We start from the raw sequence: 230686 nt of genomic DNA on the forward strand, positions 1-230686 counted from the left end.
CCGCTGCGCCGCGGTGTCGCGACGGCGTCGGTCACCGCAGGGCCGACTCGATCGCGTCCAGGCGGGCGTCCAGGTGGCGGCGCACGGCGTCCAGGTCCGCGCGGGAGGCGTTCTGGTCGCCGGCCTTCAGCTCGACGACGATCGCGCCACCGGGAGACAGCGTCGCTGTGGCGACCTCGGTGATGTCGTCGGCACCCTGGTTGCGGATCGCCCGTTCCAGGTCGCCGCGACGGATACCCTCGTGGCGCAGCGTCGCCTCGTCGAAATGGCCGTCGTGCGCCAGCACTGTCGGCGTGCCCTCGAACAGCCGCTCGACCGTGGCGTTGCGGCGCAGCCAGCGGACGACGACCGCGTTCACGGCGAACAGCGTGACCGCTCCCAGCACCCCGCCCCAGAGGCTGTTGTCGGCCCCGATGATCGCGTTCTGGACGACGTTGGAGACGAGCATCATCACCACGAGGTCGTGACTGTTGAGCTGGGCGAGATCCCGCTTACCGAACACCCGGATCAGCAGGCTCAACGCCGCATAGACGGCAACGGTCCTGATCACCTTCTCGGCGACGGGCACACCCATCGTGAACAGGTCCGACACGATCACGTTCACCTCCGCTGGCGGGACAAGGTCGGCGCGGCCGACCAGTCCCCCAGTCTGGTGCGTCCCAGGGGCTGTGGCCCCAGGGGACATATCGCCGCTCCGCCGGTGTCGTTGCCGAGGAGGTCGACATCGTGCAGGCCAAGGGCGCTCGATGAACTCGGTGACGGCCCCGGAACGCCGCTACAGGCCGGGCGGGCGGCTCTGGTCGCACGGGAGGTGCTGGCCGCCGTCGACGTGGATGGCCTCGCCGGTGACGTACCGAGCGTCGTCGCTGGCCAGGAAGACCGCGACCGGCGCGATGTCCTCCTCCGGGTCGCCGACCCGGCCAAGCGGGTTGTTCGCCGCCGCGGCCGCGGCGCATGAGCGATTTCGGCCGCCCGCCAGGAGAAATACCTGATCGGGCAGCCTCAAGGGGGCCTACAAGATCAACACGGAAGATAACCGGCGGGAACCTTCAGGAGATCTACACAATCTTCGAGGGCACGAGCGAAATCCAGCGTCAAGCGCGGCCCCTCGGTGTTCGGCCCGGCGGCTACCTGAGGCCGGCAGTTGGAATAGGCCCGCTAACGCCACTGACCGCGATGGAGGTGCCGGACATCTTCGTGGACGACGTGCGGGCATTCTTCCGGCCGCTGCGGTAGCTCCTGACTCCGCGGGCGTGGTGCCCTGACGCTCGTCTCTGGTCAGCCCGAGGCGCTGGCGGCCGGCGTCGTGCCAGCGCGAGGTCGGCACCGGCGCGTCGGAGTCCGGCGAGCACCTGCCGGACGGCCGGGCGCACGGCGCGCCCGCGCGAGCGCCATCTCGGCCTCTCCCGCGGCACGTGGGCCCGGGGCGCGGACGGCGTCACCAAGATCCGCGATCGCCCGAAAATCGTTGGCGGGCGGTCCCGATGCTGCACGATGATGCCGCCGTCCGTGGCCACGCGATGAGGCGCGCCCACTATCGGCTCAGGGAGATCCATGACCGCCATCGCCGCACCCCAGGTCCGCGTGGCGGGTGGCGCGCTCCACGGCACGATGGAGTCGGGTGTGGCGGTCTTCCGCGGCATCCCGTACGCCGAGCCGCCGATCGGCGAGCTTCGCCTCGTCGCGCCCCGGCCGGCTCGCAGGTGGGACGGCGTGCGGCCGGCCGTCGAGTTCGGTCCGCCGCCGCCACAGTCCAACGCGCTCGGCGGGGACGCGTGGTCGCCGGCCGACGCGGGCGACGGCTGGTTGACGGTCAACGTCTGGTCGCCCGCGCTCGACCCGGCGGCGAAGCTGCCGGTGATGGTGTGGATCTACGGCGGCGGCTACGTGATCGGCGCGTCCAGCGGGCCCGAGTACGACGGCGGCCACCTGGCCCGCGACGGCGTCGTCCTCGTGACGTTGAACTATCGCCTCGGGGCCGAAGGCTTCGCCCACATCGAGGGGGCACCTGCCAACCGGGGCCTGCTCGACCAGGTCGCCGCCCTGGAATGGGTACGTGACAACATCGCCGCGTTCGGCGGTGACCCGGACAGGGTCACGGTCTTCGGCGAGTCGGCCGGCGGCGGCCTGGTCGGCGCTCTCCTCGCCATGCCCCGGTCGCGCGGCCTGTTTCGCCGCGCCGTCGTGCAGAGCATGCCGGGAGCGTTCTTCTCGACCGAGCTCGCCTCCGACGTCGCCGCCGCCTGCGCCGCCGAGCTCGGCCTGCGTCCCCGCATCGAGGACCTGGCCACCACGGATCCGGCGCTGCTCGCCGTCGCCGCCGACACCGTCGCCGCCATGATCACCGAGCGAGCGGGGCGCTGGGGCCTGCCCGCGCGCCGGTCGATCCTCTTCGCGCCAGTCGTCGACGGCGACGTGCTGCCGATCACGCCGTGGCAGGCGGTGGCCGACGACGCCGGCCTCGCCGTCGACCTGCTCGTCGGTCACACCCGCGACGAGCAGCGGCTGTTCAGCCTCATCGAGGGCCAACTCGGCCAGGTGACGTCGGCGGACGCCGCCACGGCCCTGGCGGCCTTCGCCCCGGGGCCGGACGGCGCCCGTCGTTACCGCGACGCCTTTCCGGCGGCGAGCCCCGACGAGCTGTACGAACGGGTCATCTCGGACTGGCTGTTCCGCATGCCCAGCCTGCAGCTCGCCGAGGCGCGGATCGCCGCTGGCGGCACGGCGCACGTCTACGAGCTGACCTGGTCCGCTCCCGGCCTGGGCGGCGCGCTCGGCGCCTGCCACGGCCTCGACGTGCCGCTCGTGTTCGGGAACCTCACCAGCGGACGGCCCGCCATGCTGATCGGCGAGAACCCCACGGCCGAGGCGATCGCGCTCTCGGCGCAGATGCGCGCCGCGTGGACTGCCTTCGCCGCGGACGGCGACCCAGGCTGGCCCGCGTACGAGCCCGACCGCCGCCTTAGCCAGATCTTCGACACTCCGTCAACGGTGGCCGCCTATCCGGAGGAGAAGAGTCGGCTCATCTGGCAGGACTACTCTTTTCCGGTTCTGCCGCTTCTCGGCGAATGACCTCCGAACCCGCTGACCCCGGGTGCCGGCGGCGCCGGACCGCCAGAGCTGGCACGGCTGGCAGGCAGACGGCGAACGACGCGTCGGCGGCGATGCCGCGCGGCGCCGCCGACAGGCCCTACGCGAGACGGTCGGCGAGCTGGCCGAACGGGCAGGGCTCGACACCGCGGCCCTCCCATCGCGGCATCCCGTCGGGGCCGAGCCGCGGTTCGAGAACGACCGGCCGCCCGTCGACGGCCACCTCGGGCCAGGTGGTGTTGAGGTTGTCCATGACGTGGTCCTGGAGAGTCGAGGCGATCTCGACTGCTAGACCCCGCGGGTCGCCTGCGAGCCAGTCGAGGCCCTTCAGGTTCATGGGCTCAACGCCCTGCTCGACCGGCATCCCGACCTTCAGCGGCAGCTGGTGGGCGTAGGGATCGGCGGGGGCGACCCCGGTGGCGCGGATTTGGTCCTCGACGGTCGGAACGAGCCCCGCGAGGTCGCCGAGTTGAGCCGGGTCGAAGTCGATCAGTCGCACATCGAAGTCCGCCACGGGCGTGCCGGCGAAGTCGGCCAGGATCACGGGCAGCCATGCAGCCACCGAGGACTTCGCCATGCAGCGATCGTCGCCAGTCTTCCTCGACGGTTCAAGGCCGGCGAGTCGGCGAGAGCGAGGCGGCACCATCCCCACAGCCGGTAACGATCAACGGCCGTGATCTAGGGAATTCAGGAACACGCGACTCTGCCAGTCAAGGGTGCGACACCGTCGGGGGCGTCCGCCTCACCACTGGATCCCAAGGCCCTGCATGAGCGCGGCCAGCAGCGCGACCGCCGCTCCGGCGCCGACCCCGACCAGCAGGTAGCTGCGTAGCCAGGATGGCGGGCGTTCGCCGCGCAGTTCCACCGAGTAACCAGGTCTGCGAGGCAGGTAGAGGACCATGAGCTGGTAGCCGATCGGCAGCGCCCGCCGGACGATGATCTCGTGTGTCCCGCCGCCGGCGTCGGCGTAGACGCAGACGGTCTCGGTCCGCCAGAGGTCGAGCGCGCGTACGCCGCTGCGCCGGACGCGCACCTCCCGGCGACTCCGCGCGACGGCGACCGTCCGAACGCCGTGGCGTAGGAAATGCCCGTAGGAGCCCACGTCCACGGCGCCAAGAAGGCCAAAGGCGAGGACAATCGCGCCGAACACAACCAGCGGTACCCAGATCACCGCGCCACACCTCACCGTCAGTGACGACCGCCGGTCTGACCACTGGATTACATGTCGGTCGAATACACGACTCTGCCAGTCCGGTCGGTGCCAGCTGGGATGACTGATGACACGGATCCGAGTCGCTCGGCAGTCAGCTGCTTCGTCACGGCCGCGGCGAGCTGGCCGACGTCGACCCGGGACATGGTGTCAACGCGGATCACCGGGCCGATTCCCAGCGGCTGAGGATCGGCGGCCCACGCAGCCCAGGAGTCGGTCAGGTGACGGGCATCGTCGTATACCGGATGTCGATGTCGTTCCGCGTAGCGCTGCCGTGCCACCGCGGCCGGGACGTCGCACCAGACCTCGACCACCGGAGGGTGCCCGCAGCGGGCCAGCCCTTCGACTGCGAACTCCAGGTCGCGGGGACGGAACCACCACGAATCCAGCAGCGCGTGACCGTCCATCGCCGCGGCGACGGACCACAGCACGTCCATCGCGATCGCTCCGAGCCTGGCCGCCGGCACGGCATCGTTCACGAGTCCGCTCAACGCCTCCTTGACGACGTCCTTGCCGAGCGCAGGGATCGACAGCTCAGCCGCCAAGCCGGCGGCAAGCGTGCTCTTCCCGGACCCGGGAAGGCCGTTGACAAGGATCACTCCCGCTGACATAAGACCATGATCGCAAGGTGGGCGTCGCGCGGCTTCGTCTGGCGGGCAGAAGCGGACGGTAGCCTCGCCCGTCGACTGCCGGGCTTCTAGACCTGTGCTGACGCGGGTCCCATCGCGTTGTCGATTACAGCGGGAGCTGGGCGTCGGGCGTCGTGTGGAGGGCGCAGGCTTGGTCGTAGGCGTCGGCGGTCTGTGGCTCGGTGGGGCGATCTCCAATGGCCAGCCTGACCGGGTCTGTGGCGCCGGGCGTGGCTGGCGTGCCGAATGGCAGGCCGAGGTGGTGGTGCCGGTAGTGCTCGACCTGGCTGACGGCCGATTCCCAAATCGCGGCTTGCGGGCCTGCGGTGGGGCGGGGGCCGAGTAGTGCGGTCAGGTAGTCGGCGGGCTCGCCCATGGCGCGGTGGACGGCATCGGCTGTCTGTCGGTCAAGTGCGGCCTCGATGCGGGCCAGCCGCGCTGTCCGGGCCGCTTCCGTGGACGGCGGTCTGTCGGCTGCGTCCGATACCGGCGCGGGCATAGGAGCTGGCGTTCGCGCGTCGCTTGTCGGTCGTGTTGAGGGGTCTGCAGGGGCGCGTCGTTCGGCGGCGAGGGTGGCTGTCGGTTGGGTGGTCAGGTGGGTGATCTCGGCTTGGTCCAGGAGCTGGATGAGGTTGTTCCATTCCTGCTGGGCGGTCGTCGGGTCTGGTAGCTCGTAGAGAGTCAGGTCGACGTCGCCGCGTTCGCAGAGGTCGGCGACGCGTTGCACGAGTACGGCGGCTCCAGCGCGGATGCCGTCGCGGGTGTCGTGGGCGAGGGTCGCGGTCAGTTGTTCCGGTTCCTGTCCGGTGTCGAGGAGGGCGTGTACCCCGGCAGCGGCGCGGCTTCGCACCACTCGGCAACCTTCTGCGGGGACACCCCGGCGTTCAGCCACCTGGACACAGCCGCGTGCCGCAGGTCGTACGTCGCGCGGCCAGCCGGGACGCCGCCTCGGCTTCGGTGAGCGCCTGCGCGCGAGCCTTCGCCCAGACTTTGCGGTAGGCGTCGTTCGCGATGGCCAGGCCGCCTGTGCTCGGGAAGAGCCGGCCGTCGGGCGCCGTGCCGTCCAGGTCGAGGTGACGACGCGACCGGGTGGGCCTGCCGGCTGCCTAGCCGTCTCCCGCATCGCGGAGGCCGAGCCGTGTAGCCAAACGTGTAGCCCAGTCGGCCGATCCGGACGGATCACACCGGACGACGACGGAAACCCTCGTCCGGGCCGACTTTGCAAGTCAGGGGTTGAGCCTCCAAGCGGCTCTGCCGCACCACGCGACGGCTGCCGCGGCCCCCCGCGCGTGCTCGTCGGCGCGGTACCGATGGGTGCGACGCCGGCCCGAACGACATGGAAGACTCGCGCGCATGGGGCCTATGCGCTTGTACGAGAACACCGCCGGGCAGTTCGAGCTGGTGCTGCAGGCGGGAACCACCGGCGTCGATGATCTCATCGAACAGCTCGGCCATGAACCCAACGGCTACTTCTGGGAGGGCGCAGCTCAGCTCTTGGTCGGCGCTCAGGCCCCTGCCCTCGCAGACCGCCTCACTTATGATCCCGAGGGGGGCATGTTCGTCGCCTACAGCCACGATCGCACAGCGCTGGAAGAACTTGAAAAGCTGATGGCCCCGGTGGTGACGAGCGAAGTCCACCTGCGGCAACTTATTTCCTCGGCGCAAGCGACGGACTTCATATTCGACGACTGATGCGCCGATGCGATGCTTCTTCCTGGATAGAGAGCTGGAGTCCGCCGGTCTCGCGCTCCACTCGAACGGTTTGGCTGAGACTACGGACTTGAAGGTCAGCTGAAGCGTGTCCCGCGCTACGAGCGTCTCGGCGTACAGCCATCCGTACAGCCAAGCCCGCGGACTCCGGCCGACCGGAGTGGACGGCGGTGGACGCGGGCAGGGCTGTGAGCAGGCACGACGGACGACCGCGGACGTCAGTGGACGACGCGGGCCGATCTTGTAATCGGGAGGTCGGGACCCGACGGTCCTCGCGATGCTGCGGAGCCCTATCCTGACCTGCCCGGATGCACTCTTCGGCAGGTACACGGAGCCAGTTCGATCACTGGATCAGTGCCAGATCCAAATTTCAGGACCATTGACATATTCCTGGCGTAGACGGGACCATGGCGGCGAATCGGCCTTTCGCACCGACACGGACGAACCGCTGCCGGCACCCTACGGGCGTGCGGTGTGACAGCCCGGCGTCCCCCAGGGGTCACGGCGTCGGTTGCCAGCCGACCCGCCGGGCAGTCGCGCCCACCATCCAGACCGGCAGCTCCAGATACTCGCTCCGCCAGCGTGCTCGCTGGGCGGGCGCCGCGGTTGGACGGGCGCACGGCGGACGGCGAAACGGAGTTGCCAGGTGGGCGACGGCGCGATGACTCCCGCAGGCGGCGGTAGAGGCGCGACACCCGCGCCCGGGCCACCGCCCGTGGCAGCGGAGACCCTCTTCCTGCACCACTGGCTGGCAACCCCGATGCGCCCACGCCCCAGGCTTGGGCCGTCCCGCCGCGCGCTTGTCGTCATCGGCGTGTCCGCCCTGCTCGTCGGTGGCTCCATCACCGGCCTCGCGGTGAGCAGGAACGAGCCGGGCGGCATGACGTCGGCGGCGGACACGCCCGCTTCCGCCGCACACCGCACACCGCCCGTCCTGCTGAGGCCCGGCCCGAGCGACGGCGGCGAGGATCAGAGCGCTCTCGGTCCGGTGCCACTCCCGACCGCCGCCGCGAAGGGCAGCGGCCAGTCCGACGGGCCAGCCAGCCCGCCCCCGTCTCCCGGGGCCGCCGGCGGTGGTGGGGCGCTGGCGGCAGCGCCGACGCAGGCGCCGCCGGCCCGGGGGTCGGTGACTGCCGGTGCGGCCGCGGGACAAGCCGGCCAGCTCGGCGGCGCACCGGCCGCGACGCCGGCGCCTCCGCCGAACGCGGTACCGAACCAGACCGCGTCCGCCGCACCGCCGCCGCCCGCCACCGTGACCCTCGTCCGGTACAACAACGGCCCCGACCACGCGGCCCTGACCGGCTCCGCGCCGGCCGGCTACCAGAGCGAAGGCGTACTCGGATCGATCTACCAGTCCAGTGGCGTCCCGGGCACACGCCCGCTCTACGCCTGCTGGGCCGGGAGCGACTCGTTCACCTCGACGGCCTCGAACTGTGAGGGACAACAGGTGGCGGGGGTCCTCGGCTGGATCTACGGCTCGGCGCCGTCGACACCGGCCACGAGGGCGATCATTCGGTGCAACACGGGCCATGGCGACCACTTCGTGTCCCTGGACCGGGCCTGCGAGGGCTTGGTGGTCGAGGGCGTACAGGGCTACGTCATCGCCGGCTGATCAAACCGGCGCCAGTCGGGCTCCGATTCAGACCACCGCCCGACGGGCTCTGGCCGCTTTCTGTGGCCACGGCCCGCGCCTGGAGGGCGACCTGCTCCAGAGGTCCTGGCATCGACGCCGTCGTGGGTCTGTGGGGCGAGGGCTGAAAGGCCCTCACCGTGGATCGCGTGTCCGCGCAGGTCAACTGATCGTTTTCAATCGTGTTCCTGTGACAGCGGCGATGGCGAGGCGGCGGGCGAGCGCGGGGTCGCTCGCGGCGACGGTTACGGATTCGGCGGCGAGCCGCCGCGACCACGCATGGGCGCCTGGATGACCTCGGAGGAGGGGTTGGTGGCGCGGCCCTGCTCGAGGCGGGTGTAGTGCTCGGTGCTCACCCCGGCCAGGCGTGCGGCTTCCTCACGGCGCAGGCCCGGCACGCGCCGCCCACGAGGTCGCCGGGTAGCCCGGCCTGGCCGAGGGTGATCCGGGCGCGCCGACTGCGCAAGAAGTCGGCGATCTCGCGGCTTCGGTCCACACACCCAGTGTGACCGGTCGTTGAGTGAGGCAGGTCCCTGTAGGTGGTCCCGGCGGTACCTGCCTTCGCAGGGCCTGCTGTCGGGCTGCGGGAAGGCCGGTGCGGTGGTGCGCTGGAAGGGAGAGGGCAGCTCCTGGCCGCCGTCCCGAGTCTCCCGGTTTCGTTCGCTCCTGAAAGGTGCGCCGCATGTCCACCGAAAGCTCAGCCAGGCCTCTGAACGGCCGTACCGCCGTCATCACCGGCGCCTCCAGCGGCATCGGCGAAGCCTCCGCCGAGCACCTGGCCTCCCTGGGCGCCACCGTCGCGGTCCTGGCCCGCCGCGCCGAGCGCCTGGACGACCTGGTCGCCCGGATCAGCAAGAACGGCGGCACGGCCGTCGCGATCGCCGCCGACGTGACCGACACCGCCGCGGTCCACACGGCCGCCGCCCGGGTCGACGCCGAGCTCGGTGGCGCGGACCTGCTGCTCAACAACGCCGGTGTCATGCTCCCGGCCCCGATCGAGGAAGTGCGCACCGATCAGTGGCAGCACCAGATCGACCTCAACATCACCGGTCTGATGAACGTCATCGGCGCGTTCGTCCCCCAGCTGGTGAAGGCCGCCGGCGAACGCGATGTGGCGGACCTGATCAACACCTCCTCCATCGCGGCGCAGAACATCTTCCCCAACTTCGCCGTCTACTCCGCCACCAAGGCCTACGTCACCCACCTGTCCCGGCACCTGCGGGTCGAACTCGGCCCGAAGAACGTCCGGGTCGCCGCGATCGAGCCCGGCATCGTCGGCACCGAGCTGCAGCGCCACGTGACGGATAACGGCGCCCTGGACTGGCTGGCAGGTTCCAAGGAGACCATGGAGTGGCTCACCCCCGAGGACATCGCCCAGACCATCGGCTTCATCGCGACGCTCCCGCCCCGTGTCAACCTCCAGCAGGTCACCATCATGCCCACCGCCCAGACCAGCTGAACCGCACGGATTCGATCCAGCCGCTCACGCCCACCGCGGGCGCGGGCACGGGCGTGCGGGCGCACATGACCGACGTCCGCGGTCGGCGCAAATCGTTCGGTATTGGTCGAAATGTGTGGGATGGTCGGGGCATGTCGGCGACCGCGGCGCACACGGAGTACGGAAATCGGGATCTGGCGTTGACCGGGGAGATCCTGCGGACCGTCGTGGGCTCAGGGCTGCACGGGATCGCGATCGCGGGAACCGATGACCACGACGAGATGGGCATCTTCGTCGAGCCGGCCAGCCACGTCCTGGGCATGGCCGGCCGGTTCGAGCACTACGTGTACCGAACCCAACCGGAAGGCGCGCGTTCCGGCCCCGGCGACACCGACCTGGTGATCTACTCCCTCCGCAAGTACCTGCGCCTGGCGACCCAGGGCAACCCGACCGCCCTCCTGCCGCTCTATGCGCCAATGGACGCGGTCCTGGTCCTGACACCGCTGGGCGAGGAGTTGCGCGCGCTCGCGCCAGCCGTCCTCTCCCAGCGGGCGGTGCGCCGTTTCCTCGGCTACCTCGCCGGCCAACGAGCCCGCATCGGCGGCCAGGCCACGCCCGCGGGCAAGCGCCTGGCGGCGCGACACGGTGGGTGGGCACGCCCGGAACTGGTCGCCAGGTACGGCTACGACGTCAAGTTTGCCTCGCACGCGCTACGGCTCGCGTTCCAGGGCCGCGAGGTCGCCACCCACGGCCGCCTCACCCTTCCCATGCCCGACGATGAACGCGAACGCGTCCTGCGGGTCAAGCGTGGCGACGTCCGCGATGTCACCAGGGTCCTCGACGAGATCGCCGCCGTCGAAGCCGAGATCACCACCCTGCTCGAGACCGGCCGCACCCCGCTCGCCCCATCCCCCGACCTGACCGCGATCAGCGAATGGTCCACCGAGGCCCACCGCCGCCACTGGGGCTGGATCTCCGCCTGAGAATGCAGCTGGCAGCCAGGCCCGACAGCGACACCCGAAGATCACCAGAAGCCGAGTCCCACCACCGCCCCTCAAGCGATACACCGTCTTCAAGGGCACGCCGGAGATCCAGCACCTGGTGATCGCCCGCGCCATCTCTGAAGCACGCATTCACCGAGAACCCGCAGGTGGAAGGCCCGTTGGTGCCCCGGCTAGATATCGGCCAGGGCACCAACCCCCACCCCAGGCTCTTGGTCGACCTCACGCCGGGCCGCGCCCCCATGCGGACGGCTCTCGCGGGAAGTCGGCTGCTTCGGCTCGAAGGACGCAGAAACGTCGTCGATGGCGCGCTTGCCACCGGTACTGCTGGCGACGATGGGATAGCCAACGCCCAGTCCAGTGGGCAATTATTGCCGCTACGATCACACGCGGGAGGCGAAAAAGTTATTGACAGCGTCGCCAGTACGTGCCCCAGCGTCGCGGCTGAGCTGTACGGAATGTTCGTTCCCTTCTACCTGGCCCTCGAGATCTATTACCGCGCCAACGCGCCGCAAGTGGACGCGACCCGGTCGCACTACCGACGCATTGGCTATGGTGCGGCCATTCTGCTCGTCATGGTGGCGCTCGTTTTTATATGCGGGAAGGTAGCCGCGCTGATGGCGCGCGACAGGTCCCGACCGGCCTACCTCGCCTGGGACCTGGCCCTGACCGCCTCCGTCCTCCTCATCGCCTTCTGGGGAATCGTCGCGACGTTCCTGAAGCTCGCCGACCACCAGCTGTGGTACGGCTATGGCTTCCCCAGCCTCGACTGGCCGATGTTCCTGCCCTGATCCCCGCCGCGCTTCCGCGGCCAACACAGCAGCCAAGGCTCGCGCGTGAGCCCGGTGCGGTGCGTGCTCCTTCCGCGCCCGGGTCCGCCGCCGCGCCACCGGCGACGGTGGCGGGCGGGAGGTCAGCTGGTCAGGAGGGTGCCGGTTCGCGCGGGCGCGACGCGGCGTCCGCTGACGAACTGGAGCGTCGTTTCGGCGACGCGCCGGCCGAGGTGTTCACCCGTCCGCAGGTCCGCGTCTGGGGGTGCCAGGTCGGGTCCTTGATCGACATTGGACTGGGAAGCGGCGCCGAGCCAGAAGCCAAGACGATTCAGCTCGTCCTCCGACCCGGTCGTGGAATTGTTCGCCGGTGGCAGGGCGAGGCTGACCCAGTGCATGCCGTGCTGAGCGGCGAACAGCGCGATCTGGATCAGGGTCGACAGCTTGTCCCCGGATCGGGAACCCGAGTTGGTGAAGCCCGCCGCGATCTTGTCCTTCCAGCCCATTCCGTCGGTCATGACGGCCCGCGAACTGGCTTCCTCGAACGCCTTGAAGGCCGCGGAGACGCCGGCGACGTACGTCGGGGAGCCGAAAATGATCGCGTCGGCCTCGGCGAGGTCGCTCCAGCGTTCCTGGGCCTCCTCGACCGGGATCAGGACTGCCGCGACGCCGTCCACGGCGGTCACACCCCTGTGCACCGCCTCGGCCAGTCGGCCCGTGTGACCATGGCCGCTGTGGTAGACGACGGCGGCCCGGGCGAGCGGCGTGGAGCTCGCCACCGCGCCCTCCGGCCGAGCCGGCCGCGTCGCCGTGTCGGCCAGAGTTGCTTCCACCATGGTTTCTCCCTCGTACGTCTCGGTCGCCGGGCATCGGCGTTCAGCCGAGTGACCACGTGAGCTGACACCGTCCTGACGTCCGTGGCCCGAGGAAGGTGACCGAGCCGCGAACCACGAGGTACGAGCCCGCGGGCAACCCGCGGGCCACGGGGTGCCGGCCGGCAGTACGTGGCCGGCTTACGCCTCCGGATGGGCAGCCCACGGGATGGGATCGACGACGGCGAGTTGCAGACGCGCCAGACTGGCGGGGTCGTTGACCACGGTGATCTCGCGGATCCGGCCGCCCTCGATCGTCAACGCGAGGACGAGCAGCAGCCGCCCGCCCGGCGCCACCACCGCGCCGACCGTGCCCTTGACGAGCGCGGGCCGGGCAAAGCGCGCCCGCCCGGCGTTGGTGACAGTTTCCTCCGCCACCCGACGTGCGCCGCGCATCTCGCCGGCGGCACCGGGGTGGAGCACGGCGGGATCGGCCCGCCGCACCACGTCGGGCGCGAGCACCGCGAGAAGACCGCCGACATCACCGGCGCGGGACGCGGCGAGAAACGCCTCGACGAGGGTGCGCTGGCGGGCGACATCCACGCCCGGCGCGGGCGCGCCCCGTACCCGGGCTCGGGCGCGGCTCGCCAGCTTCTTCGCGGCCACCGGCGACCGCTCGACGATCCGTGCGATCTCCTCGAACGGCATCGCGAACAGGTCGTGGAGCACGAAGGCGACCCGCTCGGCTGGTCCGAGCCGATCGAGCACGACGAGCAGAGCGAGCCCGACGGAATCGGCCAGGACCGCCTCGGCTTCCGGATCCCGGGCATCACCCGCCCCGGCGAGCACGTCCAGGCCGGCCGTGTCGGCGAACTCCTCACGCCGGCGTTGACGGGTCCGCAGCATGTCCAGGCAGATACGGCTGACGATCGTGGTCAGCCAGGCGGTCACGTTGACGACATCGGCCGCGTCGGCCCGGCTCGCCCGCAGCCACGCCTCCTGGACCGCGTCATCCGCCTCGTCCGCCGAGCCGAGGAGGCGGAACGCGACCGCCCGCAGACGGTCGCGGGACCGGCCGAACTCGTCGACCAATGTGGGCTTCTCGCCCATGTGTCACCTCTCCTCGTCCTTGTTCGTCGTATCGGTGGGAAGTCCGACGACGATCCGCGAGGGAAGGAGACCGATCGGGACTCTAGTCAGTCCGCGCGCAGCTGGTCCACCAACCAGCCGACCGGGCTGACGCGGATCGCGAGCCGCAGCAACGTCGCCGACCAGCCCGGGAGATGCCCGTCGTCGGCGCGGCGGTCGACGGCATGGTCGAGGCCATGCCGGACGGCGGGTGTGAGTTCACCGTTCGTGAGGGGCAGCCGCGGCTGGCCGCTTTCCGGCAGCAGTGTCAGCAGCAGCGCGGCCCGGCTCGTCCTGAGCTCACAGGCCGCCCCATCGAGGGTGTCGAGCGCGACCTGCTGGACGAAGCCGTCGGCGCCGCCGAGCGCGAAGGCGGGCTGGGTCGTGCAGGGATCGGGTATGGACAGCGCTCCCCGCCCACCGGAGCGGAGGGTCGAAACGGCAAGGCCGATCGCCAGTACGGGGGCGAGGACGACGGCGACCGCCCTCGCCGGCCGCCCGAGTCGGGCGGGGCCGGGTGTTGGCCCGCGCGGTGCCGGTGCCGACCACCGCCCCGGTCCGATCCGCGACGCCGGTACCAGTGCGATGAGCGCGCACAGGGCGCACAAGACAAACGAGTTCCGGAACGCACCGGTGACCGCCGTCGTGATGATGCCGGACAAGGTGTGTTCGAGGGCGTCAAGGCTGCCGTCGGGCGCCACCTGGTCGAACACCTTGTCCAGGTCGGGCAGCTCCCCAGCGGGCGTGTTGCCCAGCGCCTCCCCGAGCGAGCGAGCAAGTGAGACCTTGCTGGCCAGCGGGACAGGTTCGCTCAGCCCGGCCTCGGTGCCGGCCACGACCGCATGGTCGAGCCGGCTGGACAGCGAGGAGGCCAGCAGCGGGGTGACGGCGGCGAGGGCGAGCACGAGACCGGCGTGGCGCGCGGCGACCGAGAGGGTGCCGTCGAACGCCAGGCGCGGGCCGAGCCGGATGGACGCCTCGGTGAGCGTCGGGACCGCGAGCCCCAGGCCGAAACCGGTCACGGCGAGCGCGGCGGCGGCCGTCGTCCAGCCTTTGTCTGGGACCAGGGCCAGGCTGGCCAGTCCACCGGCAACGGTCAGGCAACCGGCGAGCGCCAGCGTGCGCGGCCGGCGCCCGGCCGTGACGTAGCGGCTGGCAAGGGTGCCGAGGGGGAGCACGGTCGCCACGGCGGCGGCGGTCAGCGGCGTCGCGCCCCAGCCGTTGATCATCAGAAGGATGACGAGGAACAGCGCGCCGACCAACGCCGCCGAGACCAACGCCAGCGCCACGTGCGCGGCCACCAGCCGCGCCGGCCGCACCTCCGACGTCGGCGGCACCTCCACGGGGCGCGCCGGGCCGAGCGGCCCCGGTGAGCCGACTAGGCCGGTTGGGCCGGCCCGGCCCTGTGGGTCTGCCCAGCCCTGTGGGTCTGCCCAGCCCTGTGGGTCTGGGGCCGCGGCCCGCGCGGCGCGCGGCAGGGCCACGATCGCGGCCGCGGCCAGCGGGGCCTGAACGTAGAAGATCGCCCGCCAGCTGAAAACCTCGGTCAGCAGGCCGCCCGCGGCGGGGCCGAGCGCCGACCCGACCGCGGCCGCCGCCGACCAGGCCGCGAGGCCCGCCTGGTCCGAGCCGGCGAGCCGCGCGAGCAGCGGGAGCGAGCCGGCAAGCAGCAGCGCCGCCCCAGCCCCCTGGATGACGCGCAACCAGGTCAGTGACCCGAGCGAGCCAGCCGTGGCGCACCCCAGGGACGCGAGGAGGAAGACGACCAGGCCCAGGGCGGTCAGAACCAGCCAGCCGCGCCTGCGCACGAGCAGCAGGACGGGTACCACCGCGAGCACGATCGCGACGTTGTAACCAGTTACCACCCACGAGACCGCGGACACGGTCGAGTCATATTCGGCGAGCAGCTCTGGTGCGGCGAGCACCACGATCGAGGCATCCGCGAAGGCGACCGCCACAGCGAGCGCCAGCAACCAGCCAGCCAGCGGCAGCGCCGCCCCACCGGCACCGCCGCGCGGCGGCCGCGTCATGCGTCCAGGCCAGGGAACCGAGACCAGGCGGCCGCGTGGCGAGCCCACGCCCGCGGCCCGCGACCGGTGGTGACCATCGCCCGTCGACGTGGGCCCGCGGACGCCGTCCGGTCCGGGGGAACGGTGACGGCCGCGAGGGTCACGGCCGGCGCCCCGCCTGCGGACAGGGCACGGACTGCGCGCGTACGCCGCGCGGGGCCGTCGTCGGTGGTCACGGGAACCAGCGTCCCCGCCGTCGGCGTCCCGGTCACTGGTGCTGACCCGAGATGTCGCCCTGTTAACACCCGTAACACCCGCGGGGCGCGTTGTGGTCGACATCGTCAGGATGTGCCTACCGGACTGACCCACGCCCGCCCGGCGGCGGCCAAAGGATGGGAGACGGACATGCCCGACCCGGGTCGAGGACGACGCGGCAGCCGTGCCGCCGGCCGCCGGCGGGGTCATCGATGATCCAGCCATACGACACCGCGTTCGCCGAGCTGCTGACGGACAGCTATCAGCGGGTCGTCGGCACGCCGATGCCGCGGGCCGCGGGCCCCGCCGGGCTGGCCACCGCGCGCTGGCTCCATGACGACGCCCCGTTCGGGGTGCTGGCGCACGACGGCGCGGCCGACCCGCTGTTCGTGTACGCGAACGCCACGGCCCAGCGGCTCTTCGAGTACGGCTGGGACGAGATCGTCGGCCTGCCGTCGCGGCTGTCCGCCGCCGAGGCCGACCGCGACGAGCGGGCAGCGCTGATGAGCGATGTCCTGCTGCGGGGATACACAAACGACTACCGCGGCCTGCGCGTCGCCCGGTCTGGGCGCCGCTTCTGGATCGAGGACGCGACGGTCTGGAATCTCGTGGATCGCCATGGCGAGTTCCAGGGGCAGGCCGCGCTGATCCGCGCCTGGTCTGACGCCTGACGAGACCCGGAACCGGCTTCCTGGCGGGTCCGGCGCGACGGGCTCCGCGACGGGCGTCGATCGTCGGCCGCCAGGCGCCGGCGGGTCGGCCTCCGAGCTCGCCGGGCGGCCGGTGTCAGAACTGCAGGGCGGTGGCGAGGTCGTGACCGATCCGTCCGACCACCGCGAGATCGAGCCGGTAGTGCGCGTAGCGGCCGCTGCGCTCCACCCGCGCCAGTCCCAGGTCGCGCAGGACCCGCAGGTGGCGGGAGACCTGCGGGCGGGTCATCCCCCAGCCGGTCCGCGAGGTCGGCGGTGGTCATCGCCTGGCGGGCGATCAGCCGGCACAGCCGCACCCGGCTCGGGTCGGTGAGCGCGAGCAGGCGGGCGGGCCAGGGTCACGCCCACCGCCGGGGCGTCGACCGGGAAGTGCGCGACGGGTGGCAGCCCGGGTTCGTTCTTCACCAGCAGGTGTGGCGCGCCGTACCGGGTCGGGATGAGCAGGACCGGCGCGCGCGCCGGGCTGATCACCACGTGGTGCACCTTGTCGAAGACGACCCGCGCGGGGCCGCCCACGCCCGGCCCCGCGGAACATGTGAGGCGCGCGCTGGACGGGCTGAGCGAGACTAGTGCCGCCGCCGGGCCCTCGTCGGCGAGCAGGCGACGCACCCGGTGCGCGGCCCGGCTGAGGGCTGGTTCGGTCTCGGCCCACAGCGAGCCGAAGAAGACCTGGCGGCACAGGTCGAGAAAGCGCAGCACGTCGGCGCGCAGCAGCTCGGCGTCACGCAGCAGGTCGTCGGCGAGCGCGAGATGGGGCTCGGGCAGCGCGGCCGCGGTCTGGCGGAGGACGGCGGCCTGGCCGGTGTCGCCCAGCACCCGCCCGAACCGGCCGCCGCCACCTGCGGGGCGACACGTCGTCACGTGCGGTGAAGGTGAATTCGTCACGCGACGTCGATACTGCGGCCTCCGCCGCACGAATGACCTTCGGTTACCGCGACCACGGCAACCAGCCGTCCGGTCATCGCCACGCTCGTCGTCGTTCTGGTCCGCAACCACTACCGGCTGGACGGGGTCGTGTGTAGCCGCCTGTGTGGTCCGGCCGCCCGCCCAGATGAGGTATCGACGGAAGCCGCTAGCATCTCGGCGCATTCCCCAGTGATTCGACGGGCCCAGCCGTGAGGCGGTCCGGTGGGCAACCTGCCCGTCGGTCAGGACGTCGGTACTGGGAGACCTTCGAGCGGCGGGGACAGATGACGAACGACATCGGAATGGCGATGACCGAGCAGCGGCAGGTCCGTCACCTGGCCGGGCGGCCGCTACGGGTGGGACCGGCGTTCGCGCGTCTCGCGCGCCGGTCCGGCCAGGTGGTGCTGGCGGCGGGGGCGCTGGTGCTTCTGTCGGCGGGTGCCGCCTCGGCGGCAGCGCCGGTGGTCGAGGCCAAGAAGGAGCGCGACGCCTCCGACGTCACCATCGGCGCCGTCATCATCGTGGTCCTGCTCGTGCTGCTGTTCCTGATCTACCGCGTGATCCGCAGGCGCACGCGCGGCTGACCGAAACCGCCGTCGGCCCAACCGGGCCTTATACAGCCGCCGGCCGGCCGGGTGCTCGCGCATCCCGGCCGGCCGGTGGCTAGCCCAATGCCAGGGTCAGCCGGCGTTCCAGCGGGGCTGGCCGTGGTAGCCGGATTCGGTGGTCAGCTGGCGGGAGCCGGCGCCGAGGTTGTTCGGGTTCACCACGAAGATCTGGCGGTCGCCGTTGTCGGGGTTGACCTTGGTGAAGATCAGATCGTTGTTGGTGGCCCAGGCCGGGTCCTGGTTGTGGGCCTGGCCAGGGCTGTCGTTCGTGATCTGGGTGACCGTGCGGCTGCCGACGTCCATCACGAAGATCTGCTGGTTGTTCTCGTCGCCGGCGATCTGCCGCTTGAACGCGAGCCGCTTGCCGTCCGGCGACCACACCGAGTCGGCGTCGACGTCGGGCGACCGCCCCTCGTCCTGGGCCTTGAGGAACTGGACCTTGTTGAGCGGCTGTGGCTTCGCGTCCACGAAGTCGGAGACCACGACCAGGAAGCCGCCGTCGCCGCCGGTGTTGTTCGACCAGTAGGCGATCTGCTCGCCGACCGGCGAGTACGAGGGGTCGGACGCCTGCGGCTCGGTGTTCAGCCGCCGGACCGTCGAGCCGTCCATCGCGACGAGGTAGAGACCGGCCTTCGACTGGCCGTCCACGGGCGGGCCGCTGGTCGACCGGATCACCAACGACCTGCCGTCCGGCGCGATCGAGGGACGGGAGTCCTCCGGAATCGTGAGCTGCTTCGCCGGCCCGGAAGTGAACAGCACGACCGGCTCGCCGCTGCCGTCGGCGGCCTTCGCCTTCAGAATGTTGCCACCGGCGCTCTTGTCGAGATAGAAGACCGTCTTCCGGTCCGGGCTGATCGCCGGAACCGTGAGGTCGTCCTGGTCGTTGGCGGCCACCGTCCTGACGTTGGACAGCAGGCCACCGGCCGCCGGCACCTGGGCACTGACGATCTGGTAGTGCGCCTCGCCGGGCTTCTTCTGCGTGAACACCAACGTGTCCAGCCCGAGCGGAGCGGCCGAGCGCGGCAGGAAGGCGGCCACGTCCCCGTTGCCGGCGCCGCCCTTGTCCTTGCCCAGAACGTTGGGCAGCACCGCCGCGAGGATCGCGATCACGATCACGGCGGCGGCGGCGCCGATGATGAGCGGGCGCCGGCTGCGCTTCTTCGCCGGCGGGGCGGGAGGCGGGGGCTGGCCATAGGTCGGGCCGGTGCCGACGGATGGGGCGCCTGCGGCCTGGGTGGCCACCTGCGTCGGGACGTAGTTCTCGTTGTAGCCGGGGCGGGTGGCGGCAAGGGTGGCGTAGTCGCCCTGGCCCGCACCACCGGTGGTGGACGGGACCGTGCCGGGCGCCGGGTTGGGCAGCCTCCAGTCGGCGAGCACGTTGGTCACCTGCTCGCCCTGGTCGGCGGTGTCACCCGTGTCGCCGAGGAGGCGGTCCATCAGCTGGCTCGCGTTCGGCCGCTCGTACGGGTTCTTGCGCATCGCGTCCCAGACGATCGGGTGCAGCCCGGGGTCGACGCCGTCGAGCCTCGGCTCCTCGTTCAGCGCCCGGAAGAGCAGCACCTGCGCGCTGCCCATGCCGAACGGGTAGTGACCGGTGGCCGCGAAGGTCACCAGGCCGCCCCAGGCCCAGATGTCGGCCTTCGAGGTGATCGCGTCGCCCCGGATCTGCTCCGGCGACATGAACGCCGGGGTGCCGAGCTGCTGGAGGTCTCCGGTCAAGCCGGCCCCCGAGTCCAGCGCCCGCGCGATGCCGAAGTCGATGACGCGCGGCCCGAACGGGGAAAGGACCACGTTCGACGGCTTGAGGTCGCGGTGCACGATGCCAGCGGCGTGGATGGCGCGCAGCGCGGCGGCGACGCCGACTGCGAGCTGCTCGAGGTTCGCGTCCGCCAGCGGGCCACCCCGGCCGACGAACGACTGCAGCGTCGGACCTTCGATGAACTCGGTGACCAGGTAGGGCTGCTCGGCCTCCGGGTCGAAGTCGAGCACCTCGGCGGTGCAGACCCGGGCGACCCGGCGCGCGGTCGCCGCCTCCTGTCGGAACCGGCTACGGAACTGCGCGTCGTCGGCTACGTCGGCGCGCACCACCTTGATGGCGACGAGCCGACCGAGCTCCGACCGTCCCAGGTAGACGGTTCCCATCCCGCCCTGGCCCAGCTTGCCCAGCAGCGTGTATGTGCCCAGCGTCCGCGGGTCGTTCTCACCCAGCGGTGTCGCGCGGCTGCTGACGTTCGCCTCTGACGACGCCATCGCCCACCTCTCTCCCCTAACGGACGCCGGCCACGCGACGGCCCAGAATGACAATCCCGTGCGGGCAGAATGCTACCGTCTGGCGATTTCCACCAATGGGCGGGAAACCAGGCCGGCGTAGTCGTGGCCGCGACAGCGGCGTAGGAAGGCCCGTCGGCGACGATCCGCGGGCGGTGCCGGCCGACGCTCCCGCGCCAGCCCGCGCCTGGCAGGCGGCACGATCCGTCCGCCAACCCGTGACACCGCGGGGCGGCACGAGCGGCCGCCGGCATCCGGGTAGCGCAGAATGTCCATTTTTTGACAGAACGTCTACCGTGACGTCGCGGTTTGCCCGCGCTCGGCGGTCCGATGGGCGGCGGGAAGGCCTCCGTCCGAGATCTCGGCACCAGCCCACGCGGGGCGTCCCGGGTCCCGCCGGATCGGCGATGCCCGGGGCTCCTGCCGGAGGCCCGCGATTGCCGGGAGGCCAGCGATCCGCCGCTCGCCGCCCGAGTGGCGGAGTGGCGGAGCCTACGGATCGGCACCTTGCCGGGCACCGGCGCGGATCAGCACCGCACAGCGGTCGGCCCCGCGCGGCGGCGGTCGGCGGTCGGGCGGCCGCGACCACGCGCTTGCACGAGAGCCAAAGGCCCCCACCGATCCGCCGCTCGGCCACCTGGCGACACCGAACCCGTGGGCCTGTGCCCGCGGGGCAAGGGCAGACCGGTGGGGGAAGGCTGGACCGCCGGCCGCTATCCCGAACTGACGCCCCCCGCGTGCCGGTTCTGGGTGACGGTCCAGCCAGTACCAGCACACCGCATCCCGGCCGCGCGGACCTCGTATCTTTACGGGTTTCCGAGTATTCCTCGAAAGGTTGGCCTGACGGCCGCTCTCACCGGCCTCCGGCGTGCGTGCCCCGGCGCCGCGCGGCGCGGCCCGACGCGCTGGCCGGGGGTTTCCCATCCCACCGCTGGTGACGTGCTCCGTACGGTGGCGTGCCGCGGCCCGCTCGCGTGGCGCCACAATACGTGTTTGCACAGCGCGAAGAAACAGCCTCGGGCCGTGCCGGAGCCCGTGGACCGTCCTTTGTGCCGCGGGTGGGTCCCTTGACCGGCCTTTGTCGCCCACGTAGCGTCCGCTGCCAATCCCAAGTCCACGGCGCGGAAAGGCATATGCCATGGCAGTTCTTGACAGCACGAGCACCCCGCCCGCGATCCACGTCGGCGCCGGCGACCTGCCCTTCGTCGAGATCGGCGGCGGGAACAAGCTCAAGGTGATCCAGGTCCGCGCCGGCGAGAGCTTATGGATCGTGGAGAACATCTTCCAGGCCGGCTACGAGGTCGCGACCCACCGGCACACCGGTCCGGTGTATGGCTACACCATCTCCGGCGCCTGGAAGTACAAGGAGTACGACTATGTGAACCGTGCCGGGTCTTTCCTCTACGAACCCGCGGGTTCCGTGCACACCCTGATGTGCGTCGAGGACGGCACCCAGGCCTGGTTCCAGATGTATGGCAGCAACCTCAATCTGGGGCCGGACGGGCAGGTCGAGTCGGTGACCGACGGCCCATCGGCGCTTGCCGCCTACGTGGCGCTCTGCGAGGCGCAGGGCTTCGGCCGCCCGAACGTCCTCGTCGGCTGATCGCCATGACGACCAGCGCTCTCGTCGACCTCTACGACCCGGACACCTACCTCGCCGGCCCGCCGCACGAGGCGTTCGCCGCGCTGCGGCGCGCGTCGCCCGTCCACTGGCAGGAAGTGCCGACGGGCCCTGCCGCCCCTGGCTACTGGGCGGTGCTCGGCTATGCCGAGGTCGAACACGTGCTGTGCGCACCTGAGCTGTTCAGCTCGGAGGAGGGCGGTGTCGTGCTCGACGACCTGCCACCCGACCGACTCGCCCAGATGCGGGGCATGCTGCTGGCGATGGACCCGCCGCGGCATCGGGACTACCGCCGCCCGCTCGCGCACCGGTTCACCCACCGCGCGGTCGCCATGCTCGAAGGGCGGGTGCGGGACGCCTCCCGGGTGATCATGCGGGAGGCCGCCGAGCGCGGCCGGTCCGGCGGCGAGGTCGAGTTCGTCAGCGAGGTCGCCGGCCAGCTGCCCACCCGCGTCGTCGGTGAGCTGATGGGCCTGCCCCGCGAGGACTGGGACTACGTCCATCGGCTGGCCGAAGCCCTCAACCGCGGCCAGGACGCCGGCGACGCGGACCGAGCCGGCGTCGAGGGAGGCGAAGGGGACAAGGGCGGTATGGACGGCGTCGGACCGAGCCGCGGTGGGCCGGGCGGGAGCGAGCCGGGCGGGGGCGGCGCCGAGGGCGCGGCGGCACCCACCGTCGAGATGGCGATGTACGCCGCCGGGTTCGCCGCCCGCCGGCGCGCGCAGCCGCCCCGCGACGACCTGACCGGACTGCTGCTGGCCGGCGACTTCGGCGGCCGGACGATGTCGGACCTCGACTACGGCAGCTTCTTCGTCCAGCTCGTCACCGCCGGCAACGACACCACCCAGACGATGCTGTCCTCCGGGCTGCTCGCCCTGCTCACCCACCCCGACCAGCTCGCCGGCCTGCGGGCCGACCCGTCGCTCGCTCCGGGCGCGGTCGAGGAGATCCTGCGCTGGGCGAACCCGCTGCACTACTTCCGGCGAACGGCGGCCGCCGACGCCGGGGTCGGCGGCGTCCGGATGCGGGCGGGTGACCGGCTCGCCACCTACTTCACCGCCGCCAACCGGGACGAGACGGTCTTCGAGGACCCGGACCGGTTCGACATTCGCCGCTCCCCCAACCGGCATCTGTCGTTCGGCAAGGGCGAGCACTTCTGCCTCGGCGCCCACCTGGCCCGCCTCGAGGGGCGGGTGTTCCTCGAGGAGCTGCTCTCCTCGTTCGCCAAGATCGAGCTGGCCGGCACGCCCACACGGGTCCGTTCCAACCTGAACAACGGACTGAAGTCGCTCCCGGTCCGGCTCACCCCGGCGTAGGCGTCCCGCGGCCGCGGCCGGGGCATCGGCTCGCGGGAACAGGCGTCACGAAACGCCGACGGCGGCGGACCGCCCTCCAGGAGGAGGGGCCGTCCGCCGCCGCCAGCGGTGAAGACCAGGGTTAGGTGGTTGCCGGTGCCTTGCGCTTCTTGCTCCTCTTCGGGTCCAGCCGACGCAGGAGCCACGACGTGATGCCGATGAACACGACGCTGACGAACAGGCCGAGGGCGATGTCGGTCACGTACTGCTTCTTTGTGTGGTAGAACAGCGCGTCCGGCTCCGGCGCGCGCGGGTTGACCGGCACGAGGCTGTTCGGCACGACCTGGCCGTTCTTCGTCTCCGGTCGTTTCTCCCCGGCACGGGTGATCTTGTTGAAGTCCGCGTCCGCGGCCATGGCCGCGAAGCCCCACCGGGCCGGAGAGATGACGGCGACCTGCTGCAGGCCGGGCTTGCCGGACACCGGCACGATGCCCGCGCTGAACACCAGCTGGATCATGGTGACGATCACCAGCAGCGGCATCGTCTTGTCGGCGTTGTCCACCAGCGCGGAGATCGTCAGTCCGATCATGCCGGAGGCGAAGCCCACCACGAACACCGCGAGCATGCATTCCAGCAGTGAGTTGCCGAGGAGCAACGGGTCTGGTGGCGTCCGGCCTGCGAGCGCGATGACCGTGAACGGGATCGACTGCAGAACCGTGATGACGATCAGGACGAGGACCTTGGAACCCACGTACGCGGACCTCGACAGACCGATCGCCCGTTCTCGGCGGAAGATCTCGCGTTCCTTGACGATCTCGCGGACCGAGTTCGACATGCCCATGAAGCAGGCACACAGCACCATGATCAGGAAGATCGTGGGCGCGTCGGAGTTCGGTGAGAACTTGTCGCCGGTATCAGCGAAGCCACCGCCGATGGCTCTGGGGATCACGCCGAGCACGAACGGGAACGCGATCGCCAGCCGCAGGTAGCCCTTGTCGGACGCGATGACGGCGAATGTTCGCCGGCTCAGCGTCACCAGCTGCTTCCCGACCGACTGCTGCCGGATGCTGGGCAGCTCCTCCGGCGCCGGCCGCGCCGACGGCGCGGTCACCGCCGACGGGACGTAGTGCCGCGACTGGCGGAACTTCGCCGCCGACTCGGGGCCCGGCGTCGCCTCCAGCCCGCGGAAGACCCGGGGGTAGTTGCTCTCGCCGAAGAACGTCAGCGCGTCCCCCGGCGGGCCGAAGTAGGCGACGTAGCCGCCGGGAGCAAGGACCAGGACGTAGTCACACAGGTCAAGCTGCAGCACGGAGTGCGTGACGACGATGACCGTGCGGCCGTCGTCGGCGAGCGTGCGCAGCGACTCCATGACGTTGAGGTCCATGCCCGGGTCGAGACCGGAGGTCGGCTCGTCCAAGTACAGCAACGTCGGGCGGGTGAGCAGCTCGAGCGCGACCGAGGTCCGCTTGCGCTGACCGCCGGAAAGCCGGGAGACGACCGTGTTCGCGTGCTGGGTGAGGCCGAGCTCCCCGAGCACCTCGTCGATCCGGGCGGAACGCTCCTTCGGCGTGACGTCCGGCGGGAAGCGCAGCTCGGCGCCCAGTTCGAGCGCCTTCCGCACGGTCAGCGAGGTGTGCAGGATGTCGTCCTGCGGCACGTAGCCGATCCGGCGGCGCAGCTCGTCGTACTCGTCGTACAGGTCCCGGCCGGCGTAGCGGACCGTGCCCTTGTCCGCCGGGCGGAAGCCGGTGAGCGCGTTGAGCAGCGTCGACTTGCCGGCGCCCGACGGGCCGACGACGCCGAGCAGCGCCCGCCCGGGCAGTCGGAACGTCATGTCGTGCATGAGCTGCTTACCGCCGCCGGGCGCCCACACGTTGAGGTCGTCGGCCTCGAAGCTGACGTCGCCGGAGTCGACGTACTCGACGAGCAGGTTGCCCTCGAGCTGGAAGACGTGGTGCCCGACGGCGATGACCTCGCCCTGGCGGACCGGGCCGCGGTTCACGCGGCGGCCGTTGAGGAACGAGCCGTTCGCCGAGTCGAGGTCGACGAGCTCGACGTTGCCGCCCCGGACGGACAGCTGGGCGTGGTGGCGGGAGGCGAGCAGGTCGGTGATGACGATGTCGTTGTCGCGGCCGCGGCCAATCGTCATCGTGCCCTGGCGCAGCGGGTAGGTCTTGCTGCGCTCGTGCTCGCGGTCAAGCCGGGTGTGCCCGCTCTGCTCCGCCTGGGCGTAGTCCGCCTCGGGGTAGCCGCCGGAGCGGGCGTCCTGGTAGTCGAAGTCGTCGCCTCGGGTCGGCCGGGTCGGCCGGTTGGCGCCGGGCGAACGCGGCGGGGTGTAGCCCGCCTGGTTCGGCAGCATGGTCTGCATGTCCGCGTCGCCGCCGTAGTCGTACGGCGACCGCTGCGACGGGAACTCGGTGAGGATGACGACCTCGGGACCGGTCGGCGTGCCCAGCCGGAACAGCGTCTCGCCGTGGACCTGGACGGTCTGCAGCATCCGCTGGCCGCCGAGCCAGGTGCCGTTGGAGCTCACGTCCCGCACGGCCCAGCCGTCGGGCGTCTCCTCGATCATGAGGTGCTGTCGGGACACCCGGCTGTCCGCGATCACATAGTCCGCGTTGCGGGCCCGGCCGATGATGAACCGTGGCTGCCCGGTCGGTACGACTACCTGGCCGGCCTCGCTGCTGATCCTTAGAACGGCCGTAGACACGTGTCTCCCCCTCCAAGACGGGACGCTGGCCGGGCTGCCCCGCCGAGCTCGTTCTGTCCACCAACCGTCTGCCCACCGGAGGCGGGCGCGCCCACGGCCCGGGAAACCCCGGGGACCCAGGACGGGTAGCTCGACGGCGTCACTACCAGACCAACCTCGTCACGAAACGACCGATCTTGTGGCAGATCGTAGCGTCGCACTCCGGGGCCCACCCAAGCCGGGTGACCGTGCGACCCGCTTGTCGGACATCTCATCCCCGGTATACCGGGAAACACAGACCTGTTGGCGCGCAACGACCGCGGCCGGCCACGCGCCGTGAGGCCAATGACCTCACCAACCACCATCCGGATTCCGCTCCTCCATGCCGGGCGACCGGTCCGACGAACGCTCCCCCGAGGGCCGCGCACGCGCTCCGACGACGGTACCGATCCGTGGACTGGCTATCCGGATCGGACCGGTTCGAGCATCCTCTCCTCGCGGCTGGTCGGCCCGGGTCTGTCGTTGACCTGACCTTGGTCCGTCGCCGGACCGACCCCGTGACCACGGCGAACCCCGTCCGCCGTCACGGACCGTCGCCAGGATCGGCCCCGCGGACATGGACAGGCCGCCGGATCAGGCTCCAGGGAGCAGCGCTACTTGGCGGACTGGGCGGGCAGCACGACGTCCTTGGCCGTGGCCGACACCGACAGGCCGGTCGCCGTCGTGCCGGCGCTGACGATGGTCAGGTCGAACGGCAGGTTGTCCGGCAGCGGCAACGGGACCGGGATGGACGCGTTGGACACCAGGTCACCGAGGTCGGGAGTGCTGAGGCCGTTCACCGAGCCGCTGACCTCCGACGGGGTGATCTTGAGCTGGTTGTTCGCCACAGTGAAGGACCCGACGCCGGTCAGCGTTACGTCGACCTTTGTCCCGACGACGGGAATCGTGGTCTGGTCCTGGCCGGTGATCTGTACCTTCTTGCCGCCGTCGGCCGGGGCGAGCTGCCAGTGGAAGGGCTTGTCCTTGAGGAAGGCGTTGATCTCGTCGTAGTTGATCCGCACGGTCGCCTCGACGTTGTCGACCGGGACCTTGCCGACGTTGTTCGAGATCGCGTCACCGAGCGGGACGTGCGCGCCCTTCAGGTGCGCGTCGACGCCGGCGATCTTCGGCCCGTCCGCGGTGGTCGGGATGTTCTCCAGCGTGACGCCGATGTCCTTGAACTTGCCGAACAGGATCTGGGTGAGGAACGGGAAGCCGCCAAGGCTGACCTTGCGCACGATCGGCGGCTGCTGCCCCTCCTTCATGTTCTGGGCCACGGCCACCTCGACCTGCTTGCGCATCTGGCCCACCGCGATGTGCGCGACGACGCGGTCGAGCGGGATCGCCAGGATCAGCAGCAGAACGACCACGATGAGCGCGATCAGCCGCCCGCGCCTGCGCCGCTTCTTCGGTGGCTTCTCCCCGGCCGCGCCGCCGCCAGGCACCGGCGGGCCGCCGGTGCCTGACCCGGCCGCCGGCAGACCGCCCGTGCCGTCACGCCAGCCGCCGCCGTCCGCCCGGGCGGCCTGCCAGCCTACCGCGGGGACCGGGGAGTAGGGCTCGCTGTGCTCGGTGACGGCCGCGGGGTCGACGTACTCGTCCTCGTCGTCGAGCTGGCCGTAGCCCAGCTGCTCCGTCGGCTTGCTGACCCCACTTCCCTGGCCCGGCGTCCTGGCGCCGGCGCCCCCGCCGGAGCCGACCCGGCCGATGTACTCGGTGGGTCGCTCCCCGCCTGGGCGTTCCTGGGGCCTGGGCGTGCCACCGGACGCCGGCGGCTGGGTGCGGCGGGTCGGCGGGACCGGCGACGGGAACTCACCGGGACGCGGAGTCGGGTACCGCTCGACGGGGATGCCGGGCTGCGAGGTGTAACCGGTGCTGCCCGGTCCGCCGGCGTCGCGGCGCGACCGTGCCGTCTCGTCGGCACCGGCGCCGCCGGAAGCCGGCTTGAACCAGTCCGCCGGCGGCGGCGGGCCGGCCGGCCGGAAGGACTCCGGGGGCGGCGGCGGTGCGCTCGGCGCGCCGGGGCGGTTCGGGCCCCTGCGCCCACGCCTGTCCGCGGAGTCGCGTCGGACCCGGGCGACCTCGCCGGGTTCGTACGCCTCGTCGTCTGTTGGGTTGTTCACGGGGTCATCTCCCATCAGGGCCGCGCCGACCCACGCGCGCGAGGACTTCCCCACCCCGTCGGCTCATCCACCGGATGGTCGCACGTCCAGACCCTCCCTGGAGCGCCGAGGGGGTGATCGTTGCCACGGTGCGGGTGTCCAGTTTCCGACGTTTCCCAGCGTCACGACGCCGCCGCCGTCCGCGAGGTGACGTCCGCTCCCGAGGACAGGCGGAAGCGGGCGCCCCGCGGGCCGTGAACGGCCCGTGGCCCATGGATCGCGCCCCACGGGCCATATCGCCCGGCCACGGATCGCGCCCGCGGCCCGCGGGGGCAACCGGCGAGCGGCGGCCCCAGGAGCTCGAGGCGGCCCGTCAGACCTCGAGCGGCAGCGTGGCGGCGGACCGGCGGGGGCCGGGCGGGGCGAGACGGAAGACCGCGCCGCGCGGTGACGCGTACGCCTGCCAGAAGTGGTCGGCGACCACCTCCGGGCGTAGCGGGCCGCCGGGCCCGACCTTGCCGTCGAGGACGACGGTGCGCATCCGGACACCCTGGTCGGCGAGCGCCGGGCCCACGGCGGCGGCGAGCGCCGCGAGCCCCGCCTTGCCGATCGCGAGCGCGAACCGCCCGGCGGGCGGCTCGGTGCGGCTGCCGGCCACGGTCACCAGGATCGTCGCGCCGACCCGGTCGACCAGCAGCGGCGCGGCGGCCTGGACCGCGGTGAGGGCACCGGTGACATTGACGGCGAGCGTCTGGTTGAGGACGTCGGCGGGGACGGAGAGCGCGCTGCCGCGGATAGAGAGCTTGGCGTTGTAGACGAGCACGGTCAGGCCGCCGAGATCCGCGGCGAGCCTTTCCAGCGCCGCGGCCAGGCCTGTGGCGTCGGTGACGTCGGCGACCGCGCCGCGCATGGTGAGCCCGGCGCTGGCGAGCTCCCCGGCCACCCGGTCGAGCGTGTCCGCGGAACGGGCCACCACGCCGAGCCGGAAGCCCTCTCGCCCGAACCGGGCGAGCAGCTGGGTACCGAACGCGGCGCCGGGCCCGACGACCACCAGCCCGCGCGTCACGGGCACGGACGCCGGCACCGGCCCGGGCGCGACCGCGCCCGTGACCGTCGCCGCGGCCGGCGTGTCCGGTGGCATAGGTCCATCTTGGACCGTCCCCGCGTCACCACACGACCAAGGCGCCGAAAATTTGTTCGAACTACCCGCTAGAGGGCCAAAGGGGGTGCGAAAATCCTCCTCCTTCGCACCCCCGGAGGCCTCCGTCCCCAGAAGCACTAGTGGCCGGCGAGCTCCCGGGCCCTGCGGGTGCGGTCGAGCTCAGCCTGGGCGCGCAGCGGAGCCGACTTCCGGTAGTAGTAGATGATCGGCGGGAAGACGATCAGCGGCGGGATCGCCATCAACAGCCCGAAGATCACCACTGCCCCGATTACCACTGCGCACCCCTCTCGCGCCCCCACCCACGGGGGAAAATCCTCAAGGCCCGCCTCGGTCACACCGGGTCCCACCGTCGGAGGTCTCACCGTCGGTTCTACCGAATGTCGTAGGCGACGTCGTCAGCCTATCGATTCCGCCGGGGTCCCTGCCGGATTGGTGGAGCTTGCGGAGCCCGGGGTCCCTGTTCGATCGGCGGAGCCGATCGGAGAGGTCTGCTGGGAGGTCCGCGACGCGCCGAGCCCCTCCGCCGCCGGCCGTTGGGCGGACGCGGTCCGTTCGGGGACGAGCACGCCGGGGTTGAGGATGCCGGCGGGGTCGAGCGTCTGCTTGACGGCGCGCAGCACGGCGACGCCGACGTCGCCGATCTCGGCGCCGAGCCAGGGGCGATGGTCGGTGCCGACAGCGTGGTGGTGGGTGATCGTCCCGCCGGCGGCTACGATCGCGTCGCTCGCGGCCGCCTTCGCCGTGGCCCACAGGCCCACGCGGTCGTCGCTGTGGCCGGCGACCAGCGTGAAGTACAGCGACGCGCCGGTCGGGTACAGATGCGAGACATGGCAGAGGACCACCGCCGGCACCCCGGCTGCGGCGTAGACCTCGGCGAGGGCGCCGCGCACGCCCGCGTACAGGCCCGAAAGCCCCGACCAGAAGGTCGCCGTCTCCAGCGTCTCCGCGAACATGCCGGCGTCGAGCAGCGCGTCGCGCAGCCGGGGGCCGTGGAACCGTCCGCGCACCCAGTCGTCGCCGACCTCGGTGCCCAGCGGGCGCGCGGCGCGGGCGCTCAACAGCTCGGCGAGATCCGCGGCCTGCCGGCGCACCCGCTCGGGCTCCCCCTCGTACCCGAGCACGACGTAGCATCCGGAACCCCCGTCGGCGCCGTCCGCGCCCTCGCCGGTCGGCTCGCCGGCGCCGTGCGGGGTGGCGGCGCCCGCGGCCGTCTCCAGCTCGTCGGAGAGCCGGGCGACCGCCGGGAGCAGGTCGCGCTGGGCCAGCTCGCGCATCAAGTCGAGGCCGGCGGCGAACGTGTCGACCCGCCAGCCCTCGTAGCGGCGCCGCGCCGGCAGCGGGCGCACCCGCACCCGCACCTCGGTGATCACCCCGAACGCGCCCTCCGAGCCGAGCACCAGCTGGCGCAGATCAGGGCCGGCCGCGGAGGCCGGCGCCCGGCCAAGCTCCCAGCCACCGAGCGGCGTCGCCACCCGCAGCCCGACGACGACCGCGTCGAACCGGCCGTAGCCGCTGGACGCCTGTCCGCTGGAGCGGGTCGCGGCGAAGCCACCAATGGTCGCGTACTCCCAGGACTGCGGCACATGGCCGATGGTCAGGCCGTGCTCGGCGAGCAGCGCCTCGGCCGCGGGGCCACGCAGCCCCGGCTCCAGCGTGGCGGTGAGCGAGGCCCGGTCGACGTCGAGCAGCCGGTTCATCCGGCGCAGGTCGAGCGCGACGACGGCGGCGAAGCCGGCCCTCCTCGGCGCGAGACCGCCGACCACGGAGGTACCGCCGCCGAACGGCACGACGGCGACGCGATGCTCGGCGCAGGCGGCGAGCAGCGCGGCGACCTCGTCGTGGCTGGCCGGCGTCAGCACCGCGTCCGGGGCGGCGGAGGCATCGCCGGCGCGCAGCGCGAGCAGGTCGGTCGTGGAGCGCCCCCGGCAGTGCCGGATCCGGATCTCCCGGTCGTCGCGGACGTGCTCGGCGCCGACGATGGCGGCCAGGTCGCCGCGCGCGGGCCCGGGCAGCCCGGACGGCGGGAGCTCGACGGCGCCGAGATCCACCGGCGGGCTCGGCCGTTCGGCGAAGCCAAGCCCATCGACGAGCAGCGCCCGGACCGCGCCGGGCAGTTCCACCCGCTCGTCGGGGCTCCCCCACCCCCACCACGCCAGGTCGCCGGCGTCATCGGCCTGCTCGGGGCCGCCTGAAGGGGGTGAGGCCTGGCGCTGGCGGAGGCTGTCCGGCGGATTCCGCGACTCGGTCACCCCAACAACTCTGCTCCCCCGGCCCCCGCTGGCAACCCGCCGCGCCAGGCCGCCCGGTGGGGTGGCCGCGGTCGTGTGGCAAGGGTCACCACCACCGCCTTCATCCGTATGGCCCCGATTAGCGGACCTGCGTCGTTGGAAGGGCGGGGTCGTTGGGAGGGTCGGGGTGGACGCTGCCCGGCCGACCACGCACGCTGGTGTCGCGAGGCCGCACCCCGACGCCACACCCAACGCCAGGCGCGGCAGAGGGAGGACGCGATGAACGGGGCCATCCCCATCTCGACACCCGCGCCGGGTGGGTCGCTGTCGCCGGCGCGCCGCGAGCGCGAGCTGGCCCGCCTGGCCGGCGGCGAGATCGTCGACCTGCTGGTGGTCGGCGGCGGGGTGACCGGTGCGGGCGTCGCCCTCGACGCGGCGAGCCGGGGGCTGTCGGTGGCGCTCGTCGAGGCGCGCGACCTCGCCTGGGGCACCAGCCGGTGGAGCTCGAAGCTGGTCCACGGCGGGCTGCGCTACCTCGCCAGCGGCGACCTGGGGCTGGCGATGGAGAGCGCCACCGAACGGGACATCCTGTTGCGACGGACCGCGCCGCACCTGGTCCACCCAGTACCGATCATGGTGCCGCTGACGCCGGCCGTGCGGCGTACCGACGCGGTGGCGATGACCGCGGGCCTGCGGGTCGCCGACGGGCTGCGCCGCGCCGCGCGCACCCCCAGCGGCACGCTGCCGCCGCCGCGGCGGCTCACGGCCGTCGAGGCGCACCAGCTCGCCCCGACGCTGCGCGAGACGGGGCTGCGCGGCGGGCTGCTCTACTGGGACGGCCAGCTGGTCGACGACGCGCGCCTCGTCGTCGCGATCGCCCGCACCGCCGCGGCCTACGGCGCACGAGTCCTCACCCGGCTGCGGGCGCGCACGCTCGACGGCACCGGGGCGCTCGTCGAGGACACCCTGACCGGCTCGACGTTCTCGCTGCGGGCCCGCGCGGTCGTGAACGCGACGGGGGTGTGGGCGCCGACGCTCGCGCCCGAGGTGCGGCTGCGCCCGAGCCGGGGCACCCACCTGGTGGTCGCCGCGGGCGCGTTCGGGGGCACCCGCACCGCGCTGACGGTGCCGATGCCCGGCCAGCGCAACCGCTACGCGCTGGTGCTGCCGCAGGACGACGACCGGGTCTACGTGGGCCTGACCGACGTCCCGGCGGACACGGTGGAGGACGTGCCGCGGCCGACCGCCGCCGAGGTCGAGGAGCTGCTCGGCATCGTCTCCGGGGTGCTGGACGCTCCGCTGGACCGGGCCGACATGCTCGGCACGTTCGCCGGGCTGCGCCCGCTCCTCGACGTCGCGGACACCGCCGGCGCCACGGGCCGGACCGCCGCGTCCCTGGTTCACTCCGTCACTCACCCGCTACGCGGCCGTGCTCCTTCAGCAAACGCCCGCTCCGCTCCCGCGCTCCCGCGCTCACCACGCAGCGCGGACCTGTCCCGCCGGCACGCCGTGCTCGTCGGCCCCGGTGGCGTCGTCACCGTCGTCGGCGGCAAGCTGACCACGTATCGCCGGATGGCCCGCGACGCGGTGGATCTCGCGGTCGCGCACGCCGGTCTCGCCGCCGGGGCCTGCCGCACCGCCCGGCTGCCGCTGGTCGGCGCGGCGCCGCGCGCCCAGCTCGCCGCCGTCGACGCGCCGCGGCGGCTGGTCGAGCGGTACGGCACCGAGGCACCGGCCGTGCTCGCCGAGGCGGGCGGCGATCCGGATCTGCTCGCGCCCGTCGCCGCGGGCATGTCCGTCACGGGGGCCGAGCTGCTGTTCGCACTGCGGCACGAGGGGGCGCTCGATGTCGACGACCTTCTCGACCGGCGCACCCGGATCGGCCTGGTGGCGGCGGACCGTGCCGCCGCCGCGCCGCGCGCGGCCCGCCTCGTCGACCTCGTCGCCGGCGACCGGGTATAGGGCTGTCCCGCGACGGACGCTCCGCGCCCGCCGCCGGGCGCAGCCTGTCGGGCGCGGAGCGCCCTCCCCACGTGGTTTCGGGCCCTGGCATATGACGGTGGTCGGGCTGCAGCCGGGCTGACGAGGAGGCTGGGGTGGTGCTGCGCTGAGGCGCCGTCACTAGCTGTGGCTGAGTGCCGCAGTCAGGCTCAGGAACGCCCAGGTTGAGGAGGCGGCCGGGATGATGCTGTGCTGGGTGCGCCATTGTTAGATGGACTGCTTCAAGCGGTGCGGGTCGGGGGCGGCCAGGCCAGCTCGACGATCGTGTTGCCCTCGTCCAGTTCGACCTGGGTGACCAGCTCGCAGGTCCACGGCCAATGTGTGCCGTCCGGCGCGACCGCCTCGTTCGGCGCCGCCTCGTCCAGGGACGCCTCGTCTGAGGCCGCCTCGTCGTCGAGGACGGCTACGCCGGTGACGGCGGCCGGGCTGTCGGCGGCCATCTGGCCGTCCGGGCCCGCGGAGCGGCTCCGGGTGGCGCCGCCGCCGGGGGTGGCGGTGAGGCTGGAGACCGCGGGGTAGGAGATGTAGCCCTCGCCGGTGCCGCCCGCGCACAGCAGGGTCACCGTCACCCGGCCGGACGGCGCCACCCGCAGGGTCTCGCTCAGCAGGTCGACGAGCTCGTCACGGACCTCGCGGGGAATGTCGGCGAACTCGCCGTCGACCTGGAGGGTGACGGTCGCGCCGCGCGCCTCGGCCGCGTCGATCGCCGTCTCCAGCTCGGCGAGCGGGCCGGCGCGCCCGCCGGAGCCGGACAGCATCCGGCGCAGCGCCCTGGCCCGGTTCGCGCAGAGCCGGCGGACCTGCTCGTCGCGCGGGTCGGCCGAGCCGTCCGCGACGGCACGCAGCAGCGGGAGCACGTCCCGGTTGAGCCGGGCGAGCCGGCGGGCCCGGTCCCGGCGCACGACGGCGGCCGCGTCCTGGTGCGCGCCCAGCTCCGCGTCGAGGTGCGCCGCCCGCGTGGTCGCCTCGGCGGTCGCCCGCAGCACCGGCCCGGCGGTCGTCACCAGCAGCTGGATCGTGGAGATCCCGTAGAGGGTGCCCACCAGCCGCACCAGCTCCAGCGGAGCCGTGCCGATCCGGGGCAGGTCGACCGCCAGCGTCACCACGACCATCACCGCCACGGCCGCGGCCCACTGCCGCGCCGGCCGGGACACGGTGATCGTCAGCAGCAGCACCGTCGGTGCCAGTATCCCGGCCCAGTTGTAGATCCTGATCACGTCGGAGCCGGAAATGATCGCCGCGCCGGCCAGGGTGACCGCGACGGTGAAGCCAAGGGTCGCCAGTGCCTCGACGCCGGTCAGCGCGCGCCGCCAGGTGACGGCGACGACCCGGAGCGCACCGCCGGCCACCACCGCCCACAGCAGGATCGACGCATACGGCGCGATAGGGGCGAGGACGTCCAGTGACGGCTGGGAGTGCGTGCGGAGGGCGACCGCGGGCAGCGCGAGCACCGCGACGCCGGCCAGCAGGGTGACGCCGACGGCGCGGCGGATCGCCCGTTCGTAGTCCCGGCGCAGGTCGGCGCCGTCGGCCGATCCGGCGACCGCGGGCCGCGCCGCCTGCCAGTCCAGCTCGACCCGGGTGCCCTGCCCGGGGGCGGACGCGATCCCGGCCCAGCCGCCGACGTCGGCCATCCGGCCGTGCACCGAGCCGGTGATCCCGAGGTGGGCCTCCTCCAAGCTGTCACCGCCGTCACCGGCTGATCTGGCCGGGCCCGCGCGTCCGGCACCGTCCGCCACGTCGACGGAAGCGGCGGAGCCAGCCAGGCCGGCGGAGACAATGGCAGGCGCAGGCGCAGGCGCAGGCGCAGGGGCGGAGACGGAGACGGAGACGCGTGTGAACGCGGGGTCGTAGCGGACGGCGTCGAAGCCGACGCCGTCGTCCTCGATCTCGATGCGCACCCCGTCGCGCCAGCGCACGACGCTGACGCGCGCCGCGCCGACGCCGGCATGCCGGCGGATGTTGGTCAATGCCTCGCGCATCGCCGCGGCGAGCGCGTTCACCACCTCCGCGGGCAGGAGCTCGACCACGCCCTCGGCCGGCTCAGAGTCGCGCGGCCGCTTCGCCCGCCGCGGCCACCGCCGATCGTCGACCCGGGTGAAGCTCACCGTCACGTCCAGGCCGTCGTCGACAGCCTCCTCGGCGACCGCGCGCACCTGACGCTCCATCTCGGCGTCCGCCGAGTCGTCGGGCGCGTCGGCGGCACCGCCGGCGCTGGCGAGCAGCTGCTCCACCTGTGCGACGACGCGGCCGCAGCGCGCCCTGGCCCGCGCGAGCGCCACATCGGCCGAGGCGGCGCCGGTGGTCTCGACGCCACCGCCGGCACCACCGCCCACACCGGCGAGGCCGACACCGCCCAGGCCGACACCGCCCAGGCCGACACCGCCCAGGCCAATACCGGCGAGCATGTTCAGCACCGTGTCGTGTAGGAAACGCTCGCTCGTCCTCGCCGACCTCGCGCGCGCCCCGGCGACCAGCTCGGCGCCCGACCGCGCGCCGACCGCGTCCAGCCAGGCGTCCGCCCCCAGCGCCACCCGGCGTATCCGGACCACCCCCTGGCGCAGCGCGAGCCCGATGAACAGCAGCAGCCCGGTGGAGGTGAGAACCTGCGGCCGGTGGTCATGGGCCGGGATGAAGTGGGCGCAGGCGAGGACCAGGATCACCACCAGCGAGAAGCGGGTGCGCAGCGCGCAGGCCGCGCTCAGCGCGGCGAACACGACGGTGAGACAGACCCACGAGCTGGGGTCACCGAGCGAGGCCGAGGCCACCGTCCACGGCGCCGTCAGCCCGACGGCGATCCCGACGGCGACATCGACAAGGACGAGTGCCCGCGGCAGCGCCCGCCGGGACGTGATCGCGATGTAGACCAGGCTCCAGGCCACCACGAGGGCGGGGCCGACCAGAGCGGCCGGATGCTGGCCGTACCAGTCACGCCACCAGATCCAGACGTAGACGATGGTGAACCCCACGACCAGGCCGCGCAGCACGGCCAGACCGCGGAAGAACACCGCGGAAAATGTGTCAAGAGCGCGGGCCGGCATTCGGCATTTCCCCCCACTGCCTGCAGAGCGGCGCAGTCCCGTGTCTTACTACGATGCCGCATCCACCGGGCGCGTGGGGTGTCCGCCACGGCGCTGTCGGTGCCGGCTCGTGTGCCGCCGCGGCCGGAGGCCCGCTACGCGGCGGGTATGTCGACGCGGCAGGTGAGCACGCGGGACTCCCGGGTCGCGCGGCGCTCGTCGTCCAGGAACGAGCGGGCGGTGCAGATGAACAGGGTGTGCCCGTCGGCGCCGCCCAGCGCGCAGGCGTACGCGGTCTCGACGCCCGTCGGCACCTCCTCGCGGACCTCGCCGCCCTCGCGCACCCGCAGCACCCGGTTGTGGAACGCGTCCGCGACCCAGATGGCACCCTCGGCGTCGGCGCAGATGCCGTCCGGGGCCGTGGGCCTGTCGTCGGCCGGCAGGCCGGGCGCCCGCAGCGCGCCGGAGCTGAGGTCGGCCCAGATCCGCTGGCCGGCCAGAGCCCCGTCCCCGGCGATGTCGAACGCGGTCAGCCGGTTTTCGAAGGTCTCGGCGACCACGAGCGTCCGCCCGCCGCCGGCGGCGGGGAGGATGACCGAGCCGTTCGGGAACATCAGGTCCTTGGCCGCGACGCTGGTGGTGCCGTCCGGGTCGACGCGCACGAGCACGGTCGGACGGGGCGTCTCGCCGGCCATCAGGTCGAAACCGAAGTTCCCGGCATAGGCGCGGCCGTGCTCGTCGACCACCAGGTCGTTGAGGTGGCCGCCGCAGAACCCGGCCAGGTCGGCGTGCAGGGCGAGATCACCAGTCGGCTCCTGGCGCAGCAGGTGCCGGTCGAGCATCGAGACGACGAGCATCCGGCCGTCGGGCAGCCAGCCAAGCCCGGACGGCTGGCCCGGTACCTCGGCCACCACCTCGGCCGAGCCGCTGGCCGGGTCGACCGCGAGCACCTCGCCCAGGTAGAGGTCGGAAACCCACAGCCGGCCGGCATACCAGCGAGGGCCCTCCAGGAACGAACGGCCTTCGAGCAGCACCGAAACGTGGGTAGGGGTCACCCGGATCTCCATCCGTCGACGTGAGCGCAACGGCCCCGTCGCCAGCGTCGGCCGACGGATCCGACCCCACACCGTAACGGCCGCCGCCGTGGGGCTTCCGGTGCCCCTTCCGGGCCGAGGCTGACCGCCAGGCCGTACAGAGACGACACCGCCTACGCCTACAGCAGCACCGGCACCAGTCGAAAGAACTGCCCCGCCAACTGCGGCGGCGGCAACGAGTCGCCCCCGGATGGCGCCACGCCATCGGCTGTTTCGGCGAGGGCAGTCACCGGCAGTGGCCTCAACCAACCAGACCACCGCAGGAGGCAACAGTCATCCGCCCCGCCCCCGCGGCCGTAACGCAACGGCATTGCTCCTAGACGCGCTTGACTCTTATGTCTCGCCAGCCGATGATGAGATGTCCCAATATAGACTGAATATGGATATCTACGTTCGGAGCCGTCCTGCCACCGCCCAGCCGGACCCATAGACTTGGTGGCCGCCGTCATGCCGCACGTGTACCGGCACCGCGAGTTGCTGCCGTCAGCCGCGCCTGGTTCCCAGTCCGAGCCGGCCGGGTTTCGGGCGTCGTTGTGCTGGTCGCATCGGTCGCGTTGGTTGGCCTGATCGTCGGCGTACTGCCGCGTGTCGTGGACCCCTCCCCGGCGCGCTCGACCACTGGCGATGACCCTGCCCGTCTGGTCGACCCCTTCGTAGGCACCGCCCCGCAGCACCCTGATGTCATCCCGGGCGACGGGGTGGGAGGGGCCTTCCCTGGAGCCTCCGCCCCTTTCGGAATGCTGCAGTGGAGCCCGGACACGAGCGGACGATCGGCTTCCGGGTCGGGCGGTTACCGGTATGCCGACTCGACGATCGACGGGTTCAGCCTCACCCACCTGCATGGCACGGCCTGTCCCGCGGCCCAGGATCTAGCCATCATGCCAACGGCCAGCTTGCCGACTCAGCCGCCGACCGGCGCGGTTGACGAGCCCTCGCCGTGGGCTGCCGGGTTCTCCCACCACGACGAGTCCGCGACGCCCGGCCGCTACCAGGTCCGGATCGCCCCCTCGGGCGGAGGCGGTATCGACGTGGATCTGGCGGCTGGCGCCCGTACGGCCATCGGCCGTTTCTCCTATCCGGCGGGCAGCGAGGCAATGCTGACCTTCGACGCCGGGCGCCGCGCCGACGGCGCCCAGCGAGCGGACGTGCGCGTCGACGCCGCCACCGGCGCGGTCACCGGGTCCGTCACCAGCCGCACGTTCTGCCGCCAGCCGGCCGTAAGCACCCTGTACTTCGTCGCCCAACCAGATCGTCCGCCGACAACGGTGGGTACCTGGTCAGCTGGACACTGGTCATCAGCGCGGGACGCATCCGACGTGGGCGGTGCTACCGCGACATCTCGCTCCGCCTCCGCTGGTGCCTGGCTGCGCCTACCGCCTGCCGCGGACAATTCGGTGACCCTGCGTGTGGCAGTGTCCTATGTCAGCGTCGAGGGCGCCCGTGCCAACCTGACAGCCGAGTATCCCGCCGCCGTCGACACGGTAGCCCAGGCCACCCGGGCGGAATGGAACCGTCGGCTATCCGCTGTACAGGTCGCGTCGGCACCATTGTCCGACCTGCGCACGTTGTATACAGCGCTTTATCACGTCATGCTCGGCCCGGTCACCGTCAGCGACACCGACGGCCGCTATGTCGGATGGGACGGCTCCGCGGGACAGGCCACCGGATGGGTCGCTCGCAGCGGGATCGCCGGCTGGGACGCCTACCGCAGCACGTTCCCGCTGCTCGCGCTGCTCGCTCCCGACGTCGCCACCGACGCCGCACGGTCGCTGTTGGCCGCGGCGGCGCAGACCGGGTCAGTGCCCGGCTGGACCTTGGCGACCGGCGACGCCGGCATCATGCCGGGCGACGGCGGGACGGTTCTACTCGCTCAGGCCGTCGCGTTCGGGCTGCCGATCGACCCGGCGGCGGCGTTGACCGCCGCGCTGGACACGGCCGACCGACGTCCCTTCGCCGCGGAATACGCCCGGCTCGGGTTCGTACCCGCCCCACCCATCGGCCCGACGGACGCCGCGTCGATCACGCTCGAATACGCCCTCACCGACTTCGCCGTCGCCCAGCTGGCGTCCGCCGCCCAGCGGCCCGACCTCGCGGCCACCTTCACAACACGGTCAGCGCGCTGGCGTTCGGTCTGGGACCCGGACGCCGGGCTGCCGGCACCGCGTGATCCGGACGGCCGCTTCCACCAGGTCGAGCCGGTAACCATCCCGGGCTTCACCGAGGGCAACGCCGAGCAGTACGCGTGGCTGGTACCACAGGATCCCAGCGGTCTCGCCGGGGCCATGGGCGGCTGGCAGACAGCAACCCGCCGGCTCGAAACCTTCCTGAGCCGTGTCGACGACGGTCCGACCGGCGCGCACGCGGCGATGGGTAACCAACCCAGCCAGCTCGTCCCGTGGCTTGGCGACTCGTTCGGCGCTCCGGCCCTGACCGCCGCCACGTTGGACCGAGTCCGCCACACGCTGTACCGAGACAGCCCAGACGGCCTCCCCGGCAACGACGACACCGGCGGCCTGTCCGCCTGGTACGTACTCGCCTGGCTCGGGCTGGGCCCAGCCCAACCGGGCACCGACATGCTCGCCCTCGCCCCACCCGCCGCGACGTCAATCACTATCGCCCTCCCCAGCGGGCCGCTACATTTGCTCACTCCCGGAGCAGAGAACGCCGAAAGCCGCGTACCCGCCGGCCTGCGACGCGACGGCCACCCGATATCCGGACCCTGGATCCGATTCCAGGAGCTGACCCGAGGCACTGTTCTGGAATGGTCACTGTCCGACCAGCCAACGGCCTGGGGGACCGACAAACCATCGCCGCTCCCGCCCCCAGCGACCGATGCTGAACCCGGCGGCTCCTCCACTGCACGATAACGCGACAGGAGCAGGTGCCGGGCGCGGCCTGGTCTAACCAGCTGGGTCTGGTGGGCTCTCACGAGCGGTAATCTGCCTGCATGCCAGGGCGCACCACCACGACAGGCGCCGAGGCCACCTCCGCAGACGACAGCCCTCCGGGTGGCCCTGACGGCGCCGCGGCCGGGAGCGCCACGCCGCCGGCGTCCGCGACCGCGCCGGGGGCCCGGCGCGAGCAGCTGCTGGCCGCCGCCGCGCGGCTGATGGCCGACCGGGGCTACCACGGCGTCAGCATCAACGACATCGGCGCGGCAGCCGGCGTCTCCGGCCCCGCGGTCTACAAGCACTTTCCAAGCAAGCAGGCGATCCTCACCGAGCTACTGGTCGGCATCAGCGAGCGGCTGCTGGCCGAGGGGACCGTCAGGGCCCAGGCGGCGAGCCCCGACGAGGCGCTGGACGCGCTGGTGCGCTGGCATGTGTCGTTCGCGCTCGGTTCCCCCGAGCTGATCCGCCTCCAGGACCGCGACCTCGCCAGCATGGACGAGACGGCGGCGCGGTCCGTCCGCCGCCTGCAGCGCCGGTATGTCGAGATCTGGGTGGCCCAGCTGCGGGCACGTGACCCGGGGATCGCCGAGGACGCGGCGCGCGCCGCCGTCCACGCCGCGTTCGGCCTGCTCAACTCGACTCCGTACAGCGCCACCGGCGGCGCCGCCCGCCTCGGCCGCGCCCGCATGGCCGACCTCCTGCACCGCCTGGGCATGGCCGCCCTGCACGCCGCCAGCTGAGCCGGACACCGCGGCTCGTTCAAGGAACAGATCCGGGTGCTCGCGCATGCGCTCGCGGCGGAAGGGCCCTTCCGCGCGGGCTCGGGCGCGTACCTGCCCAGTGCCGACGACCAGGGCGCCGCGGATCGGATACTTAATGCCGTTCGCCTGTGCCCGTAAATGTTAGTCGCGGCACATTCGGAGTTCCCTGGCCGAGGTATGACCCCGCCTGTTTGTTTCGGCAACCTTACCGGCCGTCTTCCGCGCGGTATCCGTCGAGGCCGCCCCGAAACGCCGGCGCGCTTCTCGTTGTGACGTTCACAACGCCACGGCACGCTGTCATGAGCCCGGGACGCGGCCGGCGCCGCGGTATGTACCCGCAGGTAACAGCCGTGGCGGCGGACCGTACCGAGCGGAGCGGCCACGCCACGCCGTCCAGCGGGCGCGACGTATTTCGGCACGCCCGGGACGCACCACATATGGCGCGCAGACACAAGTGATTGACCACGAACCGCCGCCTAGGTACCAACTTATTCCACCGTGTCACCGACGTCCGGAGGGACGCGCGGGTGAAGCACCCGCTCGCCCCTCCTTTGGCAGTGCCGCCGCTCGTCGGTGACGCGACGCGTCAAACACGCTGGTCATGTCCCCTGTCGGCAGTGCCGCCGAAGTGGTCGGGTAACCCGGCCACTGACATGGCCAGGTTTTCGCTGGCGGAGGTTCGCTGAGGTTGAAACCCCAGAGCCCGGCCCGCGCGCTCGCCTGACCAGACGACTCCTGACCAGACAGACCCATCGCCTGACCAGACAGACCGCCTGCCCAGACGACCCCCCTCGCCCAGAGATCCGCTCGCGCGGATCCCTGGGGACCCCGGGGCGGCCGGCCCGCCAACAGCGTTTCTTTCCCAGCCCGTTCGCGACGCCGGTCGCCGCGAACCAACCTCGCGTTCCCGCACTCGTTGTCCCAGCCCGGGACGCCGTCGTCGGCATCCCGAAACCACCAGTGGAGGTTCCCTCATGCACCGGACATCGACTCCGTCGGCGCCACGCGCCGCCGGGTCACCACAGCGGCGCACCGCATTGCCCCCATCCACCGGCGCCGAGGCCGGTGGGCTGGGTATCCAGGCCCTGTCCCCCGCCGCCGAAAGCACGATCAAGTCCTTCAGCGGTTTCTGCGCTCTCTCCGCCGGCATCGGCGAGGCCGCCACAAGCGGGGTGACCCGACAGGTGCGTCGCAGCTCCGGCCGCCTCGGTGGCGGCGGCGGACCTGCCACCTCGCGGACCTACCGGATCCCTGTCGCCGATCCGGCGGGAACTCCGTCGCCGGTCCGGAAGGGAACCCGGGCCCGATGAGGATCGGTGTGGCGCGCGAGACCGCGCCGGGCGAGCGGCGGGTCGCCCTCATCCCGCAGGAGATCGACGGCCTGCGCAAGGCCGGCCACGAGGTGGTCGTCGAGGCGGGCGCCGGCGAGGGCGCGGGCTTCCCCGACGCGGCCTACGCCGAGCGCGGCGCGGTCGTCGGCACGGCGATGGACGTGTTCGCCACCGACGTCACGCTGTTCGTCCGCGTCCCCGGCTCGGACCCCACGGCGGCGGGCGAACTCGCCGCCTGGCCGCGGCCGGGACAGGTGATCGTCGGCCTGGCCGACCCGCTGGGGACGCCGGCCGCCGCGGCCGCGCTCGCCGCCCGCGGCGTCACCACCTTCGCGCTGGAGCTGCTCCCCCGCATCACCCGGGCGCAGGCGATGGACGTGCTGAGCTCGCAGGCGACCCTCGCCGGCTACAAGGCGGCGCTGGTCGCCGCCGGCCGGCTGAACAAGATCCTGCCGATGATGACGACGGCCGCCGGCACGCTGCCACCGGCCCGGGCGCTGGTGATCGGCGCCGGGGTGGCAGGTCTGCAGGCGATCGCGACCTGCAAGCGGATCGGGGCGGTCGTCTCCGCCTATGACGTGCGCGCGGCCGCCGCCGAGCAGGCCGAGAGCGTCGGCGCGACGTTCGTCGACCTGGGACTGGAGACGGAGAGCGCCGAGACGGCCGGCGGCTATGCCAGCGCGCAGAGCGAGGACTTCCTCCGCCGCCAACGGGAGGCGCTCGGCAAGGTGGTCGCCGCCCAGGACATCGTGATCTCGACCGCGCAGGTGCAGGGTAGGCGCGCGCCCGTGATAGTGACGGCGGACATGGTGCGGGCGATGGCGCCCGGCTCCATCGTGGTCGACATCGCCGCCGCGCAGGGTGGCAACTGCGAGCTGTCGAAGCCCGACGAGGAGGTCGACGTCGGCGGGGTGACGGTGCTCGCCCCGACGAACCTGCCGGCGACCGTGCCCGCGCACGCCAGCCGGCTGTACGCGAAGAACCTCGCCAACTTCCTGCGGTTGCTCATCGTCGACGACGCGGTCCGCCTCGACCTGACGGACCCGATCATCGCCGACACGTTGATCACCCACGGTGGCGAGGTTGTCTCCCCCCGGGTGCGCGACCTGCTGGGCCTCGCGGCTCTCGATGCCACCACGGCGACAGACGCCGCCGACAGCGACCGCGAGACGGCCGCCGTTTCGACCACGGCTGGGGGTTGAGGTCGATGTCCACCGCGATCGAGAGCGGCCTGTACGTGTTCCTGCTGGCGAGCTTCGTCGGCTTCGAGGTGATCCGGCGGGTGCCACCGCTGTTCCACACCCCGCTGATGTCGCTGACCAACGCGGTTGCCGGCATCTCGCTGGTCGGCAGCCTGGTCATCGCCGGCTCCGACCATGGCGTCATGTCGACCATCCTCGGCACGATCGCCGTCACCGCGTCGACGATCAACGTGGTCGGCGGGTTCCTCATCACCGACCGGATGCTGAAGATGTTCCGCCCCCGCGGCGCGGCCGGTAAGGGCACGCCGGCCGGCGGGGCGGGCCCCAGTGCCGCCGACTGGCTGCGCGCCAGGTTCCGCAAGGACGCCGCCCCCGCCGCGACCGCGACCGCACAGGAGACCGCCCGATGAACGACTACATCGTGCCCCTGTGCTACCTGGCCGCCGGTGGTCTGTTCATCGTCGGGCTGAAGGGCATCACGCAGCCGAAGACCGCTCGGCGCGGCCTACAAGCCGCCGAACTCGGCATGCTGTTCGCGATCATCGGCACGCTCGTCAACAAGGAGATCGTCGACTTCCGCTGGATCATCCTGGCGTTCGTCGTCGGGTCGGCCATCGGCGCGCTGATGGCGGTCTTCGTCCCAATGACGGCGATGCCGCAGCGGATCGCGCTCTCACACGCCTTCGGCGCACTCGCCGCCGGTCTCGTCGGCACGGCCGAGTACTACAACCACCAGCCCGAGATCGGGGCCTTCACGATGGCCGCGATCACGCTGGAGGTGCTGCTCGGTTTCCTCACCTTCACCGGCAGCCTGATGGCGTTCGGCAAGCTGCACGAGATCCTGCCCGGCCGCCCGCAGGTGTACCGCGGGCAGAACGTCGTGAACCTCGTCACGCTCGTCGTCGCCGTGGCTGCGGGCGTGTGGCTGGTCGTCGACCCATCGCGGACCTACCTGTTCCCGGTCGTCGCGGTGCTCGCGGCGGCGTTCGGCGTCATGCTGATCATCCCGATCGGCGGCGCGGACATGCCAACCGTCATCTCGCTGCTGAACTCCTACGCCGGCCTGTCGTCGGTGGCGATGGGTTTCGCGCTGGACAACAAGGCGCTCATCATCGCGGGCGCGCTCGACGGCTCGGCCGGTTTCCTGCTCTCGGTCATCATGTGCCGGGCGATGAACCGCTCGTTCACGAACGTGCTGTTCGGCGCGTTCGGCCAGGTGGACGCGTCCGCCGCGGCGAGTGGGGTGGTGGAGGAACGGCCGGTGCGCAGCGCCTCCACCGAGGAGGCGGCGATGCTGCTGGAGACGGCACGGTCGGTCATCATCGTGCCCGGCTATGGGCTCGCGGTGGCCCAGGCCCAGCACCGCATCCGCGAGCTGGCCGACGTGCTCGTCCGAAACGGCGCCCAGGTCCGGTTCGCCATCCACCCGGTCGCCGGCCGGATGCCCGGCCACATGAACGTGCTGCTCGCCGAGGCTGACGTGCCCTACGACCAGATCCTCGACATGGACGAGATCAACGCCGATTTCGCCCAGACCGACGTCGCTCTCGTCGTCGGCGCGAACGACGTGACGAACCCGGCCGCGAAGACGAACAAGGACAGCCCGATCTATGGCATGCCGATCCTCGACGTCGAAAGCGCAAGGACCGTCATGGTCGTCAAACGCGGCATGAAGGCCGGCTTCGCCGGCGTCGAGAACGAGCTCTACTACCAGGACAAGACCCTCATGATCTTCGGAGACGCCAAGAAGGTCGCCGAGGGGCTCGTCCACGACTTGGAGGCATCCGTGCACGCCTGAGCCGTGCACGCTCGCGCCACCGGGACCAGTCCAGGGAATGAGTGACTGGACTGCTCCCGGTGGTCACAAAACTGGACTGGTCCCGCCAGTCATCAGGACGACAGCGCGGCCCGCGAGCGCGACTTAGCCTGCGGCGTCATGGATTCCTCACGTTCAGGCGAGCCAGGCTCCCGCTCGCGCGCGCTCCGCTGGATACCGTCATCGCTGCTCATGGCGGGCGGCGGCGCCGGCGTCATTCTCGGACTCGTCATGGGATCGAGCTGGGGATGGGGCAGCAGCCACACCATCCACAGTCTGCTGTGGGGCACCATCGCCCTGTGCGCGGGAATATCGCGACTGCCACCGGTCCGCGACGCCGAGCAGGAAACGGAGCAGGCGGCGGGCGTCGACAAGCTCCGGCCTCAGGCGCCCGAGTCAACCCAAGCCGGCTCGGGCGCCTGAGGCGCTTGTCAGTCGGCGCCTCTGTCAGTCGGCGCCTCTGTCAGTCGGCGCCTCTGTCAGTCGGCGCCCCGAGTCACGTCTCGCGCCCCGTGGTCAGCTCGCCGTCGCTGGCGAGACGCCGAGGATGGCGTGCATGGTGCGCAGCGCCCAGGTGGGGGCCTGGGTCTCGCCGTGGAGCTGCCGGGCCGGGTTGATGCCGGCGGCCAGCGCCTCCAGGCCGAAGACGGCCTGGTCGGGGTCGAGGTCGGCGGCGAGCTCGCCGGCCGCGATGGCGGTCCTGATCTCAGCGGCGAGGGTGCGCCGCCAGCGGCCGGTGACAACGACCAGCGCGTCGTGCACCGGGCCGGTCCGGCCGTCCCACTCGAAGCTGGTCTCGGCTATGAAGCAGCCGCCCGCGAATCCGGGGGCCTCGGCGTAGCGCGTCCACGAGGCGCAGATCCCGAGGAGGCGTTCCAGGCCCGGCCGCAGGTGGCGCACCGGCTCCCAGACCCGTAGGCGGAAGAGATCCGCCGCATGGTCGAGAGTGGCGAGCTGAAGCTGCTCCTTGGAGCCGAAGTGGCCGATCACGCCCGACTTGCTCATCTCCAGATCGGCCGCGAGCCGACCGATCGTGAGTCCCTCCAGACCCTCGACCGACGCGATGTCGGCGGCGCGCCGCAGGATCGCCGCGCGGGTGTCGAGCGCGTCAGCGACGGAGCGGCGGCCAGACACCAGTCGAGCATACCGATCGACCGTTCGCTATTGAAGTACGAACGTTCGGTCGCTAAATTGCGGCATCATGAGCTCCCAGCCCCTGTCCTCCGCCGCTCCACCGTCCAGCCCGGCCACGGTCCTGTCGCCGGCCCCGGACGGGCTGACGCCGTCCGCGGCGGCGCCAGCCCGCTCAACCCGAACCGCGGTGTTGCTCGCCTGTGGTGGTTCGTTCCTCGCGTTCCTGGACGCGACGATCACCAACCTGGCGGTACCCGACCTCGCCCGCGACTTCGAGGTCGGCGTGACCTCGGTGTCCTGGGTGGTGACGCTCTACGCGCTGCCGTTCGCCGCGCTGCTCGCGCCCGCCGGACGGCTGGCCGACCTGTTCGGCCGCCGCCGGCTGTTCGTCGCCGGAGCGGCCCTGTTCACGGCCGCCTCACTGCTGGCCGTCGCCGCGCCGGTGTTCCCGGTTCTGCTCGCCGCCCGTGCCGTGCAGGGAGTCGGCGCGGCGCTGTTGATCCCCGCGTCGTTCGCGATCGTGCTCGCTGACACTCCGCCCGACCGCCGCGCCGCCGCCATCGGCCTGTGGAGCGCCTCGGCGGGGCTCGCGGCGGTCGCAGGCCCGGCGGTCGGCGGGATTCTGGTGGACGTCGCCAGTTGGCGGGTGCTGTTCTGCATCAACCTGCCGATCGGGCTGTGGCTGATCGAACGCGCCGTCCGCTACCAGCCCAGGGCCACGCCAACCGAAATCGGGGCCAGTACCGGAGCCGGGGCCGACACCGCGCGGCGCCGCGCGCCGGACGCCCTGGCCACCGTCCTGCTCGCCGGCGGCATCGGCGCGGTCGTCCTCAGCCTGACCGAGGCGCAGCGATGGGGTTGGGCAAGCCCGGCGACACTCGGGTTTCTGCTGGGGGGCGCCCTGAGCACGGTCGCGGCCGTCGGCCGGTCGGCGCGCCACCCGGCCCCGGCCATCGAGGTCGACCTGTGGCGCATCCCGGGCTACGCGGTCGCCAACGTCATCTCCGCCCTGTTCGGGGCCGCGCTGTACGCCTCGCTGCTGCTCGGCGTGCTGTTCCTCGTGGAGGCCTGGCAGTACTCGGTGCTGACCGCCGGCCTCGCGATGACACCCGCGGCCGGCTGGGCGGCGCTCGTCGGTATCTCGATCGGCCGGTCCCGGCGGCAACCAGCGCCCTGGGTGCTGGTTGTCGTCGGCGGCGCCCTGATCGCCGCGACCTCGCTGGTGCTCGCGATCTGGCTTCCCGCCGACGCGCGCTTCCTCACTGTGTGGCTACCGGCCGGGCTGGGCCTCGGCGTCGGCATCGGCGCGGTCAGCGTAGGAGTGTCCAGCGCCGCGGCCCTGGCGGTGGAACCCCGGCGGTTCGCGGCGGCGGTGGGCCTCAACATCGCGGCCCGCCAGGTCGGCGGGGCGATCGGCGTGGCCGCGACCGCGCTCCTGCTCGATCGTCAGCCCGGCGATGGCATCGGCCCCTTCCAGGACGTCTACTGGATGATGGCGGCGCTGTGCGGCGCGGTCGCCGTCGTCGGCCTGCTGCTACGCCCTTCGCGGCGCCCGGGCCCGCTCACCCCGGAGGTCGGGCGGTGACCGTTCTAGACGACGCCCTGGAGCGGGCGGATCCCGACTGCCTGACCCCCGCCGAGGAGGCCGAGCTGCTGCGCGGCGCGCCCTGGCGGCGGCTGGTGGTGCTGGGCGACAGCATCGCCGCCGGGGTGCGCGAGCCCCGCGCCGGCTACCGGGACCTGTGCTTCGCCGACCGGCTCGCGGCGGCGCTCGCCGACGAGCGGGGAGCACCGCGGGACCAGCTTCACCGCTCCCGCCAGGCGGATGAGTCAGGAGGCACCCACTATCTCAACCTCGGCGTGCCGTGGGCCTGCCTCACCGACGTCCGTGACGGCCAACTGCCCGCGGCGCTGCGGTTCGAGCCGGACCTCGCGCTGATCGTCGCCGGCGGCAACGACACGCCGCGCCCTGGCTACGACCCCGACCAGGCCTGGCGCGAGCTGTTGGACATCGCCCTCCCGCTCGTCGACCGGGGCGCGCTGGTGGTGACCATCGGCCTGTTCGACCTCGCCCGCTCGGGGCTGGTCTCGCCGCGGACCGCGGCAACGATGGCCGGCCTGCTCGACCGGCTCGACACGATCACCGCCGCCGTCGCGGCCCAGGTGGGGGGCCTGCACGTCGACACCCATCACCACCCGCGCGCGGCCGACCCGGCCATCTTCGCCAGCGACCGCGTGCACGCGAACGCGGCCGGCCACGCCATCGCGTCGGCCGCGATCATCCGAGCGCTCGCGGCCCGCTGCCGGGGCGAGGCGCTGGACGCGCTCGCCCCCGTGTCGGGGCGAGGCGCTGGGCGCGCTCGCCCCGTGTCGGGCGCTGAGCGCCCTCCCTAGGTGGTTCCGGGTCCTGGCATATGGCGGTGGTGGGGCTTGGACCGGGCTGACGAGGTGGCTGGGTTGGCGGTGCGCCGATGCGCTGTTACCAGGTGTGGCCGAGGTGCGCTTACTGGTCGCTGGGACGGCGTCGCGGGCCGCCGCGCGGCTGGACATCCGAGCCCATGGGATGTCGGTCGGTGGCCCGTCAGCCCGGCCAGCCAGCCAGTCCAGTGCGCTGGTTGCCGGTCGTCACCAACTCTGATTGCCTACGGGCATCAACGACAGATAAGGCATCTATCTGTCATCCGTGCACTGTCATCCGTGCACTGTCGCCCGCCGGTGGCGCCGCGCTCCGCCGGCGAGGCATGGAAGGTGGGCTGGTGACGTTCCCGCTGGCGGGCATCAAGGTGCTGGACTTCTCCGAGCACGGGTTCGTGCCGTCGGCCGCCGCCGCGCTCGCGGACTTCGGCGCCGACGTCATCAAGATCGAACGGCCGACCGGCGACCCGATGCGGCTGGTGCATCCGAACCAGCTGGTGCCGTCCGCGGACGGCGTCGAGTACATGTACGACCTGGTCAACCGCAACAAGCGCAGCATCGCGTTGGACGTGACGGTGCCGGCCGGCCGCGAGGTGCTCGAACGGCTGGTCCAGTGGGCCGACGTCTACATCACCAACCAGCTGCCCCGGGTACGCCGCAAGCTGCGCACCGAGCCCGCCGACCTGTTCGCCGTCAACCCGCGGCTGGTCTTCGCGAAGGGCCACGGCTACGGCCAGGCGGGACCGGACGCCGAGTCGGGGGGTTTCGACGGCGTCTCCTACTGGGCCCGCGGCGCGGTGGCCCACACGCTGACCCCGGACGGCGCGCAGGAGCCCATCGACCAGCGGCCCGCGCTCGGCGACATCCCGTCGGGGATGTTCCTCGCCGGCGGCATCTGCGCGGCGCTCGTGCACACCCTGCGGACCGGGCAGGGTGTCGTCGTCGACACCTCGCTGCTCGGCGCCGCCGCCTGGGCGCTCGGACCCGACCTGGCCTACGCGTCGGTCACCGGCCGGATGATGGACTCCGGCAAGGACCGCCCGCGCAGCCCGCTGACATTCGCCTACCGGACCCGCGACGGCCGCTACCTCCAGCTGATCATGCTGGACGACGACCGCTACTGGGCGCAGGCATGTCGGGCGGTCGGCCTGCCGGAGCTGATCGACGACTACCCCGACGACGCCGCCCGCCGCCCGGCCTGGCCGGCGCTGCGGGAACGGTTCCGTGCCGCGGTCGCCGGTTTCGCCCGCGCCGAGCTCTCCGACCGGCTGCGCGCCGAGGGCTGCATCTTCTCCGTCTTCGCCGACCCGCCCGAGGCCGTGGCCGACCCGGCGGTCGCCGCCAACGGCTACCTGATGCCGCATCCGACGGTTCCCGGCCTACGCCTGGCCGCCGCCCCCGTCCAGTTCGACGACGCCCAGCCCGCCATCCGCCGCCCGGCGCCGGGAATCGGCGAGCACTCGGGCGAGGTGCTGGCCGAGCTCGGCTATGGGCACGACGAGGTGGCCCGCCTCGCGACGGACGGTGTCGTCCGCCTGGCCGACTGACCGGCCGCCGCCAGGCGCCGGCCGCCTCTGCTGGTTACTGGGTGCGGACCGGCGCGCAAGCCCGCTGATCGGGCATCCGGGCGACGGCGGCGGCGTAGCGTGGCTACCGTTCGGTAGAGCGACGGCCGGCGTGGCCAGGACAAAGCTGGGTTTACCGGTCGAAGGCCCGGCCGGCCGGGCCAACCCTCGGCCGCCCGCAGTCCGTGCCAGGAGGAACGCGATGACCGCGACGACGCCCGTAGGCGCCTCCCCCACCGCGACGCCCACGCCCGCCGCCCCCGGCGCGGCCACCGGGCCGGGGCGCCGGCTCGACGCGGCGCTGCTGGCGCGGCTGGTCTCAGGCGTGACCGCCACCGGCGAGCCAACGACGGTCACCGCGCCGTTCACCGGCGAACCACTGGTCTCGTTGCCGCGGTCGACCGCCGACGACGTCCAGGCCGCCTACGCCGCGGCGCGGGCGGCGCAGGCCGCATGGGCCGCCACGCCTGTCCGCGACCGGTCCGCCGTCCTCGCCCAGCTGCACGATCTGGTCCTGAGCCGGCGGGACGAGGTGCTCGACATCCTGCAGTGGGAGACCGGCAAGGCGCGTGGGCACGCGTTCGAGGAGGTACTCGAGGTCGCCGCCTGTGCCCAGCACTTCAGCCGCCGGGCCCCCGGGCTGCTCGCGCCGCACCGCCGATCCGGCGCCTTCCCTGTGCTGACGCGGGCCGTAGAGTCACGCCGCCCGAAGGGCGTCGTCTGCGTGATCACCCCGTGGAACTACCCGCTGGCGCTGTCCGACGACGTCCTGCCGGCCCTGGTCGCGGGCAACGCGGTCGTGCAGAAGCCGGACACGCAGACGGCGCTGTCCGCGCTCTGGCTGCGCGAGCTGGCGATCGAGGCCGGCCTGCCGTCCGAGCTGTGGCAGGTGGTGCTGGGCGGCCGGGACGCCATCGGCGACCCGCTGGTCGACGGCGCGAACTTCATCGCGTTCACCGGTTCGACCACCGCCGGCCGGACGATCGCCGCGCGCGCCGGCCAGCGGCTGATCGGGTGCTCCCTCGAGCTCGGCGGGAAGAACCCGATGGTCGTGCTCGCCGACGCCGACGTCGACAAGGCGGCCAGAGGGGCCGTCCGGGCCTGCTTCAACAACGCGGGGCAGCTGTGCGTCTCCATCGAACGGATCTACGTCGACCGTTCGGTCCACGACGCGTTCGTGCGAGCGTTCGCGGGTGAGGTCAACCGGCTCCGGCTCGGCGCCACCCTCGACTACACGACCGACATGGGCTCGCTCACCTACCAGCGCCAGCTCGACGCCGTCCGCGCGCACATCGACGACGCGGTCTCCAGGGGAGCGACGGTGCTCGCCGGCGGCAAGCCGCGCCCCGACCTGGGTCCGCTGTTCCACGAACCGACGGTGCTCACCGACGTCACCCCCGACATGGCCCTCTACCGCGACGAGACGTTCGGGCCGGTCGTGGCGATCTACCCGGTGGACGGTGACGACGCCGCGGTCGCCGCGGCCAACGACACCGAGTACGGCCTGAACGCCAGCGTGTGGAGCCGCGACGCCGGCCGCGCCCGCGCGGTCGCGGCGCGCATCGACGCCGGCACGGTCAACATCAACGAGGGCTACGCGTCGGCCTACGGGTCGCAGGGGGCGCCCATGGGCGGCATGAAGGCCTCCGGTCTCGGCCGGCGCCACGGCGACGAGGGCCTGCTCAAGCTCACCGAGCCTCAGACCGTCGCGAGCCAGCATCTCCTCGGTTTCGACCCGCCCCGTTTCCTCGGCCCCGACCGCTACGCCACGGTCCTCACCCACTCCCTCACCGTTCTCAAGCGCCTCCGCATCCGCTGAGACGAGGGCGCTGAGTCAGGAAGGGCACGACCTCGGCCAGGAACTGCTCCGGGCCACGGCTGTGCACCCGGTGGCCCACCGGGACCGTGACGAGCCGGGCGCCACGGATGGAACCCGCCGCCTCGACCAGCCGCTGTCGCGGTATGTGGCTCGGCGCTACTTCCTGCCTCGACAGGGACGGCCCCTCGGTCGACCGCCTTCGTCCCGCCGATCGTGAAAGTGGCCACCGCGCGCCCTCGCGGGAGCACACGGGACGAGAATGCGGTGGGGTACGGCCGCGTGCCCCGCTGTCGCGCACGTCCCCACCGCGTGCCCCACGAGGAGAGCGCTGCCATGGCGGGCCCGCTGGTCGAGACCAAGCTCTTCATCCCCAGGCCCCGGCGCGGCACCGTGGTCCGCCACCGGCTGAGCGAGCGCCTGAACCGTGGGGCCCAGACGAGGCTGACGCTCCTGTCCGCCCCCGCCGGCTTCGGAAAGACGACGCTGCTGGCCCAGTGGCTGGCGGACGCGGCGGCGGACCGGCGGCCTGTGGCGTGGCTGTCCCTCGACGAGAGCGACGGCCAGCCCACCCCGTTCTGGACCTACGTGCTCACCGCCCTGCAGAGGGCCGTACCGGGCCTCGGCGCCGGCGTGCTCCCGCTCATGCAGACGGCCCAGCCGCCGGTCGAGGCGGTCCTGTCCACCGTGATCAACGAGCTGAGCGCCGTGCCGGACGACATTCACGTCGTCCTGGACGACTACCACCTGGTCGACGGGCCCGGCATCCAGGCCGGCATGACGTTCCTGCTGGAGCACCTCCCACCCCAGGTGCACCTGCTGATCAGCACCCGGGCCGACCCCGCACTGCCCCTGGCCCGGTTACGCGCACGCGGCGAGCTGGTCGAGATACGCGCCGCCAACCTGCGCTTCACCCTGGACGAGGTCGCGGCCTACTTCAACGAGGCCAGCGGGCTGAATCTCGCCAAGAAGGACCTCGCGGCCCTGGAGGGTCGCACCGAGGGATGGGCTGCCGCACTCCAGCTGGCCGCGCTCTCGCTGCGGGGACGAGCCGACGTCGCCGGCTTCATCGCTGGTTTCACGGGCGACAACCGGTACATCGTCGACTACCTCGTCGAGGAGGTCCTGCGGCGCCAGCCGGACCATATCCGGGAATTCCTGCTCCAAACCTCCGTGCTGGACCGGCTGACCGGGCCACTGTGCGACGCCGTCACCGCGCGGAACGACGGCAGAGCCATGCTCGAGTCGCTGGAGCGCGCCAACCTTTTCGTGATCCCGCTCGACGACAACCGGCAGTGGTATCGCTACCACCACCTCTTCGCGGACGTCCTGCGGACCCATCTAAGGGATGAACGACGCGACGACCTTCCTGACCTGCATCTGCGCGCGAGCCGGTGGTACGACCAGAACGGGGAGCCGTTGCCGGCGGTCCGCCACTCCCTGGCCGCCGGCGACGTCGAACACGCGGCGGGTCTGATCGAGCTGGCCATTCCCGCTCTCCGCCGGAACAGGCAGGAGGGCGCGATTCGTGGCTGGATCGACGCCGTCCCCGACGCGGTGGTTCGCGTCAGGCCGGTGCTCGCCGCCGGTTTCGCCGGGGCGCTAATGATGACAGGTGAGTTCGAAGGCGTCGAAGAACGACTCCGGGACGCCGAGCAATGGCTGGAGGAACCCACCACCGACCTCAGCGGAGCCCCTGCGCCAGCCCCGGCAGCAGGGATGGTCGTCCTCGACGAGCAGGAGCTTGCCCGCCTTCCGGGGACGATCCAGCTGTACCGTGCGGCGCTGGAACTGGCGCGGGGCGACGCGGTCGCCACCGTCAGGCACGCCCAGTCGGCGATCGAGCGGTCGGCCGACGACGACCATCTGACCCGGTCCGCGGCGTCGGCTCTCTCGGGACTCACGTTCTGGGGCGGCGGCGACCTGGGCGCCGCGCACGCGGCCTACTCCGCGTCCATCCAGGGGTTGCGGCGGGTCGGACACGTCTCCGACGTGCTCGGCTGTTCGATCACGTTGGCGGACATCCGAATCGCGCAGGGTCGCCTCGACGAGGCGCTGCGCACCTACCAGGAGGCACTGCGGCTCGCCGCCGCCGATGCCGGCCCAGAGCCGCGAGGAACGGCGGACATGTACGTGGGGATGAGCCAGATCGCCCACGAGCGCGACGACCTGGACACGGCCGCCGCGCACCTTTCGCGCAGCCGCGAGATTGGAGAGCACGCCGGGCTGCCGCAGAACGCCTACCGGTGGCGAGTCGCGATGGCCCGGATCCGGGAGGCCCGCGGAGACCTGGGCGGCGCGCTCCAGCTGCTCGACGAGGCACAGCGTGTGTACACGGGCGACCTCTCCCCGAACGTGCGGCCCATCCCGGCCTTGCATGCGCGCATGCTCGCCGCCCACGGCCAGGTGGGCGAGGCTCTCAGCTGGACGCGCGATCAGCACCTTTCCGCCGACGACGACCTGTCCTACCTGCGCGAGTACGAGCACATCACGCTGGCCAGGGTGCTGCTGGCGCAGTATGCGGCCGACCGTTCAGAGGTTTCCCTTGACGGGGCGACCCGGCTCCTGGAACGCCTGCTGACGGCGGCCCAAGAGGGCGGGAGAGGCGGAAGCGCCATCGAGATCCTGGTCCTTCAGGCACTCGCCCACCATGCACGCGGCAACACCCCCGCCGCGCTCGAGACGCTGGGACACGCGCTTTCCCTCGCCGAACCAGCGGGCTACGTGCGCGTGTTCACCGACGAGGGACCATCCATGACCACTCTGCTGAGGGCCATCGCACCGTCGCGGGCTTCATCGACGTACGTTCGTCGCCTCCTGGCCGCCCGCGAGCGCGCCGACGGAACCAGCTCCGTCGGCGACCGCGGGAATACCTCCGCCAATCAGGCCACACACCGCGTGCAGGGCCTCCTCGAACCGCTGAGCGAGCGCGAGCGGGACGTGCTCCGGATGCTCGGGACCGACCTCGACGGGCCGGCCATCGCGCGCCAGCTGTTCGTATCCCTGAACACGCTGCGGACGCACACAAAGAACATCTACGCCAAGCTCGGCGTCAGCAGCCGGCGCGAGGCGGTACGCCGGGCCGGAGAGCTCGGCCTGCCGTAGGCGGATCACCAGGCCGCTCACCACTTGTGGTGATGTCCGCTCACCACATCGCTTCCTACCTTGCCCTTGCCGTCATCCCGAAGGTCCGCACACCGGCGGACCCACCGGGCGGGCAGGGCAGGAGGAGCACCATGAGCGACCCACCACCCGACCGGCCGGGCCACGGCCCCCACCGGTACGAGATCCGCGTCGACGGACATCTCAGCCCCCGTTGGGCCGCCTGGTTCGGCGACCTGACGCTGACGGCGATGAGCGACGGCACCACCGTGCTGCGCGGCCCGGCCGTGGACCAGGCCGCGCTGCACGGCCTGCTGCGCAAGGTGCGCGACGCCGGACTGCCGCTGCTCTGCGTCACCCAGGTCGGCTTGGCTCCGCCGACGCCTCCGCCACCGATCCCCGATGATCCGCATGCTGGAGAATGACATGACGACCACCGTCCAGGACCGTCCCACGGCGCGCGTCCCGATGAGCCGGGCGAGGAAAACCGCGTTCGTCGCGGGCGCCTTCTACCTCATCACCTTCATCGCCTCGATCCCCGCGTTGTTCCTGATTCAGCCGGTGCTGGACAACCCGGACTACATCATCGGCGCCGGCGAGGACACCCGCGTGATCCTGGGCTGTCTCCTGGACATGATCAGCGCCGCCGCCTGCGTCGGCACGGCCGTCGCGTTGTTCCCCGTGGTCAGGCGACAGAACGAGACCCTGTCGCTGGGGTTCGTGACCACTCGGGTGCTCGAGGCCGCCATCATCATGATCGGCGTCGTCTGCCTCCTGGCCGTCGTCACCCTGCGGCAGGACCTGGCCGGCACCGCGAATGCCGACACAGCCACCCTCGTGACCGCCGACCGATCCCTCGTCGCGGTGCGGGACTGGACGTTCCTGCTCGGCCCCGGCATCGTCCCGAGCCTGAACGCCCTGCTGCTCGGCTCGCTCCTCTACCAGTCCAGGCTCGTGCCGCGCGCCATCCCGACGATCGGGCTCATCGGAGCTCCGTTGCTCCTCGCCGCCCACCTCGCGACCCTGTTCGGCCTGACCGCGGTCGACTCGGTCTGGTCGGGCCTCGCGACCGTCCCCGTGGCGGCGTGGGAGCTCGCGGTCGGCGTCTGGATGATTGTCAGAGGCTTCAGGCCCTCGCCCATCCTCTCGGCCGCCGTCCCCGCTGTGGCGTAGCCAGCCTGCCCACGGGCGCGCGCCGCAGTATCTGACACTGCGCCGCGCGCCCGAGTGGTGCGTCGGCGGTGAGACCGGTCGCCCTCAGGCCTCCGGTGCCGGCGTCGTCCAGAGAGACGAGATCGGCGCCGCCCGCAGGCGAGGGCCAAAATGGAAGACCTCGGGGCCGGCGTACAGCACGTAGCCGGCCTGGAAACGGTCACCGATCTGCTCCTGCAGTCGGCGCAGCCCGCGGAAGTCCTCGGCGCGCACCGTCGCCGCCGCCTTAACCTCGACACCGACGACCTCCCCGGAGCCTCGTTCCAACACGGCGTCGACCTCGTTGCGGTCACGGTCGCGATAGTGGAACAGCGAGACCCGCGCCTGCGCCCAGGTCAGCTGCCGCGCCAGCTCGCCGAGCACGAAGTTCTCGATCAGCGGCCCTACGTTGGCTGTCGGGTACGACGCGCGCCGCAACGACATGGACATCAGGTGCCCCGCCAGGCCGGAGTCCACGAATATGACCTTCGGCGTTCCGACAGCTCGCGTCGTCAGGTTGTTGGACCAGGCCGGTATCCGCTCGATCACACAGGCCAGCTCCAGCGCCGCCAGATGCCGCCGCACCGTGGTCGCGGGCAGGGATAGGTCACTGCTCAGCCGGGCTGGGACCAGGAGTCCGCCAGCGGTCGCCGCCAGGGCCTTGACAAGCTGGCGCAGCTCCTCCGTGCGTTCGATCTCGGATATCTGCCGGATGTCGCGCTCGATGAGATCAGAGATGTAGGAGTCGAAGAACCTCGCCCGCCGGCGGGTGTCCACGCGATGCACGGCCTCGGGAAACCCGCCTCGCAGCGCCAACGCTATGTAGTCGGTGCGGCCCAGCGTGCCGCGCGCCAGAACCGGCTCGTCCGACTCGAACACGGCATCGACGAATCCATCGAAGCCGCCGTCGATCTCGCCCTGGGCCAGTGGCCAGAGCGCCACGGTCTCCGACCGGCCGGGAAGAATGTCCGGGATCCCCTTCAGTCCCCACAGCCGCGCCGAACCGGTGAGCAGGAAACGGCCGGGACGTGGGTCCCGGTCGACCTTGTGCTTGATCGCCAGCAGGAGGTCCGGCGCCCGCTGGATCTCGTCGATGACCAGCAGGCCCGCGAAGTCGACGAAGCTGGCTGGGTCGGCGGCGGCGGCGGTCCTTGCCAGGTCGTCATCCAGGTAGTAGGTCCGCGTGTCGTCTCGGGCGTCGACCACGATCTCGGCAAGCGTGCTCTTACCGACCTGCCGCGCCCCGTTGATGACGACCACACGCGTGTCAGCGAGTGCCTCCGACACCATCGCCGTCGCATGTCTCGGAAAGAGGTCAAGACTCCGCTGCCCTGGCACCACTGCGCGCTCCCCTCGCCAAGAGGCCCACCGCACCGGAAGCCCCCGCAGCGATCATCACCTGATCGACAGGTGGCCGTCGGCATTGGCATGGCCGGCCACCAGACCTGACACGGTCAATCTGCCGTCATGATCACGGTCAGTCTGCCGCATCCTACACGGTCAATCTGCCGTCATGATCACGGTCAGTTTGCCGCAGGGGACGCGGTCGGTCTGCCGGCGTGGCGGGCTGACATCAGCAGGTGTGAGTCAGGGGGCGAGGTCGTCCATGGCGCGGTAGAGGCGCTCTTCGGAGACGGGGTAGGGGGTGCGCAGCGTCTGGGCGAAGAGGCTGACGCGGAGTTCCTCGATCATCCAGCGGATGTTCAGCAGGTCGGGGCCTGGCGGAGTGCCCGGCGTGAGGTAGTCCGCCACGAGTTCGTCGTAGGCGGTGTGGACACGGGCGATTTTGGCCAGCTTGGGCTGCTCGATGGCCGCGTCGGCGGGGAGACGGTCCAGGCGGCGCAGGGCGCCGGTCAGGTAGCGCGCCAGGTCGTCGAGACGGTCGGCGCCGGTGGCCGTGACGAAGCACGGGTAGACGAGCGCGGCGAGCTGGCGGCGCAGGTCGTCGAGGCTCGCGGTGAGCGCCGGGGTGAGCTTGACGGCGGTCCGCGTACCGATGCCGCCCTGGGCGGCGGCGAACGCCGAGGACAGCGACCGCAGGTCCTTGACCTGGACGGGGCGGCCCGCTGGGCGACCCATTGACGAACCGCCCGCTGGCGAACCGCCCGCCAGCGCCTCCGTCCTCGTCTTCACATCGTGGGCGAGGATGAGAACCCGTTCGACGGACCGGACGACGTCAAGGGAGCGCTCGGGCAGGTCGGCGCGGACCGCGTCTCGTAGCCGTTCGAACCCGGCCTCGTCCCACACCGGGCCGCCCGCCTCGGCGATCAGCGCGTCGGCGGCTGCGGCGACCGCGTCGTCGAGCAGCTCGCCGACGCTCGCGTGCGGATGATGGCGCAGGGCCAGCTTCGACGCGTTCGAGAGCTGGGTGTTGATATACCGCACCGGTGACGCCACCGACGCGAGAAGCAGGGCCCTGGTACCGACGGGATGGGCCCGGCTCTGCTCGGCCTCGGTCGCCAGCACTCGCAGCGCGGCACCCCCGGAAGGCTCGGCCACCAGCGTGGGGTAGCCGCGGACCACGTGACGCCCGGACCTGCGCTCGACGGTGCGCGGGATCGTGCCCAGGTCGCCCCAGCCGGTCAGGCCGTTCCGTTCCAGGCTTCCGCCGGCGGCCGACACCGCCGCCGTCAGCTTCGGCGCCAGCTGGCGCTTGAGCTCGTCGAGGTCCTTGCCCTCCGCGAGCGCCCCGGACGGCCGCTCGGCGTGCCCATCACGCCCGTCGCGCCCGTCACGCTGTTTCTGGCCGTCGTAGACGCGGAACGTGATCCTCAGGTGCGGCGGCAGCCGGCTCAGGTCCCAGTCCGCACGGGAGACGGTCGTGCCGCCGCCGATCCGGTTCAGCTCGCGTTCGACGACGGCGAGCAGCGGGCCGTCGGCCGGGCCGACGCGGCCCAGCACCGCGCGCGCGTAGTTGGGCGCGGGGACGAAGCTGCGCCGCAGCGCCTTCGGCAACGAGCGGATCAGCTCGGTGACGAGGTCCTCGCGCAGCCCGGGCACCTGCCAGTCGAAACCATCCGGCTCGATCTGGTTGAGGATCGCGAGTGGGATGTGCGCCGTCACGCCGTCGGCGGCCGAGCCGGGCTCGAACTGGTAGGTCAGCGCGATCCGGTGCTCGTCCCCGGGCCGGCCGGGCCAGAAATCCGGGAAGTCCGCGGCGCTCACGCCCGTCGCGCCCGGGTTGACGAGCATCTCCGGGTCCAGGACGAGCAGGTCGGGCGTACGCGGACGGGTCTTCTTCCACCAGGCGTCGAAATGGCGGCCCGAGACGACGTCCGCGGGTATGCGCGCGTCGTAGAAGTCGAAGATCGTCTGGTCGTCGACGACGATGTCGCGACGGCGGGCGCGGTGCTCGAGCTCCTCGGCGTCCGCGAGCAGCCGCCGGTTCTCGGTGAAGAACGCGTGCCGCGTCTCCCAGTCGCCCTCGACGAGGGCGTGCCGGATGAACAGCTCCCGGCAGAGAACGGGATCGATCGCGCCGTAGTTGACCGTCCGCGCGGCCACGATCGGCACGCCGTACAACGTCACCTTCTCGGTGGCGACGACGGCGGCGGCCCGGCGCGACCAGCGCGGCTCGCTGTGGGAACGGCGGACCAGGTGCCCCGCGAGCGGCTCGACCCACTCAGGCTCGATCTTGGCCGCGACCCGGCCCCACAGCCGCGACGTCTCGACCAGCTCGGCGGCGACCACCCAGCGCGGCGGCTTCTTGAAGAGCGCCGAGCCGGGGAAGACGGCGAACCGGGCGCCGCGCGCGCCCAAGTAGTCCCGCTTCTCCGGGTCGAACAGGCCGACGTGCGACAGCAGGCCGGTGAGCAGCGCGGCGTGCACCTGCTGGGGGCTCGCCGGGGTGGCGTTCGTCGACAGGCCCAGTGAGCGGGCCGACTGGCGCAGCTGGCCGTGGACGTCCTGCCATTCCCGTACCCGCAGGTAGTGCAGGAACTCGGTACGGCACAGCTTGCGGAACTGGTTGGACGACAGTTCCGCGGCTTTCTCCCGCAGGTAGTTCCACAGGTTCAGGTAGCCGAGGAAGTCCGACGTCGGCTCGGTGAACCGGGCGTGTTTCTCCGCCGCCGCCTGCTGGGCGTCGGGCGGGCGCTCGCGCACGTCCCCGACGGCCAGGGCCGCGGCGATGATGAGCACCTCGGCGAGCGCGCCCTGCTCCTCCGCCGCGACGATCATGCGGGCCAGCCGCGGGTCGATCGGCAGCCGGGCGAGCCGGCGTCCGAGCGGCGTCAGCCTCGGCGTGCGCTCACCACCGCCGCGCGCCTCGTCCCCGCCACCCGGTCCGCCGTCCGGTCCGCCACCTGAGGCGGCCCCACGGCCGGCGTCGCCGGCGTCGGGCGCGCCGGTCTCGGCGTCGGCGGCCGGTTTCGCCGGAGTGGGCAGCCGTCGCGGCGACTCGAACGCGCCAAGTTCATGGAGCAGCGCCATGCCGTCGGTGACCTGGCGAGGGTCGGGCGGGTCGAGGAACGGGAAGTCCGCGACCTCGCCAAGCCCCAGCGACGACATCGACAGAATCACCGACGCGAGGTTGGTGCGCAGGATCTCCGGGTCGGTGTATTCCGGCCGGGTCTCGAAGTCCTCCTCCGAGTAGAGGCGGACGCAGATGCCGGCGGACGTCCGTCCGCAGCGTCCGGCCCGCTGGTTCGCCGACGCCCGCGACACCGGCTCGATCGGCAGCCGCTGCACCTTCAGCCGGTGGCTGTACCGGGAGATCCGGGCCGTGCCGGCGTCGATGACGTACTTGATTCCCGGGACGGTCAACGACGTCTCGGCGACATTCGTCGCGAGCACGATCCGCCGGCCCTGATGCGACTGGAACACCCGGTGCTGCTCGGCGGCGGACAGCCGCGCGTACAGCGGCAGGATCTCCCGGGGCAGTAGCTCCCTGCTCGGCCGGCGGCCCAGCGCGTCCGCGGTGTCACGGATCTCCCGCTCCCCGGAGAGGAAGACGAGGATGTCGCCGGGCCCTTCGTCCGACAGTTCGTCGACGGCGTCGCAGATCGCGGTGACTACGTCCCGGTCGGGATCGGCGTCCGGGTCGTCCGGGTCGATGACGGGCCGGTAGCGGACCTCGACCGGATAGGTCCGGCCGGACACCTCGATGATCGGCGCGTCGCCGAAGTGCCGGGAGAACCGCTCCGTCTCGATCGTCGCCGAGGTGATGACGACCTTCAGGTCCGGCCGGCGCGGCAGGATCCGGTGCAGGTAGCCGAGGATGAAGTCGATGTTGAGGCTGCGCTCGTGCGCCTCGTCGATGATGAGCGTGTCGTACTGGCGCAGCAGTCGGTCCGTGGTCAGCTCGGCGAGCAGGATGCCGTCGGTCATCAGCTTGACCAGCGTGTCCTCGCCGACCTTTTCGGTGAACCGCACCTGGTAACCGATGATCCCGCCCAGGCGCTCTGTACCCGGCCCCTGGGCGCCCGTCTCCTCGGCGATCCGGTCGGCGACGGTGCGGGCGGCCAGCCGCCGCGGCTGGGTGTGCCCGATCATCCCGGTGACACCGCGGCCGAGCTCAAGGCAGATCTTCGGGATCTGCGTCGTCTTGCCCGAGCCGGTCTCGCCGGCCACGATGACGACCTGGTTGTCGCGGATCGCCGCGAGGATCTCGCCCCTGCGCTGGCTGACCGGCAGTTCGTCCGGGTACTTCAGCGCCGGCACGGCGTCGCGGCGCAATGCGACGCGAATCTCCGCCGTCTCGACCTCGCCGGTGATCTCACCGACCGCGCGGGCCCGCGCCTCGGCGTCCAGATCGTGGCGGACGGCGTCGAGGCGCCGCGCCAGCCGGTGCCCGTCGCGCGGCATCAGCGCCGGCAGCCGCGCCGACAGCCCCGCGAGCTCCGCCCGCTCGGCCGGCCCGAGGTCAACGGGCCGGCCGCCGTCGCGCTGCTTCCCCACCGGCCCGCGTCCCGACGCCCCACCATCGCCACGGCCGCCACCGGCCGCGTCACCGCCCGAGCGACCCGACGCTCCCGGCCGGCGCCTCCGGCCCGGACGACCAGCCCGCTCCGGCCCTCCACGGCCGCCCGTGGCCGAAGCCACCGAAGCGGCCGGCCGGTCCGTCTGGGCGGCGGCGGGGTCGACGGCACTGCCGGTCAGCGATTCGACCGGCTGCTGGGCGTGCGGCAACGTCACGGCGCGAGCGGAGTCCATGTTTCCTGAGCAGGGTTTACAGCGGCAATCGAGGGTCTCACAGCCCGGCTACGCCAAGGCGGTCACGGCGGGCGACTCGCGACGCATCATGCGGCGCCCCCGCCCCGCATGTCAGACGCATGCGTCCACCATGGATATTCCCGCCGCGCCGCCGCCGCAAGCCAATATCGAGCCCCCGCGGACTGGGAGGCGCGCTCGGCGCCCGACGGCCGGGCGCCCCAGCGCCCGGCCACGCCGGTCACGCGACGCCGGTCAGGCAACGCCGGAGGCGGCAGGCTCCAGCCTCTTCTCAGCGGCCGTCGCCTCGGTAACCGTCGCCGGCCTGGCGACCGGGCTGGGCACGAGAGGCGCCGCGCCGTTCCCCCGCCAGGACGGCCGGGCGTCGGGGTCCGGTGGCAGCGACGGCGAGAAGTCGTCCCCGAGGCGGCTGATCGCCGTCCTGGCAAAGATCTGCTGATGTGTCACGGTCCGCTCCGAGCGGCCCCGGCCGACGAAGCTGACGGCCCAGTGCAGCAGCGTCGTCACGCGGTGCTTGAAGCCGATGATGTAGACGAGGTGCACAGCCAGCCACATCAGCCATGCCAGGAAGCCGGTGAGCTTCAGCCTGCCGATGCTGGCAACGGCGCTGAACCGCGAGATCGTCGCCATGCTGCCCTTGTCGTGGTACTTGAACAGCTTGCCGGACTGCCGGCCCTCGATCCGGGCCCGGATGTCCCGCGCCGCGTGCCGGCCGCCCTGGATGGCGACCTGGGCCACTCCCGGCAGCCGGTTCAGCGACATCATGTCGCCGATGACATACACCTCCGGGTGGCCGGGCAGGGTCAGGTCCGGTTCGACCTCGACCCGGCCGGCGCGGTCAAGTCCCGCGCCGCTCTGCTCGGCGAGCTGCCTGCCCAGCGGGCTCGCCTGCACTCCGGCCGCCCACACCTTGCAGACCGACTCGATGCGCCGCCTGGTGCCGTCGGCCTCCTTGACCTCGATACCAGTCCCGTCGACGTCGGTCACCATCGCGCCGAGCTGAACCTCGACGCCCAGCTTCTCCAGCCGCTCGGCGGCGTAACCGCCGAGCTTGTCACCGAAGGCGGGAAGCACGACGGGAGCCGCATCGAGAAGCACAATCCGTGCCTTGCGCGGGTCGATGTGGCGGAAATCCTTACGGAGGGTCCGGTGCGCGAGCTCGGCGATCTGGCCGGCCATCTCCACACCGGTCGGGCCGGCGCCGACAACGACGAAGGTGAGCAGCCGCTCAATATCCGCCTCGTCGGTGGACGCCTCCGCCAGCTCGAACATGCCGAGAATGCGGCCGCGCAGCTCGAGGGCGTCGTCGATGCTCTTCATCCCGGGCGCGTGCTCGGCGAACTGGTCGTTACCGAAATACGACTGCCCGGCGCCGGCGGCGACAATCAGGCTGTCGTAGTGGTGCACGGCCGTGCGGCCGACCAGTTCCGACGTGACGGTCCTCGCCTCGAGGTCGATGTTGGTGACCTCACCGAGCACGACCCGGGCGTTGCGCTGACGGCGCAGCACCTCACGGGTCGACGGGGCGATCTCCCCCTCCGAGAGGATCCCGGTCGCGACCTGGTAGAGCAGCGGCTGGAAGAGGTGGTGGGATGTCTTCGCGACTATCGTGACGTCAGCCCACGCGCTGCGAAGCGCCTGGGCGGCGAACAGTCCACCGAACCCGGAGCCAATGACCAGGACGCGGTGCCGGTAGACACCACCCTCGGTCGCGCCGACATCGGTACCACTGGTGGTAACAGTGTTCGCGGTCACAATTCCTCTCCACTCATCCACTCGGGCGAGCGCGGTTTCCTCCGTTCCACAAGACCATCTCACAAGAACGCCGAAGAGTGGCAGCCGCACCGGAGTGAGCTTCAACCCGCGGGCCGCTCGCATACGCCAGGCGACCCTGTAGCAGAAATCACACCCGGGGGAATGTCGGCCGTATCACGACCTCCGAACGGTCCCGATCACCTCGCCGACCCGCCACCCACCGGTGGCCGCCAGTCGCCGGAGAAACCGCCGCAATTACTCTCTTTCCAAGCAGAACCAGACAACGTCTATTCCGCGGCGCACACGTCGGCCAGGCTTCGCCGACGCCTTCGGCCGCCGGGCCGCCCCTGGCCATCGCCCGCGCGGGACGAGGGCCGGAAGGCAATGGGAACGGCCAGGTCAAAGCCGCCCGGCCGGGCTGCCTCTCGACGGCATGGCCGCGCCCGCGGCGCCACCGGGTGGCGCCGCGGCTCCCGCGTCGGGCGGCCCCGCGCCCCCGCGGGCCACCTCGACCGACGCCGGACGCCCCCCCCGGGCGGCCCCCCCCCCGCCCGGCGGCCCCCCGCCCCCCCCACGCCGGACGCCGAGCGCGACCGGGTGCCGCCGGTCAGGCGCCCGGCTGCGGGACGATGCGCAGGTAGGGCTTCGGCGCCTCCCAGCTGCCGAAGAGCTCCTTGGCCTGGTCGTTGTTGACCGAGCCGGCGATCACGACGTCCTCGCCCTGCTTCCAGTTCACCGGCGTGGCCACCTTGTGCTTCGCCGTGAGCTGCAGCGAATCGATCACCCGCAGGACCTCGTCGAAGTTGCGGCCGGTCGTCATCGGGTACACCAGGATGAGCTTGATCTTCTTGTCCGGCCCGACGACGAACACGTTGCGCACGGTCTGGTTGTCCGCGGCCGTGCGGTCGGATGGGTCGCCGCTGACGTCCGCGCCCAACATGCCGTAAGCCTTCGAGATCGTGAAGTCGGCGTCCCCGATCAGCGGGTAGTTGGGCGCGGTGCCCTGCGTCTCCTCGATGTCCTTGGCCCAGCCCTCGTGCAGCTCGACCGGGTCGACCGACAGGCCGATGATCTTCACGCCGCGGCGGTCGAACTCGGGCTTGATCGAGGCGACGTAGCCGAGCTCGGTCGTGCAGATGGGCGTGAAGTTCTTGGGGTGCGAGAAGAGCACGGCCCAGGAGTCGCCGATCCAGTCGTGGAAGGAGATCGGGCCCTCCGTGGTCGCGGCCACGAAGTCGGGCGCGGTGTCACCAATCGTCAGAGTCATCGTTGTCTCCGTCTATCTACAAGGAGGTCCGGCGCGCACGGCGTCCGGGTCTGTCGGGGTCAGTGGCGACTCTACGGACGCGCCGATCCCTGAGCGGCCTCCTGACACAGCGACTGCCCGCGGCCGAGAGCGGGCCACCCAGAACGGCTACCGCGCCCTCTCCTACGGCGCCGCTACCACCTCGAACCGCGCCGCGGCGTTCCCGGCCGTATTGACCTCGGCGCGCGGTTCGAGCGGCCGGCAACTCCTTGGTCAGTGCCGCCCGCTCTCAGGCCACGGTGAGCTCCACGGCGGCAAACGAGTCGACATGCGGATAGGCGCCGAGCGCGTGCGCGTACGGCTCCCCGGGACGGGCGACGCCGATCGTGGTCCAGCCCGCGGCGCCGGCCGCGTCCAGCTCGCTGGGGCGGTCGGTGAGGAAGAGGAGGCGGGCCGGCTCGACTCCGAGTGTGGCGGCTATCCGCGCGTAGGAGGCGGGGTCGCTCTTCGCGCCCGCCGAGGAAGGAACCGATCAGCGCCGCGTTGGTGGTCGCCAGGGCCACCGTCGTCGGGTCGTCCGCCGGCCAGGTCGTCAGAGCGGTCAATCGTGCCTCCTCGATCCGAGCCACCGTCCCCCAGACGGGACCCGCTGATCGTCCGACCGACGGAAAACCCGAGTCAAGGAGCGGGCACCATCGTGACGTCCCGGTGACAACGCCGTGGCATCGGCACTACCCGCTTGACCGGGGCCGGGCACGATCCGCATAGTGCCGGCATGTCGGAGCCGCCAGACCCAGACCCGAGCGGGTCCGCACCGCTGGCCGGCTCCAGCTGGCCTCCGCCGCGGCCAGCCCCCCGGCCACCGCACCGTTGGCCACCGCCGTCTCCCGACCTCTCCGCACTGTCGCACGCGCCATCCCCATCGTCGCGGTCTGTCCAGCCCTTGCCGCGGCCATCCGCGCCGCGGCCGCGGCCGGCGCGGCAGCCGACGACACCGCCGGAGGCGGCCGCCGCGGCGGCGCGGGAGGCGAGCCCGCGCCCGGTCGCCTGGACGGGCGCATCCGTCCGCCTGCTGGATCAGACCCTGTTGCCGGACCGTCGCGCGGACGTCGATATCCACCGGGTCGACGACCTGGTGGCCGCCATCCGCCGGCTCGCCGTCCGCGGCGCGCCCGCGCTCGGGATCGCCGGTGCCTACGGCGTCGCCCTCGCGATCGTGCAGGCGGCGCGTGAAGGCTGGGACGGCTCCACGTTCACCGCCGCCGTCGGCCGGCTGCACGCAGCCAAGCCGACGGCGCTCGCGCTCGCGCAGGGCGTCGACGCCGCCTATGCCGTCGTCGACGACGGCCTGGACGCCGTCGTCGCGGTCGGGCGTGCGCTCGCCGAGGCCGACGAGCGGGTGAACCGGGCGATCGGCCGCCACGGCGCCGACTGGATCATCGGCCGCCTTGGCGACCGTCCGCTGCGCGTTCTCACCCACTGCAACACCGGCGCGCTGGCCACCGCCGCCTGGGGCACCGCCCTCGGGATCATCCGCGAGCTGCACGCCCGCGGCCGGGTCGAGCTGGTCTACGTCGACGAGACCCGGCCGTTGCTGCAGGGCAGCCGGCTCACCGCCTGGGAGCTGGCCCAGGCCGGCATCGACTACCGGGTGCAGGTGGACGGCGCGGCGGCCGGCACGATCGTCGGCGGCCTCGTCGACGTGGCCATCGTCGGCGCCGACCGCATCGCGGTGAACGGCGATGTCGCGAACAAGGTCGGCACCCTCGGCGTGGCGCTGGCCTGCGCGCACGCCGGCATCCCGTTCGTCGTCGCCGCCTCGGCGTCGACCGTGGACGAGGACCTGCCCAGCGGCGCCGGCATCCCGATCGAACAGCGCGGCGACGACGAGGTGCTGGCCTGGGCCGCCCGCCGCGTCGCCCCGCCCGGCGCCCGCGCCCACAACCCGGCTTTCGACGTCACCCCCGCGACCCTGGTCAGCGCCCTCGTCACCGAGCACGGCCCGGTCCACCGGCACTGACCGTGCTGGACCAGTCCGCGCGATCGTCCGACACTGGTGGTCATGAGGCATACCGAACGGGCGGTCGACGGGCGGTCCGGATCCGCCGTCGGCCGGGTCGCTGACCAGTCGGCCGGTGACGGCACGCCGCGAGCCGACGGTTCGGTACGACGCCACACCATCGAGGACGTCGCCGCGCTCGCGGGGGTGTCGCGCGCGACCGTCTCCCGTGTCCTCAACGGCAGCACCCACGTCATCCCGGCGACCAGGAGCCGGGTGCTCGCCGCGGCCGACGAGCTCGGCTTCGTGCCGAGCCTGGCCGCTCGCGCGCTCGCCGGTGGGCGGGGCGACCGGGTCGCCATCGTGGCGATCTCGCATCCCTGGTGCCCGGAGGAGGACCGGTTCTTCGGCACCGTCGCCTACGCCGCCGCGCAGGAGGCCGGCACGGCGGGCCTCGGTGTCTTCCTGCACAGGCTGGAGCATGGGGACGGCGCCGGGTTGCGGGACCTCGCCGCCGACCGCGCGCTCGCCGGCCTCATCGTCATCAACCCCAGCCGTGGGGCACTCGCGGCGCTGCCGCGCCAGGTACTGCGCCGCACTGTCACGCTCGGGGTCTGCTCACCGGACGTCGCGGCGGTCGACGTCGACAACCCGCGCGCGTCGCGGGCCGCGCTCACGCACCTGACCGGGCTCGGCCGGCGGCGCATCACGCTGGTCGCGGGCCCGGACGACCTGCCGTGCGTACGGGAACGGACCGAGGCCTACCTCAGCCACCAGGCCGCACTCGGTCAGCCGCGCAGGCTGGTACGTTCCCGGCTCGGAGTGCCGGACGCCGCCGCGGCGCTCGGTGCCGCGTTCGAGTCCGCCGGCGCACCGGACGCGATCTTCGCCGCCCACGACGGGCTGGCCACGGCGGTCGTCGAGGTGTGCCGCGAGCGTGGGCTGCGCCTCGGCGACGACGTGGCGATCGTCGGGTTCGACGACGACCCGGCGCCACCGGGCTGCGCACGGCCCGCGTACGCGGCCGTGCGCCGGCCGGGGCCCGGCATCGCGGCGAGCGCCCTGCGGATGGTCGCCTCCGGCGACACCCACGCGGAACAACGCACACTGCCGCCCGCCGAGGTCGGAATCACCACGTTGACCACCTAGCACGGCCACGCCTCCGCGTCATCCGACCCGGAAGCCCGGTGACCAGCCGCGAGTCTCGGCACGGCAGGCGACCGGAGGGTCAGGTGACCGAAGGGTCAGACCCTCGAGACCAGGGCGCAGAGCCAGTCGACGGCCTCGACGATGTCCCGCACGGTCAGCTCGCCCTTGTCGCCACCGGAGCCGGTGACGGCGAGCCGCAGCGGTTCCCGGCCGAGCACGACGGACAGGTTCCCGGAGGTCGCGCGCATCCAGCCGAGCCCGGCGAACCGCGCCGCCTCGGCGACCAGCGCCGCCGCCTCGGCGGCGAGGCGTTCCTCATGCCCCGCCGTCCCGCGCGGCGTCGTTCCCCCATCGGTCACGCCTCGACACTGGCACAACCGTCCGAGGCGGTCCTGGTGTCCGACAAGGCAACGCCGTACGGCATTCTCGCTGGCGCCGTCGGCGGGTCAGGCAGCCATGATCTGGTCTGGTCAGGCCAGCGGCAGGTAGGCGCTGGCGACGGCGTCGCGGTTGGCCTCGGCCTCGGCCGCCGTGCCCGACCAGGCGAGCCGGCCGTGGCGCAGGACGTGGACCTGGTCAGCGATCGTCAGGGCGCTGCGGACGTGCTGCTCGACGAGCAGCACGGCCAGGCCCTCGTCGGCGGCGGCGCGCACCGCGGTCAGCAGCCGGGTGACGATCTGGGGGGCGAGCCCCAGCGAGAGCTCGTCGGCGAGCAGCGCGGTCGGTCGGCGAGCCAACGCCCTGGCGAGGGTCACCATCTGCTGCTGACCGCCGGAGAGCAGGCCGGCCTTGCGGTCGAGGTGCTGCTCCAGTTCGGGGAACGTCGCGAGCGCCAGCGCGGGGTCGCAGCGACCGACGCGCAGGTTCTCGCGCACGGTCAGACTCATGATCACAGAGCGGTCCTCGGGGACGAGGCTCAGCCCGGAGCGGGCGCGCCGGTGCAGCGGCGCCGTCGTCGGGCTGCCCGCCCAGTGCACCTCGCCCGCGTGCGGCGCGAGCGCCCCGGCGAGCGTGAGCAGCGTCGTCGTCTTCCCCGCGCCGTTCGGCCCGAGCAGGACGACGACCTCGCCCGCGCGCACCTGGATGTCGAGCCCACGGACGACGGGCGCCCCGCCGTAGCCGGCCGACAGCCCGTGTGCCGCGAGCACCGGAGGCCTGACGAGCATCGGCCGCGCCCGGCGGCCACGCCCGGCCAGCTGCCTGACCACACCTGCCTTCGCGCTCATCGGGCGGCCCCCGGCGCCACCGGCTCGCCGGCCAGGCCCGGCTCGCTGGCGCGCTCGGCCAGCGGCCGCTGGGCGGGAGCGCGCCGCCTGGGCGGGACGGTGACCTTCTCCCCGAGGTAGGCCAGCTGCACCATCGGGTCGTCACGGACCTGCGCGGGGGTGCCCTCGGCGATGGTCTTGCCGGCGTCGAGGACGACGACCCGGTCGCAGACGGACATGACGACGTCCATGTCGTGCTCGTTCAGCAGGATGCCCAGGCCCCACTCGTCGGCGAGCCGGCGCAGCAGGGCCGCGACCTCGGCGCTCTCGTGCTCGTCCAGCCCGGCGCAGGGCTCGTCGAGCAGCAGCACCGACGGGCGGGCGGCGACCGCCCGCGCGATCGCGAGCAGCCGGCGCCGGCCGTAGGGCAGCTCGGTGACGGTGCGGGTGAGGTCGCCGGCCAGCCCGAATGCCTCGATGGCCGCGCGCGCCGCCGGCGGCAGCACGCTCGTGCGCGGCCAGAACAGGTTCGTCAGGTAAGCGCGCAGGTCTCGCGGGTCACTCGCGGCTTCGATGTTCTCCAGCACGGTCAGGTCCTCGAAGAGCTCGAGGTTCTGGAACGAGCGCTGGACGCCGCGCCGCGCCCGCCGGTGCGCGGGCAGCCGGTCGAGCCGGTGCTCGCCGAGCGTCAGCTGCCGTGCTCTGGCTGGGGTGTAGCCGGTGATCGCGTCGATCACGGTGGTCTTGCCGGCGCCGTTCGGGCCGATCAGGCCGACGATCTGGCCGGGCGTGACCCGCAGGCTCACGTCGTCCACGGCGGTGACGGCGCCGAACCGGACCGTCAGCCCCCAGATCGACAGCGTCGCCGGCCGGATCACCCCCACGCCGCCCGCGAGCGCGGCAAGCCTCGCGGCGCGCGCGCCCGCGGCCACGCCGGCCGCGCCGCCGGTGGTGGTAGTTGTGGTGGCGGCGGGCGGCTCGGCGGGCGCCACGACAGTGGCGGCGTCCGGCACACCCGGTGCCACGGCTGGCTCGACACCCGCCGGGCCGGCCAGCAGCTGGGCGAGCCGGCGGCGCTCGCGCGCCGCGCGCGCCGCCCTCCTCGACGGCGGCGTGCAGCGGGCGGCCACGGCGCTGGCCAGGGCCGCGTTGCCCGGCGCCATCCCGCCGCCGGAGGTGGCCAGGATGGCGACGAGGACGACGCCGCCGATCAGCGGCACGTACCGGTCGAGCTGGGTCAGCCAGTCGAGCACCCAGCCGCTGACCCCGAGCGCGACAGCCGCGAGCACCACCGCGCCCGCCCACGGCCAGAGCCGCCGGATGGCCGGCCGCGCCGAGGCCGGCCGGCCGGCACCTGCCCGCCCGTCGGCCCCCGGCGTGGCCGCGTCGTCCATGCCAGCCGTGCCAGCCGCCTCGTCCGCGCCGGCCGCCTCGCCGTCAGCCGCGTCCGGCGCCGCGCCGCGCGGCCGGCGGGAGCCGGCGCCAGCACCGACGCCGAAGCCGACCACCGCGCCCAGCAGGACGATCATCGTCCTGGCGAACGCCGCCACATCGGTCAGCAGCTTCCCGAGCCACGCCCCGAACCGGGTACCGAGCGTGCCCGCCGCCCAGGCGGCGCCGGCGAACGCGCCGCTGACCCAGCCGACACCGCCGAGCACCGCGAACGCGATCAGCAGGATCGAGCTGAACGGCGAGAACGTTATGCCGCCGTAGTCGATGTTGCCGCGCGAGCCATAGAGATAGAAGGCATAGAGCACGCCGCCGAACCCGGCGATCGCGGCCGACAGCGCGAACGCGTAGAGCTTCGCGCCGACGACGCTGATCCCGAGCGCCGCCGCGGCGCGCTCGTTGGTCCGCACCGCGATAAGCCGCCGGCCCGCTCGCCCGCGGCGCAGGTTCGCCACCGCGACCGCGAGGACGACGAACGAGATGACGACGAGCGTCGCGAACGCTCGCGGCGCCACGACCGTGTCCAGGCGGACACCGAACAGCCGCGCGTGCCCGACGGCGGTGCCCTCCGTCTGGCCGAGCTCGCCGAGCGCCGCCGCGACCGAGCCGGGCGGCGGCGGCGTGTGGTAGCCGCGCTGGAAGAGGATCGCGTCCGCGGCCGCGCCAAGGCCGAGGGTGACGACGGCGAGCTGCAGGCCACGGGTGCGCAGCGCGGGCAGCGCGAACAGCACCCCGAGCGCCGACGTCCCGAGGATGCCGAGCGCGAGCGCCGCCTCCAGCGGCCAGCCGTGGACCGCCACGAGCCGGCCGGCGATCAGCGCGGCCACCCCGGCGAAGGCGAGCTGGGCAAGCGAGAGCTGACCGGTGAAGCCGACCAGCACGACGACCGAGAGGATGAGGATCGCCCACAGCGCGTTGGCGTTCAGCGCGTTCACCCAGTCCACCGGCAGGGCGTACCAGACCAGGCAGATCGCGGCGGTGACGGTCAGCACGAGCGCCGGCCAGTGGATTCGGCCGCTGCCCAGCGCCGGGAGCCGCTCGCTCACGTGCCCCCGGTCGGGGATGTGCCGGCCTCGGATCGCCAGGTAGAAGACGATCACGATCAGTGGGATCGCCCGGTCGACACCGCGCCAGGCCGGATGCCGGGTGATCAGCTGAACCTGCGTCTCCACCTCGACGACCGCGAGCACGAGCGAGGCGACGAACACGGCCGGCAACGAGCGGAACCCGGCCAGCAGGCCGATCGCGAGCACCGGCACGATCAGCAGCATCAGGTTCGGCGCCGACAGCGGCATCTGCAGCGGGGCGAGCAGCACACCGGCGAGACCCGCGAGCGCGGCCCCGAGCGTCCAGGCCCCGGCGGCGACCAGGTCGGGCGACCAGCCGAACGTCGCGGCCGCCCGCGGGTTCTCGGTGACGGCCGTGGCCGCGAGCCCGATCGTGGTATGCCGGAACAGCGCCCACAGCGCCACGAGGACCGCCGCGACGACACCGAGCCGGACGAAGACGTCCCAGCCGACCGGCATGCCGGCGAGCGTCACCTTGCCTGTCGGCAGCACGGTCGGCGCGGTACGGACCGGCGTGCCGTACATCAGCGTGAGCGCCGACTGCAGGATGATCAGCAGCCCGAGCGTGGCCATCACCCTGGTCAGCGCCGAGCCGTCGCGCATCGGGCGCATCACCAGAAGGTGGAAAATCAGGCCGATGAGCGCCGTCGAGACGACGGCGGCGAACGCGGCGAGCCAGACAGGCAGGCCCCACACCTCGGCGACGCCGTGGAACGAGTATGCCGCCCAGGCCAGCAGCGCGCCGTGAGCGAGGTTAAGCACGCCCGCGCCGCGCTGGACCACCACGATCCCGGCCGTCATCAGCGCGTACAGGCCGCCGGTGCCCAGGCCGAGCAGTGCGTAGCCGATCGCGTCGTTCACCGTGGCCCACCTTCACTACCGGAAACGCGGTACCGGCACGCCGGGAACCGACGACGCGTCATGGCCAGCAAACCAGCGCCTCCGCCGCATTTCTGTGTCGAGAAGCCCACGGCTCCCACAATGCCCCGCATGACCGCGCCTCTTGCGGCGCCCGGTCCCGCGAGTACGACATGGTCGCACAACCTTCGACCGGGTCTCCATCGGTGTCCGGTTGCACGAGAACAACATGGTCCCACGACCTTCAGCCAAGATCCTCAATGGCCTCCGGCAGCCGCCGCCGCGCGCGGGAACGACATGCTCGCGCAACACTCGGCCAAGATCTCCCACAGCCTCCGGTCGCCGGCGGGAATGACATGCTCACGCACCTTGGACCACACGCTGGATAACCGCCGCCGGCGTGACCGGAGAACGCGGTCGCGCTACCCATTTGGCGCGGTTCGAGGGCAGGGTTCGGAAGCGAGATCCGACCATGCGACGGAATGAAACGACCGAGTGACCATCCGTCGGCGGGAGTCGTCACAGCCCTCGGCCGCGCGACCGTCCGAAACAGCTGGGTGGCGCCCCGGCGGAACCCGGGCCGGCGTCGATCGTTGAACAGTCCAAGGGGGTGCGCATGCTCGAACTGGTGGCGGGGGCCAACGCGCCGCTGCCCGCGGGCGCCATCCGCGTCCGGCTGGGCGGACCGTTCGACCTGTCGGCGCTCGTCATCGGCGACGGCGGCCGGGTCGGCGGCGACGAGGACTTCGTCTTCTACAACCAGCCGACGGCGGCGGGCCTCCGGCTCACACCCGCCGCCTCTGGTGGCGGTGGCGACGAGCTGACCGTCGACCCGCGGCGGCTGCGCCGGGGCGCGGCACGGGTGGTGCTGGTGGCGAGTCCCGCGGACCGCGTCACCCCGTTCGGCCGGCTGCCAGCTCCGGTGACGACCGTGCATGGCACCTCCGGCATCACCGTTGTCCGGCTGCTGCCGCCGCCGCTTGGGCCGCAGACCGCCCTGCTCGTCGGCGAGCTCTACCAGCGCGGATCCGCTGGCCCCGCCGCCGGGAGGGCCGCCGCCGGCGGTGGCGGGGCCGGCGGGTGGCGGATCCGGTCGATCGGGCAGGGGTACGCGGACGGGCTGGCCGGGCTCGCGCGCGACTTCGGCGTCGATGTGGAGCCCGAGCCGGCCCCGCCGGTGCCCACGGCCCGCGAGCCGCGGGCACCGGGACGTCCCGTCCCGTCGGCCCCGCCTGATCGACGGGCACCCAGGGCGCCCGCGACGACGCCTGCCGGCCCGCCGCGGCCCGGGCCGCGGAGAAGCCCCGCGCCCGCGCCGCCGCCCTGGCCCGCGCGGCCACCGTCGCCGCCCGCAGCCGGCCCGCCGCCCATGCCCATGCCCATGCCGCCCAGCCCGCCCGGCCAACGGGCCGAACCAGGTCCGCCATGGGCACCGGTCTCACCGCGCGACGCCGACCGCCTCGCCGAGGTCATCATGCTGACGAACCAGCAGCGCGAGCGCCACGGCCTGCGTCCGCTCGCGCCCGAGCCCAGGCTCGCCATCGCGGCCGCGGCGCACAGCGCCGACATGGCCCGCCGCCGGTTCTTCGACCACAGCAGCCCGGAGGGCAGGCAGGTCTCCGACCGGGTCGAGGCGGCCGGGTACCAGTACGCGACGGTGGCCGAGAACATCGCCGCCGGTCAGCGGACCCCGGCCGAGGTCGTCACGGGCTGGATGAACAGCCCGGGCCACCGCCGCAACATCCTCCTGCCCGAGATCACCGAGATCGGCGTCGGCTACGCCGTCAGCGACGACGTCTACGGCTGCTACTGGACCCAGGTCTTCGGCACCCCCCGCACCTGGTAAAGCAAAACGGCGGGAAGGGCGCTTGCGCCCTTCCCGCCGTTTCACCATCCGAGCACGGACTGTTGTCAGAGCGCTTAAGTGCCGGTCTGGGTGAGGATCTTCAGGGCGTCGTAGGCCTCGGTGCCGAGCGGTACGTAGGTCTTGGTCGCCGAGTCCCAGCGCACGCCGCGCATGGTGGTGTTGAACAGCCGCTGCGCGCCGGGGATCGGCGACGGCTTGGAGAAGTCCAGCGGCGGCAGCAGGCCGAGGTCGAGGCCAGAGGTCTTGTTGAGCTGGTCGAGCAGCGCCGCCGACGTCAGCTCGTCACCCGGGATCGCGTTCGCGACCTTCTCGACGACCTGCACGGACAGCCACGAGCCGACGGTGTTCGTCGAGCTGATCCGCTTGTCCGTCGCCGCGTCGGCGTCACCGGCCGCGGCCTCCGCGTCGAGTTCCTGGACCGCCCTGGCGAGCTCGGGGAACTGGCCGGTCTGGCTGAGCTCCGGGAAGGCGCTCGCGAAGACGATCGAGTCGGCCGCCGCGCCCTCCTCGATGAGCCAGTTCCGGGAGAGGACACCCAGCGCGTGGCAGTACTTGCCGCCACCGGCGCCGCCGCCCTTGATCACCGCGTAGGCGCCCTGGTCGACGACGACGAGGACCGTACCGTTCACGCCGGCCCGGCTGAGCTGGGTCGCGGTCGGCGTGAAGTCGCTGGTGTCGATCGGGACCCGCGGCTCGAGCGCGAGCGGCGAACCGGCGTCCTTCGCCCCGATCTCCGCCATCTTCATCAGCCGGTCCGCCTGGGGCAGGCTGTAGCCGACCGCGCCGAGCTTCGTCGCGCCCGCCTTCTTCAGCAGAGCCGGGCACACCGCCGGATAGTCGGTCAGCGGGCTGAGCATGAAGCTGACCGGCGAGGAGAGCTCCGACTGGTCGATCGAGATGCCCCCGGAGCCGATCGACGGGATCTTGGCGGCCTCGAGGATCGGCATGATCCCGCCGGTCGCGCTGACCTCGTTGACAACGGCGAGCACATGTTCTTCCACCGCCCGCTGGGCGCAGGACTTGGCGGTGCCGGCGTCGTTCTTCTCGTTGCAGTAGACCAGCTCGACCTTGTGCCCCTTGATCCCGCCACGGGCGTTGAGCCCGCGCACCGCGGCGTTGGAGGCCGCGAGGATGTCGGGGTAGTTGGAGCCGGCCGTCCCGGTGGGCAGGATCGCCATCAGCTTCACCGAGGCCCCGGCCGCGACCGGGGTGCTGCCTCCTCCTCCGCCGCCGCCGTCGCCGCCGGACTCGCTGCAGGCCGCCAGCGCCAGGGCGGAGCCGAGCGCGGCGGCGGCCAGGCGAAGCATGTGCCGTCGTCCCACCAGGGACCCTCCTCAATCCTCATCGACGGAGATCTCGTCGACTGTGAGCTCTCGACCGCGCGCCGCCTGGCCGCGGGGAGCGGCCAGCGCGCCACAACCGCGCGCATCCGTTGGACTCGCGGGTGTTCCTGGCGCGGCGGTCAGGGCAACGACACGTTAGCTGGCGCCGGTTTGCCCGTTACGTGAGGGTGGGCGCGAACGCCCGGCGGAAGGCACCCAGATCATCGTCAGATCAGGGATCGCCCTCAGATCAGATGCGACCAGGCGTAGGCGAAGCCCATGATCTGATCCGTCAGTGTGTCGAACCGGCCGGCGATGGCCGGGCTCGAGATGGCGCCGTACTGGTCGATCGTGGCGCACTCCTGCCTGCCCAGGCTGACCCCGAGCGGCGTGGGCCAGCCGCCGAGGGCGTGCACCGTCGCCCGCAGCGTGGCCAGCGCGCCACCAGCGCCCGGCCCCTCGTCGCACGCCAGCAGCCCGACGGGGCGGGCATCCAGGCCCGGGCGGGCCGTTTCGCCCAGGTCCCACAGGTAGTCGAGAGCGTTCTTGAGCCCGCCGGACGTGCCACCGTGGTAGTCCGGGGCCGCGATGACCAGGCCCTCCGCGCGGCGGACCTCGCTGACGAGCCGGCGGACCGCCGGGGAGCGCTCCCTGCCGTCCGGCTGGTAGGGCGGCAGATCCAGCTCGGCGACGCTGAGCATGACCGTCTCGGCGCCGGCCTGGGCGAGCATCCGGGTCGCGGCGCCCAGCGCCCGCATGGTCGGCGAGTCGCTCCGCGCCGATCCGCCGATGCCGACGATCAGCGGCCGGCGCCGCCCCGACTGCCCCGGGCCGAGACCGGAATTGCGGCGCTCGAGCCCGGGAGGAGGTATGCGATCGGCCGACGCATCCTTGCCGCGACGGACCGTCAAGGGGGAACCGTCGCGCACCACCGACGGGCCCGTCCCGAAGCCGTCCACCAGCCCGCTCCCTCCCGACCAGCCGTGATGCAATGAGCCTATGGCTGTCACGCCCACGGCCAATACGGGGGTAAGTAGGCATGTTTGTCCCATGACGCTCCGGTGGCTTGGCGGGCGCCAAGTTGCCCTCCCGCGGGGTTCCGTGCCTAGGCAGTTGACGGTGGCCGGGCCGGTTCCGGGCTGACGAGGTGGCCGGGGTGGCACCGCGCCGATGCGCCGTCACCAGACGAGGACCGGTGACGGTCCGCGGCGGTCTCGGTCGCCAGCGTCCCGTAACAACGGTGAGCGGAATCGGCGGACAGTTGTAATAGCCGCGGCCTAGCTTGACCCCATGAACGACGCTGTCGACCCGGCCCTTCGCCGCCGCGCCGTCGACGCCGCTCGCGGCGTCGGGCCGTTCGACCTGCTCATCACCGGCGGCAGTGTCGTCGACGTCGGCACCTGCGAGGTGCGGCCGGCGGACGTCGGGCTGGTCGGCCCGCTGATCGCCTCGGTCCACCCGAGCGGCAGCCGGACGGACGCGCTGGACGCGTTCGACGCGACCGGGCGGTTCATCGCCCCTGGCCTCATCGACATGCACGTCCACTTCGAGAGCTCGATGCTCACGCCCGGCGCCTACGCGTCGGCCGTCTGCCCGCGCGGCACGACCACGATCTTCGGCGACCCGCACGAGCTGGCGAACGTCGCCGGCGTCGCCGGGGTGCGCTACGCCGTGGAGGCCAGCCGCGGGCTGCCGGTGCGTTTCATCGTCCAGGCGCCGTCGTGCGTGCCGCCGATGCCGGGGCTGGAGCTGTCCGGGGCGGACCTGCACGGGCCCGAGGTCGCCGAGATGCTCGCCTGGCCGGAGGTCGGCGGGCTCGCCGAGGTCATGGACATGCTCGGCGTACTGACCAGCGACGGGCGGATGGTCGACGTCGTGGCCGCGGGCCTGGCCAGCGGGAAGCTGGTCAGCGGGCACGCCGCCGGCCTCACCGGCGCCGAGCTGCAGGCATACCTCGCGGCCGGGATCACCTCGGACCACGAGATCGTGACGCAGGACGACGCCATGGAGAAGCTGCGCGCCGGCCTGACCGTCGAGCTGCGTGGCGCGTTCGAGCATCTCCTGCCCGGCCTGGTCGCCGAGTTGAACGCGCTGCCGGAGCTGCCGACGCACCTGTGCGCCGCGACCGACGACCTGTTCGCGCTGACGCTGCTCACCGACGGCGGCATCGACCACCTGCTGCGCCGCCTGGTCGGCTACGGCCTCGCCCCGGTGCGCGCGCTGCGGATCGCCACCTACCACGCGGCCTACCGGCTGCGGCGAACCGACCTGGGCCTGGTCGCCGCCGGCCGGCAGGCTGACCTGATCATCCTGTCCGACCTGGCGACGGTCGCCGTCGACGAGGTCTTCGCCGCCGGCCAGCACGTGGCCTCCGGCGGCGAGATGGTCGTCCCGGTGGTCGAGGGGCCGAGCGTGCCGCCACTGGACACCATGAAGATCGACCCGCTCACCCCGGACCACTTCGTGCTGCGGGTCGGCCACCTGCCTGGCGGGGTCTACAACGGCACGACGAGGCTGCGGGTGCTCGCGGGCCCGGTCTTCACCACCTGGGGCGAGGTCGATGCCAAGGTCCGTGACGGCGTGGTGGTGCCGCCCGACGGGCACATGCTGCAGGTCGCGGTGCACCGGCACGGCCGGATCGCCCCGCGCCCGCAGGCCGCGCTGGTCTCCGGCTGGGGAGAGTGGACGGGCGCCGTCGCCACGTCGGTCTCGCACGACACCCACAACCTGGTCGTCTTCGGCCGCGACCCGGTCGACATGGCGGCCGCGGCGAACCAGGTGATCGCGGACGGCGGCGGCGTCGCGGTCGCGTCCGGCGGCAAGGTGGTGGCCCGGGTCGCGCTCCCGATCGCCGGGCTGCTGTCGCCGTTGCCGGCGGCCGAGGTGGCCGAGGCCCAGCGGGCCGTCCAGGACGCGGCCGCCGCGGTCGGCCTCACACTCCGGATCCTCACCCAGCCGCTGTTCACCGTCATGGTCGCCTCGCTCGCCTGCCTGCCCGGCCCGCACGTCACCGACCTAGGCCTCATCGACGGCACCACCGGCGAGCGCATCGCCTCCCCCCTCCTCACCTCCGGCGGCTAGGCCAAAGTCGCTCCCCCGAAAGACCGGCTGGCGCCGATCTTTCGGGGACCCCTGCGGCGATGACGGCGGAGCCTCGCGTGGCCGGAGGCCGTCAGACACGGCCCAGCCTCACCCGGCCGCGGACGAGGTCGGCTCTCGCGGCCGGCTCGGGCGCCAGGCGGCTCAGGCGGCCGGCACGGTGGCGCCGGCGCCCGCGCCGGCGACGGGGTGGCCGCGCAGGAGGACCAGGTCGGGGGCGGCGAGGACGGCGACGTCAGCCCGGGGGTCGTCCGGGTAGACGACGAGGTCGGCGGAGGCGCCCTCCTCCAGGCCGGGGTAGCCGAGCCAGGCACGGGCCGACCAGACCGCGGCGTCGAGGGCGGCCTCCGGCGGCAGACCGGCCCTGACAAGCTCGGCGACCTCGGCGGCGGCCAGGCCGTGCGGCAGCGAGCCGCCGGCGTCGGTGCCGACGTAGATCGGGATGCCGGCGTCGTAGGCGGCGCCGACGGTCTCGAACCGGCGGGCATGCAGGGCGCGCATGTGCTGGGCGTAGCGCGGGAACTTGCCCTCGGCATCGGCGGCGATTCCGGGGAACGTGGCGATGTTGACCAGCGTCGGCACGATCGCGATCCCGCGGGCGGCGAAGAGCGCGATGGTGTCGTCGGTGAGGCCGGTGGCGTGCTCGACGCAGTCGATGCCCGCGGTGGCGAGGTCGGCCAGCGCGTCCTCGGCGAAGCAGTGCGCCGTCACCCGGGCGCCGGCGGCGTGTGCCGCCACGATTGCCTCGGCGACGGCGTCCGCCGGCCAGCAGGGGGCGAGGTCTCCGAGGGACCGGTCGATCCAGTCGCCGACGAGCTTCACCCAGCCGTCGCCGCGCTCCGCCTGCCGCGCGACCTCGGCGACGAGCCCCTCCGGCTCGATCTCCTCGGCGTAGTTGCGGATATAGCGGCGGGTCCGCGCGATGTGCCTCCCGGCCCGCACCAGGCGGGGCAGGTCCTCACGGTCGTCGATCCAACGGGTGTCGGCCGGGGAGCCCGCGTCGCGCAGCAGCAACGCGCCAGTGTCACGGTCCGCGAGCGCCTGCGCGAGCGTGGTCTCCTCGTCGACCGCGCCATGCGCGTCGAGGCCCACGTGGCAGTGCGCGTCCACGAGGCCCGGCAGCACCCAGCCACGTACCGTCTCCGCCGGCGCGGCGGGCCGGGAGAAGGTGATCCTCCCACCGACGACCCACAGCTCGTCGCGGACGTCCTCGGGCCCGGCCAGCACGGGGCCGGCCAGCCGCAGGACTTCCCGGGAGGGTGACCGCGATGAGTTCGCCACGGGACAATGCTTATCGCACCCGGTCGTGGACGACTGCCTACTCGGCCACGCCGAACCGTGGGCGGCCGCGCGCATGTGCCACAGGATGGCCGCGACGGGCGCCACAGGATGCCTCCGCGGGCGCCACAGGATGGCTCCACGCGAGTGTCACGGACGAGAAGGACCCGGCCGGGACGGAGATGTCCGCCCAAGCCGGGCCATCCGCGCTACGAGACCGTTAGTGACGGTCGGACTGCCACGGGCCCTTGATGGCGACCGTGATGCCATCCCCCTGGAGGTTGGCGTAGAGGTACTTGCCGTCCGGCGAGAAGGTGGCGCCCGCGAACTCCGTCTGGCTCACCGAGCGGGCCAGCGGGTAGGGGTTGCCGTCGTCGCCGATGACGACGAGATGGTTGTCGCCGTCGCCGTCCTCGCAGAGGATCATCTCGCCCCAGGCGGAGATGTGGATGTTGTCCGGCCCGTCGAAGGCGCCGCCGGGCGCGAAGCGCACTACCAGCTCGATGGTGCTCCTCTTCGGGTCGAACCTCCAGACCTGGCCCTCGTGGAGGCCGGCGGCGGGCGCCGCCTTGGCGTAGCTGGAGACGACGTACACCGAGCCGTCCCGGAAGTAGATGCCCTCGGCCTTCGGCACCTGGGAGACCGTGCCCGCGGTGAACTGCTTACGCACCGACGTGGTGGTGGCGTCCGGGTCCGGGACATCGACCCACGTCACCGCCAGCTTGGTGCCGATCTTGGTGACGCCGGACAGGTCGGCCAGGCCGCCCGCGAACATGGCCTGCAGTTTGCCGCCGGCGCGCAGGCTGCCGGGGCCGCCCATCGGCCGCTTCGGCAGGAACCGGTAGACGAGGCCGTACGGGCCGCTCGCGTCCTCGGTCAGGTAGAGGATGCCGGTCTTCGGGTCGACGGCGACGGCCTCGTGGGCGTAGCGGCCGAGCGCGGCGAGCGGCACCGGCGCCGCGTCGTGCAGCCGGCCGAACGGGTCGACCTCGAAGACGTAGCCGTGCCGCTTGGTCAGCTTCGCGTCGTGGTTGCCGGCGTTGGCCGGGTCGAACGGGTCGCCGACGGGGACGAGCTCGGTCTCCTCGCAGGTCAGCCACGTGCCCCACGGGGTCGGGCCGCCGGCGCAGTTGCGGACGGTGCCCGCGAGGCCCACCTTCTCCGAGATCAGCTTGCCGCCGTCGACGACGAGGACGGTGTTGCCGCCGTCGGCGCCCTCGTCGTAGGTGAGGCCCTTGACATGCGGGACCGGGTAGTTCGCCTCGTGGCCCAGCTCGTGGTTGCGGACGATCGCGGTGTAGCGGCCGGCCGGGAACGTGTGCATGCCGTCCTGGAGGGTCGGGCTGACACCGCCGCCGGCCAGCGGCGTGCCCCGGACGGAGATTTTGGTGTAACTGAAGCCCTTGGGCAGGTCGATGACGCCGTTCGGGTCGGCGACGAGGTCACCATAGCCCTTGAAGACCGGGCCGTGGCCCTGGCCGCCCTGCGGGCCGCCCGCGTACGCGGTACCACCGAACACGGAACCGACTGAACCCGTGAGAACGATGCCCAGACCAGCAGCGCCGGTGCCGAGCACGTGACGACGATTGACAGACATGTGGAACCTCCTTCGGCCGGCGGTAAGGCTTCCAGCCCCAGGTGTCCAGTCGACGACGGTAGGCGGAAGGACCGAGGTAGCACAGTCGACCGGCGCGTGACGGGTCACACCGGGTGGCCCACGCGGCGCGACCGGTTTCCCGGTGTCACCTCGCCCCGCGCGGAAGGTGGCGCGGGGCGAGGTGACGGTCTCCGCGGGCGAGGAGTGACGTCTTCCAGCCGGAACGGCCATCCGTCGGGACGGCGGTTGGCCGTCGCGCCGACGGAGTCGGCGTCGGCGGAAACCGGGCGGCGGCCCGGCGGCGCGAACCCGAAGGCGGCGGCACCGGGCACCCGACATATTTCTACAACGGTGTAGAACGCACCCGGCGGGCGGCCACCCGGCCGAACCGGCGGCGACCGCGGCGGCCCGCCAGGGCCGCGGGCCGGGGCGATGAGGGGAGACAGTGCCCGGCGCGGGCCGATTCGTCCGCGGCGGATGAGAACACGTTCCGCAAAGACTCTGGCCATCTGATCCGAGTTCGGCCAGACTGCGCCGTGGGCCGTGATGTGCAGCACACGGACCCTCTATGCCTCGGCCATGGTGTACCGGCGTCCGGGCGGAGGGTCCGCGCCGCCGCGCGCCACGGGCCGCGCGGCGCCGCACCTGCGCGGGCCCGCGTGGAACCCGCGTCCGCCGCGGGACGCCCGTCGGCGCGCGCGCGATCCGGCGAGGGAGGCGAAACCGCGGCGCCAGGAGCCGAGGAGACATGTATGCCCGTTCGGACCAGACCCGCGCCGACCGCGGACCCGGCCGTCACCCCACGCCCAGTACCCGCGCCCCGCGCGGCCGTCGGCGCGCGCACCCTGCGCAAGGACAACTGGTGGGTGGAACCGCTGGTGACCGTCGTCGTGCTCGCGGGATTCGTCGTCTACGGAATGTGGGCCGCGCTACGGAACGGGAACTACTTCCACGACCCGTACCTTTCGCCGTTCTACTCGCCGTGCCTGACGGATAATTGTCTGGACAACGCGACCCCGCATATCTTCGGCGATATATCGCCGGTGTCGCCGGCGCTTATCATCCTGGTGTTCCCACTCGGCTTCCGGCTCACCTGCTACTACTACCGGAAGGCCTACTACCGCTCGTTCTGGTGGGCGCCGCCGGCCTGCTCGGTGCCGGACTTCCGCCGCGGCTACCAGGGCGAAACCCGCTTCCCGCTGATCCTGCAGAACATCCACCGGTACTTCTGGTACTTCGCGGTCATCTTCGCCGGGCTGCTGACATACGACGCCGTGCTCGCGTTCATCTATGACGGCCACTTCGGCATCGGCGTGGGGACCGGCGTGCTGGTGGTCAACGCGGCGCTGATCTGGCTGTACTCGCTTTCCTGCCATTCGTGCCGGCACCTGTGCGGCGGCGGCCTGAAGCAGCTGTCCGCGGCCCCGCTGCGCCGCCGGGTCTGGGCCAGGCTTTCGGTGCTCAACCGGCACCACATGTTCTTCGCCTGGGCGAGCCTGCTGTGGATCATGGTAGCCGACTTCTACATCTGGCTGGTCGCGTCCGGCCATCTCACCGACGCGCACTGGGTCTCATGAACGGCCTCCGCCGCGCGGGCTTCGCCATCGTCGCGCGGCTCCGGCCGGAGATCGCGTGAGCGGCCTCGCGGATCTCCCAGACCGACTCCGCAAGCTCCGTCGATCCGGCAGGAACCCCGGCGCGAGGCTTCGCCATTTTCGCGCGGCTCCGGCCGAGGCCGCCCGAGCTCGCCAGCCAGACGCCAGGAACGAGAGAAGGAAACACCTGTGACAGCCGAGACACACACCTACGACGTCGTGGTGGTCGGCGCCGGCGGAGCGGGCCTGCGGGCCGCGATCGAGGCGCACGAGCAGGGCGCGCGGGTCGCCATCGTGTGCAAGAGCCTGCTGGGCAAGGCGCACACCGTGATGGCCGAGGGCGGCATGGCCGCCGCGATGGCCAACGTGTGGCCCGAGGACAACTGGCGCGTGCACTTCCGCGACACCATGCGCGGCGGGAAGATGCTCAACCAGTGGCGGATGGCGCAGATCCACGCCCAGGAGGCCCCGGACCGGGTCTGGGAGCTGGAGGAATGGGGCGCCGTCTTCGACCGCACCCCCGACGGGAAGATCCTCCAGCGCGACTTCGGCGGCCACCGCTACGCGCGCCTCGCCCATGTCGGCGACCGCACCGGCCTCGAGCTCATCCGGACCCTGCAGAACCGGGTCGTCGCGAAGAAGCTCGACGTTTTCATGGAATGCACCGTGCAGCGGCTGCTGACCGCGCCGGACCCGGCGACCGGCGGCGAGCGGGTCGCCGGCGTCTTCGCCTACTGGCGCGAGACCGGCACGTTCGTCCGGTTCGACGCGCCGGCCGTGGTGCTCGCCACCGGCGGTATCGGGAAGTCCTGGCAGGTGACGTCGAACTCCTGGGAGTACACCGGCGACGGCCAGGCGCTCGCGCTGCGCGCCGGCGCCGCGCTGATGGACATGGAGTTCGTCCAGTTCCACCCGACGGGAATGGTCTGGCCGCCGTCGGTGCGCGGCATTCTCGTCACCGAGGGCGTGCGCGGTGACGGCGGCGTGCTGCGCAACACCGAGGGCCGCCGGTTCATGTTCGACTACATCCCCGAGGTGTTCGCCGCGGACACGGCCGACACCGAGGAGGAGGCCGACCGCTGGTACACCGACAAGAAGACGGCGCGGCGCCCACCGGAGCTGCTTCCGCGTGACGAGGTCGCCCGCGCCATCAACTCCGAGGTGAAGGCCGGCCGCGGCACGCCGCATGGCGGCGTCTACCTCGACATCGCCAGCCGCCGCGACCCGGAGACGATCCGGCGCCGGCTGCCGTCGATGTACCACCAGTTCAAGGAGCTGGCCGACGTCGACATCACCAAGGAGCCGATGGAGGTCGGCCCGACCTGCCACTACGTGATGGGCGGGATCAAGGTCGACCCGGAGAGCCAGGCGACGACGCTGCCGGGGCTGTACGCGGCCGGCGAGTGCGCCGCCGGGCTGCACGGGTCGAACCGGCTCGGTGGCAACTCGCTGTCGGACCTGGTGGTTTTCGGCCGGCGCGCGGGTGCCGGCGCCGCCGCCTATGCGACAGCGCTCGCCGCGACCGACCGCCCGGCGCCCGACGAGACCCAGATCGCCGAGACCACGGCGCGGGCGCTCGCCCCGTTCGAGCGGGCCGCGACCGGCGGCGACACCGAGAACCCCTACCAGCTGCAGTCCGACCTGCAGGCCGTGATGCAGTCGCTGGTGGGGATCATCCGGACCGAGCGCGAGCTGACCCAGGCCCTCAAGGAGATCGGGGAGCTGCGCCAGCGCGCCGAGCGGGTCGCCGTCGAGGGGCACCGGCAGTACAACCCCGGCTGGCACCTGGCGCTCGACCTGCGCTCGATGCTGCTGGTCGCCGAGTGCGTAGCCACCGCGGCGCTCGCCCGCCGAGAGAGCCGCGGCGGCCACACCCGCGACGACTACCCGGGCACCGACCCGGTGTTCGCCAGGATCAACCACGTGGTCCGGCTACGCGACGGCGCCGTCGATCTCGCCGCCGAGCCGCTGCCCGAGATGCCGCCCGAGCTCACCTCACTGTTCGACCCGCCGCCATCCGATGTGCCCCCGCAGCCGGCCGACGCGGAGAAGACCCAGACCCCACCCGAGACGCCCCCGGTCGCCGGGACGAACAACGAGAGGAACGCCTGACGATGGGCTACGACCTGGCTATGCGGGTGTGGCGCGGCGACGCCGAGGGCGGCGAACTACGGGACTTCACCGTCGAGGTCGAGGAGGGCATGGTCGTCCTCGACGCGGTGCACCGGCTGCAGGCCACCCAGGCGAACGACCTGGCCGTCCGGTGGAACTGCAAGGCCGGCAAGTGCGGCTCCTGCTCGGCGGAGGTGAACGGGAAGCCTCGGCTGATGTGCATGACCCGCCTGAACCTCTTCGCCCCCAGCGAGACGATCACCATCACCCCGTTGCGTACGTTCCCGGTGGTGCGCGACCTCGTCACCGACGTGGCCTTCAACTACGAGAAGGCCGAGGAGGTGCCCACCTTCGCGCCGGGCCGGCCAACCGGCGAGGACGGGCACCACCGCATGCAGCAGGTGGACGTGGACCGCGTCCAGGAGTTCCGCAAATGCATCGAGTGCTTCATGTGCCAGAACGTCTGCCACGTGATCCGCGACCACGAGGACAAGAAGAGGGTGTTCGCCGGGCCGCGACTGATGATCCGCTACGCGGAGCTGGAGATGCACCCGCTGGACACGAACGACCGGCGTGACCTGCTGCGCGCGGAGGCCGGCATCGGCTACTGCAACATCACCAAGTGCTGCACCGACGTCTGCCCGGAACACATCAAGATCACCGACAACGGGATCATCCCACTCAAGGAGCGGGTGGCGGACGCCTCCTTCGACCCGATCGCCGCACTCGGCCGTCGCCTGCGGCCGTCCCGCGCCGGACGCTCCGCGCCCCGAACCTCCCAGATCACGACCTCCCAGATCACGACCTCCCAGATCGGCTCCGCCGATCCGGCAGGGACCCCGTCCGCCGATCCGGCAGGGACCCCGTCCGCCGATCCGGCAGGGACCCCGTCCGTCGATCCGGCAGGGACCCCGGCCGGGCCCGGCCTGGTCGAGCCCTAGGGGGCCCTCCCGGGGCTGGTTTCGGGGTTGGTGTACTCGGCCGGGACTGGTCTGTTCTGGCTTCGGGTGCCGGTTATGTTGACGCTGCGCCGATGCGCTGTCACCTTCGGTGGCCTGGTTGCGCCGACGGGTCGCCGGGGCGAGGTGAGCCCGACGGCGCTGCTTGGTGGGTAGAGCTGTTGGCCCGTCTGAACGGGACCAGTTCATGGGAACAAGGAACGGGCCGCTCCCTGGTGCTGGGAGCGGCCCGTTCTGTGTCTGGTGTGCCTCCGGTATCGCCAACTGGTCCTTCGACCAGCTCGCCACCAGCCGCTTTGGGCCGGTGAGATGCCGCCTCAGCGAGGCTGAGGCGGCACCGCTTCCACCGTTGGCTTGTTACCAGTTGGTGTTACTGGTGGTGCTGTCAGCTCTCGGTGTTCGCGCCGAGGGTGTTGCGCCGCCGCCGGGCCGCGACCCGCAGCAGCAGACCGCCGCCGAGGAGGGCGAAGGCGATGGAGGCCATGGCCCCGGTCTCGACACCGGTGAACGGCAGTGCACCGCCGGCCGGGGTCGCGCCGCCGGCGCCGCCACCTCCGACGCCGCCGACGCCGCCGACGCCGCCGACGCCGCCGACACCGCCGACACCGCCGACACCGCAGTTCCTGTTCTTATCGTCGAACAGGCCGTTGTCCCTGCGGTCCTTGTTGTCGACGCCGTCCGCCAGCGTGGTCCTGCCGTCCTTGTTGATGCCGTCCTTGCCGTCCTTGCCGTCCCTGAAGCAGTCCCTCTTGTCGTCGAAACCGCCGATCGGGATCGGAATCGGGAAGGGGATGCCGTTGATCGTGGTGACGTTGCCCTTGTCGTCCCTGAAGGTGCCGCCGATCCCGTCATCGCTCACGCCTGACGCGCCGTCGAAGTCACCAGGGCCCCAGGGATCCCAGGAGCCATCGGGGCCGCCGGGGCCGCCGGGACCGCCGGGACCGCCAGGACCATGAGGACCGCCAGGACCGCCAGGACCGATCACGAGGACCGTGGCCGTCAGGGTCCGGTTGATCGGCGCGGCGGACAGCGGGGTCTTGTCCTCCGCGGCAAGCTGGTCCTTGAGCAGCGGGTCGAGCTCCTCGTCACCGAGGATGCCGGCCGCCGGGAAGCCAGGCCCGGTCGCGGCGATCGTGCTCCTGCCGGGAGTGCTCAGGGTCAGCTGGCCGCTGATGTAGCCACCGCCGTCCGCGACCACCGTCGGCGGGACCGCGGAAACCCCGTTGATGCTGATGCTGATCTGCGCTCCGGTCACGAAGCCACAGCCCGCGAAGAAGAGCTGCTCGCCCCTTTCGATCACGGTCTGGCTCACCTGAAGCGAGCCGGAGATGCCGCCGCACTTTTTGGACGGGGGGTACGGGTCGTTGTGCCGCTTGTCGTCGAACAGGTCCCGCTTGTCGTCGAACAGGCCTTGCTTGTCGTCGAACAGCGGCCGGTCATCGACCGCCAAGGGGGTGACCGAAGGGTCGTTGGTGGCCGGGCCGCTGAGCGGTGGAGCGTCGTCGACCGCCAGGACGGCGGTCGCCGGTAGTGCGACGAACGCGAGCCCGCAGCTTGCGAGCAGCGCGACGCCTAGCGAGCGGAGTTTCATCGAGGCACTCCCCAAGGGGTGATCAGTGCAAGAAGCCAGACGATTGACTACGCGGAGGCTACTTAGCGTGACCGTCAGTGTCCAGAACCCTAAGGAGTCACTTCCCTACAGTGAGCGACCATGGCGCGTGAACGGGTAGTCCGACCACGGCGAGAGCCGCCGGCGTCACCAGCGGCTGGGTACGCACAGTGAGCGCGGGGCCGGCAACCGGCTCCCAGACCTGTAGCAGGAGCGTCCGCGGTCGGCCCCGGTCCAGCGGCAGGAACACCGACACGATGGAGTGGCCACGCTCGGTCTCGTTGGTGAGTACGGCCTGCTTGCCATCCAGCGTGGCGCCGATCAGGCGGCTGCCGACGCCCGTGTAGACCGACAGCCAGACCTGGTTCTGCGCGTCCTGGTTTCCGCCGGGCCCGCCGAGATCGAGGCGGTAGCGTACGTACTCGGGCAGGCCGTCCGGGGCATCGTTCAGCAGCTGCACGGCGATCGTCGCGACCCCGCCGCCGCCCGGCGCCGGGTCCATCCGGTAACCGACGGCGCGGCGCATCCAGTAGTCCAGCTTGCTGGCCGCCGCATTCTGGGTGACCACCGCCAGGAAAGGCCCGGGCGCGCTCGGCAGCGCTCCGCCGAGCGGAGTGGTGGAAAGAATGCTCTGTTCATCGGCGTGGTTGGTTGACACCAGCAGCCGGCCTTCGCCGGCAGCTCGGCCGAGCGCGTCGAGCAGCTTCGGCGTGCTACCGACGCCCGACGTCACCGCGCGGTAGACGGACTTGCCAACATCGGCGAAAAACTGGTCGCGCTCGTTGGTGTCGCTGATGAGCGCGTAGGCGTCCGACTCCACCAGCTTGACCAGGTCGCTCGCCTTGATCACCCGTCCGTCCGGCATGACGGCCGGCGTGGTCGCCGCGAGCAGGTAGGACAGGGCCGTGGGATCGATGCTGACGGTGCCGTCGACGTCGATACCCGTGGTCCTCTTGTAGAGGTCGGAGTAGAAACGGCCGGCCGTCGGGTAGTCGGGCGTGAGGTTGGCGTTCGCCCAGATATCGGTCGGCTGGTAAGGCCCATATCTGGCGGCAAGGTCGGCCGGCAGCCGCGGATCGGCCCGCGGCTTCGAGTCGGGGGGCAGCTGCGGCAGCTTCCCGTTCCCCGAGATGTCATCGAGGCTGAGTTCGCCGTTGCGCGCGGTCAGCACACCGAACCCGCCGATGATGCCGCCATTGGCCCGGGACTCGGCGGGGTTCTGCACGATCAGCAGGTAGTGGCGCGTCTCACCGCCCGCGCCCAGCATCGGCGGCCCGATCTCGGTGGCAAGCTTCAGGCCGGCGAGCGAGCCTGCAAGCCGGGTGGCCTGGCTGGCCGCGATGGCGCGGGCGGGCGCGAGCCCCAACCGCCGGCCGAGCCAGCCGCAGTCCGGGACGGCGGCGAGCGCCCCGCGGAACCTCTCGACGGCCACCGCGGCCGCGGCGACCGGCTCCTTGCCACGGGCGAGCGCCGCCAGATTGATCGTCAGGCCCGACCGCAGCGACGCAGGGTTGAGCGTGTCGGCGGCCTGGGCGATGGCGGGCAGCCCGCCGCCCGCCACGCCGTCGACCGCGACGGTCAGGGAGTGGGCCGACCGCAGCGAACAGCCGACACCGGGGAGGTGCGTGGCGGCGGACCACACCGGGTCCCCGGTGAGGCCGGCCGCCGAGTGGGTCCGGTCGCTGATCCGACGTATCTCGGCCGCGAGGTCGGCGGGCGCGGGCACGTCGCCGGCGAGCAGCCGCTGTTGCAGCCGGGTGATGTCGGCCCGTGCGCCGTTCAGCTCCGAGTGGGCGAGCAGGCCGCGCACACCGATCCAGCCGACCAGCGCGAGCACCGGCCCGAGGACACAGGCACCGACCAGCAGCGCCCGCCGGCTCGGCCGGCGCACGAACCGCCGCGGCCACCGTGCCACCCGGCCGACCACGGCCAGTGGCACGCCACCACGCCGGCCGGACTCACCCGCCCCCTCCTCCGCTCCGGCGCCCTCGGCCCGAGCCGCTTCGGTCCCGCCGGCCGGTTCGGTCCCGGCGGCCGGCTCGGGCCCTGGGACCGGGTTGACCGCCGCGTTCTCCGGTACGGATGCGGTCGCGTCGTCGGTGCCGACCGGCGTGGTGGCTTCGATCGCGGCCGACTCGGTGGGCACGGCTTGGGGTACGCCGGGTGCGCCGGCCCGCGTCGCGGTGGGCTCCGAGGACACCTTCCGTGCCTGGGACGAGCCGCGCCGCGACGTCACGTCGGCCCGCGAGACCTGAGCCGGTACGGTGACCTCGCCAGCCACCACGCCCTCGCCCGCTACCGCGCCCTCGTCGGCCGTCGGCGCCGAGGTGCCTGGAGCGGCTCGCTCCTCGTCGGCGGTCATGCGTCGACTGCGGGCGCGAGCCGGTCGGGCACGAGCTGGTCGGGCACGGCTGCCCGCTGCTCGGCGATCGCGGTGAGGCTGACCGGCTCGTCGCCCGCCCGCGCCGCGCCAGCCGGACGTCCGGCCAGCGCGGTGGCGGGTTCGCCCCGGCTGGAGGGATCGGCGGCTGGGCGCACCGGACGCGCGGGCAGCGCGACATGGGGCCACCGGCGGCGGCCAGCCGCGTCACCGCGAGAGAGACCGAGGCGCCGGGACGCGCCAACGCCTGCCGGCCCGGCGGCCGGGACCATGGTCAGCACCGTCCCGAGCACCTGGCCGCCAGCTGCCGCCAACGCCGCCGTGGCGCCTCGCAGCTGGGCACCCCGAGTGTGCCCGGCCCGGGCGACCAGCAGCGCGCCGCCGGCTCTGCTGGCGAGAACCGCCGCGCCGGCCTCCGACAGCAGCGGCGGCGCGTCGACGACCACGAGGTCGTAGCGGCTGGTCAGCCTCTCCAGGAGGTCCGCCATACCGCGCGAGGCCAGCAGCCCGCTCGGGTTCGGCGGTATCGGCCCGCTCGGCAGCACGTCGAGCCAGCCGTCGCCGACCCGGCCCGCGCCCCATGGCCGGGCCGCGGCATCCAGCTCGGCGGCGCCGATGAGCACGGAGGTGAGCCCTGGCGACGACTCGACGCCGAGGTAGCCGGCGAACGAGGGCTGACACAGGTCGGCCTCGACCAGGCAGACCCGCGCTCCGCCATACGCCGCCGTGATCGCCAGGTTGCAGCAGGTGGTGGACCTGCCCTCGGCCGCGACGGCGCTGGTGACGACGACCGCACGCGGCGGGCCGTCCACGTGCAGGAAGGGCAGGGTGGCGCGCAGCCGGCGGAACGCCTCGGCGCGCGGCGACCGCGGGCTCCCGTACACGACCAGCGGGCGCCTGGCCGCGTCGGGCTCATGAGCGACGGACCCCAGCACCGGCGCGCCGGTGATCCGGACGACGTCTCGCTCACCGGCGCGTGCCCGATCGCGCGGGATGTCGCGCAGCCGGCGTCCCAGCGCCACCGCGCCGCCGGCCACGAGGCCGATCAGGACGCCGAACGCGACGACACGCACCGGCCGCCAGACGGCCGCCGCGGAGAGCAGCCCACCCAACGCCGCACAGCCGAGAGCGAGGAGCCAGCCGCGCTGCCCGGCGCACGCCCATTCCAGCAGCCGCGGGATCCGCGGCCCCTGGATTCGCGGACCCTGGATTCGCGGGTCCAGACTCCGCGGGTCCGCGGGCCGTGGGTCCGCGGGCAGCCGATTCAGGCTCCGCGGTTCCGGAACCCCAGCTTCCAAGCCTCGCGGCTTCGCGGCCCGTGCTTCCAGGTCCCGTGCTTCCAGGTCCCGTGGTTCCAGGTCCCGTGGTTCCAGGTCCCGTGGTTGCGAGGCCCGGAGCTTGGAGTTCCGCGGTCCCAGATCCGGTAGTTCCACGCGTCCGCTCACCTTCCGCGCCGTCTCGTTGTTCCGCCGGGGCCAGACCAGGACTGGCGCCCAGGACACGCCGGCCGCGGCGCCCCGCCTCGTCGCGCTACCAGGCGGGACCTCTGTACGACTCGCCACGCCCACGCATGCCGCCGATCCGTAGCACCGAATCGACCTTCGGATGCGCTTACTCTATGGCGTCATGTGGAGACGTAGAGTAGAAGGCGTGCGTGGCCGGTTGTGGACGGCGGCCGTCGGGCGCCGCGTGTCGCGCCTCGTGTCGCGCCTCGAGCTACGTCAGCGGGTCGGTCTCCAGATCACCTTCGACAGCCTCGCGCTGGTCGCGGGACTCGCCGCCGCGCAGACCGGGCGGTTCAATTTCGACGTCGGCACGCTGCGCGATCCCGGGTTCTGGGTGATCGTGCTGCTGGCCGTCTGCCTGCTGCACTTCCTCGGCACCGCGCTGCATCTCTATCTCGGCCGATACCGGTTCGGCGGGTTCGAGGAGGTGCTGAGCATCCTCACTTCGGTGACCCTGACCGTCATCGGTATCGAGATCGCGGTGTTCGCGTTCGGGCAGCCCAGACCGCTGCCACTGTCGGTGCCGCCGCTCGGCGGCACGGTCACCCTCTCGATCATGTTCGGCGTGCGCTATCTCTGCCGACTGACCGAGGAGCGGCTGCTGCGCCCCGCTCCCGAGGGCGCGCAGGCGCTGATCGTCTTCGGCGCGGGTGAGGGCGCCGAGCAGGTGCTGGCCGCGATGCTGCGTACTCCCGACAGCCCCTACTACCCGGTGGCACTGCTCGACGATGACCCACGCTGCTGGAACCTGCAGCTGCACGGAGTGCGCGTCCGCGGCGGCCGGGACCAGATCGAGGCCGTCGCGAGGGCGACCGGCGCCGCGACGCTGCTCGTGGCGATCCCCAGCGCGGATGCCTCGCTGCTGCGGGAGGTCACCGGGCTCGCGGAGGAGGCGGGGCTCGCGGTCAAGGTGCTCCCGCGGGTCGCCGACCTGCTCGGCGGCAACGTCGGCGTCGGCGACATCCGCGAGATCGACATCGCCGACCTGCTGGGCCGCCGCCAGATCCACACCGACATCGCCGTCGCCGCCAGCTACCTGACCGGCCGGCGGGTGCTGGTCACCGGAGCCGGCGGGTCGATCGGCTCGGAACTGTGCCGCCAGCTGCACACCTACCGGCCGGCCGAGATAATCATGCTGGACCGCGACGAGTCGGCGCTGCGCGCCGTCCAGCTCTCGATCTATGGCCACACCGGCCTGGATGACGACTGCGTCGTGCTCGGCGACATCCGCGACGTCGACATGATCACCGCGCTGTTCACCGAGCGGCGCCCCGAGGTCGTCTTCCACGCGGCGGCGCTCAAGCACCTGCCGCTGCTGGAGCGCTTCCCCGGCGAGTCGGTGAAGACCAACGTCTGGGGCACGCTGTCGATCCTGGAGGCGGCGGTCGCCAGCGGGGTCGAGCGGCTCGTCAACATCTCCACCGACAAGGCGGCCGACCCGAGCAGCGTGCTCGGCTATTCGAAGCGGATCACCGAGCGGCTCACCGCGCACGTCGCCGCCGAGCGCGGCGTTCCCTACGTGAGCGTGCGGTTCGGCAACGTCCTGGGCAGCAATGGCTCGGTACTGACCATCTTCGCCAGCCAGCTGGCCGCCGGCGGACCGCTCACCGTCACCGACCCCGATGTCACCAGATACTTCATGACCGTGCAGGAGGCCGTGGAGCTGGTCCTGCAGGCGGGCGCGCTCGGTTCCAGCGGTGACGTGCTGGTGCTCGACATGGGTGAGCCGGTACGGATCGACGACGTGGCACACCGGCTCGCCGCCCGCGCCGAGGACAGGCCAGGCAGCCAGAAGATCGATATCGTCTACACCGGGCTCGGCGTCGGCGAGAAGCTGCATGAGGCACTGTTCGGCATCAGCGAGACCGACGACCGTCCGCGCCATCCGCTGATCTCCGAGGTCCCGGTGCCGCCGCTGGATCCGGGCCTCGCCGTCGAGCTGGACCCGTGGGCCGACGACGAGAAGGTCCGCGACGCCCTGCGGGAGCTCGGCCGCGATGGCGACCTCGCGGCCGTCACCGCCGGCCTCACCCGCATCCCCCACCAGCCCACCAGCCCCGACTCCGCCACCCCGCGCCGGTAACCCGGTAAATCCCGGTCACGCGGGTGCAACACACGCATATCAGCCACAGAAAGTGACGGCGCCACTAGCGCAGCGCCAACCAGCCGCCTGTACCCAGCACCACACAGGGAGAACGCTCAGCGTCCGATCCGCCACCCCGCGCCGTAAGCCCCGGTCACACGGGAGCAACACACGCATATCAGCCACCGAACGTGACGGCGCCACTAGCGCAGCGCCAAACCAGCCACGTCCTCAGCCCGACACCACACCAGCCACGGCCATACACCTGTACCCAGCACCACGCAGAGAGGACGCTCAGCGTCCGACAGGCAGGGCGGCGCGTCCAGCGCCCGCACGCCGCTCAGCGTCCGACAGGCAGGGCGGCGCGTCCAGCGCCCGCACGCCTCAGGCCCTGCCTCGGACGGGCGGGGGGGCCTGGGGGGCGACGCGATGGCCGCCGCGGGCGGCGTACCAGGCCACGGTGGCGTCCAGCGCGGTCGCGAGGTCGACGCCGGCCGCGTGCGGGAACAGCGCCCTGGCGGTCGCCACGTCGGCCTGAAGGTCGCGGACGTCGCCGGCACGCGCCGGTCCGAAGGCGACTGGCAGCGTGTAGCCGACGATCTCCTCCAGCTGGGCGACCATGGTGAGCAGGTCCACCCGGTTGCCGAACGCGAGGTTCACCGGCCGCGGGTGGGCGAGCCGGCGGGTGGTCGCGTCGGCGAGCATCGCCGCGATCGGCTCGACGTAGCCGATGTCGCGGGTCTGGCGCCCGTCGCCGAACACGGTCAGCGGACGGCCGGACAGCGCCGCGTCGATGAACGACGGGATGACCGCGGAGTAGGCGTGCCCGACCGACTGAAACGGTCCGAAGACTGTGAACAGGCGTGCCACCAGCACCGGCAGCCCGAAACTCGACTGGTAACCGAGCGCGTAGGCCTCGGCGGCGAGCTTGCTCGCCGCGTACGGGCTGCGCGGGGCGACGGCTCCGTCCTCCCGGCAGGGCAGCGGCCCGGCGTCGCCGTAGACGGAGCCCGACGAGGTGACGATGACGTGCGCCTCCGCCCGCTGGGCGACGTCGAGCACGGTGAGCGTGCCGGTGACGTTCACGTCGTGGCTGGCCAGCGGGTCGAGCAGCGAGCGCTCGACGGAAGGCCTGGCGGCCAGGTGGACGATGCTGTCCGCGCCGGCGGCCGCCTCCTCGAGCATGGCCCGATCGGTGACACTGCCGACGACGAGCTTCACCGGCAGCCCGGAGAGGTTGGACACCGCTCCGGTGCTCAGGTCGTCGACGACGAGCACATCGCAGCCAGCCGAGAGCAACGCCCTGGTCAGATGCGATCCGAGAAACCCGGCTCCGCCGGTCACCACGACCTTCATCGTTCATCACCCTTCGGAGTCAGGTAGATGCCATCGGTAGTATGCTTGCCACCCTCCCAATCTACGATCACCATCGAGAGTTGACACGACACAATTAGCGACGACCGCTCCGGCCGGGGCGTGCGCCGCCCCGACACCAGACGTCGACAGGGCGATCCGCCCACCTGGGCGGCCAGTTCCGTGCCCACGGAGCCGGCAGGAGCGCGGCGCCCCGTTGAACTCGCTAGCGAGGCGCTCTACGGTCACCTTGTGCCAACAAGCCGCCACCGTCGGCAACTAGTCATCGTGGGGACCGGCGGTTACGGCCGCGAGCTCCTCGACGTGGTCGAAGCCGTCAACGCCGCCTCGCCCGACCAGCCCGCCTACCAGTTCCTGGGTTTCCTGGCCGAGGAGCCGCGCGGTCGCGGTTCGGGCGACGCCACCGTGCCGACCGGCGACCGTCCCGCCGACCCGCTGGCAACCACCGGCCCGGGCGCCACCGGCCCGTTCGCCAACCTCGAGGCGTCCGTCTCGCTCGACGAGCGGCTGGCACCCGGCGAGCCGCTCCCGCCCGCGGACCGCGGGGGTGGCCAGCGGCGGCGACGGACGGACGAGGACCTGCTGGCCCGGCGCGGCACGCGCCTGCTCGGCGGGCTGGACCTGCTGGCGGATCTCGACGCCGACTACCTCATCGGCGTCGCCTCTCCGGGCGCGCGCGCCCGGATCGACCGCTACGCGAGCGCCCTGGGCCGCCGGCCCGCGACGCTGGTGCACCCGCGGGCCGCGGTCGGCGGCGATGTGAAGCTCGGCCCCGGCACGGTGGTCTGCGCGCTCGTCAGCATCACGACGAACGTCGCGACCGGCCGGCACGTGCTGCTCGACGTCGCCGCGAGCGTCGCATACGACTGCCGGCTGCGTGACTACGCGACGCTAGCCCCCGGGGCCCGCGTCTCCGGTGAGGTCGAGATCGGCGCCCAGGCGTGGATCGGCAGCCAGGCGACGGTCGTACGGATGCGCCGCGTCGGTGCCGGCGCGGTCGTCGGCGCGGGGGCCGTCGTCGTCGACGACGTCCTGCCCGACCTCGTCGTCGCGGGCGTACCCGCCCGGCCGATCGCCGCCACCGGGCCGGCCGCGCTCGGCGCCGGCTGCACCGAGGCCGCGGACGCCGCCGCCCTCGCGGGCCTGCCGCCGGATGACCTGCGCACCCCGGCCTGGCCACCGCCTCGACGTCTGCCGGCCGATGAGCACCGCACCGGCCTAACCGAGCAGGTCGAGATCGCCTAAACCGGCCCTAAACCGGCAAGGAACGGTCAGATGTGCACACGGGCGCACGGGATCGCGCGGGCGGAGCAATCCGGGCGCCGGGCACGGGCGGCCGACTAGCATCGAACGAGTGGATCGCTGGTACGAGCTCGATGGTTGCGACAATGTCCGCGATCTGGGTGGGCTGCCCACCGTGGATGGCGGCCAGACCCGCTACGGTGTCCTGCTGCGCAGCGACACCCTCCAGCACCTGACCGCCGTGGGCGTCGCCCGGCTGCGCGACGAGTTCGGCCTGGGCACGATCCTCGACCTGCGCGCCGTCGAGGAGGCCGCGCGCGAGGGCCGCGGCCTGCTCGAGTTCGAGCCGGTCGGATATCACAACCTGTCGTTTCTCACCACGCGCTGGGTAATGCCGGACGACCCCACCTACGACGCGCTCGTGCGCACCCGCACCAGCGACGACCGGGTCGCGCACTACCTCGACTATGTTCGCCTGGCCGGCGACGCGGTCGCGGCCGCGGTCCGCCTGATCTGCGACGCGACCAGCGGCCCGACGTTGTTCCACTGCGCCGCGGGCAAGGACCGCACCGGTGTGCTGGCCGCCCTCGTGCTCACCATCGCCGGCGTCGAACGCGACGCGATCATCGCCGACTATGTCGCCACCAACGAGCGCATTCATCTGATCGAAACCCGGCTCTCCCAGCTGCCGTCCTACAAACGCGGTATCCAGACGAGGTCGGAGGCCGACCAGCTCCGCGTCCGCGCCGAGGTGATGGCCGGCTTCCTCGACGGCGTCGACTCCCACTGGGGCAGCGCCGAGGCATGGGCGCTCCACGCCGGCGTCCCGGAGGAGTCGCTCGCCTTCCTGCGCCAGCGCCTGGTGACCACCGACATCTTCTAGCCGCGTCCTACCGCGTGGCGCAGAACGCCGATGCCCGCACACGCCGACGCCGACGCCGCGTCATGCGGTAGGACAGGGGCGGGGAAGCAGGTCTGAAGCGGCACTCCTCGCCGGGCTCGCGGCGAGATTTCCCGGGCGGGCCTTGCCTGCCGCACAGGGGCTCGTCGAGCGCACACGGGGCGCGGGTTACCGGTCGCGGATCTTGTCTATCTGAGGGATCTCTTCGGGGTCCGGGCCGTCCACGGCGAAGAACGCCTTCAGGCAGTCGACGGCGACGTCCGGCGCGGTTCTCTTCAGGCTCATCGTGAGCACGTTGGCGTCGTTCCAGAGGCGGGCGTTCCTGGCGATCCAGGGCTCCCACGCCTGCGCGGCACGGACCCCGGGGACCTTGTTCGCCGAGATCGCGGTGCCCGTGCCCGTCCAGCACATGAGGACGCCGAAGCGGTACTCACCGTCAGCGACGCCCCTGGCGACGGCCTCGGAAAGCTCCGGCCAGCTCGTCAGGTCGACGATCCTCGTCTCGAAGTTCGCCTCGAGATAGTCCGTCACGGTCGTCACGCACTCGTTGGTGTCATCCGCGCCAAAAATTACCTTGATCTTCTCGGCAGTCACCAGTTCTGCCGCACCTTTCCACTACCCGGCCCACCAACCCGGCGACGTGAAGCCACTCGGTGAAAACAGCGCCGCCCAGCGACGTCGACGCCTGTTTCGTCGCACAATGTTACCACCCGCCTACCACTCCGCATCCCGCCGCCTTTGCCTGGCGACGCGGGAGCGCCATCGAACGACTTCAGTCCGGGCAGGCACCCTGAATTCCGAGAAGCGACGGCAGAGCGGCGGCGAGGGCGCGGAAAGCCTGGCCGCGGTGACTGATCGCGTCCTTCTCGGCGGCGGTGAGCTCGGCGCTGGTCCGGGTCTCACCATCGGGGATGAACAGCGGGTCGTAGCCGAAGCCGTTCTCACCACGCCCGGCGGTGAGCAGCCGGCCGCGCAGCTCGCCGTGGACGACGTGCTCGCGGCCGTCGGGGCTCACGAACGCGGCGGCACAGACGAACGCGGCGCCGCGCCGCTCTCCCGGGACGTCGTCGAGCTGGGCGAGCAGCAACGCGTTGTTCGCCTCGTCGCGCGCGAGCCGGCCGGTGCCGGGCGGGCTGCCCGCCCAGCGGGCGGAGCGGACGCCGGGCATGCCGTTCAGTTCGTCGACAGCGAGCCCCGAGTCGTCGGCGACGGCCGGCAGCCCCGTCGTCGCCACGGCGTCCCTGGCCTTGATCAACGCGTTCTCGGCGAACGTCCGGCCGGTCTCAGGGACCTCCGGCCCTGGCGGCAGCGGTACCAGCTCGACGGGCACCTCGCTCGCGGCGAGGATCCGGTCCAGCTCGGCGAGTTTCGCGTCGTTGCGGCTGGCGAGCACGACTCGCGCGGGTATGCCCGGGGCTGGGGTTCCTGCCGGATCCGGGGTTCCTGCCGGATCGGCGGAGCTCGGGGTTCCTGCCGGATCGGCGGAGCTTGCGGAGCCGATCTGGGAGGTCCGGGAGCCGATCCGGGAGGTTCGACTCACCGGCCACCCCCGAGGCTCGCGGAGCGCGGCGGCGGGCCGGCGGGGAGCGGGCCGGCGAGCACGTCGTTCTGCCGCTGCGCGAGCCGCGTACAGCCGGCGACGGCGAGGTCGAGCAGTGCGTCGAGGGCGGCACGGTCGAAGACGGCGCCCTCGGCGGTGCCCTGGACCTCGACGAACGCGCCGCCGTGGGTGCAGACGACGTTCATGTCCGTGTCGGCGGCCGAGTCCTCGACGTAGGCCAGGTCAAGCATGGGGACACCGCCGACGACGCCGACGCTGATCGCGCTCACTCCGTCGATGATCGCCTTCGACCGGCCGAGCCAGCCGCAGGCGTCGACGAGCGCGACGTACGCACCGGTGATCGCGGCGGTGCGGGTACCGCCGTCGGCGAGCAGCACGTCGCAGTCGATCGCGATCGTGTTCTCGCCGAGCTGCTTGAGGTCGATGCAGGCGCGCAGGCTGCGACCGATGAGCCGCGAGATCTCGTGGGTGCGCCCGCCGATCCTGCCGCGGACCGACTCGCGGTCGTTGCGGGTGTTCGTCGCCCGCGGCAGCATCGAGTACTCGGCCGTCACCCAGCCCAGGCCGCTGCCCTTGCGCCAGCGCGGCACCCCCTCGGTCACCGAGGCGGCGCACAGCACCCGCGTCCTGCCCGCCGAGATAAGCGCGGATCCCTCCGCGTGCTCCTGCCAACCGCGAAGAATCGTCACGTCCCGGAGCTGGTCGGCGGCTCTGCCGTCATGTCTGGTCACGTCCCGGACCTTATCCAGCCCTTCCCCACGGACTGGCCAGCCGGGGACCCGGCGCCCGTCGGGCCGCCGTCAGATCTCGTACGAGGCGCCGGGGGCGGCCACGGTGGTCTTGCCGCTGTAGGCGGCGGTGGCCTCCGCCTCGCTGCGGGCGGCGTCGCCCCAGGGAACCAGGTGGGTGACGACCAGCTGGCCGACGCCGGCCGCTTCGGCGTGCAGGCCGGCCTCGCGGCCGGTCAGGTGCAGGTCGGGCGGGTTGTCCTCATGGTCGAGGAAGGCGGCCTCGCACAGGAACAGGTCGCTGTCCCTGGCGAGACGGACCAGCTTCTCGCACGGGCCGGTGTCGCCGGAGTAGGTCAGCACCTTGTCGTCCGCGCTGATCCGCACGCCGTAGGCCTCCACGGGGTGGGCGACGCGGGCCAGATCGACGAGGAACGGTCCGATGTGCACCCGGCCCGGGCCGATCGTCTGGAAGTCGTAGATATCGGCCAGGGAGTCCTCTGGCCATCGCTCGAAGGCGCCGCACAGCCGCTCCCGGGTGTTGATCGGCCCGTAGACCGGCAGCTTGGGCGGCATGCCCTGCGGGTGGTAGCGGCGCGCGTAGCTCTGCACGACGAGGTCGAGGCAGTGGTCGCCATGCAGGTGGCTGAGCAGGACGGCATCGACGTCGCGCAGGTCACAGTGCCGCTGGAGCTCTCCGAGTGACCCGTTGCCCGCGTCGAGAACCAGGCGGAACCCGTCGGACTCGACAAGGTAGGACGAGCATGCGGAGGTCGGGCCCGGATAGGTACCAGAGCAGCCGAGGATCGTCAGTTTCACCGGCGCACCGCCTCCGCCGTCGCGAGGACCGCCGTCGTCATGTCGCCGCTCCCGTCCGGTTCCTCCGCGCTCCCCGCCATGCTCAGGGGCAAGGGGGCCCGCGCGCCAGCGGTGCTGGCACTACTGGCGCGCGGAGCCGGAATACCACCGGCGGGCACGACCTGAGGGTTACCAGCCGGATACGCAGGCAGGACGGCGGCGAGTTCGGGGCCGAGGAATCGGCGGCCGACCCGGGTGAAGGAGCGCGGATCGCCAGTGGCCAAGAACCGATGGACGGGTGGGGGCAGATCAGGATCGCGGAACAGCCCGCCCCGGGCCAGAACCCGGTAGGTGTCCTTCGCGGTCTCCTCAGCACTGCTCACCAGCGTCACCCCTTCCCCCATCACGAGGCCGATAACCCCGGTCAGCAACGGATAATGGGTACATCCGAGGATTAGGGCGTCGACGTCGACATCCTGCAACGGCGCCAGGTATGCCTCGGTGAAGCCGAACAACTGCCGGCCGGTCGTCGTACCGCGTTCGGCGAAGTCAACGAACACCGGGCACGCCACGCTCGTGAGCGTCACGCTCGCCGTCGCGGTCGCGGTCGCGGCGACGGCGGCGTCATAGGCGCGGCTGGTGATGCTCGCGACGGTGCCGATCACCCCGACGCGCCCGGTGCGAGTCGCCGCGACCGCGCGCCTGGCGGCCGGTAGGACAACCTCCACCACCGGCACGTCGTAGCGCTCGCGAGCGTCGCGCAGGCAGGCCGCGCTGGCCGTGGCACACGCGATCACGAGGAGTTTCACGCCCTCGGCGACGAGCGCGTCCATCGCGTCGAGCGCGAGGTCCCGGATGTCCGTAACCGGCCGCGGCTCATACGGGGCGTGCGCGGTGTCGCCGAGATACAGGAGCGACTCATGCGGCAACTGGTCGAGGATGGCCCGGGCCACCGTCAGACCGCCTACGCCGCTGTCGAACACCCCTATCGGCGCGTCGCTCATGAAGGCAAAGACTAAGCCGGAAAACTGGGGATCACTCTGTGGGTGTCATCACCCGAGCATTGGCGGACCGTGGATCTCCGGGTGGGACGTCCAGAAGTGTCCCGATCTTGCCCGCTATGCACCGCCCGTGATGGTGCGCACGCCGCATACGAGACCCACTCTGTCAGGGCCGCTCTGCCAGGGCCGTCCTGTCAGGGTCGCTCCGCCAAGGCCACCGTTCAGGCCGGCTCGCGGGGGGCGCGAGCCGGCTCGGCCGCGGTTCGCCGCGACATCGGCGCACAGGTCGCCATGTGCGGCACACCACATGGGCTCCAGGCCCGCTCGGGTGACGTCCCGCACCCACGGCCCATGGGGCAAGAACAGCACGGATGGGCGCTTCAGCGGCGATATGACGACCAAACAGTGTGTCGTCCGGCAACGACCGACCTCAGGGTGTAACCTGGAAACAACCTGTAATCGATCAGTGACTATCAGCTATCGAGCAGGTAGGTTGAGGACGCGACTGAGGTGTCCGGGCCGATCCATCCGTCCCCGGACCGTGGCACCCCAGTCGCATCCCTCCATCCTGGTTCATCCCAGTCCGGCCCTCTTCGGTGCCTTGTCGCCCGATGGCGTGACGCTGGCGCTCAGGCGACGCGACGCCCATCGGCCGGCGCTCGCCCGTGACGGGAACGCTTCCACCGCCCGAATGGGCCACATGGGCACGTCGTGCTATCAATTCGGCGATTTCGACGGGGTCGCATCCGGCCGGCCCATGCCTGGTGCCGCCCCCGGCAACGTTCGCCCGCCTCGGCGCGGAAGATCGCCAGGACTGTACTCGGATCCGAACTCCGCCCTCGGGCCCATTCGGATCCGAGTACAGAACCGCTGATCAAGCTCACGGCGCGGCGATGCCACCGGGCCAACCTTGCCTGAGGTGGCACCAGCCCTCGGCGATCGACGGATCAGCCGGCCGAGATCAGCCCGGCGGGCGTCTCGCCCACGTCCGTGGCGACGTCCGGGGTGCGCGCACGTCCGGCGCGCGCACCGGCGGCCAGCCAGGCGCCGTAGACCTGCTCGGCGAGCAGCCACGCGTGCCCCGGCCTGGCCCGCCCGGCCGGCGGCGCCGCCACAGCGACGACATCCACGTCGGGCCGGCGGCCAGCCAGGCCGACACCATGGACCGACGCGGCGACGAACACCGCGGGATCGAACCGCGAATCGCCGCCGACCACCCAGCGCCTGGCATACGGCGCGAAGCGCTCGGCAACCCGGACGTGCCGGGTCTGTGCCATCCCGGGGGCGGGCACGACGACCGCATCCAGGGTCAGCGGAGGCTCGACGAGCCGGCTGACCCCGTCCGACGACCACGCGACCACGCCGTCCGGCAGCAGGCTGGTCTCGGCCAGCACGCCCGGGTCCTCGACGAGCACCCCCGCGGGCATCCCGGCGAGCCGGCGCAGTAGTCGCGGGTAACTCATGGCGCCCAGTCCGAACCGGACGCGCCGCTCGTGCTCGGCGGCGTCCAGGCGGAACACCGCGTCCACGGCCCGGCCGTCGAGTTCGGCCCCGACCACCCAGCGCCCCGGGAAAAGGATGTCAATCAGCTCGCCGTCGACAAGCCCGCCAGCTCGCCTCACCGGATGCCTCCCCTCTGGGGTCCGCCGCGGCAGGAAACGCCGGAAGCGGGGGTGAGCCTGTCACGCCTCCTGCGCCGCGAACCTGCCGGACCGCGGGCATCCCGGATCGCCGGATCGCCGACCCGCCAGACCGGCGATCTACCAGATCAGCTTCGCCGATCCGGTCGGAACCCTGTCGCCGATCCGGAGGAACCCTGTCGCCGATCGGCAGGGCCCCTGCCACCGGTCCGGCAGGAACCACGGTTGATGCCTGCCGCCGTTCGCCGCGCCGACGGTCGCCGGCGCGGTGTTACCAGTCGTGCGGTCCTTCGACGTCCCGCCGGGCGGGCGCTCCCATCCCTTCTGACGCCATCTGACGCGCACGTTGCCAGTCTCGTTGCATCCTGCAGCGTGTCGCGTCACGTTGGGACTACTGCGAAGCCACCAATCTCGCTCTACGCACATATAGAAACACCCAACGCAACCGATTCGTCCACCATCGAGTGGCCAGGAGCGTCGCGCGCCACCGCGCCTACCGGACCCACCCGCCGGCCTCCCGCCGATCGATACGCTAGAGGGACGCGGGAGTGGCGGAATGGCAGACGCAGCAGACTTAGGATCTGCCGCCCTAGGGCGTGGGGGTTCAAGTCCCCCCTCCCGCACACAGCCTGGCTAGCAGGTGTTGTGGCGAGGCAGCAAGCGTCGCGCTGGCTGCGATCAGGCACGGCACGGACTGGCTTCGCGGACCGGCCGGTTCTGGATCATTACCCTTCGTGCATGCCCAGAGGGTTACGTAGAGCGCCTGCCTAGTAGCTCGTTCCGCATCCGGGCGTACGCCGGAGTCGACCCGCTGACCGGCAAAGAGGTCTACCTGAAGGAGACCGTCAAGCGCGCGGAGACCGTTGAGCCGGCCAAGCAGCGGCTACTGGCGAGCGCCGAGGCCGGAAAGCGGCCCGAGAACGCAGCGACGGTCAAGCACCTTGTCGCCGAGTACTTGGCGACGGCCGACATTGAGCCGACCACGCGCCACATGTACGCCGGCGTCGACCTCCGCACCACGGCGGGCCTCCTCGGCCATGGCAGCGGCGGCGCCACGCTGCGCGTCTACGCCCACCGCACCACCGAAGCCGACCGCCGCGCTGCCACAGTCCCGCCACCGTCAAGCAGCTGGTCGACTGGCTTCCTTTAGGAACTCAAAATGGACAGATCCTGAACACTCCGGATGTCCTGGGCCCTGGCGCCATCTGACCACAAGAGTCCGGCTGGATACCAGCCCTCCGCGTTTGGTCCAGCCCGGGGATGCATTCTTGCATCTCCTGAGGCAGGCTTCAGGCACTCCCGCCGGGGGTTCGGCACCGCATCGTTGCAGGCCGATCATTACATCAGGTCAGAATTCAGGGGATGACCGTGTCCCGATTTTGTCGGAGTCAACTACTAGTATTGACCGCGCTGTTCGTTGCCACTGCGATCGCCGCGACATTCGGCCTGGGTGCCCTACCGGCATCGGCCGCGCCAGCGATGACAGCGAAGACCCTGCCGGTCAAGGGTGTACCCGGGGTAACCCAGCTCTGCGGGCCGGCCGCCGACTATTCCTGCACAGCCGGCGGATACGCTGGCAAAAGTACGGGATGGCCGGGAGAGAGATACGGCGCCGGCGCAGCGAGCAGTAACGCCTACGGTTATCACAATTGCACCCTGTATGTCGCATACCGGCTCGCCCAGAACGGTTTTCCCGACCCTGGGTGGCACACTAACGCCAACCTATGGGCAGTTCAAGCAGCCTCGGCCGGGACCTCAGTCAACCAGACACCGAGCGTTGGATCCGTGGCACAGTGGAACGGTGGGCTGAACGGGCACGTCGCGTACGTCGAAGTCGTCACCGCGTCATACATCGAGGTAACCGAGGACGTGTACCAGGACAACTGGACTGGCCGCGTCCGCATCCAGACTGGAACAGCGGCCTGGCCCGACAACTTCATCCACTTCGGAAGTTCGGCGCCGGCAGGCCAGCAGGTCGCCCCTGACAACGGGAAGGACCTGCCGTCCTCCCTTGTCCCGTTTACGGACATTCTCGGCCAACTACTGCCGGGATTGCTCCACTAAAGCCAGGCGGACCTCGCCCTACCCGACCTGTAGCTCCTGTGTATGACAGCGCCAAACTCCCGCCGCGGCCAGCCTGACCACGGGCACGAGAACAATGAGCGAACTAATGAACACAGTGCTCACGCCGCAGGCGGCGGGCAGGGAGCCACCAGGGAGGCGGCCGGGCTTATGCCAGTCATGAATGTTCAGATGACCGCCGATCTCGGCGGACGCCGCGCTTGCGCAGCAGCGCCTTTACGGCCGTCTGGCTGATCGAGTATCGCTCGGCCAAGCCGCGGGCAGTGGCGCCCGCCAAGTACACGCTGATCAGGGACTCGATGTCCGAGGCCGGGAGCCGGTCAACGATCGCGTGCCGTCGAGGCACTTGGCCGGACCCCGTGAGGCCGGCAAGCCCCGGAGCGTCCGTTTGATCGTCGCCGGCAGACACCACGGACCAGGTGGTTCGGAGGTCGTGGAGCCGCTCTGGCCGGTTCAAGTAGCGGCCAAGGAGGTGCACCAGCTTATCTACCAGGCTTTTTACGCGCAGCGTGGGTCGCAGCGGTGGCCGGTGAAGATCCACGTGGAATACGTCGTGGAATATGGGCCTCTGGATCAGCTGCCGCCCGCGCATGGCCAAGGACCGCACCGACGACGCTGTGTCCACCGAGGGCATGTCGAACGGCTCCCCAGCGGCTCGCTGTGGGTCGTCGTGTTCGCCGGCCGGGACGACGTGACCGGCAAGCCGATCTACCTCAAGGAGACCGTCAAACGCTCCGAAGACGTCGCCGCCGCGCGGGCACGCCTGCTCGCCAAGGCAGGTGCTGGCCGACGACCCGAGCGGAACGCCACCGTCGAGCGCCTGGTCGAGGAGTACCTCGCGACCGCGGATATCGCGCCGACGACCAGGCACACGTACGCCGGCTACGCCCGGCGCAACATCGTGCCGACGATCGGCAAGAAGACGGTGCGCGAGATCCGCACCCGCGCTCTCGAGACCATGTACGCGCGGCTGAGGGGGCCTGCCGGAAGCTCTGCAACGGCAGCTCCACAAGGCCAGGACTCACCAGAAGCGGACCCTCGCACTCGACGAAGTCACCTGCCAACTGCTCCAAGAGGAACACGACCGGATCGCTGGCGCGCTCGCCGAGGTCGACGTCGCACTGGCTGAGCCAGCTGATCGACGGGCCCATCCGTCCTCCAGTGAGACGGGCGCGCCCGAGGTGGACGGTCGATCTTCACCGGCTGTCGATCTTCATCGGTTAGGTTTTGGGTCTCGGTTGTCGGGCCGCGGTGTAGCGGCGTCGGATCTAGGCGGAGGCCCCGGCCCTACGGGCCTGCTGCAGCGTGGCGAAGGCGCCTCGGTCGTTGAGGCGGGGGAACGGCTCCGCGGGCACTGGCACGCCTAGGAAAATGCAGAGCGGCTCCCAGCCCTCGGTGACGTTGAAGACCAGCAGGCGGTCCGCCGGGATCTCGCGCGTCACCTTGGCGACGTGCTCCTCGTAGACCCGCAGGGCGTGGTCCTTGTCGGCGAAGCGTCCCTCGAAGACGCCGTCCCAGATCACCTTGTTGAGCAGCCTGACCAGCGGCTCGACCTCCGGCGGCAGGGTTGCCGGGGCGTTCTGGATCGCCCGGAAGAGCGTGTTGTTCATGCTCTCGTACCACTTCTCCGGGTCACGTACCGAAAGAATTACCTTGGAGGCGGAGTTGTGGGCGGCGAGCTCCCGCCAGAACCGGGCGCCGGGCCAGTCGACGGTCGACCTGTAACCGGTGTATACGGAGTCCCAGTCGACGGGTTTGCCCTCGACCGCGTCCAGCCAGTCGAAAACGGTATCGCGCCGCTTGAACACCTCAGAGCCGTGATGGCAGGGGCCGAAGCCGAGCTGCTCAAGGGCGGCCTTGAGTGAGCGAGTTCCGGTGCGCCCGAAGCCCGCGCCGACGATGTCGACCATGTCCCTCCTCGGAAGGTTGCGATGAGGCAACGCTATCGAGGCCGCCAGCCGGGTCAGCATGAACCCTCCCGGCCAGGACGAAGAGCGCCTTGTCACGCCTCAATGTCCGACAGCGACCAGAGACGTGGTAGCGTCCTCCGCCGCCACAACACCACATTCCTCACCGGAATTACGGTGAAACGCGGGGAGCGCCGAGGCCTGCCGGGCGTCGATCGACGGACCGCGGTGCTCACCTTCGACGTCCGCCGGCAGTCTGACTCTCCGGTCGAGTTGCCCCCGTGCGACACCGGCCAGCCCGACACCGCGACCGATCGGCATCCCCAGGACGACTGGTCTCCCGACTGTCGATATCAGGACGCGAAGGCCACAGTCTCGACTTGCACGACTACGGTGCAGAACGTGATGAAGGGGGGATCGCGTGGATCCGGAATTGGCGGCGTTGGCTGCTACGGCGGCCACCACGCTGGTGGCGTCGCTGGCTACCGACGGGTGGGAACGGGCCAAGAGCGCGATGGGCAGCCTCTGGCGGCGGGTGCATCCCGACCGTGCGGACGCCGTCGAGGCTGACCTGGTCGATATCCGCGCCGAGGTGCTTGCGGCGCGTGAGGCCGGCGATGAGCGAACCGAGCAGGTGCTGGCCGAAGAATGGCGGTCCCGGCTGCGGAGGCTGCTGGCCAGCGACCCGCAGCTCGCCAATGAGCTACGGCAGATCGTGGCCGAGCTGACCCCGAAGCTGCCGGAGATGGACCAGGCACGTATCGGGCAGATCAGCATGACCGCGACGGCCTCGGACCACAGTCACATCATCCAGCTCGGCCAGGGAACCCAGAGCATCGTCGACCGATGAGCCAACCCGATCAGGCTGATCCGCAGCGGATCCAGCTTCACGCAGACGCGAGTGGGCACGCCAGCGTCATACAGCTGGGACAGGGCACTCAACACATCTACTACGCGGCTGACAGCGGACCGGCACCCCGCGCGTTGGCCACGGCGATCCGGACCCTGCCTCGAGACATCTCCGCGTTCACCGGCCGTAGGAGGGAGCTGGACCGGCTGGTCGATGCCGGCAGCCGGGCAGCCGAGTCGGGCCAAGCCGTGGGGATACACGTGATAGACGGGATGGCGGGGGTTGGTAAGACGGCGTTCGCGGTCCACGCCGCGCACCTGTTGGCTCCCCGTTTCCCGGATGGACAGATCTTCCTTGACCTGCATGCCCATACACCCGGGCAGCGCCCCGTCGACGCTGGCGACGCTCTACGCGTTCTCCTGCTGACCACCGGGGTGGCCGCGCACTTGTTACCCGCCGACCTCGACAGTCGTAGCGCGATGTGGCGCGACCGGCTCGCCGGACGCAGAATGCTGATCCTGCTCGATGACGCTGCGAGCCACGAGCAGGTACGGCCGCTGCTGCCGGCGACGCCCGGTTCCCTCGTGCTGATCACCAGCAGACGTCGCCTTGCCGCATTGGAAGACGTTGTCCCGCTCAGCCTGGACACGCTACACCCGGCACAGGCCAGTGAGCTGTTCACTCGCCTGGCTCCCGCCTCCCGCAGTGAGCCGGACGCCGTCGCCCAGGTGGTGGATCTGTGCGGGTACCTTCCGCTAGCCATCGGGTTGCTGGCGGGCCAGTTGCGCCACCGTCCGTCCTGGACCGTGACGCACCTGGCCGCCGATCTCGGGACGGCGCAGGACCGGCTCGCTGACATGCAGGCCGAGAACGTCGCTGTCACGGCCGCGTTCGATCTGTCCTTCAATGATCTACCCGCCGAGAAACAGCGCCTGTTCCGCCGCCTCGGTCTTCACCCCGGCCCCGACCTCGACGCCTACGCGGCCGCTGCCCTCGACGACACCGATCTCACCCACGCCCGGTGGGCGCTTGACACCCTCTACGACCACCACCTCATTACCGAACCAGCTCGCGGCCGCTACCGCTTCCACGACCTGATCCGCGCCTACGCCCACAATCTCGCTCGTCACGACGCCCCCGCTGAGCGCGACGCGGCCGTCGACCGGCTCTACAGCTACTACCTACGCGCCGCGGCCGCCGCGAACCGCCATATCGCGTGGCGCAGCGACCCTACCGAGCCTCCGCTTGCCCACTCCGCGGCCGCGGTTCCCGACGTGGACACCCGGAGCAGGGCGTTGGCTGGAAACCGAGCGCCCCAATCTCACCGCCAGCGTGGACCACGCCGCCGCGAGCGGGCGGTATGCCCACGCCAACCACCTCGCCGCCGCGATGTACTCCTTCCTGCGAAGCGCGGGACACTGGGACCAAGCCCTCGCCATACATCAGACCGCCGTCACGGCGGCACGCCTCGACGGCGACCGGCTCGGCCAGGCGAGGGCCCTCAGCGATCTCGGTGCCATGCAGAGGCTGACCGACGACTATCCGGCCGCGACTGCCAGCCTTACCGAGGCCATCGGCCTCTACCGCGACCTCGGCCGTCGACTCGGCGAGGCCATGGCGCTCAACGATCTCGGCGCTGTGCAGCACGTGACCGGCGACTACCCGGCCGCGACCGCCACCCTCACCGACGCCCTCGACCTCTACCGCGACCTCGGCCACCGACTCGGCCAGGCAGAAGCCCTCAACCGCCAAGGCGAGCTGCTACTCGTTTCCTCCAGTCGAGACGATGCGCGCGAACGCCACGATCAGGCCCTCCGCCTGGCCCGTGAACTGCATAACCCTCTCGAGGAGGCGCGTGCCCTGGAGGGAATCGGCCGGTGCCTGATCCACGCTCGCGATACCGAGGATGGTGTCAACCACCTCCAGCGGGCACTTACGATCTACCGGCGGATAGGAGTACCCGAAACCGAGCGGGTCACAGCGACGCTCGCCGAGTTCCGAAGCACGACGGTCGTCCCCGACGCAACCGGCGACCACGAATAGTGCAAGACGAACGGCGCACCAGGAACAGGGAACACAGGCCCACCTCAACCTCGTCGCCTCGGTCCAGAACCCACGGGCGCGGCGGGATGGGTACCTGTTTCCGGCCGGCCTCGGGCGGGTTGGTGATCCCCAGCGCTGTCGTGATTCGGCGTAGCTGAAGTTGGACATCGCCGTCGATGAGGACCGCGCCTTGACTGGTGATCCTTTCGCTCGATGGAGTGGCTGGCAGTCACCGCCGGCGCGCGCCGCGGCGAGCTGCGCGAACTCCGCTGGAACAACCTCGACCTCGCCGCCGGAACCATGCGGGTCGCGCAGAACTACGCCGTCCGGGGCGGCAAGAAGCTCCATAAGGCCACCAAGACTCACCGGAAGCGAACCCTCGCGCTCGACTAGGTCACCTGCCAACTGCTCCCGGACTCAGTGACGCGGCGGATCTCCGCGCTCGCACGGATGGTCGGCGTCGAGGCGCCCATCAAGGGCAGCCTTGGCGGATGGCACGCTTGGTAGGTGGGCGGACCGGCGGAGGAACATAGGCCGGTGCTTGAGGTGCCGTCGCCGGTGGCCGAGCTGTCCGACGACCGGCTGCGCGGGGTGCGGCTCCTGCTCAAGCGGGACGACTTGATCCACCCAGACTTCCCAGGCAACAAGTGGCGGAAGTTGGCCGGCAACCTGGCCGCGGCCGCCGAGCAGGGCGCAGGCACGCTGCTCACGTTCGGCGGGGCGTATTCGAACCACATCGCAGCGACCGCCGCGGCCGGCTGGCACCTCGGCTTCCGAACGGTCGGTGTGATTCGAGGGGAGGAGCACCTGCCGCTCAATCCGGTTCTGGCTCGCGCAACCGAGCAGCATGGGATGCGGCTGACCTACCTCGACCGGACCCGCTACCGGGCCAAGCAAGACCCGGTCCTGATCGCCGAGCTCGCCGCCGAGTTCGGTCCGTTCTACCTGCTTCCCGAAGGCGGCAGCAACGAACTGGCGGTCGCCGGCTGCGCCCAGCTGGCCGCCGAGCTCATCGGCCAGGTCCCCGACGTCGACATGGTGGTCTGCCCAGTCGGCACCGGCGGTACCCTCGCAGGCCTCGCCGGCGGCCTGGCTCCGGACCGGCAGACGATCGGGATCTCTGTGCTTAAAGGCGGCGGTTTCCTCGCCGACGAGGTCGCTACGCTCCAGCGGGCCGCATTCGGCCATCCGACCGCCAACTGGCGCGTGGTCGAGGAGTTCCACTTCGGCGGCTACGCCCGACGCACGCCGGCGCTGGACGCTTTCATCGACGACTTCGCCGACCGACACGGACTGGTCCTGGAATGGGTGTACGTCGCGAAGATGATGTACGGCCTGTTCGCGATGGTCGCCGACGGGCGGATCCCGGCCAGCTCGACCGTCGTCGCGATCATCACTGGCCGATGCGAGGACGTCGTCAGACCTTGAGGTGATACTCGCGGGCAGTACGCGCGGACACCGACCGGTTGACCCAGGGTCCGGGTCCAGTCTCCACTGTTGATCACCGCCGCCGGCGCGATTGGCGGCCTGGTGTTCGGCGCTGGGACGGGGTCGAGAAGTAGGCGGGCCGTGACCGCGGAGGCGTCAGCCGCACCGCCGCTGGCGGTGTGTCAGCTGCGGGTTGTGCTCGCCGGGGTCAGTCCGGGGATCGGGACGGGGATCCGAGGTACCGGGCAGAGATCAGGTGGGGGATTGTGGTGGGGAGGCAGCGGGCGGGCGTGCTTTCCGCGCTCCGAGACCGGCGCCGATCACGCCGATGGTGAGGCCGAGCACGGGGAAGATGCCGAGGGCGAATACCAGGGCGTCGGTCAGGTTCGCGCCGACGGCGGCTGGCTCGCCCTCGCCGGTGAGTAGCGTGCCGTCGATCGCGTGACGGCGCAGCCCCTCGGACAGCCAGAGGGCGTAGGTGAGTGGCGTGACGGCGGTCACCATCCAGACGGCGGCCTTTAGGCCCGAGCGGAACGACCGGCCGGCCCGCCTCGCCGCGAACGCCGGGACGAGGAAGACGGCGACCGGTGCGAGCGGGAGCACGAGCGCGAGTGCGAGCACGAGCGGGAGCGGGGGCTGCGTGCCGTCGCTGCGGATCACCAGCAGGAACCAGGCCACGAACACGACAGCGGCGGCGGTGCCGAGGTGGGGTGCGAGCCGGTCGGTGCCCAGCCACCGCGGCGCTGCCAGTGCGACCCACAGGCAGCCGGCCAGCACGGCGGCGAGATACGCGGCCGCCGCTGGCGGCAGGTACTCGGCCGCGGTCGGCTCCCGGCGCAGGAAGATCACGGTTGCGGTGATCGACGCGGCCACGCCGGCGGTCACCAGGACGCTCGGAGCCGGCGCTGGCAGCCGTGGCCGGCGCGAGCGGGCGGCGGCCAGGATCACCAGAGCACCGACCAGCCCCGTGAAGGTCATCGCGAACGCCCTCAGTCCGGGCACCGCGGCGCCGACCGCCGGCCCGGTGGCCGCGACCGAGGCAACGAGCAGCCCGGCCATGAGCGCGAGTACCGGCCAGCCGCCGGCTGGGCGCAGCGACAGCGTGGCCCGGACGCTGCTGAGCGCGAACCGCCACCGGGCCGAACGCCCATCTACCTCGGCCAGCTCGGCGGTCATCGCTCTACCCCACTCGCGGCGGCGTTCGGGTAGCGCGGCGACCGCGGCCGTGAGCAACCGCTGGGGCGGGTCCATCGTGGACATCTGGGAGCCGGTCGCGGACCACCAGTGGTGCAGCGCGAGCCGTGCGGCGAGCACCCACAGCAGCGGCGGGAGTACCAGGAACACGACGGCGGTGTCGGGCGCGGGTAGCGGGTTGGCATGCGCGAGAGCGACACCGTAGAACACCGCCCACACCACGACGATGACCCAGGTCGTGGCGGTCTGAAACGTGCGCAGGGTCCAGCTCATGCGCCCTGCCACCCCACCTTCGAAGCGGACCGTCGGGGCGCCGTCGTGATGGTCGGGGCGGCGGCGAGTTCGGTGGCGAGCACCCGGCCGGAGCCGGTCAGCCGGTACAGGTGGCGTGGTGGCCGGCCGGGGGGGACGTCGGTGTCCCAGGTGGTCTCCAGTAGGCCCCGGTCGGTCAGTCGCATCAGGATCGGGTACATCGAGCCGGGCTTGATGCCCAGTTGCTGGCACAGTTCGTAGCCGTACCGCCAGGCGGTGGGCTTCTCCGCCAGCGCCAGCACCACCGCCGTGGCCTGCGCGGACGGGCGTCGGGTCCGGGTCATGCACTAACTCTACACAGTCAGAGTTAGCGTGTCAGGCTTCCGCCAGGCGCCTTGTCGGTATGTCTCGCTCCCGGCCGCACCGACGGACCGCATTACTTCGTGGCTGGTGCGCCACCCCAGCGTTTCGGCCCCGAAGTCCTATCTCTGACCCCTGATCGTGTGGGCGTCCCCAGCGCGGATCTCACTCGCGCAGACCTGACCGGCGGTGCCCGCGGTCCGGCGTCAGAGGCGCGACACCCGCGCCCGGGCCACCGCCCGTGGCAGCGGAGACCCTCTTCCTGCACCACTGGCTGGCAACCCCGATGCGCCCACGCCCCAGGCTTGGGCCGTCCCGCCGGGTGCCCTCGTGGGCGGCGGCCGCAAGCATCGGGTTGTCGTGCACCCGGAGGTCCCGGGTACAAACCGCCAGCGGTGAAGGCCGCCAGCGTCGTCACCATGACTGCCACGCCGACTGCCACGTCGGCGCCGGATGCTCCGCCAGGTCGGTGATGTCACGCGCCATCCGGCCCAGGGTGACGCCGTGGAGCGGCGCGAGGGACTTCCAGCAGAGGTGGCCCGCGAGACCGTGAGGTTCGAAGATCGCGCGCTGCCGGTAGACGGAACCCTGGGCGCTCGGCGCCGCGGAAAGTTCGAGCCACGCGCGGCCCGGCAGGCGCAGTCTCGGGCGCAGCCGCAGCCGGCGTGGCCGTTCGACATCGTCCACGCGCCACCAGTCGAGGGTTTCGCCGACACGCAGGCCGCCCTGGCGGTGCGGACCGCCCTGGCCGTCCTGGCCATGCGCGACCTGCTCGCGCTGGCGCGTCCCGACGCCCCCGACGAGCCGGTCGATCCATCTCCGGGGCGACCAGGTGACCGGAAGAGGGCACCAGCCGTACTCATAGCCCACGGTCTCGATGGCCTGCCACAGCCGTTCGGCATCCGCGGCGGTGGCGAGTTCTCGTACGTCCTGGTAGACGGTGCCGCCAGACCAGTCGGGATCCGTGGGCAGCGGGTCGGAGGGCGGTCGTGGGGGCCCCGCCTGCGCCGTGGCCCGCGACGAGTGGGAGGGAACGGCCGTCTCCCGGGTCCTGGCCAGTGCGAGCGAGACAGCCTGGTCGTAGTCGATCAGGCCGCGAGCCGGATCCGGGACGTGGGCGGCGATGTCACGGTCATGGCAGCGGACCTCGTGGACGAGCGACGAGATCAGCGGGACAGCGATGCTGTGCGGTACCGGCGTCACGAGGTTGACCCACTGGGCGGACAGCCACGGCGTGAGCAGTGGCACCGGGACGACGACCCGGCGAGGAAGGCCCGCGACCGCGGCGTATCGCCTCATCATCTCCCAGTACGTCAGGACTTCCGGACCGCCGATGTCAAAGCCACGGCTGACTTCGGCGGGCATCAGGTCGGCGGTGCGGGTGAGGTAGTACAGCACGTCCTGGATGGCGATCGGCTGGACGCGAGTGCGCACCCAGCGTGGCGTGATCATAACCGGTAGTCGTTCGGTGAGGTAGCGGAGCATCTCGAAGCTGGCCGACCCCGAGCCGATGATGACGGCGGCCCGCAACACGACCGTCGGCACCCCGGAGTCGAGCAGGATCCGCCCGACCTCCGCACGGGAGGCAAGGTGCGGGGACAGTTCCTGCCCGGACGGGCTGATTCCGCCCAGATAGATGATCCGTCGTACACCGGCCCGCCGGGCCGCGTCCGCGACCGTGTGGGCGGCGGCGCGGTCGCGCTCGACGAAATCGCGCTGGTGCAAGGAGTGGACCAGGTAGTAGAGAACGTCCTGCCCGGCCAGGGCGGCGGCGATCTGGTCCGCGTCGGTGAGATCCGCCGCGACCAGCTCGGCCCGGTGGCGCCAGGGCGCGTCGGCCAGTTTGGCGGGGTTGCGGGCGCCGGCCCGCACCGAGTGCCCCCGGTCGAGCAGCTCGGGGACGAGGCGACTACCGACGTAGCCGGTCGCGCCGACCACCACGCATCTCATGCCGTGACGCTTCCCGCCTCCGGCTCCTTCGACCCTCCGCCGGCCGTCGGCGCCCCTGGCATGGCCTTCTCGGCGGGGCCGCCAGATCTTTGCGTCGCCGAAGTGTGGGTGGAACGTCGCGGTCCGACGCTGGTTGAGCCGGTTCGTCCGGGCGACGAGCCGACACGAGATCGTCTCCGAGCAGTCATCGAAACCATCTCCGAACAGGGGACCGCCATGACCGTCCAGATCACCGGCCGCGTCACCGGCACGCCGCTGACGAGCCTGTCCGCCGAGGAGATCCGGCTCGCGAGCCAGCTGCTGCGTGACGCGGGGCACGTCACGGAGTCGACCCGGTTCGCCTATGTCGGGTTGCTCGAGCCGCACAAGACCGAGGTCCTCGCGGCGCTCGCCGGTACGGGACCCGTCCCCGACCGGCGTGCCAGGGTGTTCCTCCTGGACACCGCGTCCGGGGCGTCCCTGGACGCGACTGTCAACCTCGCGACGCGTGCCGTCACGGCTGCCCCGGTCCATCCGTCCCGAGGTCAGCTGCCGATCCTCATCGACGAGTTCGCCTCCATCGACCCGATCGTGCGGGCCGACGACGGGTGGGTCGCCGCGCTCGCCAGGCGGGGCCTCGCGGCCGACGAGGTGGCAACCGTGCCGCTGTCACCCGGCCACTACGAGAACCCCGGCGAGGAAGGCAGGCGGATCATCCGCGTCTTCGCCTTCCAGTCGTCCGACCCGGCCGACCACCCGTGGGCGCACCCGGTGGACGGCCTGTGCGCGTATGTGGACGTCATCGCCAGGCAGGTCATCCGCGTCCTCGACGCGGAGATGCTGCCGGTGCCGCCGGAGCCCAGCAAGTTCCACCTGGAGGAGGGCCGCCCGGCGCCGCTGGCGGGTCTCAAGCCGATTGAGATCACCCAGCCCGAGGGCCCATCGTTCATCGTCGACGGCGACCGGGTCACTTGGGCGAACTGGTCGTTCGGCATCGGCTTCGACGCCCGCGAGGGGCTGGTCCTCCACAACCTCGCCTTCGCCGACCCCGACCACGGCGGCGAGGTGCGGCCCGTGATCTACCGGGCCTCGATCGCCGAGATGGTGGTCCCGTACGCCGACCCGTCGCCCACCCGTTACTGGCAGAACTACTTCGACACCGGCGAGTACATCTTCGGCCGTTTCGCGAACAGCCTCCGCCTCGGCTGCGACTGCCTTGGCGAGATCAGGTACTTCGACGTGACGCTCGCCGACGAGTTCGGCAACCCGCAGACGATCGGCAACGCGGTCTGCATGCACGAGGAGGACTTCGGCACGCTCTGGAAGCACACGGACCTCTTCGTCGAGGGCGTCTCGGAGGTGCGCCGCCAACGCCGCCTGGTGGTCTCGTTCTTCACGACCGTCGGTAACTACGACTACGGCTTCTACTGGTACCTCTACCTCGACGGAAAGATCGAGTGCGAGGCCAAGCTGACCGGCATCCTCTTCCCGTCCGCCTACAAGGGGATGGAGGAGTGGCCGTACGCGACCGAGGTCGCGCCGGGGCTGGGGGCGCCGTTCCACCAGCACCTGTTCAGCGCCCGGCTGGACATGATGGTCGATGGACCGTTGAACGCCGTGGACGAGGTCGAGGCCGTCCGCGTGCCTGTGAGCGAGTCCAACCCGTGGGGGAACGCGTTCACCTACTCCAGGACGCGGATCGCCTCGGAAGCCGACGCCGCGCGGTCGGCGGACGCATCCACCGGCCGGGCCTGGCACATCGTCAGCACCGAGCGCACCAACCGGCTGGGGCAGCCGACCGCATACCTCCTGAAGGCGGAGCAGAACCCGACGCTGCTGGCCGACCCGGGCGCGTCGGTGACCAGGCGCGCCGCCTACGCCACCAGGCAGGTCTGGGTGACCGCCTACTCACCGAACGAGCGCTACCCGGCCGGCGAGTTCGTGAACCAGAACCCGGGTGGCGACGGTCTGCCCGCCTACCAGGCGGCCGGGCGCGACCTCGACGGCGCCGACCTGGTCATCTGGCACACCTTCGGCGTGACGCACTTCCCGCGGCCCGAGGACTGGCCGGTCATGCCGGTCGACTACGCCAAGTTCGCGCTGATCCCGTACGGGTTCTTCGACCGCAACCCCGCGCTGAACGTCCCGGCGAACACCCCCAGGCACAGCGGCGGCCCCTGCTGCCACTCGGGTGAGGAATCTCCAGCTTAGGTGGTTCAGATCATCCGGCCCGCATGCCTCGGATCATCTGACTCAGGCGACGCCTTCCTCGCCGGCGTCACGTTCTACCTCGGCCCCCGCGCCTACACCTTGCGAAGACCGCATCCACGTCATGCCGGTCGACCAGCTCTGGAGCCCCTGACTCGACGGCCCGGTCAGGCCCAGAGCTTGCCCTCCAGGGCCGCTTCCGCGTCCTCCAACGTTCCCGCGTAGGCGCCCGTGGACAGGTACTTCCAGCCGCCGTCGCAGACGATGAACGCGATGTCCGCGCGCTTGCCCTCCTTGACGGCGCGGTCGGCCTGGGCCAGCGCGGCGTGCAGGATCGCGCCGGAGGAGATGCCGGCGAAGATGCCCTCCTCGGCGACCAGCTCGCGGGTACGCCGCAGCGCCTCCTTCGGGCCCACCGAGTACCGCGACGTCAGCACCGCCGGGTCGTAGAGCTCAGGCACGAAGCCCTCGTCGATGTTGCGCAGGCCGTAGACCAGCTCGCCGTAGCGTGGCTCGGCGGCGACGACCGTGATGCCCGGCACGCGCTCCCTCAGGTAGCGACCGGTGCCCATCAGGGTGCCCGTGGTGCCGAGGCCGGCGACGAAGTGGGTGATGCTCGGCAGGTCCTCAAGGATCTCCGGGCCGGTCGTCTCGTAGTGCGCCTGCGCGTTCGCCGGGTTGCCGTACTGGTAGAGCATCACCCAGTCGGGGTGCTCCGCCGCCAGCCGCTTGGCGACGGCGACCGCCTCGTTCGAGCCGCCCGCCGCCGCCGAGTAGATGATCTCCGCGCCCCACATCGCCAGAAGCTGCCGGCGCTCGATGGAGGTGTTCTCCGGCATGACGCAGATCAGGCGGTAGCCACGCTGGCGACAGACCATCGCCAGCGAGATCCCGGTGTTGCCGGATGTCGGCTCCAACACCGTCGCGCCGGGGCTGAGCACGCCGCGCTTCTCGGCGTCCTGCACCATCCACAGCGCTGCCCGGTCCTTGATCGAGCCGGTGGGGTTGTCCTGCTCCAGCTTGGCCCACAGCCGCACGTCCGCGGACGGTGACAGCCTCGGCAGGCCGACGAGCGGTGTCCGGCCGACGGAGCTCACCAGGGAGTCGTAACGCATGATCTGCTACCGATCTGTGACCTGCTCGCGGCCCGCGGTCAGCCGCCGGCGACGGCGGGCAGGATGGTGACCTCGCCCAAAGTCGCTGGCATCATCGCGGAGCTTGCGGAGCCGCCAGCGACGGCGGGCAGGATGGTGACTTCGGCGCCGTCGGGGAGCTTCGCGTCGAGGCCGCCGAGGAAGCGGACGTCCTCGTCGTTGATGTAGACGTTGACGAAGCGGTGGAGCTCGCCCGCGCCATCGCCGGACACCAGGCGGCCGCGGAGACCCTCGTGGCGGGTGTCGAGGTCGAGGAACAACGCGCCGAGGGTGTCCCCCGTGCCCTCCACGAGCTTCGAACCGCCGGTGTAGGTGCGCAGGATGGTCGGCACGCGGACCTTGACTGCCATGGTGTTCCTCGTCTCCCTCGGTTCACTCGCGCCTCTCGCCCGCGGGCGGCGGCGGCGCGCCCGGCGCGTCCGGGCGCGAAACGTACACGTAGTAACCAGCGTCCATGCTCGCGGCCGGACGGCCTGACCGGCGCGGCGAGCGGCCTCCAGTGTTTCAGGGTTCTGGGCCTCGGGGGCCCGCGGCCAGGGAGATGATCGCGTCTTCGGCGATCCCTAGCCGGAACACCGTCGGCGCTGCCTTCGCTTCCCGGCGGCGCGGGCGACCGCGGCGAAGGTCAGTGCGCGCCGCGACAGCTGGCGCTGGCCACCCGGAGCAGGTCGACGTACAGACGCGCGACCAGGCGCAGTTCCGGAACGCCCTCGGCCACCGCGGCGTATGGCCGCATCGGGTGGCGGGGCGCTGTCATAGCAGCCATCGTTGCACAGATATGACACCACCACCGTGGACAGCGGTTCAGACGATCTCGACCGGCTCCTCCGTGATGGCGCCGTCGATGATCCGAAATGACCGGAACTCGGTGACGTCCGGCTCCCTGGTGGAGGCCAGCACGTAGTGCGCGCCCGGCTCGGAGGCGTACGACACATCCGTGCGCGACGGGTATGCCTCGGTCGCGGTGTGCGAGTGGTAGATGACGACGGGCTCCTCGTCCCTGTCGTCCATCTCCCTCCAGACGCGCAGCTGCTCCATCGAGTCGAACCGGTAGAAAGTGGGCGAACGTTCCGCGTTCTCCATCGCGACGAACCGGGCCGGCGTGTCCGAGCCGGCCGGGCCGGCGATCACACCACAGGCCTCGTCCGGGTGGTCACGGCGCGCATGGTCGACGATCGCCTGATGCAGGGCGCGCTCAATTCGCAGCACGCCGAACAAGCTACCCGCCGCCGACATCCCACGCGCCTGCCCGCCAGTCGACAGGGCCCGGAACCGCGCGAGCCCCGGGAGGGCGCCCACCGCCCGCATCTGGCGAGCCGTCCACGCCACCCAGCCAAAGCCAGTGACGGCGCATCGGCGCTGGCGCCCGGGGTCCCTGCCGGATCGGCGAAGCCGATCTGGGAGGTCTGCCAACCACGTCGTCAGCCCGACCCAGCCTGACTACCGCCATATGCCAGGGCCCGGAACCACGTGGGGAGCAGGGTCCCTGCCGGATCGGCGAAGCCGATCTGGGAGGTCAGGCTCAGCGCCCGCGGACCTCCCAGATCGACTCCGCAAGCTCCGTCGATCCGGCAGGGACCCCGGGCGCCGCCCGGTTGCGGGCGCGGAGCGTCCGGCAACGGGAGCGCCCTAGAAGAGGGCGCGGACGAGGTTGTCGACGAGGGCGGTCAGCAGCTCGTACATCTCGACGAACGGGGCGCGCCGGTCGTCGGGCGGCAGCTCGCCGAGCTCGTCGAGGTAGTCGTCGTCGGTGATGCCGAGCCGGGTGCCGAGCACGAGGCGCAGGTCGTTCAGCGTGGTCAGCCAGTCCTGGGCGGCGTCCTCGTCGAGCAGCAGCACCTCGTCGGGCCCGGGCAGGGTCGCGAGCACCCGTCGGGCGGCGGCCCGCTTGTGGGCCAGCGCGTCGTCGGTGCGGCGGCGGCGGAAGTCGCCGGAGGCCAGCGGGTCCTCCGGGTACGGGTCGGGCAGCAGGCGGGCGAGGGCCGGGTCCTCGGGCGGCGGCGGGGCGGTGTCGCGGAGGCCGACGAGCGCCTCCAGCGGGTCGTCGACCGGCGGCGGCTCCAGCATCCCGTCGATCAGCCGCACCAGCTCGGCGAGGATCGTGCCCTCCCAGCGAGGCAGGCGCAGCTCCACGCCGTCGGCCGTCCGCCGGAAGCAGTCCGGGAACCTGTAGTAGAACCCCACGTTCCCGTCCCCATCCAGCGGTATGCCCCAGCTCTGGGGGCGCATCGAACTCACGAGCCAGCTAATCCTGTATGACGGTCGCCCAGAGGCCGTAGGTGTGCAGACGGGCCGCGTCGCGCTCCATCTCGTCGCGGGTGCCGTTGCTCACCGACGCTCTGCCCTTGTGGTGAACGTCAAGCATGAGCTTGCGCGCCGTCGCCTTGTCGTAGCCGAACAGCTTCTGGAAGACGTAGGTCACGTACGACATCAGGTTGATCGGGTCGTTCCAGACGACCGTGACCCACGGCCGGTCGTCGCTGAGCTCCTCGTCGATCTCCTCGACGTCGGCGGGTGAGACGGTCGTTGCGGTCACGATCCCTATTGTTACGCACTCCGCGGCTGCCTTCCCGTCGGGCGGGAGCTCCACACCGACACCTGGGCGGGTCGCTATACGGAGCGACGCAGCAGCGGAGGGTAGAGAGCGGTCGCGGAACCGCGACGGTAGAGCTGGGCGGGACGGCCGCCGCCGCGTGGCGAGCTGACCGCGCCGACGGGGACGACGAAGTCCGGCGTGCTGAGCACCTTGCGCCGGAAGTTGGGCGGGTCCAGGCTCACCCCCCACGCGGCCTCATAGACACGGCGCAGGTCGGCGAGGGTGAACGGCTCCTCGCAGAAGGCCGCCGCCATCGGCGTGTACTCGAGCTTGCTCCGTGCCCGCTCCACCCCGTCGGCGACGATGCGTGGATGGTCAAAGGCCAGTGTCGGGCCCTCCGGCGAGTCCAGGTCCTCGACCGGCCACCAGCGTGCCTGCTGGCCGCGCCGGCCCGGCTCCGGCTGCGGCAGGTTCGGCAGCAGCGCCAGGTAGGCGACGCTGACGACGCGGGCGCGCGGGTCTCGTCCCGGGTCACCGTAGGTGTAGAGCTGCTCCAGGTGGCCCGCCGTGGTGACGCCCGTCTCCTCGGCGAGCTGGCGGCGCGCCGAGGAGTCCAGGTCCTCGTCGGCACCCACGAAGCCGCCCGGCAGCGCCCAGTAGTCCTGGAAGGGGGGCTCGTCGCGCAGGATGACGAGCACGCACAGCCGCCCCGCCCGCAGCGTCAGCAGCACGACGTCGACGGTGACGCTGGTGCTCGGCGGGCCGTGTTCCGTGGCTCCCCCTTCGTCGCGGGTCGTCGCTGGGCTCACCGATCCAGCTTCTCGCACGGCCTGCCGCCTCGCGGAGGCCCGTCCCACGAGCGCCGGAGTCGGACGGGGTCGGGCGGGAAGGTTTGACATGGTTCGCTCCGTGCGGGCACGGCCCTCCGGCGCCGTCCTCGCCTGGCGGCTCGGACGACACCTCCGCGCCGCGTCCTCCTCCGCTCACGGGCGCTGCGGCGACCTCCGCTGCGGCGCGCCTATGTCGCTTCGCTCGTAGGCACGCCTCCGCGGAGGTGTGCCTCCGCGCCCAGCACGGTCACCCGCCGCTGGAGCGTCACGGAAACCGGGCAGGGCACGGGCCGCGGGGGGCACTTCGCTGCGCTCGTGCGGTGGGCTTCACGGCCGAGCAGCGGTTCCCTACGGCTCTGACTTCGGATCAGGGCCGGTTCCGGGTTGGTGACGTTGCCACGCAACGCAACCGCGCTGGGCGCGGAGGCGCGCCTATGCGGAGGCCCGGCTACGGGCGAAGCGAAGTCACCGGGAGTCCGGACCCGGTTTGGTGACGTTCCAGCGTCAGGGGACCGGGCTGGGCGCGGAGGCGCGCCGGAGCGCCCGTGAGCGGAGGAGGACGCGGCGCGGAGGTCCCTTGCGAGCCGCCGGGCGAGCAAGGGGCCGTAGCGCCGCGCCCGCACGGAGCGAACCAATGTCACTGTGGGACGGCGCTGATGACCGGCAGGCAGGGCTGGCCGAAGGTGACGGAGCGGGCGTGCGCGGGCAGGTCCGCGATCGCGGCGCGATGGTGCTCGCGGGCGCGGCGCAGCCCCGTCGCGCCGGTCGACGCGGCGTCCACCGGCGTGCCGGCGTGCACCAGCGGCACCAGCAGCGGCCGGTCATACCCGGGGGCGCCCAGGTGGCCAGGGGCCAGGACCGGCGGGAGCGGCCCGTCGAGCGCCGCCGCCGGCAGCCCGTCAGCCGCGCGGGCCTGGCCGCCCGTCGTGCGCTGGCCGCCCGCGCCGCTGCCGCCGGGGCGGTACCCGGCGGGCACCACCAGGTCGACGACCGCGACTCCGTCGGCGTCGTGCCGGCGCAGCACCTCCTTGCGGCCACCGCGGGTGGCCTTGCCGACAGACGTCTTGGCCACCGGGCGGCCATCGACCTCGACCAGCTTGTAGACGAAGCCGGCGGTGGGCGCGCCGGCGCCGGTGACCAGGTTGGTGCCCACCCCGTAGCCCGCGGCGGGGACACCGGCGAGCCGGGCGATCCCATGCTCGTCGAGGTCCCCGGTGACGATGACGCGGGTCCCGGTAGCGCCCAGCGCGTCGAGCTGGGCGCGGGCCGCGCGCACTCCGGCGGCCAGGTCGCCGCTGTCGATGCGAATGGCGCCGAGGCCCGGGCCGGCGACGGCGACCGCCGCCGCGATGCCTTCCCGCGTGTCGTAGGTGTCAACGAGCAGGGTGGTCCCGGCACCGAGGGTGGCCACCTGAGCGGCGAAGGCGTCCCGCTCGGTCGCGTGGATGAGCGTGAACGCGTGGGCGGCGGTGCCGCTGGTCGGCACGCCCCAGCGCCTGGCCGCCTCCAGGTTCGAGGTGGCGTCGAAACCGACGAGGTAGGCCGCCCGGGCGGCGGCGACCGCGGCCTCCTCGTGGGTGCGCCGGGAGCCCATCTCTATGAGCGGCCGGCCGCCGGCGGCCTGCACCATCCGGGCGCCGGCGGCGGCGATCGCGCTGTCGTGATTGAGCACCGACAGCGTCAGCGTCTCCAGCAGCACGCACTCGGCGAACATGCCCTCCACCACCAGCACCGGGGTTCCCGGCAGGTAGGGCTCGCCCTCGGCGAAGCCGTGTATCTCCCCGGAGAAGCGGTAGCCGGCGAGCCAGTCGGCGGTCTCGGCGTCGACGACGCCGGTGCCGGTGAGCAGACTCAGCTCGTCGGGGCCGAACCGGAAGTCAGCGAGCGCTTCCAGCAGCCGGCCGGTACCGGCGACGACACCGTACCGGCGGCCGGCGGGCAGTGACCGGGCGAACACCTCGAAGGTGGCCCGTCGCCCGGCGGCACCCGATTTCAGGGCAGCGCGGAGCATCGTCAGCTCGTAATGATCTGTAAGAAGCGCCGTGGACATCCGGACCAGGGTAGGTATCCCCACGCCTTGACGCGCGGGAATGGTCCGAACAGCGGGCGCCGCCCCGATGTGTCCTCACCAGCCAGGGCTGGCGCCGCGAAGTTCAAGGGGTCGGCGGGGACACGGGCGCGGCGCGTTGACCCAGCTCAGCCCGGCCATGCCCGTCTGGACTGGGCGGGCGGCGCCCAGGGCGCGCGACGGGAACGCGACCGGAAAAAGCCCACCGCCATGGGCCTCCGGCGGCCTCGGCGACGCCACGCGGCGGCGACGCGGGGGGAGCACACAGGGAGATCACGCCCGACACGGGCGGGCCGGGTCGAAAGCCGGGCGGGTTCGGGCAGGCTAGGACGTGCGCGGGCCCACCGGACGTGCGCTGATGAACTGGTCACCTCATTTGGTCGGCCAGCGCCCGCGCCGTCCTGGATCGTGCCGCCCAGCGTCGCGGTCGACGGCGTGGTCCCGGATGACGTGACCGTCCGCGGAGGGCGGCATGCGATCGTTGTGACCGTGCACGGGAACTATGCGGGGGTATTTCTGGTCGTCGTCGGCGGGGCGCTGTTTGCCCTGCTGGTGCTCGGTGGCAGGGCCGGAAGAAGCCTCGCGCGTGAGATCTGGGGCCGCATGGGCCTGTTGCGCTGGGTCGCCGTGGCCATCGTGGTCGTCGTCTTCCTCGACCTGGCGGATGGCATCCCGAACAAGTGACCCGTCAACAACTAAAAAGCAACAAAACATCTCGGGAACACCGGGACATCGACGGACACCTGATGAAGGTGACGCAGTGGTCGACGGCGCGGGCCCTTCGCCACGACGGGATCCCGGTGGGTCTCCATCGCATCCGCCCGTGTGGGCAGTCGGCGATCCGCACCACTACGGCCACCCTCCCCGGATGTATGTACCAATTGTCCGATGCGCCTGCAGATGCCCGACTAGTTAGGCTCACATCCTGTAACCCAGCTACGACCCGAGAGGACACCGGGTGACCGGTCAGACTTGGCTGTGGACGCCGCCACGGCCGACCCCTGCTCCCGTCGGCGTCGGCCAGCTGCTTCGCGCCTACCGGCAGGCGCACGGCCTCACCCAGCAGCAACTAGCTGACCAGCTGGGTTTCGACCAGTCGTATGTCTCCAAGGTCGAGAGCGGCCGGCGGGCGATCCACGACATCTCGACGCTGCGCCACATCGCCCGCCACCTCGACCTCTCGCCCGAGGACGTCGGCCTCGCCCCCGGCACGCTCAGCGACCGGCGCCGGGACGCCGCGCGGGACGCGTTCACCGAGCAGGCGGCCGCGAGCCAGCGCGCCTGGAGGGTCACCCGGGACACCCTCAACCGCAACCGGATCAAGCTTGCCAAGGCCGCCTCCGGCCTCTACCCGGAGCCATACCGCCTCTTCTCCGGCCTGCTGGCCAGGCCGGGCTGGATCTGGCCGCGCCCGCTGGACATCGACGAGGTCGGGCTGCGCTGGACCGACGACGTCCCCGAGCCGGTCCTCACCGGAGGTGAGCCGGAGACCGACGGCGCCCGTCCGCTGATCGCCGACGGCGGCCCGTACGTGCGCTACCAGCGCTACACCCGCGCGATGCGCGACCTGGACCGGCCCACCCTGTTCGAGAACAGGCTGAGCTTCCGGCTCGTGGACATCGACTGCGACGAGGACGCTCCGCGGCGCCTCACCAGCGGCGGGGCGCGGTCCGGCGGCCACGACGCCGGGCGCCCCATGCTCACGTTCGGCCACACCACCTACTTCGACCCCGTCGACGTCTGCGAGACGGTGGCGCACGAGACCGCCGCCGCGATGATGTCCGGCGGCCTCGCCTGGCCGTCGCTGCCGTTCCGCCGCCGCGTCGGCGACCCGTTCGACCTGGCCAGCCGGCCGGTGCTGCCGTCGGTCAACACGCTGACCATCCGGGCCGACCGCGACTCGGCGAGCTTCCTGCTGCACCGGCGCAGCGCCGGGTCGGTGGCCACCGCGGGCGGCGTCTACCACGTCATCCCGGCCGGGGTCTTCCAGCCGTCCGGCATCACCCCGTTCCACCACCGCGCCGACTTCGACCTGTGGCGCAACATCATGCGCGAGCTGTCCGAGGAGCTGCTGGGCAACACCGAGCACGACGGCAACTCGTCCGCCCCGATCGACTACGACGCGGACGAGCCGTTCCGCACCTTCGACGAGGCGCGGCGCGACGGCCGGGTGCGGGTGTCCTGCTTCGGCGTCGGCGTCGACGCGCTGACCCTGTTCGCCGAGATCCTCACCGTCGTCGTCATCGAGGCCGACACGTTCGACGCGCTGTTCGCGGACATGGTGCACAGCAACGCGGAGGGCACCGTCGTCTCCGCGGGGCCGCACCGCGCCGTCGCCGATGGCATCCCGTTCACCTACGCCACCCTGCGCAGACTGATCGACAGCGAGCCGCTCGCGCCGGCCGCGGCCGCCTGCCTGGAGCTCGCCTGGCGCAACCGCGAACAGCTGCTGCCGGGGCTTCGGCTTCGAGCGGCGTCCTGAGTGCCATCTCGCGGGGGACGCTCACGGATCCTGGTCACCGGGGCTGGCGGGTTCATCGGGGGGGTCGTCGCCGACCTGCTCGCGGCACGGGGGCACCAGGTGACCGCACTGGTCCGCCGTGGCGAGCCGGCCGAGAACATGCCGGCACTTCGGCGGAGCATCGAGGTCGTCGTGGCCGACCTGCTCGACCCGCGCTCGCTGGCCGAGGCGGGCCTGGACCGAGGCTTTGACGGGGTCTGTCACCTGGCGGCCCTGACCCGGGTGCGCCAGTCGCGTGACGAGCCGCTGCGCTACTTCGAGACCAACGTGACCGGGACGGTCAACCTGCTCGTGGCGCTCGACCGCGGCGTCGTGGTGGGCGGGCCGCGCCCGGTGGTGGTGTTCGGCTCGACCGGCACGGTCTACGGCGACCCCGGCCTGGCCCCGGTCCCGGAGTCCCAGCCGCCGGAGCCGGTGCACCCGTATGCCGCCTCGAAACTCGCGGCCGAGCACGCGATCGCCCACCAGGCGGCCACCGGCCGGATCGGCGCCGTCGTGCTGCGTTCGTTCAACGTGTCCGGCGGTGTGCCGGGGCATGTCGACCGCGACACGACCAGGATCATCCCGGCCGCGCTGCTGGTCGCCGCGGGCCGGACGGACACCTTCCGGATCAACGGTGACGGGCGGGCGCTGCGCGAGTACGTGCATGTACGCGACGTCGCCGAGGCGTACGCGCTGGCGCTGGCGGCCGTCCCGCCCGGCGAGCGACGCGTCTACAACGTGGGCGGCGGGGCGGGCGTGTCCGTCAACGAGGTGCTCGCCACCGTGGAGCGGGTGACCGGGCGGCCGGTACGCCGGGAGTTCGGCCCGCCGGTGACCGAGCCGCGGGCCCTGGTGGTCGACAGCGATCGGATCCGCGCCGAGCTGGGCTGGCAGCCCCGCCACTCGAAGCTCGACCAGATCATCGCCGACGCGTGGCGATGGTCGCTCCTGCACAACCCGTTAGACGGCGGTGGTGTAGGGGGCGACGTGGGCGGCGCGACGGGCGCCCACACCGATGTGAGAAGAACCGCACCGCTATGACGTCAGGGCCTTGGACCGTCGCCCTCGGCCGCCGGAACCCTGGAAAGGTCGTTGTCGTCGCGACGGAAGCGAGGCCCATGACCAGCTGCCTCTGGAAGCACGCGGAAGGTCACGATCCAGTGCCTGCCGCCCGAGTGAGCCGTCCGTACCACGTCTACGACCACGAAGGAGAGCACCTCGGCTCCTTCACCGCCTGGGAGACCGCCCACGAGTGGGCGCACCTCCAGGTGGCCCTGAGCGCGCTGCCCGCGCCGCTCGAGGTCGAGGACCGCCGCCGCCACAGTCGCCGCCGGGTCTGGGCCGACTACTGCGCGCCCTTCCCCGCGCCGGCCGAGACGGCGGGCACCGCCAACACCATCGACGATGACGACGCACCGCGTGCCACCGCCACCGCCGCCTTCGCGTTCGCCCCGCCGCACCCCCGCCACCCCAGCTGACGCGGACGGTCCGTGACCTCCCGGACCGTCTCCGCGGGGCCGCGGGCGAGGACGGCCACGGGGGGCGGGCCCGGCAGGAGATCGCACAGCGTCATGAAGGCGACCGGTTCCGGCGAAGTCGCTGGTCGGCAGGCGGAGCAGTCGTATACGCGATTCCGCTCGACCACCCCCATGGGCACACGTCGCCACCTCCGCACACTAATCTGGCGTCTAATGGCTGGCGATCTCCCCGGCGCGCGTGTCCGCGTGTCGCTATGTGGGTCGCCTTGGCGGAGGACCGGCGGACTGTCCCGCCCGGCTTCCGGATGAACACGTTCCTGGGGGAACAAGGTGGACGAACAGAGCTCTGGCGCGACGGAGTCGCGAACCACCTCGCGGCTGGTGGTGGACGTCGTCCGGGCGCTACGAGGCTGGGTGGTGATCGCGGCGGGCGCCGTCCTGCTGCTCAGCTGCTACCTGGGGGTCTCGGGCGAGACCGACCCGGGGCTCCAGCTGCCCTACGTGGTCTCCGGCGGGTTCGGTGGGCTGGCCCTTGTGCTCGTCGGCAGTGGCCTGCTGATCGCCGACCGGCTGGAGTCGACGCAGGCCAGCCGCGCGACGGCCGCTGCGGGGCGCCTCGCCACGCAGGTCGACGACCTGCACGCCCTGGTGGTCGCCGCCGCGAACGCCGCCCCGGCGGCGCCCTCGAGCGCGCCCACGGCGGCGCCAGCCGTCCAGTCGCCGGCACAGGCGGCCGACGACGGCTCGGTCTACGCGGTGCCAGGCGGGCGCACCTTCCACCGGCCCGGCTGCGAGCTGCTGGCGGGTAAGGCCGCCCAGCGGGTCGAGGCGTCGCAGGTGACCGGGCGGGGCCTCTCGCCGTGCTCGGTCTGCGCGCCGATCCTGGTCGGCTAACCGATGATCAGCGTCGACCTGGCGATCGCCGGCCTCGCCATCGGCGCGATCGCCGCGCTGTCCGGCATCGGCCTGCTGGTCACCTACCGCACCAACGGCGTCCTGAACCTCGCCCAGGGCGGCATCGCGGCCCTGGTCGCCTACGTGTACCGGCAGATGGCGGTCGAGTGGGGCCTGCCCAAGTGGCTCTCGGCCGTGATCGCGCTCGCCATCCTGTCGCCCCTGCTCGGCCTGCTGCTGGAGCGGTTCGTCTTCCGTCCGCTCGCCCGGCGGCGCGCCTCCGCCGCCGAGTCACTGGTCGCGAGCCTCGGCGTGCTGGTGCTGACGCTGGGCATGTGCGCCGGCATCTGGGGGCTCGGCTCCAAGAACGACACCCCGCCGTTGTTCCCGAACAAGTCGGTCGGGATCAGCGGGCACCGCATCGGTGTCGACACGATCAGCACGCTCGTCCTCATCGTCGTCTGCTGTGTCGCGCTCGGGGTGGTGCAGAACCGCACCAAGTTCGGCCGGCAGATGCGGGCCGTCGTCGACGACCGCCAGCTCGCGGAGCTGTCCTCGGTGCCGGCCGACCGGGTCGCCGCCGTCGGCTGGGCGTTCGGCACGACGCTCGCGGGGTTCACCGGCGTGCTGCTCGCGCCCCGGCTGCAGCTCTCCCCGTACGGGCTGTCGCTCGTCGTGCTGGAGACGTTCGCCGTCGTCGTCGCCGCGCGCCTCGCGAGCCTGCCGATCGCCGTGTTCGCGGGCCTCGCGATCGGCATCCTGCAGAGCGAGCTGACCCAGTTCAAGGTGGACGGCCAGTTCGCGGACGTCTACCGCTCGCTCGAGTCGAACCTCTTCGTCGTCGCCCTGCTGGTGCTGCTGCTGGCCATTCCGAAGCTGCGGGAGCTGGGTGACGCCGGCTCGGCCGGCCGGTTCTCCAGCCGTGGCGCACCCGACGCGGCGGGCACGGTCGAGGAACGCAGCAAGGACCTGGTCTGGAAGCTCGCGGGCTTCATCATGCTGCTCGCGCCGCTGCTGTTCCGGCCAGCCGACCTGCGCTCGGCCTTCGACGTCCCGGCCGTCGCCCTGATCCTGTTGTCGATGGTGATCGTCACCGGTTACAGCGGGCAGGTGTCACTCGGGGTCGCCGGCTACGCGGGCCTTGGCGCGCTGTTCTCGCTGAAGCTGGCGAACGGCGACTTTCTCGGCCTGCCGAGGCTGCCGGGGCTGCTCGCGATCCTGGTCGGCGCGATCCTCGTCGCCCCGGTCGGCCTGATCACCGGTTACCCGGCGATCCGCCGGCGAGGCCTCACCCTCGCGCTGACCACGTTCGCCGTCGGCGCGGTCGTCAGCCAGTTCGTCTTCGAGCAGCCCAAGTTCTCCAGCGGCCTCTACGTCAACGCGCTGTACCTGGGCGGCTGGCAGCTCAACGACAAGGCGTTCTACATCATCGAGCTGGTCGGTCTGGGCCTCGGCCTGCTCGCCGTGCGCAGCCTGCACCGCGGCCGGCTGGGCCGCGCGCTGCTCGCGGTGCGCGACAACAGCGGCGGCGCGGCGGCGGTCGGCGTCGACGTGCGCAACCTCAAGCTGATCGCGTTCACCATGTCCTCGGTCGTCGCCGGCCTCGGCGGCGCGCTGCTGGTGCAGGGCGCCTCATCGTTCTCGTCGACGACCTTCCAGCCGATCCAGAGCCTGCTGTGGTTCACCGCGATGGTGGTGTTCGGCGCGGACAGCGCGGTCGGCGCGATCATCGGCGCATCCCTGATCGTCGCGATCGACGTGCTCGCCCCGTCCGGCTCGTCGACGCTGGCGATCGGCATCCTCGCGCTCTCGCTGAGCTGGCTGCCCGGCGGCCTCGCCTCGGCGGTCCGCGGCCTGGTGCGGTTCGTGGCGCAGCGCCTCGCCGACCAGTTCGTCGAGCCCGAGGAGCTGCCCCGCCCCACGCGGCGGACGCCGGTCCCGGCGGGCCTCGGCGCGGCGATTCCCCGCCCCGCCGTACCGGCCGACGCGGCGACCTGGGCCTCCCAGCAGACCTCCCGGATGGGCGACGCCGATCCGGCTGGAGCCTCCGCCACGGCCCCGGCGGCCGTCTGGGTCAGTGGCCCGCTGGCCGCCGGCACGACGGGCATCGAGGCCGCCGAGCGGGTGGCGGCCGAGCGCGGGCTTACGCTCACCTCGTTCGGCCGGGCACTGCTCGGCACGCTGGGCGCGGGGGCCACGGGCGCAGCCGACCTGATCCCCGCGCCGGCCGCCGGCCAGGTCACGCCGAGCGGTTCCCGCCCGGCCGCCGGCCAGCCAGCGGGCTCCGTGCCGGCCGCCTCGAGCAGCAACCACCTGGAAGGAGGCCGGCGGTGAGCCGCGCCGAACTACGCGCCGTCGGCCTCGTCCGCCGCTACGGCGGGCTCACCGCCGTCGACCACGTCGACATGTCCGCGCCGCCCGGGCTGATCACCGGGCTGATCGGTCCGAACGGTGCCGGCAAGTCGACGGTGTTCAGCCTCCTCACCGGCGTCGAGCAGCCCGACGAGGGCGCCGTGATGCTCGGCGACCGCGACATCACCAAGCTGCGCCCCGACAAGCGTTCCCGGCTGGGGCTGGTGCAGACGTTCCAGGTGCCGTCGCTGTTCACCAGCATGACCGTGCGGGACAACCTGCTGGTCGGCGTCGAGAACCGCCGCCGGGACTATGCCGGCGGCCTGTTCGGCCGCGGCATACGCGGCAACGCGCGGCACGACGAGGTCGTCGACGAGATGCTGGCATCCCTCGGCCTGACCGACGTGGCCAACGTGATCACCGGGTCGCTGCCCACGGGAGCGCTGCGGCTGGCCGAGTGCGCCAGGGCGCTGTGCACCCATCCGGACGTGCTGCTGCTCGACGAGCCGGCCAGCGGCCTCGACGCCGCCGAGACCGAGCGGTTCTCCCAGCTGCTGCGCCGGATCGCCGCCAACGGTGTGGCGATCGTGCTCGTCGACCACGACGTCGACCTCGTGTTCACCGTGTGCGACCAGGTCTACGCGATGGTCGGCGGCAGGGTCGTCGCCCACGGCAGCCCGGCGGCGGTCCGCGCCGACCCGACCGTCCAGTCCGTCTACCTCGCGCAGGGAACGAAGGCATGACCGCTCCGGATTCATCGTCCGCCGCCATCGCGGCCGGCTCGTCCGCCAGCGCGCTGGCGGCCGCCGCCGCGGCGGCGCGCGCGGGCGGCGCCCCGGCCCCTGACGGCATCGAGCTGCGGCTGTCAGGTGCCCGCGCCGGCTACGGCGTCGTCGAGGTGCTGCATGGCCTCGACCTCGTCATCCCGTCCGGCAAGGTGACCGCGCTGCTCGGTGTCAACGGTGCCGGCAAGAGCACGACGCTTCGGGTGCTCGCCGGGCTGGTGCCTCTGCGCAGCGGCACGCTCACCTGGCGCGACCAGGTCATCACCAAGATGTCCACGGTCGACCGGGCACGTCGCGGCCTCCTGCTGGTACCGGACGAGCGGGCCGTGTTCGCGAGCCTCTCGGTACGCGACAACCTGCTCGTCGTCGCCGAGGCCACCGGGCACCCGGACATCACGCCGGCGCTGGAGGCGTTCCCGAAGCTGCGTGACCGGCTGCCCCAGCGAGCCGGCTCCATGTCGGGCGGCGAGCGACGCATGCTCGCGCTCGCTCGCGCCCTCCTCGCCCGCCCGAGTGTGCTGATGGTCGACGAGCTCTCGCTGGGCCTGTCGCCGAAGGTGGCCGCCGAGCTGTTCGAGTGGCTCTCGACCGTCGCCGCGACCGGTACCACGGTCATCCTGGCCGACCAGTACACCGACGCCGCGCTCGGCATGGCGGACCTCGCCTACGTCCTGCACCGCGGCGAGCGCTCCTTCGTCGGCGACCCCGCGGAGCTCGCGCACGCCTAAGGCGCTCCCGTTGCCGGACGCTCCGCGCCCGCAACCGGGCGGCGCCCTCGGGCGCTGAGCGCCCTCGCACGTGGTTCCGGGCACAGGCGTATCACGGTGGCCCGGCTGGGTCCGGGCCGACGACATGGCCGGGTTGGCACCGCGCTGATGCGCCGTCACGAGCTGTGGCCTGGTTTCGCGGATGACCTACCAGGGCCGCGTCACGCTCATCCGCGCGGCCAGATAGCCGAACACCAAGGGGCGCTGGCTTCGGCGGCGGTCCGCCGGAGCCAGCGCCCCTTGAAGATCCCTACAGACGACCCTCGGGGCGCCGTCTGTAGCCGAGTGAAACCGTCAGCCGGCGTTGAAGCTGAACATCGGGACGTTGAAGCAGTTCTTGGTCATGTCGTCGGTCTGAGACGTCCAGCCGGCCTTGCCGGTCGGGGCCTTGTTGGTCCAGCGCACCACGTTCAGGCAGCCGGTGTGGGTCGTCGGCGGAGTCGGGACGACCTTGAAGTCGTGCGGGATGAGCAGGCCGTTCGCGTTATAGGTCGTCGTGCTCATGTAGTTGTCGACGCACTTGCGGGTCAGGTCCGCTCCGCAGGACTTCATCGCGTCCGTCAGCCACATCGCCGAGATGTAGCCCTCGAACATCCACATGCTCATCTTGCTGACCCGGTCCGGGTAGTACTTCGCGATGGCGTCCCGGTACTTCTTGACCTCTGGGTCACTCACGTTGTTGTAGTTCTGGCTCTGGCTGATGGCGTACAGGTTGTTCAGGCACGTCGGCGTCAACAGGTAGGCCTCACCAGCCGCGTCCGTCCAGCTCTGCGTGGTGGTGACCTTTGCCTTCAGCGGCATGTTCAGGGCCTGGATCGACTTGCACAGCGAGACGTTGGCATCGGCCGTCAGCGCGTCGAAGACGAGGTCGACGTTCTGGCGCTTCATGTCCAGCACGGCCGCGTCCCAGTTCTGCAGGCCGAGGTTGATCGACTCCTTGACGACCTTGTACCCCTCCTTCTGCAGGCCCGCCTCGATCGAGTCCGCGTACTGCTTGGACGGCCCGATCTCGAAGTACACGACCGCCGCCGTCTTGGCGCCGAGCTTCTCCTTGAACCAGCGGTAGTTCTCGGTGCCGGCGTACAGCTTGCCGTTGTAGCCCGGCGCCTTGCCGTCCCGCGGGTAGCCGAAGCCACCGTAGATCGAGTACAGGTGCGGGTACTGGTAGTAGGCGGTTCCGGAGACCGGCTCGCCGCCGACGTCGGGGACGCCCTTCTGGCTGACGTACGGCGCGCCCGCGTAGTCGAACGACGTCGTGCCGGCGAAGGCGAAGACCTTCTTGTCGTCGATCAGGTCGTGGACACAGGTGACGTTGCCGTCGCCGGTGCCCTTGTCGTCGCAGGGCTCGACGGTGACCTTCCGGCCGTTGACCCCGCCGGCGTCGTTGAGCGCCTGGAAGTAGGCCTGCGCGCCGAACGTGGTCGCCGAGAAGGTGTCCGCGCCGAGGGGGCTGTTCGCGGCCGCCATCACGCCGACCTTGATGTCGGTCGGGGTGACGCCGGTGTCGGACGCCGTGTTGGCGGACGCCCCCTGCGTGGTGCCGCCGGTGGCGCCGGTGCCGCCGTTGTCGTCCCCGGCGTTGTGGACCCGGCTGCCGCAGGCGGTCAATGCCAGCGACGACAGCGCCACAGCGGCGATGAGCGCTCGGGCTCGGATGGACATGCTCTCCCCTGGTGAGTTCCGTGACGCTGTCACGCTAATCCCGTGCCGACACCCCGCCGGCGCCAGCCAGTCGGGACGCGGCTCACACCTGCGCGGCGCGCGAGACATCTCGCGGGCTGGGCCAGGCCAGCCGGACTGGACCGCCTAGCGCAGTGGCAGCAGGCGCCGCCACCACGGCCGCCGAGCGCCGGAGGTCGAGGCGGGCGCGGGCGGGCCTGGCTCGGTGGACGTCTCGACGTCCTCGACGTCGCTGTCGTCGGCCTCCGCGGCAGCCGAGCCCGAATCCACGATGAGCTCCGCCTCGGCCACCTCGGCCTCGGTGGCCGCCGCGGGCTCGGGCTCGGGCGTCGCCTCCACGGGCGGCGCGACCGGCTCCTCCGCGGGAGCCGCCGGCTCGGTGGCCGCTGGCTCGGCCGATGCCACGGGCTCCGGCTCGGGCGCCGCAGCTGGCACCGCGTCAGCTGGCACCGCGTCAGCTGGCACCGCGTCAGCTGGCACCGCGTCAGCTGGCACCGCGTCAGCTGGCACCGCGTCAGTCTCGGTGACGGCCTGCTCCACGGGCTCGGCCTCGGCGACCGGCTCGGCGGCTTCCGCGACCGGCTCGGCGGCCGGTGTGGCCTCCTCGGCCGGCGGCGCGGCTGGCGCGATCTCGTCGTCGCCCGGAAGGCGGGCCGCCGGGATGCCGGGCACGTCGTCGGGTCCCTGACGCGCGGCCGGGATCTGCGAGACGTCGGCCGCCTCGCCGTCAGCGTCCGGGGCGGCCTCGGCGGCCGGGAGCGCGGCGACGATCTCCTCGGCCGCGGACGCGTCCGCGGGAGGCGCCTCGGCGGCCTGCCCGTTCGGAGCGGTCGCCGCGGCCTGCGCGACCCGGTTCAGGATCTTGCCGTCGGGGCCGACGATCCGTACCAGCCGTCCCTGGTCGGCGAGCTTGCGACACGCGTTGTTGACAGAGCTGCGGCTGGCGCCGATCGCCTCCGCGAGCCTGCCGTCGTCCAAACCGGCCGGGACCTCGGTCAGATGGCCGAGAATCCGGTCCGCAACAGTAGCCACGAAGCGGACGCTATACGTTATCCGTGCCTCGCCGACAAGCGGGGTGGAACTGCCCGCGCGGCGTGCTCGTTCCGGCGCGCGCCGCCGACCCGTCGGCGCCCGTCAGCCCACGATTAGCTACTCTGCGTCACGAACCTGCGTCACGGACACTGACCTCTATGCGCCGACGATCACGGAGGGGAAGGGTTCCACCCAGCGCACCGGCCGCCGCACGGTCACCGCCAGCGTCGCCTCGCGACTCACCGCCGGAGCCACCCCGCGGCGATGCCGACACCAGGCGGTCGGTCAGTCCAGGTCGGTTAGTCCAGGTGGAGTGCGTCCTCCTCCGGGGCCAGCGGCCACGTCTCCCGATCACTGAGGTACTCCGTCCGGCGGCCGGTCAGCACGTCGCCGCCGGGGCCGCTCGCGTCGTCGGCCACCAGCCCGGTCAGCCGCGAGCCACTGCCGTCCTCACCGAATGGCGTGTTGATCCCCTCGACGTCGTCGTCGAGGACCAGGCCCGACTCGGAACGCTCCGCCTCCAGGTAAGGGTCGACGTCCGGGACCTCCTGGGCCAGCTGGTCGTCCAGCGAGGCCCCCGCCCGCCCCTCGGTGGCCGTCGGCCGATGCCGGGTCTCGGCGCTCGGCCGGTCCGGGGCGTCCCAGCTGTCGTCGAGAGGGTCGAGACCCGCGTCCGTGTCACCCAGGTCGTCGCTGTCCAGGCTCTCCTCGACAGTCAACGGCACGTCGTCGAGAACGCCAGACGAGTCGAACGCGTCCCGCGCGTAGTCGGCGGGCTCGGTCATCGTTGCCTCCCGGTGGGTCTGGGTCGGGGCCCCGGTGGTGTTTCCCCCCGCTCACTCGGACGTCGCGCACTCGGGTGCTGCCTCGCCCGTTCCCGGCGTTGACCACAGTAATCGGCTTCCCACCGATTCCCAGCCCGAGGGCCGGGTTTCCAGCGCAACGGGCGGCCGTTATCGATGAACGGTTTGCTCTAGGGAGAGCCATGATCAGCGGTTACGGGCGTGGGGGGCGGGAAAGCCAAACGGAAAGGCCAAAGGCGACAGCCAAAACCAACGACGGTCTCAGGCCGCCGGCGCGCCCGCCTCGGGGGTGTCGGTCGTGGCCAGCATCCGCCGTCCCGCGTCCGGCTGCTCGTCGGCCGCGGCCGGGTCCTCGCCGCGCGGCCGCGCGGCCGCGTCCTCGGCTGGCTCGGCCTCCAGCAGGAGGCGCCCGTCGGAGAGGACGGCGACGCGGTCGGCCACCGCGGACGCCTCACCCGCCGACCTGGTCGCGTACAGCAGCGTGATCCCGAGCTGGCGGTGCAACGCGCGCAGGTCGTCGGCCAGCCGGACGCGCAGGTCCTCGTCGTCCACCGTGCCGAGCGGTTCGTCGAGCACCAGCACCCGCGGGCGCAGCACGAGCGCCCTGGCGATCGCCACCCGCTGCTGGTGAGCCGGGGACAGCTGCGGCGGCCGGCGGCGAGCGTAGTCACCCATCCGCACGAGCTCCAGCGCCTCCCGAACGCGCCGAGCCGCGACCGCCTGGCCCGACGGGGTGGCGAGCGCGCGGGCGCGCGACCCGAGGGCGCCGCCCCGCAGGCCGAAGGCGACGTTCGCGGCGACGTCGAGGAACGGGAAGAGGCTGTAGCGCCCGAACACGGCGGCGACGTGCCGGCGCGCGGCCGGCAGGTCGGCCGCTTCGGCCCCGCCGAGCAGCACGTGGCCCTCGCTCGGGGCACAGAGCCCGGCGACCAGACGCAGCACGGTCGTCTTGCCGGCCCCGGCAGGGCCGACCAGGGCGAGCGACGCGCCGGGGGCGACGGTGAGGTCGACGCCGGACACCGCCGCGGCCGAGGCCCCGGGATGGTGATGCGTCAGCCCGATCAGTTGGACCTCACCGGCGTGCCGGCCCATGCCCTGCGCCATTCTCACCCCCAGGGTCCCCGCGACATCCGCCCGAACTGTAGCGAAGTCGGCCAAGGTGCCGGATCGTAGCGCCCCGCCGAGCGGGCACGGTGATCAACCGTCGACGGCTTCATGCGGGCCGACAGGCCCCGGCGCCTGGCCGGCTACGAATGCAGCCAGTGGCCGATGGGCCCCGGCGTGTTGCGCACGATCCAGAAGGCGATGACCAGCACCGGGATCGCCCTGTACAGCGCCGGGGGCATCCGCGGCAGCCGGACCCGCAGCCCCAGGAGCCGGGCCATGGTGACCGTCCAGCCGACCACGAGGCAGGGCGCGGCCGCGATCAGCAGGATGTTGTAGTTCGCCGCGTGGCCGAGGTGGCCGTGCAGCAGCTGGTGCAGTCCGCGCATCGACCCGCAGCCGGGGCAGTCCAGGCCTGTCACCAGCCTGAACGGGCAGGTTGGGTAGTGGCCCGGCTCGGCCGGGTCGACAAAATAGATCATCGTCGAGCCCGCCACCGCGAGCGCCGCGACACCCAGGTAGCCCCCGAGCCGCGCGCGCCGCGACCAGCGGCGCACCGGCCACCCCGGCAAGGCGCCGGCGCCGCCATGGCCCGGGACGGGTGCCGCGGTGCCAGCGGGCTGAGCCAGCTGGTCCGGCTGGGTCTGTCCGACTGGTGCGGACTGCACAGGCGGCACAGGCACAGGCGGCACAGACAGGACAGGCGGCGCGGCCGCCGAGGGGCCAGGCTGGTCCGCCAGACTCATACTGACCAGCGTAGACGGCGACGGAGAGGACGGGGACGTGACGGACGGGGCCGAAGAGGCATTCGGGGCCGCGGGCAGGCCAGTGCCGCCCTACGCGGCGCGGGAGGCCGCCGCGGGCAATCCCGAGGGGCCTGGCTACGCCGGTCTCGCCACGTTCTGCGGCCGGCCGTGGCTGGAGTCCGAGGCGGAGCTGCTCGCCCGCCGCCCAGACGTCGCCGTCGTCGGCGCCCCCTTCGACATCGCCACAACGCATCGGCCGGGCGCCAGGTTCGGCCCGCGCGCGCTGCGTGCCGCGGCCTACGACCCCGGCACCTACCACCTCGACCTCGGCATCGAGATCTTCGAGTGGCTCGACGTGGTGGACGCGGGCGACGCGCACTGCCCGCATGGACTGACCGAGGCATCCCACGCCAACATTCGCGCGAAGGTTCACGAGGTCGCCCGGGCCGGCATCTTCCCGCTGGTGCTCGGCGGCGACCACTCGATCACCTGGCCGGCGGCGACGGCCGTCGCGGAGGCGGTCGGCTGGGGTGAGGTCGGCCTGCTGCACTTCGACGCACACGCCGACACGGCCGACATCATCGACGGCAACCTGGCCTCGCACGGCACCCCGATGCGCCGGCTGATCGAATCCGGCGCGGTCCGCGGCCGCAACTTCGTCCAGGTCGGGCTGCGCGGCTACTGGCCGCCGCCGGACGTCTTCGCCTGGATGCGCGACAACGGCCTGCGCTGGCACCTGATGCACGAGGTCTGGGACCGCGGCTCACGCGCCGTCATCGCCGACGCGATCGCCGAGGCGGTCGACGGCTGCAAGGCGCTGTACCTTTCGGTCGACATCGACGTCCTCGACCCCGGGTTCGCGCCCGGCACCGGCACTCCGGAGCCCGGCGGGATGAACCCGGCCGACCTGCTGCGGGCCGTCCGCCAGATCGCCCTGGACACGCCGCTCGTCGCCGCCGACATCGTCGAGGTCTCCCCGCCCTTCGACCACGCCGACGCCACCGTCAACAGCGCCCACCGCGTCGCGATGGAGGTTTTCGCCGCCCTCGCCCACCGCCGCCGCACCGCCGCCGGGGGCATGCCGGACCTGCCCGGAACCGCCCCCTAACCCGTGACCGGCAACGTTCGCCCATGCCCGCGTGCGGCCGCGCGCTCATCCTGTCCGACGTCACGGGGAATCGTGTCAGACGTCAGAGCCACGACCAGCACCGTTTCGTAGCCCTGACGTCTGACAGGACATCCGGATCCCCAGGTGCTGCGGGGGCGACGCGCGTGAGGCGCGGTTAGCCGGGCGGCGGGGATGGTGGGCGGCCGAGGGCGTAGCAGGTGATGGCCGCGGTGGCGGCGACGTTGAGGGAGTCGACACCGGCGGCCATCGGGATGCGTATCCGGTGGCTGGCGGCTGCCTGCGCGGCGGCGGAGAGGCCCTCGCCCTCGGTGCCGAGCAGGACGGCGACGCGGGCGTCGGGCGCGAGGCGCAGCGCCGAGAGGTCGGTGGCGTCGGAGGCCGGGGTTAGGGCGAGCAGCTCGAAGCCGCGCTCCGTGAGCGTGCCCAGGCTCGCCGGCCAGGGGTCGAGGCGGGCATAGGGCACCGCGAAGACCTCGCCCATCGAGACCCGCACCGACCGCCGGTACAACGGGTCGGCGCAGCGCGGGCTGAGCAGCACGGCGTCCATCCCGAGACCGGCGGCCGATCGGAAGACCGCCCCCAGGTTGGTGTGCGAGACCAGGTCCTCGAGGACAAGAACACGCAGTGCCCACGAAAGCAACTCGGCGGCGTCACGGGCAGGATGACGCGCCATCGCGGCCAGCGCGCCGCGATGCACCTCGAAGCCGGTGATCTCGGCGAGCACCTCCGGCCCGGCGAGGTAGACGGGAACGTCCGGGCCGATCTCGGCGGGGACGGCGTCGAGCCGAGCCGGCGACACCAGGACCGACCGTGGCTGGTAGCCGGCGCGCAGCGCCCGCCGGATCACCCGTTCGCCCTCGGCGATGAACATTCCCTCCGCTGGCTCCCTGAGGCGGCGCAGGGCGACGTCGGTGAGGGCGACGTAGTCGGCCACGCGCGGGTCGGCCGGGTCGTCGATCGGCACGATCGCCAACGCCGCCGGACCCGCCGGGGCTGATGGGGCGACCGGAGCCGTCGAGGCGACCGGTTCGGGCGGGGCTGACGGGGTGGCCGGGACGGTCGACGTTGACGGGCTCGGCGGAGTGGCCGGCCGCCGCGGATTGCTTGCCGTCATATGGACGTAACCCCAGGCCAGCAGAATCGGCCCTCATGACCGCGCACCCGGACTCCCCCTCGCCTGCCACCCCGAACGGCCAGCCGGCCGACCTGCTGGTGGCCGGAGCCGAGCTGGTCGCGACCGTCGACACCGAGCGCCGCGAGCTGCCCGGCGGCTGGGTGGCGATCACCGACGGGCTGGTGAGCGGCGTCGGCGCGGCCGGTGACGAGCCGCCGGCGAGGCGCGTGCTGCGCGCCGACGGCTGCCTGGTTACCCCGGGGCTGGTCAACACCCATCATCACATCTACCAGAACCTCACCAGGGCCTTCGCCCCCTCACTGCACGGCACGCTCTTCCAGTGGCTGACCACGCTGTACCCGCTCTGGTCGCGCCTGGACGAGGAGGCGGTGCATGTCTCGGCGTATATCGGGCTCACCGAGCTCGCCCTCGGTGGCTGCACGACAACCACGGACCACCTCTACGTGCACCCGAAGGGCGGCGGTGACCTGATCTCGGCGGAGATCGCCGCCGCCCGCGAGCTCGGCATGCGCTTCCACCCGACGCGCGGCTCGATGTCGCTGTCGAAGAAGGACGGCGGGCTGCCGCCGGACTCCGTCGTCCAGGACGCGGACGAGATCCTCGCCGAGTCGGCCCGGCTGGTCGCCGCGCATCACGACCCGGCGCACGGCGCGATGGTGCGGATCGCGCTCGCCCCCTGCTCACCGTTCTCGGTGAGCCCCGAGCTGATGAAGGCCACGGCCGAGCTGGCGGAGCGGCTGGACGTCCGGCTGCACACCCACCTGGCCGAGGACCCGGAGGAGGACGAGTACTGCCTCTCGGTCTATGGCCGCCGGCCCATCGACCACTTCGCCGAGGTCGGCTGGGGTAGCGACCGGTCCTGGGTCGCGCACTGCGTCTGCCCGAACGAGGAGGAGGTCGCCCGGCTGGGCGCGTGGGGCACCGGGGTGGCGCACTGCCCGAGCAGCAACATGATCCTCGGTGGCGGCCTCGCCCCGATCCGCGAGTTCCGCGCCGCCGGTGTGCCGGTGGGCCTGGGGTGTGACGGGTCGAGCTCGGCGGACTCGGCGTCGCTCTGGATGGAGGCGCGCAACGCGATGCTGCTCGGCCGGCTGCGGCACGGCGCGGCGTCGATGTCCGCCAGGGACGCGCTCGAGATCGCGACGAGAGGCGGCGCTGGCTGCCTGGGGCGGGTCGGCGAGATCGGCGAGCTGTCGGTCGGCGCGGTCGGCGACCTGGTCGTCTGGCCGCTGACGGGTGTCGCGTTCGCCGGCGCCCTGTCGGACCCGATCGAGGCGTGGCTGCGCTGCGGGCCGGTGGCCACCCGGCACACGGTCGTCGCCGGCCGCCTCGTCGTCGAGGACGGGACGCCGACACACCCGGGCGTCGACGAGATGCTCGCCCGTCACCGGACAATCGCCACCGGTATCCAGGCGGCCGTCGAGGACGCGGGGCCCGTCCCCGCCGTCGCGTCGCGCGCCTGACTGGCCCTGCCGGCCCGCTCCTGACTGGGCCCTGCCAGCTCGGACCTGGCCGACACGCGCCACGAGTCCTCGTCACAGCCGCCGGCGCGCCCCACGGCTGGGCCCTCCGCGCTATCCCGCCTGAGATGTGAACATGACCTGTGGGGGCGAAGGCGCTGGTCTTCGCCCCACAGGTCATGCTCGGTTGAGATCTTTACAGCCGCGGAGGCGCTGAGATGGAGCAGAGCACGACAGCGGGCACGGCGGGCCCAGCCGGTACGGAGCCGCTTGACCTGGCCACCGCGCTGGACCTGCTGCCGAAGGTGGAGCTGCACTGCCACGTCGAGGGCACGATGCGGCCGGGGACGGTCCTCGAGCTGGCCCGCCGGCATGGGCTGGCACTGCCGACGGAGAACCTCGACGAGCTGTACTCCTACAGCTCGTTGAACGAGTTCCTGTCGATCTTCTGGCTGGTGCAGTCGACGCTGGGCGGACGTGACGACTGGGCCCGGCTCGGCTATGAGAGCGTCGTCGACGCCGCCGCGCACGGCCGGGTCTACGCGGAGATCTTCTTCACCCCCGCCCGCCACCTGGCCGCCGGCCAGAGCCTCGCGGATGTGGTCGCCGGCCTGGTCGAGGGGATCGCGGCGGCCGAGGCGGAGACCGGCTCGGTGGCGATGCTCATCGCCGACATCGACCGCGCGTACGGCCCGGCCGCGGGCCTCGGAATGGTGACGGATCTCGCCGAGCTGCGCCGAACCGGCGCGCCCGGCATCGAACGGGTCCTCGGCGTCGGGATGGACTCGACCGAGCTCGGCGTCGACCCGGTGTCGTTCACCGAGGCCTACCGGGCGGCCGCGGCGGCCGGGTTCCGGTTGACGGGTCATCAGGGCGAGAACTCGCTCCCGTCGGCGATCGCCGCCGTGGTCGACGTGCTCGGCGCTGAGCGCATCGACCACGGGCTATCCCTGGTCGACGACCCGGAGCTGGTGCGTCGGTTCGCGGCCGAGCGCATCCCGCTCACGGTCTGCCCGAACTCCAATATCCGGATCGCCAACGCGTTCCCCGCGCTCGCCGACCATCCCTACCCGGCCATGCGCGCCGCCGGTCTGCTCGCGACGCTCAATACCGACGACCCGGCGATGACCGACCTCGACCTCGGCTACGAGTACGCCTCGGTCGCCGATGCCTTCGGCTACACCTTCGACGACATGGTCACCATCGCCCTCGACGGCGTCGAGGCGACCTGGCTCGACGCCGACGCCAAACGCGCCCTGCGCACCCGCGTCTCCACGGAGGCCGCGGCCCTCTCGGCCCGCCTGCCGACGTCCGCCTGACCACCCGCTCAACCGAGGCGCGCCCGCCGATGACCAGCCGGCGCCTGGTCAGGACGTCGTCGTCCGGCCGCGACGCCATCGGGGCAGGCGAAATTGGTGTTTAACTCGCGGTTGCGACCCAATTCCGACTGCCTCGATAGCGGGCCGCGGTGTCCCTGTGAGTCGCCAAGGACAACGCCTTGGCCATTGCTCTAAACAGTCGCCTGGGCTTCGCTCCGACGGGACGCGTCCAGCCCTTCCCAAGCGGCCCCGCCCGGGAGAAACCGCAGGTGGTCAGATCCATCCCCGCCTCGCAGGCAACCCTAGACCGTCGGCCGCGGCGACAAGGCGAGCGCGCCCCACGCACCCGCGTCACCATCGGCCGCCGCCGACCGCGTGCCGCCGAGGTCGAGAGCACCTGCCGGTTGCCTGCCCTCGCCGCTGAGGGCAGGCCGTCACAAGGCGCATCGGCGTCAGTCGACCTGATCGGTAACTACAGGCGGCGACGCCGCAGAGGTGCCGTCATCGGCCGTCCAGACCAACCCGGCGACCACGATAATGATCACGAAGGCTACGAGGGCGAGCGCCTTCATCGCGGCGATCATCGGCTCGATGAACGTCGACGCCAGTTGCCACAGCGTGCGGATGTGCCGAGAGAGACCGGTCATGAGTGCGATCAGGCCAATGACTACGACGATGGCCAAGGTCATGCCGCCCCCGTTGCCCTGCGACTGCGCCGTCTGATAACCGGCCGCCAGATGACCGAGATCCGGAGTGTTCACGATAGGTTTGGTCCTCCCTTGTGGACTAGTGCTTCGAGGTCGGTAGGAGCTGTAAATCGGCGAGGCGGCGCTCGCTCATGCCATCCGCCGCGATGGGCGTCCTCAATGCGGTTCCATGTCGGCACTCCGAAGGCTTCCCAAGTCCGCGGCCAAGCCGCGGCGACGTCATCGGTCCGGCCCCCACCGATTTCCCGCTGATACCGGCAGGTTGACGTCAACTTGAGTACACAGCGCAACTACCCCGCCAACCACGAGGCCAATTCTTCGCACGCGTCACCGTTCCCGGGGAGAGTGCGGTGGCCGCGCGCCAAGGCCCATCCATTCCCGAACGGAGTTCACGGGCTCCAAGCCGAGGTCCAACGGTGCTCGGGTGGGCACCCGCCGTTCAACGTCCAGCCCTCGGCGCTGCACCGCCGGTCCGCCGATGGCCTGCTCGTCCGATTGGAACCTCAGCAAGCCACGTTGGGCTACCATGGACTCCACCGAGATCGCCTTGGAGGGGGGGTGGTCGTGGCTCCTGGACCACGGCGAACTCCCTCGGCCCTCGCTCGGCGCCTGAAGGAACTGCGGACCGGACGCTGGCAACGGCAGCTGACCCAGGTGAGCCTGGCCCGGATTCTCCATGTCGGAGAGTCGACGATATCGAGCTACGAGACGGGCCAGGCGGCGCCCGGCGACGACAAGCTCTGGCTCTACGCGACGTTTTTCGCTACGCCTCGTTCTCTTTCGAACGGCCAGCTTCGGGTTCTGAGTGAGGACGAGTTCCTGCCCGAGGAGCGAGAGGAACGCGATTCTCTGTTCGGGGAACTGCGACGGCTCCGCGACGGCGGCGTGTCGCCCCGGGCGCAGGGCCGTCGGCGTACCTGGGATTTTCCCGACGACACACCGGTCCGCCTCGTGTGCGGCAAGATTCCGATGGGAGACGTCTCCAGCCTCGCCCAGGCGACCAACCCCAACTTCACCAGGCTGCTGACCTACGCCGACCTCGACGCGATGGTGGAGCTTTTCGGCCACATCCGTGCGGAGAACCCAGGCACCGACGTCCGCTTCTTGCAGCCCGACGACATGTCCGACGCGGACCTCTCCTATCATGTGGTCGTCGTCGGCGGGCTCGGCTGGAACCAGACGACAGGGTCCTTTCTGGCGCTCCTTGACAACCTGCCGGTGCAACAGGTCGAGGACGAGGCGTTCCCCGACGGCGAGATCTTCGTCGTCGACCCGGCGGACGGAAACCCGCCGCAACGATACGTCCCCCAGACGTCCAGGAACGCCGCTTTCGGCGTCGTCGAGGACGTCGGCTTCTTCGCCCGCTTCCCGAACCCGTACAACTCGGCAACAACTCTCACCATCTGCAACGGTGTGCACTCAAGGGGCGTACTCGGCGCCGTACGGATGCTAATCAACCCTTCGCTGCGCGACCGCAACGAGGAATACCTGGCCAAGAGATTCGGAGACGCGGTCAGCTATGGCGTGCTGTTCCGGGTCCCTATCAACATTTCGAAAACGGTAACACCGGAGATCGGCAATCCGAGAAACCGTCTTTACGAGTGGTCAGAAAAAGCGTGACACGGCCACGGCAAACAGGTGGGAGCCGTTCTACCAGAGCCGAGGGCCATCGCGGCGAGTGCGCGGACCGGCCCCGACGGCAGCACGGCTCGGGGCTGGAGGCCCCTGGCAGCGTCCAGGCGGCGCAGGCCAGGCGCTCCCCGGTCGCCGAGTACGACGCCGGGATCCCCGCCCCGGCGAACGGCACCAGCGTCCATCACTTCCCTGATCATCGCAATTTCCTCAAGGTCTACGAACCAGCCACCGGTGACTCGGCTGACCTGCTCGACGCCGTCATCGTCCCGACTGTGCGGCCCGCACAGCATCTCGACACCGCGGCGCAGATCGCTTCGGGCGCCAGCCGGCGTCTGATTGTTCTCTGTAGCCGAGAGGCCCGCGCCGTCGAGGTTCAGGCACGGCTCGATACCACCCGGGTCGATGTCACCGCGATCGACATCCCACCCGGGTACTGGCATCCCACACTTGATTTCTCCACGTCGGCGGAAGTATTCATGCGGCTGTCACCGACGCCTGTTCCTCGGGACCTCAGTCTGAAGCGGAACCTCGGTCTTCTGATAGCGCGGCTCTCCGGATGGCGGAAGATCGCTTTCATGGACGACGACATATATGGCATCGACCCGGGCGGCCTTCTGCGAGCCAGTGCCGCCTTGGACTCGAACCGAGCATCCTGCTTCCTCGTCGAATCACCCGAGGGCCCTGTGGACAGTCTGCCGACCGAGGACAACTCAGCCGTCTGCCACTCGCTCCGGCTCGCGGGCGGGAAACAGAACGTCTTCGCCAGCGGGTCCGCGCTGGGCGTCAACTGCTCAGGAGAGCTTTCGCTCTTCCCGAATATATACAATGAGGACTGGTTCTTCCTGCTTCGCGAGACCCAGCGATCCGGAATCACCCGCGTAGGCTTCGTAAGACAGCGTGAATACAATCCATTCCGTCCCGAGAGAGCCAGGTACGAAGAGTTCGGTGACGTGTTGGCCGAGGGACTGCTCGCCAGCCTTCACCTCGGCATATCCGGCGTAGCAACGACCAAGTACTGGAAGCAGTTCCTCGCAGCCAGAAGCGCACTCCTCCACGAGATCCGAGCCGGCCTCGGCACCAGCGACAGCCAATTTGCACCCGATGCGACAGAGACCGTCAAAGCCGCCCAGCGGCAACTGAGGTCCGTGACTCCTGATGCTTGCACGGAGTATCTGACCCGTTTCGATCACGACCGGCGAGCCTGGGCAAGACGGCTCGGGGCACTGCCGCGCCTCAACGACATGGGGTTGGCACTTGGCTTCCTAGGGCTCGACTAGGCTCGCCGGAGACGCCCAACATGGCCTGGCTTGCGGCGGGTCGCCGTCGGCCGCCCCGGGACTCGTGTGTACGATGGCGCGGTCGTAGCGATCAATGATGATCAGAGTGATCCTGTGTGCACAGGTTGTAGCGACGGGGGCGCCGTGGGGCGGGACGTGGTGGCTGCAGCGTGCCGACCGGTCCGGTCGACGCATCCTCAGGTCGACTGGAGCCAAGTAGACGGAGCCCAACCAGGTCGGTGGACCGTCGAGAAGCTCACGAAGGACGACTGGCCAGTTCTGCGGCAGGTGCGGCTCCGGTCCCTCGACACTTCGCCAGACGAACTAGGCGGCGACCGGAAGGTGACCGCCCAGTACGGCGAGCGGGAGTGGCGGGAGCTGTTCCAACAGGGAACGTGGTTCGTTGCGAACGAGGCCGGCGCCCCTATCGCGGTCGCCGCGCTCAACGCGTCTGCGTTCATCTTCCCCCACGAGTGCACCAAGCTCCGTATGCCTCACCCACACCTGGAAGCACTGTGGGTAGACCCACTCCACCGGCGACGCGGGATCGCCCAGGCGCTTGTCAAGGCAACAGTCACGGAGGCTGCGACGCGTGGCGCTCCCGCCATCGGACTCTGGGTGTTTGAGAAAAATATCCACGCAGCGGATTGGTTCGAGAAGAACTGCAAATTCTCGCCGAGGGACCACAAGCCCCAGCGCTACCGCGGCGAGCCCCGCAGGCAGTGGTGGCGACGACACCGGCGTGAGTACCACATGCACAGGCTCATCACTAGAGCAGACGAGCCCCGGCAGTCGATCGACCCTCGCGCCGTTCTGAATTCCGCGACCGAGAGTCAAACGGTGCGGTGATCCAATCCAGCACGTGACACCGACTCAACGCGTCGAGGCGGCCGCCGCACGGTCGCTTGGCAGTGGTGGCCCTTCGGGCCATCCCTGACCGGAGCGTCGACGGGTCCCGCAGGCTGGGCAACGGGGCCAAGTAGGAACCTGATCCCATCCTGGGTAACGCTCACCCACTGTCCGCCAGACAGACCCACCCCGCTCAACCTCAGCCGACTCCTCCATGGTTCCGGGGAAGCACGGACGAGGTCCGAGAGGTGGCGGCGAGGAGCCGGGCAGTCGGCGGCCCGCTCGCGCCAGGTTGACGCGGGCCGACGACGGCGACTGGTGCCACTGCGCAACAGATGAACGCGTCGGCACATTCTGTCACCGTTGGACGGTGACCCACCGCTTCGAGATCCGCACTCTCGAAAAGGGGGAGTGGGCCCTGCTGCGCGACCTGCGCCTGCTGGCGCTAGACCATGATCCCGCCGCGTTCGACTCCACCATCGCCCGCGAGGGCGCCTTCACCGAGTCCGGCTGGCTGGCCCGGATGGACACCACGACCTGGTTCGTCGCCGAAGCGCGCCGAACGCACATCGGTCTGGTCTGTGGCGCGGACCTGTCCGCCGATCCGCCCGACGAACGCCACCTCATGAGCCTCTGGGTCGCGCCCCCGTGGCGACGCTACGGCGTCGCCCGCGGCCTGATCACAGCGGTCACGGCCTGGGCCGCGCGCGACGCGGGCAGGTTCCTCTCCCTGTGGGTCGCGGACGACAACGCGCCGGCCATCGCCCTATTTGAACGTCTCGGGTTCGAACGGACCGGGTGGGAACAGCCGTTTCCCAGCGATCCGACCCGGCGCGAGGTACGGATGGTCAGAGACTTCGCCCGCGAGACCGCCGACGAGGGTCTCGGCTGACCTGACGCCGAGCCGCTCACGAGACCGGTCGCCGCCGGCGGTGCCCACCGGCGTGTGCCGGCGATCGCCGGATTCCGGCACCGACGGTGCCTCCAGCGCCAGCGGCCCGGCGAGCGTGCCCAGACGCACGCGTGTCCAGTTCCACGGGGTCAGCCGTCGGCGCGGCGACCGACCGTCCTGGCCGGCCTTCCGGGTCGCCGCTCTCGCGGGTGGCGCGGCGCCCCCGCCGACAACGTCCGTGACCCGGTCCGTCAGGTCCAGCGCCCGCAGGCCGGACGCGAGCGAGGTCTGGCTGGCTATCCGCTCCCAGAGCCGGCGCCACCTGGCGCGGTCCAGCTCCCACCGCTTGACATAGTCGGCCAGAACCTCGGGGTGGATCTCGGACCTGACCTTCTGGGCGGTCGCGAGCGCGCGCACTGCCGCCTCAGTCGCGTCCGCACCGACCTCGGGATTCGCGCACAGCCGTTCGATGGTGTCGGTGATGAAGCGCTCTCGCTCCGAGAGGAAGTGCCACCAGAACGCGGCCGTACCGGCCTCCCGGAGGCGGCCCGCGCGCACAAGGGCCATGAGGCCCTCCGCGAGGACGTCGCCGAACTCCTCGGCGGCGGCCCGCTGCGGGTTTGCGAACGGGTCAAAGTCGAGTTGCGTGACCCAGCCCGCCCAACCCAGCGCGCGGCGCTGGGCGGACTCGAGGAGAAAGAGCCAGTCCTCGTTGTAGACCTGAGGGAAGAACCCCGCTTCACGCGACGGGTCCACCACCAGAGCGGATCCGCTGACGAAGATTTCCTGGCGCCCGCCCGCGAGCCGGTTCGCGTGGCAGACAACCGAGTTGTCGGGGAAATGCCCCGTGCACATCCCGACGGCGTCGAAACGGTCCAACCCCTTCACCGCCTGCCGGACGAGATCCGCGGAGATATCCCGGATGTCGTCGTCCAGGAAAAGCAACGAACGCCACCCGGCGGCGGCACCGAGCAGCAGGCCGATATTGCGCTTGAGGTAGAGGTCGCCAAGGTGCACAGGAGCGGCGCCGAGCACGCCGGCCGTCTCGAACTCGTCAAGCTCGGGGTTCTTGTACGCGTCGGACAGATCGATCACGGTGGCCCTCAGCCCCGGGTAGGTCAGAGCCAGCGGGCCTACCTGGTCCGCCAGGGTCCGACCGCTACACAGGACGACCAGGTGCGCGTCGACGGACAGCGCCAGCTTCATGGCGGCCGTCAGGTTGCGCGCGGGCCTAGACGCCGGCACGACGATCGCGTCGAGCCGGTCCGCCTTCTCCGGGCCACACCGCCGCAGCAGCCCCAGGTGCGACACCTGATGGGTGACGGGCGCCCGCCCGCCGGCAAGGGGGTCACCGGGCGGTTCCACCTCGGCGCCCTCAGCGTTCACAGCCACGACGAATCAGGTCCTTCCGGGCCACTCAAAGACTATTATGTCCGGATCGTGCAGATCCGGCGTGAATGCCTTACCCTTCAGCACCCTGATCCGCATCAGGATGCCGAACTCTTCCGCATCGCCGAACCGCTCGAAGATATACCGCTCGTTGCGTTCCCTGAGTTTCCTGTCAGTAAGGCACCGCACCGAGCCGAAGACACCCCTGGAGTACACCCCGTTACAAATTGTCAGCGTGCACGCCCGATTGTAGGGGTTCGGCGTCCTGATCAGCAGGCCGATATCCTCGCGCAGACCGAGGCGTGGGTCGCTCGAAATCGTGGGCACGACCTTCTCCTGAGCTCCGTCCCGGTCGATGGCGAAGATCTCGCCCTCCTTGTACTCGGGGTCCTCGATCTGGGTCACCGGGAACTCGGCCTGCCCGCGGTTCCAGTCCGCGGCCTGGTTCCAACCGAGCCCGCCCAAGAGCACGAGGTGGCCGGACATGTCGTCCGGCTCCACGGCCTCCGACGTGATGAAGCGAACGTCTTCCAGGGCGGGGTTCTCCGCACGGAGGTGGCCCCACAGCTCCATCAGCGCGTCGAGGTCGGCGTAGGAAAGCAGCTCGGTGTAGTTGACGTCGCCCGTCGACGCGAGCGGGGGGCGGACATCCTCCGGAAGCTGGCCGCACACGATCCGCACCGGCGCCCTGTCGTCGAAGCGCCACGTCCTGCGCGGCGCGTCGGTGGGGAGCACGGCCACCGTCAGCTCGGGCTCGGGCGCCGCTGTCGCCCGCAGGAGGGCCGTCAGCTCGGCCAGAAGCACGTCCCGGGCGGCGCGCTCCTCGGCCGTGAGCTCGTCCTCGGCCGCTACCCGCGCCGCTGCGGTGTGCTCGTCGGCCCGGGGCGCGGCGTAGAAGACCGCATAGTTCTCCAGCCTCGTGAGCGGGATGCCGCGCGCATTGTTCTCGTCGGACGAGACGGTCGCGACCGACACGTCCAGAGCCACGGCGACGTGGGCCTGCCGCAGCCCGCCCTCAGCGGCCCGTCGCAGCGCACGGAGACGACGAGCCAGCGGCAGATTCACAACGGCCATCGACTCCACATCCTTCACCGGCGACACTAAATTTCAGTGAAACCTGAAGATCCGATGAATGACAAGAGTACCAAAGATCTCCGGCGGGCGACGAGCGGAGGCCCAGAAATCTACACGGCGCGCCACAGACATCCGAACCGCCAAGACCCTAGTCTTGTCGGCATGTTGGTCCCACAGTGGGAATTGATGGACCGTCAGGATTGCCGTCGAAAACTACACAAGTTCGGATCGAATTTCTGAACTTCAGAAGGGGGACCGGAATTGAGGCATCCACCGATCCGCGCGGGACCGCTACCAGCGGCAGAACCCCAGACAGCAGAACACCCCCGGTCTCGTTTCGCGGCGAAGAACCGGGGGCGCTCTGGCACTCAGGCGGGTCCGCCCGGCCCGTCAACCTTGCGGCACCTCGACGCAGCGGTGCCTCCGGCCGCCGTAGTGCCACCTACGGCGCCGGCACACCACGCGGCAGCGCAAGTTCGAGCGGGGACGGAGCCTGAATGTTCACCACAGTAGCCCTCGTGCAACACGCCGAAAAGGCCCAGGTGGCCCAATCGAACGGCATGGGGGCATGATCCTTCTGACCATCGTCACCTTCTTCGGCCTCGCCGCCCTGATCACCGGGCTGACCCGGCACATCTGGCACCTCTGGGGCATTGCGCGCGAGTTCCTGCGCCCGATGATGGCCGCCGTCAAGACGGTCGTGCTAGTCGTGCTGGTCGTGGGCGTCGTCATCCTGGTCGGAATGGCCAAGACCGCGCAGGACAACGCCCTGCCCCAGCCGCTGACCACGACCGCGAACACCCAGGTCACGGTCACGGTGCCCGCGCTCCGGTGAGCGGGGAGTGCACCCCCAGAAGTTCCATGCGATGGCCGCCCTCAACTCCGAGGGCGGCCATTCTCGCGCCCGGTCCCGGCCGCGGCTCGGGCCGCCGGGTTCAGCGACCTTCAGAGATCTGCCTGAACGGCGGCGGCCACCTTCAGCGAGCTTCAGCGTGCGGCTGCGACGCGGACCGCTGAACGTGAGTGAGGCCGCACCACCCAGCCCCCCGGATGCGCCTCCCCTGAGATCTAGCCGGCTCGGCCGCCTAGTTTGGTGACGACGGCGCGGTCGAGGTCGGCGGTGGCTAGGCCGGCGTCGTCGAGGAGGCCGGCGTCGAGTGCTCGCAGGACGTGGCCGGCCAGGGCCTTGGCGGTCGCGGGCTCGTCGGCCACGGCGCCCGCGGACCGGGCCTCCGCGTAGGCGGAGAGCCGGGCGAGCGCCGCGGGCAGGCCCGCGAGCAGGTTCGCGGCCACGGCCGCGTGTCGGCTCACGAGCTGGGCGGGGTGCAGGTCCCAGCCCTGGTAGAGACCGCGCCGCCAGGCCCTGCTGACGAGCTCGGCGTGCCGGCGCCAGGCCGCGCGCACGGCGTCCGTCGACCCGACAGGCAGCAGGTTGGACGAGCCGTCGGCCACCCGGATCCCGGTGCCGGCGGTCACCAGCTGCATGAGCGTCGTGGCGTACTCGACAGCCGGGTGGTCGCTGGCCTGGTGCTCGGCGGCGATCCCGAGCGCGGCCGAGTAGTCGTAGGTGCCGACGTGCAGGCCCGTGACGCGGCCTCGGCCGGCGTCCACCAACGCGGGCAGGGCGAGCACCGCCGCCGGGGTCTCGATCTGCAGCTCGACGGCCGGCGGGCGCAGGTCGATCCGGGGCACCAGCTCGTCGAGCACGGCGAGGAAGACCGTGACCTGCTCCGGTGCACTCACCTTCGGCAGGGTGATCACCAGACCGGGCGGGCCGCCGTCGTCACCGGCGAGCGCGGTGAGGAACAGGTCGAGGCTGCGCAGCCCGCGGTCACGCACCGCCGGGTCGAGCGACTTGGGCCGCAGCCCGTAACTGGCTGGCAGCGCCCCAGCCGCCGAGGCCATCCGCAGCGCCTCGGCCGCGGCGACGGCGTGCTCGTCCTCCACGTCGTCCGGGCGGATGCCGTAGCCGTCCTCCAGATCGACCCGCAGGTCCTGGATGGGATCCATCGACAACGTGCGCAGCACGTGGGCGTGCACCCGCTCGGCCAGCGCTGGATCGGCCTCGCCCGGCCCCCCGCCCGACTGCCCGGCTGCCGCGCCGGCCGCACCGGCCGCACCGGCCGCACCGGCGCCTGTCACCGTGCCGAGGCCGACGGCGTCGGCGAGTTCCGCCGGTGACCCCGCGTGCTCCGCGAGCGCCTCGCGGGCGCTTTCACCCCATTCGAGGATGACGTCGGGATGGAGCCGCTCGGCCGACACGTAGCAGGTGTGCACGGGCTGACGGGTGCCTGGGTCGCCAGGGTGGCGCGCCGCGAGCGTCGCATCCACGGGCGCGAGCGGCGCCGTCAGCCGGGCCAGCAGATGTTCCGACAGGGTGGGCACACCGTCCAGTGTGGGCGTGGGCTCGAAGGTGCGCTGAGCGCACCACTCGCCCACGTCTGTCGGACGCTCCGCGCCCGACGAGCCTGACACCGGGCACGGGTATTCAGCCGAATTTGCACGAATCGGAACGAATACGGCAGTGCTGGCGTGTTTGTCGCGCGCTCCGCGCCCGACCGGTCTTGGTGGCGGGCGGGGCTGGCGTGGGGCGTGCGGTCAGTCGGCGTGCGGTCAGCTGCCCCGGTAAGAGGAGAGGCCATACGGGGCGAGCAGGAGCGGGACGTGGTGGTGGGCAGTCGGATCGTCGATCACGAAGGTGATGGTCACCTCGGGGAAGAACGACGACCGTGCCGCGGTGTCGAACACCAGCCGCCACCGTCCGGCCGTGTCAGCTGGAAGCGCTCCCGCGCGGCCATCGGCGTCGGTCACCGCCTCGGCCACCAGCTTCCAGCCCCTGGGTTGCCCGTCGAAACCCAGGATGGTCTTCTCCAGCCGGAGCGCGACGCCGGCGGCCGGCTGGCCGGCACCGGTATCGAGGACATGCGTGGACAGTGACATCTGGGCCCTCACGATTCGTCGGCGCGCAACGGTGCGCTCTGATGGCCGCCCCCGGAAAGTATCCCGAGCCTGTCGGGCCGGGGTCGCCGCCGGCCACGGCAACGGACGACGGCCCACCATCGGCACCAGCGTGGTACTTCGCGATGGCCGGAACCGGACTTCAGCACAGCCGCCCATGGCGAGACACGCCCGTGAGGATCGCGAAGGCCCGCGGCCGACCCGGTGACCTGCGGTTCCGGCGGCCGGCGGCTCGGCGCGCGCGGGCCTCGGCCTCACACGTATGCCGACCAATCCGAGACGGGCCCACAACCACGGCGAGTCGTCTACGTCACCAAATGGCCACTAAGCGGCTAGGATCCGCCGGTAAGTCCAGGACCGAATCCGGACCTGTTAGACCGGCGAGGCCGATCCGACGGGGATCCCAGGTGCGGAGGTCGGTCGGGACGGAACAGGGGGCTGAGTCGGGACGGGTCGACGTGGAGTGGGTCGAGGCAGGCAGATGATGCGTTTTGTCGGTCGCGTGTCTGAGCTCGGCCTGCTAGCCGCGCAGTACGCAGCGGCGGTCGCCCCCAGCCTGCGGTGCGTGCTCGTCGAAGGACCGCCCGGCATCGGCAAGACGACGCTGCTCGACTGGTTCCTCGGCGGGCTCGCCGAGGGCGACCTCCCGCCCGGAACGCCCAGGCCGACCATCGTCCGGGTCGAGGCCGCGTACGGTGCCCGCACCCATGATCTGGACCTGGCCAACCGGCTGCTGGACCAGCTCACGCCTGCGCCGGATACGAGCGCCGCCGCGGGAGCGACGGTGCCCGGCGCGCGACCGGCCGGCGCCGACGACGGCCCTGCCGCCGTGGCCGCCCCGGACCCCGGCCGCCAGTACCACGGCCTCCGGCTTCCGGCTCTCGTCGCTCCGGCGGCCCCGAGAGCGCGGGACATCGACATCGACGGGATCGGGTCCGCCGGCGCGTTCGAGGCCGACGCCCCCGACGTGGCGGCCGGCGCGGTAGCGGAGCGGATCCGCGAGACCGGCGAGCTGCTCACCCGCGCCGCCGAGCTTTGCTGCGCCACCGGTCCGATGGTGCTCCGGATCGACGACATCCACTGGTGCGACGCCCCGTCGCTGCGCGCCGTCGGGCACCTGCTGCTGCACGGGAGCAGGCTGCCGCTGCTGGTCCTGATCGCCGGCCGGCCGCACGACTCCCCCTGGCTGGACGGGGTGCGCCGGCGCGCCGCGGTCGCGGGCCTGGCCTTGGACCTGTCAGGTTTCGGGGAGACGGAGCTGGCCGAGCTGTGCGCCGCCCGCGGACTGCCCCCGCCCCCGCCCCGCCGGCTGCGCCACCTCGTCGAGGCCACCGAGGGCAACCCGCTGTGGATCAGCAAACTGCTCACCGCCGACGGCGACGAGCGCTGGGAGGGGGTCGGCCAAAGCGCGGTCAGCGCGCCGCGGGCGCCGGAGTCGCTGGCCTCGCTCGTCCAGCGCGACCTGGCCGCCTGCCCGCCGGAGGGCCGCCAGCTGGCCGCCGCCGTCGCGGTGCTCGGCCGCGGCGGCGGCCTGGCTGAGATCGCCACGCTCGCCGGGATCACCGAGCCGGCTCGCGCGCTCGCGCAGGCGGTGCGCCACGACCTGGTCGGCACCGCCGGAGCGCCGCCGGCGCTGCGGGTCGTGCCGCCGCACGCGGTCGTCCGGGCGACGATCTACCACGCCGTTGACCTGGAGGAACGGTCCGCGCTGCATCTGGCGGTGGCCGAGGCGTCGGCCGACCGCGCGACCGCGCTGGAGCACCGGGCCGCCGCGGCGTTGACCCCCGACAGCGAGCTCGCCGACGAGCTGATCAAACTGGCCGGGTCGGAGTCCGCCTCCGGGCGCTACGCCTGGGCGGCCGACCATCTGCTGCTCGCGGCCTCGATCACCCCGGACCGCGCCCAGGCTCGCTCACTGCGCCTCGACGCGGCGATGTCGTTCCTCCAGGCCGGCGAACGCGCCGAGGCCACGGCGGCGCTGGCCGCGGGCGACGGTGCCGAGGATCAGAGCACCGACGACGGCGACCAGGTCGACGGCTCGCCCCGCCAGCTCTATGTGCGGGCGCACCTGGACCTGCTGGCCAACCGGGCCGAGCAGGGCGTTCTCGGCTTCATGGCCAGCTGGGACGCCGCCCGCGCCCGTGGTGACGCCGAGACCGCCGCGCAGAGCGCCGCTGGGGTCGGGCAGGCCTACATCCTGGCCGGGTTCTACAACGCGGCCCAGGACTGGGCCCGACGGGCGTTCGACGAGACGGGCGCGCCGTCCCCCATGCGGGCGCAGGGGCTGGCGCTGGCCGCGTCGGCACTTACCGCCGCGACCGGCGACGGCGCGCGGGCGCTCGCCGAACTGGCCGACGGCGAGCGGCTGCTCGACCCGACGCCGCACACTCAGATGACGATCCGGGTCGGCCGCGGCGCGGTGCGGCTGTGGTCCGGGGACCTGGACGGCGCCGTCGCGGACCTGCGCCCTGGGACCTACACCCCGCAGGATCCGTTGCACCAGCGCTTCATGGGGATGATCCACTACACCGAGGCGGCCTTCCGGTCCGGGCGCTGGGAGGAGTCGCTCGCCTGCGGCCGCGACAGCGTCACGCTCGCCGAGTCGGCCGGGCACCTCTGGGCACTGCCGGTCGTCCACGCCACGGCCGCGCTCGTTCCGGCGGCGCGCGGCGACGCGGCCACCGTCGGTCGGATGCTGGCCCGGGTGGCCGAGTACGACGTCGAGGGCGTGGCGGCGATCTGCGCCTACCGCACCACCACAGCCGCGCACCTGGCCGCGGCGCTCGACGACCCGGACGGCGTCGTCGTGGCCTGCTCGCGGGCCGCGGCGCTGGCGAACCCGGCGGGCGCGCGCCCGCCCGGTGTCTTCGAGTGGCGTCACCTCTACATCGAGGCACTTGCCCGGCTGCGCCGGTTCGCCGAGGCCGAGGCGGAGCTTGCGAGCCTCGAGGCCGACGCGCGTACCCGCGGCTCGGCGGTGACGCTCGCGCTCGTGGCCAGGGCGCGCGGCGTCCTGCGCGCGAGCCAGCGCCGCCACGACGAGGCGGTCGCGCAGTTCGAGAGGTCGGCCGCCGAGTCCGACGCGCTGGGCATGCCGTTCCCGGCGGCCCAGGCCCGGCTGCGCGCGGCCGAGGTGCACCGGCGCCAGCGCCGCAACGCCAGGGCCGCGGCCGAGCTGACCGCCGCGCTCGACGTCTTCGACGCGCTGGGCGCCGCGACGTACTCGCGCCGGTGCCGCGAGTTGATCGCCACCCTGCGCGGGCGGGCGGCGCTCAGGACCGCTCCGGTCGCCACGCACCCGGGTGATGTGCCGCCGATCACGTACCTGGCCTCCCCGGCCGCCGCGGGGAGCGGCGAGGCCCGCGCCAGTCCGCGGCCGGTGGCCGGCGGCACCGGCGGCAGGCCACTGACGGACCGAGAACAGGCACTGCTGACGAGAATTTTGCGTGGCGACGACTTCGAGTCGATCGCCAGGGAGCTCTACATGTCGAAGGGTCACGCCGAGAACGTCGCCCGAGAGCTGTACCGGATGCACGGCGTCACCTCCCGCGCGGAACTCGCCGGCATCTACCTGGGTCTGCGCGGCTCCGGCGACTTCCCTGCCTACCCGCTGCCCACCCCGCCACCGCCTCGGGATGAGGCGGACGAGCCCCGACCGGCGCCACCGCCGACGGACAGCCCCGACGGTGCCCTGGGCCGCTGACCGCCGCGCCTGGCCGTCGAAGACGGTCGCGACTCGGGGCTATGCGGCGGCCCCGTGCCGGACCGCCGCATAGCCGACCTCGTATCGCGCCGCAAGTGGCGGCGAGACGGTCCTCCACAACCCGGGCCGTCACCTCCCGTAATTTTGACGGACCGGGCCGTGGAGGTCGGGCGCCCGGAGGAACGACCCCCCGACGACCGTCCGGGCGGCACCGTAGACGATGCTAGGCCGCCCGAGGAGCCCACCGACAGTGGAAAATCCCATGTAAGGCAAGGCCTCTCCTTGAGCGGCGTCTTGCCGTCCTAGGCCCAATGGGACCGCGCTGCCTCCCGGGGGCCAGCCCGTCAGGAACCGGTGACGAGACGGCACAGCCGGCTCGTGGCCACCGCATCCCCCTGGGAGACGCCCGGACACCCGGGGAGGCCACATCCTTTTCGTCAGGAGCCCGTAATCAGCCGGTGCAGCCGCATGGCGGTGATCTCCGCCTGCTGGCCGGCGGCGACCCGCAGCTCGCGGTCCGGGTCGTTCTCGAGGCGCTCCCGCAGCAGGGAGAGCATCTCCTCTGCGCTCCGCCCCGCTGCCCGGATCAGGAAGATGTAGCCGAAGCGCTCCTCGTAGGCGGCGTTGCCCTCGGCCATCGCGGCGCGGACCTCCGCGCTCGCCGACTCCAGCGCGGCCTGCTCGCGGCGCGGGGCGTCCAGCCCGACGACGGTCGCGCGCGCCGACGTCGGCGGGGCCGACGCGACTGCCGGGCGCTCACCGATCCGCGGGTGCGCGGTGAACGCCTCGAGCCACGCCGCCTCCGTCAGCTGCCACCACTCCTGCTCGGCGACGGCGAGCAGCTCGTCGAGGGTGCCGAACGGCCGGCGGGCGACGACGGCGTCCGCCCAGTCCTCCGATCCGCAGCAGGCGAGCAGCTCCTCCTTGGCCGCGCCGGGCGAGAGCGCGTCCAGCCAGCGCATCGCCAGCGACTCGCGGCCCGGCTCGGTCGGTGCGCCGAGCAGGCGCAGCCGGGCGAGGCCGCCGTCGGGAATCGCGTCGACCCGCACGTGCGTCGCCTCGACCGGCACCTCCAGGTCGAACAGGTGCCTGGTGTTCGGCTGGGTCCTGGTCGGTGGCAGCATCGGGCGCCATTCGGTGATCGCCGAGACGTCGTCCGAGAAGGACAGCTCGGGCGCGTTCGCCGCCCAGAGCGCGACGGCGCGCGGCGCGTTGCCGCGGAAGTGGCGGGTGTCGACCTCGGCGCGCACGACCCGCCCGGTCGTCGCCAGGCGGATCACCGCCCAGTCGTAGCCGGGGGTCCGCCGGCGGCGGGTCTCCCAGCCCTCGCCCATCACCCGGGCCTCGCCGGAGGCGTTGAGATTGTGCCGGTCGCCGTAGTGCATATCGCTGGCGGCGACGACCACGCCGCCGAGATAGGCGGCGGCGAGGTCGGAGGTCACTCGGTCGAGCAGCCGCGGGTCGGGCACGACCTGGCCGTGGGCGCGCAGCCGGGCCACGCCGCCGTCCGGGTGGATCGTCAGACGCAGGTGGGTGATCCGGATCTGGCCGGGGCCCTCGACGGGCAGCACGTTGACCGAGTCCGCGTTCACCAGGGTGCGCGGCACGAGCGTCACCCACTGCACCGACTCGTCGAGCAGCTCCTCCGGCGCAGGGTAGCCGCCGACGGTGGCACCCTGGATCTCCACAGCCTCCGGCGCGTTGCCGGTGAAGTGGGTGGTGTCGACCGTGATGGCGTGCACGATGCCGGGCACACCTAGGCGGACCACCGCCCAGTCGGCCCCCGGCAGCACCCGGCGCCGCCGGGTCTCCCAGCCGTCGGTCCACTGGCCCCGCTCGGTGAACACCCCCGGCCGCACGATCGGCGGCTCTGGCAGCAGCATCCGCTCGGCGAACGCGAAGAACTCGTCGTTGACCGCGACCACCGAGCCCCCAAGCCGCGCGCCGGCGAGGTCGACGAGGTTGGTCAGGTCGGGCGCGTCAGCCATCCGGGGTCTGTCCTCCCTGCGTTCCCAGGCCTGTGTGCCCGGGTGACGCATGCTCGAATCTGTCTGTTTTCCCTGGCGCCGCGTTTCCCCTGGCGCCGCGTTCCGCGCCGCCATCGGGAAGCTGCCCGGAGCGCGGCGAACAGGGTCGGCCAGCGCGGGCAGTGAACATGGTCAGCCAGCTCGGCTCAGGAGCTGGCCGCGCGGCGGCCGGCCGCCGTCGATCCGCTGGCCGCGCAGGTAGGTCGCGTGGACGACGCCGTCCAACGTTCTTCCAGCGTAGGGGGTGAGTGGGTGGCGGTGGGCGAGCATTGCGGCGTCCACCACATCGGAACCTTCCGGGTCGAACACCGCGAAGTCCGCGTCGGCGCCCACCGCGATCCGGCCCTTGTGGACAAGCCCGGCGTGGTCCGCGGGCCCGGTCGCCACCCAGCGGGCCAGGTCCGCGAGGCCATGGGAACGCTGACGCGCGCCGGTCCACACCGCGCGCGGGCCGAGCTGGACGGAGGCGATGCCGCCCCAGGCGGTGCCGAAGTCGCCGGTGTCGACCGACTTGACGTCGGGACTCGCGGGCGAGTGGTCCGAGACGACGCCGACGAACAGCCCCTCGGCCAGGCCGTCCCAGAGGCGCTCCAGGTTGGCGCGTTCCCGGATCGGTGGCGCGCACTTGAACTCGGTCGCGCCGTCAGGGACCTCCTCCGCCGTGAAGCTGAGGTAGTGCGGGCACGTCTCGACGGTCAGCGGCAGCCCTTCGTCGCGGGCGGCGAGCACATCGTCGAGCGCCCCGGCGGCCGCCAGGTGCAGCACGTGCAGCCGGGCGCCGGTCGCGCCGGCGAGCGCCGCGAGCGCGGCGACGGCCTCCGTCTCGGCGGCCGGCGGCCGGGAGCGCAGCCAGCTCGCGAACGCGCGGCCGGCGGCGGGCGGCGCGACGTCCAGAACGCCTGGCGACTCGGCATGGACGACGGTGAGCGCGCCGAGCCGGGCGGTGTGCCTCGTCGCGGCGGCGAGCGCCTCCATCGACACGTGCGGGAACTCCTCGACCCCGGACGGGGCGAGGAACGCCTTGAAGCCGAACACGCCAGCGTCGTGCAGCTCGGCGAGGTCGCGGACGCTGGTGGCGTCGGCGCCGATGATTCCGCCCCAGAAACCGACGTCCACGGAGATCTGCCCGGCGGCCGCGGCCCGCTTGGCCTCGAGCGCGGCCACCGACGTCGTCGGCGGGATCGAGTTCAGCGGCATATCGATGATCGTCGTCACGCCGCCCTCGGCCGCCGCCCTCGTGGCGGTCGCGAAGCCCTCCCAGTGGGTGCGGCCCGGCTCGTTGACGTGCACGTGCGCGTCGACCGCGCCGGGCAGCAGGGCGAGGTCACCGAGGTCGGTGACAGCGGCGCCCGGGCCGACCTCGTCCGGGCCGGTGATCGCGGTGATCCGCCCACCCGCGACGTGCACCGCCGCGGCCATCACGCCCCGCGGCGTCACAACCCGCCGCGAGCGCAGCACCTCCACCCGTTCCGGCAGCGTGAGCGCCGGCGCGTCCGGCTCAGTCGTCATCGTCGTCCCGTCCGTGTCGTATCGGTTCGCCGCCCGGCGACGGCGTCACCAGGTCCGCCGGGCGGACCGGGACGCGGCGCAGGTCGCGGCCGACGGCGGCGCGGATCGCCGCCACGACCGCCGGGGTCGCCGTGCCGGTCGGCGCCTCACCGACCCCCTTGACCCCGTACGGCGCGTCGGGCTGCGGATAGGTGACCGCGACGAAGTCCAGCTCGGGCACGTCGGCGATGGTCGGCAGCAGGTAGTCGTGGAAGGTCGGGTTGACGACGACGCCGTCGACGGTGACCAGCTCCTCCATCACCGCGACGCCCAGGCCCTGCGCGGTGCCGCCCTCGACCTGGCCGAGCAGCGACAGCGGGTTGAGCACGGTCCCGCAGTCCTGCGCGAGCGCCAGCGACACCACCCGGACCAGCCCCAGGTCAAGGTCGACGTCGACGACCGCGCGGTGCGCCGCCGCGGCATAGGCCACGTGCGCGTCACCCTGGCCGCGCCCGTCGAGCGCCTCGGTGCGCCGGTGGTGGTGGGTGTATTCGGCTTCCACGGGACCGTCGGCCAGCGCCTCGGCGAGCGGGATCCGCGCACCGGCCTCTGGTCCGATGATCTGCCCGTCGCGCAGGCTGAGCACCCGGCGAGGCGCCTCGATGACCGACGGCGGCAGGCCCAGGGCGCGCGCCACCCTGGCCAGCAGCCGGTCGGCGACGGCGGCGCAGGCACCGCGCACCGCTCCGCCGCTCATCCAGGTCTGCCGGGACGCGCTGGTGGAGCCGGCGCTGCCCACGGCGGTGTCCGCCGGGGCGAGCACCACCTCCTCGACGGCGAGCTCGGTGCGCGCGATCTGCCCGGCGATCGTGACGAAGCCCTGCCCGACCTCCGCGCAGGCGGTGTGCACCCACGCCCGCGGTACCCCGTCCGGCCCGAGCTCCAGGCGCACCCGCGCCACCGACGAGTCGTCGAAACCCTCGGAGAACAGCAGGTTCTTGATGCCGAGCGCGTAGCCGACCCCGCGGCGCACCCGGGCCGGGTCGGCGCCGGCCGGCCGGCCGCCGGGCAGCGCGAGGCCGCTGCCCACGCCGGGGCTGGCCGGGTCGAGCGGCGGCGGAAGCGGGCGGGAGGCGACCAGCTCGATCAGCTCTCGGGCCGGTACCGGGCCGGGGATCGGCACCCCCGTCGGCAGGATGTCGCCGGCGGCGAGCGCGTTGCGGGCCCGCAGCTCGACCGGGTCCATCCCGAGCGCGTCCGCGAGCCGGTCCATCTGCGCCTCGTGCCCGAAGGTCACCTGCGGCACGCCGAAGCCGCGCATCGCCCCGCACGGCGGGTTGTTCGTCCGGACGGAGGCGCCGTACAGGTGGGCGTTCGGCACCCGGTAGGGCCCGGCGGCATGGGTGACCGCGTTCGAGATCACGGCCCGCGAGCTCGACGCGTACGCCCCGCCATCCAGGATGACCCGGGCCTGCACCGCCACCAGGTCGCCATCTCGGGTCGCTGAGTGCCGGAACCACATCCGCGCCGGGTGGCGGTGCGGGTGGCCGAGGAAGCTCTCGACGCGGTCATAGGCGATCCGCACCGGCGCCCCGGTGCCGAGCGCCAGCAGTGCGCCATGGACCTGCAGGGTCACGTCCTCGCGGCCGCCGAACGCGCCGCCGACGCCGGCGAGCGTGAGCCGCACCAGCTCCTCCGGCAGCCCGAGGCAGGCGGCGACCTGCTCCCGGTCCGAGTGCAGCCACTGGGTGGCGACGGCCATGTCGACGCCGCCGTCGGCGGCCGGGGTGACCAGCGCGGCCTCCGGGGAGAGAAAGGCCTGGTCCTGCATGCCGAAGACGTAGGTGTCCTCGACGACGACCTCGCCGGCGAGGTCCGGGGTGTCGCCGTGGAGGATGTCGATCTGCCGGTAGATGTTGGGATGGCCGGGGTCGCTGAACTCGCCGCCCGGGCCGTAGCCGGGGCTGCCCGGGTGCAGCGGCTCGGCGCCGGGTGCGATCGCGAGCTCCGGGTCGGTGACCGGGGGCAGCGGCTCGTAGTCGACCTGGATCGCCGCGAGCGCCCGCCGGGCGGTATGGGCGTCGACGGCGGCGACGGCGGCGACCGGCTCGCCGGCGTAGCGTGCCTCCGTCGCCGCGAACACCGGCTGATCGAGGCCGATCAGCCCAAAGGTGGCGACACCGGGAACGTCGGCCGCGGTCACGACGGCGGCAACGCCGGGGATCCGCAGCGCGGCCGAGATGTCGACGGCGAGGATCCGGGCGCGCGCGTGCGGGCTGCGCAACGTGCGCGCATGCAGCATCCCGGGCAGCGCCAGGTCTCCGGCGTAGGGGAAGGTGCCCGTCACCTTGGCCGGCCCGTCCGGGCGCAGGGCCGACGCCCCGATCCCCTCGCGCCCCGGCTCTGGCAGCCCGGTGCTCACGGCTCGGCCCCCCGACCGGCATCCGGACGACCGGCGGCGCCCGCCGGGCCGCCCTGGCCCGCCACGCCCGCCCGGCCGGCCGCCGCCGCGGCGATGTCGGCCTGGACGGCCCTGACGGCGGCGATGATCCGGCCGTAGCCGGTGCAGCGGCAGATGTTGCCGGCGAGGGCCTCCCGGATCTCGTCCTCGTCGGCCTCCGGGCGCCGGCCCAGCAGGTCGGTGACGGCGACGACGAAGCCGGGCGTGCAGAAGCCGCACTGCACGGCGCCGTGGCGCAGGAAGGCCGCCCGCACGGCGGGTGCCAGCCCGTCGGCCGGCAGACCGGCGAGCGTCGTCACCCGGGCGTCGGCGGCGTCGGCGGCGAGCGTCGTGCAGGCGGCGATCAGCTGGCCGTCGAGCAGCACCGAGCAGGACCCGCAGCGCCCCTGCTCGCAGCCGTCCTTGACGCTGGTGATCCCGAGCCGCTCACGCAGCACCGTCAGCAGGGAGTCACCGAGCCAGGCGCCCGTCACGGCGCGCAGCCTGCCGTCGACGTGCAGGCGGTAAGGCCGGGCGACCGGCCCGGCGTCGGTGTCCTCGTCGGTGTAGTCGTAGCGGGCCGTGCTCCCCCGGTCGAGCACCCGGCGGGCGGGCACGCCCAGGCCAGAACCGGCGTCCTCGTCCGTTCCCACCACCGTCACCGGCTCCGTCCCTCCGTCGATGCGTCATCCCACCGACCGCCTCCGGAGGAGCGAAGGTGAAGCATTGTCGCTCCTCCTTCGGCTGACGCGTCATCCCACCGACCGCCTCCGGAGGAGCGAAGGTGAAGCATTGTCGCTCCTCCTTCGGCTGACGCGTCATCCCACCGACCGCCTCCGGAGGAGCGAAGGTGAAGCATTGTCGCTCCTCCTTCGGCTGACGCGTCATCCCACCGACCGCCTCCGGAGGAGCGAAGGTGAAGCATTGTCGCTCCTCCTTCGGCTGACGCGTCATCCCACTGACCGCCTCCGGCCAGGCAGCGGGCGAGCGCCCGCCCGGCCAGCACCCCGGCCGCGTGCCAGCGGTAGGCCGCGGGGTCACGCGGCCCCTCCGGAAGCTGCGCCGGCGCGGCGCGGGCCGCGTCGGCGACCAGCGCGCCGAAGCGACGCGCGAGGGCGGCCCACGCCGCCTCGTCCCGCCCGGGGGACGCCCAGTCGATCTCGGCCGTCGCGAGGCTCTCGGCCTCGGTGGCACGCAGCGGCATCGAGGCGACGCCGCCGACGGCGCAGTTGACCCGGCCGCCGGCCCGGTCGACGACCAGCGCGCAGGACACCAGCGCCGGGTAGGCGGCCTGCCGGCCGCCGATCTTGAGGAAGACCTGCGGCCCCCGGGGGCGCGGGACGCGGATCGCGGTCACCAGCTCGCCGCGGCCGCGTCCCGGGGCCTGGGCGAGGAAGCCGTCGAGCGGTGTGGTGCGCGGGCCGCGGCGCGCCGAGCAGGTCAGCACGTCAGCGCCGGCGGCGGTCAGGAAGGTGAGCAGGTCGCCACGCGGGTTCGCCGAGCCGAGCGCGCCGCCGACCGTGCCGGCATTGCGGATCTGGGCCGAGCCGACGGCCCTGGCGGTCGCCGCGAGCCCGGGCGCGGGTGCCCAGTCCGCGAGCTCGGCGTAGGTCACCCCTGCGCCGATGGTGAGCGCCTCCGCGCAGGCACCCCGGGCGCGCAGCTCGAGGACGCGGCGCAGCGCCACGATCGCGCGCGGCCGGCGAGTGCCAGCGCGCAGCGCCGGGACCAGGTCAGTGCCGCCCGCGAGCAGCTCCGCGTCGCCGGCCTCGGCGAGGATCCGGACCGCCTCTCCGACCGTGCCCGGCCTGTGCAGCGCGGCCGTGGTGCCTGTCACCTGGCCAGCCTCCCGCCCGTCACCCTCTGTAAGCATGCGCAGGAGCCACGCCACCGGCAGCCGGTGGCCTGGCGCGTCGCCGGCACTGGCCGCGGGTCTCTGACCAGCGCGAGCGGCGCGAACGACGCCTACGTGCACGAGCCGTTCGCCCGTCGACGATAGGACCCGCAGGTTACGGGCGTGTTCAGGCCAGCGCCTGCGCGTGGGCTGCCAGAGGCGACCGGGAGTGCTCACAGCGTGTTACATCACTGAACGTCGGTTAGCGGCCGGCGCGGCCCGGGACCGTGGATGATGTGCGGAAGGCCAGCCCATCTCCGGCCGGCCCCGACCAGCCGGGATGGGCCGCTCGGCCGTTGGCCGAACGCCGGTGACAGGACAGCGATGACGAGGGCAAGGAGGCAGGTGAGCGTGTCGCGCCGTCTGACGAACACGGATCCAGCGCTGCGTCACGGCTGGCACCCGGTGGCCCGCTCCACGGAGCTCGGCGACGAGCCGCTCGGGGTGTGCCTGCTCGGCGAGCCCTGGGTGCTCGCCCGGCTCGACGGCGCCGTCACCGCCTTCGAGGATCGCTGCCCGCACCGGCTCGCGCCGCTGTCCGCCGGGCGGGTCGACGGCGCGACGCTGGTCTGCCCGTACCACGGCTGGCGGTTCGCCGCCGGCGGCGACTGCGTCGCCGTGCCCGCGCTCGGCCCAGGGGTACCCGCCCCGCGCCGCGCCCACGCCACGGCCGCCTGGGGCGTGACCGAGCGGCACGGCCTGCTCTGGGTGGCCCCGGACGAGCCGTTCTCGGAGATCATGGACCTCCCGGAGGAGGCGGACGACGCCTTCGGCTCGGTGTGGCTGGAGCCGTCGCGCACCACCGCCGCCGCCGGCCTGCTCGCCGACAACTTCCTCGACACCGCGCATTTCCCGTTCGTGCACGCGGGCACGATCGGCGCGGGCGAGGACATGGTCGTGCCGCCGTATCGCGTCGACGCGGACGGGGACGGCTTCTGCGTCACCATGGAGCAGGAGGTCGCCAACCCCGAGGACCCCGGGGTGGCCGCCGGGATTCGGCCGCTCATCCAGCGGCGCGTGTCCACCTATGTGTTCCGCCCGCCGTTCATGCTGCGGCTGCGCCTCGAATACCCGGAGGCCGGGATCAGCAGCGCGATCCACTTCTGTCTGCAGCCCGAGGACGAGGGCGCGACCAGGGTCTACACCCGGCTGCTGCGCGACGACCTCGGCGGCGACGCGGCGCGTCTGGCCGAGGCCGCCCGCTTCGAGCAGGAGATCCTCGACGAGGACCTGGCGCTGCAGGAGAAGTTCACCCTGGACGGCCTGCCGCTGATCAGCGGCGACGGGGAGCTGGCCGAGGAGGTCAGCATCCGCGCCGACGCCGCCGGGGTGGCGCTGCGCCGCGTGCTGGCCGCCTTCGTCACCCGCGCGGGCCGTTACCCCCGCCGTCCCGGCGCGAGCGCCGCCGACACCGACGGCCGCCACACCAGGGCGCCGCGCCGCCCGCCCACCCGCGCCGCCCGTTAGTTCTCCTGGGGACGGGGCCGCCGGAGGTGCGAAGGAAGAACATTTTCGCACCTCCTTTGGCCCTCGAGGGGCGATCGCGGGCCCGGCTCGGCAGTAGCCGCTAGCCGAGGGCTCGGCAGTAGCCGCTAGCCGACAGCGCGGAAGCGGCGCGCAGACCACTGATCGTCCCTACGATATTGACGTGCGAAGCGCTGAGTGCGACACGCCCGGCCGCGGGCCTGGAAGAAGCATGCTGGTAACCGGCGCGGTCGATGTGACCGGACGGGTGGTGCCTGGCGCCACCTGGGACGATCTCGACCCGGTCGAGTTCGACCGGCTGCGCCGCCTCGTCGGCGCCTACCGGGAGAAGGCCGACGAGCGGCTCGCCCTGCTGGATGACCTCGCGCTCGCGCGCGAGCTCGGCGTCGTACGCACCGCGCCCGGCGATGCCGACGCCGACGATGCCGACTCCGATGCCGCGGCCCCGGGCGCCGAGCAGGTGGAGATCCTTCTCGCGGGCCTGCTGCTGTTCGGCCGGCCGGAGTCGCTGCGCCGCTTCGCGCCCACCCACGAGGCCGCGATCCAGGTCTTCGACCGGGTCGACGGGCTGGCGACGGGCACGAACGTGTTCCTGCGCTGGCCACTGTTCCGGCTCGTCGAGGAGTTCCTCGCCCGGTTCCGCGCGCTGAACCCCATGCGGGAGGTGCGTTTCGACCTGGTGCGGATGCGCGTGCCGGTGTACTCGGAGAGCGCGTTTCGCGAGGCGCTGGCCAACGCGCTCATCCATCGCGACTACACGGCCCCCGGCGCGGTGCACGTGCAGTGGTCGGCCGACCAGATCGTCGTCTCCAACCCGTCCGGCCTGCCTGCCGGGATCACCGTCGAGAGCCTGCTGACCGCCCCTCCAAGCCCGCGCAACCCGCTGCTGGCGGACGCGTTCCGCCGCGCCGGCATCGTCACGCGCACCGGCCGGGGCATCAGCCATATCTGGCGCGAGCAGCTGCGACATGGGCACGCCCCGCCCGACCACGGCCGCAGCGGCGAGCACGCGGTCGTCGTCGTGCTCCCCGGCGGGCGCCCCGACCTGGGCTTCGCCCGCTTCGTGCTCAGCCACGAGCTCGGCGGCCGGCCGCTGTCACTGCCGGAGCTACAGATCATCACGCGGATGCGCCGGCAGCCTCGGCTGCGGACCGAGGATGTCGCCCAGATGCTCGCCGTCTCCAAGACCGAGGCGCGCCGGTCGCTGTTCCGCATGGTGCGGGCTGGCCTGGTGGAGATCCAGGACGCGGCCACCCCGCGGCGCTCCTGGATGCTGTCCAGATATTCCGAGGGGGCGCTGCGCGACTCCGCCGAAGCCGTCGCCGCGGCGGACTCACCCGCTCGCGAGCCGGCGGCGGCCGCCGCCGCCAGCCCGTCCCCGGCCCCAGACCCAGCCTCGGCGGCCGACGACAAGCCGCCGGCCGCCGAGGCAGCCAGCTGACGGTTCCTCCCCCACCCATCGGCTAAGCAGGGGCTCGGCGTCTGCTGGCACGTTCCGCCCGCCGCGACCAATAGCCAATGGGCGGGGACCCCGCGGAGGGTCGACGCAGAAGAAGCGTCAGGGCCGGACGTACAGGGCGACGCCGAGGTCCGCGAGGGTCTGCAGCGGGCTGCTCAGCCGGCAGCCGATCGCCGTGGCGGCGGCGTCGGCCGCGGCCAGCTGGCCGTCGACCGCCTCCCAGGGCGCGTCGCTGACGATGCCGGCCACCGGTAGTGGGCACGCGGCCTGCACCCAGCCGCGGTCGACGACGACGAAACCGCCGCCCATGCCTTCCATGGCCCGGGCGGCGGTGAGCATGTCGGCGTCGTTGGTGCCGACGAGCAGCAGGTCGCCAGGCGGCTCGGTGACGGTGACGCCGACGGCGCCGCTGGTGAGCCCGACGCCACGCACCAGGCCCACGCGCACCGGCTCGTGGGCGCCTGACCGGTCGACCAGGGCCACCTTCAGCAGGTCGTGCTCAGGGTCGGCGACGATCCGGCCGTCCCGCACCGCCGGCTCGACCCGCACGTGCCGCGGCGACGGCTCGCCGGCGGGCAGCACCGTCGCGGGCTGCAGCTCGGGGATCGCGGGGGCGATCCCCGGCGCCCCGGGCGTCCCGGGCACGACGGGCAGGCCCGGCGGCAGCCCGGGCAGACCGGCCGGTCGCTGGGAGATCACCGGCGCGGACAGCCGTGACACGATCTCCACGGCGAGTGGCAGCGGCACGGGATGGCCGGGCCAGCGCGCCGCCGCGAACGAGCCGACGTGCAGGTTCACCGGCAGGCGCACGGTGTCCACGGCCCAGCCGGGCACGAGGTCGGAGTTGTCGAACAGCGGCCGGCCCTGGCCGGCGGCGATCCGCCCGCCCGCGACGACGAGGTCGGGCGGCTCGATGCCGCCGATCTGGGAGACGATGAGCAGGTCGGCCAGGTGCGACGGTGAGATGGCGCCGAGCACGTGGTCGAGACCGTGCCGGCGGGCGGGCGCGAACGTGGCCCGGCGGATCGCCTCCGCCGGCGGCATGCCAGCCACCACCCCGCGCCGCACGGCGCAGGCCAGCTGACCGTATCCGACCAGGTCGGCGAGTGTGCGGTGTGCGCCGGGGCGCTCCCCCGGCAGCAGGTCCGCGGTGGGGGGGCCGGCGGCGCCGGGACGGCGCGTCAGCACGCGCAGCGGCGTGCCGGTCGTGGTCGCGAGCCCCGCGCCGCGCGGCCCGCAGCGCGCGACGAGCCCGGACGGGTCGGTCAGCACGGTCACCGTCCCGCGCGACACCAGCAGCCGGGCCGCCTCGCCCGGCATCAGCAGCGTCCGCTCCGGCCGGACGTGGGCGTCGACGAAGGCGGGGACCAGGTAGCGGTCCGAGGCGTCGAGCGAGCGCCGGCCGGCGAGCGCGCCCGGCCTGGTCACGGCGGCGATGAACCGTCCGACGATTGCGACGTCGCGGCGCAGCAGCTCGCCCGTCTGCACAACGACGACGGTCCCGCCGTGGACCAGCAGGTCGGCGTCCTCCTCGCCGACGGCGACGCGCCGCAGCCGCGCGAGCTCCCCGCCGCTCGGCCCCAGCCCGTTCCCGCCGACGACACCGGGCGTCTCCGCCACCGCGTGGCCGCCCGCCACCGCGCCTGGCTTCGGTGCGGGTCCTACCACGAGACCCGAGCCCGGCCATCCGGCCGCCAACCCCCGAGGAGTCGACACGCTCACCTCCGCAGGGGGTCGAGCGAGGCTCGACGTCGGGGGTCCGGCCACCGGCATGCCCAAACGGCGGCCGCCGCCATCATTGTCGCAGGCGAGTACGGCACAGTCACCGATTGCTGCCAAGCATTAAGTGCGCCGAAACACAACCGTCACACTGGGGCGCGCCGGGCCCACCAAACACGGCTGGAGCGAAGTGCGCCACTTCACATGCGCGCGGGCCCACCGCTAAACGAGTGGGGCGCATGCGGGTGGGACATCCAGTTCACGCGCGCCCGGGCCCGCCCCTTTCGGGTGGTCTGAGGAGCCCGGAAACCTGATGGTTACGTGCGCTGCGGCCCGGAACGGCCGGGAAACGGGGTCATTTACCGCGGGACGGCGCCGGGCCGTAGCGGGCGAGGACGACGGTCTCGATGATGCCGACGACGCCGTAGATGGCGATGCTGACCGCGGTGATGACGATGACCGCCGCCCAGACGCCGCCATAGTTGAAGGTCTGCTGGGCGTGCTGCATGTAGTAGCCCAGCGCCTTGCCGGTGGCCAGCCACTCGGCCAGCAGCGCGCCGATGATGGCGCCCGGGACGGCGATACGCGCGGAGGCGAACAGCGACGGCAGCGCGCTCGGAATGGCCACCTTGCGCAGCACCGTGAACTCGGAGCCCCCGTAAGCGGTAACCAGGTCGGCGGCGGCGCGCGGCGTCGAGCGCAGGCCGAAGACGATGTTCACCAGGGACGGGAAGAAGACCACGATCCCCGCGATGACCGTCACGCCCGCGAGATGACGGCCGAAAACCAGGGTGATGATCGGCGTCATCGCGACCAGCGGCACCGAGCGCAGCACCATCGCGACCGGCATGAATGCCTGCTCGACGGGCCGGTACAACACGAACAGCACCGCCACGACGATGGCGGCGACCGTTCCGGCGATATAGCCGGCCAGGGCGTCGCCGAGTGTCGACATCAGGGCATCGAAGATCGCGTGCCGGTTGTCCGGTGCCTTGGGGACGGTGAAAAGATAGTGATAGACGTCCTTCGGCGACTTCGCGACCAGCGGGCTGAGGTCGAACACCTTGAGGAACGCGTACCAGAGAACAAGGATCACGACGACCGACGCGAGCACGGACCCGAAGGTCCGGCCGAGCCGGACGAGCGCGGTGACCAGGATCAGCGAGCCGGGAGCGCGTTCCTCCACCGGGGGCGCGACGGCCGTGGCCGGTGCGGGCTCGGATTTGGTCCCAGCGTCGGGCGGGGCGGCGGCCGTGGTCACGATGCACCTCCGACGTTGCCGCGCGGCGCCCACGGCGTGAGCAGCCGGGCGGCCAGCGAGGTAATGCCATACCCGATACCGGCGATGGCGGAAGCTATGAGCGCTAGAGCCCAGGTACGGGGGACGTTGAACCCCTGCTGGGAGGCGATCATCGTGATCCCGATCCCCTTGTCGGCACCCAGGTACTCGCCGATGATCGCGCCCAGCACGGCGGCCGGCGGCGCGATCTGCAGCCCGGTGAACGTGCTCGGCAGGGCCGCGCGCAGCCGGGCGTACCGCAGCTGGGCGAAGCGGCCGCCGCCGCTGGCCCGGATCACGTCGAGGGTCGTCTGGTCCGCGGAGCGCAGGCCGACGAGCGTGCCGACCAGCGTCGTGAAGAACACGGAGATCCCGGCGAGCGCCGTCTGCGGCGTCGTGCCGTCGAACACCGTGGTGAGGATCGGTCCGATAGCGATGATCGGCAGGCAGTACGACGCGACCCCGATCTGCAGGACGATCCGGTCGACGACCGGGATCCCGAAGCACAGGACGGCGAGACCGATCGCGAGGCCGTTGCCGATCAGGTAGCCCTTGAACGCGATCCAAACGGTGGAGCTGACCGGGCTCGGCCACAGGTTCCGGTCGGTCCAGAGGTCCTTGAGGACCTCCCAGGGTGTCGGCACGGCGCCGCCGTGCTCGAACACGGTCACCGCGAGCACCCACCACAGGGCGATCACGGCGACGGTGCCGACCAGGCCACCGAGCCACGGCGGCGCGCCACCGGAGCGGGCGCGGTCGGCGCCTCCTGGCTGGTCGGGGCCATCGCCCCCCGGACCGAGGACCGCGCCGGCCGACGTGTCCTGAAACGTGGTCATCTCCGCACCGCCGCCGTCACGCCGCCTGCACGCCCTCGTCGCCCTGCCCGGAGAACAGCAGGCTCGACAGCTGGTCGTGCAGCTCGTGGAACTGGGGGGTGCGCAGCATCTTCGGAGTACGCGGGCGCGGCAGGTCGATATCGACGATCGCGGCGATCCGCCCCGGTCGGGGACTCATCACCGCGACCTTGTCGGACAGGATGACCGCCTCGGGAATGGAGTGGGTGACCAGCAGGGTGGTCGTCGCCCGCTCCGTCCAGATCCTCAGCAGCTCGAAGTTGAGCCGCTGGCGGGTCATATCGTCCAGGGCGCCGAACGGCTCGTCGAGCAGGAGGACCTTCGGCTCGACGACCAGAGCGCGGGCGATCGCGACCCGCTGGCGCATGCCACCGGACAACTGCGCCGGTCGCGCCTTCTCGAAGCCGGTGAGACCGACCAGCGCGATCAGGTCGGCGATCACCTTCTTGTCCGTCCTGGCGCCGCTGACCTCCAGCGGCAGCCGGATGTTCGCCTCGACCGACCGCCACGGCAGCAGGGCCGCGTCCTGGAAGGCGATCCCGAGATGGTGGTTGCGGCGGGCCGTGGACGGCGGCTCGCCGTGGACCAGCACCTCGCCCTGGGTCGGTGCCTCCAGGTCGGCGAGGATCCGCAGGACGGTCGACTTCCCACAGCCGGAGGGCCCGATCAGGGTGAGGAACGAGCCCTCCGTCGTCGACAGGTTCACGTTGTCCAGCGCGACGACCGACCGGCGGCCGAGGCGGAACTCCTTGCGCAGGGCCGCCACGCTCACGCCGGAGCCCGGGGCCGGTTCGGCGGCGGCCGGCGCGACGCCGGCCGTCTCCTTGCCAAGCGTGACTCCCGCTTCGTCGACGGCGGGCTCCGGCGTGGGCGTGGCGGAAGCGCTCATGTCACTCCTGTTTCTCTGGTTCGCTCCGTGTTGCTGGTTCGCTCCGTCCGGGCGGCGCGCTCCGGCCCCGTACTCGCTTCGCTCCCACGGGACCTCCGCGCGCCGTCCTCCTCCGCTCACGGGCGCTACGGCGACCTCCGCTGCGGCCCCCCTACATCGCTTCGCTCGTAGGAGGGCCTCCGCGGAGGCGCGCCTCCGCGCCCAGCTCGGTTGCTCGCCGCTGCAACGTCGCCAACCCGAAACCGCGGTGTTCGTGGAGCCACTTCGCTTCGCTCGTGGCCGGGCCTCCGCGGAGGCACGCCTGGGCGCCGCACGGTTGCGTTGTAGATCCGACCGGTGCCGTCTACAGGGGCAGCTGGATCAGGGCTGGGTTCTCCTTGTAGATCTCGTCGATGATGCTGGTGTCGAACAGCTGCTCGGCGGTGATGTCCACCTTCGCCAGCTTCAGCGTCGCGATGTTCTCTTCGATGAGCGTCGGCGTGATCGTGAACAGGCCGTTCTTCTTGGTGTCGTCGGTGAGCAGCAGCTCGTTCTGCGCGGTCGACTCCAGCGTCTGCTCGGCCGCGTCGAGGCCCTGGTCCTTGCCGTAGATCTCGGCGGCGTACTTCGCGGCTATGGACGGGTCGTGGATCGAGTCCGCCCAGCCCTTGATCTCGGCCGTCAGGAAGGCCTTGATCTTGTCCTTGTCGTTCTTCAGGGTGTCCTCGGTGACCATGTAGGTCTCGGACACCAGCGGGTACTTGAAGTCCGCGAGCAGGAACGTGAAGGTGTCGACGCCCTTCACCTTGAGCAGGTTCGGCTCGTTGGTGACGAAGGAGAACCAGGCGTCGACCTGCCCCGTGGTGAGCGGCGTCGGGTCGAACTCGACCGGCACCTTTTCGATCTTCGACGCGTCGAGGCCGTTGGCGGTGAGGAACGCGGTCCAGACGGACTCGTTCGTCGCCTGCACACCGATCTTCTTGCCGATCATGTCCTGCGGCGTCTTGATCGGCTTGTCCGCCAGGGACATGATCGCGAACGGGTTCTTCTGGTACTGGGCGCCGATGATCCTCAGCGGCGCGCCCTGGAGAATCGCGTTGCCTGTGATGTCCGGCGCGGAGATGCCGACGAACGCCTTGCCGGTCGCCACGTCGGCGTCCTGCGGGGTGGCGCTCGGGCCACCGGCGATCAGGTTGATCTCGGAGAAGCCAGCCGCCTTGTAGTAGCCCTTCTGGTCGGCGATGTACGCGCCGGCGAACTCGACGTTCTTGATCCAGGAGAGCCGGTAGTCCAGCTTGCCGAACGACGCCGCGCCACCGCTGGTGGTCGCCGCCGTCGTCCCCGAGTCGTCGTCGCCGCAGGCGGCAAGCAGGCCGCTCCCGCCCACCGCGAGCGCCGCGGCACCCACCGTGACGCCCGCGCCACGCCGCAGGAAGCCCCGCCTATCGAATCCAGTTGTCACCGAACCCCCATCGCATCGCCCCAGGGTTGAGATCCCCACCGCCGGCACGTCCGGCCCACCCGGGCGGTTCCCCGGACGTTAGAAAGCGGTCGTATCGCGTCCATCGCCCCTTTGTGAACAGCAGGTAACTCCGCCCCTTTTGTGACGGACCTGGCTGGACCCCGGAGCCCCCGACCGGCCCATACGAGCTCGCCGGCAGGTACCGACCGCGAGCGGACATCCCGATCCGCGACGGAGAGTGACAGATCTCGATCATCCAAAGGGCGGTCGTGGGTCACCGGGGCGTCCGGGCGCGACGCGCCGGCGATCGGTGTTACGCCGCCGTCATCTGCCGGCCCTAGGTTTGGCGCCGTGCTGCTGAGCCCGCATGAACAGGAACGGCTGCTGATCCATGTCGCGGCGAACCTCGCCAGGGAGCGGCGGGCCCGCGGCCTGCGGCTCAACTACCCGGAGGCCGTCGCGATCCTGACCTCCTTCCTGCTCGAGGGCGCGCGCGACGGCCGCACCGTCGCCGAGCTCATGGCCACCGGCCGCACGGTGCTGACCAGGGAGGACGTCCTGGACGGCATCCCGGAGATGCTGGCCGAGGTGCAGGTCGAGGCGACCTTCCCCGACGGCACCAAGCTCGTCACGGTTCACCACCCGATCCCGTGACTGTGCTCATGGTTCGCTCCGTCCGGGCGCGGCGCTCCGGCCCCTCACTCGCTTCGCTCCCGAGGGACCTCCGCGCCGCGTCCTCCTCCGCGCCCAGCGCGGTCGCCTGCCGCTGTGACGTCACCAGCCCAAAGGCACAGCATTCACAGGGGCACCACGCTTCGCTCGTGGGCCGGGCCTCCACGAGGCACGCCTCCGCGCCCACACGGTCACCCGCCGCTGAACGTCACCAACCCGAGCGGTTGGTTCATGCCGCCACTTCGCTTCTCTCATGGGCGACCATCGCAGAGGCGACCAGAACGCGCGAAGCAGCCACAAGAGGTGACAGCGCCTTCAGCGCAGCGCCAACGCAACCCCGTCCCAGGCCGACACCACCTCGACCACGGCCATACACAGGTACCCGACACCACGCAGGGAGGACGCTCAGCGTCCGACAGGCAGGGCGGCGCGTCCAGCGCCCGCACGCCACACAGGGAGCGCGGATGCCGATCATTCCCGGCGAGGTCCTGCACGACGACGACCCGATCGAGATCAACCCGGGCCGCCCGACCATCACGCTGCTGGTGCGCAACGCGGGCGACCGGCCGGTCCAGGTCGGCTCGCACTACCACTTCGCCGCCGCGAACCCGGCGCTCAGGTTCGACCGGACGGCCGCCTGGGGACATCGGCTCGCCGTGCCCGCGGGCACGGCGGTCCGCTTCGAGCCCGGGATCGAGCGTGAGGTCACCCTGGTGCCGCTGGCCGGCGCGCGCGACGTGCCCGGCCTGCGCCTCGAGTGGGCCGGCAGGCTCGACGAACGCGACGCGGCCCCGACCGCGCCGGCCTGACCGGCGGGCCCCTCCCGGCCCTCTCGTCGACGCCGGGCCGTCTCGTCCCACGTAGCGCATAGAAGCGAAGCAGAGAAGCAGAAGAGAAGCAGAGAGGTCAGGCATGGCCAGGCTGGACCGGTCGCGGTACGCCGCGCTGTACGGACCGACGGTCGGCGACCGGGTCCGGCTCGCCGACACCGACCTGTTCATCGAGGTCACCGAGGACCTCAGCCGGGGGCCCGGCGGCGCCGGCACCGGCGACGAGGCGGTCTTCGGCGGCGGCAAGGTCATCCGCGAGTCGATGGGCCAGGCCCGGGCCACCCGCGCCGACGGGGCGCCGGACCTGGTCATCACCGGCGTGATCGTGCTCGACCACTGGGGCGTGGTGAAGGCCGACGTCGGCGTCCGCGACGGCCGGATCGTCGCTCTCGGCAAGGCCGGCAACCCGGACACGATGGACGGGGTGCACCCGGACCTGGTGATCGGCCCCGGCACCGAGGTCATCTCCGGCAACGGCAAGATCATGACGGCCGGCGCGATCGACTGCCATGTGCACCTGATCTGCCCGCAGCAGGTCCCCGAGGCGCTCGGCGCCGGCATCACGACGCTGATCGGCGGCGGCACCGGCCCGGCCGAGGGCACCAAGGCGACGACGGTGACCCCCGGCGGCTGGAACCTGGCCAGGATGCTGTCCGCGCTGGACGACTGGCCGGTCAACGTCGTCCTGCTCGGCAAGGGCAACACCACGAACGAGGAGTCGCTCTGGGAGCAGCTGCGGGCCGGCGCGGCCGCGTTCAAGCTGCACGAGGACTGGGGCACCACGCCGGCCGTGATCGACGCCTCCCTGCGCGTCGCCGACGCGGCCGGGGTGCAGGTCGCGCTGCACTCGGACACGCTCAACGAGGCCGGCTACGTCGAGAGCACGCTGGCCGCGATCGCCGGCCGGGCGATCCACGCGTACCACACCGAGGGCGCGGGCGGCGGGCACGCGCCGGACATCATCACCGTCGTCACGGCTGGCAACGTGCTGCCCTCGTCGACGAACCCGACCCGTCCGCACACCGTCAACACGCTCGACGAGCACCTCGACATGCTGATGGTCTGCCACCACCTGAACCCGTCGATCCCCGAGGACCTGGCCTTCGCCGAGAGCCGCATCCGGCCGTCGACGATCGCCGCCGAGGACTTCCTGCACGACCTGGGCGCGATCTCGATGATCGGCTCGGACTCGCAGGCGATGGGCCGGATCGGCGAGGTCGTGCTGCGCACCTGGCAGACCGCGCACGTGATGAAGAAGCGCCGCGGTGCCCTGCCTGGCGACGGCCGGGCCGACAACCTCCGGGCCCGGCGCTACGTCGCCAAGTACACGATCTGCCCGGCCGTCGCGCACGGCCTGGACGGCGAGATCGGCTCGGTGGAGGCCGGCAAGCTCGCCGACCTGGTCCTCTACGAGCCGGCGTTCTTCGGCGTCCGCCCGTCGGTCGTCATCAAGGGCGGCCTCATCGCCTGGGCCGCGATGGGCGACGCGAACGCCTCGATCCCGACCCCGCAGCCGGTGCTCCCCCGCCCGATGTTCGGCGCCGCCCGCGGCCCCGCCGCCGCCGGGTCGCTCACCTTCGTCGCGCCCGCCGCGATCGAGGACGGCCTGGCCGAACGGCTCCAGCTCGCGACGCCGATGGTCCCGGTTCTAGACGTCCGGTCCCGCGGCAAGGCCGACATGCCCGGCAACACCGCCACCCCGGACATCCGCGTCGACCCCGACACCTTCACCGTCACGATCGACGGCGAGGCCATCGAGCCCGACCCGGTCCGCGAGCTGCCGATGGCCCAGCGCTACTTCTTGTTCTGATCGAGATCCTCGGAGAGCGTCGACCGGGCCCCTCGCCGGGGACCTGGCTAGGCCGAGGCCCTGGCTAGTAGGTGCAGCTGGGGGTGGTGGGCACCGCCGGGGGTGCCGTCGTGGGGGCGGGTGCCGCGCCGGAAGCGGCGGTGCCCGAGGTGCCGCCAGCGCCCGTCAGCGCGGGGGTCACGACCTTGGTGAACTCCGAGCCGAGGATGAGGTGGACCCCGGTGATGGTCTGGTCGGCGCGCAGGATTGAGCCGGGAACGGCTGCCTGCACCGTGCGCGCGGCGTCCTCCTTGCCCGCGCCGTAGAGCACCCGGGACGCCGTATAGGTAAGGGGCTCGGCGGTGAGGGTGCCAGAGACGCGGAAGCCCATTTCTGTCAGGTCCTTGGTGACCTGAGCCGCGAGCCCCGACCGATGGGAGCCGTTGTAGACCACGACGGTCACCTGCGACGGCGGGACGGTGACCGGGCCGGGCGCGGGCTCGGTGGTCGGGGACGCCGTGTCCTCGACGCCGTCGACGTGTCCGCCGAGCGGGGTGACGAGCCGGGCAAGGTCGACCGGGTTGTAGATCTGCACGGAGGTCGCGACGCCGTGCAGCATGATGTTGCCGCTGTTTCCGATCCCGCCCTCGGCCTCGGTAGGTGCGTGCGTCGGCAGGGTCTCCATGTGGATCGAGCCGGCGGCCACACCGCGCATCTGGGTGGCCAGGTCCCGCAGGTCGTTGATGCTGGTCTTGTCGTCGAGGGTGAGCGCCGACGTGGCCGTGGAGAGCAGGCCCTGCAGCTTGACCGGGTTGGTCAGCACGTCGCCGGTGGTCGCCTTGTGGAAGACCGCTCCGATGAACTGCTGCTGGCGCTTGATGCGGTCGATGTCCCCGTTCGGCAGGCCGTGGCGCTGCCGGACGAACGCCAGGCCCTGGTCGCCGTTCACGTGGACGGTCCCGGGCCCGCCGTTCCAGCCGCTCATCGGGTCCTTCGTGTTGGTGCTGACCCTCGCTCTGCCCGTGTCGTCCTTGAAGTGGTCCCGGAAGCTCGAGGGCAGGACGCAGACGTCGACGCCGCCGATCGCGTTCGTGATTGCCTTGAAGCCCTCGAGGTCCATCGAGACGTAGTGGTCGACCCGCATGCCCGTCAGGCTCTCGACCATGTTCACCAGCAGCGACGGCCCGCCGTCGGAGATCGCCGAGTTGAACTTGTCCTTGTGCGCCGGGTGGCTCTTGCCAGCGGAGTCGGTGTACTCGGGCACCGTCACGTACGTGTCGCGGGGGAAGGACACCATCGTCGTGGTGCCGTCCTCGGCGAGATGGACGAGGATCGTCGTGTCCGACCGCTGGCCGGGGACGTTGCCGAACTCCCCGTCCGATCCCGCCCGGCTGTCCGTGCCGACCACCAGGTAGTTCGTCACGCCGCGCTTCTCGTCGGGCCGGTTGTCGCCCAGGTCGAGCCGGATCCGGTTGATGTTCCCGTTGGCGTAGGTGTACGTCGCCCAGCCGCCGACGCTCACCAGCAGTACCACCGTCGACAGCGCCCCGAGCAGCGCGCGCAGCGCCCGGCGCCCGCCCGACGCGTGCCTCGTCCCCGGCTCGCCTCCACCGTCCGAACGTGGGTCCAGATGGGGAGGGAGCGATGCCCCTGCCAACGCTGCCCGCCTCTCTCGCAGCCGCCGCTCTCGCGGTTCCTGCTCGGCAGGCCGATGATAAATCGCCCTATATCCGTCCGGCGACCCACCCCAGGCCCAACGGCAGGCGGTCACGTCGCCCGCCCGCGATCTCTAGAACGCGGCCAGGCGACAGCTATGAGGTTATGACCAATCTGTCGGCAAGCTCCGGCGAGGTGGGGGTGCGGGCGCGGCGGGGCTACGGGGCTATCGGGCTGCGTTCTTGAGGAACTGGGGGCGGTAGTTGGCCTCGTCGCCGCCGAAGTAGCCGCCGCGGACGTGCCGGCGGACGCCGTCGTCGTCCGTGGCGCGCGACGCGGAGTGCCACAGATAGCCGTCGTGCAGGATCACGTCGCCGCGTTCGGCGTAGACGGCGACCTCGCCGGGGACCTTGTCGAAGCCCAGCGGCATCGCGAAAGGGGCCGGGACGTCGGTGTAACCGCCGGCCGGGCGGGCGTCCTCGGGCACCGCGACGTTGTTGACGTTGCGGTACGGCGCCGGGGTCGCCCAGTTGTGGCTGCCGGGGACGACGCGCAGGAAGCCGTTCGCCGGGCTGGTCGCGTCCAGGTGAAAGGTGAATGCGAGCCCCGGCCAGACGTCGACGCTGGGCATCGCCTGCCAGTCGGAGTGCCAGCCGATCCGGGTGTAACCGGACTCGCGGCCGGGGCGGGAGTCCTGGTAGACGATGCCGGCCTTGTCCGACGAGTTGAGCCAGGCGCCGTCGCCGATCAGCCGGCGGATCACCGCGAGCAGCGGCGGCAGGGCCACCGCCTCCAGTACGGCCGGCGAGAGTTCCTGGATGTGCTCGACGTAGTTGACGAACCTCTCGATCTTCTCGGCGTCGTCCAGGTACTTCGTCGACCCGTGCCTTTCCGGCAGCCTGCCGGCTAGCACGTCGTCCTGGACGGCCGCGCATTCCGTCTCCATCCGGGCGGTCAGCTCGTCGCCGGCCAGGCCGCGCAACAGCACGAAACCGAAGGCCCGGTAGAACTCCTCGATCTCGGTGAGCCCCGGCAGCTCGGCGGCGGAGCCGGGCGTCCGCGCCGCCCAGCCGGCCTCGGCCCAGTCGATCTCGTCCGTGTCGATCTCAGCTGTGTCGATCTCAAACAGGCCGAACGTCGCCGGTGTCGCCAGCACGGTGGCCGTCTGCATGCGGCTGCCCTCCCGCGTCTCGGTACCCGCCGGTGGCGCGGCGCAGCCGCGTTCCGCGAACGGATGGACAACCTCCGACGCTAGGTCGCTCCTGTTACCGCCGCGTTGCCCGCGGCTGTGACCAGCGGCGACGTAAGTCGGATCACCAGGGTGGCCTGGAGACGTCGCCGCCGCGGGGGCGTGTCGCTACTTCTTCTTTTTCTTCCCCGACGACGAGCCGTCGGAGGAGCTGCCGCTGGACTTGGGCACGCACACCCACCGCTTCTCCTTGTCCGACCACTCCGCCTTGTTGGACGCGGAGCAGGAGAAGTTGGCCGGCTTGGGCGGATGCTTGTGCCCGCAGGCGGTGAGCGAGCCGACCGCGAGAGCGGCGGCGGCGGCCACGGCGGCCACGGCGCGGGACCGCCGCCGCGGCCCTTGGCCGGGCCGGGTGGTTGGCTGAGCGAACAGCCGCGCGGTATCCGCCGCGTCCACGGCGGTGCTCACGCCGGCCGGCGACGCCTCGCCGCGGGCGGGCGGGTTCGCGAGGCTGGATGACTCCGTGGGCACGGGACTGCCTCCTTGAGGGACTACGGCTCCTTGGGACCATGACCAGGCCGGCGGCGACGCTAGTGCATCGGAGGGTCCGTGATCACAGGTATGTCAGGCGAGCGACGGCCCGGAGCCCGCGCCGCGCTGCTGGTGCTGGCGGACGGCCGGCTGCCAGCCGGCGGCCACGCGCACTCCGGCGGTGTCGAGGCGGCCGTGGTGGACGGTGGCGTGACCGGCCTGGACGACCTGGCCGCTTTCCTGCTCGGCCGCCTCGGCACCGCCGGCCTGGTGGCCGCGTCCTTCGCCGCCGCGGCCTGCCAGACCTGCCTGGTCGCCGTCACCGACCTGGCACGAGTCCCGGGGCCCCCGGACACCCCGGCGGCCGGGCAGGACCGCGCGGTCCTGCTCGCTGCGCTGGACGCCGAGCTCGACGCCCGCACACCGTCACCGGCGCAGCGGGACGCGAGCCGGGCGCAGGGGCGGACGCTGCTGCGCGCGGGCCGGGCCGCCTGGGACCTGTCGAGGATCTTCCGGGCCGACGGCCAGGGTTCGGACGACCAGGGCCTGGCGGGAGGCGCCGGGCTGCCCACCGCCCCCCACCACCCGATCGCGCTGGGCGTGGTCGCCGCCGCGGCCGGGCTCGAGCCTGCGGACGCGGCGCTCGCCGCCGTCTACGGCGCGGTCGGCGCCCCCGCCTCGGCCGCCACCCGGCTGCTCGGCCTCGACCCGCTCGCCGTCACCGGCCTGCAGGCCAGGCTCGCCGGCGCCATGGAGGCCACCGCCGGCGACGCCTCGGCGGCGGCCGAGGCCGCGATGGCCGCGGGCAGGCTCGACCTGCTTCCCGCCCCGTCCGCCGTCCGCCTCGACCTGCTCGCCGAGCGCCACCGCGCGGCGCCGGTCCGGATGTTCATGTCGTGACCCCGGCCGCGTCGGCGCCGGGCGGCGTCGCGGCTTCCAGGCGATAGCCCATGCCACGGACCGTGGTGATGTGGGCGGCGCCCAGCTTGCGGCGCAAGTAACCGACGTAGACATCGACGATGTTGCTGCCGGGGTCGTAGTCGTAGCCCCAGACAGCGGAGAGCAGCTGCTCGCGGGCGAGCACCTGGCCGGGGTGGCGCAGAAACGTCTCGGCCAGGACGAACTCACGCGCGGTCAGGTCGACGACCCGGTCGCCGACGTGCGCCCTGCGGGTACGCAGATCGAGGGCGAGGTCGCCGCTGAGCAGCACGGTCGGCTCGGCGGTGGCCCGCTCGGGCCGCAGCCGCAGCCGGACGCGGGCCAGCAGTTCCTCGAACCGGAACGGCTTGCTCATGTAGTCGTCGGCCCCGCCTTCGAGCGCGGCGACCGTGTCGCGCACGCCGTCGCGGGCCGTGAGCACCACCACTGGGAGCCTCGAGCCGGCGGCGCGCAGCCGGCGCAGCACCGTGAAGCCGTCCAGGTCCGGTAGGCCGATGTCGAGGACCAACAGGTCGACCTCACCGGACAGGGCCACCTCCAGCGCCGACTGGCCGTCGCTCACGCATGTCGGGACGAAACCGTTGGAACGCAGGCCCTTCGCGACGAACGAGGCGATCCGGTGCTCGTCCTCAGCTATGAGCACTCGATTCGTCATGCCCACATCCCATCCCAGCGCTCGCCCGCCCCGTCGCCCGTACGCGCAACCCAGTGCACCGGGCTGTCCCGCGCCATGGGCCTCACGGTCGCCAGGCCCAGCCCGTCCCAGTCCCTGTCCGCCGCCGGGTTCAGGGGCACCGGGGTTGGTCCAGCCGGTTCGACGCCACCCGGTTCGACGCCACCCGGTTCGACGCCACCCGGTTCGGGTCCGCGTGGCGCGGGACGACGCGGCTCGTGGTCACGAGGGCCGTGGTCGAGCAGGCTCAGCTCCAGGGCGAAGGTCGCGCCCTCACCAGGCTCGCCACTCACCCGGACCGCGCCGCCATGCGCCGTCGCGATCGCCCGCACGATCGCGAGACCGAGCCCCGCACCTCCGCCGGCCGCGGCCGGCGGCCGCGTGGGGGCGCCGCGGGCGAAGCGCTCGAAGATGCGCGCCCGGTCGGCCGGAGCCACGCCGGGACCGGAGTCGGTCACCCAGAAACGCGCGACGTGGTCGTCGACGGCCGAGCCGATCCCGATCGCGCCGCCGGTCCGGGTGTGCTGGGTCGCGTTCTGCGCGAGCTGCAGCAGCGCCTGCGTCAGCCGCTGCCGGTCGGCGAACAGCCGGCCGTCGCCGACCCCCTGCAGCCGCCACGCGCGCGGCGCCAGTGCCCGCGCCTTCACGAACAGGTCCGTGGTGAACACGGCGAGATCCACCGGTTCGCGGCGCAGGAAGTCCGGCTGCTCCGCCTTCGCGAGCACCAGCAGGTCGTCGACCATCCTGCTCATCCGGTCGAGCTCGTCCAGGACGAGGGCGACGGTCTCGGCCCGCTCGTCCGGGTCGTCGCCGAGCAGCTCCAGATGCCCGCGGATGATGGTGATCGGGGTGCGCAGCTCGTGGCCGGCGTCGTCGACGAAGGCGCGCTGGGTCGCGAACGCCTGCTCGAGGCGGTCCAGCATGCCGTTGAACGTCCGCGCCAGCTCCGTGATCTCGTCCCGACCGGCACGGTCGCCACCGCGCCGCCCGCCGCCGACGCCCGGACCGCCGCCACCCGACCCACCGCCGCCGGAGCCGCCGCCGGAGCCCGGACCGCCGCCGCTGGAGTCGCCCGCGTCGCGGCCCGCGCCGACCGCGACGCGGCGCGGCCGGCGGACGACCCACGCCCCGCCGACCGGGATACGGCGCGACAGGTCCGTCTCCGTGATCGCCTGAGCGGTCCGGCGGACCATCCGCACCGGGGCAAGCACCCGCCCCGCGACCATCCATCCGGCGGCGCCGGCGACCGCCAGCGCGCCGAACCCGACGACACCGAGCACCCGGACCACCTCGTCCACCTCGGCCCGTTCCCGGTCGACGAACACGGCCGACACGAAGACGCCTCGCTCGGGATGGCCCTGGACGCTCACCGGGACCGCGACGTAGCGCACCGCGCCGGTCGGCGTCGCGACCCGCCCGTAGTGCGGCTGGCCGGCCGACGTGGCGGACACGAACGCGTCGATCGCCGCCCGGTCGGCGTCGAGCCGGTACGGCGGCGTCTCGGCGCTCCGGTAGGCGGGGGCACCGTTCACGAGCGCGAGCATCGTCTGGTTGCGGTCCGGGATCGCCCGTTCCAGGTAGGCCTCCAGCAGCGCGCGCACGTCGGCGACCTGCGACCGCCCGGTGGCCGGGTCGACGCTCTTGTCGACGAACCGGCGCAGCTCGCTGACCTCCTTGGCCAGGCCCTGGTCCACCCGCTCGTCGACCCGCGCCAGCAGCACCTGGCGGGCGGCCAGCACCGACCCGGCCAGCGCCAGCGCCACGAGAAGCAGCTGCCAGCCGAGGATCCGCAGCCGCGCGGACCCGGTCACGGCACGGATCCTCACCAGACCGCTCGCCAGCCTGCGGGCCCTCGGCCGCCCGGGCTCCATGCACTGGAGCGTCCCGGCGCCGCCGAAGCCAGGGATGAGGACACGATGAGAAGGCTCTCATCCGCGGCCGTCCCCGCGGCCCTCCCGAGCGCCGGGAGACCTGCGCCTACGGCGTGGCCCCCTCGGTCGGCGCCGGCGCCGGCGCCGCGGACCGCGCGACGCGGGTGGGCAGCGCGGGCGCCGTCGTCCGAGGATCGCCCAGGTTGCCAGGGGCGGCCGTGACCGGCACCGGACTGATGGCGACCGGCATCGCGCCGCTCGGCCTGCTTGCGCGCCCATCCAGGCGGCCCGGGGGTTCCGGGCCGGGCAGGACGCGCGTTGCCGGCGGCGCTGACGCGGTTGCGGGCGGCGTGCTCGTGGGTGCCGCTCCCCTGGCCAGGATCGGCCCGCCCAGGGCGGGCGGGCTGGGCTCCGCCGACGCCGAGACCACAGCGGCCGCCAGTCCACCGACGACCGCGACCAGTCCGACCGTCGCGAGACCGAGGCGCCACCTCCCCGGCCGGGCCACCGTCTCCGGTCGCGCCGCCCGCTCCGCCGTCTCCGGCGCGGCCGCGACGCCGGCCGCCGCCTTCGGCGTACCTGGACGATCCGCCATGCAGCTCATCGTAGGCGAGCCCACCGAGGCCACCCGGGCGGTGCCCGCGCCGCCCCGGTGGCGGATGAGAGCCCTCTCACCGTCGCCTCATGGCCGGCCCACGGGCCACCGCCAGCCTGGGACCCGGCCGGGCAGTCGATCTCGGCCGCAGCCGCCAGCCACCCCACCACCACCGGTGGGCGTGGACGGCACGCACAGGATCGAGGAAACCTGATGAACGCTCCCAGCCCCGTCCGGGCCGCCCGGCGGCACCTCACCACCTCCGCGCTCGCGGTGGCGCTGGCCGGCGGCGTCGCCGTCGGTGTGGCGCTGCCGGCGACCGCCGCCAGTGCCGCGACCCCGGCACCGGTTCCGGCGGCCGGCTCGGCCACCCCCGGCGAGCTCCCGGCGCCGGCGCCAGCCACCACGGCGCCCCGCTCCCTCCCCGGCACCGCGGCCCCGACGCGGGTCACCAGGGCCCCGGGCGACGGACAGCTCCCGCGCGGCGGCGTGGACACGGGCCTCGGCGGCAGCCAGCGGTCCGGCGGGGGCGGCACCGAGGCGGTTCTTCCGCTCACGGCCGGTGGCGTCGGCCTCGGCGCGCTCGCCGGCTTCGGCGTGTGGCGGCGCCGCCGCGCGGGCGCGCGCGGATGACCACGAGCCCGGCGGCCGGATCATCCGCCGGCCGCCGGCGCCGGTCACCGCCGAGGCCAGCGCCGTCGCGGTGCCCCGGCGGTCGCGCCGCGACGGCGCTGGCCGTCTTGCTCACCCTGGTGGTGGTTCTGCTCGCCGGCTGCCGCGCGGGGCCCGACGGGGACACGGCGGCCGGGCACGGCGATGCCACGATCGGGCAGGGCTCGCCGCCGGCGGCGAGCCAGGCAGCCGGAAAGGCGGCGGACCCGGTGCGGCTGCGGGTGCCGGATATCGCCGTGACGGCGCCGGTCGTGCCACTCGACCTCGACGCGGCGGAACGGCTGATCGCCCCGGCCGGGTTCACCGAGGTCGGCTGGAACCACGCCGGCCCGGAGCCCGGTGACGACGGCGTGGCCGTGATCGCCGGCCACGTCGACTCGAAGACCGGACCGGCGGTCTTCTACCGGCTGGGCAAACTGCACGCCGGTGCCACCGTCCTCGTCGACCGGGCGGACGGCACGACCGCGACGTTCATCGTCGACAGGCTGGCCGAATATGCAAAGGCCGAATTCCCGGACGAGGAGGTCTACCACTCAGGCAATGGCGCACAGCTCCGCCTGATCACCTGTGGCGGCACGTTCAACCACGACATCGGCCACTACGTCGACAACGTCGTCGTCTTCGCCCACCTCGCGTGAGCCAGGTCGGTCCGTCATTCTCCGCGGGCCCCGTCGAGCGGACCAAGGCCGAGACGGGCCCGGCCGGGCCGTCAGGGGCCGAGGTGGCGGCGCAGGGTGACCGCGTCGGCCGCCAGGGCGGTGACGAGCACGCCGGGACCGGCCAGCGGCAGAACCGCGGAACCGCCCGGGAGGCCGGCGGCGCCCGGAACGACCGGCGGGGTAACAGAGGCGGGCACTCCGAGCCCGGCCGGGCCGAGGCCCCCGGTTCGCCCGCCGCCGTCGCCGTCCCGGCCGCCTTCCGGCCGTCCTCCCAGGCTGGTGGCTCGCGGCGGGGTGACGGCCGCGGGCGCGGCGACCAGGAGGGAGCCGACGGCGCGGGCCGCGCCGATCAGGGCCGCGCCGGTCAGGCCGGGGACGTCCGGGCCGAGCGGCAGCTGCTGGCGCAGCAGGGCTCGGTCCCCCGCCGGGGTGCGGATGTCGACGCGCAGGTCCGTCTCGAGGTGGCCGGACGGCTCGCCGAACCGGCCGAGCAGGACTTCCTCGCGCCAGCGCAGCCAGCCCCCGGCCGCCACCACGGCCCGTCCGACCATCCGGTGCCGGCAGCCGCGCACCGCGACCGTGGGCTCCGGCAGCAGGTCGAGCGCCCCGCCCGCCGCGACGTCCGCGTGGATCTCCATCACGGACGGGCCCGGGCCGTGGCCCGGCATCGCCAGCGTGGCGGCCACCGACCGCAGCACCAGCCGCACGCCAGCGCCGACGCTGACATCGAGCCGCAGGTGGTCACCCGCGAGCGGGCCGGCGGCGGCCCCGACCAGGTGCACGGTCACCGTCGGCAACGCCGGCGGCGTCAGCTCCAGAACGTCCCTGACCCCGCGCTCCACCGGCGCAGCCGACTCCTGGCCTGGCGGGCGCCGCGGCGTGGCGGTGTCGGTGTGCCGCAGCACGAGCGGGACGGCCGAGCGTGCCTCGACGACCCGCGCGGAGCCGTCCGGACCGGCCTCGACCCGCAGCACGGCGTGAGCGCGTACCTCGTGCGCTCGCACCACGCCGCGGTCGAGGCCGGCGCTCACCGAGTGCCGGGCAGGTCGACGCCGACGGCCGCGAGCGGGGCCATGTTGGCCTCGTTCGCGCCGGCGCTGGCGGTGCGCGCCTCGACCAGCTGGGCCAGGACCCAGCGGGCGACGGCCGTCGCCTCGCGGTCCTCGACGAGACTGGTGAACAGCACCGGGCGGCCGTGGCGCACCGCTTCGGCGTCGCGCGCCATCACGGCGAGGTCCGCGCCGACCAGCGGGGCGAGGTCCGTCTTGTTGATGACGAGCAGGTCGCTGCTGGTCACGCCGGGGCCTCCCTTGCGCGGCACCTTGTCGCCGCCGGCGACGTCGACGACGAAGATCTGCCTGTCGACGAGGCCGTAGCTGAAGGTCGCCGTCAGGTTGTCCCCGCCCGACTCGACCAGGATCAGGTCGAGCGGGCCGAACGCCGCGTCGAGGTCCTCCACCGCGTCGAGGTTGACCGTGATGTCGTCGCGGATCGCCGTGTGGGGGCAGCAGCCGGTCTCGACGGCGCGGATCCTCGCCGGGTCGAGCACGCCGGCGCGACGCAGGAAGTCGGCGTCCTCGGTCGTGTAGATGTCGTTGGTCACGACGGCGAGGTCGACCTTGCCTGCCAGCGCCCGGCACAGCGCGGCGACCAGCGCGGTCTTGCCGCTGCCGACCGGCCCGCCGATGCCGACCCGCAGCGCCCGCCCGGCCGGCACGGCACGCGGAGCCGCGGGCGTCATCGGGGCCGTGGTCTGCCAGCCAACCGTCGTCGCGGGCCCGCCGCCGATCGCGCCTCCGAGCGGCGACTGGCCGTGCTCGTGCTGGCCGTGATCGTGGTCGAGGTGCACGCCGCCTCCCGGGATGAGAACTCGTCTGCTCGCGGCCCGCCGCGCGGCGCCGTGGGCCGGCCCGGCACCGGGCCGCGCAACCACCTGGTCATCGCGCGGCGTCCGCCGCTGTGGCCAGCCTAGGCCGCGCGGATGACCCTTCCGTAACTCTCCCTGCCTGGCCTTCACGACGGCCTCCCGACGGCCTCCCGACGGCGACGCTGAGGCCGCGCGCGACAGGCCGTATGCAGATTACTTTGTATTAACTAAACAATCGTCGCCGATCGCCGGGGCTGCGGGCTCCTCCAGATCGGCGGTGCCCGGGGTTCCTGCCGGATCGGCGCCAGGGTCCCTGCCGGATTGGCGAAGCCAATCTGGGAGGTCGGCGGTCCGGGAGGTCGGCCGTCGGGCAGGTCGGCCGGGAGGGCCGCATGACAACGTCCGCGGAACGCCCGGCGGCCAGCCAGACGCCGCCCGATGGCGCCGTTCACCCAGCCACCGCGGGCGGCGGCACCGAGGCCATGCCCGGGCCGGCCGCCGCGCCATCGGCGCAGCCAGCATCGCCGGGATCAGTGGCATCGGTGGCCTTGGCGGGGCAGGCGACGCAGAGGCCGATGACGCCGGGAGAGATCAGGCGGGCGGTATGGGCGCTCGTGCTGGGCCTGTTCGTCACCATGATCGCGGGAACGGTGGTCGCGAACGCGCTGCCGCGCATCATGGGCGACCTGCACGGCAGCTCGACCGACTACACCTGGGTCGTCGCGACGACGCTGCTGCTGATGACGGCGACGGTGCCGGTCTGGGGCAAGCTCGCCGACCTGCTGAACAAGAAGATGCTGCTCATGCTCGGTCTGGCGATCTTCACGGTCGGGTCGGCGCTGGCGGGGCTTGCGCATTCGACCACCTGGCTGATCGCCGCGCGGGCGGTGCAGGGTGTCGGCGCCGGCGGCACGAGCGCGCTGACGCAGGTCGCGCTCGCGGCGATGGTCCCGCCGAGGGAGCGTGCCCGCTACAACGGCTACGTGGGCTCCGCATGGGCTATCTCGAACGTGTCCGGGCCGCTGGTCGGCGGCCTGATCGTCGATACGCCGGGGCTGGGCTGGCGCTGGTGCTTCTACCTGTGCGTGCCGCTCTCGGCGGTGGCCTTCGTGATGCTGGGGCGCACGCTGCGGATACCGAACGAGCGCCGGCCCGTGCGCATCGACTACCTCGGCGCGACGCTCATCCCCGGCGGTGTCGGCCTGCTGCTGCTCTGGATGACGCTGGGGGGCGACCTGGTCGGCTGGGTGTCCGGCGCGGGGCTCGCGCTGCTCCTCGGCGGCGTGGCGGCGTTGGGACTCGCCGTCGTCGTCGAGACGCGGGTCGCGGAGCCGATCGTGCCGCCGCATCTGTTCCGGGAGCGGACCATCGTGCTCGCGGTGGTCGCGACCGTCGTCACGGGCGCCGTGTCGATCACCGTCCCGCTGCTGTTCAGTCAGTACTTCCAGCTTGGCCGCGGCTGCACGCCGACGGTGTCCGGCCTGCTGACCGCGCCGATGGTCTGCGCCCTCGCGGTGTCGAGCAACATAGGCGGCCACGCCATCAGCCGCACCGGCCGTTTCAAGGGGATCCTTGTGGGCGGCGCGGTGTGCCTGTGCGGCGGGCTGGCGCTGTTCTCAACCATCGGGGCGCACACGCCTTTGCCCGCGGTCGGGGCCTACCTGGCGGTCGTCGGCGTCGGCCTGGGCATGACCGCGCAGAACCTGCTGGTCGTCGTCCAGAACGCCGCGGCGCGCGGCGATCTCGGGGCCGCGAGCGGCACCGTCGCCTTCTTCCGCAGCCTCGGCTCGACCGCCAGCGTCGCCGCGCTCGGGGCGGTCTACGGCGATCGGGCGGCCCGCCAGCTCGGTACCGGCCTCGCGGCCGCCGGGCTGCCCGCGGGCACCGCCGCCGACGCGCACAGCGTGCCGCGGCTCGCGGAACTGTCGGGGCCGGTCGCGGCGGTCGTGCGGCACGCCTACGGGAATGCGCTGGGACACACCTGGCTGCTCGGGCTGCCGCTGACACTGGTCGCGCTCGCGGCCATCCTGGCTATCCCCGGGATCCGGCTGGGCACGACAGGCGACCACGACATCGCCGCTTCCAGCGACATCGCCGCTTCTAGCGAGACCAGCGCGGCCGGCGCGCCGGTGGGCGGATGAAGCTCGTCCAGGAACCAGGCTGGGGCAAGGCGAGGAAACTCCGGCCGCCGGCCAGAGCCGAGGGACGCGAGCACAGCCGGCCGATGGTGTCCACGGGCGACTCGGGCATCGTCGCCGGGACGGGTGTCATGCCTGGCCGCGCCCTTGGTTCGGCGTGATGGAACTGCCCGCCGTACACCATAATCGAGCGGTGACCAGGCCCCGCCGCGAGGACAGGACGGCGGAAACCAAGGCACACACGAGGGCCGCGCTGGTGGCCGCCGCCCGCCGGCGGTTCGCCGAACAGGGTTACGCGGCCACCGGGACCGAGGAGATCGTCGCCGACGCGCGAGTGACCAGAGGTGCGCTTTATCACCACTTCCGGGACAAGGCGGACCTGTTCCAGGAGGTGATGAAGGAGGTCGCCAGCGAGGTCGCCGACGCGCTTGTCGAGAGCGAGCTGACCCGTGAGGCGCGCGAGCCGAGTGACGCCTGGACCCAGCTGTGCACTGGTTTCCAGTCGTTGCTGGACTTCTCCACCCGGACCGACACCGACTTCCAGCGGATCGTGCTGGTGGACGGCCCGGCTGTGCTCGGTAACGACGCCTGGAACACGCTGGTCGAGACGCACGGCTACCGGCTGCTGTCGCAGTGGCTGGAGCGCGCGATCGCGGAGAAGGCAATCGATCCGATCCCGGTGGCGCCACTGACCAGGCTGGTCGCGGCACTGCTCGCCGAGGCGAGCCTCTACATCGCCAGGGCCGCTGATCCGCTGGCCGCCCGCCAGGAGACCGGCGTCGCGCTGGACCGTCTCATGTCCGGCCTCGTCCGCCTCGACTCACGGCCGTTGGAGACGATGGGCACCTGGCCGGCGAGCGAGCCCGCCGACGACGCGGCGCCGGCCGCCCAATGACCTGGCCCTGGCGACCCGAACCAGTCGAGGGGTGAACCACGAAAAGGCCCGCCCCGACAAGGGGCGGGCCTTCGCGCGCCACGAACCGGCCCACATCAGCCGAAGGACGCGAAACGCCCGACAGGCATTGGTGGGACAGGCCGCGACGTCACATGCGCATCGCGCGGACCTGCTCCTTCAGCGAGCCCATGGTCGCAAGCACCGCGGAGGTCTCATAGCCGCAGTGCGCCATGCAGTTCGCGCACCGCGGGTCCTTGCCACGGCCGTATTTGTCCCAGTCGGTCGTCTCGACGAGCTCCTTGTACGAGCCCACGTAGCCGTCGCTCATCAGGTAGCACGGCTTCTGCCAGCCGAAGAGCGAGTAGCTCGGGATGCCCCATGCGGTGCAGGCGAGCTCGCGCTTGCCCTCGAGGAAGTCGAGGAAGACCGGTGAGTGGTTCAGCCGCCACTTCTTGCGCCGGCCCTCGCCGAACACCTTCGAGAACATCTCCCGGGTCTCCTGGACCCCGAGGAAGTGCTCCTGGTCGGGCGCCTTCTCGTAGGCGTACCCGGGCGAGAGCTGGATCTGGTCGACCTTCAGGTCGTCGTTCAGGAAGTTCAGGATGTCGATGACGTCCTGCGGGCTGTCGTTGTTGAAGAACGTCGAGTTCGTGCCGACCCGGAATCCGGCCGCCTTGGCGGCCTTGAACGCCTCGACGCACTCGTCGAACGTTCCCGGCTTCTCGACGACAGCGTCATGCCGCTCACGCAGGCCGTCAATGTGGAGCACGAAGGTGAAATACGGCGACGGAGTGAAGTTCTTCAGCTTCTTTTGAAGCAGGAGACCGTTCGTGCACAGGATGACGAACTTCTTGCGCTTGACTAGCGCATTCACGATCTCGTGGATCTGCGGGTGCATGAGCGGCTCGCCGCCGGCGATCGCGACCACCGGGGCGCCGCATTCCTTGACCGCCGCCAGCGCGTCCTCGACGTCCATCCGCTGCTTGAGCACGGATGCCGGGTGCTGGATCTTGCCGCAGCCCGTGCATGACAGGTTGCAGGCGAAGAGCGGCTCCAGCTCCAGGACGAGCGGGAAGAACTTCTTCCGCATCAGTTTCTGCTTGGCCAGGTAGGACCCGACACGGACCGAGTAGCGCCACTGAACCGCCACGGCAGATGTCCCCCTCTCGTCAGGCCGCCGGGTGGTGACCTGGGGTCGCCTGGGGATCACCATACAGCGGGTACGTACAGGCTGTATGTCGACCCCACCAACAACATACAAGCTGTATGTCGAGCATGCATGTCGATCAGGTAAACCCCAGGGAGACGCCTCGGACCGCGGCCACTCCGGGGGCGTTCCGCTACCGTCCGCGTCCATTTCGAGGAGGTGTCCCGGAGGCGAGCAGCATGCGGCGCACACCTTTCACGGACAGCAACGTACGCGCAGTGTGCACGACCACCCGGAATCTCGCCACTCGACGTGACTACTTGCCCCCGCCGAAGCTGCGACAAACCTGTAGAAGATGCCGCCGTCGCCGTTCGATCTCCACGGCCCCCGGCCCGGCCCCGTGGGCGCCCCCGGCCCGGGCCTCTGGCACCTCCCGGCCGGCGGCGCTCGCCGGGACCCGCGGGCATCATCGCCAGACCTCGCGCGGCCAGCACACTTCTGAGTTCGATCTACGAACCTAGATGAGAGCGGGACCTACACTAACACCCATGGAGGCACCCGCGACCCCGCCCATCCGGGGTGCTGCATGACCTGGAACACGTCGGTCGATCAGGCAGAGCGCGGATCGGCGGGCGCGCCGACGACCGCGACGGCTCCGACGACCCCGACGGCGCCATCGCTCCTGACGCAGCCACGCGTCTGTTCCGTCGCCCGCGCGCTGGAGGTGGTGGGCGAACGGTGGTCACTCCTGGTCATCCGTGAGGTGACCTTCGGGGTACGCCGGTTCGACGCCATCCAGGCCGCGACGGGCGCGCCGCGCGCCGTGCTCACCGAGCGGCTCGCCGGCCTCGTACGCGCGGGCGTGCTGGAACGCGTCACCTACCGGGAGGCGGGCTCGCGGACCAGGTGGGAGTACCGGCTCACCCCCGCCGGCCGGGAGCTCGCCCCGGTGCTGTCAGCCTTGCGACAGTGGGGCGACCGTCATCTGGCCGGCGAGGACGGCCCGCCGGCCACGTTCACGCACGCCGGCTGCGGCGCTCCAGTCCGTGTCCAGCACGTGTGCGAGGCCGGGCATGTCATCGAGAACACCAGGGAAATTTCCAGGAAGGCCGGGCCGCCCGTCACCTCCTGAACCTCCGGTTGCGGCCGGGATGCGATGATCGATCCCGGGCCACGTGCCGGATCGGCGCGCACGTGGGGCGGGAGACGGACGTGATACAGCGATGACCGGTGACGCTGGCTCGACGCCAGGCGCGCCTGGCGTGCGAGGCGAGCCGGGCGGCCCGGGCGGGCCGGCGACGGGCCCATGGGAGGCGTCGACGCCGCGCGCGCCCGCCCCGCCCCCGCGATCCGCCCCGAGCCCGGGCGCCGCGAGCGCACCGCCGGGCGCGCGACGCGGTGGTCCGCGGCTGGGTTCCGACGCCCGGAGCGCCGCGACCGGCGAGGGACGGCTGATCGCCGGCCGCTACCTGCTGCTGCACGCGCTGGGACGCGGCGGGATGGGCACCGTCTGGCTGGCGAACGACACCCTGCTCGGCGTCGACCGGGCCCTCAAGGAGATCCGCTTCGGCGACGACCCGACCGAGGCGGACCGGCACGACCGCGCCGAGCGGGCCCGCCGGGAGGCGCGCGCGGCCGCGCGGCTCGCCGGCCACCCCGGCGTCGTCGTCGTGCACGACCTGGTCGAGGAGCCGGACGCGCCCTGGATCGTCATGGAGCTGCTCGCGTCGTCCCGCTCCCTCGACCAGGTGATCCGCCAGGACGGGACGCTCTCCCCGTCGGTCGCCGCCCGCGTCGGGCTGGCCGTGGTGGAGGCGCTCGACCACGGGCACCGCCACGACATCCTGCACCGCGATGTCAAGCCGGCCAACGTGCTCGTCACCGCGGACGGCCGCGTCAAGCTCGCCGACTTCGGCATCGCCACCTACCTCGACCGGGCGCCGCTGACCCAGGTCACCTCGATCTCGGGCACCCCCGTCTACATGGCGCCCGAGCGGCTGCGCAAGGAGAAGGCCGGCCCCGCCAGCGACCTGTTCTCCCTCGGCGCCACGCTCTACGCCGCCGTCGAGGGCCGGGCCCCGTTCCCGACCCCGACCGACGCGGTCCGGTACGCCTTCAACGCCCAGTTCCCGCCGCCGCGCCCCGTCCACGCCGGACCGCTTGGGCCGATACTCGACGGCCTGATGACGCACGACCCGCGTGCCCGCCTGACCGCGGGCTCCGCCGCCCGCATGCTGCGCGACCTCGCCGGCGACGCCCGGACGCCGGGCCCCGCGCCGGAGGCGACGACGGCATTCCTCCCGCCGATCTCCCCCGGCAGCGGCACGGGCGGCCCGTGGGCCGTGAGCACGCCGGCGGAGCCGGGGACCTCCAGGCCGCGCTCGCCGGGGCCACCGGGAACGCCCGTGCCTGGCACGCCGGTCGCGCCGCGCGGCGCCGCCGCCGGTGGTCATCGCGGCGCCGCCGCCGGTGGTCATCCGAGCGTCCAAGGCCGCGCGGCCCCGAGCGGACAGGGCGCCGCGAACGTCCCGGTGGGCGGCGGCGGGCCAGGCCGGCCGCCCGGGGCAGGCGCCCCCTACGCCGAAACGGCGGACGCCGGATTCCGGTGGCACCCGCCGGCCGCCCCTGGCTGGGCGGCCGAGCGAGCCGAGGCCGCGTTCCCGTCCGCGGCCTCGCGGCGCCAGACCAGGCGGCGCGGCCTCACCCGGCGCGGACTGGTCGCCGGCGGCGTGGCGCTGGCCGCCGCCGGCGGTGGCACGGCGTTCGCGATCCGTCGCCAGCGCCACCGGGGCAGGCCGGTCGCCGGTACCGGTGGCCCGGCCACGGGCGGCGCGTCCTCGCTCAGCGACGGGACGATCCCCGAGGAGCTGCGGATGCAGCTGTCCTGGACGCCGGACGTGGAGTTCGCCGGCTGCTTCTTCGCCGAATCCCGCGGCTATTACCGCGACGCCGGCTTCAAGACCGCCAGGCTCCTGCCCGGCGGCCCAGGCGCGCTCGGCGCCGAGGAGGCGGTGACCAGCGGCAGGGCACTGCTCGGCTTCAGCGCCGTCGACGTACTCGCCCGTGAGATCATCCGTGGCACCCCGGCCCGCGCCGTCGGCGCCCTCTACCAACGCTATCCGTGGGTGATCGCGTCGCCCGGCGGCACGCCGCTGAGCTCGCCGGCCGCCCTCGTCGGCAAGCGGATCTGGGTGGACAAGGGCGCCGGGCAGATCTGGGACACGTTCCTCGCCGCCAACAGCATCAGCGTGGACACGATCACCCAGGTGAGCGACGGCTCGCCGGACGAGCTGCTCGCCGCCGGCAAGATCGACGGGCTGCTCTCACATGTCTTCGACATCGCGCTGCGGCTGCGCCTCGCCGGCGTCGAGGTCGCGACGTTCCTGCTGGCCGACCACGGCTACCCGATCGTGTCGTCGGTGTACGTCGCCTCGGTCGAGGCCGTCACCCACAACCGGGCCGCGATCAGGGCGGCGCTCACCGCGGAGATCCGCGGCTGGCGCGACAACGTCAGGAGCCCCGAGGCCGGCGCTCGCCTGACGGTGACGGAGTACGGCACCAGCCTGGACGAGCGGACCCAGCTCGCGATGAACCAGATACAGAACACACTGATCGTCAGCGACGACACCCGCCGTAACGGCCTGCTGACCGTCACGCCCGACCTCGCCGAGAGGAACGTGCGCGCCCTGCTCAGCGCCGGCTACCGCGTCAGCGTCGACGACCTGTTCGACATGTCTCTGCTGACCGAGATCTACAGAGACAACCCTTCGCTGCTGCGCTGACATCCCACGGTTCCAAAGGTCACGCCGCAGCGTCAGGTACCCCGGTTCTGGTGAGGCACGCACGCACCTCAGCGACAGGCGGCGCACGGTGACGGGCGCGCAGGGTGACGGGCGCGCAGCGTCCGTCACGTGACAGCCCCACCCTGGGGGCGGCGGACCTCCTTCGGCAGGGTGAACGCGATCGACTCCGTGCCGATCGACCTCGTCGACACCGACGTCGCGCCGAGCCCGGCTAGCGCGTCGGACAGCGCCGCGACCAGGTTCGGCGGCGCCGAGGCGCCGGCGGAGATGCCGATCGTGTCTGCGCCGACAAGCCAGTCCAACCGGACCTCGTCAACGCTCTCGACCAGGTGCGACGCGGTGCCGTCACGCCGCGAGACCTCGGCGAGCCGGCGCGAGTTGGCGCTGTTCTCCGACCCGACGACGAGCACCAGGTCCGCCTCGGCCGCGACCCGGCGCACCGCGTTCTGCCGGTTGGACGTCGCGTAGCAGATGTCGGCCGAGCCGGGCCCGACGATCGCCGGGAACCGGTCCTTCAGCGCGTCGACGACCTCCTCGGCCTCGTCGACCGCGAGGGTCGTCTGCATGAGGTAGGTGACTCGCTCCGGGTCCTCGACCTCGATCGAACCGGCGGCCTCGGCCGACTCGACCAGCGTGATCCGCCCCGGGGCCTCGCCGAGCGTGCCGTCGACCTCCTCGTGCCCGGAGTGGCCGATGAGCAGGACCGTGTCGCCGCGCGCGGTGAACCGGCGCGCCTCGGCGTGCACCTTCTCGACCAGGGGGCAGGTCGCGTCGATGACCGACAGCTGCCGGTCGTTCGCGTGCGTGCGCACCATCGGGGCGACGCCGTGCGCGGAGAAGACGACGGTCGCCCCGGGCGGCACCTCGTCCAGCTCGTCGACGAAGACCGCGCCGCGGTTGGCCAGGTCGTTGACGACATGGGTGTTGTGCACGATCTGCTTGCGGACGTAGACCGGCGCGCCGTGGATCTCCAGCGCCCGCTCGACCACCTCGATCGCCCGCTCGACGCCGGCGCAGAACGCCCGCGGCTCGGCGAGCAGCACCCGGCGCTGCCCGACCGCGGCCGCCCAGGCACCCAGCGGCGCGCCGAGCCGGCGCAGCGTACGCAGCCCGGCGAGACCGCGGCGGGCGAGGTCCAGCCGGCCGAGCGGCTCGGCGGCGGTGTCGACGATCACCCGGATCACGGCGAACGGCCGGCCGGCGGCGCTCGGCGAGAGGTAGGCCGACTCCATGTCGACGGCGATCGCGCCGGTCGCGGCCAGCTCGGCCCGCGCGGTGCCGACCGCGAGCCGTGGCACCGACACGATCGGCCCGACGTGCACGGTGAGCCCGGCGCGACGCAGCTCGCCGGCCAGCAGCGGCGCGGACGGGCAGCGGCCGGTGACCGTGCCGTCGCCGGTCCGCACCTCGCTCGCGACGATGACGTCCCCGGGCCGGACCCGGGGCGCGAGCCCGCCGGCCACACCCACCACGGCGACCGCGTCCGGTTTCGCCGCGCGCACGGCCTGGTTGGCGCGGCTGGCGCGTTCGGGGCCCATCCCGGTGCGGATGACGACGGTGTCCGTCGGCAGGCCCGACCGGCTGGCGGCCATCGCCTCCACGCGCATCGGCGCGGCGACCACGAGCCGGGCGCGGCGCGGCGGGCGGCTGGGCTTCCAGCTCGGGCCGGTGCCGACCGCCTGCGCCGGGATCAGCGGGATGGGCGTCGAGCCGGGCCGCGCGGCGGGCGTCTGGCCGGCCGGCGCGGGTGTCGCGGCGGACTCCGCGCTCCCGCGGGCCGGCGGCGGCGCTGGCTCGCCGCCGGCCGCCCGTGCGCCGCCAGAATGGCGATCGCCGGTGTTCTCGGATGCTGAGATGCTGCTCATGCCGCGGACCGCCCGGTGAGGGTCACGTACCGGCCGAGAGCCGCCAATGGGAACACCAGCCGGTACAAGTGGTAGTTGATGGAGAAGTCCCAGGGGAAGCCCGTACCGGTGTAGTACGGCTCGTCCCAGCCGCCATCGGGCCGCTGGGTCGCGCACAACCAACGCACGCCCCGGTCGACCGCCTCGTTGGTCGGGTCGGCGGCGAGCAGCGCGAGCAGCGCCCACGCGGTCTGCGAGGGGGTCGGCTCGCCGCGGCCCACCCACGCCTCGTCCCGGTAGGAGCGCAGGTCCTCGCCCCAGCCGCCGTCGGGCCGTTGGTGGGCGACGAGCCAGCGCACCGCCGCCCGGATCGCCGGATGGTCGGCCGCCACCCCGGCGGTGACCAGCGCGGGTACGGCCGCGCCGGTGCCGTAGATGTGGTTGACGCCCCAGCGCCCGAACCACGAGCCGCCCGGCTCCTGGTTGTCCAGCAGCCAGCGCACCGCCCGCTGGGTGACCGGGTGGTCGGCCCTGCCCAGGTCGGCGAGCATCTCGACCATGTGCGCGGTGACATCCGCACTCGGCGGGTCGATCACCTCACCGAAGTCACAGAACGGGATCTTGGTCGCCAGCCGCTGGACGTTGTCCGCGTCGAAGGCCCCCCAGGCCCCGTTCGACGAACGCATCCCGACCGACCAGTTGACCGCCCGCTCGACCGCGCCGCGCGCGTGCGCGGCCAGCGACGGGTCGACGTCGTCGAGTCCCGTGTGCAACAACCGCCGCAGCGCGAGCACCACCTCGGCGGTGTCGTCGACGTCCGGGTAGACGTCGTTGGCGAACTCGAAGGCCCAGCCGCCGGGCTCCAGGTTCGGCCGGCGTACTCGCCAGTCGCCGGGGATGGTGACCTCCTCGCCGACCAGCCACTCCCCGGCCTTGCGCATCGCCGGGTGGCTCCCGGCGAGGCCCGCGTCGGCGAGCGCGACGACGGCGAGCGCGGTGTCCCACACCGGTGACTGGCACGCCTCCAGCCGGCGTACGACGCCGTCGGGGGTCTGCTCCCGGGTGGTGAACGTCTCCAGCCCCTCAAGCGCCGCGACCAGCACCGGGTGGTTCATCGGATAGCCCATCAGGTGCAGCGCCATGATGGAGTAGACCCAGGGAGGCTGGATGCCGCCCCAGCCGCCGTCGGCCTCCTGCCGGGCGACGACCCATTCGGCGGCGCGGCGCAGCGCCAGGTTCCGCAGCGTCTTGACCGGGTGGCGCTGGTAGCGGCGCAGCGCCGCGTCCAGTCGCTGGAAGGCACCCTCCCAGCTGACTATGGGCGCCCGCGCGGGCCGCGAGCCGGCGACCTTGAGCTCGTCGATGGTGAAGCCAAGCGAGCGGACCGGCCGGAAGTGCCCGACGATGGTCAGCGCGACCACCGTCTGACGGGCCCAGCAGCCGAAGTCGTAGACGTTGAGCGGGACCCAGCTCGGCAGCAGCATCATCTCGGGCGGCAGCACCGGGACCTCGTCCCAGGGCCACTCACCGAACAGTGCCATCCAGATCCTGGTGAACACCCGCGTCGCCGCGAGGCCGCCGTGCGCTCGCACGAACGACGCGGCGGCGAGCATGTGCGGCGCGTCCGGTGCGTCGCCGGCCAGCCGCAGGCCGACGTAGGCCTCCAGCGTCGTCGACAGGTCGGCGGGGCCGCCGTGGAACGTCGCCCAGCCGCCGCCGGGCAGCTGGCGCGACCGGATCCACCGGCCCGTCTCGGCCGCGAGCTGGGGCGTCAGGATGCCGAGGAACTGGCGGAGCATGAGATCCTCGGCGTCCATGGTGACGTTGGTCTCGAGCTCGCCCTTCCACCAGCCCTCGTCGGACTGCAGGGAGAGGAGATAGTCCCGGGCCCGCGCCGTCGCGACGGCGGCATGCTCGGCCACCCCGGCCGCGGACGGAGCCAGCATCGCGGCCAGCGCGGGCGTGATCACGTCACTCGCGGCCGGTACGGCCACCGGCGGCGCGAAGTCGGGGGCGGGCCCGCCGAGACGCGCACCGGGGCGGGTGGTCACCAGCAGAGGCCCGGCGACGGCGGACCTCCCGGATCGGCTTCGCCGATCCGGGAGGAATCCCGGCCGCGCGGACGTCGGCTGCGTCGTCGGCGTCGCCGGGGACGGGTCCGAGGTCAGGCTCATAGCCGAATCTCCTCCGGGTCCGGATGGGGGAGCCATGCGTCGAGGGCCTCGGCGAGGCCCAGGCGTGCGCTCGCCTCACCCTTCTCAGCAGTCGCGTTCGGTCACGAATCGTGCGAGGGCCAGCAGTTCGGCCTCAGCCAGCGGGGGCAGCGACAACGAACGGAGCACGGCTCCGGCCGTCTTCAGCTGCCGGTCCGCCTCGTCTGTGGTCCAGTCGCGCCCGCCGGCCCGCTCGATCAGGGCGGCGACGCGCTCCAGTTCCTCGGTCGGACGGTCGCCCTCGCTGACGAGGAACGCCCGCAGCTCGTCCGCGTCCGCGCCGCCGGCTTCCAGAGCGACGACAACCGGAACGGACTTCTTGCGCGACTGCAGGTCGGACAGCACCGGCTTGCCGGTGACCGCGGGGTCACCCCAGATGCCGAGCAGGTCGTCGATCAGCTGGAAGGCGGTGCCGAGGCGGGAGCCGAACTCGGCGAGCCCGTCGACGACCTTCTGGGGCGCGCCCGCGAGCACCGCGCCGAGCGAGGCGGAGCAGGCCAGGAGCGCGCCGGTCTTGCCGTCCTCCATGGACAGCGTCTCGGCGACCGTGACGTCCGAGCGGGTCTCGAACAGCAGGTCCTCGGCCTGGCCCCGGACCAGGTCATGGACGCCGGCGCCGAGGATCGTCGCGGCCTGTCTGCCCGGCTCACCCTCGACCTCCAGGAGGACCTGCGTCGCCAGGCTCAGCAGGGCGTCTCCGGCGAGGATGGCGCCGTCGATGCCGAAGACCGTCCAGGCGGTCGGCCGGTGGCGGCGCTCGGTGTCGCCGTCCATCACGTCGTCGTGCAGCAGCGAGAAGTCGTGCACCAGCTCGACGGCCACGGCCGCCGGCAGGCCCACCTCGGCCGGCACGCCGGCCGCCTCGGCGGACAGCAGCGCCAGCGCGGGCCGCACCAGCTTGCCGCCGCCGCCGGCCTGCGGGTTGCCGTCGGCGTCGACCCAGCCGCGGTGGTACTCGACGACGTGGCGCAGCCGTGGGTGCAGCCTCGTGACCGTCTCGCGCAGGGCGGGGATGGTCAGCGTCCGACCACGCTCGATGGCTTCCGGAACCGTCATCGTCATGCCGTGCTACTCCCTGTCGGTGTGGCGTTCGGCTCAAGGTCGCTGGCGCGACCGTCGCCGCCCTGCCGGTCGGGCGCTGGGGCGCCCGACGGGCTGGTTCCTGGTTGGCCTGAGATTCCGGGGCCGGGCTGGTCACGGGCCAAGGCGTTGGCTGGGACGGTCGCTGCTGGGACGGCCGACGCTGGGTCGCTGGCGCGACCGTCGCCCGGGACGGCTGATGCTGGGTCGCTGACGCGACCATCGCTCGGGACGGTCAGTGCTGGGTCGCTGGCGCGACCGTCGCTGGTCTGCCGGTCGGGTGTTGGGGTGGCCGACGGGTTGGGTTCTGGGTGGCCTGAGACTCCGGGAGCGGGCTGGTCACGGGCCGCGACGGGCCGCTGAGCCTGCGCCGGGACTCCCGTTCTGGCCCTCGCGACATTCAGCCGCGGCCACGCCACGTCACCCGAAGCCGTCTCCAGCTCCCCTACGTGCACCCCCACGCCGGCCAGCGTCTCACGGGCAGCAGCAAGCCCGCTACGCACAGCTCCCTCCATGGTGGCCGGCCAGCCGGTGTCGGTCCACGCGCCGGCCAGGGCGAACCCGGGCAGACCGGTCTTCGCCGCCGCGCGCAGCGCAAGCGATCCGGGCGCCTGCTGGAAGGTCGCGGTGCGCTCCCTGGTGACGAAGACCTCGACCAGCTCCGCGTCACGCGCGGCCGGGAGGATGCGGCGCGTCTCGGCGACGAACTCGGCGCCGAGCTCCGCCGCGGGCCGGTCCACCCAGGGCGCGGCGGCCGACTGGGAGAGGGCCAGATACTGCGATCCGGGCGGCGCGACGCCGGCGGCGGCGAGGCCCGAGGGGCCTGTCCGGTCGAAGATCCACTGGACGGGCGAACCGGTGGCCGCGAGGAACGGGCGGTCCATCACCTGGCGATCGAAGATCATGTGGATGTTGACGATCGGGGAGGCGCCGAGGCCCTCCAGGCTCGCCGGGTCGGGGTGGGCGCCCGGGGGCAGCAGCGCCGCCGCGGCCGGCGGCGGCACGGCGAGCACGACGGCGTCGGCCGTCAGCACGTCCGAGTCCCCGCGCTCCGTCCCGCCAGAGGTGATCGAGAGCTCGTAGCCGGTGTCGGTTCTCGTGATCTGGCGGACCTTCACGCTGGTCCGCACGTCCGCGCCGAGGTCGGCGAGAGCCTTGGCCGCGGCCTCGCCATGCAGCTGCTGCAGCGGCACGTCGGCCCAGCCGATGTCGGCGGCATCGGCCCGCTCGAGCAGTCCGGAGCGGACGACCTTGGCGGCCAGCGCCAGCGACGCCTCGGCGGCCGGGGCGTTGAGCGTGGCGACGGTGAGCAGCTCCCACAGCGCCTCGGTGGCGACGGCGCCCTGGCGGTGCGTGGCGAGCCAGCCGCCGAACGAGGCACCGTCGACCTTCGGCGAGCGCTGGTCGAGCCGGCCGATCTGGAGCGCGGCCAGCGCCGCGGAGACCCGCTGGCCCACCGGCAGCGCCTTGTAGCCGAGCAGGGCGGGCGCCAGGTGCAGCGGCGCCGGCAGCCGCGCCTTCGTGCGGCGCAGCCGGGCACGCTCACCCGGGCGGTCACCCAGCAGCACCTCGACGTCGAGCCGGGGCTGCAGCGTGGTCAGGTGCTCCACGCCGAGGCGCCCCAGGAAACCGCGGTAGGCGGTGCAGCAGCGCATGAACACGTGCTGGCCGGTGTCCACCCACAGGCCCTTGCGGTCGAACGACGCCGTGGCGCCGCCAAGACGCGGCCTGGTCTCCAGCAGCACCACCTCGGCCCCGCCATCGGCGGCCATCAGCGCGGCCGCGAGCCCCGCGAGCCCACCGCCGACGACCGCGACCCGCGGCCGGGCACTGCCCCCCTCGCCCGTCATCGAGCCACACCCTCGGCACCACCGGCACCACCGGGCGCGTCGCGCCGGACACCCTCGGGACGGCCGGCCAGGTTACGCACCGCGACCAGCGCCTTCTCCCGGCCCGGCAGCGACAGCCGCTGCGTCAGCACGGCCGTCGGGTCGGTCCGGATACGCCGGTTGAGACGCAGGTAGATGCCGGCCATCGCGCCGCAGCACGCGGCGCTGCGCCGGTCGAGCAGCCCCAGCAGGGCCAGGCCCCGGTCGTACCACTCGTCGGCCCGCGCCGCGCTGGTGCGCAGGTAGCCGACCAGGGCGTCCTCGGGCCCGCCCAGCCGGCCGTTCGCGTCGACGGCGAGCTTCACCCCGGCGGCGGCGAGCTCGGCCTGCGGCAGGTAGACCCGCCCGTTCAGCAGGTCCTCGCGCACGTCGCGCAGGATGTTGGTCTGCTGCAGGGCGACGCCGAGGGCGTCGGCGATCGCCGGCGCGTCCCCGCGGCCCGCGGCCTCCTTCGTCCCGAAGATCCCGAGCGAGAGCCGGCCGATCGTGCCCGCGACCAGGCGGCAGTACCCGACCATGTCGTCGAACGTCTCGTACGTGCCGGGCACGATGTCGCTCTCGACGCCGTCCGCCAGCTCGATGAACGCCTCGAGCGGGATCGGGAAGCGCCGGGCCGCGTCGGCGAGCGCCACGATCACCGGGTCGGAGCTGTCCGGGTCCAGGCCACGGATGTCGGCGCGCGCCTTGGCCAGGCCCTCGATCTTCTGCTCGTCCGGCAGGTCGCCGTCGCCGATGTCGTCGAGCCGGCGGGAGAAGGCGTAGACGGCGGACAGCGCGGCCCGCCGATCGGCCGGCAGCAGCCGGATGCCCCAGGAGAAGTTCCGCGCCGCCTGCTTGGTGATCTCCTCGCAGGCGGCGTAGGCCTCAGCGACGGTCGGCCGAGGCGCGGCGGCGGTCATCGAGCGCCCCCCTCGTCCGTCGGCCGTGTCTCGGTCGCGGCTCCTGCCTCTGGCACGGCTTCTGTCGCGGTCACGGCCCCTGTTCCGGTCACGTTCGCGGCGACGTCCCCCACTGGGGTATCCCCAGCGCCGGGGCCGCTGCTCGTGCCCGCCGACGTGGCGGGCGCCACGCTCGGTGCCCCCACCGAGGTGGCGGCGCTCACCGAGGTGACAGCGCTCACCGCGGCCGGGCTCGCAGTTGGAATGGACGACGGGGCCGGGGGCTCACACAGCGGCGACAGGCTGTTCGCGCCGGCCGCGGCGGCACGCGCGGAGGGGGCGTAGGACCGGGTAGTCACCCACAGTGTGGCGGCAACCACCCGCTGCTTGTTCGCCTTCGGCGCGCCGCCGAGCACGTCGTAGCCGGACTGCCGGACGGCGTGCAGCGCCGCGCGCCCGCCGCCGACGAAGCCCGCGATCGCCAGCCGCATCCGGCCGCGCAGCAGGCTCGCCAGCGGCGCCCCCTGGTCGAGGATGGTGGTCGCCCTGGCGACCTGGAAGGCCATCAGGTTGCGCAGCGCCGGCGAGGCGGTCGAGGCCGCGAGGTCGCGCTCGGTGACGCCGAAGGTGTCCATATCCTCCAGCGGCAGGTAGATCCGGCCGGCGGCGTAGTCCTCGGCGACGTCCTGCAGGTGCTCGGCGAGCTGCAGCGCGGTGCACACCCGGTCGGAGAGGATCAGCCGGTCCGGTGTGGCCTGGCCGAGCACGCCCAGCACCATCCGCCCGATCGGGTCGGCCGAGAGCGTGCAGTAGCGCAGCAGGTCGTCGAACGTGTCGTACCGGGTCACCCGCTGGTCCATCCGGTTGGCCTCGACCAGCCGCAGGAACGGCTCAGCGGGCAGGTCGCAGGCCCGAACGGTGCCGGCGAGCCGCTGGTGGACGGGCAGGTGCGGCTCGCTGGTCCAGATCAGCTCCAGGTCGGCGGCGAGCCGGTCGAGCAGGGCGAGCCGGTCGCCGGGTGCCTCGTCGCCGATGTCATCGACGAGCCGGGCGAACCCGTAGAGCGCCTTGAAGTGGTCGCGGATGCCGGCGGGCAGCACCATGGGCGAGACCGGGAAGTTCTCCCCGTAGGCGGCGCGCAGCACCTCGTCGGTCGTCGTCGCGAGGTCGGTGACCCCCGCCGGCTCGGCTCGCCGCGGCCGGCCGCGCTGGGCCTGCTCCGAGGCCTGCGGACGCGTGGCGTCGCCGGTCTCCTCGGCGGTCCGCGCCAGCGGGTCGTTGGGGGAGCCACTACCGCCCTGTGACCGGATGTCGGTGGTGGTCATGCGCCTCTCCTTCGGGGGCGATCTGCGCGCACGGCGCTGGCGAAGCTGGTCGGGCTCGGGACCAGGCTGGCCGCTGGAGACACGATCAGGCTGTTCGGTCGCATCTGGAGCGGCGTTCTCCTGGAGTCTCGGGGCTCACGGCGGCTGCCGGCTGCTCTGCTCGGGCTTCGGTCCTCGCTGTCGGCGGGTCCTCGCCGCCCGCGGGTGCCCGCTGTCGGCGGGTGCTCGCTATCCGAACACGTTGGCCAGCCGCCGGTAGATCGGTGGCGCGGCCCCGTGCACGCGCGCCGCCAGGGACATCCACCCGGGCACCCAGACCTCGGCGTCACCGCGCCCGGCCGCCGCCAGCATCCGTTCAGCGACCAGGCCAGGGGGCAGTGGCTTGGGCCAGCGACGGACGTAGGGAGCGCCTCGACGGCGGAAGAACGGCGTGTCCACCGCACCTGGTAAACACAGCGTCACCGTGATGCCTCGGCCGGCGACTTCGGCGCGCAGCGCGTCCGCGAACCCGATCAGCGCCGCCTTGCTCGCCGAGTACCCCACCTCCCCGCGCACACCGAGCGCGCCCGCGACGCTGCCGACCAGCAGGATCCGGCCCTCGCCACGCTCGAGCATCGCGGGCAGGACCGCGCGGACCAGCATCATCGGCGACAGCACGTTGACGGCGACCAGGTTGCGCAGGGCGGTCGACGACATGGCCTCGAACGGCCCGGCCGCGCCCACACCCGCCGAGCAGACCAGCAGGTCGACATCGCCGAGGATCTCGACGGCGCGGGACGCGACAGCGTTCTCCGAGCCGACGACGGCGAGGTCGGTGGCGAACCGGTGGCCACCGGTCGCCGCCGCCACCTCGTCGAGGGCGACGCCGTTACGCCCGACCAGCAGCACCCGGGTGTCCTCGTGGGCGAGCTGGAGCGCGGCGGCTCGGCCGATTCCGCTGGACGCACCCGTGACAAGCGCGGTGCGCGGTGGCCAGGGAGCGGACGTGGCCGCCCGGGCCCTGCTGATCACCGGCCGGGAAGCCCGGTCCTGGACAGCGGGACGGGAGCGGGTGCTCACGCCTCAGACACCTCCGGTCGCGTCGGCTGTCATGGCCGGCACGGCGCCGGCCATGGCGGGGGCGGTCGCCCCCGGAGGGGCAGACATCATGTGCCAGACCACCGGGAACCTGCCAGACGACAGCGAACACGATGAACCAGCCCAGTGTGCCGGCCCGGGCCCGTCGAGTGGCAGGCTAGATGAACATGCGGAGGCGTCCCCATATCCTCCACATCCCAACTGCCCGGCAAGGCCCCGACAGCCATCAACTGAACTGAACGTGCCCAGTGCTACAGCGGCAAGGTTGTGCGTCCGCGTTGACGCTGGGCCCGCCAAGGGCAGCCCCATCATTTCACCGCCCCCCGGCGATCCCGTCCATGGTCAGATGGATGACATCACGCACCCAGCCCCGTCGGCGCGACCGATACTCGTCCACCGAAGGGTACGGAACGATTACCCAGAGCGCATCTTGCCGGCGCCCGGCCAACTATTCATTCGATTTACGTCTGTGAATCAGGTTGGAATGACACACCGGCGACATGCGGTAGACATGATGGGGACATCTGGCGGAACACGGCTGTGACGCCGTTGTGACACGCGTTGCCCACCGGTAGCGACATTGCCTGCCGTCCGGCCGGGCCGTCACGCTCGACCGATGGTCACCGAGCCACCTGCGCACACGATCGCGAAGGTGCTCGCGGGCACCTTCACTGTCAGCGCACAGAGACCCCTCGCGTCGTAGAGCGGGCACGACGCTATGTCACCGCCCAGACACGGAACCATCTCCCACACAGACACAACCCTACCGTCTCGGACAAACATGATCTAAAGGGGTGCCCGTGCGCGGTCAGTGTCGAACGGCCGTGATGTCTGGCGACGGGACCTGGTGATCTCGCACAAGATCCGCCAGGCACGGCGATGCCTAACAGGCCAGCGAAAACCGCCGCCGGCACGCGCGGCCCGGACGCGCCCGCCGCGCCCGCCGCGCCAGTCGCGCCAGTCGCGCCAGTCGCGCCAGTCGCGCCAGTCGCGCCAGTCGGAGCCTGCGGCACCTACCGCGTGCCGACGCCGGCGAGGCCGCCCTGGCTCGCGCCGGGCGCGGCCGGGCCGGGCGGGCCCGCCGGGCGCCCGCCGCCCAGCGCCGCCATCGCGGCGTCCACGATCACGGACCGTACGTCTTCCGCGATGATCGGATGCGGTGGCCAGCTCACCTGCGCCCCGAGCACGCTTTCGGCCTTGATCTTGGACTCAGCCTTGGTCTCGGCGTCGGCGTCGGTCTCGGTGTCGGTCTCGGTGTCGGGCACGGCCATGAGCGCCCCGGTGCCGCAGGTCACTCCCGCGCTGGCCGTCCCGCCGCCAGGGGCACGCGGCCGGCTGAAGGCGGCACCCAGGATGCCACTCTGCACCGCGCCGAGCGCGCAGCGCGCGCGCAGCAACGCGGTGGGCGTCGGGTCCGACCCGGCCAGGGCGCGGACAACCTCCTCCGAAAAGGAGAAGACGTCCTCTTCACCGATCTTGCGGTGAAGCACCGACGGGTCGTTGACGAACGCGCAAAGGATACTGCCCGGACCGGCGAGCAGGCCGGCCATCAGCTCGATGATCACCTTGGGCTCCGGCGGAGGAGCTCCCCTGACCAATTCCACGATTCGGGTGAGTTCGGTCACGAAGGGATCGAGCAGGGCATCGAGAATCGTCTCTTTTGACGGGAAGTGGTAGTACAGCGCGGCTTTGGTGAGCCCAAGGCGTTCGGCGATGTCCCGCACGGAGGTACCGGCGTAGCCATGCTCACCGAACAAGGAGACGGCGGCGTCGAGAATCCTGCCTCGGGTGTCGGTCCCCCGCACGCCAGTGGCCTCGGGGAGCCGGTCGGCGGGGACTGCTGGTGCGGCGCGGCCAGTCAGCGCGGGCCGGTGGGCGCGCCGGACCTGCTGGATCGGCTCCCTGACCTCCCCGATCGGCTCCGCCGATCGGGCAGGAACCCCGGATCCAGCAGGAACCCCGGACGGCGAAGCCTCACGCGCCCGGAGGCCTTCACCAGACACAGGTCCACCCTCCCGTATGGGAGTTGCCCCAGACGCGCGGGCACACGCGCCCCGGCGCCTCCCCGGTTGCTCGAAACCGTGATGTTAGCCTCCCGCTGACCTACCGAACGACCGGTAAGCTGTTCGGTAACCGACCGATCGGTAAGGCCTAGCCGAGCGGGCCCAACGACCGGCGAGCTCGCCCAGTACGCACACGGGCGATCACCCAGCGACATCCACAGCGATATCTGTCGACCCAGCGATACCTGTCGACCCGAGGAGAACCGTGACAGCGCTCGCCCGCTGGTGCTTCCAGCACCGCTGGATCGTCCTGATCGCCTGGCTCGTGGCCTTCGTCGGCCTCGGCGGTGCCGCGCGCGCCATCGGCGACGACTACAAGGACGCCTTCTCCCTGCCGGGCACCGACTCCCAGGCAGCGTATGACCTGCTGGCAAGCGATTTTCCCGCGGCTTCCGGCGAGAGCGCGTCGATCGTGCTGCACGCGCGGACGGGCTCGCTCACCGATGCCGCGCTGCGCACGCCCGCCGCGTCGATGCTCGACTCGCTGGCGAAACTGCCGCATGTCGCCAGCGTCGCCAGCCCCTACGACGCCAAGGGCGCGTCGCAGATCAGCGCCGACGGCCGGACGGCATTCGCGACCCTCACGGTCGATGGCCAGGCCTCGGATCTGACCGCCACGGACATCAAGAAGATCGTCGACACGGCGCGCGCCGCCGACAAGGGCTCGCTGCAGGTGGAGGCGACCGGCAACATCGTCTCGGCCGCCGAGCAGCCCGGGCAGAGCTACAGCGAGCTGATCGGCATCATCGCCGCGGCGATCATCCTGTTCTTCGCGTTCGGCTCGCTGCTGTCGATAACGCTGCCGCTGATCACCGCCCTGGTCGCTCTCGGCATCGCGACCAGCACTATCCCGCTCTTGTCGCACGTCTGGACCTTCTCGGAGGTCAGCCTGACGCTGACCACACTGATCGGGCTCGGGGTCGGCATCGACTACGCGTTGTTCATCGTCAACCGGCACCGGATCGCGCTGCGGGCGGGCAAGAGCCCGGAGGAGGCCGCGGTGAACGCGGTCAACACCTCGGGCCGCGCGGTGCTGTTCGCCGGAGTCACGGTGTGCATCGCTCTGCTCGGCATGTTTGCTCTCGGCGTCACCTTCCTTTACGGCGTGGCGGTCGCCGCCGCCCTCGGCGTGGCCCTCACCATGGCGACCTCGGTCACGTTGCTGCCCGCGCTGCTCGGCTTCTACGGGCAGAAGGTGCTCAGCCGCCGCGAACGGCGCCGGATCGCCCAGCACGGCCCGGAGCCGGAGCGGCCGAGCGGCTTCTGGTGGCGGTGGTCGAAGATCGTGGAGGCGAGGCCAAGGAGGCTCGCCGTCCTCGCCGCCGCGCTGATCGTCGTGATCGCACTGCCGTTCTTCTCGCTGCGCCTTGGCTCGTCCGACCAGGGCAACGGTGCGGACACAAAGACCTCCAAGCGCGGCTACGACCTGCTTGCCGAGGGCTTCGGTCCTGGTTTCAACGGCCCGTTCCTGATCGCGGCACGCACCGGCAGTGAGGCCGACAAGGCGACGGTCTCGCGGCTCGTCGACACCCTGGCTGACACTCCTGGCGTCGCGTCCGTCAGCGAGCCGGAGTACAGCCCGACAGGGACCGCGGCGACGGTCACCCTGTTCCCCACGACCAGCCCGCAAGCCGCCGAGACGTCGAAGCTTCTTGACCGGCTGCGCGACGATGTCGTACCCGCGGTCGTCGCCGGTTCAGGCACCCAGGTCTACATCGGTGGCTCGACGGCGACCGGCGACGACTTCTCCAGCGTCCTGCAGAGCAAGCTGCCGCTGTTCATAGGCATCGTCGTGATTCTCGCGTTCCTGCTGCTGGTGGCGGTGTTCCGAAGCCTGCTGATCCCGCTGACCGCGTCGGTGATGAACCTGTTCGCGGTCGGCGCCGCGTTCGGCGTGATCGTCTCGATCTTCCAGTGGGGCTGGTTCGGCAGCCTGATCGGGATCACCGGCGGCCCGGTCGAGGCGTTCATCCCGGTGATCCTGTTTGCCGTGTTGTTCGGCCTGTCCATGGACTACGAGGTGTTCCTGGTCAGCCGGATGCACGAGGAGTGGAGCGCGCGGCGCGACAACCGGCTCGCCGTCTCCCTCGGCCAGGCCGAGACCGGCCGGGTCATCTCCGCCGCCGGCGCGATCATGACCCTGGTGTTCGCATCCTTCGTCCTCGGCGACGAGCGTGTCCTGAAGCTCTTCGGCCTGGGCCTGGCGATGGCGGTCCTGATCGACGCGTTCGTGATCCGCACCGTGCTGGTTCCCGCCCTGATGCACATCTTCGGCAAGGCCAACTGGTGGCTCCCCCGCGCTCTCGACCGGCGGCTCCCCCGCCTGTCCGTCGAGCCGACCGCCGACGAGCTGGGGGAGATCGTGCCCGAAGCGGCCGCGGCCCGGTCCAACGGTTCCGCGATCCCCGGCCAGTCGACGGGCCCGAGAGCCTCCTTCGACAAGCCCGCCGGCCGGCGCTGACCCGCCGCCACCAGCAACGGCCGCTGTTATCCAGCAACGGCCGCTGTTATCTAGCAACGGCCACTGTTATCCAGTAACGGCCGCTGTTATCGCCCGCCCCAGGTATCGCTGGGGCGGGCGGTGACGTTTTCATCTACCGGGACATCTACCGGAGTCCCCATACGCGGCTCCCGGCAGCTCGTCGTCACCAAGGCCGAGCTGGGCCAGCCGTTCAAGCTGCCGGCCAGCGCGCCAACCACCCAGTTCGGACGGCGCTGGGGCCTCAACACTTCCCGCTTCCCGACACTTCCCGCTTCCCGACGACCACGCCTACCTCACTGTCGACGAGAGCATTGACCTTCCCGCCCTCCTCGCCGAATCTCGGCAGAGCTGACCAGTCAGGTATCCCGCCGTCAGGCATCCCGGGCCCTAACGTTGGGAGGTAACGCCCGCGAGAACGTTGGGAGGTAACGCCCGCGAGCCCGCTCCTCGGGTCCGCGGCGCGGTCACGGCCAGCTCACCAGCCCTCCTCGGCGCAGGCCACCCGCTCGGCCGGGAGGTGTCCGGCCGCCGGTGGATTCCCCTGATCGTCTGGAAGGGGCGTCAGAAGGGGCAAGGGCCATGGGCAGGAGTCCGGCGCCTCGGGATCATCGACTTGGAGCCGGGTTCGGCTCCGGCCGGGACGGTGGACCGGGTGTCGCGGTCCTGGTCCGGGAGGAGGCCCTCACCATCGTTGGTGTTGGTGTCGTTGCGATAGGCGCGGCCATCGACACTGGTCCAGACGAACACTCCGGGACGGGGCTGGCCGAGTCTCCATCCACCTTCGGTTTTGAGCCGGTGGTGGTGGCGGCAGGCGGCGCCGAGATTGTCGAAGGCGGTGGCGCCGCCGCGGGCCCAGGGGACGGTGTGGTCCAGGTCGGCATTCACCGCGGGGACCGCGCAGCCGGGAAACGTGCAGCGCTGGTCGCGATATCGGATGAGCCGGGCCAGATCCGGGGCCGGGACCCGGCGGCGCCCAAGGTCGAGGACGGTGCCGGTGGTCGGGTCGGTCAGCACGCGACGCCAGCGGGCATCGGCGGCCAGCGCCCGCCCGACGCCGGCCGGGATCGGCCCGTAGCCGACCAGCTCGGCAGGATTGTCGTCCAGCCCCGCCAGCGTGCCGATCGGGGCGATCACCTGGATCTCGGTCGTCACGTACTCACGCCGGTTGCCCAGCAGAAGCGCCGCGAGCACGTCGGCACGGACGGCCGCAATGGGCCGACCATCGCCGTCGGTACGCGCCTTCCTCGCGAGCCGGTCGATCCGGTCGCAGATCGCGCGGACATCCTCGGCCGCGAGCGTCGCCGATAGCCGCGCCATCCCGTCCTCCAACGGCTCGACCGTGACGTCCCGCTCCGCGTGCGCCTCCCGGCGCCGCCGGGCCGCCCCCGCCGGGTCGAGCCGCAGCGCGAGCCGGCGCGCCTTGCGCCGCCACAGCGTCGGCGAGCCCAGCTTCTTCCCGGCGAGCATCTGCGCCTCGGCGACGGCACGCTGCCCCTCGGTCAGGTGCTCGGTAACGTCGAACAGCGCGAGCAGCCGCCGCCAGTCCAGCTCCCCCGCCACCAGCGCGTCCACGGCGCCGGGCAGTTTCCCGGCCAGATCCCACGCCTGCGCGAGCCGGTTGGAGACGGTGCGGGGTGACTGGGCCAACTCCGGGGCGACCCGGTCCGCCAGGAACTCCGAGTAGGGGTCGCCCGGCTCATCGACGTCGTTCTCGGCCGGCCCCGGCGGATGCAGCTCCGCCAGCCGGACCTGCGCCCGCACCGTCAGCCCCGCGAGCCGCGCCGCGTGCCGCCCCATCAGCAGCACGACCAGCTCCAGGGCCTCTTCCTTCGAGCAGGTCTCCAGCTTCGCCAACGTCTCGTCATACACCGCGTCCACCACGGCCAACCGCGCCACCAGCCCCGAAACGACCTCGTGGGTCACCTGGTCGCCCCCGGCGTCCGCCCCTCGGCCGGCGGAGTCGGCATGGCCCGCGGCGCCGCCCGGACCACCAGGCACGGCCGGACCACCCCGCACGGTCGAACCACGGGACACGGCCGGGCCACCGGACACCGCTGGGCCACGGGACACGGCCGGGCCACCGGACACGGCCGAACCGCGGGACACCGCTGGGCCACCGGGCAGGACTGGTCCGTCGAGCACAGCCGCGCCAACGAATGCGTCCGAACCACCGAGCACGGCTGGGCCACCGGGCAGGGCCGGCCCGTCGGGCACAGCCCGATCGTCGAGCACAGCCGAATCACCGAGCGCGACCGGATCGTCGGTGGTCGGACGGACGGCGGTCGGACGGACGCCGGCCGGCCCCGCTCGACAGGCGGTGGTCACGCGATCAGCGCCGCGATGGGTCTGACGCCCGGTGGCGGCCATGTTTGTCATCCGGGCCGTGGTGTGGGCCTCCGGCCGTCTCAATGCGGCCGACGATGGCGCCGGTGCAGCCGGCGGCCGGGCAACGGAACGAGGCCGCGGCGCACCGGCCGCGCCGGGCAGCGTGGGCCGGGATGACGGGACAGGGCCATCCCGATCCGGGTCACCATTCATATCGAACACAAGTTCGACAATAAACGGGTTTGACGAATTCGTCAAACAGGGCCCGGAGCCGCACCCCGGCACCAGAAAAATACGAACGACAACAGCGAGAATTCCTCGAGAAAATTCGTTCAGAAAAAGATCGACCCCTAAATGACGTGGCGACCAATAACCGATCAGTACTCCCGGCGACTCTGTCGACCGACGGGAAGCACGCCCAACCCGTCCCGTCTCGTCGACATGCCTGTCTCGTCGACATGCCCTACCCCGCCCCACGCCTCCGCAAGGGCCTGATCGGGACGCGAAGCGGCGATCTCAGCCGTCCGCAAGTCAGGGCACGCGGAGTTCGCCGAGAGGCTGGAGATCGACCTGGCGCGACAGCGCGCCCCCGGCGCCCCCAGCGCCCGCCGCCCGCCGGCCGGCGGGGCCGGCGGGGCCGCGGCTGCCGTGGGTCAGGCGGTGACGTAGGTGTCGGCGACGGTGAGGGCCTCGTCGAGGATGGCCAGGCCTTCTCGGAGCTCCTCGGCCGTGATCGTGCACGGCGGGACGACGTGGACCCGGTTGAAATGCGTAAAGGGCCAGAGGCCGCGTTCCTTGCAGGCCGCCGCAATAGCGCCCATGGGGGCAGCGTCGGGGCCGGCGGCGTTGAACGGGACCAGCGGCTCGCGAGTCTCCCGGTCACGGACCAGCTCGATGGCCCAGAAGACGCCTAGGCCGCGGACCTCGCCGATGCTTGGGTGGTTCGCGGCGAGCTTCTCGAGCTCCGGGCCGATGATGTCCGTTCCGAGCGTCCGGGCGTGTTCGACGATGCCTTCCTCCTCGAAGGCCCGGATCGAGCCGACGGCGGCGGCGCAGGCCAGCGGGTGGCCGGAGTAGGTGAGGCCGCCGGGGTAGGACCGGGTCGCGAACGCGTCGGCGACCCGTGGGCCCATGATCACACCGCCCAGCGGGATGTAGCCCGAGTTGACGCCCTTGGCGAAGCAGATCAGGTCGGGGACGACGCCCCAGCGATCGACGGCGAACCATTCGCCGCAGCGGCCGAAGCCGGACATGACCTCGTCGACGACCAGCAGGATGCCGTGCCGGTCGCACAGCTCACGCACGCCGGCGAGGTAGCCGTCCGGCGGGACGAGGATGCCGTTCGTGCCGACGACCGTTTCCAGCAGCACCGCGGCGACCGTCGACGGGCCTTCCATCGCGATCACATCGGCGAGGTGCGCGAGGGCGCGTTCGCCTTCCTGCCCGGCGCTCGCGGCGTAGAACGGCGACCGGTACGGGTAGGGGCCGAAGAAGTGGACGACGCCGGGGATGCCGGGCTCGCTGGCCCAGCGGCGCGGCTCGCCGGTCAGGACGATCGAGCCGCCGGTGGCGCCGTGGTAGGAGCGGTAGGCCGTGAGGATCTTGTGCCGGCCGGTGACGAGGCGGGCCATGCGGACGGCGTTCTCGGTCGCCTCGGCGCCGCCGTTGGTGAAGAAGACCTTGTCGAGGTCGCCGGGGGCGTGCGAGGCGATTAGCCGGGCCGCCTCGGAACGGGCCTCGTTCGCGTGGAACGGGGCGATGGTGGTCAGCTTCTGGGCCTGCTCGACGATGGCCGCGATGACCTTGGAGTGCTGGTGGCCGATGTTGGCGTTGACCAGCTGGGAGGAGAAGTCCAGATAGCGCTTGCCGGACTCGTCCCAGAAGCAGCTGCCCTCGGCCCGGTTGACCACCAGTGGGGTTAGGGCCGCCTGCGCCGACCACGAATGAAAGACGTGCTTGCGGTCGTCCTCGTACGTCTTGCTGTTCGTCCCCATGGAACCCGCTGCCTCCTCGCCGCCAGGGCTTGCCACTCGCTACCGCGCTGCCTCAGTGCCTCGTCGCCTCGTCGCCTCAACGCCTCGCTGCCGCGCCGCCGTCCCCACCCGGCTCTACCCCTCAGGAAACCCCGAGGCCGTGCCTGGACGCGAGCAGACGCCGGGCCGGCTCGCCCGCGGCGCGGGGGGTGCGCGCCGCGGGGCGAGCCGGTTGATCGGTATCGGCCTGACCCGCCGGCCCCAGCTCTGGCCATGCCGATGTCCCGAACAGGACGTACTGATGTCCCGGAAAGGAATCGAAACGGCCCCGGCCGGCCGGCGACCGGCGGGGTCGGGCCTGTCTATGTGTGTCGGGTCAGGTGGGTGTCGGGTCAGTCACCCGATCTCAGACGCCGCCCGCCTCCAGGGTGACGGTCTCCGGCTTGAAGCCGCTGCCGGTGACGTCGACGCCCTGGCCCTTCAGATCCGCCAGCGCCTTGGTGACGTAGTCGTTCGTGTAGGCGAGGCCTTCGGGGTCGCCCTTCAGGACGGTGTCGCCGTCGGCGTTCTTGGTGCCCTTGGCGATGGTGACGGTCTGGTCCCACTTCGTCTTGTCGATCAGGCCGATACCGTCCGGTGATGGCCAGATCAGCTTGTTGATCTCATTCACCTGCCAGAACTGGTGGCTCTTGCCGAGCTTCGAGCCGGCGGCGACGACCAGGTCGCGGCAGTCCGTCGGGTTGTCGCGGCAGTAGATCCAGCCCTTGATCGACGCGGTGACGAACTTCGTCGCCGTGTCCTGGTAGGCCTTGTCGCCCTGCAGCTTGTCGGTGTTCGCCCAGATGGCGTCCTGCAGCATCGCGGTGCCGACGTCATTCCAGTTCATGGTGTTGAAGTCGCTCGGCTGGTAGAGCTTGCCGGTCGCCGGGTTCGTCGCCTCGAGCACCTGGGCGTACTCGTTGTAGCTCATCGCCTGGGCAGCGTCGATGTCGCCGGACAGCAGGCCCTTCATGTCGAACTGCTGCTGAACCAGCGTGATGTCCTTGGACGGGTCGACCCCGGCCTTGGTCATCGCGGCGAACAGCTCGTACTCGTTACCGAAGCCCCAGTCGCCGACCTTCTTGCCCTTCAGGTCGGCCGGGGTGGTGATGTTCTTGTCCTTGAAGCTGACCTGCAGCGTGCCGGACCGCTGGAAGATCTGCGCGATGTCGGTGATCGCCGCGCCCTGCTCACGCGACGCCAGCGCCTTCGGCACCCAGGCGATCGCGAAGTCGGCCTTGCCCTGCGCGAGCACCGTCTGCGGGACGATGTCGGTGCCGCCCTCAAGGATCGAGACGTCAAGGCCCGCGTCCTTGTAGTAGCCCTTCTCCTTCGCCGCGATGTAGCCGGCGAACTGCGCCTGGGTGAACCACTGCAGCTGCAGCTTCACCGGCGTGAGCCCAGCGGCCGAGCTCGCGCCGCCGCCGGGCGTCGTCGTCTCGTCGTCGCTGGAGCTACACGCCGCGAGCGCCAGCGTCACGGCAAGTGCCGCCGCCAGCCCTCCGGCCAACCGTCGTTTCATGTCCCCTCCACCTGCTCGGGCCGTCGCGGAACCGGGAACGACGCCCAGGCCCCTCTCGTCTGGTCGTCCGGACTCCGGAGTCCGTCGTATTCGTCAGCGGGCCGCACCGCCCGCGTCTCGCCTCGGATCCACCGGGCCACGCCGCCCGCCGACGAACCGGATGTCCACGGGCCACGCCGCCCGCCTGGCGGCCCGGTTCGCCGCTCACCTGCCGCCTACGTATTGGTTGACCTACCTACTGGCCGGCCCACGTATTGATTGACCTATGTACTGGCTGGTCTACGCTCTGGCTGGTCTACGTCCTGGCTGTCGACCCCGACCCCGACCCGCGCCGCCACGGGGTGGCGAGCCATTCGAGCAGGCCGGCGATGAGGTAGACGGCGATCCCGAGCACGCACGCGGCGAGGACGAACGCCCATGCCCTCGGGTACGCCGTGTTCGCCGCGGCCGAGGTGATCCGCGAGCCGAGCCCGTTCTGCCGCCCGCCGAAGTACTCGGCGACGACGGCCGCGATCACCGCCAGCGACGACGCCACCCGGAATCCGGTGAACAGGTACGGGATCGCGCCCGGCAGCTGCACCGTGCAGGCGAACCGCCACCGCCCGACGGCGAGCGAGCGCATCAGCTCCCGCTGCACGTCGGGCACCTGCCGCAGCCCGCGCACCGTGTTCACGTAGACCGGGAAGAACACCACGATCGCGACGACAAGTCGCCGCGGCACCGACGACGTCGTCGAGAACATCGAGTTGAACAGCGGGGCGAGCGCGATGATCGGGATCGCGTTCATCGCCGCCGCGATCGGCGCGAGCAGCCCGTCGACGATCTTCGAGCTGGCGGCGACGAGCGCGGCGAGCAGCCCGGTCACCAGGCCGACGACGAGCCCGACCAGGGCATTCGAACCGGTCGCCTTGGACGTGTCGACGATGACGCGGAAGCTGTGCCGGAACTGCGTCCAGATCTCCGACGGCGCGGGCAGCAGGTACGGCTTGATGTCGTAGGCCTGGACGTAGGCCTCCCACAGCGCGACGACGACGATCCCGAAGACGACCGGCGGGAGGACGACGGCCAGCCGCGCTCGCGCGCGGGCACCCCTGACACCTCCAGCACCGCTGACACCTCCAGCACCGCTGGCACCTCCAGCACCGCTGACACCGCCAGCACGCCTGGCACCTCCAGCGCCGCTGGCATCCGCGGCGTCGCTCGCATCCGCGACGCTTCTGGCATCCGCGGCCAACCGCGGGCCTGGGCCCGTCATGAGCCGCCTCCGGCGCGCAGCGCCTCGCGCACGGCGGTGACGGCCTGGAAGAACGCCGCCTGTTCGCGGACGTCCTCGGCCTCCGCGACGGCGTCCTCGACCGCCGGCGCGCCCCCGCTCTCCCCCGGCGCGGGGCCCCTGCCCGGCACGTCGATGTCGATGACCTGGGTGATCCGGCCCGGCCGGGGCGACATGACGGCGACCCGGTCGGAGAGGAACACCGCCTCGGGGATCGAGTGGGTGACCAGGATGACGGTCGTCGACGTCTCCAGCCGGATCCGGGCGAGCTCCGCCTGCATCCGCTCCCGGGTCATCTCGTCGAGAGCGCCGAACGGCTCGTCGAGCAGCAGCAGCGGCGGGCGCTCGGCGAGCGCCCGGGCGATCGCGACCCGCTGCTGCATGCCGCCGGAGAGCTGCGCCGGCCAGTGGCCGGCGAAGTCGGCGAGGCCGACGAGCTCGAGCAGCTCGCGGGCCCGCTCGCGGCGTTCCTTCTTCTTGACGCCGTGGACCTGCAGCGGCAGCTCGACGTTGCCGGCGACGGTGCGCCATTCGAGCAGCCCGGCCTGCTGGAACGCGATGCCGTAACGCTGGGACTGGCGGGCCGCCCGCGCCGGCTCGCCGAAGACGCGCACCTCGCCACCGGTCGGTTCGACGAGGTCGCCGACGAGGCGCAGCAGCGTCGACTTGCCGCAGCCGGACGGGCCGATCAGCGAGACGAACTCGCCCGGCGCGACGGTCAGGTCGATGCCGGTGAGCGCGACGGTCGCCCCGCCGCCGGAGGTGGAAAACACCTTGTCGACGCCGATGACCTCGACGGCCTGCGTCGGCCCGGCAGCGGCCGGCACGGCGGCGGGGACGGCGGCGGCAGTGGGGACAGCGGTGCCGGGCACGACGGGGTCCGGCGCGACGGGGTCCGGCACGGCGGCCGTCGGCTCGTCGTGGGGGGACGGCGCCGCGGGCGCGTCCGACGCGGCGCCGGCGGCCGGGGACTGAGGCGGCGTCGAGGTCATGTGCGCACCTTCTGGGTCTTCGAGGTCGAGATGCCCCGGCCCGCGCCTGGCCGCGCGGGATGAGCCCTGCGCGTGCCCAGCGCGAGCTCGGTGAGCGAGATCAGCCCGGCGACGAGCAGGCCGGTGACGGCGGCGCCGAGCACCGCGTCGTAGAGCTTCGTCGCGTCGCTGGTGGCGGACTGCGAGTAGGCGATGATCAGGCGGCCGACGCCGCCGCTGGTGCCGGTGGAGATCTCCGCGACGATCGCGCCGATCACGGCCGAGGCGGCGGCCAGCCGCAGCGCTGGCAGCAGGAACGGGACGGAGGCGGGCAGCCGCAGCCGCAGCAGCGTCTGCCACCAGGAGGCGGCGTAGCTGCGCATCAGCTCGACGGCGTTCGCGCCCGGCGACTGCAGGCCGCGCAGCATGCCGATCGCGACCGGGAAGAACGCGAGATAGGCCGCGATCAGCGAGACCGTCATCCAGTCCGCCCACTCGAGCGTGCCGACCTTCAACTTGCCGGCCCAGCCGGCGACAAGCGGCGCCAGGGCGATCAGCGGCACCGTCTGGCTGGCGATGATGTACGGCAACAGCCCGCGCTCGACGAGCTTGAGGCGCGCCATCAGGACAGCTAGCAGCACCCCGACGACGACGCCGACGACGAGGCCCACGAGCGCCACGCGCAGGGTGAACCAGATCCCCTTGAGCACGGCGACGCCGACCGTCTGGCTGTCGGCGGTGTTGACCTCCTTGTGCCCGAGCTGCGCGAGCACCGACCAGATGTGCGGCATCGACGTGTCGTCGTTGCGGGGCAGCACCGGCACCCCGAACAGGCGGCCGCCGTGCGGCGAGCCGACCAGCTTGTAGAGCTCCCACACCGCGCAGACGAGCACCACGGCGGCGACGGCCAGCCCCACGCGCCGCAGCCGCTCCCCCCGGCCGCCGGCGGCCGCGGGCCCCGGCGCGGGGGCGGCACCCGCGTCGCCGCCGCCGGCCGGGGCGGGCCGTTCGGACGCCGGCTGGTCGACGGTGGTCACGGTCACGGCGCCTCGCCCGGCGCGCCCACGGCCGGCGCGCTCTCGGCCGATTCCTTGGCGCGGACCGTCTGGGCGATCGCCGGGATCACCTGCTCGCCGTAAGCCTCCAGCGTCGTCATCTTGGCGTCGTGTTGCAGGTAGATCGCGAACTGGTCGACGCCGAGCGCCGCGAGCTCGGTCAGCCGGCGCACGTGCGCCTCGGCCGGGCCGAGCAGGCAGAAACGGTCGACGATCTCGTCCGGGACGAACGTGGTGTGGGTGTTCCCCGCCCGGCCATGCTCGTTGTAGTCGTAGTCGGTGCGGCCCTTGATGTAGTCGGTCAGCGCCGCGGGGACCGCGGAACCGCCGTCGGGAGACCCGGCCCCGTAGCGAGCGACCAGGTCCGCGACGTGGTTGCCGACCATGCCGCCGAACCAGCGGCACTGGTCGCGCTGGTGGGCCATCGACGCGTCGTCGCCCGGGCCGACGTAGGCGGGGGCGGCGACGCAGATCTTCACCGACGCCGGGTCGCGGCCCGCGGCGGCCGCCGCGGTGCGCACGGCGTCGATCGTCCAGGCGGTGATGTCCGGGTCGGCGAGCTGCAGGATGAAGCCGTCGCCGACCTCACCCGCGAGCGCCAGCGCCTTCGGTCCGTAGCCGGCGACCCAGATGTCGAGCCGGCTCTCGGTGCCCCAGGGGAAGCGCAGCCTGGTGCCGTTCACCTCGGCCTCGCGGCCGTTCGCGAGCTCGCGGACGACGCCGATGCAGTCGCGCAGGGTCGCGAGCGTGGTCGGCTTGCCGTTCAGGACGCGGACGGCGGAGTCACCGCGGCCGATGCCGCAGATCGTCCGGTTGCCGTACATCTCGTTCAGGGTCGCGAACAGCGAGGCTGTGACCGTCCAGTCCCTGGTCGCCGGGTTCGTGACCATCGGGCCGACAACCACCTTGCGGGTGGCGGCCAGGATCTGGCTGTAGATGACGAACGGCTCCTCCCAGAGCAGGTGGGAGTCGAACGTCCACACATGTGAGAAGCCGAGCGTCTCCGCCTGGCGGGCCAGCTCCACCACCCGGGAGGCCGGCGGGTTCGTCTGCAGCACAACGCCGATTTCCATGATTCCTTACTCCCCTCCCGTGGTACATGCTGTTGCGCTGTCCGTAGTACGTGCCGTTGCGCTGTTGCTTGCGTTTCCAGCGTTCGTGGTGACGGCCTGGCCTAACCGTCCGGCCCTGTCCGTGGTCTGCCTGCCGGCCCAGGGGCAGGCGCCACGTTCTTGCGCTGTTGCTTACGTTTCAGGCGTTCGTGGTGCGGCCTGGTTCGTCGGGCCCGGCCTGGCTGGGCGTCTGCCTGGCGGCCAGGGCGGGCGCCCCCAGGTTCGGGGTGGGCGCTCCTGGGGGCGGGCTCCTGGCCGGGCTGTGCACGACGGCCCGGCCAGGGCGACCGACCTACTCTCGCGTCATCTTGTGCGCGGGAAGCCGAGGTCCACCGAGCTGGTCGCCGGGTCCGGCCAGCGGGTCGTGACGACCTTGGTCTTCGTGTAGAAGCGGATCCCGTCCGGGCCGTACATGTGCAGGTCGCCGAACAGCGACGCCTTCCAGCCACCGAAGCTGTAGTAGGCGACCGGCACCGGGATCGGCACGTTGACGCCGACCATGCCGGCCTGGACGTCGAACGTGAACCGGCGGGCGGCGCCGCCATCCCGGGTGAAGATCGCCACGCCGTTGCCGTACGGGTTGTCCTCGACGAGCTTCACCGCCTCGGTGTAGGTCTCGCAGCGGACGACCGCGAGCACCGGGCCGAAGATCTCGTCGGTGTAGACCTTGCTGGTCGGCGACACGTTGTCGACCAGGCTCGGGGCCAGGAAGAAGCCCGGGCCGGAGTAGACCGGGTCCTCGCGGCCGTCGACGACCAGGGTGGCGCCGTCGGACTCGGCCGTGTCCAGGTAGCCGGCGATCTTGTCGCGGGCCTCCCGGGTGATGACCGGGCCCATCTCGCTGTCCGGGTCGGCGCCCGGGCCGACCTTGATCTTGCGAACCCGCTCGGCGATCGCCTCGACCAGCGGGTCGGCCGCGTCGCCGACCGCGGCGACGACGGCGACCGCCATGCAGCGCTCACCGGCCGAGCCATAGCCCGCGGAGACCGCCGCGTCCGCCGCCGCGGCGATGTCCGCATCCGGCAGCACGATCATGTGGTTCTTCGCGCCGCCGAGCGCCTGCACCCGCTTGCCGGCCGCGGTGCCGGTCTCGTAGACGTAGCGCGCGATCGGCGTCGAGCCGACGAAGCTCAGGGCCTCGACGTCCGGGTGGGTGAGCAGCGTGTCGACGGCGAGCTTGTCGCCCTGCAGCACGGTGAACACGCCCTCGGGCACGCCCGCCTGTGCCAGCAGGTCGGCCAGCAGCAGCGACGCCGAGGGGTCGCGCTCGCTGGGCTTGAGGATGAACGCGTTGCCGCAGACCAGGGCGTTGGACAGCATCCACAGCGGGACCATCGCCGGGAAGTTGAACGGCGTGATGCCCGCGACGACACCCAGCGGCTGGCGGATCTCGTGGACGTCGACGCCGGTCGACACCTGCTCGGAGAAGCCGCCGCGCAGCAGGCTCGGCGCGCCGCAGGCGAACTCGACGTTCTCCAGGCCGCGGGCGAGCTCGCCGAGGGCGTCGTCGACGGTCTTGCCGTGCTCCGCGGTGATGAGCTTCGCGAGCTCCGTCCGGTTCGTGTACAGCAGCTCGCGGAAGCGGAACATCACCTCCGCACGCCGGCCAAGACCGGTCCGCCGCCAGGCGGGGAACGCCGCCCTGGCGCTCGCGACCGCCGCGTTGATCTCGTCCAGGCTGGCCAGGGCCACCTGCGCGGCCTGCTCGCCGGTCGCCGGGTTCCACACCGGCCCGAACCGGCCCGAGGTGCCCGCCACCGCCTTGCCATCGATCCAGTGCCCGATTTCCCGCATCGCGTCCCTCTCCGGTCCATCCGTCCGCCGCGCCCGTCCTGTCGGCGGTCATCCCACCGTACGAACTGAGCGCTTACTCAGCACTCTTCGTACCCGCTTCGGGGCCGGCGTGCAGTGGTTATGTCGCGCGCCACCCGGCGACGGGATGAGTCAACGCAGGTACTGGGTCAGGCCGCGGCGCAGGTACTGGCCGTGGCCGGCGCGGCCGTGGAAGGCACCGCCGGCGACGACCGCGGTCCCCCGGGAGAACACCGTGTCGACCTTGCCGGCGATCTCGAAACCCTCCCAGGCCGAATGGTCCAGGTTCATGTGGTGGGTGGCCGCGCTGATCGTGGTCGTCGCGTTCGGGTCGTAGATGACGATGTCCGCGTCCGACCCCGGGGCGATCACGCCCTTCTTCGGGTAGAGGCCGAACATCCGGGCCGGCGTCGTCGAGCAGGTCTCCACCCAGCGCTCCAGCGACAGCCTGCCGGTGGCGACGCCCTGGTAGACGAGGTCCATCCGGTGCTCCACGGTGCCGATCCCGTTCGGGATCTTCGTGAAGTCGCCGCGGCCGAGCTCCTTCTGGTCCTTGAAGCAGAAGGGGCAGTGGTCGGTGGAGACGACCGCGAGGTCGTCGGTCCGCAGCCCGCGCCACAGGTCGTCGCGGTGCGGCTCGTCCCGCGGGCGCAGCGGCGGGGAGGCGACCCACTTGGCTCCCTCGAAGCCGGGAGCGCCGAGCTGGTCCTCCAGGGTCAGGTAGAGGTACTGCGGGCAGGTCTCCGCGAACACGTTGCGCCCTGCGCCGCGGGCCGCCGACACGTGCGCCAGCGCCTCGGACGCCGACATGTGCACGAAGTAGAGCGGGGTGTTGCCGGCCACCTGCGCGAGCACGGTCGCCCGGTGGGTGGCCTCGCCCTCCAGCGCGGACGGCCGGGTGATGCCGTGGAACACCGGGTCCGTGTCGCCACGGGCGACCGCCTGGGCGGCGAGCACGTCGATCGCGATGCCGTTCTCGGCGTGCATCATGATCAGCGCGCCGTTGTCGGACGCCTTCTGCATGGCCCGCAGGATCTGGCCGTCGTCGCTGTAGAAGACACCGGGATAGGCCATGAACAGCTTGAAGCTGGTGATCCCCTCGTGCTCGACGAGGTAGTCCATCGCCTTGAGCGCCTCGTCGTCGACCCCACCCATGATCATGTGGAAGCCGTAGTCAATCGCGCAGTTGCCGTCCGCCAGCGCGTGCCAGGCGGCGAGCCCGTCCTGCACGACCTCCCCGGTGCGCTGCACGGCGAAGTCGATGATCGTGGTCGTGCCGCCCCAGGCGGCGGCCCTCGTCCCCGACTCGAAGTCGTCCGAGGCGAACGTGCCGCCGAACGGCAGCTTCATGTGGGTGTGGACGTCCACTCCGCCCGGGACGACGTACTTCCCGGTGGCGTCGACGACCTTGTCGGCGACGACTCCGCCGGTGGACGCGACGCCGGGCGCGTACAGCGCGGCGATCGTCTCCCCGTCGACCAGGACGTCCGTGGGTACCGCGCCGAGCGGGCCGACAACGGTCCCGCCGGTGATCAGCGTCTTCATCGAGGCTCCTTGTTTCTGGTTCGCTCCGTCCGGGCGGCGCGCTCCGGCCCCTTGCTCGCCTGGCGGCTCGCAAGGGACCTCCGCGCGCCGTCCTCCTCCGCTCACGGGCGCTCCGGCGACCTCCGCTGCGGCCCAACCCCGTCGCTTCGCTCGGGGCCGGGCCTCCGCGGAGGCGCGCCTCCGCGCCCAGCACGGTCACCTGCCGCTGTAACGGCGCTAAACCGGGTCCGGGCCGGCTTGGCTCGGCTCACATGCGCCTCCCTGTCGGTGGGCCTCCGCGGAGGCGCGCCTCCGCGCCCAGCACGGTCGCCCACCGCTGGAGCGTCACCAAGCCGGGGTCCGGGCTGGCTTGGTGACATCGCTTCGCTCGGGGACGGGGAACGGGAACCGCCCTCTAGGGCGCGGTGAGGTCGCCGTACTGGTCCGGGCGGCGGTCGCGGTAGAACGCCCACCGGTTGCGCACCTCGGTCAGCAGGTCCAGGTCGAGGTCGCGGACCATCAGCTCCGGCTCGTTCGGGTCGCCCGTCCCGTCGACGAACTTGCCCTCCGGGTCGACGAAGTAGGACGTGCCGTAGAAGTCGTCGTCACCGAGGTCCTCGACGCCGACCCGATTGATCGCGCCGATGAAGTACTCGTTGGCGACGGCGGCGGCCGGCTGCTCCAGCTTCCACAGGTAGTTCGACAGGCCGCGCGAGGTCGCCGACGGGTTGAACACCAGCTCGGCGCCGTTCAGCCCGAGCGCCCGCCAGCCCTCCGGGAAGTGCCGGTCGTAGCAGATGTAGACGCCGACCCGGCCGACCGCGGTGTCGAACACCGGGTAGCCCAGGTTCCCCGGCCGGAAGTAGAACTTCTCCCAGAAGCCCTTCACGTGCGGGATGTGCGTCTTGCGGTACTTGCCGAGGTACTTCCCGTCGGCGTCGAGGACCGCGGCGGTGTTGTAGAGGACGCCGGGCTGCTCCTGCTCGTAGACCGGCAGCACCAGCACCATGCCGAGCTCGGCGGCCAGTGCCTGGAAGCGCTCGACGGTCGGGCCGGGCACCGACTCCGCGTACGCGTAGTACTCCGGGTCCTGCACCTGGCAGAAGTACGGGCCGTAGAACAGCTCCTGGAAGCACATGACCTTGGCGCCCTGCTCGGCCGCCGACCGGGCGTACTCCTCGTGCGCCTTGATCATGGATTCCTTGTCGCCCGTCCATTTCGCCTGGACGAGCGCCGCGCGGATAACCCTGCCCATCGCCTTCGCTCTCCCTCCCGCACCGCGCCGCGCCGCCCGTCGGGCGGACGGTCGTCCCGGCGCCGCCGCGGCGGGCGGCGCGGCCCTCGTCCGACAGGACCACCGAACCCGCCGCCGCGCCAGTCCACCGGCCGGCGGGCGTTTGTGGTGCTCGCAGACTACTGTCACACTCTTGCCCGGACAATTCTCAGTTTGTTTCTTCTTGTTACAGGCTCTGTTACGAGCAGGGGTCTACTACCAGCAGGGGGCGGCGGCATGATCGACGTGATCACCTCGGCGATCGACGACCGCTCCGCGCGCGGCATAGCGGGCACCGTCAGTCGCCTGGTCATGTCGGGTGCTCTGCCGGCCGGCACCCGGCTGCCCACCGTCCGCGAGCTCGCCACCGAGCTCGGCATCAGCCCCACCACGGTGAGCCAGGCCTGGCGCACCCTGGCCCGCGCCGGCGTGATCTCGCCACGCGGCCGCGCCGGGACGTTCGTGCTGGCCGGTCCCCCCGCGAGCGCGGACCCGCGCCGCTACCGCCGGATCACGCGCAGCCCCGGCCGGCTCCCGCACGACTACTCCACTGGTACCCCGGACGTCGCACTGCTGCCCGATCTCGCGCCGGTGCTCGCCAGGGTGGCCCGCGGCGGCAACCTGACCGCCAGCTACCTGGACGACCCGGTGCTGCCCGCGCTGGAGAAGGCGCTGCGCGTCCGCTGGCCGTTCCCGCCCGCCGCGCTGACCGTCGTCGACGGGGCGCTCGACGCTCTGGACAGGGTGACCGGCGTCCTGGTCGGCTTCGGCAGCCGGGTACTGGTCGAGAACCCGTGTTTCCCCCCGCTGCTGGACCTGTTCGAGGCCGTCGGTGCCGAGGTGGTCGCGCTGCCGCTCGACGACGAGGGCATCCGGCCGGACGCGCTGCGCGCGGCACTGTCCGCCGTCACCCCGGCCGGCGCCGAGCCGGTGGCGCTCTACCTGCAGCCGCGCGCGCACAACCCGGCCGGCGTGAGCATGACGCCCCGGCGCGCCAAGGCGCTGGCGGCACTGCTCGCGGGGCGCGGGGTGACGGTCATCGAGGACGACCACGTCGGCGACGTGGCCGCCGCGGCGCCGCTCAGCCTCGGGACGTACCTGCCCGAGGCGACCGTGCACATCCGCAGCTTCTCCAAGAGCCACGGCCCCGACCTGCGGCTGGCGGCCGTCGGCGGGGTCGAGTCGGTGGTGAACGGGCTGGTCAGCCGCCGGATGCTCGGGCCCGGCTGGTCGAGCCGCCTACTGCAGGCCGTGCTCGCCGAGCTCCTCGACGACGACGACACCGAGCGGACGCTCGCCCGAGCCCGCGAGGTCTACGCGGGCAGGCGCGAGCGGATGACGGCCGCGCTGGCGGCCCGTGGCGTGCGCGCCCAGGCGGGCGACGGCATCAACCTGTGGATGGAGGTCGCCGACGAGCAGGTCGCGCTCGTGTCACTGGCCGCCCGCGGCATCGGCGCCGCTCCCGGCACCCCCTTCGAAGCCGCTCCCCTTGGCACGGCCCACCTGCGCGTCACCGTCGGCCTCATCCCCGACGACGACATCGACGCCGTGGCCGCTCTCCTGGCCGAGGCCGCCCACGGCTGACGCCGCGGCCGCCCACCATCATGCTCGCGTCATGCTACTGAGGAGCCTGATGCGCCCACGAGTAGCATGATGGAATCCTGATACCCCGGGCGAAGATCCTGACGAGGTACACCGATGGATCGCGAGACTGTCAGCCACGTGCTCGCCGAGCTTGTCCGGCTCGGCCGCGACAACCATCGCGTCGAGGTGAAGAAGGCCCGTGGCGGCATGCCGCGGACGCTCCACGAGACGATCAGCGCCTTCGCCAACGCCGATGGCGGCATGATCATTCTTGGTGTAGACGAGAAGGCCTCGTTCGACGTGGTGGGCCTCCTCTTCCCCGACGAGACGAGAGACCAGTTCGTCGCGCTGTGCCGGTCCATGGAACCTTCCATTGCCGCGACCGTCGACATCGTCGACATGGACGGACGGAAGGTACTGGCTGCCCACATCCCGGCGATTCCTCGGGAGCAACGGCCCTGTCACCTGGCCAGGACCGCGCCGTGGGACAGCTCCTTCATTCGGATGTCCGACGGCGACCGCAGACTATCCGCCTACGAGGTCCAGCTCCTGCTGGAGAACAGGAAGCCGACGAGGCATGACGCGGCCGCGGTACCGGAGGCGTCCGAGACCGATCTCGACCAGCGGCGCCTGGGCGCCTTCCTGACTCGGGTCCGCGAACAGCGGGCCGTGTTCACGGGTCGCTCTGACGACGAGATCCTGCGTCTGCTCAACGTGCTGCGCGACACCGCCGACGGCACACGACCGACGCTGGCCGGCCTGCTGGCGTTCGGCAGCTACCCACAGCAGCACCTCCCTCAGCTAAACGTGACGATCACGGTCTTCCCGACGACCGAGCCGACGGTACCCGGCCCGCGTGGCGAACGTTTTCTGGACAACCGCTCGTTCGACGGCTCAGTCCCGGTCATGGTGCAGGATTCCATTACGTTGCTGAAACGTCACATGAAGCAACGCAGCACGATCGCCGGAATTTTCCGGATAAACGAGTGGGAGTACCCCGAGGAAGTCCTCCGCGAGGTTCTCGTCAACGCTCTCGTCCACCGGGACTACTCGCCGTCATCGCAGGGTGCGCAGGTGCAGATCGAGCTGTACCCCGATCGGCTGCTGGTCCGCAATCCCGGCGGGCTGTTTGGCCCGCTGAACGTCGCCGAGCTCGGTCTCGGCACCATACCGGCCTCGTCCCGCAACGCGGTGCTACTCAAGATCCTGGAAGACACACCACTCGCGCCAGGGCACACCGTGTGCGAGAACCGCGGTACCGGAATCGCCCAGGTGCGCGCTGCACTGACCAACGCGGGCATGGAACCCCCCCGTTTCGAGGACAACGTCGCGACTTTCGCGGTGACGATCCCGAACCACGCTCTCCTGGACGAGTCCACCGCGGCCTGGCTGTCCACGCTCAATGTGAGCGGCCTTGCCAGGGGGCAGCTCACCGCGCTGGCACTTGCCCGGCGCGGGACGAGGCTGACCAATGTCAGCTACCGCCAAGCCACCGGGATCGCCGACAGCCGGACCGCGACCGCGCACCTGCGCGAACTGCGTGATCGCGACCTGCTGGTCCAGGAAGGCGACCGCGGGCAGGCCACGTACCGGCTCGCCTCAGCGTCGGTTCAGCGCACGCAGGTCAGGCCGCAGCCGTCAACGCACCAGGAGACCGTTCTCGCCAGCCTGACGGCCCAACCCGTCAGTCGACACGAGATCGTCTCCCGAACGGGCCTGACCGACGTCCAGGTTCGCAACGCGCTTGGCCGCCTTCGAAG

At 72.2% G+C, this 230686-nt stretch carries 177 protein-coding genes, 1 tRNA gene and 2 pseudogenes (1 of these 180 cut by a window edge); 77 read left to right on the forward strand and 103 right to left on the reverse strand.

Going from position 1 to position 230686, the window contains the following annotated elements:
* Positions 1-31: 31 nt before the first annotated feature.
* A complete protein-coding gene (locus QOZ89_RS03865) occupies positions 32-598 on the reverse strand; it encodes a DUF421 domain-containing protein (RefSeq protein ID WP_241841472.1) in 567 nt (188 codons plus the stop codon).
* 177 nt (positions 599-775) lie between these two features.
* A complete protein-coding gene (locus QOZ89_RS03870; RefSeq protein WP_071046674.1) occupies positions 776-1006 on the reverse strand; it encodes an SDR family oxidoreductase in 231 nt (76 codons plus the stop codon).
* Positions 1007-1554: 548 nt separating this feature from the next.
* Here QOZ89_RS03870 and QOZ89_RS03875 point away from each other — a divergent pair.
* Positions 1555-3072, forward strand: coding sequence for a carboxylesterase/lipase family protein (locus tag QOZ89_RS03875; protein WP_312622977.1), 1518 nt, complete (start codon positions 1555-1557; stop codon positions 3070-3072).
* A gap of 118 nt (positions 3073-3190) precedes the next feature.
* Here the strand turns inward: QOZ89_RS03875 and QOZ89_RS03880 are convergent, their stop codons facing one another.
* The 4 genes from QOZ89_RS03880 to QOZ89_RS03895 form a co-directional block, all read right to left on the reverse strand.
* A complete protein-coding gene (locus QOZ89_RS03880) occupies positions 3191-3667 on the reverse strand; it encodes a hypothetical protein (RefSeq protein WP_312622978.1) in 477 nt (158 codons plus the stop codon).
* A 165-nt stretch (positions 3668-3832) separates the two neighbouring features.
* Positions 3833-4261, reverse strand: coding sequence for a hypothetical protein (locus QOZ89_RS03885; protein WP_312622979.1), 429 nt, complete (start codon positions 4259-4261; stop codon positions 3833-3835).
* Positions 4262-4308: 47 nt separating this feature from the next.
* On the reverse strand, positions 4309-4911 hold the full coding sequence (locus QOZ89_RS03890) for a P-loop nucleotide/nucleoside kinase family protein (RefSeq protein ID WP_312622980.1): 603 nt from the start codon (positions 4909-4911) through the stop codon (positions 4309-4311).
* Between the two features lie 124 nt (positions 4912-5035).
* Positions 5036-5782: a hypothetical protein gene (locus QOZ89_RS03895; protein ID WP_312622981.1), complete on the reverse strand. Its 747-nt coding sequence runs from the start codon at positions 5780-5782 to the stop codon at positions 5036-5038.
* A 515-nt stretch (positions 5783-6297) separates the two neighbouring features.
* Between QOZ89_RS03895 and QOZ89_RS03900 the strand changes: the two genes are divergently transcribed.
* Together QOZ89_RS03900 and QOZ89_RS03905 are read left to right on the forward strand one after the other, a co-directional pair.
* The gene (locus QOZ89_RS03900; protein ID WP_312622982.1) at positions 6298-6621 is read left to right on the forward strand and encodes an Imm51 family immunity protein; all 324 of its coding nucleotides are present in this window, start codon (positions 6298-6300) and stop codon (positions 6619-6621) included.
* A 733-nt stretch (positions 6622-7354) separates the two neighbouring features.
* Positions 7355-8251 (forward strand): hypothetical protein, encoded by an 897-nt coding sequence (locus QOZ89_RS03905; protein WP_312622983.1) that lies wholly within the window; start codon positions 7355-7357, stop codon positions 8249-8251.
* A gap of 263 nt (positions 8252-8514) precedes the next feature.
* Here QOZ89_RS03905 and QOZ89_RS03910 read toward each other — a convergent pair whose 3' ends face one another.
* Positions 8515-8769: a helix-turn-helix domain-containing protein gene (locus QOZ89_RS03910; RefSeq protein ID WP_312622984.1), complete on the reverse strand. Its 255-nt coding sequence runs from the start codon at positions 8767-8769 to the stop codon at positions 8515-8517.
* A gap of 182 nt (positions 8770-8951) precedes the next feature.
* Between QOZ89_RS03910 and QOZ89_RS03915 the strand changes: the two genes are divergently transcribed.
* From QOZ89_RS03915 to QOZ89_RS03925, 3 genes are all read left to right on the forward strand, one after another.
* Positions 8952-9728, forward strand: a complete 777-nt coding sequence (locus QOZ89_RS03915; RefSeq protein WP_312622985.1) for an SDR family oxidoreductase — start codon at positions 8952-8954, stop codon at positions 9726-9728.
* Positions 9729-9859: 131 nt separating this feature from the next.
* Complete coding sequence (locus QOZ89_RS03920; protein ID WP_071046682.1) at positions 9860-10690, forward strand: nucleotidyltransferase domain-containing protein; 831 nt, start codon at positions 9860-9862, stop codon at positions 10688-10690.
* A gap of 476 nt (positions 10691-11166) precedes the next feature.
* Complete coding sequence (locus QOZ89_RS03925) at positions 11167-11499, forward strand: hypothetical protein (protein WP_071046683.1); 333 nt, start codon at positions 11167-11169, stop codon at positions 11497-11499.
* Positions 11500-11621: 122 nt separating this feature from the next.
* On the opposite strand, the gene QOZ89_RS03930 is transcribed toward QOZ89_RS03925, so the two are convergent.
* From QOZ89_RS03930 to QOZ89_RS03940, 3 genes are all read right to left on the reverse strand, one after another.
* Positions 11622-12314: a flavodoxin family protein gene (locus QOZ89_RS03930; RefSeq protein WP_083418092.1), complete on the reverse strand. Its 693-nt coding sequence runs from the start codon at positions 12312-12314 to the stop codon at positions 11622-11624.
* Positions 12315-12491: 177 nt separating this feature from the next.
* On the reverse strand, positions 12492-13400 hold the full coding sequence (locus QOZ89_RS03935; RefSeq protein ID WP_071046684.1) for a sigma-70 family RNA polymerase sigma factor: 909 nt from the start codon (positions 13398-13400) through the stop codon (positions 12492-12494).
* An 86-nt stretch (positions 13401-13486) separates the two neighbouring features.
* Positions 13487-15448: an MFS transporter gene (locus QOZ89_RS03940; RefSeq protein WP_071046685.1), complete on the reverse strand. Its 1962-nt coding sequence runs from the start codon at positions 15446-15448 to the stop codon at positions 13487-13489.
* A 446-nt stretch (positions 15449-15894) separates the two neighbouring features.
* On the opposite strand from QOZ89_RS03940, the gene QOZ89_RS03945 reads away from it, so the two are divergent.
* Positions 15895-16353: an MEKHLA domain-containing protein gene (locus QOZ89_RS03945; RefSeq protein ID WP_071046686.1), complete on the forward strand. Its 459-nt coding sequence runs from the start codon at positions 15895-15897 to the stop codon at positions 16351-16353.
* A 115-nt stretch (positions 16354-16468) separates the two neighbouring features.
* On the opposite strand, the gene QOZ89_RS03950 is transcribed toward QOZ89_RS03945, so the two are convergent.
* Positions 16469-16621: an ArsR/SmtB family transcription factor gene (locus QOZ89_RS03950; RefSeq protein WP_241841473.1), complete on the reverse strand. Its 153-nt coding sequence runs from the start codon at positions 16619-16621 to the stop codon at positions 16469-16471.
* On the reverse strand, positions 16618-17208 hold the full coding sequence (locus QOZ89_RS03955) for a DUF5937 family protein (protein WP_312622986.1): 591 nt from the start codon (positions 17206-17208) through the stop codon (positions 16618-16620). Before QOZ89_RS03955 ends, QOZ89_RS03950 begins: the two co-directional genes overlap by 4 nt.
* 374 nt (positions 17209-17582) lie before the next feature.
* Here QOZ89_RS03955 and QOZ89_RS03960 point away from each other — a divergent pair, with 374 nt between their 5' ends.
* Positions 17583-17882, forward strand: a complete 300-nt coding sequence (locus QOZ89_RS03960) for a hypothetical protein (RefSeq protein ID WP_071046687.1) — start codon at positions 17583-17585, stop codon at positions 17880-17882.
* 96 nt (positions 17883-17978) lie between these two features.
* Here QOZ89_RS03960 and QOZ89_RS03965 read toward each other — a convergent pair whose 3' ends face one another.
* A complete protein-coding gene (locus QOZ89_RS03965) occupies positions 17979-20156 on the reverse strand; it encodes a protein kinase domain-containing protein (RefSeq protein ID WP_071046688.1) in 2178 nt (725 codons plus the stop codon).
* A 1156-nt stretch (positions 20157-21312) separates the two neighbouring features.
* On the opposite strand from QOZ89_RS03965, the gene QOZ89_RS03970 reads away from it, so the two are divergent.
* Positions 21313-21777 carry a 2,4'-dihydroxyacetophenone dioxygenase family protein gene (locus tag QOZ89_RS03970; protein WP_071046689.1) on the forward strand — a complete coding sequence of 155 codons (465 nt, stop codon included), beginning with the start codon at positions 21313-21315 and terminating at the stop codon, positions 21775-21777.
* A gap of 5 nt (positions 21778-21782) precedes the next feature.
* Entirely contained in the window at positions 21783-23111 is a 1329-nt protein-coding gene (locus tag QOZ89_RS03975) for a cytochrome P450 (protein ID WP_071046690.1), read from the forward strand.
* A gap of 121 nt (positions 23112-23232) precedes the next feature.
* On the opposite strand, the gene QOZ89_RS03980 is transcribed toward QOZ89_RS03975, so the two are convergent.
* From QOZ89_RS03980 to QOZ89_RS04000, 5 genes are all read right to left on the reverse strand, one after another.
* A complete protein-coding gene (locus QOZ89_RS03980; protein ID WP_071046691.1) occupies positions 23233-25800 on the reverse strand; it encodes an FHA domain-containing protein in 2568 nt (855 codons plus the stop codon).
* Positions 25801-26432: 632 nt separating this feature from the next.
* A complete protein-coding gene (locus tag QOZ89_RS03985; protein WP_241841475.1) occupies positions 26433-27941 on the reverse strand; it encodes a DUF2993 domain-containing protein in 1509 nt (502 codons plus the stop codon).
* A 352-nt stretch (positions 27942-28293) separates the two neighbouring features.
* Entirely contained in the window at positions 28294-29061 is a 768-nt protein-coding gene (locus QOZ89_RS03990) for an SDR family NAD(P)-dependent oxidoreductase (protein WP_312622988.1), read from the reverse strand.
* Between the two features lie 137 nt (positions 29062-29198).
* Entirely contained in the window at positions 29199-29357 is a 159-nt protein-coding gene (locus QOZ89_RS03995; RefSeq protein ID WP_198543052.1) for a phage holin family protein, read from the reverse strand.
* A 120-nt stretch (positions 29358-29477) separates the two neighbouring features.
* Positions 29478-31331: an FAD-binding oxidoreductase gene (locus tag QOZ89_RS04000; RefSeq protein WP_241841476.1), complete on the reverse strand. Its 1854-nt coding sequence runs from the start codon at positions 31329-31331 to the stop codon at positions 29478-29480.
* Positions 31332-31589: 258 nt separating this feature from the next.
* On the opposite strand from QOZ89_RS04000, the gene QOZ89_RS04005 reads away from it, so the two are divergent.
* On the forward strand, positions 31590-33272 hold the full coding sequence (locus tag QOZ89_RS04005; RefSeq protein ID WP_071046694.1) for a glycerol-3-phosphate dehydrogenase/oxidase: 1683 nt from the start codon (positions 31590-31592) through the stop codon (positions 33270-33272).
* A gap of 260 nt (positions 33273-33532) precedes the next feature.
* On the opposite strand, the gene QOZ89_RS04010 is transcribed toward QOZ89_RS04005, so the two are convergent.
* Both QOZ89_RS04010 and QOZ89_RS04015 read right to left on the reverse strand, forming a co-directional pair.
* Positions 33533-36352: a sensor histidine kinase gene (locus QOZ89_RS04010; protein ID WP_312622990.1), complete on the reverse strand. Its 2820-nt coding sequence runs from the start codon at positions 36350-36352 to the stop codon at positions 33533-33535.
* 134 nt (positions 36353-36486) lie between these two features.
* Positions 36487-37386 (reverse strand): SMP-30/gluconolactonase/LRE family protein, encoded by a 900-nt coding sequence (locus tag QOZ89_RS04015; protein WP_312622991.1) that lies wholly within the window; start codon positions 37384-37386, stop codon positions 36487-36489.
* Between the two features lie 572 nt (positions 37387-37958).
* Here QOZ89_RS04015 and QOZ89_RS04020 point away from each other — a divergent pair.
* The 7 genes from QOZ89_RS04020 to QOZ89_RS04050 all read left to right on the forward strand — a co-directional run bounded on the left by QOZ89_RS04020 (position 37959) and on the right by QOZ89_RS04050 (position 45849).
* Positions 37959-40292, forward strand: coding sequence for a GH92 family glycosyl hydrolase (locus QOZ89_RS04020; RefSeq protein WP_397428674.1), 2334 nt, complete (start codon positions 37959-37961; stop codon positions 40290-40292).
* Positions 40293-40372: 80 nt separating this feature from the next.
* Positions 40373-41056: an SACE_7040 family transcriptional regulator gene (locus QOZ89_RS04025; RefSeq protein ID WP_198543054.1), complete on the forward strand. Its 684-nt coding sequence runs from the start codon at positions 40373-40375 to the stop codon at positions 41054-41056.
* A 995-nt stretch (positions 41057-42051) separates the two neighbouring features.
* Positions 42052-42387: a hypothetical protein gene (locus QOZ89_RS04030; protein WP_071046710.1), complete on the forward strand. Its 336-nt coding sequence runs from the start codon at positions 42052-42054 to the stop codon at positions 42385-42387.
* Positions 42384-43610 (forward strand): NAD(P) transhydrogenase subunit alpha, encoded by a 1227-nt coding sequence (locus tag QOZ89_RS04035; protein ID WP_312622993.1) that lies wholly within the window; start codon positions 42384-42386, stop codon positions 43608-43610. The genes QOZ89_RS04030 and QOZ89_RS04035 overlap by 4 nt, the downstream gene beginning before the upstream one ends.
* A gap of 5 nt (positions 43611-43615) precedes the next feature.
* Positions 43616-44020 carry an NAD(P) transhydrogenase subunit alpha part 2 gene (locus tag QOZ89_RS04040; RefSeq protein ID WP_071046712.1) on the forward strand — a complete coding sequence of 135 codons (405 nt, stop codon included), beginning with the start codon at positions 43616-43618 and terminating at the stop codon, positions 44018-44020.
* Positions 44017-45408, forward strand: a complete 1392-nt coding sequence (locus QOZ89_RS04045) for an NAD(P)(+) transhydrogenase (Re/Si-specific) subunit beta (protein ID WP_071046713.1) — start codon at positions 44017-44019, stop codon at positions 45406-45408. Before QOZ89_RS04040 ends, QOZ89_RS04045 begins: the two co-directional genes overlap by 4 nt.
* Before the next feature lie 138 nt (positions 45409-45546).
* Positions 45547-45849, forward strand: coding sequence for a hypothetical protein (locus QOZ89_RS04050; RefSeq protein WP_131803745.1), 303 nt, complete (start codon positions 45547-45549; stop codon positions 45847-45849).
* A 93-nt stretch (positions 45850-45942) separates the two neighbouring features.
* On the opposite strand, the gene QOZ89_RS04055 is transcribed toward QOZ89_RS04050, so the two are convergent.
* The gene (locus QOZ89_RS04055) at positions 45943-46560 is read right to left on the reverse strand and encodes a TetR/AcrR family transcriptional regulator (protein WP_071046715.1); all 618 of its coding nucleotides are present in this window, start codon (positions 46558-46560) and stop codon (positions 45943-45945) included.
* A 67-nt stretch (positions 46561-46627) separates the two neighbouring features.
* Here QOZ89_RS04055 and QOZ89_RS04060 point away from each other — a divergent pair, with 67 nt between their 5' ends.
* The 7 genes from QOZ89_RS04060 to QOZ89_RS04090 all read left to right on the forward strand — a co-directional run bounded on the left by QOZ89_RS04060 (position 46628) and on the right by QOZ89_RS04090 (position 56631).
* Positions 46628-48145 carry an MFS transporter gene (locus QOZ89_RS04060; protein ID WP_312622994.1) on the forward strand — a complete coding sequence of 506 codons (1518 nt, stop codon included), beginning with the start codon at positions 46628-46630 and terminating at the stop codon, positions 48143-48145.
* The gene (locus tag QOZ89_RS04065; protein ID WP_312622995.1) at positions 48142-48954 is read left to right on the forward strand and encodes a GDSL-type esterase/lipase family protein; all 813 of its coding nucleotides are present in this window, start codon (positions 48142-48144) and stop codon (positions 48952-48954) included. Before QOZ89_RS04060 ends, QOZ89_RS04065 begins: the two co-directional genes overlap by 4 nt.
* 362 nt (positions 48955-49316) lie before the next feature.
* Positions 49317-50522 carry a CaiB/BaiF CoA transferase family protein gene (locus QOZ89_RS04070; RefSeq protein ID WP_071046132.1) on the forward strand — a complete coding sequence of 402 codons (1206 nt, stop codon included), beginning with the start codon at positions 49317-49319 and terminating at the stop codon, positions 50520-50522.
* Between the two features lie 220 nt (positions 50523-50742).
* Positions 50743-52359: a succinic semialdehyde dehydrogenase gene (locus QOZ89_RS04075; RefSeq protein ID WP_312622996.1), complete on the forward strand. Its 1617-nt coding sequence runs from the start codon at positions 50743-50745 to the stop codon at positions 52357-52359.
* Positions 52360-52692: 333 nt separating this feature from the next.
* Positions 52693-55461 (forward strand): winged helix-turn-helix domain-containing protein, encoded by a 2769-nt coding sequence (locus QOZ89_RS04080; RefSeq protein ID WP_071046134.1) that lies wholly within the window; start codon positions 52693-52695, stop codon positions 55459-55461.
* A 131-nt stretch (positions 55462-55592) separates the two neighbouring features.
* Positions 55593-55883, forward strand: a complete 291-nt coding sequence (locus QOZ89_RS04085) for a DUF8691 family protein (RefSeq protein WP_071046135.1) — start codon at positions 55593-55595, stop codon at positions 55881-55883.
* 1 nt (position 55884) lies between these two features.
* Positions 55885-56631: a DUF4386 domain-containing protein gene (locus tag QOZ89_RS04090; RefSeq protein ID WP_071046136.1), complete on the forward strand. Its 747-nt coding sequence runs from the start codon at positions 55885-55887 to the stop codon at positions 56629-56631.
* A gap of 84 nt (positions 56632-56715) precedes the next feature.
* On the opposite strand, the gene QOZ89_RS04095 is transcribed toward QOZ89_RS04090, so the two are convergent.
* From QOZ89_RS04095 to QOZ89_RS04115, 5 genes and pseudogenes are all read right to left on the reverse strand, one after another.
* The gene (locus QOZ89_RS04095) at positions 56716-57939 is read right to left on the reverse strand and encodes an ATP-binding protein (protein ID WP_071046137.1); all 1224 of its coding nucleotides are present in this window, start codon (positions 57937-57939) and stop codon (positions 56716-56718) included.
* Positions 57940-58236: 297 nt separating this feature from the next.
* The gene (hrpA, locus tag QOZ89_RS04100; RefSeq protein ID WP_312622997.1) at positions 58237-62547 is read right to left on the reverse strand and encodes an ATP-dependent RNA helicase HrpA; all 4311 of its coding nucleotides are present in this window, start codon (positions 62545-62547) and stop codon (positions 58237-58239) included.
* A gap of 507 nt (positions 62548-63054) precedes the next feature.
* On the reverse strand, positions 63055-64575 hold the full coding sequence (locus QOZ89_RS04105; protein WP_312622998.1) for an NAD(P)/FAD-dependent oxidoreductase: 1521 nt from the start codon (positions 64573-64575) through the stop codon (positions 63055-63057).
* 607 nt (positions 64576-65182) lie between these two features.
* The gene (locus QOZ89_RS04110; protein ID WP_071046140.1) at positions 65183-65842 is read right to left on the reverse strand and encodes a peroxiredoxin; all 660 of its coding nucleotides are present in this window, start codon (positions 65840-65842) and stop codon (positions 65183-65185) included.
* A gap of 268 nt (positions 65843-66110) precedes the next feature.
* Positions 66111-66317, reverse strand: a pseudogene (locus QOZ89_RS04115) (acireductone synthase); the annotation flags it as partial.
* A 447-nt stretch (positions 66318-66764) separates the two neighbouring features.
* On the opposite strand from QOZ89_RS04115, the gene mtnA reads away from it, so the two are divergent.
* Together mtnA and QOZ89_RS04125 are read left to right on the forward strand one after the other, a co-directional pair.
* A complete protein-coding gene (mtnA, locus tag QOZ89_RS04120; protein WP_312622999.1) occupies positions 66765-67841 on the forward strand; it encodes an S-methyl-5-thioribose-1-phosphate isomerase in 1077 nt (358 codons plus the stop codon).
* Positions 67842-67883: 42 nt separating this feature from the next.
* Positions 67884-68969: a LacI family DNA-binding transcriptional regulator gene (locus QOZ89_RS04125; protein ID WP_312623000.1), complete on the forward strand. Its 1086-nt coding sequence runs from the start codon at positions 67884-67886 to the stop codon at positions 68967-68969.
* Between the two features lie 95 nt (positions 68970-69064).
* Here QOZ89_RS04125 and QOZ89_RS48195 read toward each other — a convergent pair whose 3' ends face one another.
* The 3 genes from QOZ89_RS48195 to QOZ89_RS04140 all read right to left on the reverse strand — a co-directional run bounded on the left by QOZ89_RS48195 (position 69065) and on the right by QOZ89_RS04140 (position 73551).
* Complete coding sequence (locus tag QOZ89_RS48195) at positions 69065-69328, reverse strand: class II aldolase/adducin family protein (protein WP_312623001.1); 264 nt, start codon at positions 69326-69328, stop codon at positions 69065-69067.
* 111 nt (positions 69329-69439) lie between these two features.
* Positions 69440-70135 carry an ABC transporter ATP-binding protein gene (locus tag QOZ89_RS04135; RefSeq protein WP_071046197.1) on the reverse strand — a complete coding sequence of 232 codons (696 nt, stop codon included), beginning with the start codon at positions 70133-70135 and terminating at the stop codon, positions 69440-69442.
* Positions 70136-70191: 56 nt separating this feature from the next.
* Complete coding sequence (locus QOZ89_RS04140; protein WP_312623002.1) at positions 70192-73551, reverse strand: ABC transporter permease subunit; 3360 nt, start codon at positions 73549-73551, stop codon at positions 70192-70194.
* A gap of 613 nt (positions 73552-74164) precedes the next feature.
* Between QOZ89_RS04140 and QOZ89_RS04145 the strand changes: the two genes are divergently transcribed.
* The gene (locus tag QOZ89_RS04145) at positions 74165-75394 is read left to right on the forward strand and encodes a CAP domain-containing protein (RefSeq protein ID WP_312623003.1); all 1230 of its coding nucleotides are present in this window, start codon (positions 74165-74167) and stop codon (positions 75392-75394) included.
* A gap of 74 nt (positions 75395-75468) precedes the next feature.
* On the opposite strand, the gene QOZ89_RS04150 is transcribed toward QOZ89_RS04145, so the two are convergent.
* Positions 75469-76737, reverse strand: a complete 1269-nt coding sequence (locus QOZ89_RS04150; RefSeq protein WP_312623004.1) for an ABC transporter substrate-binding protein — start codon at positions 76735-76737, stop codon at positions 75469-75471.
* Between the two features lie 245 nt (positions 76738-76982).
* Positions 76983-77696, reverse strand: coding sequence for an NADPH-dependent FMN reductase (locus QOZ89_RS04155; RefSeq protein ID WP_312623005.1), 714 nt, complete (start codon positions 77694-77696; stop codon positions 76983-76985).
* 331 nt (positions 77697-78027) lie between these two features.
* Between QOZ89_RS04155 and QOZ89_RS04160 the strand changes: the two genes are divergently transcribed.
* Entirely contained in the window at positions 78028-79818 is a 1791-nt protein-coding gene (locus QOZ89_RS04160; RefSeq protein WP_071046145.1) for an adenine deaminase, read from the forward strand.
* Positions 79819-79980: 162 nt separating this feature from the next.
* On the opposite strand, the gene QOZ89_RS04165 is transcribed toward QOZ89_RS04160, so the two are convergent.
* Both QOZ89_RS04165 and QOZ89_RS04170 read right to left on the reverse strand, forming a co-directional pair.
* Positions 79981-81117 (reverse strand): amidohydrolase family protein, encoded by a 1137-nt coding sequence (locus QOZ89_RS04165; RefSeq protein WP_312623006.1) that lies wholly within the window; start codon positions 81115-81117, stop codon positions 79981-79983.
* Between the two features lie 217 nt (positions 81118-81334).
* Entirely contained in the window at positions 81335-82711 is a 1377-nt protein-coding gene (locus tag QOZ89_RS04170) for an alkaline phosphatase PhoX (RefSeq protein ID WP_071046147.1), read from the reverse strand.
* A gap of 752 nt (positions 82712-83463) precedes the next feature.
* Between QOZ89_RS04170 and sdhC the strand changes: the two genes are divergently transcribed.
* The 3 genes from sdhC to QOZ89_RS04185 all read left to right on the forward strand — a co-directional run bounded on the left by sdhC (position 83464) and on the right by QOZ89_RS04185 (position 87359).
* Entirely contained in the window at positions 83464-84288 is an 825-nt protein-coding gene (gene sdhC, locus QOZ89_RS04175) for a succinate dehydrogenase subunit SdhC (RefSeq protein ID WP_071046148.1), read from the forward strand.
* Positions 84289-84495: 207 nt separating this feature from the next.
* Entirely contained in the window at positions 84496-86418 is a 1923-nt protein-coding gene (locus QOZ89_RS04180; protein WP_071046149.1) for a fumarate reductase/succinate dehydrogenase flavoprotein subunit, read from the forward strand.
* 2 nt (positions 86419-86420) lie between these two features.
* Complete coding sequence (locus QOZ89_RS04185) at positions 86421-87359, forward strand: succinate dehydrogenase/fumarate reductase iron-sulfur subunit (RefSeq protein ID WP_312623007.1); 939 nt, start codon at positions 86421-86423, stop codon at positions 87357-87359.
* 403 nt (positions 87360-87762) lie between these two features.
* Here QOZ89_RS04185 and QOZ89_RS04190 read toward each other — a convergent pair whose 3' ends face one another.
* The 3 genes from QOZ89_RS04190 to QOZ89_RS04200 form a co-directional block, all read right to left on the reverse strand.
* Complete coding sequence (locus QOZ89_RS04190) at positions 87763-88968, reverse strand: hypothetical protein (RefSeq protein WP_312623008.1); 1206 nt, start codon at positions 88966-88968, stop codon at positions 87763-87765.
* A 97-nt stretch (positions 88969-89065) separates the two neighbouring features.
* Positions 89066-91348 (reverse strand): DUF4012 domain-containing protein, encoded by a 2283-nt coding sequence (locus QOZ89_RS04195; RefSeq protein ID WP_312623009.1) that lies wholly within the window; start codon positions 91346-91348, stop codon positions 89066-89068.
* Entirely contained in the window at positions 91345-92478 is a 1134-nt protein-coding gene (locus tag QOZ89_RS04200; protein WP_157910399.1) for a CpsD/CapB family tyrosine-protein kinase, read from the reverse strand. Before QOZ89_RS04200 ends, QOZ89_RS04195 begins: the two co-directional genes overlap by 4 nt.
* Positions 92479-92992: 514 nt before the next feature.
* Between QOZ89_RS04200 and QOZ89_RS04205 the strand changes: the two genes are divergently transcribed.
* Positions 92993-94954: a polysaccharide biosynthesis protein gene (locus QOZ89_RS04205; protein ID WP_312623113.1), complete on the forward strand. Its 1962-nt coding sequence runs from the start codon at positions 92993-92995 to the stop codon at positions 94952-94954.
* 384 nt (positions 94955-95338) lie between these two features.
* Here the strand turns inward: QOZ89_RS04205 and QOZ89_RS04210 are convergent, their stop codons facing one another.
* Complete coding sequence (locus QOZ89_RS04210; RefSeq protein ID WP_071046152.1) at positions 95339-96310, reverse strand: NAD-dependent epimerase/dehydratase family protein; 972 nt, start codon at positions 96308-96310, stop codon at positions 95339-95341.
* A 285-nt stretch (positions 96311-96595) separates the two neighbouring features.
* Here QOZ89_RS04210 and QOZ89_RS04215 point away from each other — a divergent pair, with 285 nt between their 5' ends.
* Together QOZ89_RS04215 and QOZ89_RS04220 are read left to right on the forward strand one after the other, a co-directional pair.
* Positions 96596-97573 carry an LbetaH domain-containing protein gene (locus QOZ89_RS04215; RefSeq protein WP_116271375.1) on the forward strand — a complete coding sequence of 326 codons (978 nt, stop codon included), beginning with the start codon at positions 96596-96598 and terminating at the stop codon, positions 97571-97573.
* Between the two features lie 109 nt (positions 97574-97682).
* Positions 97683-98453, forward strand: coding sequence for a tyrosine-protein phosphatase (locus tag QOZ89_RS04220; RefSeq protein WP_071046153.1), 771 nt, complete (start codon positions 97683-97685; stop codon positions 98451-98453).
* Positions 98454-98639: 186 nt separating this feature from the next.
* Here the strand turns inward: QOZ89_RS04220 and QOZ89_RS04225 are convergent, their stop codons facing one another.
* From QOZ89_RS04225 to QOZ89_RS04250, 6 genes are all read right to left on the reverse strand, one after another.
* On the reverse strand, positions 98640-99065 hold the full coding sequence (locus tag QOZ89_RS04225) for an RpiB/LacA/LacB family sugar-phosphate isomerase (protein ID WP_116271376.1): 426 nt from the start codon (positions 99063-99065) through the stop codon (positions 98640-98642).
* A 178-nt stretch (positions 99066-99243) separates the two neighbouring features.
* Positions 99244-99879, reverse strand: a complete 636-nt coding sequence (rdgB, locus tag QOZ89_RS04230) for an RdgB/HAM1 family non-canonical purine NTP pyrophosphatase (RefSeq protein WP_312623115.1) — start codon at positions 99877-99879, stop codon at positions 99244-99246.
* 128 nt (positions 99880-100007) lie between these two features.
* On the reverse strand, positions 100008-100763 hold the full coding sequence (gene rph, locus QOZ89_RS04235; RefSeq protein WP_071046154.1) for a ribonuclease PH: 756 nt from the start codon (positions 100761-100763) through the stop codon (positions 100008-100010).
* A 69-nt stretch (positions 100764-100832) separates the two neighbouring features.
* Positions 100833-101579 carry an MBL fold metallo-hydrolase gene (locus QOZ89_RS04240; protein ID WP_071046155.1) on the reverse strand — a complete coding sequence of 249 codons (747 nt, stop codon included), beginning with the start codon at positions 101577-101579 and terminating at the stop codon, positions 100833-100835.
* Positions 101576-102562, reverse strand: coding sequence for a glutamate racemase (gene murI, locus QOZ89_RS04245; protein ID WP_312623010.1), 987 nt, complete (start codon positions 102560-102562; stop codon positions 101576-101578). Before murI ends, QOZ89_RS04240 begins: the two co-directional genes overlap by 4 nt.
* Before the next feature lie 944 nt (positions 102563-103506).
* Positions 103507-104181 (reverse strand): hypothetical protein, encoded by a 675-nt coding sequence (locus QOZ89_RS04250; RefSeq protein WP_071046157.1) that lies wholly within the window; start codon positions 104179-104181, stop codon positions 103507-103509.
* Between the two features lie 560 nt (positions 104182-104741).
* Here QOZ89_RS04250 and QOZ89_RS04255 point away from each other — a divergent pair.
* The 4 genes from QOZ89_RS04255 to QOZ89_RS04270 all read left to right on the forward strand — a co-directional run bounded on the left by QOZ89_RS04255 (position 104742) and on the right by QOZ89_RS04270 (position 107410).
* A tRNA-Leu gene (locus QOZ89_RS04255) sits at positions 104742-104822 on the forward strand.
* Positions 104823-104839: 17 nt separating this feature from the next.
* Entirely contained in the window at positions 104840-105349 is a 510-nt protein-coding gene (locus tag QOZ89_RS04260; protein WP_071046159.1) for a site-specific integrase, read from the forward strand.
* Between the two features lie 329 nt (positions 105350-105678).
* Positions 105679-106263 carry a CHAP domain-containing protein gene (locus QOZ89_RS04265; protein WP_241841407.1) on the forward strand — a complete coding sequence of 195 codons (585 nt, stop codon included), beginning with the start codon at positions 105679-105681 and terminating at the stop codon, positions 106261-106263.
* 451 nt (positions 106264-106714) lie between these two features.
* On the forward strand, positions 106715-107410 hold the full coding sequence (locus QOZ89_RS04270; RefSeq protein ID WP_312623011.1) for a tyrosine-type recombinase/integrase: 696 nt from the start codon (positions 106715-106717) through the stop codon (positions 107408-107410).
* 139 nt (positions 107411-107549) lie between these two features.
* On the opposite strand, the gene QOZ89_RS04275 is transcribed toward QOZ89_RS04270, so the two are convergent.
* The gene (locus QOZ89_RS04275) at positions 107550-108191 is read right to left on the reverse strand and encodes a sulfotransferase family protein (protein ID WP_071046162.1); all 642 of its coding nucleotides are present in this window, start codon (positions 108189-108191) and stop codon (positions 107550-107552) included.
* A gap of 418 nt (positions 108192-108609) precedes the next feature.
* On the opposite strand from QOZ89_RS04275, the gene QOZ89_RS04280 reads away from it, so the two are divergent.
* Complete coding sequence (locus QOZ89_RS04280; protein ID WP_071046163.1) at positions 108610-109038, forward strand: hypothetical protein; 429 nt, start codon at positions 108610-108612, stop codon at positions 109036-109038.
* Positions 109039-109949: 911 nt separating this feature from the next.
* On the opposite strand, the gene QOZ89_RS04285 is transcribed toward QOZ89_RS04280, so the two are convergent.
* Positions 109950-110129 carry a hypothetical protein gene (locus QOZ89_RS04285; RefSeq protein WP_312623012.1) on the reverse strand — a complete coding sequence of 60 codons (180 nt, stop codon included), beginning with the start codon at positions 110127-110129 and terminating at the stop codon, positions 109950-109952.
* Positions 110130-110283: 154 nt separating this feature from the next.
* Between QOZ89_RS04285 and QOZ89_RS04290 the strand changes: the two genes are divergently transcribed.
* From QOZ89_RS04290 to QOZ89_RS04300, 3 genes are all read left to right on the forward strand, one after another.
* Positions 110284-111081, forward strand: a complete 798-nt coding sequence (locus QOZ89_RS04290) for a tetratricopeptide repeat protein (RefSeq protein WP_312623013.1) — start codon at positions 110284-110286, stop codon at positions 111079-111081.
* A gap of 213 nt (positions 111082-111294) precedes the next feature.
* On the forward strand, positions 111295-111474 hold the full coding sequence (locus QOZ89_RS04295; protein ID WP_071046165.1) for a site-specific integrase: 180 nt from the start codon (positions 111295-111297) through the stop codon (positions 111472-111474).
* A gap of 144 nt (positions 111475-111618) precedes the next feature.
* Positions 111619-112509, forward strand: coding sequence for a 1-aminocyclopropane-1-carboxylate deaminase/D-cysteine desulfhydrase (locus QOZ89_RS04300; RefSeq protein ID WP_071046166.1), 891 nt, complete (start codon positions 111619-111621; stop codon positions 112507-112509).
* A gap of 252 nt (positions 112510-112761) precedes the next feature.
* Here the strand turns inward: QOZ89_RS04300 and QOZ89_RS04305 are convergent, their stop codons facing one another.
* From QOZ89_RS04305 to QOZ89_RS04315, 3 genes are all read right to left on the reverse strand, one after another.
* Positions 112762-113976: a serine/threonine-protein kinase gene (locus QOZ89_RS04305; RefSeq protein WP_312623014.1), complete on the reverse strand. Its 1215-nt coding sequence runs from the start codon at positions 113974-113976 to the stop codon at positions 112762-112764.
* Positions 113973-114299, reverse strand: a complete 327-nt coding sequence (locus QOZ89_RS04310; RefSeq protein WP_312623016.1) for a PadR family transcriptional regulator — start codon at positions 114297-114299, stop codon at positions 113973-113975. Before QOZ89_RS04310 ends, QOZ89_RS04305 begins: the two co-directional genes overlap by 4 nt.
* A 430-nt stretch (positions 114300-114729) precedes the next feature.
* Complete coding sequence (locus QOZ89_RS04315; RefSeq protein WP_312623017.1) at positions 114730-116265, reverse strand: DUF2867 domain-containing protein; 1536 nt, start codon at positions 116263-116265, stop codon at positions 114730-114732.
* 216 nt (positions 116266-116481) lie between these two features.
* On the opposite strand from QOZ89_RS04315, the gene QOZ89_RS04320 reads away from it, so the two are divergent.
* The gene (locus QOZ89_RS04320; protein ID WP_312623018.1) at positions 116482-118455 is read left to right on the forward strand and encodes a primary-amine oxidase; all 1974 of its coding nucleotides are present in this window, start codon (positions 116482-116484) and stop codon (positions 118453-118455) included.
* A 164-nt stretch (positions 118456-118619) separates the two neighbouring features.
* Here the strand turns inward: QOZ89_RS04320 and QOZ89_RS04325 are convergent, their stop codons facing one another.
* From QOZ89_RS04325 to QOZ89_RS04360, 8 genes are all read right to left on the reverse strand, one after another.
* Positions 118620-119567 (reverse strand): PLP-dependent cysteine synthase family protein, encoded by a 948-nt coding sequence (locus QOZ89_RS04325; RefSeq protein ID WP_312623019.1) that lies wholly within the window; start codon positions 119565-119567, stop codon positions 118620-118622.
* A 38-nt stretch (positions 119568-119605) separates the two neighbouring features.
* Positions 119606-119956, reverse strand: a complete 351-nt coding sequence (locus QOZ89_RS04330) for a MoaD/ThiS family protein (protein ID WP_312623020.1) — start codon at positions 119954-119956, stop codon at positions 119606-119608.
* Positions 119957-120231: 275 nt separating this feature from the next.
* Positions 120232-120363, reverse strand: a complete 132-nt coding sequence (locus QOZ89_RS04335; protein WP_274536475.1) for a putative leader peptide — start codon at positions 120361-120363, stop codon at positions 120232-120234.
* A 47-nt stretch (positions 120364-120410) separates the two neighbouring features.
* The gene (locus tag QOZ89_RS04340; protein WP_491677100.1) at positions 120411-120905 is read right to left on the reverse strand and encodes a M67 family metallopeptidase; all 495 of its coding nucleotides are present in this window, start codon (positions 120903-120905) and stop codon (positions 120411-120413) included.
* Between the two features lie 330 nt (positions 120906-121235).
* A complete protein-coding gene (locus QOZ89_RS04345; protein ID WP_241841409.1) occupies positions 121236-121835 on the reverse strand; it encodes a DUF2017 domain-containing protein in 600 nt (199 codons plus the stop codon).
* A gap of 16 nt (positions 121836-121851) precedes the next feature.
* Positions 121852-122142, reverse strand: a complete 291-nt coding sequence (gene clpS, locus QOZ89_RS04350; protein WP_071046172.1) for an ATP-dependent Clp protease adapter ClpS — start codon at positions 122140-122142, stop codon at positions 121852-121854.
* A 74-nt stretch (positions 122143-122216) separates the two neighbouring features.
* Complete coding sequence (locus QOZ89_RS04355) at positions 122217-122951, reverse strand: NUDIX hydrolase (protein WP_071046173.1); 735 nt, start codon at positions 122949-122951, stop codon at positions 122217-122219.
* A gap of 658 nt (positions 122952-123609) precedes the next feature.
* On the reverse strand, positions 123610-125022 hold the full coding sequence (locus QOZ89_RS04360) for a nicotinate phosphoribosyltransferase (protein ID WP_071046174.1): 1413 nt from the start codon (positions 125020-125022) through the stop codon (positions 123610-123612).
* Between the two features lie 426 nt (positions 125023-125448).
* Here QOZ89_RS04360 and QOZ89_RS04365 point away from each other — a divergent pair, with 426 nt between their 5' ends.
* From QOZ89_RS04365 to QOZ89_RS04400, 8 genes are all read left to right on the forward strand, one after another.
* Positions 125449-125724, forward strand: coding sequence for a hypothetical protein (locus QOZ89_RS04365; RefSeq protein ID WP_312623021.1), 276 nt, complete (start codon positions 125449-125451; stop codon positions 125722-125724).
* Positions 125725-125998: 274 nt separating this feature from the next.
* Positions 125999-127522, forward strand: coding sequence for a helix-turn-helix domain-containing protein (locus QOZ89_RS04370; protein WP_312623022.1), 1524 nt, complete (start codon positions 125999-126001; stop codon positions 127520-127522).
* Positions 127523-128584: an NAD-dependent epimerase/dehydratase family protein gene (locus QOZ89_RS04375; RefSeq protein ID WP_083417960.1), complete on the forward strand. Its 1062-nt coding sequence runs from the start codon at positions 127523-127525 to the stop codon at positions 128582-128584.
* 119 nt (positions 128585-128703) lie between these two features.
* On the forward strand, positions 128704-129021 hold the full coding sequence (locus tag QOZ89_RS04380) for a hypothetical protein (RefSeq protein WP_312623023.1): 318 nt from the start codon (positions 128704-128706) through the stop codon (positions 129019-129021).
* A 330-nt stretch (positions 129022-129351) separates the two neighbouring features.
* Positions 129352-129915, forward strand: a complete 564-nt coding sequence (locus QOZ89_RS04385; protein WP_071046177.1) for a hypothetical protein — start codon at positions 129352-129354, stop codon at positions 129913-129915.
* Positions 129916-129918: 3 nt separating this feature from the next.
* Positions 129919-132249 carry an ABC transporter permease gene (locus QOZ89_RS04390; protein WP_083417961.1) on the forward strand — a complete coding sequence of 777 codons (2331 nt, stop codon included), beginning with the start codon at positions 129919-129921 and terminating at the stop codon, positions 132247-132249.
* Positions 132246-133010, forward strand: a complete 765-nt coding sequence (locus QOZ89_RS04395; RefSeq protein ID WP_071046178.1) for an ABC transporter ATP-binding protein — start codon at positions 132246-132248, stop codon at positions 133008-133010. The genes QOZ89_RS04390 and QOZ89_RS04395 overlap by 4 nt, the downstream gene beginning before the upstream one ends.
* On the forward strand, positions 133007-133780 hold the full coding sequence (locus QOZ89_RS04400) for an ABC transporter ATP-binding protein (RefSeq protein ID WP_083417962.1): 774 nt from the start codon (positions 133007-133009) through the stop codon (positions 133778-133780). Before QOZ89_RS04395 ends, QOZ89_RS04400 begins: the two co-directional genes overlap by 4 nt.
* A 333-nt stretch (positions 133781-134113) precedes the next feature.
* Here QOZ89_RS04400 and QOZ89_RS04405 read toward each other — a convergent pair whose 3' ends face one another.
* The 5 genes from QOZ89_RS04405 to QOZ89_RS04425 all read right to left on the reverse strand — a co-directional run bounded on the left by QOZ89_RS04405 (position 134114) and on the right by QOZ89_RS04425 (position 138995).
* Positions 134114-135481 carry an ABC transporter substrate-binding protein gene (locus QOZ89_RS04405; RefSeq protein ID WP_083417963.1) on the reverse strand — a complete coding sequence of 456 codons (1368 nt, stop codon included), beginning with the start codon at positions 135479-135481 and terminating at the stop codon, positions 134114-134116.
* A 29-nt stretch (positions 135482-135510) separates the two neighbouring features.
* Complete coding sequence (locus tag QOZ89_RS04410) at positions 135511-136230, reverse strand: pentapeptide repeat-containing protein (protein ID WP_397428681.1); 720 nt, start codon at positions 136228-136230, stop codon at positions 135511-135513.
* Positions 136231-136830: 600 nt separating this feature from the next.
* Positions 136831-137316 carry a hypothetical protein gene (locus QOZ89_RS04415; protein WP_071046180.1) on the reverse strand — a complete coding sequence of 162 codons (486 nt, stop codon included), beginning with the start codon at positions 137314-137316 and terminating at the stop codon, positions 136831-136833.
* Between the two features lie 279 nt (positions 137317-137595).
* A complete protein-coding gene (locus tag QOZ89_RS04420; protein WP_071046181.1) occupies positions 137596-138438 on the reverse strand; it encodes an ABC transporter ATP-binding protein in 843 nt (280 codons plus the stop codon).
* Positions 138439-138581: 143 nt separating this feature from the next.
* Positions 138582-138995 carry a DUF2752 domain-containing protein gene (locus QOZ89_RS04425; protein WP_241841402.1) on the reverse strand — a complete coding sequence of 138 codons (414 nt, stop codon included), beginning with the start codon at positions 138993-138995 and terminating at the stop codon, positions 138582-138584.
* Positions 138996-139221: 226 nt separating this feature from the next.
* Here QOZ89_RS04425 and speB point away from each other — a divergent pair, with 226 nt between their 5' ends.
* Positions 139222-140292 carry an agmatinase gene (speB, locus tag QOZ89_RS04430; RefSeq protein WP_312623025.1) on the forward strand — a complete coding sequence of 357 codons (1071 nt, stop codon included), beginning with the start codon at positions 139222-139224 and terminating at the stop codon, positions 140290-140292.
* A 175-nt stretch (positions 140293-140467) separates the two neighbouring features.
* On the opposite strand, the gene QOZ89_RS04435 is transcribed toward speB, so the two are convergent.
* On the reverse strand, positions 140468-141277 hold the full coding sequence (locus tag QOZ89_RS04435; RefSeq protein ID WP_071046209.1) for a TrmH family RNA methyltransferase: 810 nt from the start codon (positions 141275-141277) through the stop codon (positions 140468-140470).
* 185 nt (positions 141278-141462) lie between these two features.
* Here QOZ89_RS04435 and QOZ89_RS04440 point away from each other — a divergent pair, with 185 nt between their 5' ends.
* Positions 141463-142911, forward strand: coding sequence for an 8-oxoguanine deaminase (locus QOZ89_RS04440; RefSeq protein ID WP_312623026.1), 1449 nt, complete (start codon positions 141463-141465; stop codon positions 142909-142911).
* A 215-nt stretch (positions 142912-143126) separates the two neighbouring features.
* Positions 143127-144227, forward strand: coding sequence for an adenosine deaminase (add, locus tag QOZ89_RS04445; protein WP_312623027.1), 1101 nt, complete (start codon positions 143127-143129; stop codon positions 144225-144227).
* Positions 144228-144679: 452 nt separating this feature from the next.
* Here add and QOZ89_RS04450 read toward each other — a convergent pair whose 3' ends face one another.
* Positions 144680-144988, reverse strand: a complete 309-nt coding sequence (locus QOZ89_RS04450) for a hypothetical protein (protein ID WP_312623028.1) — start codon at positions 144986-144988, stop codon at positions 144680-144682.
* Positions 144989-145498: 510 nt separating this feature from the next.
* Here QOZ89_RS04450 and QOZ89_RS04455 point away from each other — a divergent pair.
* The 4 genes from QOZ89_RS04455 to QOZ89_RS04470 all read left to right on the forward strand — a co-directional run bounded on the left by QOZ89_RS04455 (position 145499) and on the right by QOZ89_RS04470 (position 149587).
* Positions 145499-146554, forward strand: coding sequence for a helix-turn-helix domain-containing protein (locus QOZ89_RS04455; protein WP_312623116.1), 1056 nt, complete (start codon positions 145499-145501; stop codon positions 146552-146554).
* Positions 146551-147846 (forward strand): hypothetical protein, encoded by a 1296-nt coding sequence (locus tag QOZ89_RS04460; protein ID WP_312623029.1) that lies wholly within the window; start codon positions 146551-146553, stop codon positions 147844-147846. Before QOZ89_RS04455 ends, QOZ89_RS04460 begins: the two co-directional genes overlap by 4 nt.
* A 144-nt stretch (positions 147847-147990) precedes the next feature.
* On the forward strand, positions 147991-148695 hold the full coding sequence (locus tag QOZ89_RS04465) for a GNAT family N-acetyltransferase (protein WP_312623030.1): 705 nt from the start codon (positions 147991-147993) through the stop codon (positions 148693-148695).
* A gap of 370 nt (positions 148696-149065) precedes the next feature.
* The gene (locus QOZ89_RS04470) at positions 149066-149587 is read left to right on the forward strand and encodes a GNAT family N-acetyltransferase (RefSeq protein WP_312623032.1); all 522 of its coding nucleotides are present in this window, start codon (positions 149066-149068) and stop codon (positions 149585-149587) included.
* Positions 149588-150985: 1398 nt separating this feature from the next.
* On the opposite strand, the gene QOZ89_RS04475 is transcribed toward QOZ89_RS04470, so the two are convergent.
* Positions 150986-152050 (reverse strand): helix-turn-helix domain-containing protein, encoded by a 1065-nt coding sequence (locus QOZ89_RS04475; RefSeq protein ID WP_312623033.1) that lies wholly within the window; start codon positions 152048-152050, stop codon positions 150986-150988.
* Positions 152051-152618: 568 nt separating this feature from the next.
* Here QOZ89_RS04475 and QOZ89_RS04480 point away from each other — a divergent pair.
* Complete coding sequence (locus tag QOZ89_RS04480) at positions 152619-152885, forward strand: hypothetical protein (protein ID WP_312623034.1); 267 nt, start codon at positions 152619-152621, stop codon at positions 152883-152885.
* 233 nt (positions 152886-153118) lie between these two features.
* Here the strand turns inward: QOZ89_RS04480 and QOZ89_RS04485 are convergent, their stop codons facing one another.
* Both QOZ89_RS04485 and uraH read right to left on the reverse strand, forming a co-directional pair.
* Positions 153119-154435, reverse strand: coding sequence for a DUF6986 family protein (locus QOZ89_RS04485; RefSeq protein ID WP_312623117.1), 1317 nt, complete (start codon positions 154433-154435; stop codon positions 153119-153121).
* 228 nt (positions 154436-154663) lie between these two features.
* Positions 154664-154990 carry a hydroxyisourate hydrolase gene (gene uraH, locus QOZ89_RS04490; RefSeq protein ID WP_312623035.1) on the reverse strand — a complete coding sequence of 109 codons (327 nt, stop codon included), beginning with the start codon at positions 154988-154990 and terminating at the stop codon, positions 154664-154666.
* 502 nt (positions 154991-155492) lie between these two features.
* Between uraH and QOZ89_RS04495 the strand changes: the two genes are divergently transcribed.
* Positions 155493-158711, forward strand: a complete 3219-nt coding sequence (locus QOZ89_RS04495) for an AAA family ATPase (protein WP_312623118.1) — start codon at positions 155493-155495, stop codon at positions 158709-158711.
* Positions 158712-159148: 437 nt separating this feature from the next.
* Here QOZ89_RS04495 and QOZ89_RS04500 read toward each other — a convergent pair whose 3' ends face one another.
* From QOZ89_RS04500 to QOZ89_RS04520, 5 genes and pseudogenes are all read right to left on the reverse strand, one after another.
* A complete protein-coding gene (locus tag QOZ89_RS04500; RefSeq protein ID WP_312623036.1) occupies positions 159149-160699 on the reverse strand; it encodes an allantoicase in 1551 nt (516 codons plus the stop codon).
* 171 nt (positions 160700-160870) lie between these two features.
* Positions 160871-162247, reverse strand: coding sequence for an allantoinase AllB (gene allB, locus QOZ89_RS04505; protein WP_312623037.1), 1377 nt, complete (start codon positions 162245-162247; stop codon positions 160871-160873).
* Entirely contained in the window at positions 162237-164648 is a 2412-nt protein-coding gene (pucD, locus tag QOZ89_RS04510) for a xanthine dehydrogenase subunit D (RefSeq protein WP_312623038.1), read from the reverse strand. The genes allB and pucD overlap by 11 nt, the downstream gene beginning before the upstream one ends.
* On the reverse strand, positions 164645-165328 hold the full coding sequence (locus tag QOZ89_RS04515) for a (2Fe-2S)-binding protein (protein WP_116271377.1): 684 nt from the start codon (positions 165326-165328) through the stop codon (positions 164645-164647). Before QOZ89_RS04515 ends, pucD begins: the two co-directional genes overlap by 4 nt.
* Before the next feature lie 311 nt (positions 165329-165639).
* Positions 165640-166539, reverse strand: a pseudogene (locus QOZ89_RS04520) (FAD binding domain-containing protein); the annotation flags it as partial.
* Positions 166540-166911: 372 nt separating this feature from the next.
* Here QOZ89_RS04520 and QOZ89_RS04525 point away from each other — a divergent pair.
* Positions 166912-168027 carry a Rieske 2Fe-2S domain-containing protein gene (locus tag QOZ89_RS04525; protein WP_083417982.1) on the forward strand — a complete coding sequence of 372 codons (1116 nt, stop codon included), beginning with the start codon at positions 166912-166914 and terminating at the stop codon, positions 168025-168027.
* Between the two features lie 229 nt (positions 168028-168256).
* Positions 168257-169486 carry an ATP-binding protein gene (locus tag QOZ89_RS04530; protein ID WP_312623039.1) on the forward strand — a complete coding sequence of 410 codons (1230 nt, stop codon included), beginning with the start codon at positions 168257-168259 and terminating at the stop codon, positions 169484-169486.
* Between the two features lie 117 nt (positions 169487-169603).
* Here the strand turns inward: QOZ89_RS04530 and QOZ89_RS04535 are convergent, their stop codons facing one another.
* From QOZ89_RS04535 to QOZ89_RS04555, 5 genes are all read right to left on the reverse strand, one after another.
* Positions 169604-171220 (reverse strand): adenine deaminase C-terminal domain-containing protein, encoded by a 1617-nt coding sequence (locus tag QOZ89_RS04535; protein ID WP_312623040.1) that lies wholly within the window; start codon positions 171218-171220, stop codon positions 169604-169606.
* 358 nt (positions 171221-171578) lie between these two features.
* A complete protein-coding gene (locus QOZ89_RS04540; protein ID WP_083417976.1) occupies positions 171579-172484 on the reverse strand; it encodes an ABC transporter permease in 906 nt (301 codons plus the stop codon).
* Positions 172481-173338: an ABC transporter permease gene (locus tag QOZ89_RS04545; RefSeq protein WP_071046217.1), complete on the reverse strand. Its 858-nt coding sequence runs from the start codon at positions 173336-173338 to the stop codon at positions 172481-172483. The genes QOZ89_RS04540 and QOZ89_RS04545 overlap by 4 nt, the downstream gene beginning before the upstream one ends.
* 16 nt (positions 173339-173354) lie before the next feature.
* Positions 173355-174245: an ABC transporter ATP-binding protein gene (locus tag QOZ89_RS04550; RefSeq protein ID WP_312623041.1), complete on the reverse strand. Its 891-nt coding sequence runs from the start codon at positions 174243-174245 to the stop codon at positions 173355-173357.
* A gap of 343 nt (positions 174246-174588) precedes the next feature.
* Positions 174589-175686, reverse strand: a complete 1098-nt coding sequence (locus QOZ89_RS04555; RefSeq protein ID WP_312623042.1) for an ABC transporter substrate-binding protein — start codon at positions 175684-175686, stop codon at positions 174589-174591.
* Positions 175687-176037: 351 nt separating this feature from the next.
* On the opposite strand from QOZ89_RS04555, the gene QOZ89_RS04560 reads away from it, so the two are divergent.
* The 3 genes from QOZ89_RS04560 (at position 176038) to QOZ89_RS04570 (ending at position 178998) form a co-directional block, all read left to right on the forward strand.
* Positions 176038-176340, forward strand: coding sequence for an urease subunit gamma (locus QOZ89_RS04560; RefSeq protein WP_071046220.1), 303 nt, complete (start codon positions 176038-176040; stop codon positions 176338-176340).
* Between the two features lie 482 nt (positions 176341-176822).
* Entirely contained in the window at positions 176823-177167 is a 345-nt protein-coding gene (locus QOZ89_RS04565; RefSeq protein ID WP_083417977.1) for an urease subunit beta, read from the forward strand.
* Positions 177168-177270: 103 nt separating this feature from the next.
* The gene (locus tag QOZ89_RS04570; protein ID WP_312623043.1) at positions 177271-178998 is read left to right on the forward strand and encodes an urease subunit alpha; all 1728 of its coding nucleotides are present in this window, start codon (positions 177271-177273) and stop codon (positions 178996-178998) included.
* A 64-nt stretch (positions 178999-179062) separates the two neighbouring features.
* Here QOZ89_RS04570 and QOZ89_RS04575 read toward each other — a convergent pair whose 3' ends face one another.
* The 3 genes from QOZ89_RS04575 to QOZ89_RS04585 all read right to left on the reverse strand — a co-directional run bounded on the left by QOZ89_RS04575 (position 179063) and on the right by QOZ89_RS04585 (position 182353).
* Positions 179063-180634 (reverse strand): LCP family protein, encoded by a 1572-nt coding sequence (locus QOZ89_RS04575; protein ID WP_312623044.1) that lies wholly within the window; start codon positions 180632-180634, stop codon positions 179063-179065.
* Between the two features lie 225 nt (positions 180635-180859).
* Positions 180860-181804, reverse strand: coding sequence for a phytanoyl-CoA dioxygenase family protein (locus tag QOZ89_RS04580; RefSeq protein WP_083417978.1), 945 nt, complete (start codon positions 181802-181804; stop codon positions 180860-180862).
* A gap of 186 nt (positions 181805-181990) precedes the next feature.
* Entirely contained in the window at positions 181991-182353 is a 363-nt protein-coding gene (locus QOZ89_RS04585) for a hypothetical protein (protein ID WP_071046223.1), read from the reverse strand.
* Between the two features lie 90 nt (positions 182354-182443).
* On the opposite strand from QOZ89_RS04585, the gene QOZ89_RS04590 reads away from it, so the two are divergent.
* Positions 182444-183253: an urease accessory protein UreF gene (locus tag QOZ89_RS04590; protein WP_397428684.1), complete on the forward strand. Its 810-nt coding sequence runs from the start codon at positions 182444-182446 to the stop codon at positions 183251-183253.
* On the opposite strand, the gene QOZ89_RS04595 is transcribed toward QOZ89_RS04590, so the two are convergent.
* From QOZ89_RS04595 to QOZ89_RS04605, 3 genes are all read right to left on the reverse strand, one after another.
* The gene (locus QOZ89_RS04595; protein ID WP_071046225.1) at positions 183243-183947 is read right to left on the reverse strand and encodes a response regulator transcription factor; all 705 of its coding nucleotides are present in this window, start codon (positions 183945-183947) and stop codon (positions 183243-183245) included. The genes QOZ89_RS04590 and QOZ89_RS04595 overlap by 11 nt on opposite strands.
* Positions 183944-185776, reverse strand: a complete 1833-nt coding sequence (locus QOZ89_RS04600; protein WP_312623046.1) for a sensor histidine kinase — start codon at positions 185774-185776, stop codon at positions 183944-183946. The genes QOZ89_RS04595 and QOZ89_RS04600 overlap by 4 nt, the downstream gene beginning before the upstream one ends.
* A gap of 166 nt (positions 185777-185942) precedes the next feature.
* Positions 185943-186431: a hypothetical protein gene (locus QOZ89_RS04605; protein WP_071046226.1), complete on the reverse strand. Its 489-nt coding sequence runs from the start codon at positions 186429-186431 to the stop codon at positions 185943-185945.
* 213 nt (positions 186432-186644) lie between these two features.
* Here QOZ89_RS04605 and QOZ89_RS04610 point away from each other — a divergent pair, with 213 nt between their 5' ends.
* On the forward strand, positions 186645-187064 hold the full coding sequence (locus QOZ89_RS04610; RefSeq protein ID WP_071046227.1) for a hypothetical protein: 420 nt from the start codon (positions 186645-186647) through the stop codon (positions 187062-187064).
* 107 nt (positions 187065-187171) lie between these two features.
* The gene (locus tag QOZ89_RS04615) at positions 187172-187741 is read left to right on the forward strand and encodes a class F sortase (protein ID WP_241841413.1); all 570 of its coding nucleotides are present in this window, start codon (positions 187172-187174) and stop codon (positions 187739-187741) included.
* Positions 187742-187812: 71 nt separating this feature from the next.
* On the opposite strand, the gene QOZ89_RS04620 is transcribed toward QOZ89_RS04615, so the two are convergent.
* Complete coding sequence (locus QOZ89_RS04620) at positions 187813-188793, reverse strand: urease accessory protein UreD (RefSeq protein ID WP_071046228.1); 981 nt, start codon at positions 188791-188793, stop codon at positions 187813-187815.
* Positions 188790-189611: an urease accessory protein UreG gene (gene ureG, locus QOZ89_RS04625; protein ID WP_397428685.1), complete on the reverse strand. Its 822-nt coding sequence runs from the start codon at positions 189609-189611 to the stop codon at positions 188790-188792. The genes QOZ89_RS04620 and ureG overlap by 4 nt, the downstream gene beginning before the upstream one ends.
* 593 nt (positions 189612-190204) lie before the next feature.
* Between ureG and QOZ89_RS04630 the strand changes: the two genes are divergently transcribed.
* From QOZ89_RS04630 to QOZ89_RS04640, 3 genes are read left to right on the forward strand one after another with little or no spacing between them, the layout of a single operon-like run.
* Positions 190205-191770, forward strand: coding sequence for an MFS transporter (locus QOZ89_RS04630; RefSeq protein WP_071046230.1), 1566 nt, complete (start codon positions 190205-190207; stop codon positions 191768-191770).
* Positions 191767-191928: a hypothetical protein gene (locus tag QOZ89_RS04635; protein WP_312623047.1), complete on the forward strand. Its 162-nt coding sequence runs from the start codon at positions 191767-191769 to the stop codon at positions 191926-191928. The genes QOZ89_RS04630 and QOZ89_RS04635 overlap by 4 nt, the downstream gene beginning before the upstream one ends.
* A gap of 32 nt (positions 191929-191960) precedes the next feature.
* Positions 191961-192662 (forward strand): TetR/AcrR family transcriptional regulator, encoded by a 702-nt coding sequence (locus QOZ89_RS04640; RefSeq protein WP_071046231.1) that lies wholly within the window; start codon positions 191961-191963, stop codon positions 192660-192662.
* Positions 192663-192810: 148 nt separating this feature from the next.
* Here QOZ89_RS04640 and hpnH read toward each other — a convergent pair whose 3' ends face one another.
* Positions 192811-193812, reverse strand: a complete 1002-nt coding sequence (gene hpnH, locus QOZ89_RS04645) for an adenosyl-hopene transferase HpnH (RefSeq protein WP_071046232.1) — start codon at positions 193810-193812, stop codon at positions 192811-192813.
* A 583-nt stretch (positions 193813-194395) separates the two neighbouring features.
* Here hpnH and QOZ89_RS04650 point away from each other — a divergent pair.
* Both QOZ89_RS04650 and QOZ89_RS04655 read left to right on the forward strand, forming a co-directional pair.
* On the forward strand, positions 194396-194941 hold the full coding sequence (locus tag QOZ89_RS04650; RefSeq protein ID WP_083417980.1) for a winged helix-turn-helix transcriptional regulator: 546 nt from the start codon (positions 194396-194398) through the stop codon (positions 194939-194941).
* 91 nt (positions 194942-195032) lie between these two features.
* The gene (locus tag QOZ89_RS04655) at positions 195033-197591 is read left to right on the forward strand and encodes a protein kinase domain-containing protein (protein ID WP_312623048.1); all 2559 of its coding nucleotides are present in this window, start codon (positions 195033-195035) and stop codon (positions 197589-197591) included.
* Positions 197592-197716: 125 nt separating this feature from the next.
* Here the strand turns inward: QOZ89_RS04655 and ispH are convergent, their stop codons facing one another.
* The 8 genes from ispH to QOZ89_RS04695 form a co-directional block, all read right to left on the reverse strand.
* Positions 197717-199477, reverse strand: coding sequence for a 4-hydroxy-3-methylbut-2-enyl diphosphate reductase (gene ispH, locus QOZ89_RS04660; RefSeq protein ID WP_083417981.1), 1761 nt, complete (start codon positions 199475-199477; stop codon positions 197717-197719).
* Positions 199474-201630, reverse strand: a complete 2157-nt coding sequence (shc, locus tag QOZ89_RS04665) for a squalene--hopene cyclase (protein WP_198543011.1) — start codon at positions 201628-201630, stop codon at positions 199474-199476. The genes ispH and shc overlap by 4 nt, the downstream gene beginning before the upstream one ends.
* A gap of 84 nt (positions 201631-201714) precedes the next feature.
* Positions 201715-202731: a polyprenyl synthetase family protein gene (locus QOZ89_RS04670; protein ID WP_071046234.1), complete on the reverse strand. Its 1017-nt coding sequence runs from the start codon at positions 202729-202731 to the stop codon at positions 201715-201717.
* The gene (gene hpnE, locus QOZ89_RS04675; RefSeq protein ID WP_312623049.1) at positions 202728-204599 is read right to left on the reverse strand and encodes a hydroxysqualene dehydroxylase HpnE; all 1872 of its coding nucleotides are present in this window, start codon (positions 204597-204599) and stop codon (positions 202728-202730) included. Before hpnE ends, QOZ89_RS04670 begins: the two co-directional genes overlap by 4 nt.
* The gene (gene hpnD, locus QOZ89_RS04680; protein WP_071049286.1) at positions 204596-205537 is read right to left on the reverse strand and encodes a presqualene diphosphate synthase HpnD; all 942 of its coding nucleotides are present in this window, start codon (positions 205535-205537) and stop codon (positions 204596-204598) included. Before hpnD ends, hpnE begins: the two co-directional genes overlap by 4 nt.
* Positions 205534-206841, reverse strand: a complete 1308-nt coding sequence (gene hpnC, locus QOZ89_RS04685) for a squalene synthase HpnC (RefSeq protein WP_312623051.1) — start codon at positions 206839-206841, stop codon at positions 205534-205536. The genes hpnD and hpnC overlap by 4 nt, the downstream gene beginning before the upstream one ends.
* A gap of 228 nt (positions 206842-207069) precedes the next feature.
* A complete protein-coding gene (locus QOZ89_RS04690) occupies positions 207070-207900 on the reverse strand; it encodes an SDR family NAD(P)-dependent oxidoreductase (protein WP_071049287.1) in 831 nt (276 codons plus the stop codon).
* Between the two features lie 1031 nt (positions 207901-208931).
* A complete protein-coding gene (locus tag QOZ89_RS04695; protein WP_312623052.1) occupies positions 208932-209723 on the reverse strand; it encodes a TetR/AcrR family transcriptional regulator in 792 nt (263 codons plus the stop codon).
* 463 nt (positions 209724-210186) lie between these two features.
* Between QOZ89_RS04695 and QOZ89_RS04700 the strand changes: the two genes are divergently transcribed.
* The gene (locus QOZ89_RS04700) at positions 210187-212442 is read left to right on the forward strand and encodes an MMPL family transporter (protein ID WP_071049289.1); all 2256 of its coding nucleotides are present in this window, start codon (positions 210187-210189) and stop codon (positions 212440-212442) included.
* Between the two features lie 582 nt (positions 212443-213024).
* Here the strand turns inward: QOZ89_RS04700 and QOZ89_RS04705 are convergent.
* From QOZ89_RS04705 to QOZ89_RS04750, 10 genes are all read right to left on the reverse strand, one after another.
* Positions 213025-214461: an HNH endonuclease signature motif containing protein gene (locus QOZ89_RS04705; RefSeq protein WP_397428677.1), complete on the reverse strand. Its 1437-nt coding sequence runs from the start codon at positions 214459-214461 to the stop codon at positions 213025-213027.
* A gap of 980 nt (positions 214462-215441) precedes the next feature.
* Positions 215442-216782: an aspartate aminotransferase family protein gene (locus QOZ89_RS04710; protein ID WP_071049291.1), complete on the reverse strand. Its 1341-nt coding sequence runs from the start codon at positions 216780-216782 to the stop codon at positions 215442-215444.
* A 385-nt stretch (positions 216783-217167) separates the two neighbouring features.
* On the reverse strand, positions 217168-218322 hold the full coding sequence (locus QOZ89_RS04715; protein WP_312623060.1) for an ABC transporter substrate-binding protein: 1155 nt from the start codon (positions 218320-218322) through the stop codon (positions 217168-217170).
* 295 nt (positions 218323-218617) lie between these two features.
* Complete coding sequence (locus tag QOZ89_RS04720) at positions 218618-219577, reverse strand: ABC transporter permease (RefSeq protein ID WP_241841776.1); 960 nt, start codon at positions 219575-219577, stop codon at positions 218618-218620.
* Complete coding sequence (locus tag QOZ89_RS04725) at positions 219574-220587, reverse strand: ABC transporter ATP-binding protein (RefSeq protein ID WP_083418742.1); 1014 nt, start codon at positions 220585-220587, stop codon at positions 219574-219576. Before QOZ89_RS04725 ends, QOZ89_RS04720 begins: the two co-directional genes overlap by 4 nt.
* Positions 220584-221609, reverse strand: coding sequence for an ABC transporter permease (locus QOZ89_RS04730; RefSeq protein ID WP_071049293.1), 1026 nt, complete (start codon positions 221607-221609; stop codon positions 220584-220586). Before QOZ89_RS04730 ends, QOZ89_RS04725 begins: the two co-directional genes overlap by 4 nt.
* A complete protein-coding gene (locus QOZ89_RS04735; protein WP_071049294.1) occupies positions 221606-222694 on the reverse strand; it encodes a TIGR03842 family LLM class F420-dependent oxidoreductase in 1089 nt (362 codons plus the stop codon). Before QOZ89_RS04735 ends, QOZ89_RS04730 begins: the two co-directional genes overlap by 4 nt.
* A gap of 342 nt (positions 222695-223036) precedes the next feature.
* Positions 223037-224527: a CoA-acylating methylmalonate-semialdehyde dehydrogenase gene (locus QOZ89_RS04740; protein WP_312623061.1), complete on the reverse strand. Its 1491-nt coding sequence runs from the start codon at positions 224525-224527 to the stop codon at positions 223037-223039.
* A 150-nt stretch (positions 224528-224677) separates the two neighbouring features.
* Positions 224678-226090, reverse strand: coding sequence for a dihydropyrimidinase (gene hydA, locus QOZ89_RS04745; RefSeq protein WP_071049296.1), 1413 nt, complete (start codon positions 226088-226090; stop codon positions 224678-224680).
* Between the two features lie 394 nt (positions 226091-226484).
* Positions 226485-227324: a nitrilase-related carbon-nitrogen hydrolase gene (locus QOZ89_RS04750; protein ID WP_071049297.1), complete on the reverse strand. Its 840-nt coding sequence runs from the start codon at positions 227322-227324 to the stop codon at positions 226485-226487.
* 255 nt (positions 227325-227579) lie between these two features.
* Here QOZ89_RS04750 and QOZ89_RS04755 point away from each other — a divergent pair, with 255 nt between their 5' ends.
* Together QOZ89_RS04755 and QOZ89_RS04760 are read left to right on the forward strand one after the other, a co-directional pair.
* Positions 227580-228926 carry an aminotransferase-like domain-containing protein gene (locus QOZ89_RS04755; RefSeq protein ID WP_071049298.1) on the forward strand — a complete coding sequence of 449 codons (1347 nt, stop codon included), beginning with the start codon at positions 227580-227582 and terminating at the stop codon, positions 228924-228926.
* A 114-nt stretch (positions 228927-229040) separates the two neighbouring features.
* A protein-coding gene (locus QOZ89_RS04760; protein WP_071049299.1) for an ATP-binding protein crosses the window boundary here: on the forward strand, positions 229041-230686 show its 5' portion. 94 nt of this gene lie beyond the right edge of the window; 1646 of the gene's 1740 nt are visible here — the first part of the coding sequence; it begins with the start codon at positions 229041-229043; its stop codon lies off the right edge, out of view.

It is taken from the genome of Pseudofrankia coriaricola (genome assembly GCF_032027725.1).
In the GTDB taxonomy this organism is placed as follows: Bacteria; Actinomycetota; Actinomycetes; order Frankiales; family Frankiaceae; genus Pseudofrankia.

Excerpts from the sequence above, each read along its gene's own strand:
- QOZ89_RS03875 (WP_312622977.1), top strand. The coding sequence starts at position 1,555 with ATGACCGCCATCGCCGCACCCCAGGTCCGCGTGGCGGGTGGCGCGCTC.
- QOZ89_RS03880 (WP_312622978.1), bottom strand. The coding sequence starts at position 3,667 with ATGGCGAAGTCCTCGGTGGCTGCATGGCTGCCCGTGATCCTGGCCGAC.
- QOZ89_RS03890 (WP_312622980.1), bottom strand. The coding sequence starts at position 4,911 with ATGTCAGCGGGAGTGATCCTTGTCAACGGCCTTCCCGGGTCCGGGAAG.
- QOZ89_RS03915 (WP_312622985.1), top strand. The coding sequence starts at position 8,952 with ATGTCCACCGAAAGCTCAGCCAGGCCTCTGAACGGCCGTACCGCCGTC.
- QOZ89_RS03920 (WP_071046682.1), top strand. The coding sequence starts at position 9,860 with ATGTCGGCGACCGCGGCGCACACGGAGTACGGAAATCGGGATCTGGCG.
- QOZ89_RS03925 (WP_071046683.1), top strand. The coding sequence starts at position 11,167 with ATGTTCGTTCCCTTCTACCTGGCCCTCGAGATCTATTACCGCGCCAAC.
- QOZ89_RS03930 (WP_083418092.1), bottom strand. The coding sequence starts at position 12,314 with ATGGTGGAAGCAACTCTGGCCGACACGGCGACGCGGCCGGCTCGGCCG.
- QOZ89_RS03935 (WP_071046684.1), bottom strand. The coding sequence starts at position 13,400 with ATGGGCGAGAAGCCCACATTGGTCGACGAGTTCGGCCGGTCCCGCGAC.
- QOZ89_RS03940 (WP_071046685.1), bottom strand. The coding sequence starts at position 15,448 with ATGACGCGGCCGCCGCGCGGCGGTGCCGGTGGGGCGGCGCTGCCGCTG.
- QOZ89_RS03945 (WP_071046686.1), top strand. The coding sequence starts at position 15,895 with ATGATCCAGCCATACGACACCGCGTTCGCCGAGCTGCTGACGGACAGC.
- QOZ89_RS03950 (WP_241841473.1), bottom strand. The coding sequence starts at position 16,621 with ATGACCCGCCCGCAGGTCTCCCGCCACCTGCGGGTCCTGCGCGACCTG.
- QOZ89_RS03960 (WP_071046687.1), top strand. The coding sequence starts at position 17,583 with ATGACGAACGACATCGGAATGGCGATGACCGAGCAGCGGCAGGTCCGT.
- QOZ89_RS03965 (WP_071046688.1), bottom strand. The coding sequence starts at position 20,156 with ATGGCGTCGTCAGAGGCGAACGTCAGCAGCCGCGCGACACCGCTGGGT.
- QOZ89_RS03970 (WP_071046689.1), top strand. The coding sequence starts at position 21,313 with ATGGCAGTTCTTGACAGCACGAGCACCCCGCCCGCGATCCACGTCGGC.
- QOZ89_RS03975 (WP_071046690.1), top strand. The coding sequence starts at position 21,783 with ATGACGACCAGCGCTCTCGTCGACCTCTACGACCCGGACACCTACCTC.
- QOZ89_RS03990 (WP_312622988.1), bottom strand. The coding sequence starts at position 29,061 with ATGCCACCGGACACGCCGGCCGCGGCGACGGTCACGGGCGCGGTCGCG.
- QOZ89_RS04005 (WP_071046694.1), top strand. The coding sequence starts at position 31,590 with ATGAACGGGGCCATCCCCATCTCGACACCCGCGCCGGGTGGGTCGCTG.
- QOZ89_RS04010 (WP_312622990.1), bottom strand. The coding sequence starts at position 36,352 with ATGCCGGCCCGCGCTCTTGACACATTTTCCGCGGTGTTCTTCCGCGGT.
- QOZ89_RS04025 (WP_198543054.1), top strand. The coding sequence starts at position 40,373 with ATGCCAGGGCGCACCACCACGACAGGCGCCGAGGCCACCTCCGCAGAC.
- QOZ89_RS04030 (WP_071046710.1), top strand. The coding sequence starts at position 42,052 with ATGCACCGGACATCGACTCCGTCGGCGCCACGCGCCGCCGGGTCACCA.
- QOZ89_RS04035 (WP_312622993.1), top strand. The coding sequence starts at position 42,384 with ATGAGGATCGGTGTGGCGCGCGAGACCGCGCCGGGCGAGCGGCGGGTC.
- QOZ89_RS04040 (WP_071046712.1), top strand. The coding sequence starts at position 43,616 with ATGTCCACCGCGATCGAGAGCGGCCTGTACGTGTTCCTGCTGGCGAGC.
- QOZ89_RS04045 (WP_071046713.1), top strand. The coding sequence starts at position 44,017 with ATGAACGACTACATCGTGCCCCTGTGCTACCTGGCCGCCGGTGGTCTG.
- QOZ89_RS04050 (WP_131803745.1), top strand. The coding sequence starts at position 45,547 with ATGGATTCCTCACGTTCAGGCGAGCCAGGCTCCCGCTCGCGCGCGCTC.
- QOZ89_RS04060 (WP_312622994.1), top strand. The coding sequence starts at position 46,628 with ATGAGCTCCCAGCCCCTGTCCTCCGCCGCTCCACCGTCCAGCCCGGCC.
- QOZ89_RS04075 (WP_312622996.1), top strand. The coding sequence starts at position 50,743 with ATGACCGCGACGACGCCCGTAGGCGCCTCCCCCACCGCGACGCCCACG.
- QOZ89_RS04080 (WP_071046134.1), top strand. The coding sequence starts at position 52,693 with ATGGCGGGCCCGCTGGTCGAGACCAAGCTCTTCATCCCCAGGCCCCGG.
- QOZ89_RS04085 (WP_071046135.1), top strand. The coding sequence starts at position 55,593 with ATGAGCGACCCACCACCCGACCGGCCGGGCCACGGCCCCCACCGGTAC.
- QOZ89_RS04090 (WP_071046136.1), top strand. The coding sequence starts at position 55,885 with ATGACGACCACCGTCCAGGACCGTCCCACGGCGCGCGTCCCGATGAGC.
- QOZ89_RS04095 (WP_071046137.1), bottom strand. The coding sequence starts at position 57,939 with ATGGTGTCGGAGGCACTCGCTGACACGCGTGTGGTCGTCATCAACGGG.
- QOZ89_RS04110 (WP_071046140.1), bottom strand. The coding sequence starts at position 65,842 with ATGACTCTGACGATTGGTGACACCGCGCCCGACTTCGTGGCCGCGACC.
- QOZ89_RS04125 (WP_312623000.1), top strand. The coding sequence starts at position 67,884 with ATGAGGCATACCGAACGGGCGGTCGACGGGCGGTCCGGATCCGCCGTC.
- QOZ89_RS04135 (WP_071046197.1), bottom strand. The coding sequence starts at position 70,135 with ATGCTCGTCAGGCCTCCGGTGCTCGCGGCACACGGGCTGTCGGCCGGC.
- QOZ89_RS04145 (WP_312623003.1), top strand. The coding sequence starts at position 74,165 with ATGCTCGAACTGGTGGCGGGGGCCAACGCGCCGCTGCCCGCGGGCGCC.
- QOZ89_RS04160 (WP_071046145.1), top strand. The coding sequence starts at position 78,028 with ATGAACGACGCTGTCGACCCGGCCCTTCGCCGCCGCGCCGTCGACGCC.
- QOZ89_RS04170 (WP_071046147.1), bottom strand. The coding sequence starts at position 82,711 with ATGTCTGTCAATCGTCGTCACGTGCTCGGCACCGGCGCTGCTGGTCTG.
- sdhC (WP_071046148.1), top strand. The coding sequence starts at position 83,464 with ATGCCCGTTCGGACCAGACCCGCGCCGACCGCGGACCCGGCCGTCACC.
- QOZ89_RS04185 (WP_312623007.1), top strand. The coding sequence starts at position 86,421 with ATGGGCTACGACCTGGCTATGCGGGTGTGGCGCGGCGACGCCGAGGGC.
- QOZ89_RS04190 (WP_312623008.1), bottom strand. The coding sequence starts at position 88,968 with ATGAAACTCCGCTCGCTAGGCGTCGCGCTGCTCGCAAGCTGCGGGCTC.
- QOZ89_RS04195 (WP_312623009.1), bottom strand. The coding sequence starts at position 91,348 with ATGACCGCCGACGAGGAGCGAGCCGCTCCAGGCACCTCGGCGCCGACG.
- QOZ89_RS04205 (WP_312623113.1), top strand. The coding sequence starts at position 92,993 with ATGTGGAGACGTAGAGTAGAAGGCGTGCGTGGCCGGTTGTGGACGGCG.
- QOZ89_RS04210 (WP_071046152.1), bottom strand. The coding sequence starts at position 96,310 with ATGAAGGTCGTGGTGACCGGCGGAGCCGGGTTTCTCGGATCGCATCTG.
- murI (WP_312623010.1), bottom strand. The coding sequence starts at position 102,562 with ATGAGCGACGCGCCGATAGGGGTGTTCGACAGCGGCGTAGGCGGTCTG.
- QOZ89_RS04265 (WP_241841407.1), top strand. The coding sequence starts at position 105,679 with ATGACAGCGAAGACCCTGCCGGTCAAGGGTGTACCCGGGGTAACCCAG.
- QOZ89_RS04275 (WP_071046162.1), bottom strand. The coding sequence starts at position 108,191 with ATGGTCGACATCGTCGGCGCGGGCTTCGGGCGCACCGGAACTCGCTCA.
- QOZ89_RS04295 (WP_071046165.1), top strand. The coding sequence starts at position 111,295 with ATGGAGTGGCTGGCAGTCACCGCCGGCGCGCGCCGCGGCGAGCTGCGC.
- QOZ89_RS04305 (WP_312623014.1), bottom strand. The coding sequence starts at position 113,976 with ATGAGCTGGACCCTGCGCACGTTTCAGACCGCCACGACCTGGGTCATC.
- QOZ89_RS04310 (WP_312623016.1), bottom strand. The coding sequence starts at position 114,299 with ATGACCCGGACCCGACGCCCGTCCGCGCAGGCCACGGCGGTGGTGCTG.
- QOZ89_RS04315 (WP_312623017.1), bottom strand. The coding sequence starts at position 116,265 with ATGAGATGCGTGGTGGTCGGCGCGACCGGCTACGTCGGTAGTCGCCTC.
- QOZ89_RS04320 (WP_312623018.1), top strand. The coding sequence starts at position 116,482 with ATGACCGTCCAGATCACCGGCCGCGTCACCGGCACGCCGCTGACGAGC.
- QOZ89_RS04325 (WP_312623019.1), bottom strand. The coding sequence starts at position 119,567 with ATGCGTTACGACTCCCTGGTGAGCTCCGTCGGCCGGACACCGCTCGTC.
- QOZ89_RS04330 (WP_312623020.1), bottom strand. The coding sequence starts at position 119,956 with ATGGCAGTCAAGGTCCGCGTGCCGACCATCCTGCGCACCTACACCGGC.
- QOZ89_RS04335 (WP_274536475.1), bottom strand. The coding sequence starts at position 120,363 with ATGACAGCGCCCCGCCACCCGATGCGGCCATACGCCGCGGTGGCCGAG.
- QOZ89_RS04345 (WP_241841409.1), bottom strand. The coding sequence starts at position 121,835 with ATGCGCCCCCAGAGCTGGGGCATACCGCTGGATGGGGACGGGAACGTG.
- QOZ89_RS04360 (WP_071046174.1), bottom strand. The coding sequence starts at position 125,022 with ATGTCCACGGCGCTTCTTACAGATCATTACGAGCTGACGATGCTCCGC.
- QOZ89_RS04390 (WP_083417961.1), top strand. The coding sequence starts at position 129,919 with ATGATCAGCGTCGACCTGGCGATCGCCGGCCTCGCCATCGGCGCGATC.
- QOZ89_RS04400 (WP_083417962.1), top strand. The coding sequence starts at position 133,007 with ATGACCGCTCCGGATTCATCGTCCGCCGCCATCGCGGCCGGCTCGTCC.
- QOZ89_RS04405 (WP_083417963.1), bottom strand. The coding sequence starts at position 135,481 with ATGTCCATCCGAGCCCGAGCGCTCATCGCCGCTGTGGCGCTGTCGTCG.
- QOZ89_RS04415 (WP_071046180.1), bottom strand. The coding sequence starts at position 137,316 with ATGACCGAGCCCGCCGACTACGCGCGGGACGCGTTCGACTCGTCTGGC.
- QOZ89_RS04420 (WP_071046181.1), bottom strand. The coding sequence starts at position 138,438 with ATGGCGCAGGGCATGGGCCGGCACGCCGGTGAGGTCCAACTGATCGGG.
- QOZ89_RS04440 (WP_312623026.1), top strand. The coding sequence starts at position 141,463 with ATGACCGCGCACCCGGACTCCCCCTCGCCTGCCACCCCGAACGGCCAG.
- add (WP_312623027.1), top strand. The coding sequence starts at position 143,127 with ATGGAGCAGAGCACGACAGCGGGCACGGCGGGCCCAGCCGGTACGGAG.
- QOZ89_RS04475 (WP_312623033.1), bottom strand. The coding sequence starts at position 152,050 with ATGGCCGTTGTGAATCTGCCGCTGGCTCGTCGTCTCCGTGCGCTGCGA.
- QOZ89_RS04480 (WP_312623034.1), top strand. The coding sequence starts at position 152,619 with ATGATCCTTCTGACCATCGTCACCTTCTTCGGCCTCGCCGCCCTGATC.
- uraH (WP_312623035.1), bottom strand. The coding sequence starts at position 154,990 with ATGTCACTGTCCACGCATGTCCTCGATACCGGTGCCGGCCAGCCGGCC.
- QOZ89_RS04495 (WP_312623118.1), top strand. The coding sequence starts at position 155,493 with ATGCGTTTTGTCGGTCGCGTGTCTGAGCTCGGCCTGCTAGCCGCGCAG.
- QOZ89_RS04500 (WP_312623036.1), bottom strand. The coding sequence starts at position 160,699 with ATGGCTGACGCGCCCGACCTGACCAACCTCGTCGACCTCGCCGGCGCG.
- allB (WP_312623037.1), bottom strand. The coding sequence starts at position 162,247 with ATGACGACTGAGCCGGACGCGCCGGCGCTCACGCTGCCGGAACGGGTG.
- QOZ89_RS04530 (WP_312623039.1), top strand. The coding sequence starts at position 168,257 with ATGCTGGTAACCGGCGCGGTCGATGTGACCGGACGGGTGGTGCCTGGC.
- QOZ89_RS04545 (WP_071046217.1), bottom strand. The coding sequence starts at position 173,338 with ATGACCACGTTTCAGGACACGTCGGCCGGCGCGGTCCTCGGTCCGGGG.
- QOZ89_RS04550 (WP_312623041.1), bottom strand. The coding sequence starts at position 174,245 with ATGAGCGCTTCCGCCACGCCCACGCCGGAGCCCGCCGTCGACGAAGCG.
- QOZ89_RS04565 (WP_083417977.1), top strand. The coding sequence starts at position 176,823 with ATGCCGATCATTCCCGGCGAGGTCCTGCACGACGACGACCCGATCGAG.
- QOZ89_RS04570 (WP_312623043.1), top strand. The coding sequence starts at position 177,271 with ATGGCCAGGCTGGACCGGTCGCGGTACGCCGCGCTGTACGGACCGACG.
- QOZ89_RS04580 (WP_083417978.1), bottom strand. The coding sequence starts at position 181,804 with ATGCAGACGGCCACCGTGCTGGCGACACCGGCGACGTTCGGCCTGTTT.
- QOZ89_RS04590 (WP_397428684.1), top strand. The coding sequence starts at position 182,444 with ATGTCAGGCGAGCGACGGCCCGGAGCCCGCGCCGCGCTGCTGGTGCTG.
- QOZ89_RS04595 (WP_071046225.1), bottom strand. The coding sequence starts at position 183,947 with ATGACGAATCGAGTGCTCATAGCTGAGGACGAGCACCGGATCGCCTCG.
- QOZ89_RS04605 (WP_071046226.1), bottom strand. The coding sequence starts at position 186,431 with ATGGCGGATCGTCCAGGTACGCCGAAGGCGGCGGCCGGCGTCGCGGCC.
- QOZ89_RS04610 (WP_071046227.1), top strand. The coding sequence starts at position 186,645 with ATGAACGCTCCCAGCCCCGTCCGGGCCGCCCGGCGGCACCTCACCACC.
- QOZ89_RS04630 (WP_071046230.1), top strand. The coding sequence starts at position 190,205 with ATGACGCCGGGAGAGATCAGGCGGGCGGTATGGGCGCTCGTGCTGGGC.
- QOZ89_RS04635 (WP_312623047.1), top strand. The coding sequence starts at position 191,767 with ATGAAGCTCGTCCAGGAACCAGGCTGGGGCAAGGCGAGGAAACTCCGG.
- QOZ89_RS04650 (WP_083417980.1), top strand. The coding sequence starts at position 194,396 with ATGACCTGGAACACGTCGGTCGATCAGGCAGAGCGCGGATCGGCGGGC.
- QOZ89_RS04655 (WP_312623048.1), top strand. The coding sequence starts at position 195,033 with ATGACCGGTGACGCTGGCTCGACGCCAGGCGCGCCTGGCGTGCGAGGC.
- ispH (WP_083417981.1), bottom strand. The coding sequence starts at position 199,477 with ATGAGCAGCATCTCAGCATCCGAGAACACCGGCGATCGCCATTCTGGC.
- shc (WP_198543011.1), bottom strand. The coding sequence starts at position 201,630 with ATGAGCCTGACCTCGGACCCGTCCCCGGCGACGCCGACGACGCAGCCG.
- QOZ89_RS04670 (WP_071046234.1), bottom strand. The coding sequence starts at position 202,731 with ATGACGATGACGGTTCCGGAAGCCATCGAGCGTGGTCGGACGCTGACC.
- hpnE (WP_312623049.1), bottom strand. The coding sequence starts at position 204,599 with ATGACGGGCGAGGGGGGCAGTGCCCGGCCGCGGGTCGCGGTCGTCGGC.
- hpnD (WP_071049286.1), bottom strand. The coding sequence starts at position 205,537 with ATGACCGCCGCCGCGCCTCGGCCGACCGTCGCTGAGGCCTACGCCGCC.
- hpnC (WP_312623051.1), bottom strand. The coding sequence starts at position 206,841 with ATGACCACCACCGACATCCGGTCACAGGGCGGTAGTGGCTCCCCCAAC.
- QOZ89_RS04710 (WP_071049291.1), bottom strand. The coding sequence starts at position 216,782 with ATGGGGACGAACAGCAAGACGTACGAGGACGACCGCAAGCACGTCTTT.
- QOZ89_RS04715 (WP_312623060.1), bottom strand. The coding sequence starts at position 218,322 with ATGAAACGACGGTTGGCCGGAGGGCTGGCGGCGGCACTTGCCGTGACG.
- QOZ89_RS04720 (WP_241841776.1), bottom strand. The coding sequence starts at position 219,577 with ATGACGGGCCCAGGCCCGCGGTTGGCCGCGGATGCCAGAAGCGTCGCG.
- QOZ89_RS04725 (WP_083418742.1), bottom strand. The coding sequence starts at position 220,587 with ATGACCTCGACGCCGCCTCAGTCCCCGGCCGCCGGCGCCGCGTCGGAC.
- QOZ89_RS04735 (WP_071049294.1), bottom strand. The coding sequence starts at position 222,694 with ATGGAAATCGGCGTTGTGCTGCAGACGAACCCGCCGGCCTCCCGGGTG.
- QOZ89_RS04740 (WP_312623061.1), bottom strand. The coding sequence starts at position 224,527 with ATGCGGGAAATCGGGCACTGGATCGATGGCAAGGCGGTGGCGGGCACC.
- hydA (WP_071049296.1), bottom strand. The coding sequence starts at position 226,090 with ATGAAGACGCTGATCACCGGCGGGACCGTTGTCGGCCCGCTCGGCGCG.
- QOZ89_RS04750 (WP_071049297.1), bottom strand. The coding sequence starts at position 227,324 with ATGGGCAGGGTTATCCGCGCGGCGCTCGTCCAGGCGAAATGGACGGGC.
- QOZ89_RS04755 (WP_071049298.1), top strand. The coding sequence starts at position 227,580 with ATGATCGACGTGATCACCTCGGCGATCGACGACCGCTCCGCGCGCGGC.